Origin of the sequence: Bifidobacterium angulatum DSM 20098 = JCM 7096, assembly GCF_001025155.1 — a bacterium.
GTDB lineage: Bacteria > Actinomycetota > Actinomycetes > Actinomycetales > Bifidobacteriaceae > Bifidobacterium > Bifidobacterium angulatum.
Genome location: NZ_AP012322.1, coordinates 980,414 through 1,211,099, shown reverse-complemented (window position 1 = coordinate 1,211,099; position 230,686 = coordinate 980,414). Strand labels below are relative to the sequence as shown.

The following is a 230,686-nucleotide window of genomic DNA, read 5'->3' as shown; positions in this document are numbered from 1 at the left end:
GACATCTGGCTGTACATCAATTCCCCGGGCGGCTCGATCACCGCTGGCATGGCCATCTACGACACCATGCAGCTTATTGAGCCGGATGTGGCGACGGTCGGCTTGGGCATGTGCGCTTCGATGGGTCAGTTCCTGCTGAGCTCCGGCACCAAGGGCAAGCGCTATCTGACGTCCCACGCCCGCGTGCTGATGCACCAGCCGTCCGGCGGCATCGGCGGCACTACCACCGATGTGCGCATCAACGCCGAGCTCATCATGGACATGAAGAAGACCATGAGCGAGCTGACCGCCGAACAGACCGGTCACACCGTCGAGGAGATCTACCGAGACAACGAATACGATCACTGGTTCACCGCGCAGGAAGCACTGGAATACGGCTTCGTGGATAAGATCATCACCACGCGCGACAGCATGAGGGGAGAGTGAACATGGCTAGCGAAGAAGCACGGTTCGTAGCACGCGCCCAGCGTCTTGCCGGACCGACCAACCGTTACGTTATGCCGCAGTTCAGCGAGAAGACGCCGTATGGCATGAAGACCATGGACGCCTACTCAAGACTGTTCGAGGACCGCATCATCTTCCTGGGCGTGCAGGTGGACGACACGTCCGCGGACGACATCATGGCGCAGCTGCTGGTGCTGGAAAGCCAGGACCCGAACCGTGACGTGATGATGTACATCAACTCTCCGGGCGGCTCGATGACCGCGATGACGGCCATTTACGACACCATGCAGTACATCAAGCCCGACGTGCAGACCGTGTGCCTTGGCCAGGCCGCATCCGCCGCCGCCATTCTTCTGGCTGCAGGCGCCGAAGGCAAGCGTCTGATGCTGCCGAATGCCCGCGTGCTGATTCATCAGCCGGCCATCGACCAGGGTTTCGGCAAGGCCACCGAAATCGAGATCCAGGCCCGCGAGATGCTGCGCATGCGCGAATGGCTCGAGAATACGCTGGCCAAGCATACCGGCCAGCCTGTCGAGCGCATCCGCAAGGACATCGAGGTCGACACCTTCCTCACCGCTTCGGAGGCGAAGGAATACGGCATTGTCGACGAAGTGCTCGAACATCGTCAGTGACAGCCGCCGGCGGTAGGGCGTGCCCGGCACGTTCCGCCACGCGGCGATCCGGAATCATACCCCTGCCCAAGATATGGGCGGGGGTATGGTGTTTGATGGGACTGTAACCGATTCGCGTTTTCGCAGGAGGTCGCATGGGACGCGTGGTGGACTATAACGACGAAGTACCGAAGTGCACGTTCTGCGGCAAAACCGAACATCAGGTACGCAAACTTGTAACAGGGCAGGGCGCCGCCATCTGCGACGAATGCATCGAACTATGCGTAAGCATCATTTCCGACGAGCGCATCAAAGACGTTGAAGTCAACGCGCTCACTCTGCCCAAGCCCATGCAAATCAATGATTATCTCGATCGGTACGTCATCGGGCAGCAGACGGCCAAGCGGGCGCTTTCCGTGGCCGTATACAATCATTACAAACGCGTCAATATGGAACTGCGCGAGGCTGCGAGTCAGGTCGCTCCCGCGGGTGGCGAAGACGCCGCGTCCGATCCGCTGCGCGATGTGCAGGTGGCCAAATCGAACATTCTGCTGCTGGGGCCCACCGGTGTGGGCAAGACCTATCTTGCCCAGACTCTTGCCAAGGTGATGAACGTGCCGTTCGTCATCACGGACGCCACCACGCTCACCGAGGCGGGTTATGTGGGTGATGATGTGGAGACCGTGCTGCAGCGTTTGCTGCAGGCCGCTGATGGCGACGTGTCGAAGGCCGAACATGGCATCGTCTATATCGACGAGATCGATAAAATCGCGCGTAAGTCGGGGGAGAACACCTCCATTACGCGTGATGTCTCCGGGGAAGGGGTGCAGCAGGCGCTGCTTAAGATCTTGGAGGGAACCATCGCGTCAGTGCCCGCCGAGGGGTCGCGCAAGCACCGTGAGCAGGAGACCATTCAGATCAATACGCGGGGGATTCTGTTCATCTGCGGCGGAGCCTTCGTAGGGCTCACCGACATCATCAAGAATCGCCTGGGAGCAAGGGAAAGCGGCTTCGGCGCCAAATGGCATGATCACGAGGTGCCCGACGGAGAGCTGCTGCAGCAGGTGTGTGCCGACGACTTGGCGGAATTCGGCCTGTTGCCCGAGTTCATTGGCCGCCTGCCGGTGGTCAGCGTGTTGCAGGAACTGAAGGAGGACGATTTGGCTGCGGTGCTCACCCAGCCGTCGAACGCCTTGGTCAAGCAGTATATGAAACTGTTCGCAGTGGACGGCGTGACGCTTACCTTCACCGATGATGCGGTTGCGGCCATAGCCCGCACGGCAATACGGCAGGGGACGGGCGCGCGAGGATTGCGCTCGATCATCGAGCGCACGTTGCAGGACACGATGTTCCAGCTGCCCAGCATGAATCATGTGGTCGAAGTGATTGTGGATGGCGATGCGGTCGATGGCGGTGGCAGGCCACGCATCGTCTGCGACGAGGAGAATGTGGACACCCAGTCCTTGCCAAGCCTGCGCGCGGTGGAATGATCCAAACCGTTGACGTCGAAGGTCGCCTCGCTGCCGGTGGTTTGGGATGGTCGGTTGCATTGACGCATCGGATAGTGCAAAAGCGTGTTGCGTTGTATACGGAATGCCGGATGTCCGACACGCGCGACATGCCGTAGTTGCAATATGAAAAGAAATGGGTAATATAAGTCGAGTTGTTTGAAAGAACAATGTTGCGCGAGTAGCCCAGCGGATTAGAGCAGCTGACTACGGATCAGCAGGTCGCAGGTTCGAATCCTGTCTCGCGCACTACCACGGGTCATCACGTGGTGAAAGAAGATGACGTTGCGCGAGTAGCCCAGCGGATTAGAGCAGCTGACTACGGATCAGCAGGTCGCAGGTTCGAATCCTGTCTCGCGCACTACCACGGGTCATCACGTGGTGAAAGAAGATGACGTTGCGCGAGTAGCCCAGCGGATTAGAGCAGCTGACTACGGATCAGCAGGTCGCAGGTTCGAATCCTGTCTCGCGCACTTGAGTCCTCGCTGTATTGCAGCGAGGTTTTCTTATATCCGCCGATTCGTCGGCGCGTTCGTCACATGATACACGGCTGTCTCACGGGTGATGCTCAGGGCATAAGTCGTTCATAATCGTTCGATAGTGTGTATGTGAACATATACAACAGCCATGCCGGTACAGCGCGGCATGGTGGTAAGGAGAGCCGATGGCCGAAACACAAGTGCGCACACCGAATAGATTCTGGATGGGAGTTAGGCGAGTTGCCGCATCGGATCGACTTTCCGGCCTGATCATGCTTGGCTTTGCACTTGCAGGCCTGATCCTGGCGAATCTGCCAGCCACCGCGCATCTGTTCGAAACGATCGCGGAAACGCATATCGCCATTCCGCGCACGAACATCGACCTTCCGATCGGCCATTGGGCTCAGGACGGCTTGCTGACGGTGTTCTTCCTGATGGTAGGGCTTGATTTGAAGCAGGAGCTTACCACCGGCTCCCTGGCCAATCCCAAGGCGGCCGCGGTGCCTATGCTGTGCGCCGTGGGCGGCATGATGGTTCCTCCGGTGCTGTTCCTTGCGGTAACGGCTCTGTTCGCGCGTTTCGCGCCCCCCGGGCCCGGTCTGGAAACCATCGCGTCCGGCGAAGTGTACTCGTATTCGGCCATCGCCCAAGGGTGGGCGGTTCCAACGGCCACGGACATCGCATTCTCCCTGGCAGTACTGGCCTTGTTCGCCAAGGCATTGCCCGGTTCGATCCGTGCGTTCCTCATGACCCTCGCCACCGTGGACGATCTGCTCGCCATCGTGCTGATCGCCCTGTTCTTCTCCTCACTGAACGCATGGTACTGGTTCATTGGCATCGCCGTATGCGCCGCAGCTTGGGCGTTCCTGGTGCGTTTGAAGCGTATTCCATGGATCGTGGCCGGAATCGTGGGCATACTCGCCTGGGTGATGATGTTCGAAGCCGGCGTACACCCCACCTTGGCCGGCGTGCTGGTCGGTCTGCTCACGCCGTCACGTGAAATCTACGGTGAGAAAACACCACGCGCGGCACGCTACCATGATAAGCTCCAACCATTGTCCGCACTCGTGGCACTGCCGATCTTCGCGCTGTTCGCCACCGGCGTGCACTTCGAATCGCTTACCCTTGCACTGGTCGTCTCGCCGGTAGTGGTGGGCATCATCGTGGCATTGGTGGTCGGCAAGCCGGTGGGCATTATGCTCGTGGCATGGCTGAGCACACACGTGGGCGGGCTGAAAATGCCGAAGGGACTGCGCGTGCGCGACCTGTTCCCGGCCGCCTGCTCCTGCGGCATCGGCTTCACCGTATCGTTCCTGATTGCATCCCTGGCCTATAAGAATCCGGAACTATCCGCCGAAGCGCGATTCGGCGTACTGCTCGCATCCCTGGTCGCGGCCTCCCTCTCCGGCGTGCTGCTCAGCCGCCAGTCGAAGCGCTATGCCGCATTGGACGCCGCCAGGAAAGCCTCCGGCGACCATGCCGAGGAAGAACCTGAAATCGAAGAGCGCGCCCTATTGGAGGACGGTACGCAAAGCGTCAGCATGAAGGCGTTCACCCCTGAATGGCTTGCTGCGATGAAGGCCCGTAGGCAGGAACGTCAATCGAAGAAAGGCGAGTGACCTGCATGCCTAACAAGCCATTTGACCGCACATATCGCCGAGGCTCGGAGATTCTGCGAGGCAAACTCATCCCCAAAGACAGTTCCACCGCGAGATTGCTGAAAGCGGAACAGTCATCCGACTGGCTTCACATGGATCCGTGGCGAGTGCTGCGCATCCAATCCGAATTCGTGGACGGATTCGACGCGCTCGCCGACTTGGGGCCGGCCGTAAGTATTTTCGGTTCCGCCAGAGTGGCAGAGGATTCCCCGTTCTACCGTGATGCCGAACAGATGGGCGAGTTGATCGCCAGACGCGGGATCGCGGTGATCACCGGCGGCGGGCCGGGCATCATGGAAGCCGGCAATCGTGGCGCCGCGTTGACGGGCGGCACATCCGTAGGGCTGGGCATCGAACTGCCGCATGAGCAGGGAATCAACGATTATGTGAACCTGGGCATGACCTTCCGATACTTCTTCGTACGCAAGACCATGTTCGTCAAATACTCGTCAGGCATCATCGTGTGCCCCGGAGGCTTCGGCACACTTGACGAGACCTTCGAGATCCTGACGCTGGTGCAGACCCATAAAGTCGATAAGAAACCGGTGGTGCTGTTCGGCAGTGCGTACTGGCAGGGGCTTTTCGACTGGTTGAACGGGCCGGTGAAAGAAAACGGCATGATCTCCGGCGTGGACCCCCAGCTGGTCACCATCACCGACGATCCGGAGGAAGCGGTTGGTGTGGCGACCAGAGCCATCAGCAAATGATGTGTGCCGTGGTCTTTTGCCGCAGGGACATCGTCGTGTGATGGTCGAATCGACGTGACGATTATGGGTTGGCCCCGTGCGAATGGCCATTCGCACGGGGCCAACCCATAGGTTTTCACCCGTATCCCACTCATTATCGATATGCCGGAACGGGGCGAAAGCGGCCTGTCAACGTTTGACGGCCACCAACAGACCGGTGCCGGTGGATGTCAGAGCCGTGTCGAAGCCCTCGTCCGATTCCACGGTCTCCAGCAGTTCCCGCATGGCTGTGGCCTTGGGGGAACGGTCGGCGGGATTGACCACGCCGCCGTTGGCATCATCATGTTCCAAAGCAAGCATATCCGTGAATACGATTGCGCCACGAGGACGAAGCAGGCGGGATGCCTGCTCGAAGCTTGACGCATAGTTGCTGGCATCGCCGGCCACAACGATCAGATCGTACACATTGGCGTTCAGACGAGGCAGGAATGTGCCCGCAGTGGCATTCACCGCACGCAACGTGGTATCGGTCTCATCCTGAATGCGGTCAAACGACTTGCGGATCAACGCAATGCCCTCGGCAGAGGAATCGACAGCGGTCAGCTGGCCTTCACCATCCAGACCGCGCACCAATTCCAACGTTTCCACCAGCGAACCGGTTCCCACGGCGATAACCGATCTGGCATTCGTCAAACGAACCAGCACCGCAAGCAAAGCGGCCTGCATGGCGGCGCTTTGCGGCATCCCGGCCTCCTGGGCTGTGATACGCAGCTCTTTCAGCTCATTCGACTGACGGTCCGCGGCATGCTCCTCCACATAATCCCACGCCTTCGCCAGATTCTCATACGTAGTGTGATCCATCATCATCTCCTTCGACTCTTCCGACTCCTGCGTAGATCAGCGTTCCCGCACCTTGGCCACGATCTGCCACATCTCCTCGCCGACATCGATGCCTCGGGGGCACTGACGGGAGCATGCGCGCACCGACTGGCAGGCGGCAACGCCATCCGCCGTATCGATGGCATCCATACGTTCTGCGGCTTTGACATCGCGGGAATCATTGATGAAACGGCTCGACCAGATCAGTGCCGCAGGGCCGATGAATGCATCGCCACCGGCGAACACCGGGCAGGCGCCCTCGCATACACCGCAGGCGATGCAATTGGTCAACCGTTCGTATTGCGCAAGCTGCTCGGGATTCTGAAGGTATTCGAATACGTCGATCTTGCCATCCTTCGTAGTGGCCAGCACGCCATCCGCCTCCAACGCGGGCTTAAGCTTCTTCAACTGGTCGAGCATCGGATCGATGTCGGCGATAAGATCGCGTTGCACCGGGAAGCCGGGAAGCGCGGCAAGCTCGATGACACCAAGACTGGCGGCGTCGCTTGCGGTACTCGCTGATTGTGGTTCGCCGGCATCGGCGGCGTCGGCAGTAGTATCCACTCCATCGGTGCGGCGGAATCCCTCGTCATCCGTCTGGATGGCGGTGCCGGCGGGCTTGGCCCAATCCTTCACCGTGGCGGTGCATAGCAGGGTGGGCGTGCCGTTGATGGCCACCGCATCCGAACCGCACATGCCATGCCCACAGGAATAGCGGAACGCCAACGTGGGATCGACGGTGCGCTTGATGGTCAGCAGACAATCGAGGACGGTGTCCTCCGGGCGTGCCTCGATCACATAGTCCTGCGTCCACTGTTTGCCGCGAGGACGCCTGCGTGCCGGAGCCTCGGACGAAGCGCCGAAAGGGGAGCTTTTACGGGCAAACGGACTGCCGCCTCGATCGCGGTTCCGTTCCGGACGCGGAGCGAAACGATTCACTCGCAATGTCACCGTGGTGTTCGTCATGCGCGTGCCTCCTGTTCATAAAATCCAGCAAGATATTGTGCCATAAGGCATCGCCCGGTTCGGGGCGTGATAGTTATTGTTGCGTTCGGCATGTGGGGCATCAGTATTCGCGCTTCTTCGGAGGCATGTCGACGATGTGCACAGGCTGCCAGGAGACCTCGTGCGCGGCATCGGTCATGGAGTGCGCCAGGAAATGCTCGTCATCGCGATCCGGGAAATCGGTGCGCTTGAGCGAGCCACGCGATTCATGGCGCGCATCGGAGGCGGCAATCACGGTTTGGGCGAGCGTGATGAGGTGGCGCACCTCCCAGATGGCGGTGATCTCCTGATTGAACGTGGCCGCCTTATCGTGCGCGGCAAGCGCCTGCGCGCGCGGTGCAAGATCGTTGTCGATCGTTTCGATCGCCGTGGCAAGGGACTGCGCGTCGCAGCGCACCGCAGCGGCACGTTCCATCGTCGATCCCAGCTCGGCCATCAGCTGGTAGGGATTGTCATCGGCGGCATCATCGGCGTTGCCGGCAAGCAGCATGTCAAGCTCGCTCTGGCGTGCGGCACGTGCAGTCTCCACGGTCTCTTCCAATGCGGCGTCGGCGGCCTCGGACTCGCCACTCGACTCAGCCTGCGCAATACGTGCGGCGATGGACCTGCCGGAACGGGTGCCGAACAAGCAGGCGTCAAGCAGGGAATTGCCTCCCAGACGGTTCGCGCCATGCACGGACACGCAGGAGCATTCGCCCGCCGCATACAGACCTTCGACGACACGGCGCTCGCCATTCTGCCAACGGTACACTTCGCCATTGGTGGTGACGGGAATGCCGCCCATGGTGTAGTGGGCGGTCGGCTTGACCGGTACATAGTCGCGCGTGGGATCGATGTTGGCGTATTTGCGGATGGTTTCGACGACCTGGGGGAGCGTCTGCTCCATGTGCTCCGGGTCGATGCCGGTCAGATCGAGCCACACGCAGTCCTTCGGGCCCTCCGGGTCCTTTGGATCGGCGATGCCACGGCCGGCGTCGATTTCGGCCATGATGGAACGACTCACCACATCGCGGGCGGCCAGATCGGCGTGGCCGGGAGCGTACTTTTCCATGAATGCCTCGCCGTCGGCGTTGCGCAGCACACCGCCTTCGGCGCGGGACGCCTCGGACAGCAGAATGCCGGTATGAGCCAGGCCGGTGGGATGGAACTGCACGAATTCGCAATCCTCGAGCTGCAGGCCGGCCGCCAGCGCCAGCGCCATGCCGTCACCGGTGAGATCCCAGGAATTGGAGGTGGTGTGGAAGAGCCGCCCGGCGCCGCCGGTGCCGAAGAGCACGTTGTGCGCGCTGACGGCATGGGTTTTGCCGGTGTGGGTGTCGAAGGCGACGACGCCGGCGACCCGGGTGTGCTCCTCGTTGAGTACCAGGTCGGTGACGTACCATTCCTCGGCGAATTCAATGCCGTTGGCGACGCACTGCTGCCAGAGGGTGTGCAGAATCTGATGGCCGATGCGGTCGGCGGCGTAGGCGGCGCGGCGAACGGGTTCGCCGCCGAACTCGCTGGTGTGGCCGCCGAAGCGACGTTGTGCGATATGGCCGTCCGCGGTTCGGGAGAAGGCTACGCCCTGGCGTTCCAGATTGATGACGGTTTCGGGAGCATATTCGGCGAGCAGCTTGGCCGCGTCCTGGTCGACGAGCCAGTCGCCGCCCTTGACGGTGTCGTAGTAATGCCAGTGCCAGTCATCATGCTCCACATTGCCCAGTGCGGCGGCGATGCCGCCTTCGGCGGAGCCGGTGTGTGAGCGCAGGGGCTGGAGTTTGGAGATCACGAGGATCTTCGGTTCCTGGCCGTTGGCCTTCATCTCCTTGACGGTTTCGGATCGGAGCAATCCCAGTGCCGCGGACAGGCCGGCCGCTCCGGCGCCGACGATCACCGCATCATACATATCTTCCAAGTGCTTCGGACTCATACTTGTTATTGTCACACAAGGGGTGACTTGTCTCGCATGGTGGGAGACGAGGATGGTTTGCTGCTTGTGCAGGTGTCTTAGCGGGTGACTTGGAACGTTGGGTTGCCGACTGCCGTGAGCATAATGGGAGTATGGCTGAAGACGAGTCGTTCAACGAGCGTGTGTATGCGGTGGTGCGTGGGATTCCGCGGGGCATGGTCGCCACGTATGGGCAGGTCGCGGCGCTGATCGGGGCGCCGCGCTGCGCGAGGCTGGTGGGGTATGCGCTGCATGGCAATCCGGAGCAGGGTGTGATCCCATGCCATCGCGTGGTGTTCCGTGATGGTTCGTTGGCGCCGGGGTTCGCGTTCGGTGGGCCTGACGCGCAGCGTGCGTTGCTGGAAGCCGAGGGTGTGGCGTTCATACCGCCGAAGTCGAACGGCAATGCCGGCGATGGGGGATGGAGGGTCGATTTGGCTCGCTGCCAGTGGCATGCCTAATGTGCGCCGCCTGTCATATCAGTGTGGCGTATCAGTGTGGCGGCCCCGTCGTAGCGAAGCAGACCCCTTGCCTCCAGGGTGCCGATATCCGCCATCACCTGGCCGATGCCGGCCATCGGCTTCTGCCCGCTGGTTTCGGGAGCCGTCTTGCCGACGGCGGCAAGCAACGCATCAGGCGTGGCACGTATGTGTTGGCGGTTGCATGAGCGGATCGCGGCGATCAGAGCTTGCTGCGACGGCGTTATGACGTGCTCCGCGGATTTGCTCGCATCGGAATCCGCGCAGATACCGCCGGTTCGTGCGCAACCGGTTGAGAAGCTGGTGGTTTCGCTGGTGACTTCGTACAGGGCCTGCGGTTCATGCGGTGCGTGGCAGAATTCGCCGATGCCGCTCGTGCGGGTGAGGATGATGGATTCGGATTGCGCTATCAGCCGGTTGCAGCCCGCATTATGCGGTACGGTGATGTCTCCCGGCACGGCCAAAACAACACGGTTGAGATCGTTGCCCCAACCTGCCGTGTTCAATGCACCTGAACGCAGGCGCGCCTGGGCCACCACCACCGTGGATGCCAATGCGGCGATGATGCGGTTGCGTAGCAGAAACCGCCGCGCCTCGGGAATGGTATTCGGGCACATCTCGCTGACCAGCGCGCCCCCGTTCGCCCGGATGGCTTCGAACAGACGCAGATTCGAGGAAGGACCGATATGGTTCAATCCGCCCGCGAACACCGCCACGGTCCGGCCTGCCGCATCAAGCCCGCGCTGCCGCAGTGCATCGAGCGCTCCCCAATGCGCCGCGGCATCCGCCCCCATCGCCCCGCCGGACACGATCAGATGCCCGTCCGCCGCGGCACGCAACGCCACTTCACGCGCCACCGTGCGCCCATAATCGGTCACACCACGCGAACCGACCACCGCCACCGGCGACGGGCAGCTCGTCAACGCCGCCATGCTGCCTACACCCCACAGGCATAGGGGAGCGGCCCAATCCTTATGCGTCGATAGATCTTCCAGCTGTGCAGGCCAGGCGCCGTCCTGCGGGCCGATGATCCACTGCGAACCATCCATGGTGAACCAGTCCTCCAACCCGTGCCAATCCAGCGAAGGCAGGCAATCCAGCCGCGCATGCCAGCCATCCAACGAACGTCGGAACACCTGCAGCGCCCGGTTGCCGGGCTTTCGCCCCCAGCGGGAGAGCCCGGTGAGAAACACGCCTTCAAGTTTGCGTGTTGCGGCGTCACACCCTGAAGCGCCCGGCTTGGATTCGATTATGAGCTGCAGAGCCTCGACCGCACCTTGTGCGCCCTTGATCGTTGCATACATCAGCGCATCCGCGCCGTCAAGGCAGAATGTCAGCACCGCGCGAGCCAGCGTGTCCTCCAACGGGCGGAAGCATGAGGACGGCTGCCTCGGAACGGCTGTGGTGGTCGTAATACTCAATATGGATCCTTTCCAAACGATTCCCGTAACGGATCACACATGCGTGCGCAATGCAATGCCCTGGGAGATCTCATCGTGTCCGGGACTTGTCAGCCCTTTGAGATCGGCCAGTGTCCAAGCCAGGCGCATGGCACGGTCGGCGCCGCGCAGACTCAGCCGCTGTGATTCCAATGCGCGGCTGACCGGTTCGAGCGCCTTATGGGATAAATGCTCACGCATCCACGTGCCCGAAGCCTGCGCATTACATATCCACCCCATATCGGCAAAACGTTCACGGGCCGTATCGCGGGCCGCGACGACGCGCGCGCGGATCTCGGCACTGCCCGTTCGCCGCTTGAACGTCTCCTGGCCGAGCAGCATGCCGGACACCGGCGGCACCTCGACCTGAATGTCGATGCGATCGAGAATCGGACCGGAAAGCCTGGCGAAATATCGTTGCCGCTCGCGTTGCGTGCAGGTGCAACGTTCGCCGGTGCCATACGACATGCCGCACGGGCAGGGGTTCGCAGCCATCACCAGCTGGAACGCCGCCGGATAATAGGCGGTCCCCTTGGAGCGGGATACCGCCACATACCCGGATTCCAGCGGTTCGCGCAAGGTCTGCAACGATCGTGCGGAGAATTCCGGCGCCTCATCCATGAACAGCACGCCACGATGCGCTTTCGTGATCGCACCGGGCATGGCCACGCCAGTGCCGCCACCCACAAGCGCTGCGGTGGAAGATGTGTGATGCGGCGCCTCGAACGGCGGCACATCGCTGATGCCGTAGGCCGGCAGCGTGCCGCACAGCGAACGAACCGTAGCCACTTCAAGCTGCTCGGATTCCGACAATGGGCACATGATGCCCGGCATACGCGAGGCGAGCATCGTCTTGCCCGAACCGGGTGGTCCGGTCATGAGCAGATGATGCCCGCCCGCCGCCGCGACCTCCATCGCCCATTTCGCATACTCCTGCCCGACCACCTCGCTCATATCGCCGATCACCGGGCTGACAAGCTGGCTGGCGCCATCCTCGCCCCCTCTGCTTGTGGGAATCTCATCGGGCAGACGGTAGCTCGCCTCACCGCCCATCATCTCGATGAGCTCGCCCACATGGCGTACGCCTCGCGTATCCAGCCCGTCGATCAGCTCGGCCTCATCCATGTTCGCCTGGGGCACGATCACCCGTTCCACGCCCTGCTCGCGGGCATGAAGCAAAATCGGCAGCAGACCATTCACCGGCAGCACTGTGCCGTCGAGGTTCACTTCGCCGACCACCACCGTGGACAGCAGGCTTTCAGGGGGTATCGTTCCCGCCGCGCTCAGCACCGCCGCGGCGATCGCCAGATCATAGGACGAGCCGCGTTTGGGCATCGACGCGGGGGAGAGATTCACCGTCACACGGGTCTGAGGCCAGGTAAAGCCGCTCGCCTGGCACGCCGACTTCACCCGTTCGCGCGCCTCCGACAGCGAGGTATCCGGCAAGCCGATGATGGAGAAATAGGGAAGCCCCGGACTGATGAACGCCTGCATCGTGACAGTGAACGCCTTCAAGCCGATAAGCCCCACGGAGAGTGCGCCGCCGATCGCCATCAGAACGCTCCCGGAATACGATGCACGGCCACCTGCCCGTCATGCACGCTTACCGTGACCACATCGAAACGCATGCCGTTATGCCTCAACAAGTGGCCGTTACGCTCCAGCCACTGCAATGCCGCACGTCGAAGATTCGTCTGCTTCGACGGTGTGACGGCCTCCTGCGGCGTGCCGAATCTCACACCTCGCCTGGTCTTCACCTCGACGAATATGATGCGGCGTTCGGGGCTCAATGCGATGATATCCAGCTCACCATAGCGGCAATGCCAGTTACGGGCGAGCACCAGCCAATCGAACCCCTCAAGCCAGGCCGCGGCATATGCTTCGCCGAGCGCTCCGACCTGACGGCTGGACACCGCATTGCCGGCAAGTCGGGCCTCGATGGTCTCCATCGCCTCGAGACGGGCTTCGTCGGACGAATAGGTTTTCTGCATAGTGTATGTATCGGTCATGGCTCCACAATGCCGGGGCGGGAACAGCGCCGGCAACCTGGATGGGCATTGTGGACGGGACCCTCTGCGCCGGGCGTGTCGTGGATAGCATGTGGACAAATCCGGGTAATCCACAATCGTGGAACATCGGCTGTGGGATTCGGCCCCGACGCCCATGGAATGCAAAACGGCACGACTGCAGCAATGCAGCCGTGCCGTTACCCAGGATGCGCGAATCCGCGAATCAGCGGTGCACCAAGCCCGTCAGCTCGTTCAGATTCAGTTCGAAACTCACGCCGCGCTCATCATGATGCGGCTGATACTGCGTGCTCTCCATGGCATGACGTACGAATTCGCCGGCGATGCGGGCGGACTCGGCCAACGACCTACCGGCCATCACGGCGCCGCACAGCGCCGAGGCGAACGCATCCCCCGTGCCGTGGACCATGAACGGCAGCTTGCCATGTGCCAATTCCCTCTTCCCCGTCGAGCCGGTGGCGGCGGACGCCACATAGTTGCGGATCATGCCGTCGCCGCGGTCGATGCCCTTGAGCACCACGTGCTTCGCGCCCAAATCCAGCAACGCATCGAGAACGCCATTCACCTGTGCGTCGTCAAGATCCTGACCGGGGTATGCCCGTCCGGTCAGAATGGACGCCTCGGTCAGATTCGGCATGAGCACATCCGCGCCGGACACCAGCGTGCCCATCGCCTCGCACAGTTCCGGGGTGTACGTGGGGTAGGTCTTGCCGCCGTCGCCCATCACCGGATCGACCAGACGAAGCGCCTGCGGGTATTCGTCGTACAGTCGCTTGATGATCGCGACCTGCTCGGCCGACCCAAGAAAACCGGAATACACGCCGTCAAGCTCCACATTCTCCTTGCGCCAGGCATCCAGATAGCCATTCAAAATCTCGGTCGTATCGTGGAACGTGTACACGGCATAGCGCGTATGCGCCGAGAACAGCGCCGTCGGCACCGGGCACGCATCGCAGCCGGCCGCCGACAGAATCGGAATCGCCGCCGTCAGCGAACACTTGCCATAGCCGCACATATCGTGCACCGCGGCCACACGCGGAATGTATTTCGGATCACGGTCGAACAGAATCTCATCACTCATAGCAAATCCTTCCTCTGCTTGCGGGTACTGCTCAGCGGTTTAACGGTGCCCATTGACCAATCGTCTTCAAGCGGAACGCCATTTGCGGGCCGGATGTTCCGGCATCAGGCATGACGATTCGGCGTGTCGCAGCGGGCCGCGGCAATCGTTTTCGGCGAACGCGGAAATGGGAAACGCCAATGATCCCAACGGTTGATAAGCGGGTATAGGCAAGTGCGATAACGTTCGGCTTGCATCGCGCTCACCGGTCGGATTATCGTCTCTACCAACACCTGGCCACCCGCCCTACACGGCACGGCGGGTGACTCAAGACAGACAACGAACCACTTCCCCCAAAGGAGCCGCACCATGGCAGAGAACAAGAACTACCGTTTCGAAACGCTGCAGCTGCACGTCGGCCAGGAGCAGGCCGATCCGGCCACCGATTCCCGCGCGGTGCCGATCTACCAGACCACCAGCTACGTCTTCCATAACTTCGACCATGCCGAGGCCCGCTTCGGTCTGGCCGACCCGGGCAACATCTACGGCCGCCTGACCAACTCCACCCAGGGCGTGTTCGAGGATCGCATCGCCGCCCTCGAAGGCGGCACCGCAGGCCTGGCCGTCGCATCCGGCGCGGCCGCCGTGGAATACGCGGTGCGCAACATCACCCAGAGCGGCGACCATATCGTCGCAGCCAAGAACGTGTACGGCGGCACCTTCAACCTGCTGCGCCACACCCTGCCGCGTGACGGTGTAAACACCACCTTCGTCTCCGCCGAGAACCCGCAGGAGTTCGAGGACGCCATCCAGGAGAACACCAAGCTCGTCTACTTCGAGACCTTCGGCAACCCGAACGCCGACCTGCCGGACTTCGAAGCCATCACCGCCATCGCCCACAAGCACCACCTGCCGGTGATCGTGGACAACACCTTCGCCAGCCCCTACCTGTTCCGCCCGCTGGAGCATGGCGCCGACATCGTGGTCGAATCCGCGACCAAGTTCATCGGCGGCCACGGCACCACCCTGGGTGGCGTGATCGTGGAAGGCGGCAAGTTCAACTGGGCCGAGGTGCCGGGCAAGTTCCCGACCCTGACCGAGCCGGATCCCTCCTACCATGGCCTTAACTTCTACGAGGCCCTCGGCGCAAGCGCCTTCGTGACCCGCGTGCGCGCCATCCTGCTGCGCGACACCGGCGCCACCCTGTCCCCGTTCGCCGCGTTCCTGCTGCTGCAGGGCACCGAGACCCTGTCCCTACGCGTCGAACGCCACGTGCAGAACGCGTTGAAGGTCGTCGACTACCTCAAGACCGTGCCGGAGGTCGAATCCATCTCCCATCCGTCCATCGAAGGCCGTAAGGACCACGATCTGTACCAGAAGTACTTCCCGAACGGCGGCGGCTCCATTTTCACCTTCGACATCAAGGGCGGCAAGGACGCGGCACGCGTGTTCATCGACAACCTGCACCTGTTCAGCCTGCTGGCCAACGTGGCCGACGCCAAGAGCCTCGTGATCCACCCGGCCTCCACCACGCACTCCCAGGAGACCGTGGAGGAGCTGGAGGATCAGGGCATCCACCAGGGCACCATCCGCCTGTCCATCGGCTTGGAGAACATCGACGACATCATCGAGGATCTCGAAGGCGGCTTCAAGGCCCTGCGCGAATCCGGTCTGGCCAAGTAAGCCGGCTCAGGCACGGCGGCGATCAGAGGGGTCCGAACGCCGCCGGTCTATGAAAACTGCACGCTTACTCGCTGGGACTCGCATCACGGAACACGTGATGCGAGCCCTTTTTCTATGGTCAATTCCTACAGCCAACGGCATAATCGTGTGCGGCGTGATACTGGGCACGTTGTTCGGCTGGCTTGGCGCATATGTGATCTTCGGGTTGTACGCGGATAAGACGATGCTCCCATTCGACTGGGGTACCAACGGCATCCTGCTCTCCGTGGCCGCGATCGCCGCGCTGCTGGCCAGCGTGTTCCCCGCTCGTCGCGCGGTGCGCACCCCTCCGGTGAAAGCGCTTACCGAAGCCTGACGACGCGCCGGACGGGTCGCATGATGGTGCCTGCGATGCCAGCACATGGTGCTGCCGGCATCGCAGGCGCCTTGCCATTTCGGCAGGTTGCTGCTTCGATAACCGTTGTGACTATTACGAATCGGACATTTGGCAAAACCGCCCGAAATGTGATCGAGGATGATGTGTCGCAGGGTGTACGGACTGGGTATATATTTGTAGGGAGATTTGGAACGTTCTGAGCACCTGTGGAAGGAACCCATATGACTGACACCGCTTTCACCGACTTCGTATGCAATGCGCACCCACAGCCTGATTCCGCCAACATCATCCAAGGCGACCGATGGCGTATCTGCCTGCTCACCGATGCGCTCGTGCGTTTCGAATGGTCCGACACCGGCCATTTCGAGGATCATGTCACCCAGACCGTACTCAACCGCGATTTCGGGCGATATGTGGAGCGCACTGTGACGCAGCGCGACTGCCGCATCGTCATTGACACCGAGCACCTGCACATCGATTACGACGGCAAGCCGTTCAGCAAGGAAGGCCTGTGCGTGGTCGTCAAGCACATCTCCAGCACCCAGTTCAACACCTGGCATTACGGCGACAAGACGAACGGCAATCTCAAAGGCACCGCGCGCACGCTCGACGAGGTGAACGGCAGCAGGAAATTCGGCCAGCCGCTTGAGATGGGCGACGGAGTGATCTCGCGTGACGGCTGGGCGATACTCGACGACTCCACATCGAATGTGATCGTGCTCGCCGACGAGGTGAACGGCAAACCGAACCCGTTCGGCTCCTGGGTCTCACCGCGCGACAAGGGGTGCATCGACCTGTACTTCTTCGGCTATGCGCACCGCTACATCGAAGCCGTGCAGGACTTCTACAGGCTCACCGGCCCGCAGCCGCTGCTGCCGCGTTTCGCATTCGGCAATTGGTGGAGCCGCTACTACCGGTACACGCAGTCCGAATACCTGGCGCTTATGGACCGCTTCAAGCGTGAGGGCATTCCGTTCACCACGTCCGTGATCGACATGGACTGGCATCTCGTGGACGGCATCGACCCGAAGTACGGTTCCGGATGGACCGGCTATACGTGGAACAGCGACCTGTTCCCCGACCATGTGGCATTCCTCGACGAGCTGCACCGCAAGGGCCTCAAGACCACGCTCAACGTGCATCCGCGCGACGGCATCCGCGCATTCGAAAGCGCCTACCCGAAGGCCGCCAGGCGCATGGGCGTCGATCCGGCAAGCGGTGAGAACCTCGAATTCGACCTGACCGACCCGGACTATATGGACGCCTATTTCGCCATGCACCACGATATGGAGGCCGAAGGCGTTGACTTCTGGTGGCTCGACTGGCAGCAGGGTGGCGTGACCCGCCAGCCCGGACTCGACCCGCTGTGGATCCTCAACCACATGCACTACCTTGATTCCGGACGCGACGGACGCTGGCCGCTCACCTTCTCGCGCTATGCCGGCCCCGGCTCGCACCGCTACCCGGTCGGCTTCTCCGGCGACACGGTGATCACCTGGGAATCGCTCGCATTCCAGCCTCAGTTCACCGCCACCGCGTCCAACATCGGCTACGGCTGGTGGAGCCATGATATCGGCGGCCACATGTTCGGCTACCGTGACGACGAGCTTGAAGCCCGCTGGTACCAGCTTGGCGCGTTCAGCCCGATCAACCGCCTGCATTCGAGCAACTCGCCGTTCTCCGGCAAGGAGCCGTGGAACTACACGGGAGACGTGCGCGCCTCGATGACCGCCTCGCTGCGTCTGCGCCACGCGATGCTGCCGTACCTGTACACCATGAACTACCGCGCCGCATTCGAAGGCCGGCCGATTGTGGAACCGATGTACTGGCAGTCTCCCGACACGTGGGCCGCCTATGAATACCCCGATGAGTTCCGTTTCGGCACCGAACTCATCGTGGCGCCAATCGTCAGTGCCGCCGACCGTAAGGTTGCGCGGGGACGTGCGGACCTGTGGCTGCCGCAAGGCGAATGGTTCGACTTCTTCGATGGACGTCGGTATGTGGCGCGTGGTGTGGACGGCCGTTCCATCACCGCTTGGCGCGCGCTCGACCGGATGCCCGTATTCGCCAGGGCCGGAGCGATCGTGCCAATGCAACGGCTGGGCGAGGGGAGCGAGGTCAACTCCGTCGCCAACCCGACCGCAATGCAGGTGTTGCTTTTCCCGGGTGCCACCGGTGAATTCACGATGCGCGAGGACGACGGCGTGTACGCGCATGCCGCTGCAGGGCGTACGGCCGACACGCAATTGCGTTGGCAGTGGCATGAAGGTGCTTCGGGGCATGCCGATGAAAGCACGGTGTTTACCGTCGACCCGGTATGCGGTGACGGCGCCGACGCGGCACCGCAATCGCGCGAGTGGACGATCACCGTTCGTGGTGTTGCCCGTCCTGCCCCGGGTCCGCTGGAATCTTGTGCCCATGTGACGGTTGGGAGCAAGACGGTGGCGGTGAGTCCATCCGATATCGCCTACGACGAAGCCGCAATGAGTCTCACCCTTACCGTGCGCGACGTGCCGACACGCCAGCAGATGCGTGTGGTGTTCACAGACGGACTGCGGATTGCACAGAACCCGGTGGAACAGGACTGCTATGAGATTCTGCTTCACGCGCAGATCCAGTTCCTCGCCAAGGAAAAGGCGCTGACCGCGATCCGCGAGGAAGGTGTGCATGCCATCGGATCGTTCGCCGCGATAAACAGGGGGCCGCGGTTCGACGGTGATTTCCTTACCGTGGATCTGCCCGAATCGGTGGTCAGCGCTTTGGAGGAGGTTCTGCTCAGAAGCTGAGTGCCGGCACTTCGCAGTCGCTTCCTGTATCGCTGAAGCTGATGGGGCGGATGGCGGTGACGGGATATCAGGCGGCTTATGGACACCAGTGTTCACCTGAAGGCCATCAAGGTTCACTTGGATTTCTTCTACGGGTCTCCTCCCGTACTTCCGCACGGCATAGCGTGTGCGTTGGCATCGCAAGATCCAATACACAACGCGGGAAGGCCCCGTGCGGAAGAAAGAAGAACATATGAACAAGCACAAGGCGCTCAAGGGCGCTGTCGCAGCATTCGCATCCGTTGCAGCGCTCGGTGCGATGGCGGCGCCGGCATACGCCGTGGACGGTACCTACAGTCCCAACGGCAAAACCGTATCCGAACTCGCCAAGCATGGCGGCGCGCAACGCATCGCCTCGATCGGCAATGAGAAGGCCAAGAACGTCATCCTCTTCCTTGGCGATGGCATGGGCGACTCCGAAATCACCGTCGCACGCGACTACCTCAAGGGCGCCAACGGTCACTTCGAGGGTCTCGACGCGGTAGGCCAGCCGGGTGCGCTCGGCGATGCCAAGGCAGGCACCGGCCAGTACACCACGTTCTCGCTGGGCAACGGCAGCAAGGACAGCGCCGTCGGCAAGGACAACAACGGCAGTCTCGCAGTCAATGCGAACCCAGGCAAGATCACCCCGGTCACCGATTCCTCCGCGTCCGGTTCGTCTTGGGCCACCGGCACCAAGACGTACAACAACGCCGTGGACGTCGACGTGTATGGCAATCCGCAGCTCAACCTCTTCGAACTGGCCAAAGCCGCAGGCAAGGCCACCGGCAACGTGACCACCGCTGAAATCCAGGATGCCACGCCGGCCGTGCTCGAATCGCATTCCACCGAGCGCGGCTGCTACGGCCCGCAAGGCAAGACCGACGGCACCTCCAATGACGCCCTGAAACGCTGCCTAGCCAATCAGCTCAAGGAGAACGGCGGCATCGGCTCCATCTCCGAGCAGCTGCTCGACACCCGTGCCGACGTGACCATCGGCGGTGGTTCCAAGTACTTCCGTCAGACCGTGCAGGGCGGCGAATACCAAGGCAAGACCGTGTGGGAACAGGCCAGGGAAATGGGCTTCCAAACCGTCGAAAACGACCCCGCCGCCATGAACGCCTTGCAATACAAGGACAACCAGCCGGTGCTCGCCCTGATGAGCGACGGCAACATGCCCACCAAGTTCAACCCCTCCAAGGCCACCGCCAAGGATCCGGCCAAGGACGCCAACCCGACCGTATGCACTCCGAACGCCGACTGGCTCGGCAACCAGGGCGTCTCGCTCAAGGACATGACCAAGAAGGCGCTTGATCTGTTGGGCGCCAATCCGAACGGTCAGAAGAACGGCTACTTCCTGCAGGTCGAAGGCGCGTCCATCGACAAGCAGGACCATGCCGGCAACGCCTGCGGTCAGATCGGCGAGACCGATGACTTCGACCAGGCCATCACCTATGCGCTCAAGAACGTCGACCTGAACAATACGCTTGTGATCGTCACCGCCGACCATGCCCACACCTCCCAGATCCTCAACGCCCAGCCGGCTTATGCACTGTCCACCGTGCTCAAGACCGCCGACGGCATCAACATGGTCGTCTCCTACGGCACCGCGCAGGATGACTCCCGCGACGAGGACGGCGGCTACAACGGCGGCGATATGGAACACACCGGCACCCAGCTGCGCATCGCAGCCTCCGGCCCCGGCGCCCAGCGCGTCACCGGCCTGACCGACCAGACCGACAACTTCTACACCATCGCCGGAGCGCTCGGACTGGCCACCTCCACCGAATCCCAGAGCGCACTGTCATCCAACGCCGAAGTCAAGGTCAACGCGAACAACGGCGCATACACTGCTGAAGCCACCGGTTTCAACGGCGATGCGGTGCTCTCCTACGAGCTCAAAGACAAGACCTCCGGCAAGACCCTGGCGACATCCGACTCCAGCACCCCCGTTTCCGGCGTGCGCGTGAAGACCGCACAATCCACCGGCATCGCCCTGGACAGCATCACGGAAGGTGGCGAGTACACGCTCACCGTGACCGGTCGACAGTCCGGCAAGACCGTCAGCTTCGACTTCCAAGCGCCCGCGCAGGGATCTTCGGACACGAAGGCCGACAACACCGAACCCAGCGGCACTATCGCCTCCGGCAAAGCTCAGAACGGCGCTGAACAGAACATGCTGGGCAAAACCGGTGCCGCGCTGATCGCCATCGCCCTGGCCGCCGCCATCATGGCAGCTCTCGCAATGCTGATCAAAACCGCCAAGGCCGCGAAGAACGAGCGTTGACGCAACGCTGACGCAAACAGCCTGACATAAACCGTTGCCGTCCGACCCGTTCTACAGCGAACGAATCGGACGGCAACGATATTTATGCCGGCATAAGGCCGGCCGATGTACAGGAGCCGGAATCGGAAGACGGCCGAATCAGACCAGATGATTCTCGTAGGCGAACACCACGGCCTGCACACGGTCGCGGGCGTTGATCTTTGCCAGATATGCGCCACATGCGTCTTCACCGTAGGCAGACCGATGAACAGCTTGTCCGCGATTTCCTGATTCGACAGACCCCGCGCGATTTCGATCAGCACCTCGCGCTCGCGGTCGGTAAGCTCATCGAGTTCCGGATCGGTGTATGTGGGCTGGGCCGGGGCGGCCGTCAGACCGGCACCCGTGGTCATCCTCTCGATCAGGCGTTTGGTGGCGGATGGCGCGATGATCGCATTGCCTCGGTATACCGTGCGGATCGAGCTCAGCAGCGTCTCCGGTTCGGTATCCTTCAACAGGAACCCTGAAGCTCCGGCATTGATCGCCGCCATCACATATTCATCCAAATCGAATGTCGTCACAATAATCACCTTGGTACGGGCGACTTCTGATTTCGTGCCGTCGGCAGCGAACCGATGCTGCAATGCGCTGATCTGCCGAGTCTATTCGACCATTGCCAGGCATGGAACAGACCTGGTGGGCATCCACCGTCAGTGTGGAAAAGAGTCGTATTGGCTTGAGCCTCCGCAGGATGGTGTGCTCTTCGACGATTGATGAATCAATGGCATGAGGCGTCTCATTTTTGCTCATTCTCAAGGATGAGATGATAATTCAGACCAACGCATGATATTTGAATCAGCTGTTTTTCCGTAATTTTGGAGGTAATCCAAAGAAAGGAATGACGGCATGGATATCAGGGACACCATCAAAGCTACCAATACGGCCATTGCAACCGTGGATCTTGTGAAGGACTACGGTTCCGGGAATAACACGGTGCATGCATTGCGTGGCGTCAACGTCGCTTTTGAACAAGGAAAATTCACGGCGATTATGGGACCCTCTGGTTCCGGCAAATCCACGTTGATGCACACGTTGGCAGGACTGGATTCCGCAACCGGCGGGCACATCATATTCAATGGCGACGATCTGACTCGCATGAACGACAACCAGCTTACGTTGCTGCGCCGCCGCGACATCGGATTCATCTTCCAAAGCTTCAACCTGCTGCCGATGTTCACCGCCGAACAGAACATTCTCATGCCATTGACCTTGGCTGGAGCGAAACCCGACCGACAGTGGTTGCGTCTGCTGGTGGAGACACTTGGTCTTAAGGAACGTCTCAATCATCGTCCGAACGAACTATCGGGAGGTCAACAGCAGCGTGTGGCCATCGCACGAGCATTGATCACCAAACCGAAACTAGTATTCGCAGACGAGCCCACCGGCAATCTTGACTCCGTATCAAGCGCCGAAGTGCTGAGCTTCCTGAAACGTTCCGTCAATGAACTTGGCCAAACCATCATCATGGTCACGCATGATGCGGTCGCCGCGTCTTACGCCGACCGTGCGCTCGTGTTTGCCGACGGCCAGATTGTGACGGACGTGAACAATCCGACAGCAGACCAGATGAGTGAACTGTTGATGAAGGAACGCGAAGCCGCCACAATGAATGCGGCTTCCGCGAGACATTCCCACTAAACGCACTGTAGAAGCATTCGAAGAAGGGAACAGAATTCACCATGTGGTCCATCACTTTGAAACTCATGCGAAAAACCAAGCGCATGCTCATACCCGCAGGTATCGCCATCATGATCGGCACGGCGTTCATCGCCAGCACCTTCCTGTTCGGCAATGCCATGAACGACTCCCTGACACGGCGGCTGACCGCTATGTTCGGAAACGCCAACTATGCGGTGACCGTCAACAGCTCCGACCTGAGTGATGAGGAACTCAACGAAGCGTACTCCAGCACTGTCGGCGACTTCCATCTCGACCAGATCGCCGGCATCGAAGGGGTCGACGGCGTCCGCGCTTCGGTGGAAACCGGCGCCAGTGTTTCCAAGGGAGACAGCACCATCAGCGGTGAGATTATCTCCACCGCGGCACAGAAGAACATGCTCCCCGTGAACATTACGGAAGGGGACCAGCCGAAGGACTCCAACGAAGTCGCACTGCCGGAAGACATGGCGAAACAGCTGAACGTCGGCATTGGCGACACTGTAAGCCTGACCTCCCGATATGAGGTAGGCGCCGATGGCAAAGCCAAAGCGGACAACGTGCGCGTGGTCGGACTCACCTCCGATCCAAACGGTGCCTACTCGTACTATGGTGGTGCGATTGTAGGATCCAACAATCTGCTTGCCGCAATGCAGGGAACAGGCGATTTCAACACCACCGGAACAACAACGGTATACCTCGACCTTGCCTTGGATGGAAACAGCGCATCCGCAAAAACCATCAACAGTGTGAAAGCGTTGCTGCCAAAGCATTTCGATTTGATGCCGCGACAGCAGGTCAGTGACGAAAGCATCAAATCCTTAACCGGCAACCAAACCAACATCGTCACCACATTCCTCATGTGCTTCGGCGTGCTTGCCATGTTCGTGGCGGCACTGGTGATCGCCAACACGTTCCAAGTGCTCGTGGCGCAACGCCGCCGCACACTCGCCTTGCTGCGCACCATCGGCGCGAAGAAAGGCCAGCTGTATGGTTCCGTGCTGTTTGAAGCGGCAGTGCTTGGCTTCGTCGCATCCGTGCTTGGCGTGGTACTGGGAAGTCTGCTCATGTGGGGCATGTGCGTCAGTGACATCATGCAAGAGGGTATGCGATTCAATTTCTCTTGGCAGGCCGCCGTCGTGCCTATTCTCTTCGGTATTGTGGTGACGGTGCTCGCATCCTTGGGATCCGCACGTTCCGCTACTGCGGTGACGCCATTGGAGGCATTGCGCCCGATTGAACTGACCGACAACCGTCGTTCCAGTCTCACTCGAGCCATAATCGGTATTCTGATGGTGGTGGTCGGTATCGCCATGGCAGTATTTTCCATCTGGCAGGTACAAGCCACCAATGGCGGCGAGGAAGCGAACGGCGATCAATTCACGATGATTCTGCTCATAGCCATCGTCGGCGCTGCACTGGTGTTCCTCGGCATGGTGGTCACCGCGGTGTTCTGGATGCCGACCCTCATGAAGGGTGCTGGAGCGCTGGCCTCACTGACAGGATCTTCCGCAACAGTTGCACACGCCAACATTCAGAAGAATCCGCGACGCATCGCAGCAACCGGTGCCGCTCTGCTCATCGGCGTCACCTTGGTTTCCACCATCGCAACCGGTGCCGCTAGCGCCAAAGAGACTATGAATGGTGCGCTCGCCACCCGTTATAGCGTCGACATCGTGGCCATGGGCGATGACATCAGCCAGCAAATGGCCAAGGATGTAGCCGACATCAACGGCGTGTCCGACACGTTGTATGCGCCGGCGGTTTCCGTGACCTTGGAGAAAGCGGATGGAACCCGGCCTACGTCCGCATTGCTGGTCGGTGTGAAGAACATCGATCAGGTCAAGCAGGTCATGCGTGCCAACTTGGGTAACGCCTCCATCGACAGTGATAGCGTTCTCATGCCAACATACAATGCGCAAACCGGCAAGGAGCTGCAGTTCGCCAACGGCACGGCTGATTTCTCCACCGAATGGAACCAGGACGGCGACGCTACGCGTTCGCTGACATTGCAAGCAAACCAAGCCGACTACCGTCGCGTATCCGCACAGTATGAAGCTGTCGGATTCGTGGATGAAAGTCATTTCACCAATGGTGACCTTGATGCCGCCACCCATGTGTTGCTGGTCAAAGCAGATACTGACAAGTCGGGAGTTTCCGTCGACGGCATCTACAACGACATGCAGGCCGCATTGGAAAAGAGCACTGATGCGACAGTGACCGGACCGATCGCCGAACGCATCACCTGGGCACAGATGATCGACTCCATGATGATGCTTATGGTGGGACTGATCGCCGTGGCGGTACTGGTCGCCTTGATCGGCGTGGCCAACACACTGTCCCTATCGGTGATCGAACGCACCCGCGAATCGGCCACCCTGCGAGCCATCGGCATGACCCGCGGCCAGCTGCGGGCGTCACTCGCCATCGAAGCGCTGCTCATCTCCGTGGTATCCGGCCTTGCCGGCATTCTACTTGGCACATTGTTCGGCTGGCTGGGCGCATACGTGGTGTTCAGTCTGTACGGCACCGTGGTGTTCCCGTTTGAATGGGGAATCAACGGCATTGTGCTTGCCGTGGCGGCTGTGGCAGCATTGCTGGCCAGTGTCGCGCCCGCCCGCCGCGCGGCCAAGGTGCCGCCGGTTGAGGCGCTCGCGGAAGCCTAGATCACTACATAAAATGCTCCTTCGGAAGAAGGAGCATTTTTTGTTGCCTGAATGCGTTTTTATGAAGGTTTTATACGAGATGGTTTTCATAGGCGAACACGACGGCTTGGACGCGGTCTCGCGCATTGATTTTCGACAGAATATGCGCCACATGCGTTTTCACCGTCGTCAGGCTGATGAAAAGCTTGTCGGCAATCTCCTGATTCGACAATCCATGCGCGATCTCAATAAGCACTTCGCGCTCGCGATCGGTCAGTTCATCTAATTCCGGATCGGTGTACGTCGAATCAGAAGTGGAAGAAGCAGTGGAATTTCCATGTGCACCAACATTCGCAGCCATGAAATCGCCTTCCATCATTTTCTCGATAAGGCGTTTCGTGGCGGACGGTGCGATAATCGCATTACCTTGAAAGACCGTGCGAATCGAATTCAACAACGTTTCCGGTTCTGTATCTTTCAGCAGGAACCCCGAAGCTCCGGCATTGATCGCCGCCATCACATATTCATCCAAATCGAATGTCGTCAAAATAATCACCTTGGTACGGGCGACTTCTGATTTCGTGCCATCGGCAGCGAACCGATGCTGCAACGCGCTGATCTGCCGAGTCGCTTCAATACCATCCATGCCTGGCATACGCACATCCATCAACACCACATCAGGATGCAGTGTTTCCGCCAACGCCATGGCTTCCGCACCATCGCGAGCCTGTGCCGCGACCGCCATATCAGGTTGGGAGCCGATCACCATAGCAAAACCGGCACGTACCAATTCCTGATCATCGGCAATGACCACATGAATCTTCTGTTCTTCACTCATACTCTCCACCTTATCGGCATTGTTCCGCTCACAGTGCAAAATAAACCCTTACATCTCCCTGAAAACTTGAACCGGCTATCGAGACACGCGCTGCAGCTGCTCCTCCAGCGGTGCTGCAGGCCTCAACTGCAGTTCGCTCGCGCTACCGGCATGAGCGTCATCGCTGAAACCAGTCTCACGAAGCACGCCAAGCAGTTCGCGCATACGCTTAAGCGCGGCACGCCCCTGTTCTCCAATGGCTTTGAACGCTGTGGAAATCTCGTCGGCGGTTGGCTCCTTGCCTTGTGTTTCGGCGCGATCCAACATGCGAATGCCATCGACGGCTTGGTTGATCACGCTGTTCAACGTGGCAGTGACCTCAGCCTGAATGCTGGCACTGATACGGTCACGTTCCATATTCGCCGCGAGAATACGCTGTTTCTCCTGCTCGGCCACCAGCGCTTCCTCTCGCGCCTGCAACACCAGTGCGTTGGAATCACTGGAACGAGCCCAACGTGCCCACGCCATAATGCCGGCGCACAGCATCAACACCGCAACCGTATACATAACGCCGGTAAAGAACGCTGCACCACTACTTGCCGTGGCTGAAACCGGTTTTGTCAAGCCCACGGAAGCGGCGATGGCGTCGAACAAGGTAGTGTATCCATGTTGGTCGGCTGCGATTTTCAAGCCCATCAGAGCTGAACAGGTGACAGCGGCAAGACCGGTCCAACGCCATGCGTGTTCACGCCCATACAATACGGCTGAATACAGTGCGCACAGCGACGCTACGATGTGCCCGACCTCAATCGATCCCAAAAACACCAATTGCACAACCGACAATACGAACACAATAAGCGCGCAAGTCTCGGGGAACCTGCGTCGAAGAGCCAGCGCCAGCAAGCAGCATGCGGCGATCGCATGTGAGAGCTGCGCATGAGATGAACCATCAAAAAAGAGCGTGATCGACATGCGATTCAGCAGCGTGACCAATGCCACGGCACCAACGGTATCCATGAGCACATAATGATGCTGCGTCCACGCGGAAACACGCTCCACCCAATTCAGCCCTCGCACATTGGATGTATTTGCAGGTTCCACGGATTTCAGTTTCAACGATTTGAGCAAATCATGCAGATTGGGTGCGGTGATGCGCAAATGTTGCAGGGCGTTCGAACGATGATCGCGACCGGTCGGTTGGTTGGTTTCCTGCGTCTGCTCCGATGGTTGATCCGGGATTCGCGCCGATATGTTGACGACTGTGTGAGGTGCGATTGCTTCGTCGGATAATTTCGCTGTGCTGGATATGGCAGTTATGTTGCACGATTCGGACTGTTCCGAGGCATACTGTTCGCCGGTTTCGTCTGTCACCTGTTCTTTACCGCCGTAAGGCAGGGTGGCCATGACTTCGAAGCCTCCGCCGAGTCGGGGGCCAGCCTGCAATGAGCCTCCGGCCGATTCGATGCGTTCTTTCATGCCCAGCAGGCCGTAACCTGGCGTATGCCCATCGATATTGGCCGCCGCGCCATGACCATTGTCGGTGATGGTCACAGTGAGCAAACCGTTGTTCCATAACTCTTCAATATGTACATCGACGTGCGGCCCCGCATACTTGCGGATATTCGTCAGCGCCTCCTGCACTACATGGTAGGAAGCTATCGAGGCTTGTTCGCTGAGTTGTTCTGGGCTGGCGGTGCCGGTGATATTCCGTCGGATTCGAATGTCGGGGGAGACGTGTTGCGCTTGTTCCACAAGATTGCCGATATCGTTATAATCGGCGTGCGGTGAACCCCCGAATACTCCCAGAAGACGTTGCATGTCATGCAGTGCGCGTTCCGATTCGTGTCGAATCGTTTCCATGGTGTTTCTGGCCACCGCGGGATCATGCGTGCCTGCATAGCGACCGCCGTCGGACTGCACGATGATGATCGACAGGGTGTGCGCCACCACATCGTGCATGTCACGTGCGATGCGTGCGCGTTCCGCCAACGCGGCGATATCGCGTTCATTCTGGTCTCGCGCGGCGATTGCCTCATTGCGTTCCCGCATCATGCGAATGGTTGCCAGACGGGCACGCTGCCAGAACGCTACAATGACGGTGGAAATAATGCATACTTCGAAAATCGGCGTCAGTACCAGCATGTATTGCGCCATCATGTCGGCGACTTTCGACATGGATGTTCCTGTGTAGATGGAACCGAGAGTGTCTTCCGTGACCATAATGTCATTCGGATTTGGGCCGTTCCAGCTGCTCCATGTATGCACTTTGCCTCCGGTGAGCAGTGGTCCATTGGTCATGGTCCATGCTATCAGCGCCGAAGCCAGAAGACCGATGGTCAACGCCAGAGTAATGAAGGCTTTCGTGTTTTTGGGATTGCCGTAGACGATCACTGAATACAGCATGAACAATGCCAGAATATCGGCGCCCAACAGGCAGGGGCCGAATATGAGATGCGCCAAGGTCAATGCCACGCAGAGCAACGCTCCGGTCTGCGGCCACCATCGACGGATCAGCAGCGGAATAAGCATTGCCGCTTCCCATGCCATCTGTGTGGAAGGCTTAAGGTCAAACAGCAATCCCGGATTATAGGTGATGCTGCCGGTCACGCCGAACAGCAGAACACCTATAACAAGCGTGATGATGAGATCGCCTGCGAAGACATGGCCATGCATCCATGACAAGAGACGCTGCTTGAGATTCGACATACGTTCCACCCTAGCGCCAGATATGCTGTGACGCCATCATGCGCAGGAATGAAATAGCGGTAAGATAAAGCCGCTTTTGTGAGGTAAGGTTGTCTCCGCATGTGGGTGGGATGGAAGCCATCAAAAAGTCACTACCCGCATTGAACATGCCGATGATGCCAAGGGAAAGGTGAATGCATGACGTTGCTGAGCGAATACTACGTGCCCGGATTGCATATTGAAGATCGTTCCATCAAGGTGCCGTTGGATTGGACAGGTCATGAGCCGGGGCATGGGTTCGATGGCGAATCGATCAGCCTGTTCTACCGTGTGGTCACCGCTCCCGAACATGTGCATGATGATCTGCCGTTGCTCGTGTTTTTGCAGGGCGGTCCTGGCGGTTCCGGCCCGCGTCCGCTCAGCCCAAGTTCCGACGGGTGGATCGAAGAGGCCATCAAGCATTTCCGTGTGATTCTGCCTGACCAGCGTGGCACCGGGCGTTCCTCCCGCGTCGACACGCACATCATGAACCGTATGGACGGCATGCAAGGCGCCGCATATCTTAAGCATTTCCTCGCGGACTCCATCGTGCGCGACTTCGAACATCTGCGTCGCACCGAATTCGGCGGCAAGCAGTGGGTCACGCTTGGTCAAAGCTACGGCGGATTCCTGACGTTGACGTATCTCTCGCTGTTCCCGCAAGGAGTTATCGCCAGTTTCACCACGGGTGGCATTCCGCATGTTCCCGCCGATGCGACCGACGTGTACCGTCATACGTTCCCGCGCATGGCCCGCAAAACCGCGCAATTCTACAAGCGCTACCCACAGGACGTCGAGCGTGCGGCCATCATCGCCGACAAGCTCGACGCCGAACCCGTGAGCCTGCCCAACGGTGATCCGCTCACCGTCGAACGCTTCCAGATGCTCGGCTCCGATTTCGGCATGAAACCAAGCTTCGAACGCGTCCACTGGATTCTTGACGACGCCTTCCTTGACGGCGACGGCTCCGCATCCGCCGATTCCGAGCTCTCCGACGAATTCCTCGCCAAGGTCATGGACGCCACCGCCTCCCGTCCGTTGTACTGGCCGCTACAGGAGTTCATCTACGCCAACGGCGAACTGGAAACGCCTATTCGTTGGGCCGCGCAGCGTGTACGTGACGAGCATCCGGAATTCGATGCGGGGGAGCGTCCTCTCAACTTCACCGGCGAAGCGATGTTCCCATGGATGTTCGAACAGGAGGCGGCACTCCGCCCCTTCAAGCCGGCCATGGACGTGCTGATGGAAAGCACGCATTTCGGCACGATCTACGACGCGGACCAGCTGGCACGCAACGAGGTGCCACTGCAGGCCGCCGTATACTTCGACGACATGTACGTCGACTCCGGGCTGCAACTCGACACCCTCTCGCGCGTGGGCAACTCGCACTACTGGACCACCAACGAATTCGAACACGACGGACTACACGGCAGCACGGTGTTCAAACACCTCTACACGGAAGCGCTGAACCGCGGCGACCTGGAGGAACTGTTCTAATCCCCTTAAGCACATAACCCGCTGCCGAACCGGCAGACGCAACACGAACCATTGCTTCCTGCAACAGGAAGCAGGGAAGGAAACCCCATGAACAACCACACCATCGGATTCATCGGATACGGCAACATGGCGCAGGCCATCGCACAAGGCATGGTGGACGCCGGCGTACTGGACGGCGAACACATCGTCGCCTGCGCCGCCCACTACGACAAACTCGAACGCAACGCCGCCAAATTCGGCATCCGAGCCGTACACACCGCCGCGGAAGTAGCCGACGCCGCCGACGTGGTCGTCATCGCCATCAAGCCCTACCAGATCGAAGACGTAATCGGCCCCATCGTCGCCAAGCTCGCCCAAAGCAGCAAATTCGTCGTCTCCATCGCAGCAGGCTGGGATCTCAATAAATACCGTTATCTATTCGGCGAACAGTTCGACGCCGTGCACATCCAATGCACCATCCCGAACACGCCAATGGCCGTAGGCAAAGGCGTGCTCGTCACCGAATCCGACAACACGCTCAGCGAGACGCAGACCGAAATATTCGAACAGCTGTTCGCGCCGATCAGCCTCATCGAACGCGTCGACTCCGCACACATGGGCATCGCCATGTGCGTGGCCGGATGCGCGCCCGCCTTCACCGACATGTACATCGAAGCGCTCGCCGACGCCGGTGTGAAATACGGTTTGCAGCGTGCCACGGCATATCGTTTGGCTGCGAAGATGGTGGAAGGTGTGGGTGCTCTGTATCTCGCCACGGAAACACACCCGGGTGCCATGAAGGATGCCGTATGCTCGCCTGGCGGCACCACCATCAAAGGTGTCGCCTCGCTGGAGGAGAGCGCGTTCCGTGGCGCGATCATCAAGGCCGTCGACGCGATTGAACAGTGACGGTGGCCGTTACCACCCCGTTCAGCAAGGAATCCGGTGCCGCTCATTCGCCAGATTGAGCATGAGACGCGTTCTGCAGGTCGGATAGGGGAATTCGACAAGGAACCGACTCGAGATCGGGCGGTGCCGGATACGGCCATCATTGGCCTGCCGGCACAACACGGCAGCGGCTCGGTGCGAACAGGTTCATAGGCCGGTGGTTGTATGGTTGGGAACCATGTCTCTTACTATCGGAATCGTCGGACTGCCGAACGTCGGCAAGTCCACCATGTTCAATGCACTGACCCGCAACAACGTGCTTGCGGAAAACTACCCGTTCGCCACCATCGAGCCGAACACCGGTGTCGTGCCGCTGCCGGACAAGCGTCTTCCCGTGCTGGCCAAGCTCGTCCACACCGAGAAGATCGTGCCCGCCACCGTCACCTTTGTCGACATTGCAGGCATCGTCAAGGGTGCCTCCGAAGGCGAAGGCCTGGGCAACAAGTTCCTTGCCAACATCCGTGAGGCCGATGCGATCTGCGAGGTCGTGCGAGCCTTCGAAGACGACGACATCGTGCACGTCAACGGCAAGGTCGATCCGGCCGACGACATCGACACCATCAACACCGAGCTCATCCTCGCCGATTTGCAGACCATCGAGAACGCGCTGCCGAAGCTGGAAAAGGATTTGCGCGGCAAGAAGATCGAACCGGCATACATGGATGCCGTCAAGCAGGCCAAGGAGATTCTCGAAGCCGGTGAGACGCTCGACAAGGCCGCCCGTGAAGGCCGTTTCGACAAGGACTCCGTGTACGACCTGCATCTGATGAGCGCCAAGCCGTTCATCTACGTGTTCAACGTGGACGACTCCGAGCTGCAGAACGACGAGCTCAAGGCCAAACTGTCCGCCACCGTCGCTCCGGCTCCGGCCATCTTCCTCAACGCGCAGTTCGAAGCCGACCTGACCGAGCTGGACGAGGACGACGCCCGCGAAATGCTCGCCGACGCCGGTCTGGAGGAATCCGGCCTCGATCAGCTGGCACGCGTCGGCTATGACACGCTCGGCCTGTCCACCTTCCTGACCGCTGGTGAGAAGGAAGTGCGCGCATGGCAGATCCACAAGGGCTACACCGCCCCGCAGGCCGCCGGCGTGATCCACACCGACTTCGAAAAGGGCTTCATCAAGGCCGACATCGTCTCCTATGACGACTTCGTGGCCGCCGATGGTTCCATGGTGACCATCAAGGAGGAAGGCAAGCTCCGCCAGGAAGGCCGCGACTACGTCATGCAGGACGGCGACATCGTGGAGTTCAAGTTCAACGTCTCGAAGTAAGTGTTTCTCTGGCTCCCCTCTTTGAGGGGAGCTGTCGCTACAAGCGACTGAGGAGCGGCACGGATAAGGCCTGAGAAGTCGTTTTCTCAGGCCTTTGTCATGACATTGTTCTGCAAGGACTGGCTGCTGCAGCAGCATAATGTGTGTTTTATTATTCGGCCTCGGTGGCTTGCTGGTCAATCCAATTGTTGACGTCGGTGACCGCCTCGTCAAGGGTTGCTTTGGCAGCTTTGTAGTATTTGGAATCTACAGGTTGACGATTTCCGCGCCGAACGGCCAGAGCGCAAGCTTGGCCATCTTGAATGATTGCAATCCGAACGGAATGCCGATAATGGTGATGCAGTTGAGCATGCCGGCTCCCAGATAGCCGAGCGCCATCCACCAGCCGACCAGCACCACCCACAGGATGTTGGCCAAGGCAGAGCCGACTCCGCCGCCGTATTGCACGGTTGCGCCAAACGGCGTCAGGGTGAGTCCCGCCATCTTGAACGCTTGAATGCCGAGCGGGATGCCGATGATGGAGATGCACAGAATCAGTCCCACCACTGCCCATCCGATTGCGATGGCCAACCCACCAAGAATGATCCACAGGATATTGCCGAGAACTCGCATGATTCGCCCCTTTCCAATTCCGGTCGATGCCTCGCATGTTCAGCTTCACTATTTTGCCAGACAGCATGACGGAAACACGAGACGTAACCCTTAGCTCGCCCCTGATTCATTCTCGGACCGCTATTCAGGCGGATCGTATGCGGTAAGCCCAACCCTTTTGTGAAGATTTTGTGTATTGTCGGGCATACGTGGTTTTCACCGTCGGTTTGACTGATGATAGGCTTCTCGATGTCTGCCGTATGAAGACCCATCAAGGAGATGCCATGAACCTGTATCGCTACGCGATGTTCATCGCACGCGCCTGCTGTGGGTCGTTCGTCGGCAATGTTCTGTTTGCCAATCCACAAATGGCCCTATTCTCGATGCTGGTGTAGCGGGGACACGCCTTATGTCGGGATGTACCGATGGCCCATCCGCAGTCGACATCGCATGAATCGCTCACCATAGCCATCAACTTACGCAAAGCCGCGAATCGTTTGCCGTATATGAATGCGGAACGGATGGCGGCTTTTCCTTTACTCCGGACTCATCAGTGTCCCCGCGTCTTGACACAAGTATGGGGCCGGATCGCCCATACATACCGTTACCAACAGAAGGAAATGCTGTGACCTCACAGAGGACCGCGGAATTCGGGTCCGCCGCCAGTTCCGTAAAGCCTATTGATTCGCACGCCCGATTCATCGTCGTGGGCGTGATCGTCGTCGGCTCGTTCATCGCGCTGCTCAACCAGACCGTCATGTCACCGGCCTTGCCGGCACTGATGCGTGATTTCAATATCACCACCGGCACCGTGCAGTGGGTGACCAGCGTCTACATGCTGGTCTCGGGCATCATGGTGCCGATTTCAGGCTATCTGATTGATAAATTCTCCACCCGAAAGCTCTTCGCCGGAGCTCTTGCCACTTTCATGGTCGGCACACTGCTGTGTGCCGTCGCGCCGAATTTCGTGCTGTTGCTCGTCGGACGCATACTGCAATCCGCCGGCTCCGGCGTGCTGTTGCCATTGGTCGCCGTAGTGCCGATGCTCGTCTATCCGCCGGATAAGCGCGGTACCGCCATGGGCATGGCCGGTATCGTCATGGCCGCCGGCCCGGCTATCGGCCCGGTTGTCGGTGGTCTGGTGATTGACAGTTTCGGATGGCGCCCGATGTTCATTGGCATCGCAGTTGTGGCACTGGTCATCCTTGTCGGAGGCACGATGATGCTCAAGAACGTCGGCGAGTTGAAGAACCCAAAGCTCAACATCCTGTCCGTGATCCTTTCGACCATCGCGTTCGGTGGCCTGCTCTATGGCTTCTCGTCTGCTTCCACGATGGGATGGACCAGTCCGGCCGTCATTATTTCAATCGTCGTTGGTCTTGTGGCCTTCGTCGCATTCGTATACAAGCAAGTCAAGCTCGATGAGCCATTGTTGCGCGTTGACACCCTTGCCACCCGCAACTTCCGCAACTCCGCGATTCTGGTCACTCTGATTAACGCCGCAGTCGCCGCAACCAACGTGACGTTGCCTATCTTCATCCAGAATGTACTCGGCCAATCCGCCACCGTCACCGGCATGGTCATGCTGCCCGCCGCGGCGGTCGGCATCATCCTGAGTCCGGTCGCCGGTGCCGCATTCGACAAATTCGGCCCGCGCGGCGTGGGCATCGGCGGCCTTGCGCTCATGACCATCTCTCTTGGTCTTCTCGGCACCATCAACACCAGGACATCAGTGCTGTTTGTCGCCGTGTTCTGCGCATTGCAGGCATCCGGTCAGGCTATCGCCAACATGCCGATCAACACTTGGGGCGTCAACGCTTTGCCGAACGACATGATCGCCCATGGCAACGCCATCGCCAACACCGGCCGCCAGATCGCGGCAGCCATTGCGACCTCGCTTCTGGTCACCGCAGAAACATCCGTGACCGCCTTGCACATGTCCCAGGGTGTGAAGTCCGCCACGGCCAGCGGCATCGCGTTCTCCTACCTGCTGTGCGCCGCCATCTCGCTGGTCGCCCTGATCATCTGCATCTTCACCGTCACCAGCCGTGCCAAGGAGAAGGCCGCACGCAACGCCAAGGCCTACGAGGCGCAAGCCTCCGCCGAAGTCGCGGTCGAAACCACTGAAGTCCAGCCCGCCGAGCATCACTACGCCGGCGCATACGTGGCCCCCGCTGCCTCCCTGTTCAAGCAGGCCCAGGAACAGTCCATCGGCGGGATTATGGACGATCAGCCCTACAGCTGCCTGGACAGCGATGACATCACGCATGTGGTGCGCGAGTTCATCCGCCTCAACGTCTCCAGCCTTCCCGTGGTGAACGGCGATGGCAGGCTCGTCGGCTTCGTCAGCGACGGCGATGTCCTGAAATCGATTGCCACCTATGAATCCCGTACGGTTCCCACCGGCACCGGTTCGACGATGGTGGTGTTCGACGACGAAACCGTGGCCTCCAAGGTGCAGGCGCTCTCCGGCAAGAAGGTGATGGACATCGCCACGCGTAAGGTCGTTGCCGCCACGCCCGACCAGCATGTTGGAGAGGTGGCCCGAATCCTCGCCAAGAAGCAGTTCAAGAAACTGCCGGTGGTGGATGGTGATGGCAGACTCGTCGGTGTGATCCGCCGTAAGTCCGTGATGGAACATGCCTTCGACGCGCTGTTCCCAAAGGATGATCGGTGATTCGGCGTCATCATCGCTGAATAGAATGAATGAAATATGAGGCTTCCCTTCTCGCGGGGGGGGGGGGGAGCCTCATTGCTTTGTCCGCGGAGTCTTACGGCACCTGCGCAAGGGCAACGTCACGCCTTCATGATGCACTATTGAATAGTGTGTTCCTATCGTTGCATGGTGACGCTAACGCATGGCGTCACGATACTGAAGCCTGCCATCTAACGGCGGGTACGGCTCGTTGCTGGAGTCGTGCACGCATACGCGCGTCGGCGTGCGTATGCTGTGATGTGACCTTTGTAGTGGAATTGAAGAATTGAGGGGCTTCTGCTGTTTTCGTGGGTTAGGTTCTTGGTTGTGGTAGGTGTATGTCGAGTCCGCCGCAGCGGAGCATGACGAGCGCGATGAGGCTGCTGACGTGGTGGAAGCCATAGGTCATGCGGATGGTGACCTTGATGCGGCTGTAGGGCTTCATCCGTGGAGCCAGCGTGATCATCATTTCGACGATCACGGCGCTGTGGCTGTTGCAAGGCATTCCCGTGGTCGCCGGCACAGGCGGATTCGCGCACGTCGACGATGTGCACGATTCCGCATATGGTGTGCTCGCCGATGCCGTCGCCCCCGTGTTCGCGCCTGCCGGATTCGACGACTGGCATGCTTCCGCCGCGCTGATCACGGGATTCGTGGCCAAGGAGGTGGCGATCGGCTCCATGTCGCAGTCCTACCATGCGGGCGAACCGGATGAATCCGGCCAGAATGCGGACAAGGGGACATTCGGCCAGAAACTGCGCGCCTCGTTCGAACAATCCTCACATGGGCATGGCAAAGCCGCGGCCATAGCATTCCTGTTGTTCACGCTCGCGTACACGCCGTGTCTGGCGACGGTGGCGGAACTGCGACGGCAATACGGCACGAAAGTGGCCGCGCAATCGGTGTGCCTGAGCCTTGTGGTGGCATACGTGCTGGCCGTTGTAGCCTTCCCACTGTTGCGATTGATGTGGTGACATGCCCTGGCATGGTCTGGGCGCGAGAGACTGGCGGCATACCGACAAGCGGCCTGAGGCGCAGCGGAGTGGCGGTTCGTCGGGGGATATCGTCATGGACGTGGCCTGCGACATGGAAGCCGGATTGTCCATACGGCAGGTTGCCGATCGACGTCACCTGCCGGTCGATTTCATCGTCATGGCCATTTCACGCGCGCAGGAACGCGGCCTGCTGCAGGTGGCGGATCTTACGTCCCGCTCGACGTGTGGGGAAACGACATGCCAGCCCGACCCTTCGTCACTGATTTGTGCGGGGTGCCCGTTTCGGCCGCGTGCCGACGCATAGTTGGCCGTGGGCGTCCTTCAAGGTTGTTTGCGCGACACGGTAGCGCGAGCGATGCTCGATGCCGATAGACAACATGCCGAAGCGAATACGCGTGTTACGTGTGCGCTGCGGCTACAGTATTCGTCGCGGGAGCAGATCGAGGAAAGGAATGGAACAGATGGGCGAGGCATTACGGCAGACGCAGGGTGACGGCGACGTGCGAAGCCGGGATGATTCCACGCATGAAGGCATAAGCGTATCCAGAACCATCGCCCGTCTGATGATGCTCGTCAATGCCGCCGTATGGGGTTCGGGGTACACCATGCTCAAACATGTGCAGGGTGTTATGACGACCCAGTGGATGATGTTCTTCCGTATGGCCGCATCGGTTATTCTCATGGCGTTGGTGTTCCTGCCGCACTTGCGCAAGATCGGACTTAAGCGCTATATCGTGCCTGGTCTCATGCTCGCCCTGACCTACTGGATGGGATTTCTGCTGCAGCTCAAGGGGCTGGAGACCACGTCGCCCGGGCGTAACAGCTTCTTCACCGACACGTATTGCGTGATGGTGCCGTTCGTCATCTGGGCGCTGACGCATAAACGCCCCAACATGCAGCATATTGCCGCGGCGCTCGTGTGTGCGTTCGGCATCGGTCTGGTCTCGTTGAGCGGCACAAGCGGGTCGGATCTTATCGGCATGAGTTCCGGCGATGTGCTGACGATCATCGGAGCGTTGTTCTATGCGATCAATCTGGTGGTCGTGGGCATGATGGGCAGGAAATTCGATGCGGTGGCGCTGATGCTGGCCGAATTCGCCTGGTGCGCGGTGTTCTTCGGTGTCGGCGCCGCATTGTTCGATGGTTCGCCTTCGGCCTCGTGGCTTCGTTTGGATGTGGTGCTGTGCCTTGCCTATCTGGTGATTGGCTCGACCATCATCGCGCAGATTTTCCAGACCATTGCCGTGCAGAATCTGCCGACTACTGAAGGCTCGGTGATTTTGAGCACCGAATGCATCTTCGCCATGGTGATCGCCGTGATCTTCACCGGGGAACGGCTCACCGTACCGTCCGTCTGCGGGTTCGCGGTGATTTTCGGCGCGATACTCCTTTCGGAAGTGCAGTTTCCGGCACGGCGCAAAGCCAAGTAGCGTGCGATGAGTCGGTATATGATTTCGTTGGTTCGGACGTCAGCCGTGCCGCCCGGTCTGCGCGTCGGCAAGCCGATGATGCCATGGCTCGGCTACGATTGGTAATCGATAGGCGCGGCCAAAACCGGACGGCGCTCGCATCCGGCCACGTTTACTGGATTACTGGCACGACATACGTCAGCGTGCCGAAAGTGGACGCCATGGGGTACGGTAGGGTAGTTTGCGCAAACGGCGCAATACCTGAACGAAAGGCCACTGTGCCCAATATCGATAATTCTTCCGAATATTCCGAGCAGAGCATCGTGAACGATGCCGCACCTACTTTCACCGAGCTTGGCGTGCCGGGCGCTTTGGCGCATGTACTCGCCAGCGACGGCAAACGTACCGCTTTCCCCATCCAGGCGGACACTCTTCCCGACTCTCTCGCGGGCCGCGACATTCTTGGCCGTGGACGCACTGGTTCCGGCAAAACACTTGCTTTCTCCATTCCGCTGGTGGCACGTCTGGGTGCCAGCGAGCATGATATCGCCGCCATCGAGCGTGAGGCCGATCGCCGCGGCAGTGCAGGGGGCAAGGCTGCGACCAATCTGCCGCGTCCTCGCGCTCTGGTGCTTGCCCCCACCCGTGAGCTCGCCAAGCAGATCGACGAGGTGCTGTTGCCGCTTGCACAGGCGTATGGCATGACTACCACCACCGTGTATGGCGGCGTGAAGTATTCCCGTCAGATCGCCGAGCTCAAGGCCGGTGCGCAAATCGTGGTCGGCTGCCCGGGCCGTTTGGAGGATCTGCTGCGTCAGAACGCGCTTACGCTGAGCAGCGTCGAATGTGTGGTACTCGATGAGGCCGATGAGATGGCCGACATGGGCTTCCTGCCCGGCGTGGAGCGTCTGCTTGGCCAGATTCCGGCCGATGCGCAGCATATGCTGTTCTCCGCGACGCTCGATCATGGCGTCGACAAGGTGGTGGAACGCTTCCTGCACGATCCGAAGGTGCACAGCGTTGACGACGCGACCAGCCCGGTCGATGAGATGACGCATCACGTGTTCGAGATCACCAAGGGCGACAAGCCCGAGATCGTACGCACCCTGGCCTCCGGCGCAGGCAAGCGCATCCTGTTCACCCGCACCAAGTTCCAGGCGAAGAAGCTTTCCCAGAGCCTGACCAAGCAGGGCATCCCGTGCGCCCAGTTGCACGGCAACCTCAACCAGAACCAGCGCGACCGCAATCTCGCGGCCTTTGAAACCGGCGAGGTGAACGTGCTTGCCGCCACCGACGTGGCTGCACGCGGCATCGACGTCAGTGGCGTGGAGCTTGTGGTGCAGGTCGAGCCGCCGGAGGATCCGAAGGCGTTCCTGCATCGTTCCGGCCGTACCGCGCGTGCCGGCAACCAGGGCGACGTGGTTACGCTTGTGTTGCCTGAGCAGCGCCGCGAAACCAGGTTCATGCTGCGTAAGGCCGGTATCAAGGTCAAGCCCGTTGCCGTGACGGCCAAGTCCCCGGAGGTGCTGGATCTGGTGGGCGAGCGCGCGGAGAAGATCGACGGCTGGGAGCTTTCCCCGCTGAAGAAGACCAAGCCGTTGCCGAAGAAGGGCAAGGGACGCAATAAGCGTGGCGGCGAGACTGAGACTGCCGGCGGCAGGCGTTCCGACGCTCCGAAGCGCAGGAAGAGGCAGGAGCAGACCGGGCGTTTCGACCGTTTCGATGAGTCCGATTACAGGGATTACGACGGCTACGACGAGTATGGTGCGCGTGGCGGTTATGACGAATGGTCGGATGATCGCGGTTTCGGCAAGAAGGGCAAGCATCATAAGCGCACTAAGCGTGACCGTTACGATTGGCAGGATCGCGATGGCCGTAACGATCGCAGGGGCCGTGGCGGCTATCAGGATCGTGATGACCGCAAGGGGCGTGCCGATCGTAGGGATCGTGGCGGCCGAGGGGAGTCCTTCGATCGCAATGGTCGTTATGATGCGGTCGGGCGTGTTGTCGAGGAACCGCGTAAGGGCGGCAAGCGTGTGCATAAGAAGCCGATCCGCGTGGTCGAGGACCTGCGTGGTGAGGACGCCAAGCGTTATGATCGCCGCATGAACGCCAAGAAGGCGAAGTACGACGATCAACCGTCGCGCAAGAAGGGCAAGCGTGGCGGCGAACGGCAGCGTTATGACGATAATCGTCGTGATCAGCCGCGTTACGATCAGCCGCGCCGTAGCGATAAGAAGCGCAACGGCGGCGACAATCGTCGTTCCGCGCAGGGCTTCCGCAAGCACAATAAGTCGAAGCGCACGCCGTTCCGTAATTCGCACCGCTGATTCGGTGCCACGGCGGTAAGGTGGCGGCTCGGCTGCGGGGTCGCCGAAAATGCGTTGAGGCCCGTTCCGCAACCGTGTGTGCAGTATGTGCTCACGGTTGTGGAACGGGCCTCAACGGGTATTGGCTTGGGGCTACATTTCCTCGTGCCAGTGCGGGTCCAGCGCTTTGCATCGGCCTTCGGGATTGTCCATCAGCGCGATGTCGTGCATGTCCTGTTCGTCCAGTTCGAATCCGGTGATGCTCAGGTTCTCGCGTTGACGTTGCGCGTGCAGCGATTTCGGGATCGATACATCTCCGATCTGCAGATGCCAGCGGAGCACGGTCTGCACTTCGGTCACGCCATGCTTGTGCGCTATGCGCTGGATCGTCTCGTCCCGCAGCATCTGATTGGCACGGCCCAGCGGACTCCAGGCCTGGGAGATGATGCCATGTGCGGCGTTGTATCGGCGCTGTTCGGTCTGCTGGAAGTAGGGGTGCAGCTCGATCTGGTTGACGCTGGGGGTCACTGCGGTGGCACGAATCAGCATATCGATGTGACCGGGCAGGAAGTTGCTGACGCCGATATGCCTGATCAATCCGTCACGCTGTGCGTCGACAAGAGCCTGCCATGCCTCGACGTAGAGGCCTTGGGACGGGTTGGGCCAGTGGATCAGATACAGGTCGAGATAATCGAGTCCGAGCCGGCACAGGCTTTCCTCGATGCAGATGCGGGCCTTGTCGTATTGGTGGAAGCGTCCGGGCAGCTTCGAGGTGACGATGATGTCGTCACGCGGCACCGATGCCATGCGAATCGCTTTGCCGACCGTGCCCTCGTTCTCATAGTTCACTGCGGTGTCGAGCAGTCGGTAACCGTTCTCCAGGGCCGAGGCGATGGCCTGCGCACCGGCGAATCCGCGTACCTGGTAGGTGCCGAATCCCATGGCGGGAAGCGCAAGCCCATCATGAGCGGTGCGGATCGGCAATGGCGCGGCGGAAGGGGTGGTGGAATCGTTGCTCATAGTGTTCCTTTGGTGTGGAATCTTACATCCGTCGATATAGCAGATGGGTGGCATGGCGTATGACCGGCCATACCACCCATCGGGTTCGTTATGCGTGTGCTGCTCGCGGGAGGCTCACTCCACGTTGGCGTGGTTGGCGTTCGCGTCGGCATCCGACACGTTGTCGCGGCGGGAGAGCATCAGGCACAGGGCGTCCAATGCGATGTGCACGGACTGGTCGAACAGCGAGCTCAACAGCTGGATGGATCCGCCCGTCTCGCCCTTTACTCGTCCCGGCACCACGATCACGGCGTCGGCGGCATCGGCTAGGGGAGAGTCGGGCTTTGAGGTCACCGCAATGACCTTCACACCGAGCTTTTTGGCGGCTTCGGCGTCCTCCACGGTTCGTCGGGTCTTGCCGGATCCGGAGATGGCCAGCAGCACGTCGCCCTCATGCATGGACGGGCAGATGGTTTCACCCATCATGTAGCTCGTGTAGCCGATGTGCATCATGCGCATGGCGAAGCTGCGCGCCTGGAACCCGGACCGCCCTTCGCCGGCCGCGTAGACGCGGCTGTTCTTGGTGATCAGCGGCATGGCCTGTTCGAGGTCGTGCTCGTCCATTTTGGCGATGACGCCCTGTACTTCTTCGACGATCTGGTCGAGGATGCGTTCGTTGGTGCTCATTGCATTTCCTTCCTGCATGCCTGGCATGCTGCTGTGATGTCGTCGGCCTTGGTGATGGCCGAACCCATGATGACGATGTCGATGTTCTCCTGCGCCAGAGCCGCGAGTTGATGCTGCTTGATACCCCCTGCGATCGCTATATGGCGAATCTGCGGGAATCGCGCCTTGAATGCGCGCACCTGCGCGACCGGATCGGCCGTGGCACCGGAATCCACGGAGGTGTGCAGGCAGTATATTGCGTTCTGGAAGCCGCTGATGCGTTCGATGCGTTGCTCGTCGCATTCCAGCAGGTCGATCATCATTACCCTGCCGTGTGTTTCGGTGGACTTGGCGCATGTCTCCAGCGTGCCTATCGAGGCCGATCCCATGACCGTCAGGTAGTCGAATCCGAGACCGAATCCCAGATCGAACTCGTAGGCGCCTTCGTCGCAGGTTTTGATATCGGCAAGCACCGAGGTGTTGCCTGCCGCTTCAAGAACAGGACGGAGGGCGCGAAGCCCGAACTCCTTGGTCAGAGACGTGCCGATTTCGATGATGTCGGCCTGGCCGTCGATCGCCTGTATGATGCGCACCGCCTGTTCCACTGGCACGCGGTCGATGGCGACTTGCAGTTTCATGATGATCCTTTCTGCTGATTGATTGGCTTGTTAGGCGCGGTTGCCGCAGACTCTACAGGGAGAGTTCCTTGCGCGGTGTGGAAGCGATGAAATCACGAAGCTCCTCGGCGGTCGGCAGGCCTTCCGAATCGGAGACGCTGGTGACCTGGATGGCTCCCACCGCGTTGGCGCGTTCGAGCAGATGCCTGGTGTCGAGTCCCTCAAGCAATGCCGTGATGACACCGGAGGCGAAACCGTCGCCGGCGCCTACGGTATCGACCATGTCGACCGTGAAGCTGGGGACCACGGTCTTCTGCACGGAACCGTTGCCGTCCAGCTCGAACAGCGCCGAGCCTTCATCGCCGAGCTTGATGATGACCTTGCCGACTCCCATGTCGAGATAGAACTTTGCGATATCGTGCGGATCGACGGCTCCGGAGAACAGGCGTCCCTCCTCAAGTCCGGGCATGAACACGTCGGATTTGGCCGCCAGCTTGTTGGTCGCGGCGATCATGGCTTCCTTGCCCGGCCAGAGGGTCGGGCGCGGATTCGGGTCGAACAACACGGTGACGCCATGCGATCGTGCCGCGTCCACCAGGTTGCTTACCGTGTCGTACGTGTTGGGGGCGAGCGCGGAGAAGATGCCGGTGACGTGCAGGATTTTCACGCCGTCGAAGTCGATGGTGTCTACGATGTCGGGCGTGGTCTGGGAGGCTGCGGAGCCTGAGCGGAAGTAGATGACTTTTGGCTCGCCGTCGCTGGAGCGTACTTTGAGCTGGTAGCCTGTTGCGGCTCCGGTCATGCGGCGGATGTTCGTGGTGTCGATGCCGATGCCGTTCATGTATTCGAGGATGAGGTCACCTTGCCAGTCCTTGCCGAGCGTGGTCACATAGCTGACGGTGTGGCCTTGGCGGCTGACTCCGATGGCCACGTTGAATTCGGCGCCGGCCATCTGCCTGGGCAGGGTGCGGGCTTCGAGATAGGTTTCGTTGGAATCGGCGATGAGGTTCACCATCGGTTCGCCGATGGTCATGACTTCTGACATTGGTGTTCCTTAGGGTTGTGGTCGGTTGGTTGTTGTGGTTGATGGTGTTTTAGGAGTGTGCGATGGCGTGGCGTACGATGTCGACTTGTTCGGCGACCTGTTCTGCCGGGATGGGGAATTCGAGGAAGACGGGGATGCTGGCGGACAGTCGGTCGAGCATGGGTTGCCAGTCGATGACACCGTCCTGAAGCATGGTGGTGGCGAGCTGGCTTTTGTCTTGTGAGCCGTTGACGTTCTTCAGGTGGAACACGGTGATGTAGTCCACGAGTCGGTTGAACGCCTGCTGTGCGTTTTCATCGCGCCAGTACCAGTTGCCCAGGTCGAAGGTGTATCCGATGGTGGATCCGTTCGTCGTAATGTGGTCCAGCGATGCCTGGGTGCAGGCGAAGGTGCCGTTGTGCGGCGTCTGGTCGTTTTCGATGCTCAAGGTCAGGTTGCGTGCGGCGGCTTGGTTGTCGATGCGCTGCAGCACGGTGGTGTCCACGTCCTTGATGTCGCCTTGGTTGAATTTCACGTTGCGTGCGCCCATGCGCGCCGCTTCGTCGAGGTATTGCTCGAACTGTGGGTTGGGCTCGCCGTTGACGGTGATCGATTCGGGTACTGAGTAGAACAGCGTCATGTGCTGTTGTGCGGCGGCGTTGGCGATGGCGTCGTATTCGGCGTCGTCTGCGATGTATTCCCGGCGTATTTCCGCGAGGGTGATGCCGTGCGCGGCGATGGTGGCGAGCAGTTCGGATTGCGGTGTGCCGTTGCGCAGCGCATCCATGTATACGAGGGTGTTGATGCCGATGGTGGTCATGTTCGGTCCTTTGCAAGTGGTGTTGTTACGGGTGGCGTTTGCCTGCGTGATGCATTGCGATGTAGGGGTGCCGGCAGGCCGGGGAAGGAGACCGGCCGGCCGGCATGGTGTTCGGAACGCTTCTAGAACAGCAGCAGGGAGGCGAGTCCCATGATGGGGAAGGTGCACAGCCAGTAGACCGGCACGCCGTTCTTGAGGAACGTCTTCGGCTCGAGCTCGTTGTACTCGACGGCCCACATGTTCCACGACTGGGTCACGCAGCTGGAGATGCAGGTCATGGACGGTACCACGAGCAGTGCGAACAGGAACCAGGCGTTGAACACGCCCATGCCCATCAGGATGCTGATGACTGCGGATCCTGCGCCATAGAGCTCGAGCGGGCCGCGGAACAGTGCCAGCGGGGCGAGGATGCACACTGCAATGGCGAGGATCATCTCGTTGTTGGGCACCACGGAGGTCAGCGCCGGGCCGAAGTCGGCCATCACGGTGACGGCGGCGTGCTGGAAGAAACGCAGCACGAGCAGCATGATGATGAGGCTGCCGATGTCGCCGATGGCGGTTTTTGCCGTGGAGTTGAGGATGTTGACGAATCCCTTGTAGGTCTTCATGTGGCCGGTGCCGAGGAAGGCGATGATGGAGGCCAGGAACAGTGCCGGCACGGCATCCCATTGGAAGATGATGCTCAGCGCGACCGGTACGACCGGCAGCAGGTAGGTCCAGATGGGCACCTGGGGGATTTCGACGTTGCGTTCGTCCGGGTCGCCCACTTCGTACGGCTTGCCGTTCTTGATGGCCTTGGCGTTGATGAGGATGAAGACGATCACGCCGATCATCTGTACGATCATCGCGGCGATGCCGAAGCGCAGATAGTGGCCGCCCCATTCGATGACCTGACCGTCGGGGGACTTGTAATCCTGGTAGAAGGCTGCGAACTGCACGAACAGCACGCTGTTGATCCACATGGCGGCGCCGATGGAAAGCGTGAACACCGGCACTGCGACGCGCTTGGGTACACCGAGGCGGGCGAGGATGGGGAAGAGGATCACGCCGATGGCGATGGCGGAGCCGACGCCGTAGGCGCTGGTGAAGATGAGGCAGGTGACCAGGGCCGTGCAGATGGTGGCCAGCACCGGGCTTTTCTCGCCGACCTTGGCGGTGCGGTAGGAGATGGAGGCGGCGATGCCGGTGTCAACGAGCACACGGCCGAACCATGCGCCGCAGATGATCTGGATGATGGTCGATCCGTAGGTGAGCGCCGGCTGGGCGAAGGTCTCTTCGATGACGTTGAAGGGTTTGCCTATGCCGAACGGGACGCCGAGGAAGTAGACCAGCGTCCAGACGATGGTGAGGATGAAGAATCCGATGGTGAGATTGCCGCCCTTCATCGCGTAGATAACGAAGCAGATGAAAGAGGCGATCAGCAGCAGGCCCATGACCCAGATGATCATGATGCTCCTCCTTGAGCCGTGATGGTTGTTAGTTCAGTGTACTCGGTCGTTATGTTGACCGATTTAGTTTACCGGTTACGTTTATCGGTTAACAACAAGGGTACACTACAACATGTGTACCGGTTAACTACGGCGTGTCTAAAGCGGTTTCAGGGATTTTGTCCTATGAATATCAGATCTGGGTTGATGCGAACACACACAGGCGTGTGGGAATCTCATCCACCGAACACGGGTTCTTCGCACCGTCGTAGACGCGGGAGAACAGCTTCCGCGCGGCGGTGCGCCCCATAAGCACCGGATTCTGGTCGAGGCAGGTGATGCCGAACCCGCTGTACTTGGCCCACTGCTCGTCGGCGAACGCGCAGATGCCGATGCGCTCGCGCGTCTGCGCGGAGGTCGCCTCGAGCACATCGCGCATGCTCTCCTCGTTATTGGCGAACAGGCAGACCTTCTCGGCGCCGTGTGCGTCCAACAGTTCCTTGATGCGATCCGCCAGGTCATGCGCGTCGGAATCGTACACCAGCACATCGCCGTCCATGCTGTGGGCGCCCATATACTCCTCGAATGCGATACGGCGCGTGGTACGCGTGCTGATGCCATCGCCTGGCTTGGTGACGAACGCCACATGGTCGAACCCACGGGATGCGAGATGGTCGAGCATCGAACGCACGGCTCCGGCATTATCGCTGGACACACTGTCATACGTCGGGGGAGTCATGATGCGGTCGAGCATGACCACGGGTTTGCGGTTCTTCCTGCCATGGAAGTCCGCAAGCCACGCGTCGTTGTTGCCTACGGTGTTGACGATCAGACCGTCGACCTGTGCGTCCAGCAGCGATTCGATGTTGGCGCATTCCAGCTCGGGGCGATTGTTGGCGTCGCATACAAGAAGCTGAACGTCGCGGGCCCGGCATTCCTCCTGCATGCCTTTGATGAGCAGTGAGCTGAACGGGTTGCCCACATCGGCGATGCTCACGCCGACCATGTGGCTTACGGTGGCCTTAAGCCCCTGCGCCATCCTGTTCGGTCGGTATCCGAGCTCGCGGATCACCTGCTCTATCTTCGCTTTGGTCTCCGACGACATGTAGGCGTACTCGCCATGCAGATACCGTGAGATTGTGGTCTTGGAAACACCTACGGCCTCGGCCACGTCCCCCATGCTGGGCTTTCGATTCATCTTGCTCGCGTTCACTCCCACCCCCGGGATCGTACGTTCGTTGTTCTTCCATCAACAATAGCGTGCCCGCGGGCGACATGGCGCTTACGGTTTGTCCTGCAGCGACGGAACACTAGACTTTCTATGAGAGAATTTTGCAAGAAGTGGTATCAACGCATTGCCACCAGAGACATGGCGTTCATCGGCGTACTGACCCTGATCGCCTCCTGCGTAGCCTCCTGGCTCAAACAGCTTCCGGTACTCAGCCTGTTCGGCGCCCTGATCATCGCCCTGCTGATCGGCATGGCGGCACAGTTCCCGGTCCGAAGCTGGTATGTCGGCGACTCGGCCGACCGCAAGGCCGGGGTCAAGGACGCGGCCGGGCTCATCTCCAACAAACTATTGCGGCTGGGCATCATCCTGCTCGGATTCAAACTCAACCTGCAGGTGCTGTTCACCCAAGGCATCAAATGCCTGCCGATTGCCGTGGCCGTGGTGACGCTTACCATCGTCGTGTGCTATGCCATCGCCCGCAGGCTCGGTGTCGACCCGCAGCTCGCCATCCTCGTGTCGGGCGGTACCGGCATCTGCGGCGCCGCTGCCGTCATGGGATTGTCCGGCTCGATCAAGGTCCCGCCGGAACAGGAAAGCGAAAAAGCGGACAACGAGGTCATGGCCGTGGCCATCATCGCCATCATGGGCACCATATTCGCGCTTGCGGAAATCGTGCTCGGCCCCTTGACGGGGCTTTCCTCCACGCAGCTGGGCATCACCGCGGGGGCGTCCCTGCATGAGATCGCGCATGCCGTGGCCGCAGGCGCCGCGTTCGGCGCCGTCGACATCGCCACCATCATGAAGCTCTCCCGCGTGCTCATGCTTGTGTTCGCGGCCATCGTCATCTCCATCTGGTGGGACAGGAACCATTCCGCCGTGCCGGCCTCCGGCAAACGCACGGTTTCCTTCCCATGGTTCATGCTCGGCTTCATCGGCGCGTCCATCATCGGCACCTTCGTGCCCTTTATCGCGTCCGTCACTCCTCAGCTGGTGGACATCGCCTATGTTGTGCTGGGCATGGCCATGGCCGCGCTCGGCATCACAGTGAATTTTGCTGCCATCGCGCAAAAGGGGCGTAAGGCGTTCCTCGCCAGCTTCCTCACATCGATTCTGCTGATGTGCTTCGCCGCCGGCATGGCCATGCTGTTCTTCTAACGTTTGGCATCAGCGGTTTGCCCATACGGGTACTTCGATAATGTGGTGCCTTCCGCCATCGGCAGCGGAAGGCACCATGTTATTCGCCGTCGGGCATGGCTTGTGCGGCGTCTGTCTTGCCGCCGCGCCTGCGCTCCAACAGGGCGCGGACGAGCCGGCATAATGGCAGCAGATACAGCAAACAGGCGAACAACAGGCTCGCCTCCGGCGCCCCCACCGAGGCAAGCGGCACCGCGCCCGCAATCGACCAGGGGATAAGCGGCGCCACCACTACGGCGGTGTCCTCAAGATCGATGGCCCGGCACTGCCGGTCGGATTCGACATTCGCGCACAACTGACTGGTCAGCATAATCGACAGCGTCTGATTGCAGGCGACCGCGCTGGCGATCAACGACGTCGCCAGCGTCGCGCCGAACGCGCTGCAACGCCGCGCCAACGCGGAAACGATACGGTGCGCGCCATCCAACAGACCGGTCTCCTGGAAGATGCCGGAATACGACGAGGAGATGCACACGATAAGCATCACCTTGACCATGGAGACGATGCCACCGCCATCGATAAGCGGCGCCACCCGCTCGTCCGCGCAGCGGAAACCGAACACCAGCGCACGTGCCAGCGCCTCCACATCCATATGCTGCACGAGAACGCACACCGGCAATGCGGTAAGAATACTGGCACACATGGTGATGCGCACATCCACGCGCGCGACGGCCAGCACCACCAGCACCACCGCAGGCAGAACCGTCGTCCAATGCAGGCAGAACGCCTTGCCGAACAATCCGCGCACATCCAACGATCCCGCCGAAGGATGCGTGCATAGCGCCAAGGCGGCATACGCCGCGCAGGTCAGCGCGAAGGGGACGGCGGCGGTGCGAACCATGAGTCGGATGTTCTCGAAGATGTTCGTATGCGTCAGCGTTTTGACCAGCTGGGCGCTGGTGGACACGGGCGAGCACCGGTCTCCGAAATAGATGCCGGACAGGATCGCGCCGCCAAGCAGCATGGGGGAGACCTGCATCGACGTGCCCAAGGTCATGGTGATCACACCCATCGTCGCAGCCGAGGCGAACGAGGAACCCGTCAGCAGCGACATGAGGCAGTTGAGCAGGAACGTCAGCAGAATCACCGCATGCGGACGGATCAGCGACGTCGTGTTCGCCACAATGAACGGTACGGTTCCCGCGGCGCGCCACAGGGTGGTCAACAGGCCGATCAGCACGAAGGTGACCACCACGATGCTGGCCGCGCGCATAGTGGCAAGGCCCTTGCGAATCATCGCGCCCCATGCGTGCCCGGTCAGCCGCCCATGAACAAGGAAGATGGCCAGGCCGGCGACCAGCGCCGGAATAATGGAGATGCCGGTCGCGATGCAGCCGATAAGCGCCGCGCAGAACAGCGCCATGGTGATGATCTCTGGCATGGGTGCCTCTCTTCTCGATGATCCCCGTCGGGCATGCGACGGCTATGGCTTTGCCCACAGTAGCAGGGCGAACGCTTCAGCATTTTGTTTCGAATCACAGGCCAGACACGGTGTATGCATTCCGCCGGCGTGGCGAGCGACCATTGGGTGACCGCGGAGCAGGATGATTTCCTCGAATCGATGGCCGAAGCCGACGAGGCGGTGATCAACCACATGCATGGCAAGATGATGTATCTGAACGTCATGAACCGCCTGTCCGTGGACTGCGATTGCCTCCCCAACCCGTCCGAGCCGGACATGCACGACATCGGCGTGCTGTCCTCGCTCGACCCGGTGGCGCTCGACCAGGCGTGCGTGGATCTCATCCATATCGCCCCCGACGGCGCGTCCGTCACCGAACGCATCGCCTCACGCCACGGTGAGCACACGCTCGAATACGCCGAAGAGCTTGGCATCGGTTCACGCTCGTACCGGCTGACCGTGCTCGACTGACATGGAGGCCACCATGACTGCGAAACCCGTAGGTATGGAGGCTGCCGTGCGCCGCATCGAGACGCTGCTTGCCGAACAAGAGCATGTGTTCGTCGCCATCGACGGCCCATGCGCGTCCGGCAAAACCACGTTGGCCCGAAACCTCAACGAACGGTTCGGCGGCAATGTGCTGCACATGGACGATTTCTTCCTGCGTTCGGTCAGGTTGCCGGGATTGGTCAAGGTGCTTGTCGCGCAGCTGGCTGGTCGAGTGGCGCTGACCGTAGCCACGGCGATCGCCGTGTTCGCCTTCGGCTCGACCAACGCCATCGCCGCCACTTGGACGAGTGATCTGGCCGCAGGCCTGCCGGGGCTCGCGCTGCAGTGGGCGCTGATTCCGCTCGCCGCATATTGGACCGAATCGCTGATCGCCAAGCGCGGACGCTGAATTGTGACGTTCGGGCATGGCGATGCAACCACGTTCTGAACAAGTCCGACATTCCGGGAGTCAAGCCGTTAAGCTTGGCTCCCGTTGTCATATCGGCTCCGGGATCGAGGGAAGTGGTCATGGTCGCAGGAGTGTCCGTCGTCACCTTGCTGTTGGTGCTTATCTCCGGAATCGGCGCGGGATTCGTCGGATACGCCGTCGGAGCCTCGTCGCTGATCTCCTACCCGGCATTGCTGGCGTTCGGCATCCCACCGGTGCTGTCCAACACCACGAACACCGTGGGCGTGTGCGGCACCGGCATCGGTGGATTGCTCTCCGCCAGAAAGGAACTCGCCGGCCAGCACAAGCGCGTGATCATCTACGCCTGCATCGGCCTGGTCGGTGGCATCATCGGCGGGCTGCTGCTCTTGGAGCTGCCGGCAAAAGTGTTCGAATGCGCAGTCCCGCCGCTCATCCTGTTCAGCGCGTTGCTCATTGCGCTCAACCCGCGCAAGAAAGCCGCCGCACGCGACGCCGTCGCACAGGCGTTGCCGCAATCGCACCAAGGCAAGCGCGCAGAGCAGATCGCCAGCAGAACCGCCGGCGGCAGCCTGCGCAACGACCCCTGGTGGCTGTGGGTTGGCGTGAGCTTCGTCGGCATCTACTCCGGTTATTTCGGCGCGGCAGCCGGAACATTGGCACTTGCGATTCTCGACCTGGGCAAGATCGGCCCGTTCCATCAGATCAACGCGCTGAAAACCGTGGTGGGATTCGGCGCGAACATCTCCGCCGCAATCATGTTCATCATCCGAGGTTCCGTCTACTGGCCGTTCGCCATCGCCATGTGCCTGGGCTGCATCATCGGCAGTTCCATCGCGCCTCCGGTCACCCGGCATATCCCTGAAAACATCATGCGTGCGGCCGCCGTGCTCACTGGCATCATCCTTGCCGTCAAGCTCGGATGGAGCACCTATTTCTAGAATTTCCTCGACTGGGGCAGCGCTTGTGCATGCCTGTGTGTTTTCCGCTGCCCGGCGCATTCCGTAGGTGGTTTTTGACTTCCGTAGGTGGTGAGAGCCGATAACCCGTTTGGAAATGGCCTGATATCGAGCCGTTTCCAAAGCCGGTTCTGAGGACAACCACCTACGGAAGCGCAAACCCCCTACGGAAACTCACAAAAGGGGGATTTCTCCGTCTACAGCTTCTTGCAAGGTGCAAAAACCGAGCCATATTGCTCATATGGCTAACGGTTATAAGCCGAAAGCGCAGGTTGTTCGCTCTCCCGGCAGGATTCATATGCATAGAAATCATCAAATCGGGCGGTCGGCTGTGTGTTTTGCGTTTTGCCCGAGAACAGGGGAATGGGAACGACCGTAGACTGGCGCGTTGTAATTGGGCGTGCCCCCACGTGGCATGGTGGCGGCGCACCTGTGCGTTACGGGGCATGGAGTAGGTAGGCAGGATGATGTCGTTTCCGTCTGCACTACAGGCGCCGCGTGGAGGACTGAGGCTTCTGTGGCTCGTGCCAATAGGCGTATGGATTCGACCGACCACCTATATTGAGGGGGGCAATATGAAGCAATGTATACACTGCCGGTTCGGCAATCCTGAGGATGCCAAGTTCTGCCGTCGCGCCGCAGAACGGTCAGGAACCCGTTGAAGGTTTTGCCGTAGACGCCGCTGCAGATGCTCGGCCTGGGCCTGTTCTCCATGTGGCAGCCCGTCGTGGTGGCGCAGGGCAATTCCACCGCCAAGCGCGACCCCCACTGGGGCTGGATTCTTGCCATGATCGTGCAGATGCTGCTCACGTTGCTGGCTATCGTGCTGATCTTCGCGGTGATTCTTGGCGGGCTCGCCGCTTCGCTCAGCAGGATGTCCTATGGCATGTACTGAGTCTCGCGTCATGGTTCGCCACCTTGCTTGGTAGCATGCCGTGAGACTGCCGGCCACGTCGACTCGCTTTGGGCGAAACGACGTGGCTGGCTGCGTATAATCATCGTGTTATGCCGACGAAACCGCAACGATGGAGGTCTGGCATATGGCAGTCGTTAATGAGGCAAAACTCGGGTATCTTGACTTTCTGTCGCGTGAAGACAGGGTGCGTCATCACCGCTATGTCGAAGAGATGAAGCAATACGACATGATGCGTTCCGGCGACATCAACGCGATCAACGAAAGCACCAGACTGTGGGATTCCGGACTGTATGGCCATCTGTCGGATGATCCGCTGCTCAATGTGAAATACCGGTTCGTCACCACGATTACGCTGGCCACACGCTTCGCCATCGAAGGCGGCATGGACGAGGAGGATGCCTACAACGCCTCCGACCTGTACATCCAGGATTTGGAACAATGCAAGACACCCGACGATGTGCGCCGATTGCACACCGACATGATGACCTTCTTCACCTGGGCCATGGCCGACATGCAGAAGCTGGAGACGCATTCCAAGGCCGTCAACGAATGCATGGATTACATCCATTACCATCTGCATGAGAAGATCACCGTGCCCATCCTCGCCGAGCATGTGCACTTGAACCCTACGTACCTTTCCGAACTGTTCGCCCGCGAAACCGGCACGACCATCTCGCAATACGTTACCGACAAGCGCATGGAGGCCGCGGAGAACATGCTCAAGTACTCGGAATACGGGTTCGCTGAGATCGCGCGTATTCTGGCCTATCGTTCCCAAAGCCATTTCACCAAGGTGTTCAAGAAGCACAGCGGCATGACGCCGGGGGAGTACCGCAGGAAATACGCGCAGGCCGGCATCTGGCCGGAATAGGTAGGAATAGGCCGATTGGCGGGTGGCGTGGGTGAACGTGGCGTGGGTGAACGTGGCGTGTCTTGCCTGCGAATTCTTCGCTTCTGGCGCAACAATGCCGTCGTCTGCGTGCATCATCGGCTACGGTAGAAGGTATTCAACGACGAACACGAAGTATGAGGTAAGGAACGATCGAATATGGGAATGCCACTAGATCTGTATGTGATCCGCCATGGCGAGTCCGAGGCGAATGTGATTATCAGCGCCGGCGAGCAGGGCGATAACTCGCTGTATACGCAAGACAACGTGACGGTGCCGGACCGGTCGTGGAGGCTTACGGCCACGGGGCGCAAGCAGGCCGACTGCATCGGCCGTTGGCTGGTAGCGCAGCAGGAGCTGTTCGACCGTTATCTCGTCTCGCCTTACGTGCGTACGCGCGAGACGGCTGCCACCATGGCTTTGCCGAAGGCGAAGTGGGAGGAGACGCGCGTGCTGCGCGAACGTTCGTGGGGTGAGATCAGCACCATCACCAAAGAGGAGTTCCGTACCAGCTACAAGCGCAACTGGCTGTTCAAGAACACCGACCCGTTGTACTGGTGCCCGCCGGCCGGCGAGTCCATCGCCGATGTGGCGGAGAACCGCGTGCATAACCTGCTCACCTCGCTGAACCGTAAGTCCGATGCGGAGTCGGTGGTCATGGTCAGTCATGGCGATCTGATGCTTGCGCTGATGCTCACGTTGGAGGATCTGTCCGACGAGGAGTTCATGCATCGCGCCGATTCGCCCGACTGGCGGATCACCAACTGCACATGCCTGCACTATTCGCGCAGGGATCCGCAGACCGGCCGTACATGCAAGCGTTTCCGCTGGGAGCAGACGGCTCGCCCGGTGTTCAACGAGCAGGCCGGCAAGTGGGAGATGCAGGTGGAGCCGTGGCGTGAATTCAAGCGTCCGTTGCTTTCCAACGGCGACCTGGTGGATGTGGTGCACGCCGTCGACCCGCACCTGTGATATCGCGGTACGACTCGCGGGATTAGGAGGTGCACACCCGGAAAATAATGCTCTGACGATGCCTTGATTACAATGGACGCTCAGTGCGCGGACGGCAAGAGCCGCGCCCTGAACCTCGATTGAGAGAAAAGATGAGTAATATTTTCCAATGGAACCTGCATGGCGACAGCAAGACGCTGCTGCCGGGCGAGGTCGTAGAACCCGATGAGCGCCTGACTTGGCCGCGTACCGCCGAAATCGGTGCACAGCATGTGATCGCCATGTTCGGTGCCACCTTCCTGGTGCCGATCCTGACAGGCTTCGACCCGTCCACCACGCTGTTCTTCACCGCCATGTCCACGGCGCTGTTCCTGTTGATCAACAGGAATGTGCTGCCGAGCTACCTGGGTTCGTCGTTCGGCTTCATCGCCCCGATCACCGCGGTCACCACCGCGCATAAGGGCATCGCCGTCGCGTCCTTCGGCATCATGGTCACCGGCCTGCTGCTGGCTCTGATCGGCATTGTCGTGCACTATGCGGGTGCCAAGTGGATCGACATCATCATGCCACCGGTCGTCAACGGCGCCATCGTGGCCATCATCGGCTTCAACCTCGCTCCAAGCGTGTGGAACAACTTCAAGGTCGCGCCCGACACCGCCATCGTCACCTTGGTGGCCGTGCTGCTGGTGGCTGTGCTGTTCAAGGGTCTGATGGGGCGCTTGAACATTCTTCTTGGTGTGATCATCGGCTATGCCTACGCATGCTGCCGCGGCCAGGTCGATTTCTCCGCCATCGGCAAGGCTGCCTGGATTGGTCTGCCTCATTTCCACACCCCGCAGGTCGACTTCTCCATTCTGCCGATGTTCGTCCCGGTGGTGCTGGTGCTGGTTGCTGAAAACGTGGGCCATGTTAAGTCCGTCTCCCAGATGACCGGACGTGATTATGACGACCAGATCGGCACCGCTCTGTTCGCCGACGGCTTGGGCACCACCATCGCCGGTTTCGGCGGTGGCTCCGGCACCACCACCTATGGTGAGAACATCGGTGTGATGGCGGCCACCAAGGTGTATTCCACCGCGGCCTACTGGTGCGCGGCCGGCTTTGCGTTGATTCTGTCGCTGTGCCCGAAGTTCGGCGCCATCATCAACACCATCCCCGCCGGCGTGCTCGGCGGCGTGACCACTTTGCTTTACGGCATGATCGGCATGATCGGTATCCGCATCTGGGTGGAGAACAAGGTCAACTTCGACAAGCCGATCAACATCATGGTGGCCGCCATCACCATGATCATCGCCATCGGTCAGTTCGCGTTCGCCGTCAACGGCATTTCGTTCAACGGCATCGCCATCGGCACCATCGTGGTGCTCGTCGCCTACCACGGCCTCAAGGCCATCGGCAAGGCGACCGGCACCATCGCCAAGGACGATCCGGACGTGCTGTAGCATCGGCAATGCTTGGTGTGCAGCCATAGCGTGACTGCACAGTAGATAGGCGTTCTTTCCTCGAATCATGGAAAGAACGCCTATATGTTATTAGGCGCGTCATCCTTTTGATAGGGTTTTCGGATTCCACAAGCTGACCATATCCGCATTGCGATATCATGATTCAGCTTTGGTACCTTGATGATGGGAGGAGCTGTGAATCGCGGCGAATTGGAATCGTTCATTGCGGAGAACTTCGGTGTGGACGCCGATTACCCATGGGCCAGATATCCGACTCATGCGGTGTTCCGTCATGGCGATAACCGGAAATGGTTCGCTCTCATCATGGATGTTCCAAGGAACAGGCTGGGATTGCAAGGCGCAGAGCCGCTGGCCGTGCTCAATGTCAAATGCGACCCGTTTTTGATTGGCTCGCTGCGTGAGGAGCCTGGTTGCTTCCCCGCATATCACATGAGCAAGGACACCTGGATCACCGTTGCGCTGGACGGCAGTGTGGCGGATGGCATGATCGCGATGCTGCTTGACATGAGCTACCAGTTGACGGCGTCGAAGACGCGCGGCTCCCGCACAAAGTAGCGGGAGCCGCGCAGACTGGTTCACTGTGCCTTGCCGGTTCAAGAACGCGCTGTCGCGTTACCGGTAGTTGCGTTCGATGAGGATGTCGGAGACGGTGAGATTCGCTTCATTGACGAGGTTGAACAGAATCACCTCGGCAAGCTCGGCCGGGTTCATGAAGGAATGCTGCTTGTCGAGCGACACGTAATCGTGGCTGTCGTGGTAGAAGTCGGTGTCGATGCCACCGGGGTAGACGCCCACCACCTTCACGCTCGTGCCCTTGTAGGCCGCCTTGAGACTCTGCGTGTAGCCCTTTTCGCCCCACTTGGTCGCGCAGTACACGGATTCGTTGGCGTTGCCGCGCGTGGCGGCGGTACTCATCACGTTGGCGATTTTGAGATTCCGCTCATCGCAGACCTTCAACGTGGCTACGCTCCACAGGATCATGCCCTTGAGCCCTTTCAGGCATTTGTCCACGTCGGCCGCCACGTAGCCGGTCGGCACTTTGAACGAAGGCTGGCCGGCATTGTTGATGAGTAGGTCGATGTGGCCGATCTTAGCGATCTCGGCAATGGATTCGTTTACGAAACGCTCGTCGGAAACATCGCCGACGAACGCATGGTAGCTGTCCGCGCCGAAGCGTTCGGCGAGCTCGTTCTGACGTTCGGCGTTGAAGTCGATGCCGGCCACGAGCCAGCCGCGTTCGATAAGCTGGCGCGCCAGCTCATAGCCCAACCCCAGGGCGCTTCCGGTGACGATGGCGATGCGCTTGCCAGTGGCTGTTGTCATAGCAGGCTCCTTTGCTCTTTAGATTGCGACGCATATCGCATAAAACGATTGACATGCATATATCATAGCCATCACGCCGGAACCGGCTGGTACTGGTCGAGTAAGGTGAAGCACTTCCGATACGCCAGCACCATGATGACGCTATCGGCCAGCAGGGTGAGCGCCGCAATCGCAGCTAACACCATGAACTGGTATTTCGCAGCATTGATCGGATCGCCGCCAGCAATGATCTGGCCGGCCATCATGCCTGGCACCGTGACGATGCCCGCCGAAGCCAGCGACGCAGTGGTCGGCATCAGACCCAGACGAATCGACGAAACGACGCTCGGCCGAGCCGCCTCCCACGCCGTCGCACCCAAAGCCAGCAGCGTATCGACCTCATCGCGGCGCTCGCGCATGCTTTCGAAGAAACGGCTCAGCCCAACGGCCAAAGCGGAGACGGTGTTGCCCAACAGCATGCCGGTCAGCGGCACCACCAGTTGCGGTGCATACCAGGGGTGCGGTCGAATCACCAGTTCGGTGACCAGAGACATCATGATAAGCATGGTGAGCACCAGGCTCAGCAATACCGGGCCGGCCAGCCCTTTCGGCACGCCTTTGGCGCGTGAAAGCGTGATCTGCACCGCCGCGATCAGCATGAATGCGATGAGCAGCAGTACGAACCACGGGTTGCCTGAACGGATGACGAAGGCCATGATGAAGCCCATCGCGCACAATTGCAGCAGTGCGCGGCAGGCCGACCATAGCAGCGTGCGTCCGATGCCCATGCGCATCAGGCTGGAAATGCCGGCCGCCACGGCCACCATGGCAAGCGCGACGAGCAGCCCCCAGATGTCGATGGAATAGTAGTTGCCGCTCATGCCCGTGCCTCCTGGCCGTCTTCCCGATTGTTGCTCTGGCTGATCTTCCGGCTGTTCGCGTATGTTTCGGTAAGCACGCCGCCATCCAATGCGACAATCCGCGAGGCGCGCCCGTCCGGCGGGCGATGCCTGATGCGGACGATAGACATGCCGCGATCCGCATATTGCGCCATGATGGCGGCGACCTTCTCGGCATTCTCATCGTCAAGCCCGGCATCCACCTCGTCGGCCAGCAGAACCTTCGGCTCGGTGAGCAGCGTGCGCGCAAGACTTACGCGTGCCGCCTGACCGCCCGACAGGTCATGCGGGGCCCGATCCAAGTCGATGTCCTCACAGCCGATGCTGTCAAGCGTTGCGCGAATGCGTTCACTGGGGAGCAGCGCCTTCGCCTGGGCGGCAGGGGACTGGCGGGAAAACAGGCGGCTCAGGCGCGAGGGGCGGCTGGTGCCCGTGGTGTTGCGGATACGCAAGGTCCACGGCAGGCGAATCGCCTCGGCCACGGTGGAACCGGTGAGCAGCGCCTTCTGCGGCAGATACGCCACTTGGCTGCGCCACTGCTGCGGTGTGAACTCGCTTGCCGGGCGCCCTTCAAGCTCCATGGAACCATGGGCGTGCGGGTTCAGCTGGGCGAACGCGGTGAGCAGACTGCTCTTGCCCGAGCCGGACGGGCCGACCAGATCGACGATCTCGCCGCGTTCGATGGCGAAGCGCAGACCCTTGAATATTGTTCTGGACGAATCGGTCCCCGGGACTTCGCACGTCATGCCGGAGGCCGCAAACACATACTGCATGGGTTCCAGCTTACTCGTTGGGGTGGGGGGGAGATGGGTGGGGAATTCACTCTATTCGTAAGGCCCTGTCCGGTTCGTATGGTGCCGCTGACCAGCAACGGCGACCGACTGCGGAGTAGTCGTGCGGTCACCTGCACTCATAAGCAGCCGCACGACAAACGATATGGCTCTTTTGGGGTACTCAGGTACTAGAACTTCGCCATCCGGTGGACTTGCTAAGGATACGGCGTATGCGCATTGTCTTTGCTTTGATTCCGCCCAGAGCCACACGCCCAGTGTTCTGTAAGGGGAAGCCGCTACCGTGAAAACGTTCAGACAAATCACGCGGTTATGCGCAAACCGCTGCGGTGAAACCGCAGAAACACAAAGAAACCACAAGGGGGAGGGGATCATGAGCAAGCTGATGCTGGTATCCGCATTCGCGCCGGTCAGTCACCTGCTCGGGCGCATCGAGCCCAACCTCAAAGGCAGAACGGTCGCCTTCATCCCCACTGCAAGCATGAAGGACTCCACCGGCTTCTTCAACCGCATGGCCAAATGGAAGCTACGCGCCCTCGGCCTCAACGTGCAGGAGATCGACGTGGCCGTCGCCTCCTACCACGACATCAAAACCACCATCGCCTCCAGCAGCATGATCTACGTAACCGGCGGCAACACCTTCTATCTTCTCCAATCCCTGCGCTACTCATCGTCCGACGAACTCATCGCACAAGCCGTGCGGGAAGGCAAAACCTACATCGGCGAATCAGCCGGAGCCGTGGTGGCCGGGCCCAACATCGAATACATCAAACGCATGGACAGCGAAGACCCCGCCCCCTACCTCGACAGCAACTACGCGGGCCTGGGACTCGTGGACTTCAGCATCGTGCCCCACATCGACGGCCCAGCCCTCGGCGAATCCGCGGCCGAAATCATGCGCCACAGCAACGGCGACGACCACATGGTGCCCATCTGCGACGATCAGGCCGTACTCGTCAACGGCCCACACGTCGAACTCGTCAAACGCTGAAAGCGAGACGCGCGGCAGCGCTGGGCAAGCAGGGTTATAGACTATACAGCGTTTGATCCAAGCCTCTTCTCAATGGAAGGTAACGCATGTCAGCTGAAGCAAACGTCGGCGTCGTCGGCCTGGCCGCAATGGGCGGTAGCCTCGCACGCAATCTCGCACACCACGGCAACAAGGTCGCCGTATTCAACCGCACCTACGCCCGCACCGAAAAGCTCATGAACGAGCACGGCACCGAAGGCGAATTCTACCCGGCCAAAACCCTTGAGGAATTCGTAGACAGCCTCGTCAAGCCACGCACCGCCATCATCATGGTCAAGGCAGGCGAACCCACCGACGCCATGATCAACGCGCTCGCCGACCTGATGGAGCCGGGCGACATCATCGTCGATGCCGGCAACGCCTACTTCCCCGACACCATCCGCCGTGAGAAGGAAATCAGCGCACGTGGCTTGCACTTCGTGGGCTGCGGCGTCTCCGGCGGCGAGGAGGGTGCCCTGCTCGGGCCGTCCATGATGCCGGGCGGTTCCGAGGAATCCTGGAAGACGCTGAAGCCGATCTTCGAATCCATCGCGGCCAAGGCCGAAGGCGAGCCGTGCGTCGCCCACATCGGTTTGAACGGTGCCGGCCACTTCGTCAAGATGGTGCACAACGGCATCGAATACTCCGACATGCAGCTCATCGCAGAAAGCTACGATCTTATGCGCCGCGGCCTGGGCATGACCCCGGCCGAGATCGGCGACGTGTTCGAGGAGTGGAACAAGACCGAACTCGACTCCTACCTCATCGAGATCACCGCCGAAGTGCTGCACCAGGTCGACAAGAAGACCGGCAAGCCGCTGGTCGACCTGATTGTGGACCATGCCGGCATGAAGGGCACCGGCACCTGGACCGTGCAGACCGCGCTGTCCCTGGCCGTACCGGTCACCGGCATCGCCGAAGCCGTGTTCGCCCGTGGCCTGTCCTCCGAGGCAGATCTGCGTGAGGAAGCCGCCAAGCAGGGCTTCGCCGGACCGAACGGCGAACTGAACCTGAACAGCGAGGAGAAGAAGGCCTTCATCGAAGACATCCGCCAGGCCCTTTACGCTTCCAAGATCGTCGCCTACGCCCAGGGCTTCAACGAGATCACCACCGCCGCCAAGGAATACGGCTGGGATATCGACCTGGCCGCCGTGGCACGCATCTGGCGTGGCGGCTGCATCATCCGCGCGAAGTTCCTTAACCGCATCTCCGAAGCGTTCGAATCCGGTGAGGCCAACGTGTCGCTGCTGTTCGCCCCGTACTTCAAGAACGCCATCGAAACCGCCGAGAAGTCTTGGCGCAACGTGGTGGCCCAGGCAGCGCTTAACGGTCTGCCGACTCCGGCGTTCGCTTCGTCGCTCTCGTACTTCGACGGCCTGCGTTCCAAGCGTCTGCCCGCCGCCCTGATTCAGGGCCAGCGTGACTACTTCGGCGCCCACACCTACCAGCGTGTGGATCAGCCGGGCGCATTCCACACCCTGTGGGCCGAGCCGGGCCGCGAGGAGATCGAGGCCTGAACAAAGGCCTGAACCCGTAGTAAAAAACGGTAGAATAAGGGGCTTTGCAATCTGGTGTTGCAAAGCCCCTTATTCTGTCTCGTCGGTGTTCGGGGAACAGCGTGCCATGATGCATTGCTAGCGTGCCGTTGCCTCGAATTGGCTGTTGTACAGGTCGGCATAGAAGCCGTGTTTTGCGATCGGCTCGTCATGGCTGCTCTGCTCGATAATGGTTCCGTGGTTCATTACAAGGATGCGGTCCACGTTCCGAATGGTGGAGAGGCGATGCGCGATGATGACGCTGGTCCGGCCCGCATCAGCGTCTCCATGGCCTTCTGTATCTCCAATTCGGTGCGGGTGTCTCCACTGGAAGTGGCCTCGTTCAAAATCAGAATGGTCGGATTCGCCAGAATCGCCCGAGCGATGGTCAGCAGTTGCTCATGTGTGCCGATTCCGGCTACGCATCCCTCATCCAGAACGCGCAAGGACGGGCACAAAAAGAACAAGTACATCTATCTGACCGTTTTCGGCAGGGAGCTCGCCGACGGCATCATGAAGCCGTTGGCCGAGGCCGAGGGGGGCGTTTGGAGCATTGACCGCGGAGGAACAGGATGTGTCTCTACCGCTGTTCCGCAAATACGCCGATGCGCTGGGCGTCTTTATCGGGAATATCACGAAGCGGCGGTAGCGCATCTGCATGAGTGCCATCACCGTTTCGCGGCGCGTGCGGCGGCGGTGATTCGTCACTGCTTCGCCGCCGACGGATTGGCGACTTGTTCTGTTGGTGGTGGTGTCGAGGCCAGCATGACGCGAGGCGTAAGGCACGGCGAGCTGTACAACGATGTAAAAAGACGGTATAATACATCGATGTAAATCAACCCTCATCAAGGGAGAACCTTATGTTGAATACGTATTCCCTGCTGTGCTATACGCGTGAAGCCACCAGTCGCGAGGAAGCGAACAACGAGGACATCGCGTACAGCATGCATTTGGCGTTGCGTTTCGGGAACGGCGATGATTCCGAATGGCAGCCGCTCAATGAGAATTACGGCATTTTCTTTGCCGCTGGCGTGCCCATCGCGGCGGCAGCTGGAGAACCTCGGCGCGCCTGCACCGCCGCGGCGCATTGTGCGGTCGACCCGTTCGACGCTCCTCGTCAGGCTTCCGACGCCGTAAGCCACGGTGCGGTCATGCCGGGTGTGGACATCGTGCTGAAATCGTTGAAGGATCCGTTCCTGTTCCGTCTTGCGGATGGACGGTTCGGCATCGCAGCCACTCGCACCGATCGCGGCGGCGCACCGGATGGCTCCGAACGATCTGCGTTTTTAGTGGCGGTCAGCCGTGACCTGACATCGTTTGAGCAGTTGGGGCTGGTGCGGTTGCGCACGGACAGCGGAGTCAACCGCGTCTCTGTTGCGTACCAGGCGGCCTTTGATCGCTACGTCATCTCCTGGATCGGAGACAATGGGGAGTCATATGCCGCGCAGACGGGCGATATCACGGCGGAGGCAGGTTCGGAGGATCTGCTCGACGTCGTACGGGAGGCGCGGCCGCAAGAGCTTCGATATACCGGCGATTGCGGTATCGCCAATGCCGTACCGGGCAATGTCATTCCCATCAGCGAAACGGAAGCGAAGCGTTTGACGGAACGGTTCGGGCGCATCCGCAACGTTGGCGCGTCCGTTCCGGCGCAACATGCCGACTCGGCCTTGCGCGGGGAAGCCGCGAAGGCCTCGATACTGGCGTTGGGTGCGACTCGTGCCGAACTCGCCTACAGCGATGGTTCCCGGGGAACGCGTGCGGTGGACTGGGACGCGGCGCAGCTTGAAGCCCTGGCCAGCGAAGCCGCCGAAGGAACATTCGAGGCCGGCCAGACCCGTACCATTGCAGGCCGCATTCGCCAGACGATCTATCCGGTGCCGTTTGCTGTGGAACGGGCCGATCCTTCGGTGTTCGCATGGAACTATAACGGAAAGCCGATGTTCATGTTCATCGCCACCGACGATACCGACGGCAATTGTGTGGACCCGCATGAGGGCCGCACCCACATGCCGTTGCGCATCGCGGATTCCATCGAGGCACTGTCCGACGAGGCCGGCGGTCGCGCCCGGGAGATCGATCTGCTCAAGTGCGGCGATCTCAATTCGGAAGGCCGTCGCATGACTGGCTGCTTCTGGGCGCCGGAACTGCATGTGATTGGCGGGAAACTGAGCATTCTGTTCATGCCCTGTTTCGACGGGCCGGATCGCAATCCTGATGGCACGCCGAACGACCGCGCCGGCAAACCCGACATGTGGACCGGCAGCTGCCATATCATGCAGCTCAAGCAGCATGCCGATGGCACCGATTTCGATCCGCGCGAGCCTCGGAACTGGACGGTTCCTGAGCCGATTCTCGATTCGGATGGCGGTATGCTTAACCCCGTCCAACGCATTTCGCTCGACATGACCGTTATCTCCGACTCCGGCCGCTGGTACTACGCGTGGCAGCAGGTCGGCAGCATCTGGATCGCCGGCTTCGACCCATCCTGCCCGTCGCGGCTCACCAGCAGGCCCAGGCAGATCGTCGTACCGGAATTCGCGTGGGACAACATGATCGCCGAGGGGCCGAACGCCATCGTCCACGAGGGTAGGATCTTCCTGATCTATTCCGGTTCGCTGGTCGGCATCGACTACACGACGGGCCTTGTTGCGGCTCCAGCCGGAGCCAATGCCGATTTGACCGACCCTGCAGCATGGACGAAACTCGATTATCCGCTGCAGAAATCCGGCGTGTACAACGGCCGTTGGCAGCTTGGCACCGGTCATGGCATGTGGTCGCACGACGAGGACGGCAATCTCATTTATGTGTTCCATAACGCCGAGTATGAGAACGGGTGTTACGGCGGTCGTGACGCACAGGTGCGGCGCGTGCATTGGTCCGCGGAAGGCATGCCGATTTTGGATATGCAGTCAGATGAGGAACTTGACCCGAGTTATGCTGATATAACGATGGAAATTACCGCTCGCTGACATTCGGCGCCAAAGGCGCCTGTACGAGAGGCGGGTGGTAGGGAAGGGAGAAAGGTATGGTAAAGAAGACTGGCGGCAACGTCGAACATGTGGTGACTATGCGGGACGTTGCCAAGGCGGCCGGCATGTCGGTCAAAACGGTCTCGAATGTGGTCAACGATTATGAATTCGTTTCGCAGGCCACGCGAGACAAGGTCAACAAGGCGATCGCCGAACTCGGCTATACGCTGAATATGTCGGCACGTAACCTACGAAAGGGCCAGACCGGCATCATCGGTCTGGCCATTCCCGATCTGCAGATGCCGTATTTCGCGCAGCTGTCGTCGCTGATCATTGCGGAAGCTAAGAAGGTGGGGCTGCGTGTCATTGTGGAGCCGACGCAGTATTCGCGCGAAGGCGAGCTCGAGGCGTTGCACGGCACTCAACAGACGATGCTCGATGGGCTGATCTATTCACCACTGGAGCTTGGGCAGGATGACGTCGACCAGCTGAACGTGGAGTATCCGTTGGTGCTGATCGGTGAGCGCATCTTCACCGATGCCGTCGATCACATCGCCACGGAGAACGTGGAGGGGGCCAAGCGCGCCACCCAGTATCTGCTGAAGACCGGCTGCCGGCATGTGGCGGTAGTTGGCGTGCATCCGGGGGAGAAGGTCGGTTCTGCGGCTTTGCGCTATCGGGGATATTTGGAAGCGCTAGAAGAGTTCGGCGTGGATTTCGACGATAGATTGGTGGCGGCGTCGATTATGTGGCACCGCAGCGACGGCGTAAGGGCCATGAACGCACTGCTGGATTCCGGAGTCGATGTTGACGGCGTCGTCGCGTTGAACGATATGCTTGCCTCTGGTGTGATGCATGCGATTCAGATGCGCGGTCTGCGCATCCCCGAAGATGTTTCCGTGGTCGGTTTTGATAATTCCGATGATTCTCAGTTTCTTTCTCCCTCGCTGACTTCGATTGCGCCTGGGCTTGAAGCGGTCGCCCGTCTGTCGGTGAAAGTGCTCAAGGAACGCATCGATGGCCATGACCCGAACGCCGGGTGTCCAGGGAAAAAGATATTCCGTAAGGTCTCCTCGTCTTTGGTGGTGCGGCAGTCCACTAGGCAACTGGGCGACTCCCTGATTTTCTGAAGGGGACATCAACCGCCACGTAAAGGCGGTTTCCGGCGGAATCTCACACTTTGGTATCCTCACGCAGTGGCATGAGCCTATGACGCTGCTGCGCGAGGATACGCGGTTCTGCCATATGAATTCTGCAGAATGACTCGCCGAGTTGTTACAACGTTGTAAGAATGATATATTCAACGTTGTAAATACTGGAACATCGGATTGGAAAGGACTGAACATGGGTGTTTACCATAATCCGATCGTGCTTCAGCGCGCGGACCCCTGGGTAATCAAGGAAAACGGCGAATACTATTTCACCGCTTCAGATCCGGAATACAATTACATCGCCATTCGCCATGCGTCAAGCATCAACGATCTGCAAAAGGCCCCCGAGACGGTGGTGTGGCGTAAGCACGAATCCGGTCCGGCGAGCATCTACATCTGGGCTCCCGAGCTGCATCGCATCAACGGCGCGTGGTACATCTACTTCGCAGGCGCAGCGACGGATTTCGAAGCGTCCGGCCTGCCGACGCACCGCATATTCGTGCTGGAGAACACCGATGACGACCCGACCTCCGACAACTGGGTGGAGAAGGGGCAGGTCATCACTCCGATTGATTCCTTCGCACTCGACGCCACCACCGAAGTGATCGATGGCGTGCAGTATCTGGTATGGGCGCAGAAGGACCCCGCCATCGAGGGCAACTCCAACCTGTATATCGCAAGGATGGCCAATCCGTGGACGCTGGGCAGCGAGCCCGTCATGCTCACCAAGCCGGAATACGATTGGGAATGCATCGACTTCCTGGTCAACGAGGGGCCGGCCTTCCTGCTTCATGGGAACAAGATCTACATCACGTACTCCGCCTCCGGCACCGGCGTTCCATACGCCGTGGGGCTGCTGACCGCCAAGCGTGGCAGCGACCTGCTGGACAAGGCTTCCTGGAGCAAGAGCCCGGTGCCGGTGTTCAAGACCTGCGCCGAGAACGGTCAGTATGGCCCAGGGCACAATTCGTTCACCAAGTCCGAGGATGGCACTGAAGACCTGATGATCTACCACTGCCGTAACTATACGGAAATCAAGGGCGACCCGCTGTTCGACCCGAACCGCCACGCGCGTGTCGGGGTGGTCAGGTGGACCGCGGACGGCCCGGATTTCGGCGTGCCGGAACCTGATGATCTGTGGACTCCCACCACTACGGACGTACTGCCGGCCGATGGCGGCCCGTTTGCCGGGACACCTGCGACGCGTTGACCTGGCAGGCAATGCCGACGAGTGGTGCTCATAACTGAATATTGCAAGAGAAGCCGCCGATGCTGTCGGAGTGTCACAAACTTGTACAACGATAGAAAAAGCGGTATAGTCAAAATTACAACGTTATAAAAGGCGTAGGTGCCTGAATTGTTCGGGGAGTGTGTTCTCCTCGGATGGCAACGTAAAACGGATCATTGAGGATCCGTGAATAAGAAGGAAGGTAACAATGTCTCTCTCAAAGCGTGTTACGGGACTGCGGCGCTTCGCAAAGGCCGCGGTCGCGGTATGCGCATCGCTGGGCCTCGTGTTTGCGGTCGGCGGCTGCGGTGCCGCTTCCGCCGGCGAAAGTAAGACTTTGTATTTCTGGAATGGTCTCGTGGGCGATGACGGCCCGGCCATGCAGCGTATCATCAAGGAATACAACAAGCATAGCGAGTACAAGGTCGTGTTCCAGCCGATGAACGGCAACGATCTGACCACGAAGATCTACTCCGTGATGCAGACCGGCAAGAACATCCCCGACCTCATCATCGCCGATCAGTTCCAGACGGCAGTGCTGCAGTCCCAGGGGTTGCTCAACACCATGGACGACTGGCAGAAGGTCGCTCCCGAACTGAAGGAAAGCAACTTCCTGCCGGCCACATGGAAGGGCGTCACCATCGGCGGCAAGACCTATGGCATTCCGCTGTACCTGTATCAGATGGCCATCTACTATAACAAGGAGCTGGTCAAGAAGTACAACCTGCAGTACATTCTGGACGACGGCTATGTGACCATCGACGAGATCAAGAGCCTTAAAGGCAAGCTCCCCAAGGACGTGTATGGTCTGACCTATGGCAATCTGCCGTGGGCGTTCATGTCGCTGCTGTACGGTGCCGGAGGCACGCTCGAAAACGACATGGACGACCTGACCAAAGATGCGTGGCGCAAGCCGATGCAGAAGCTCAAGGACGCATACGACACCGGGGTAGTGGCCCCGATGGACGTCGACGGCGAGCAGGCGTTCGGTTCCGGCAAGGCCGTGTTCGCGCAGCTTGGCACCTGGGCGCAGGGCAATATGTCCGATACGTTGGGCGCCGACAAGATCGCCGAGGCCAATACGCTGCAATACGACGCCGACAACCCGGTGAACTTCTTCTACCAGTGCAACTGGATGCAGCTCAAGGACCCGCATCGTTCCGCGGCGAAATCCGCGGCGGCGGCTGACTTCGTCAACTATGTGTACGAGCACTGGATGGATTGGGCGGAAGTCGGCTCCATCTCCCCGGCCTACCGCGATCTGAACAATCCGGAGTACCAGAAGCTCATCCAGGCGTCCTTCACCAATGGCAAGAAGGAACGCGACGCTATCAAGACCTCCAACTATCTGTATGGCGGCTACGCGACCGCCGGTTGGGGCACATACAACGACATCGTCTACGGCAATGTCGGTCTTGAGGAAGGTCTGAAGACCCTCGACCTCATGGCCCAGGGCCAAATCGAGATTCAGGAGGAATCGTGATGAGCAAAACATCTACGATCGGATCCGCAGCATCATCCATGAAACGCAAAAACTCCATCTGGCATGCTCTGCCGTACATCGCACCGCACTTCATCATCTTCGCGGTGTTCGGCATCATCCCGATTATCTTCGGCATCGGGCTGGCATTCACCCGTTGGAACATGGTCGGCTCTCCGCAATTCGTCGGGCTGCAGAACTTCGCGAAGATCTTCGATCCCAGCACCTACTTCTACTCGATCTTCTGGCGTGACCTCTGGCATACCCTGATCTTCGTGCTGATCAGCGTGCCGCTGACCATCATCGTGCCGCTGCTGCTTGCCGTGGCGCTCGGCAAAAAGGGACTCAAGGGCGCCGGGCTGTTCCAAGCAATCTTCTACATCCCCGGTCTGATCTCCATCGCCGCCGGCGCACTGGTCTGGCGCATGGTCTTCAACTCCCAGTTCGGTCTGCTGAACACCACCTTCCACACCGACATCAACTGGCTGGGCAATAACCCATACGCATGGATCACCATCTTCGTGCTTGTGCTGTGGGCTGGCATCGGCGGCAACCTCGTCATCTACCGTTCCGCGCTGTCCGGTGTGGACGAAAGCCTGTACGAGGCGGCAAAGGTGGACGGTGCGGGTCCTATCAGGATCTTCTTCTCCATCACTCTGCCGGAGATCAAGCTGCCGCTGTTTTACACCACCATCATGACCACCACCGGTGCGTTCAACGTGTGGGGCCAGCCGGTCATGCTGACCAACGGCGGGCCGAACTACCAGACGCAGGTGCTGCTGATGGATATTCGAAACCTCGCATTCCCCGCCGGTCCTGCAGCCGCAGGCATGGCTTCCGCAATGGCATTGCTGTTGGGCATCATCCTGATGGCCATTGCCGCAATCCAGCTCATCTTCATGAACAAGGAGGACTGACGATGTCCGCTGCAACAATGCAAGCCTCGCGTCCGGTAATTCCAGAAAACAAAACGAAGAAAATAAGCCCTTCGCTGATCGCGGTCTATGTGCTGCTCATCGTGCTGGCGGTCGTATGGCTCCTGCCGGTGATCTACACCGTGACGACATCGTTCAAGTCGGTCGCCGAATTCACCTCCAACGCGTTCAACTTCCTGCCGGCGAAGTGGGTGCTCGACAACTACGTGACGCTGATCGAGGCGTCCGCCAGTTACCCGGTCCTGAACTGGCTCGGCAACTCGCTGGTCATCTCGACCGTGTTCGCGGTGCTGTCCGTGTGCATCGTCGCACTCGCCGGTTTCGGCTACTCGCGACTGAACTTCAAATACCGTGACACGATTTTCTTCGTCCTGCTGCTCATCTCGATGTTCCCCGCCGTGGTCAACATGATCCCGCAGTACCGCATCATCGCCTCCCTGGGCTGGGTCAACACCTACTGGGCCTGCATCGTGCCGGGTCTGGGCAACGTGGCGAACATCTTCTTGGTGCGCAACTTCATGAAGGGCATCCCGAAGGAACTGGATGAGGCGGCCGAGATCGACGGCGCCTCCGACTTCCAGATCTTCACCCGCATCATGCTGCCGGCCATTCGCCCGATCCTGATCGTCATTTTCCTGTTCAGCTTCACCGGCGCCTGGAACGACTTCCTGTGGCCGACCTTGGTGTTCAACGACATCAACAAGATGCCGGTCACGGCAGGTCTGCAGCTGCTGAGCAACCAGATGGGCCAGTACAACCAGATGGGCTCCCTGATGGCGGCCACCTGCATGGCCATAGTCCCGACGCTCCTGCTGTTCCTGTTCGCGCAGCGGTACTTCCTGCAGTCGCTGAACATCACTTCCGGTCTGAAGGGCTGAGCCGCTTCGGATATGGCACAAGGATTGGGTCTGCTATCGGAAACGAGCAGTCCCAATCCTTCCCTTTTCCATCGTTGAAATGATAGTATCGCCAAGTCGGCAAACGGAAAGGAACACTATGAATTCGCAAAGCAATGGCGCTTGCCTGCCGGCCCCGTTGGCACGTAAGGCCGAACGGGTGCTGATGATCGTTGCCGCCTCCTATAACGTGATCATGGCGTCTGTCACGCTGTTCATGTTCGGCAGCTGGTTCAAGGGGCGGGCATACGATGTGCTGGAACGCAACGGCATGCTGCAGACGGACTATTCCGCGGTGGACAACGCTTCGACGGTGACAAATATCTACGCTCTGCTGGTGCTGATCGTTGGCATCGTCAGTCTCATCACGGCCATGCGTTGCCTCGCTCCGGGAACCGTCAATCGGTGGGTGATCATCTGGCTGGTGATTGTCATGGTCTTCTCCCTCGGAACCATGGATCTGATCGGACTCGCATTGTATTCCGTCACTCTGGCGATCTATCTTGCCCGCAACAAGGCCGTTGCCGCGCAGCAGGATGCGATTCGTAAAGCGATTCAGGTCCGCAGATAGCGACACGACGGTTATTCACAGTATTCAAAACAACATACGGAAACGCAAAGGACAGTACATGACTGACAAACTCATTGCAACGCTCGATAAGGCGGGCGTACGCAACATCAGCACCGACCTGTGGGGCATCTTCTTCGAAGACATCAGCTATTCCGGCGACGGTGGTCTCAACGCCGATCTCGTGCAGAACGGAGCCTTCGAATACTGCCGTGCTGACAATGTGGATTGGAGCAGCTACAGCTTCTGGCGCAAGATCGTGCCGGAGGGATCGTTTGCGGCTTTCTGCGTGCGTGACGGCGATCCGGTGGCGATCGAAAACCCGCATTATGCGAGCATCGAGATCGAACACGCCCCGGCTGCGTTGGACAACACCGGCTGGGACGGCATGGTGTTCCGAGCGGGGGAGACCTATGATTTCTCCGCCTGGCTGCGCCTGCAGTCCGGTGTGGCGGTGCCGTTGACCGTATCGCTGCGCAACGATGACGGCGACAGCATCGCCGAAACCACCATCGACATTGAACATGCGGCATGGACGAAATGCGAAGCGTCGCTGACCGTGCCGGCGAACAGCGACGGCACGGGGGCGGAACCCGGTTCGGTGGTGGCCAGACAGGGTGCTCTGCGACTGAGCTTCGGGGCCGAAGGCGTTGTGGATCTCGATTTCGTCACCCTTGAGCCGCGCACCACGTACCGGGGGCTCAAGCACTTCCGTCCTGACCTGGTGAAGGCCCTTGCCGATCTGCACCCGAGGTTCATGCGCTTCCCGGGCGGCTGCATCACCCACGGTCTCGGCATGGATAACATGTACCACTGGGATCGCACCATCGGGCCGGTGGAGCATCGACCGCACAACTTCAACTTGTGGGGCTACCATCAGTCGTTCCGCATCGGCTACTACGAATACCTGTGCCTGTGCGAGACCATTGGTGCCAAGCCGTTGCCGGTGCTGCCCGCCGCGGTAAGCTGCCAGAACACCAGCCAGGGGCCGGTGCCAGTCGCCCAGGAGGATATGCCCGCCTACATCGATGAGGTACTGCATCTCATCGAATTCTGCAACGGAGACGCCGAAACCACCGAATGGGGTGCCAAACGAGCCGCCATGGGTCATCCGGAGCCATTCGCACTCGAATACCTGGGCATCGGCAATGAGGACCTCATCGATGATGTGTTCAAGAACCGTTTCCAGCAGATCTTCGATGCGGTCAAAGCCGCCTATCCCGACATCGTCGTCGTCGGCACCGTCGGCACGGCGCCCAGCGGCCCGGATTATGAAGCAGGCTGGCGGTATGCGCGTGAAGCCGGCATCCCGATTGTGGACGAGCATTCCTACCAGTCGTCCAGCTGGTGGTTCCACAATCTCGACCACTACGACCATATCGAGAGAAAGGGGCCGAAGGTCTATCTCGGCGAATACGGCTCTTGGGATACGCAGCTCATCAACGGCCTGTCCGAAGCGGCCTTCATGGGCCGTATGGAACTCAACGGCGACGTGGTGGCCATGGCCTCCTATGCCCCGTTGTTCGCAAAAAACGGTCATCACAGCTGGGATCCGGATCTCATCTACTTCGACAACGAACGCACCTATCTGCCGTATAGCTACTGGGTGCAGCAGATGTACGCCGCTACCACCGCAGACACCGCGTGGCCAGTCGGTGTGGAAGGGGCGACCACGTTCCGCCGCAACCTGCCGGACGGCATCAGGCTACGCGTCGAGGGCGGTGCAAGAGCCGATTTGAATGATCTCGTCGTCACCACCGCGTCTGGGGCGCGGGTCGAACTCGGCGATGTGCAGTACCGGGGCAGCACCATGGACTTGCCCGTCGATCTGCATGCCGATTCGTACTGCATCGATGCGACGGTGGTGTATTACGAAGGTAAGTGGGGCATACAGTTCGTCAGCGGGGACATCGACGGGAAGAACCATAATGTCACTTCCCTGGGGCGCGGCCATGAAGTGAAAGTGGTACGTGATGGCACCGCTTACGCGCTCGGCGGCACCGAATGGTCCATGAACGACGTGCAGCCGGGCACTACATGGCGTATGCACGTCGAGATAGCGGATCGTGGACAGTCCATGAAGCTGTACATCGATGGAACGCTTGTCGCCGAAGGAACGGAGACCAAAGACGAGCCAAGACGCACCATCACCGTATCGCGTAGCGGCGAACGAGGGGAGACCTATGTGCGTGTGGTCAATGCCATGGCTGAACCGGCCGAAGTGGATATCAGCCGGATTCTTGCCGCATTGGACGTCTCCTCGGAGTCCGCGGCGGGTGCGACAGCCACCATTCTGACGGGCGAAGACCCGTATGCCGGTCGGGCCGGCGAGGAATCGCCCACCAGCCCAGTCAAAACCGTGGTGGATCTAACCGGTGGAGTCTATGCTGCGCCGGCCTGGTCGTTCTCCACCATCGTCATCGGCGACTAGGCGGATGGCAGTTTGCGGAACCAAATCCGCCTGATGCAAGCCAGAGGATGCAACGGAAACGATCATCCGTCTGTGTGACGTTCTGATGGGAAAGCCCCGCAATGCGTGGTGTGAACCGCCACCCCGATTGTTGGACTGAAAGAAATTCAGATTCGATGATCGGAGGTGCGGTTCTTTCGTATGCGTGAGGATCGAAGGAGACGTTACGACGACGGGTTCCGGCGCGAGGCGCTGGAACTCATCAAGGCCGGAGCCGGCAAGGACACGCTCGCCAGACGGCGCCAGATACGACTCGAGGGACACGCCCCGGAGGAGTTCCGGAGCATGTCCCTCGCGGTCTAGGGCTGTATCCTAATTAACAACGTCCAACAAACGGGGCGCAGTTCAGTGCATTGCGGGGCTTTCCCATCAGAGTCGATTTCCGCCGCTGGAAACTGTTTAGAGAATTACAGTTCGGAGGCGGCGCCACTGTCGATGAGCCAAAGCAGTTCCTCGCCGTCGGCGTAGGAGCTTGGGGCGTGCGGGTTGTTCCGCTGGGCGAAGGCGGCCTTGACCGCGCCCGCCTTGCGCTCTTCGGAGGTGAACACCCACGTGTGCTTCGAACGGGCGATCATCGGCACGGTCAGCGTCAGTCGCAGCGGCGGCGGCTTCGGCGAATCGCGCACGCCCGCCACCAGTACGTGGGGGTCGGCGATCTCGGATTCGCCATGGTCGGGGAACAAGGATGCGAAATGCGCGTCCGGTCCCATGCCGAACATTGCGATATCCAATGCCGGATTTTCTCCCAGCTGCGCAGTCAGCTCACGCTGGTATTCGGCGGCGGCTTCGGCCAGCACCGCATCGGTCTGTTCGGGGGAGGCCGCCGCAATCTCGGTGGCGCTACGGGTGTCGGCAGGCATCGCATGGACGTTCCCGGCAGGCATGCGTCCATCTTCCACAAGCGCACCGTACCAGGCTTCGCGAGCCTGCTTCGCATTGCGGTCGTCGTCATCGGCCGCCACGAAGCGTTCGTCGCCCCACCACACGTGCACGCGGCTCCAGTCCACGGCATCGTTCAACGGACTGGCATTCGTCGCGGCGAATACACGGTTGCCGTCGGTGCCGCCCGTCACGGCGATATCCACGCGGGTCCGCCCCGGTTCGGCCAGCAGGTCGATGATGGTCAGCAGCGTGCGTGCGGCCACGGCCTCGGCCAGCACCTGCGGGTTCGGATAGACGATGGTCTTGCGTTCTGTCACGTTTGTTCCTTTGATAGACGTTCTTGATACAAGCGGTATCGGCTTTGGCACGCCGACTACCGCTTGGGCTTGACGAGCTCCAAGCCTTGCGAGACGACCTCGCTGTAGATCTCGTCGGGGTAGAGGCGCCCAAGCTCCTCGCTCAGGCATTCCTCAAGCGTTCGCGCGGGTACGCTGATGGTCTGCGGCGACTGGCCGGGCACGCTGATCACGGCGAACCCGTCGTCCGTGGAGGGGCGTTCCAGGCTCAGCACGCCGTCGCCGCGCGTCAGGTACACGCCGGTGACGGCGGTGGCGTTCGGATCCTCCTCGATCATCACCGGCACGTTCAGCCGCAGGCGCAGCCATGCGGCCAGCAGATCCAACGGCAGGTAGTCCTTCTGCCCGGTCACGCGCACATTGCTCACCGGCAGGTGCGGCGGCTGGTCGAGCATCGAGGCGATCATCGCGCGCCATATGGTCAGACGCGTCCACGACATGTCCACGTCTTTGGCGGAGCGGTTGCGGCGCAGATCGTCCATCGTGCGCTGCGGGTTCGAGGAATGCATCGCGTCGGTGATGCGGCTGCTGGCCATGGATCCGAGCAGATCCTTCGACAGGTTCGCCGGCGCTTCGTTCGGCCACCACGCCACCACCGGCGCGTCGGGTACGAGCAACGGGATCACCAGGGTGTCGGCATGGCGAACCAGCCCGCCGCGTGGGCGCAGCACGATGATCTCTCCCGCGCCGGCGTCGGAGCCAAAACGGATCTCGGCGTCGAGGAAGGTGGGATGCTCCTCTTCAGGCGTGATCTTGCGGCTGCTTGGCGCGACCGCGATCACACGGCAGGGGTGCTCGCGGCTCGCATTGTTGGCTACCTCGAGATCATGCTCGAGATCGGACTCATTGGTGGAGATGAGCAGGGTGAGCACACGGCCCAATGCCGCCTCGCCGCGCTCCTCGTGCAGTTCGTCGATTTTCGCCGAGATCTCACGCGTCTCGGTGTCTTGCAAGGTAATGATCACGGCATCCTCCAACGGTGTCCATCGCGGGCGAGCATTTCAACGGCCTCCTCGGGGCCCCACGTGCCGGAACGGTATGGTTGCGGCTGGCCGAGCGTGGACCAGAACTCCTCGATCGGGTCGAGGATCTTCCACGAGAGGTTGACCTCCTCTGTGGTGGGGAACAGCGGCGGGTCGCCCAGCAGCACATCGAGGATCAGACGTTCGTAGGCCTCGGGCGAGGATTCGGTGAACGAACGGCCGTAGCCGAAGTCCATCGACACATCGCGCACCTCCATCGACGTGCCGCCCGGCACCTTCGCGCCGAAACGCATGGTCACGCCCTCGTCGGGCTGCACGCGGATCACGATGGCGTTCTTGCCGAGCTCCTTGGTGGCGGTCGATTCGAACGGCAGGTGCGGGGCGCGTTTGAACACCACGGCGATTTCCGTGACGCGCTTGCCCAGGCGTTTGCCGGTACGCAGATAGAACGGCACGCCGGCCCAGCGGCGGGTGTCGACGTCCAGGCGAATCGCGGCATAGGTCTCGGTGGTGGACTCGGGGTCGATGCCCTTCTCGTCCAGATAGCCGACCACCTCGTGCGAACCCTGCCAGCCGGCGGCGTACTGGCCTCGCGCGGTGTGCGCAGCCAGATCCTTGGGCAGGCGGACGGCGGAAAGCACCTTGGTCTTCTCGGCGGTCAGGTCGGCGGCGGAGAAGGAGACGGGCTCCTCCATGGCGGTCAATGCCATGAGCTGCAGCAGATGGTTCTGGATGATGTCTCGCGCGGCGCCGATGCCGTCGTAGTAGCCGGCACGTCCCGCCACGCCGATGTCCTCGGCATGCGTGATCTGCACATGGTCGACGTAGTTGTTGTTCCAGATCGGCTCGTACATGGCATTGGCGAAACGCAACGCCAGGATGTTCTGCACGGTCTCCTTGCCCAGATAATGGTCGATGCGGAACACGCTCGACGGGTCGAACACTTCGGAGACCACGCGGTCGAGCTCCTTGGCGCTGGCCAGGTCGTGGCCGAACGGCTTTTCGATGATGACACGGCGCCATGCGCCCTGTGAGGATTTCGCTAGGCCGCAGTCGGCCAGCTGACGGGAGACCTGCGGGAAGGCGCGCGGCGGCACGGACATGTAGAACGCGTGATTGCCGCGCGTACCGCGGTCGCGGTCAAGCTCGGCCACGGTGTCGGACAGGCGTTCGAATGCCTGCGGGTCGTCGAAGGTGCCCTGCACGAAGCGGATGCCCGAGGCAAGCTGCTTCCAGGTCGATTCCTTGAACGGCGTGCGGCAGTGCGCCTGCACGTTCTCCTTGACGAAATCCTTGAAATGGTCTTCGGTCCAGTCACGGCGTGCGAACCCCGTCAGACCGAAGCTCGGCGGCAGCAGGCCGCGGTTGGCCAGATCATAGATTGCGGGAAGCAGCTTCTTGCGGGACAGATCGCCGGTCACGCCGAAGATCACGATGCTGCATGGGCCTGCGATGCGCGGCAGACGCAGATCGCGAGGGTCGCGCAGCGGGTTCGACCACGAGTCCGTGTCGAATGCGGTTGAAACGGTTTGAGTCATGCGACACATACTAGCCCCATGACCGCACCCGATGCTGCGATAATCCGCATGTCGCATGCGTTGTCGTGTTTCCCGGCGAGAACGTAACGATTCCGTGGGAAAAGCGAACAGCATCGCAGTCCGTATAGTCCACTGGTCGCCTAGGCTGATTGGAGGAACGATATGGACTCAAGTCAGGGGAGTGGATGCAGGGGAGTGGATGATGGATATTCGCGTATTGAAGTAGCTCCTCGCGTCGCCATTCCTGAAACAGGCGAACGGATCGCCGCAATCCCTGCATGAAGGCAATGGCATGTGCGGGCCGACATCAATGCGCCCGTCACCAGACTCAACCTGTTCATCGGCGGCGCACCGCTCTACTACCGTCCATCCAAGCGGCCCGTCACGAAACCAGCCGACGCATAAGCGGCCGCACAGTTCGCTACGGGCGAACATGCCGTTTGACTTCAAGTCGACTCGAAGTTCTACCGTAAAAACGCAAACGACCGCTGCCATAACGACGTGATTGGCGATCCACGAGTAAAACAACACAGGGAAGGAACGGAACCAATCCATGACGCACTATCTCGATAACATCAACGGACCAGCCGACCTCAAAACCCTCGACCGTAGCCAACTGCCGGCGCTCGCCGACGAGATCAGGCAGGCGCTCATCACCAAGGTCGGCGTCACGGGCGGCCACATGGGGCCGAACCTGGGTGTGGTGGAGGCGACCATCGCCATGCATTACGTGTTCGATTCGCCCAAGGACAAGTTCATCTGGGACGTGTCGCACCAGTCCTACACACATAAGATCCTGACCGGGCGCAAACAGGCGTTCCTCGACCCGGCCCACTACCACGACCTTTCCGGCTATACGAGCCCGCAGGAAAGCGAACACGACCATTTCGTGGTAGGGCACACCGGCACTTCCATCTCCATGGCGGTGGGCATGGCCAAGGGGCGTGACCTGTGCGGGCGCACGGAGAACGTCATCGCGTTCATCGGCGACGGCTCGCTCAGCGAAGGCGAAGCGCTCGAAGGCCTCGACAACGCGGGCGAGATGACCACCAACCTCATCATCATCGTCAACGACAACGAGATGTCCATCGCTCCGAACCACGGCGGCATCTACAAGGGGCTTGCCGAACTGCGCGCCACCAACGGCGCATCCGAGCACAACCTGTTCCGTGATTTCGGTCTCGACTACCGGTATGTGGAGGACGGCAACGATGCCAACGCGCTGATCGACGCGCTCGTCGAAGTCAAGGACATCGACCATCCGGTGGTGGTGCACATTCACACCGACAAGGGACATGGCCTGGAGCGAGTGAACGCCACGCGCGAGGCGAAGGAATCCGGGCACTGGATGCTGCCACAATCCGTGCAGGACGCCATGGTAGAGGCCGGACCGGTGGAGGATTACGCGAGTGTGTCCCGCGACTACCTGTTGAACAAGATGAAGCGAGACAGGCGCGTGGTGGTGCTGTCCGCTGGCACGCCGGGCAACGGCGGGTTCGGCCCGAAGGAGCGTGAGCAGGCGGGCGACCAGTTCGTGGACGTCGGCATCGCCGAACAGCATGCGGTGGCGGCGATCTCCGGCATCGCCAAGGCGGGCGGCAAGCCCGTGTATGAGGTGACGTCCACGTTCCTGCAGCGCGCCTATGACCAGTTGCAGCAGGATCTGGCGTTGCAAGGCACCGCGGCGACCATCATCGCGGCAGGGTTCGGCGACGCCATCGGGCCGGGCGACAATACGCATTCCAACATCTTCGACATCGCCATGACGAACACCATCCCCGGCCTGACCGGTCTCGCGCCGGCGACTAAGGAGGAGTATCTGGCCATGCTCGACTGGTCCATCGACCATGCTGGCAGGCCTGTCGTGATCGCCGAACCCGGCACCCTGACCCGTGAAACCGATCTCGCGCTCACGCCGGAGGAGCCCGTGGCCGCGCCGTTCACCGATGGCGATCTGAAATACCGCACCATCGTGAAGGGGGCCAAGGTCGCGATCCTCGCACTCGGCAACTTCCTGCCATTGGGTCTCAAGGTGCGCGAGACGCTGGCGCAGTCAGGCATTGGCGCCACCGTGATCGACCCGCGCGTCTACTCCGACCTCGATGTCGCCGCGCTCGGCGTGTTGAAGGACGACCATGACGTGGTCGTGACACTGGAGGACGGCGCCTTGGTCGGTGGCTTCGGCGAGCGCATCGCCGCCTACTACGGCTCCTCCGATATGAAGGTGCTCACCTATGGCGCGCATAAGGAACTCACCGACCGTGAGCCCACGGAGACGCTGTATGCGCGTTACCGTCTCAATCCTGAGCAGATTGTTCAGGATGTGCTTGAGGTGTTGCGCTGACGGATCGGGTATTCGGCTCGCCGCCGTTCATGAACGCGGCGAGCCGGCGGGTGACGGCTCGAGGGAGCAGTCGTTCCGCAAGTGCGCCCGCCCTGGTGAGTGGGCCATGGTAGGCGAGTGTGGTGCCGCGCATCATCCTGCGGTAGGCGTATGCCGCCAACTGGTGTGCGCTGGCCGGCCTGGTCATGGTGAAGAAGTTGCGTCCGTGCATGTTGGCGGCCTTGGCGAAACCGGTGGTGGTCGGCCCGGGGCATACGCAGGTCACCGTCACACCCGTATCGCGTAGCTCGTAGGCTACGGCTTCCGACAGCGAGCGCACGAACGCCTTCGAGGCGAAGTAGACCGCCATGTAGGGGCCGGCCATCATCGAGGCGACCGATGATATGTTGAGGATTCTGCCGTGCCCGGCGCGGCGCATGTCGCGGCCATAGCGGTAGGTGAGTTCGGCGAGCGCCTCCATGTTGAGACGCATCATTTCCTGTTGGCGGCTCCAATCGGCATCGAGATATCCGGTCCAATCCGCGAAGCCGGCGTTGTTGACCAGATATTCGATGGAGATTCCATGTGACGTGGTGAAGTCATGCAGCCTTTGCGGTGCGTCCGGTTCGCTCAGATCGGCGGCGAATACCACGACCCGCACCTGGTATTGCTGTTTCAATGCGGTTTGTACGGTGTTGAGGCGTTCTTGGCTCCGCGCCGTGATCACTATGTCGTAGCCGTTTGCCGCGAACAGTGACGCCAGTTCGCGGCCGATGCCGCTGGATGCCCCGGTGATGAGTGCGTATGCCATATCAACCTCGCCGTCGATGAGTGCCGTTGCTTCCAGTGTAGAGGCGTCGGGCCGGGAGCAGGGGATCGATGGCGCAATGCGGTCGGGCGATAGTATGGGATGCGGGCGTTGCATGTATTTGTGGAGGTGGAGAGGGGTATGGAAATCCGTACGCTGCGTAATTTCATCGCGGTGGTGCAGGAGGAGGGTGTCACCGCCGCCGCCGACGTGTTGCGTGTCAGCCAGCCGGCTCTGTCGCGTCAGATCAAAGGGCTTGAGAGCGAAATGGGGGCGATGCTGTTCATACGCGGTACCCGCGGTCGGCCTCTGGAACTGACGCATGAGGGGCGGCTGCTGTACCGTCGCGCATGTGAGATCGTGGAGCTCGCCGACCGCACCAGGTCGGAGATCGCCTCGGGCGAGGATATCGAGGGCGACGTGCATGTGGCCGCGGCGCAATCCGTGGTCATGGACGTGCTGGCCAAGGCTGCTGTGCGCGTGCGCGAACTGCACCTCGGCGTACGCATCCAGCTGCACGACGATTATGGGGAGAACATCGTGGAACGGCTTGACAACGGGCTTGCCGACTTCGGCGTACTGGTGCAGCCGTCCGATATGAGCCGCTACGACCATCTGCCGTTGCCGGGAGGCGACCGTATGGGGCTGCTGATGCGCCCGGATCATCCGTTGGCCGTAAAAAACGGTATAACGCCGGACGACCTGCAGGACCTGCCGTTGATCATACCCAAGGGGGCGCTCGTCAGACGTGACCTGTCGGGCTGGTATGGCGTGAATCTGCGGCCGTTCGATATCATCGGCACCATGAACCTGACCTATAACGCCAGCCGGTTCGTGCGAGCAGGCTACGGTTGCGCGCTGTCGCTCGAAGGTCTGATCGACACCGGCGAGCGCAGCGGGCTGACGTTCCGCCCGCTCGAACCGGTGTTGCGCGCTTCGCTGAGCATGGCGTGGAAGAAGAATCAGCCACTCACCCCGCCGGCCCGGGCATTCCTCGACTGTGTGCGCGAAGTGGCGAGCGAACCCGGCGAATAGGCCGCTGCCGTGGCTTGCCCGCTAGGCGTGGTACGTGTTCAGCCCTTCGAGGAAGCGAGTGAGCCCTTCGACCATGCGTGCGCGGGGGCAGGCCACGTTGATACGCACGAAGTCATGGCCGTTGCCACCGTATTCGGAGCCTTGCGAGAACATTACCTTGCACTCATGTTTCAGATAGTCGCACAACGCGTCGGTGTCATGCGTGATGGCCGAGCAGTCGACCCACAGCAGGTAGGTGGCGTGGCCTTCGACCATGATGATGCGTCGGCCGGCTGGCGCGGAGGCGTTGTATTCGTCGAACATCGAGCGTGCGACCGTCTTGTTGCCGGCCAGGTAGGCGCGCAGTTCGTCCAACCATGGTTCGCCTTCGGTGAACGCGGCCAGTGTGGCACTCATGGCGAACGCGTTCGGCTCGGCCACCTCGTCGGTGTTCAGCGCCCTCCACACCTTGTGTCGCAACACCGGATCCGGAATCATCACGGCCGCGGAGTTGAGCCCCGCGATGTTGAAGGTCTTGGTCGGTGCCATGCAGGTCACCGAGTTCATCGCGCAATGCTCGCTCACCGAGGCGAACGGCACGTATGCGAAACCCGGGTCGGTCAGATCGCAGTGGATCTCGTCGCTGATCACCGTCACATGATGCTCCCAGCACAGCTCTCCGATACGCTCCAGGGTCTCGCGATCCCAGATGCGGTCGATTGGATTGTGCGGGTTGCATAGGATCATCAACGTGGTCTGCGGGTCGGCGAGCTTCGCCTCAAGATCGGTCCAATCGATCGCATAATGGCCCTCGCCGTCGTAGACAAGCGGGGATTCGAGCACCCGACAGCCGTTGTTGAGAATCGAATTGAAGAAGATGTTGTAGACCGGCGTCTGGATGAGCACGTTCTCGTTCGGCGTGGTGAGTTTCCTGACCATGCTGGAAATCGCCGGCACCACACCGGTGCAGAACACCAGCCATTGCGGATCAACGGCGAGGCCATGCCGCCTGCCCCACCAGTCCACATACGCCCGGTTCCACTCGGATGGCACGATCGAATAGCCGAACACACCATGCTCGACGCGCCGGCGCAGCGCCTTGCGGATCTCCGGCGCGGTCTGGAAATCCATATCCGCCACCCACATAGGCAGCGCATCTCCCGCCTCCTCCCATTTGAGCGAGTAGGTGCCGGAACGGTCAATCGGAGTATCGAAATCATAGGTCATGACGGTAATCCTACTGCTGCGAAGCATTCCGTGCCGTTGCCGCGGTCACGATCGTCGTCGCCGACGGATCGACCCTTTCCGGGTCAAGCGTCAATTCGCCGATCGCATCGGCCCGGATCATGCCTGCACTCGGATTGAGCACGCTGTCGATCGTGCCACGCACATCCGCATCCACCGTGGAATACTCGAACGCCAGCGTCGTATTGATCAGACGGCAGTTGCGCAACACCAGATTATCCACATAACACAATCCCTGCAGACTCTCAATCGTGCAGTTCTCGAACGTCACGTTGCGCGAATTCCACGCCAAGTACTCGCCCGAAATGAACGAGTCACGCACCGTCACGTTCTCACAGTTCCAGAAGCAATCCTTCGAAATCAGCCGGGAATGAGAGATCTCCACGTCATGCGCGCCATCGAATGGATAATTACCCACCAGACGCAGATTATCGGCCTTCACATCCGCGCAGTTCATCGCCAGATAATCGCCATGCGCGCTCACATTCTCCAAACGCACACCACTGCACGACCACAACGTCTCCTCGGCATTGGGAAAATCCACATTACGCAACACCACATCATGACAGCGGCGGAAATTCTTCGGCGCCTCGATCGTCGAATCCTCAACCACAATATGATCCGTATACCACACGCCGGCACGCCCCATCTCGAACCACGTGCAATCACGCGCCACCACATTCCGGCAATACCACAACGGATACTTCCACTTGAACGAACTCTCCACCAGCTCGATATCACACGCATGCTTCAACGGCGACTCGCCATCGGCGAAAACAGTATCGACATACCGACGCTTCCGCGCAAAGAACTCGGCGCGCTCGCCGGTGAGAAACGCTTGCCGGATCTCGGTCATGCCATCGGTGTCAGTGGTATCAGTGGTGTCTTGGATGCTGTTCAACATGTGCTCCTTCATATGTTCCGTTGCATAAAATAGAAACTTCAAGTACTTGAAGTCAAACGGGGAGTCATGTTCCTTCCAAACGAACATGACTCCCCATTGCTTCCAGCTACAGCGGCAACGCCGGTATAGCCGAGATGGCCGAGGCGGACGGCCGGATCGGTCAGGCGGTAAGCGCCGCCGGATACTTGGCCACGGCGGCATCAATCTGCTCGTCGGTGGCAGTGGCCACACCCTGGATAAGGAACGGCTTCAAATATGTGGCATGCGTATGACGGAACGTGGTCTCGAACGGCGACAGCAGCTCCTCCATGGTGCGCACATGGGACCCCTCGCGCGTATACGATTCGGCCGGAGAACCAGTGGACACCGCCACCATGAACTCCTTACCCTCCAACGCACGACCGCCGGCATACGCCCAACCGGCCTTCAGCACGGCATCCTCCCACTGCTTGAGCAACGCAGGGGAGCTGTACCAGTAGAACGGGAACTGCAGCACAATACGGTCATGCGTTTCGATCAGCTCCTGCTCACGCTCCGCATTGATCCGGAAATCCGGGTACGCGGCATACTCGTCAACCACCGTCACATCGCCCGTCTCATTGGCGATATCCATGAGCCTGCGATTGACCTTCGACTTCTCCAAATGCGGGTGGAACACCAGAACAAGCGTCTTCATCCATACTCCTTCCTCAAAGGTTTTCGATAAGCAGCATGATAAAACCCCTCACCTACGCTCGGAGCATAAGATGTCATAAACGACGCCGATACCAGTGAAGGCGTTTAACGAAAACGGCCAACCTAAGATGACCGAAGACCAAACAAAAACCCACAGACATGCCGGAAAGGAGCAGACACTTGGCCTCGAACGCGCGCAAAAGCACAACGTGCGTCATCAAAGCCCTCACAACCGCATTGCCCAGACTACATGCTACTCATCCAACTCGTGTTCTAACCCCACCACACAGCCAACCCCACACATTCCATATCGTGAGAAGTAACACGGCAATACGATTGGTCGACTTACGCTGTTCCATAGCCATCAAGGAGAAAAGCCTTCGCGGTTAATGGCTACAACAGACAAATCAGTCAACCAAGAGAGAGCATAATGACAAGCGCAACTAGTACTGCCGGCGCTCGCGTCCCTGCGCCCGGCAAACTGGAGTTTAGGGATGAATACACGCCAGCCGAGGCGGCACGCGTCATCCGCAATTCGAAAGGGCTTCCCGTAGGCGTGAAGCCGAAGATGGTATGGACATGGCCGAAGGCCGTTATCTGGGCCGTGGTGGCGATCGTGTGCGCTGTGGGCTGGTCCGTGCTGGCGGTGTCCCGCGGCGAGGAGATCTCCGCCATCTGGTTCGTGGTGGTGGCACTGTGCTCCTATGCGATCGCCTACCGCTTCTACGCGTATTACATTCAGATCAAAATCATGCGCACCAACGACGCGAACGCCACGCCGGCCGAACGCGTACACGACGGTGCCAACTTCGAGCGTACCGACCGTCGCGTGCTCTTCGGCCAGCATTTTGCCGGCATCTCCGGTGCTGGCCCGCTTGTCGGCCCGATTCTCGCCGCGCAGATGGGCTACCTGCCATCCACCATGTGGATTATCCTGGGCGTGATTTTCGCCGGTGCGGTGCAGGATATGCTGATGCTGTGGATTTCCGCCAAGCGTCGTGGTCGTTCCTTCGGTCAGATGGCCACCGACGAAATGGGCAAGTTCGGCGGCACCATCCTCTCCGTGTTCCTGGTGGTCATGACGGCCATCGCCATGGCATTCCTCGCCTTGGTCGCAGTCAAGGCTATGGCCTCCTCGCCGTGGGCGGTGTTCTCCATCGGCATGACCATTCCGATCGCTCTGATCATGGGTTGCTATCAGCGTTTCCTGCGCCCCGGTCGCGTGATCGAAACCACTGTTCTCGGTTTCGTGCTGCTCGTCATCGATATCGTTGCCGGCGGCTACATCGCCGATTCGCCGACGCTTGCGCCGATTTTCACACTGACCGGTAAGCAGCTCGTCATCGCCCTGGTCATCTACTCCTTCGCGGCAGCGGCGTTGCCGCACTGGCTGCTCGTCACCCCGCGTGACTACCTGTCCACCCTGATGAAAATCGGCACGCTGATCCTTCTCGTCATCGGCATTCTCATTGCCAGCCCGATGGTCAAGGTTCCCGCCATCACCGAACTGGCCGGCATGGCCAACGGTCCGACCTTCTCCGGCAACCTGTTCCCGTTCCTGTTCATCACCATCGCCTGTGGTGCACTGTCAGGCTTCCATGGTGCGGTGAGCTCCGGCCTGACCCCGAAGGCCCTGGAGAAGGAAAACCAGATCCGTATGATCGGCTACGGCTCCATGCTGGTCGAGTCCTTCACCGCCATTATCGCTCTGATCGCGGCCATCACCGTCTCCCAGGGTGTGTACTTCTCCACCAACATGTCCGCTCTGCAGATCTCCAAGGCCTCAGGTGTGACGGTCTCCGCAACCTCCACGCCACAGGAGCAGGCCGATGCCGCAGTCAAGGCCGTCAACTCCATGAAGGTCAGCAACATCAAAGGCGAGCAGATGAAGGTCACCTGGGATTCCGTCGACGAGAACGGCAACGCCAAGACCTATGAGGGGTCCGAAGCGCTTGAGAAGGCCGCCTCCGACATCGGTGAGAAAACCATCGTCTCGCGTACCGGCGGCGCCACCACCTTCGCCATGGGCATGGCCAGCTTCCTGAAGTCCTTCCTCGGCGGGCACAATGCCATGGCCTTCTGGTACCACTTCGCCATCATGTTCGAAGCGTTGTTCATCCTCACCACCGTCGACAACGGCACCCGTGTGGCTCGTTACCAGATCGGCGAACTGCTCGGCAATGTGCGCAAGCTCGAAAAGTTCGCCGATCCGACATGGAAGGTCGGCAACGTGATTACCACGCTGATCGCCGTGGCACTGTGGGGCTCCATGCTGTGGATGGGCGTGGCCGACACGAACGGCGGCATCAATGCCATGGTCCCGATCTTCGGCATCTCCAACCAGCTGCTTGCCGCGGCCTGCTTCGTGCTCGTAACCGTGTGTGTCGCCAAGCTCGGCTACAAGAAGTACCTATGGATTCCGATCGTCCCGCTCGTATGGGATGTGGCGGTGACCTTCACCGCCGACTTCCAGAAGATCTTCGGGCCATTGAGCTATTTCACCGTAGCGGCGAACTACAAGGCTCAGATCGCTAGCGGTGCCTTAAGCGGCGAGGCACTGACCAACGCCAAGGCGGCACTGTCCAACGCGTACCTGGACGGATTCCTGTCTGTGTTCTTCATGGTCATGATGGGCATCTTCGTCATCGTCGGCGTGGTGCAGGTCGTGAGGATTCTGGCTCGCGGCAAGTTCGGCGTGGAGACCACCAGCGAGGAACCGTTCGTTGAATCCGAATGGTTCGCCCCGACCAGCCTGGTGGCCACCAAACTGGAGAAGAAGGTGCAGCGCGAATACAGCGCCAAGCTGCAGGAGCTGCGCCAGATTGCACAGGCTAACGCCTGATAGCAAACCAGACAGTACAATATCGTCGTTCCGGGTGGCCTCTCACTCGGAACGACGATTTTTCGTAAAGGCATCGTAAGGACATGATGATGGATATAGCCGGCAAGGCCAAAGGGATCTGGCATGGCATCGTATGGTATCTGCGCGAGATCAGCGGCGAAGCGAAATACGACCACTACCTGGAGCACTTCGCTCAGGAGCATCCCGACGAGACGCCTATGAGCGAAGTCGAATTCCTACGTGCCAAAGAGGAATACGACAAATACCATCCCAATACCAGCTGTTGTTGCTGAGGGAGGCTATCGCTCGGCGTGTAGCCAGGCGATGGCCAGTTGGGTCCGGTTGGTCAGCGCAAGCTTGTCGAGAATATCGCTGATGCGATTGCGTACCGTACCTTCGCTGAGAAACAGCTGTGCGGCGATCTGCCGATTATCCAACCCCTGCGCGACCAGTCGCGCAACGTCACGCTCACGCTCGCTCAACGTTGCCAAGGCGTTCGCCAACTCGCCATCACCGTAGCCGTTTTCCGTATGGCGGTTTTCCGCATGATCGTTCCGGTTCGATGGGGAACCGGTCAGTTTGCCAAGCACCTCGGCTCCCAGCACAATCTGACCGGCCATTACCGCCTGCACGGCCGGACAGACCGAAGCCACATCCTGCTTGATGAGGTAGCCTCGCGCCCCAAGTGCCATAGCCTGCGATATGTACTGCTGATCGGCGAATGTGGTCAGGAACAGAATGCGTGCGGCCTTGTCGAATTCGAGGATTCTGCGTGCCGCTTCGATGCCGTTCAGACCGGGCATCTGCACATCGACAAGCAGCACGTCGGGGTGCTGTGCCGGCCCCGCCATGTATTGACGGCAGGTCTCCTCACCGTCATTGGCGGTCCATAGCACGTCGGCAGTGCCACTGGCCGTCAGAATCGTCTGCAACGACGAACATACGATCGGATCGTCATCGGCAATCGCGATTTTCATGCGTTCTCCTCCCATCCGTTCACAATCCTAGCGCTGCCGGCCACACGACTGCGCCACTGCGGTCCTAGGCGGTTGTATGCGGGTTACGTAGGCCGACACGGTTATGCGCGTGATGCCGACGGTAGGGTGAAACCGGCTTTGGGAATGGATGCGAACACGCGCCAACCCGACCCGTGCGGTCCAAATGCGCAGGTGCCGTTTAGCGCGTGCACACGATCCTCGATATCGGCAAGTCCCATGCCGCGCTTGTGCTCATAGCTGCGCCGTTCGCCGGGCATACCGGAATCGTTGCCGCCGTCATCCTGCACGACGATCTGCCAGAATGCGGGGAAATCACGCAAAGTCACCTCGGCGTGGGAGGCGTGGCTATGATGCACCGTATTCGCCAGCGCCTCACGGATCAATGCGCAGCAGCATCGCGCTACCGGTGCCGGGGCATTGGCGATGCCGTTCGTCACCTGCACCTTCAATGTGGATGGGCATTGCGTGGCGTCTTCGATCATGGTTACGAAATCGGTGCCGTCGTCGGCAAGGTCATGAACCGATCGGCGCATCATCGACATCGCCTCCTGCAAGGTGATGCCGATGTCGCTCAGCGCTTGGGCCGCATCGGTTTCGCCGCGTGCCTGCGCAACGACCTTGGATGCTTCCGTCTGCATAATGGCGCGGGTAAGCAGGTGCCCCACATTATCGTGGATGTCACGCGCTATGCGGGTGCGCTCGTTCAACGTGGCCATGCGCACGGCAATGCTTCGTTCCTCGGCCGAGCTGGAGAGTCTGGCCGCCAGATCACGTGTCGTTGCACGCCGTTCGTCATACGCATGCCGCCATGCGCCTGCCAGATTCACCAGCCCGCGCCTGCCGGTTCCAAGCATGAAGGTGATGATGCACAGCAACACCAATGCGCAGACCGGAGCCGCAGCATGACTTGGAACCATGGCCGAATTTGCTTGGATCCCAAGCAAAGCTCGTAAGGATAGTCGGATACAGGCTGGAACCCATGACAACGCCGCGCACCATGTGAAGACTCGGTATGGCGGTTTCATTGTGCAGGCGGATGCGGATGGCGGTATATGACGGTCAGATTGGAACGTGCGTGCGGCGGCATATCCGACGGCCGGCAACGCTACGAACAGCGAAGGCACGGCCAATACCGTCAATCCCAGGCAGGCTGAGGGCAGCCATGCCCATTCGTCGCGTGAGAGCAGCAGCCATTGCGTCAGCCCCGCACAGCATATCGCCAGCAGCATGCCGGCCACGGCGATAGGTGGTAATCCGCCGCCAGATACCATCGCCAATGCCACGGACATGGACGTTACCGTCAGCTGTTCCAGAATTTCCTGCACAGGGCCGAGTCTACTTCACCGGTCGGTATGACAAATGTCACTCTAGAGGCCGTATTCGTGACTGCCTTCACCGGTTCCGTACCGCGGTTATCTGCGAGAATGGAATGGAAGAGGAAAGGAGCCTTACATGAGCGATAACAGTGCGGTACGCGTGCAACGGCTGGTCAAACGATATGGCGATATGCTCGCGCTCGACTACTTCGATCTTGACGTGCATCAGGGCGAGATCTTCGGCTTGCTGGGACCCAACGGTTCGGGCAAGACCACTGCGATCAATTGCATCCTTGCCTTGCTTACCTATAGCGAGGGTGCCATTCGCGTATTCGGAGAGGAATTGACTCCCACCAGCTATGATCTGAAACGTCGCATCGGCATCGTTCCACAGAACGTGGCGGTGTTCGACGAACTCACCGTGGAGGAGAATGTCGATTATTTCTGCTCGCTGTATGTGCGTGATCGCAAGCGTCGCATAAAGCTGGTCGGCGAGGCCATCGATTTCGTCGGGCTGGGTGAGTTTCGCAAATTCCGTCCGAAAAAGCTTTCCGGAGGTCTGCTCAGGAGGTTGAACATCGCCTGCGGCATTGCGCATAAACCCGACCTCATCTTCTTCGACGAGCCAACCGTGGCCGTCGACCCGCAAAGCCGCAACGCCATCCTCGAAGGCATTCAGCGGCTGAACGCCGAAGGCGCCACCGTGGTATACACCAGCCATTACATGGAGGAAGTCGAGCAGATCTGCAACCGCGTGCTCATCATGGATCATGGTCGGCATCTCGCCCTCGGCACCTGCGAAGAGCTGAAGAACATGATCGAGCTTGGGGAGCGCATCAGTGTGGAAACACTGGATCTTGGCGAGCAGGGGAGGCGGCCGGATCGGATCGTCAACCGCATCACAGCTCTTGACCACGTTATCGAGGCCAAATACGACGGTCACGAACTGGCGGTGCGGTGTACGCGTGGCGAACACAATCTGATCGACATTCTGGGCATTCTCGAATCGGAGAACGTCTCCATCGGGCATCTCACCTCGCGTCCTCCCACCCTTAACGACGTCTTCCTGGAACTCACCGGAACCGCGCTGCGCGACTGAAAGGCACCGTCATGTGGAACAGTATTCTGGCCTATCTCAAAATGAGCGTGCGATCCAAAGCCGGTTTATTCTGGCTTCTGGCCTTTCCGCTGATTCTTGCAACGCTGTTCAACGCGATGTTCGGCCAGCTCAACGAGACATACCGGCTTGACTCGCTTGACGTGGCCGTGGTGAACGACGACGCGTGGAAGCGGAACCCCTACCTAGATACCTTCATCGACGGTATTGGGGGAATAGACGGCGATGATGCTGATGGCAAACTGATCGTCGCCCATGCCGTCGCCTCCATGGGCGAAGCCGAACGGCTTATGGGCGATTATTCCGTGGTCGCGGCCATCAACGCGACCGATGATGGCGGACTTCGCTTGTCGATCAGCAGCCAGGCGGCGGCCAAGGCCAATGCGGCCACGGGAACCAATTCGCTGCAGATCTCGCTGACCGTGCTGCGCAATCTCATCGCACGGTACAACGCCACCGATACCACCGTTAGGCGGATTGCAGCCGAGAATCCCAGGGTGCTTGGCGATGCTAAGATCCTCGCCGGCCTTGGTGCAGCCGGATCGTACTGTGATGAAATCACCTTGACCCACTTCACACCGGATGCCACGGCGCGCTTCTTCTACGCCTTGTTCGGCATGGTGAGTCTTATGGCCATGTCGTTCGGTATCAACATCATCACCGGTATGCAGGCCAATCTCTCTGCGCTCGGTCTTAGGCAGAGCGTTGCCCCTACGCTCAAATGGAAGCAGACCACGGCGGCGGTGCTTGTCAGCTGGCTATGCACTTTCGCCAGCATGTCCGTTCTCATGTTGTATATCCGCTACGTCTGCGGCGTGGGTATGGGCGGGCGTGAGCCGATGGCCGTGCTTGGCATAGCCGTCGCGGCCTTCATGTCCAGTGGGCTCGGCCTGTTCATCGGGGCGCTGCCCAGGCTTGATGCGAGCGCCAAAACCGGTATCTCCGTGGCATTGGCGTGCTTCCTCTCGCTGTTCGCCGGATTATATGGCACTTTCGCCATGGACTTGTCCGATCTCATCGACAGGCAGGCGCCGGCGCTCAGCATGCTGAATCCCGCCAAGCAGGTGACGAACCTGTTCTACGACCTCATGTATTTCGACGATTACCGTCCGTTCTTCCAGACGGTCGGCACTCTTGCCGCATTCGGATTCGTGTTCCTTGCCGCAGCGGCACTATTGCTCAGGAGGCAACGCTATGACTACCTTTAAGGCCGGTTGGCGCATCATAGCCGCGCACAAACTGTATATGACCTTCTATGTGGTATGGCTGTGCGTGATGATGGTGATGATGAGCTTCGCCGTGGTGTCCGGCAGCGTGCGCGACGATGACAAGACCGTGTTCACCACGGCCAGGGCATCGGTCGCCGTGGTGAACCGCGATGAGAGCGCAGCGGGGCGTGCGCTGGCCGAATCGATGCGTCGGTATTTCGCAGTGTCGAACACGGTTGTTGAACTGAACGACCAACCCATGGTCCTGCAGAATGCCGTAGCCACCGACCATGTTGACCTTATCGCGATTGTGCCCGAGGGCTATGCCTCCGATTTCGGCAAGGATTGCAGGCGCGGTACCGCGGTGCCCAAACTAAGCACGGTAACGAGCTATTCATCCAGTCTGGGGGCCATGTCTCAGATGGAGATCGATGCTTTTCTCGATAACGTGCGCATTTCCGCGGTTGCGTCGTCGCCGCGCAGCGATGACGGCACGGTGGTGGCCGTTGCTGCCGGTCAGGTGGCAAAGGGCAAGCAGACCGCCACGGCATCCGGTAGCCAGAAGACGAGGGTTGTGGGCGTCGGCACGCGGGACGCCGCGTCGGAGGCTACCGGTTTCGCCTTCACCATCAAGATAATCTGCTATGCGGCGTTCATTGCCGTCACGGTGCTGATTTCCGTGGCTGCGTCAGCATTCAGCGAGACGAATCGTCGCCGCAGGTTGGCGGTCTGTGCCACGCCGCAATCCGGAATCGGCCTGCAGCAGGTGCTGGTATGTATCACCTTCTCGGCGGCGGTATGGGCGTTGTACATGATGGTGTCGATTGGTTTGCTGGCATTCTGCGGTGCCGATCTGAATGCCATACCATTGGCCGGCTATGCCATGGCAGGACTTGCGGCGTTTGCGGTGATTCTGACGGCCGCCTGCTTCGGCTATCTGCTATCTGCGGCGGGCTTCAGCGAGATCGCGGTCAACGGCGCTGCGAACGTGGTGGGCCTGATCATCATGTTCACTTCCGGCATGGCGTTCTCCCCGTCGATCATGCCCCGCTCTCTGATTGTGATTGGCAAGCTGCTGCCGGGATGGTGGTATTGCATGTCCGTCGATAATGCGCTCGGCGTCGGCACGGCGCAGCACCCCGATGCGATGGCCTGGGCGCAGGGCGTCGGCCTGGTCATGTTGTTCGGAGTTGCCTTCATCTGCCTTGGGCTGGCCATACGCCGTATACGCATGGTCGACAGGGGATAGCCGATTACAGTGCGGAATATGACAAGAGGCGGCCTTCATCGGAAGGCCGCCTCTCATGTATTAAGGCCGTTATCAGTCTTCGTGCTGTTCGGCCGGAGCGCTCAGGAAGTGCTCTTCGCTGGGCAGCACTGCGTTGAGGATCACTGCGACCACGAAGGCCACGGCGATGCAGTTCGAGGCGAAGATCGACTTGAACAGATCGGGGAAGTTCACGAAGATGTCGCTCACCTGGGTGAAACCGATGCCGATGGTCAGGGACAGCGCCGCGATGGTGATATTGCGCTGGGTGTACCCGGCCTCGGAGATCATCTGGAATCCGGAGAGGATGATGTTGCCGAACATCATGATGGTGCAGCCGCCGAGCACCGCCTGCGGCAGGGAGTTGAACACCTCGGCGATGGCCGGCACGAAGCTGGCGATGATCAGAATCAGACCACCGGAGAGAATCACCTTGCGATTGACCACCTTGGTCATGGCGACCAGGCCGATGTTCTGCGCGAAGCTGGTCAGCGGCAGGCAGCCGAACAGACCGGAGACGGAGGAGATCAGGCCATCGCCGGCGATGGCGCCGGCGGTTTCGCGTTCAGTGGGCAGACGGTTCAAGCCGACCTTGGTCAGCGCGGCGGTATCGCCCAGTACCTCGACCGACGACACCACGTACAGCAATGCCAGGGAGATGATGGAACCCGGGTCGAATACCGGCTTGAACGGCATGAATTGCGGCAGGGAAAAAATGGCCAGATGCTGGAATCCGGAGAAATCGACCTTGCCCATGCAGATGGCGACCACATAGCCGACCACCAGGCCGAAAAGCACGGACAGCTGCTTGGCGGTTCCCTTCATGAGCAGCTGGAATGCGAGGCAGGCGACCAGGGAGATCAGACCGAGCGTCAGATTCTGCCAGGATCCGAAATCCTTGGCGCCGCTGCCGCCGCCGAAGCTCGTGGCGCCGACGGTAAGCAGGGAGAAGCCGATTGATGTGACGACGATTGCGGAAACGATTGGCGGCACAAAACGACGCCAATACTTGGCGGTCAGGCCGAGCACGAGTTCCAGCAGACCGCCGACCATGACGGCTCCGACGACCGCGCCGTACCCCTTGGACGAACAGATCGCGCAGGCTGCGGCCACATAGGTGAAGGAGATGCCGGTGACCATGGGCAGGCGGGATCCGATGCGCCATGCGCCGTACAGCTGCAGGCAGGTGCCCAGGCCGGCGACCAATAGTCCGGCCTGAATCACCGCAGCCGACTGGGTGGAATTCATCTTCGCAGCGGAGGCGACGATGAAAATCGGGGCGAGATTCGCCACGAACATCGCCATCACATGCTGCAGGCCGAACGGAATGCCCTTCCAGAACGACACGGGGGCATCCAGGGAGGTCAACGCCTCCATGGAAATACCGCTTTTCTCTTTCTTCTCAGCCATTGTTTCCTCTCTTTTTTGACTTATGGCTTATGGGAAAACTGTGTTCGCCGCATCACCGGTCTGCACGCCGGCGGCTTTGGCGATGTCGGTACGTCAGTGACGGAATGTGATCTCACCGGTTGCGGGATCCATGGCATCGACGATGGCGAGCGAATCGATGTCGTAGCCTTCGGCACGCAGCGCGTCGCCGCCACCCTGGAATCCCTTCTCCACGGCGATGCCGATGCCGGTCACGCTCGCGCCTGCCTCACGGCACAGGCCGATCAGACCGTGCAGCGCCTTGCCGTTCGCCAGAAAATCATCGATGAGCAGCACGTGCTCGCCGGCGTTCAAATACTTTTTCGACACAATGACGGGGAACTCCTTCTGCTTGGTGAAGGAATAGACGGAGGTGACGTACTGGTCGCCGTCAAGGTTGATGGACTGCGCCTTCTTGGCGAACACCACCGGCACATTGCCGAAATGCTGGGCGGCGACGCAGGCGATGCCGATGCCGGAAGCCTCGATGGTCAGGATCTTGTCGATCTTCTTGCCTGCGAAATGCTCGGCCCATGCCGCTCCCATACGGTCGAACAGGCGCACATCGCATTGGTGGTTAAGAAACGCGTCCACCTTGAGCACGTTGCCTTCCTTGACTGTTCCCTCGCTCTGAATGCGCTCTTCGAGTTCCTGCATTGATGCCTCATTTCTATCCCGGGTAGTGTGTATGCGTCGAAAGACGCCCAGTAGTTGCCACAGCTTACGCTTTTGGAATGACCAATCGCCTCGCCATGACCGTGTGATGTGGTAGTAAGGAATGCGCATAACGACGTAACCGAGTGGGATGGAGAGGAATCGGGAGTGGAACAGGAACCGGAGCTGATCGCACGTACCGCCGACGAACTCGTAGGCGATCTCAACAAGCAACAGTCCGAAGCGGTGCAGTACCGTGGTGCCGCACTGCTGATCGGCGCCGGCGCAGGATCGGGCAAGACGCGTGTGCTTACACGCCGCATCGCTTGGATTCTCAGCCAGTTCGGCGCCTGGCCAAGCCAGATTCTCGCCATCACCTTCACCAATAAGGCCGCCGCCGAGATGCGCGAGCGTCTTACCGCGCTGATCGGTCCGGTTGCGCAGCGCATGTGGGTGTCCACGTTCCATTCCGCCTGCGTGCGCATTCTGCGCCGCGATGGCAAGGCTCTTGGTCTGAAATCCGGTTTCTCCATCTATGATTCCGCCGATTCGGAGCGCTTGGTCAAGATCATCGCCACCGAGTTCAACGTGGATGTCAAGCGGTATACGCCGCGTTCGATCCTCGGACGTATCTCCGACTACAAGAACCAGCTCATCGGGTGGAGGGCGCAGCTGGCCGCGTATGCTCCGGATTTCAAACCGGGAAGCAGAAACTACAGAATCAGCAAGTTCGACAATGTCGAAGAACTGTATGCCATTATCTACGCCGAATACGAGCACCGTCTCGCCATGGCGAACGCCGTCGATTTCGACGATCTGATCGTGCGCACCGTGGAACTGCTGCGGGATCATCCCGATGTCGCGGACTATTACCGTCACAAGTTCCGTTACATTCTGGTCGACGAATATCAGGACACCAATCATGCGCAGTATGTGCTGATCCGTGAGCTGGCGGGCGTGGACGCGGGGGAGACACCGGCGCCTACGGCGACTGCCGCTGGCAGGCAGGGGCCGGCGTGGGTTACCGTGGTGGGTGATTCCGACCAGTCCATCTATGCGTTCCGTGGAGCGGACATCCGCAATATTCAGGATTTCGAAGAGGATTTTCCCAATGCGAAGACGATTCTGCTTGAGCAGAACTATCGATCCACGCAGACCATTCTTGATGCGGCCAATGCGGTGATCTCCCATAATGAGGGCCGTAAACCGAAGAAGCTGTGGACGGCGGTCGGCAAAGGCGAGCCGATCGTCGGCTATGCCGCGGATAACGCGCAGCAGGAGGCGGTGTGGGTGGCTTCCGAAATAGCGCGTCTGCACGCCGAGGACGGCGTTGCCTATTCGGATATGGCCATCATGTATCGCGCCAACGCACAATCCCGTTCCCTGGAAGAGGCGCTGATCAATGCCGGATTGCCTTACCAGCTCATCGGTGGTACCAAATTCTACGAGCGCAAGGAAATCAAGGATGCGCTGGCTTATCTGCAGGCCATTCTCAATCCTGCCGACGATGTGAATCTGCGGCGTATCCTCAATGTGCCCAAGCGTGGTCTCGGCGCACGCGCCGAAAGCATCGTGTTGGAATACGCCCGCGAACGTGGCACCAGCTTCTTCGATGCGCTGATGCATATGGAACAGATCGAGGACATGCCTACCCGGACAGCCAAGGGGTTGAAGGCGTTCCGTGATCTTATGGCGTCGATGTCGGCCTTTGCGAGAGCTAACATCAATAAGCCAAGCGACATCGTGGCCGAGGTGTTGGCGAAATCCGGTCTGCTTGAGGAACTGCAGAAGTCGGTCGACCCCCAGGACCAGTCCCGGGTGGAGAACCTTTCCCAGCTGCAGTCCACCGCAGCTGAATACGAACAGAACACGCCTGACGCCACGCTCGGCGGTTTCCTTGAAACCACAGCGCTGGTGGCGGATTCGGACCAGCTGCCCAACGGCAACGAGGACTCCGGCAAGGTGACGATGATGACTCTGCATACGGCCAAGGGCCTGGAATATCCCGTAGTGTTCCTGACCGGCCTTGAACAGGGCACATTCCCGCATTCCCGTTCGTTGGAAGACACTGCGGAACTGTCCGAGGAACGCCGACTCGCATACGTCGGCATTACGCGTGCCAAGCGCCGATTGTATATCACGCGCGCCGCGGTCAGGGCGCAATGGGGACAGGCTAACGAAATGTTGCCCAGCCAGTTCCTTGAGGAGATCCCTGACGAGCTGATCGATTGGAAGCGCCGCGAAACCGGTTCGGAACGCATGCGTACCGGCTGGGGCGATGGCGACGAATTCGGCGGCTGGGACGACGAAGACGATTTTTCCTCCGGTCCGACTTTCGGCACGGCATCGTATGGTTCGTATGGCTCATCCCATGGGTCTGCGTATGGTTCCGGTTCCACGGGGCGTTGGGGTTCCGCGGCACATCGCTCCAATGGTTCGCGTTCGGGCTCCACGTACGGTTCCGGACGTTCCTCCGGAACATATGGTTCGTCGTCTCGTTACGGGTCGCATTCGTCCGGTACGCGCGGCGGTAGGATCAGCACGCGACATGTCACGCCGAAGAGCGGCGGCACAAGTATGCCGGTCTCGTCGCTGCAGAAGGACAATGGGCTGAATATCGGTGATTTCTCCATTGGCGACTATGTCACCCACGACCAATACGGATTGGGCAAGGTTGTGGATTTGCAAGACAAGGGGCGTAATTCCGTGATCACGATCGATTTCGGTTCCGATGGCGTCAAACGTCTCATGCTGCGTGTCGCACCGATTGAAAAGCTGTAAGCCGCGATTCGCATCGTCGTAACGCGCGGATTCCAAGGACGGTTCGTCATGTGGCCGCCCTTGGCGATGCCGGTTCCCGCCTGTCTGTTCTGCTATGCGTCCCGCATTGTCGGACTATGAAGACTAGGATCATGTCGAATCGTTTTACGTAGGGGAAAGAGGGATGGGCTCCCATGTATGTAGACCCGAAGCGAAATGCCGATGCAGGCAATCTGCGATGGATACTGCCGTATTGCAGGCCGGACCTTCCCCGTGTCGTCGGTGCGATAGTGATGTTCTGCATCAACAACACCATGGCGCTTGTCATTCCGCTGCTGTCCGGGGCCATCGTCGACCGCGTGATCATGCAGGGGCATGCGAACGAACTGACCAGACTCTGCATGATGATGATCGTTTTTACCATCGTGCGTGTGGGCTCCCGATACGGCTGCCAGATGTGGATGGAACGGTTCGGGCAGAATTCCATCTACCGTTTGGTGTGCGACGAATACGAGAAGTTGCATGAGCTCGACTTCACCTATTTCAATCACACGCGCACCGGCGACATAATGAGTCGTATGACCTCGGACACCGATGCCATCCGTCATGCACTGAGCTGGGTGAGTCTTCAGGCGACCGATTGCGTGGTCATGTTCGTGGGTGCGCTTGCCATGATGGTTACCATCGACTGGCGTCTGGCTCTCGCCCTGGCCTGTGTCACGCCGTTCATCTTTCTGCTTACCCGCGGGCTTTCGGTGCATGGGCGCCCGTTGTTCTTCGCCATCCGCAACTCTCTCGCTTCGATGAATTCGATGGTCGAGGAGAACATCGAAGGCAACCGCGTCGTCAAGGCATTCGTACGCGAGGAATACGAGACCGGAAAATTCGACGAGCACAATGACGACTACATGCGTCGGAACATGGATCAGGCGTACAACAGCCGTAAATACATGCCGTGGCTTGACGGACTGGGATTCTCCCTGCAGCTCATCACCCTTGGTCTGGGCGGCTTCCTTGTCATCAACGGTCATATGACCCTTGGCAATCTGGTCACGTTCAACTCGTATCTGTGGATGATCGACAGTCCGGTGCGCCAATCCGGCTGGCTGACCAATGACTGGCAGCGTTTCAACGCATCCTGCATCAAGATACGCAAACTGCTTACCACGCAATCGCGCATTCAGGAACGTCCCGGCGGCGGGGCACAAGCCGAACACGGGGATTGCCCCGTTGTGCAAGCGTCTGGTACGTGTACCGTTGCGGAGGGGCGTATCAAAGGCGCCATCGATTTCGAGCATGTCGATTTTGCCTTCCCCGACGATCCGGGCACGCCGGTTCTCGAAGATATCGACTTTCATATTCCGGCTGGTGCCAAGCTTGGCATTCTGGGGGAGACGGGCTCAGGCAAATCAACGCTGGTCAACCTCATCTGCCGTTTTTACGACCCCACAGCCGGTCGCGTGCGTATCGACGGCATCGACGCGCACGACTGGCCTCTTTCCACGCTACGATCGCAGGTCTGCATCGTCGCGCAGGACACGTTCCTGTTCTCCGATACCATCGGCAGCAATATCGGCTTCGGAGCGGATATCCAGCGTGAACACGATGAACGGTATATTCGTCGCATGGCCACCATCGCCGGTGCCGACGGATTCATCCGTACCCTGCCGGAAGGCTATGACACCATCGTCGGCGAACGTGGTGTCGGCCTGTCAGGCGGGCAGAAGCAGCGTCTGAGTCTGGCGCGCGCCCTAGCCGATGATCCGTCGATCCTCATCATGGACGACACCACCAGCGCGGTGGACATGCAGACCGAAGCGGAGATCCAGCGCCATCTGCGTGAGCTGGATGGCAGCAAAACCATCGTCACCATTGCGCATCGCATTTCCTCGATCAAGGATTCCGATCTGATCGTGGTGCTTGAACATGGCCGTATCGTCGAACGCGGGTCGCATGATGAGCTGGTCGCGGCTCATGGGCGCTACTGGGAGATCTACCGTAAGCAGTTGGGATTGGGTACCGGCGCACTCCAGGGGTTTGAGGAATAGAGGATTATCATGGCGCAACGCAACACCTACCGTGACGACGAGGAGCTTGATGAGAGAATCAACCTTCACGATATCCTGCGCATCGGCGTCTATCTGAAGCCATATCTAGCCAGAATCGTCCGTATTCTGTGTGTCATCGTGATGATGAGCTGCATCGCCGTGGCGGTGCCGTATCTGACCAAAATCGTGGTCGACGAGGTGATACCGCATAAGGATCTGCGGACGTTGAGCCTGCTTGTCGTGGCGATGGGCGTGCTGATCGTCATCTACGAGTTCGGCCTGCGCTACCGTACCGTGGAGATCACGCGCGTCGGCCAGCTTATGCTCAAAGACATGCGCCGCGACCTGTTCACGCATATCCAGACCCTGCCGTTCAGCTACTTCGATTCGCGACCGCACGGCAAGATCCTCATCCGTGTGGTCAACTATGTGAACACCTTGTCGGATACGCTGAGCTCTGGCCTGATCAATGTGATTTCCGACGTGTTCACCTTCCTCATCACGATGGTGGTGATGTTCGTGGTCGATTGGCGGCTTGCCCTGTTCAGCCTCGCGCTGTTCCCGCTGCTGATTGTCTGGGTGCTGGTACTGCAGCATTTCCAACGTCGCGCCTATCAGGCGCTGTCCAATAAGCAGAGCAATCTCAATGCGTATATCCATGAGTCGATCGCCGGTGTGAAGACCACGCAGGCCTTCGCGAGGGAGGCCGAACAGTTCAGGACCTTCCAGGAGCAGCAGAACGAAGTGCGGTCGGCCTGGATGAGGGCTGTGCATGTCCAGACGCTGATGTGGCCGGGCATCCAGACCATTTCCGTAATGACCATCGCGCTGATCTACTATGTGGGCGTCACCGGGTTCGGCGCGGTGAATGTGACCACCGGCGTGCTTATCGCCTTTGTCGGCTACGCGAACAATTTCTGGAATCCGGTGATCAGCATCGGCAATTTCTACAACCAGCTCATCACATGCTCCGCGTATCTTGAACGTATTTTCGAGACTCTTGACGTCGAACCGGCGATCAGAAACGCGCCGGGCGCCATCGACCTTCCGCAGATCGAGGGGCGTGTCGATTTCAACGATGTCGTATTCCGCTACGAGCCCGATGGTCGGAACATTCTGAATGCGGTCGATCTGCATGTCGATCCAGGCAAGACGATTGCGTTGGTCGGCCCGACCGGAGCCGGGAAAACCACGATCATCAATCTGCTGTCGCGTTTCTATGATGTGGCTGAGGGGTCCGTCGCCATCGACGGCCATGACGTGCGTGATGTGACGCTTGAAAGCCTGCGCCGTCAGATGGGCGTCATGCTGCAGGACACGTTCATCTTCTCCGGCACCGTGCGCGAGAACATCCGCTACGGTAGGCTCGACGCCACCGACGAGGAGATCATGGCGGCGGCACGGGCGGTGCACGCGCATGAGTTCATCATAGATCTGCCGGACGGCTACGATACGGTGGTCCAGGAGCGGGGTTCCACGCTATCCGCCGGGCAGCGGCAGCTGATCGCCTTCGCGCGAGTGCTGCTTGCCGATCCGCGCATTCTGATTCTCGACGAAGCCACGTCGAATATCGACACGCGTACCGAAGAGGCGTTGCAGGCCGGTCTGAACCATCTGCTCAAGGGACGCACGAGTTTCATCATCGCGCATCGTCTATCCACCATCGAGAATGCGGACGAAATCTGCTATATCGACCATGGGCGCATCGTCGAGCAGGGTAGTCACGCCGAGCTGTTGGCCAGGAAAGGCGCGTACTGGCGGCTGTACGAATCGCAGTATGCCATGATCAAAGCCGAGTAGCCGGTCTCGGGGCGTGATTGTCGCATTATCAAATACATACCTTGGGAACGCATATCCTGGATGGCCGAGGAACGCGAGCGGCCCGCGTGGGCTACGCGATATCGTAGACATCGGTAAAAGTCAAGTCTTGTTTTTCGTGAATATGCCGCTCATAATGGGGCGGTACTGCAGATAACCCGCCCAAGCGGCGGGTCGATCAGAGAGAGTCTCATGAAGAATACGATATTTGCATCCCTTCCATCGGTTGCGCTTGGCGTCATAATTGCCATTGCCCCGCAGACCTTCGCCCACGCATGCACCGGTCATAGTATGCTCGGCGCATGTCACTATTCCCAGCAAGCCGCCACCGGTATCGGCATCGTCATCGCGCTGCTCGGCATTATCTCGTTTTTTGTGTCCCGGCCGGTGCGTGTCGGCATTAACATCGCCGTTGCGTTGGACGCCTTGCTGCTGCTTGCTGTGCCGTATGCGCTGATTGGCATCTGCAAGGGGCAGATGATGCACTGCCGTATGGTCATGCTTCCCACGCTCACCGTGCTAGGCGTGCTCGCTCTCGTGTGCGCGGTCACCGCCGTGTGGATCGAATCGCGCTCGAAGACGGCATGATTATGGAATCTCATATCACGCTTCGCTCCCTGCCGGGGGAGAACCTCAGAAGAAAACCATTGCGTACTGCTGCGCTGGGCATTGTGGTAATGCTCCTTAGTCTGGCGTTGTTCGCTGGTTCGCTGCTGAGTCTTAATCTCGATAACGGTATGCGTAGCATGGAACGCCGCCTCGGTGCCGATCTTATGGTGGTGCCGCAGAACAGCGCCCAACAGGCCGAGGCGTTGCTGACCAGTGGCTCGCCGGGCACGTTCTATTTCACTCGTGACGTTGCCTCCGCAATCGCCAAGGCCGACGGTGTCGCACAATCCACCGAGCAGGTGTATATCTCGTCTTTGGCGGCGTCGTGCTGCTCATCGAAGCTGCAGATCATCGGCTATGATCCCGGCACCGATTTCGTTATCCAACCGTGGTTGTCCTCCCAATTTGACGGCAATGTGAAGAACGGCCAGATCGTAGCGGGCGCCGGTGTGAATGTATCCGCGGACGGCACCATCGAATTGTATGGACGCTCCTGGCCCGTGGTTGCCCAGCTTGCCAGCACCGGAACCAGCCTCGACAATTCCGTGTTCATCAACCGGGCCACCGTGCCGCAGATGGTTGAAGCTTCGGCGCAGGTGTCGCACCGCGTTATGCCGGCCGAGTATGCGAACAAGGCCGTTTCCGCGGTGCTGATCAAGGTCGCGGACGGCTATGATCCGCATATTGTGGCCAAGTCGATCACCAAGCTTGATCCCTCATATGGCAAGCTTGGTTTCGTCTATCCTGGGGGCATCACCGCTTCCACCAAGGCGTCGCTTGGCTCGCTGGTGGGGTATACCGCGGTATTCATCGCCGTATTGTGGGCTATGGGCGTCATTGTGCTGCTTGCGGTGTTCATCGCATCGGTGAATGAGAGGAAACGTGAATTCGCATCGTTGCGCATCATGGGCGCGACCCGGCGCATGTTGCGCGGGGTGATCGTTAGGGAGGCGGTTATCATCTCGCTTGCGGGGAGCGTCGTCGGCGTGGCATTGGCCTCCTTGATCGTATTCCCCTTCAGCTCCTTGATAGGCAGGCAGTTGCAGCTGCCCTATCTACAGACATCCCCTTTGAACGTCATCGGTTTGGTTGTGGTTTCGATTGCCTGCTCGGTAATCGTCTGTGTGGCTGCGTCCATGATGGTCATGCGCAAGCTTGCCAGGCCTGAGGCGTATTTGACTCTTCGAGAAGGGCAGTGATATGAACCATGATCAGTCGGACCATCTGTTGGTCGTTGATGATCTCACCAAGCGTTTTCGCCGTCGTGGCAGGGAGTTCGATGCCGTAAGCCATGTTGATCTGGTTATGGACGAAGGCGATTTCGTTGCCATCGTCGGCAGATCGGGGAACGGCAAGAGCACGTTGATCACCATGATTGCGGGACTGACACGGCCTACATCCGGGGTTGTACGGGTGGACGGCTGTGACATTGGCGCAATGGATGACGCTACGTTGTCAGGAACAAGGAACCGGGTCATTGGTTTCGTTATGCAAAGTCAGACCTTGCTGTCCAATCTCACCGTGCTCGATAATGTGGTGCTGCCCGCCACCCTGTTCGCCGATTCGCGGCGGCGGCAGTCCTTCGATACCGCCTCTGGCGCCTCTATCGCCGATGGGAAGATCGAGGGCGGGCAAGGTGGGGAAGGCGTCGTCGTCGACCCGTTGAACGAGCGGGCAATGGCGTTGCTTGAGCGTCTCGGTGTTGCGGATCTTGCGGGAAGCTATCCGCGTGAGCTTTCCGGCGGCGAGATGCGGCGCGTATCGATTGCGCGTGCGCTGATGAATGGCCCGCGTCTGCTGATCGCCGATGAGCCGACCGGGGACCTCGATCAGGAAAGCACCGATATTGTGATGAGATTGTTCCGTAGTCTGGCTGATGCGGGCACGGCCATCCTTATGGTCACCCATGATCCGGAAGCGCTCGGCTATGCCGACTACACGCTTCGTATGGATGCCGGCGTGCTGTCCCGCCCCTAAGTGTATGCTAGTCGATTGGTGTCTGCCGAAAGGTGGCACCATCTGGAGTCTTAGCCCATCAACGGGTCGACGGTTCCGCAAGGAACCGCTCGTGTTCGCACGACGAAGCGTTGGAGAGGCCTGGCTCAACGTCGTGGCTTTCGTCTGAAAGCAGTGGCGTTCCGTTCAAATAACGACAGAAGGATTAACTATCATGACGAACGTTCAGCGTTCTCGCCGTCAGGTGCGTCTTTCCCGCGCCCTCGGCATTGCTCTGACCCCGAAGGCTCAGCGCATTTTCGAAAAGCGTCCGTATGCTCCTGGCGAGCACGGCCGCACCCGTCGCCGCACCGAGTCCGATTACGCGGTGCGTCTGCGTGAAAAGCAGCGTCTGCGCGCACAGTACGGTCTGTCCGAGAAGCAGCTCCGTGCAGTGTACGAGAAGGGCACCAAGACTTCCGGTCAGACCGGTAACGCCATGCTCCAGGATCTCGAGGTTCGTCTCGACAACCTGGTGCTGCGCGCAGGTTTCGCCCGTACCACCGCTCAGGCTCGTCAGTTCGTGGTGCACCGTCACATCCTCGTCGACGGCAACATTGTGAACCGCCCGTCCTACCGCGTCAAGCCCGGCCAGACCATTCAGGTCAAGGCCAAGAGCCAGACCATGGAGCCGTTCCAGGCCGCCGCCGAAGGCGTCCACCGTGACGTTCTGCCGCCGGTTCCGGGTTACCTCGACGTGAACCTGGCCTCCCTGAAGGCCACCCTGACCCGTAAGCCGGAAGCCGAAGAGGTTCCGGCGCAGGTGAACATCCAGTACGTGGTCGAATTCTACGCCCGCTGATCCGGGCCCGCTTCTGTATTCATTACAGTCAAGGACATACCGCTTGAACCCCGTGCCTTATGGCGCGGGGTTTTCGCGTTCCGTATGGCCGCTGCCATGCGCCACACGCCGGTCAGAACGGCATGCGGGTAGCATGGGAGGCATGATTCTTCACTTGCATTTGGTTCGCCATGGGCAGACGTTCTTTAATCGGTATAACAAGCTGCAGGGCTGGTCGAATTCGCCGCTGACCGAATCCGGTTTGGCTGACGCCGTCAAGGCGGGGGAGCGGCTTAAGGGCATGACGTTCGCCGCGGCCTACTGTTCCGACACCACACGTGCCCAAATGACCGCCGAGCGTATTCTCGACATCAATGAGCAGTCCGGCAATTCGCGTCCGGCGTTGATCTGCGACATGCATTTTCGCGAGCAGTTCTACGGGTACTTCGAGGGCGTTGACATGAGCCAGGCATGGTATGCGGCGGGAGGACCGCACGGCGTGAAGACCTACAACGAGATCGTGAGTAGGTATGGTCTTGCGGCTACACGCGATTGGCTGAAGGATGCGGACCCGTTCCATGACGCCGAATCCGATACGGAGTATTGGCAGCGTGTAGTGGGAGGATTCGCATTGATTGCTTCCAATGCCGATTTGCAGGACGGTGACGATGTGCTGCAAATCAGCCACGGCAACACGCTGCTCAGCCTTGGTCATCGATTCGGGGGTTCTGACCTGGATCTGAACGAACGGCCCGCCAACGGTTCCATAACCGATATCGATTTCGATACGGATAAGCCCTTCGAACAGGCTCTGACCATCGTTTCCTACGGCAAATGATTGACGCTCCGGACATTCCCGGCAGAGACGAGTCTTCGTCAAAGCGACACATAGTGCTACTCTTGAGCGGGTAACTGATTATAGGAGGCGCTCTATGGGTGTTGGAGAGATCGCAGGACTCATTGCCGCGATCGCATTCGCCGTGCTGGCGGGATTCATGATCTACCCGCTGATTCGTCTGGGCAAGCTGTTCGACCAGATCGCCGTTACGGTCAAACAATCCGGTGATCATGCCATCCCGGCGCTCGATGAGGGCGTCACGACCGTCCGTCAGATCAATAAGTCGCTGGAGGACGCCAACAAGATTTCCGCCGCCGCTTCGACCACCGCCACCAATGTGGGCGCTCTGGTCGATCTGTACGGTTCGTTCCTTGGCAAGCCGGTCATCAAGGCTGCGTCAGCCGTCTATGCCGCAAAGTCGACCATCCAGTCCTTCCTGAACAAGCAGGGCAAGTCTGCAGCCAAGGGGGAGTGATGTTCAAACGACTGTTCTGGATGGCGGCCGGATTCTGCTGCGGCGTGTTCACCGTGATGAAGGCGCAGGCCTATGTGAAAGCCAATACGCCTGCACCGGCACGCCAGTTCCTGTTCGGCCCCGATATCGATAATGTGGGCTTGCGCACGCTGCAGGGTATGTTCCGTGAATTCAACGAGACTCGCAAGACCCGCGAGGCCGAGTTGAACAAGCAGTACGCCGATCGCCTGCGCTGAACCAAAGCTTTCCATACTCACCAATAACAGAGAACGGCATATGCATGCCCTCTCACCAACCACAAGGAGTCCATTCGCCAATGCGAACCTCAGAAATAGCGAAGCGCTATCTCGATTATTTTGCCGCGCATGACCATCTGGTCGTTCCCTCGGCATCGCTGATCTCACCGAACCCGACCACGCTGTTCACCATTGCCGGCATGGTCCCGTTCATCCCGTATCTGATGGGTGAGCAGACCGCCCCGCACCCGCGTATGGCCTCCAACCAAAAGTGCGTGCGTACTTTGGACATCGACGAGGTCGGTAAAACCACCCGTCATGGCACGTTCTTCCAGATGCTGGGCAACTTCTCCTTCGGCGACTACTTCAAAGAGGAAGCCATCCACTACGCCTACGAGCTGCTGACCACCCCGCAGGACAAGGGCGGCTACGGCTTCGATCCGGAGAAGCTGTGGATGACAACCTTCACCGACGACGAGGAAGCCCGCAGCCTGTGGAAGAACGAGGGTGTCGACCCCGAGCATATCCAGATCATGGGTATGGAAGACAACTTCTGGACCACCGGTGGCCCTGGCCCCGGCGGCCCGTGCTCCGAGATCTATGTGGATCGAGGCCCTGAATTCGGTGTCGAGGGCGGCCCGATCGCCGATGAAAACCGTTACATCGAGATCTGGGATCTGGTGTTCGAAAACTACGAGGTCGACAACGTCAAGTCCAAGACCGACCTGCATATCGTAGGCGAACTCGAAAACAAGAACATCGATACCGGTGCCGGTCTGGAACGCCTTGCCTATTTGATGCAGGGCAAGAACAACATCTATGAGACCGACGAGGTCTACCCGGTCATCGAGGCCGCCGAGCGTCTGTCCGGCCACAAGTACGGTGAGAACGAGGCATTCGACGTCAAGTTCCGTGTCGTGGCCGACCATGTGCGTTCCGCTCTGATGATCATGTCCGACGGTGTGCGCCCGAGCAATACCGGCCGCGGCTATGTGCTGCGTCGTCTGCTGCGTCGTACTGTCAAGGCCATGCGTGCCCTTGGCGTTCAGGAAGCCGTCATGCCCACCTTGTTCCCGACTTCCAAGGCCGCCATGGAAGCTTCCTACCCGGAGCTCAACAAGACTTTCCATGACGTGAGTGAAGCCGCTTATGGTGAAGAGGACGCCTTCCTGCGCACGCTTGAAGCCGGCACCGAAATCTTCGATATGGCTGTCAGCAAGGCCAAGGAATCCGGTAAGGGCACCGTTTCCGGTAGCGACGCCTTCAAGCTGCACGACACCTACGGCTTCCCGATTGAGTTGACGCTTGAGATGGCCGAGGAACAGGGTGTGAAGGTCGATGAGGCCAAGTTCCGCGAGCTTATGGCCGAGCAGAAGAGCCGTGCCCGTGCCGACGCCCTGAAGAAGCGCCACAACGTGGATCTGTCCGTATACGACGATTTCAAGAAGACGCTCGCCAAGCCGATTGACTTCCTGGGGTACACCGATTTCTCCGCCCGTGCCACCGTGCTTGGCATCATGCAGGAGGGCAAGGGCTCCGTTCCCGCGGTTACCGGCCCGGCCAACATTGAAGTGATTCTTGACCGCACCCCGTTCTATGCGGAGGCCGGCGGCCAGCTCGCCGACCAGGGCGAGATCCTCTCCGACGACGGTGCAGTGCTTGAAGTCGACGATGTGCAGAAGCCGATCAAGGATCTCATCGTCCACCAGTGCCGTCTGACCGAAGGCACACTGGTGGTGGGCACCCAGGTGAACGCCAACATCGACCTGAACCGTCGTGGCGCCATCGCCCGCTCCCATACCGCCACTCACATGGTGCATAAGGCTCTGCGCGAGGAGCTCGGCCCGCAGGCCACCCAGCGTGGTTCCGAGGATGCCCCGAACCGCCTGCGTTTCGACTTCCAGTGGTCCAGCGCTCCGAGCAAGGACGTGATGAACACCGTTGAGGCACGTGTCAACGAGAAGCTGCGCGAGAACCTTGCTGTCACCACCCAGGAGATGAAGTTCGACGATGCCATCGCGCTTGGCGCCATGCATCTGTTCGGCGAGAAGTACGGCGATATCGTGCGCGTGGTATCCATCGGCGAGGACGGTTGGAGCCGTGAGCTGTGCGGCGGCACCCATATCGATCATGTGGGCAAGATCGGCGCGATCAACATCATGTCCGAAGCTTCGGTCGGTTCCGGTGTCCGCCGTGTGGACGCTGTCGTCGGCGCCGGCGCATACGAATACAACGCTCGTGAGCATGCGTTGGTCTCGCAGCTGAGCGACAAGCTCAATGCGCGCCCCGACGAACTCGCGGAACGTGTGAACGCCCTGTTGGCCAAGCTGAAGGAATCCGACCGTCGTCTTGCCGCCATGTATGAAGGCCAGCTGGCCGCCACGGTGCCGCAGCTGGTGCAGGATGCCAACGCGTCCGCAGCTTCCGTGAAGGTCGCTGCCAAGAACGTCGGCCATTTCGGTTCTTTCGACGCACTGCGCAAAACCGTTATGGATGTGCGTGCACGTCTTGGCGAGGACGCCCCGGTTGTCGTGGCTTTGGCGGGTGTCAGCGCTGAAGACAAGCCTATGGTTGCGGTCGCGACCAATGCCGCGGCACGCGATCTTGGTATCAAGGCCGGCGATCTGGTGCGTGGCGCCTCCAAGATGCTTGGCGGCGGTGGCGGCGGCAAGCCGGACTTCGCCCAGGGCGGCGGTGCCGATGCCTCGAAGATCGATGAGGCGCTTGAAGCGCTCAAAGCCCAGGCGATGAAGGGCTGAACCAACAGGTATGACCTGGTTGGGAATTGATCTGGGTGATGCTCGGGTCGGACTTGCAGTGTCCGACCCCGAGCTCACCTTTGCACATCCGATTGGAAACGTCCAGGTCTATGGCGATTCGTTTCGCGCCATAGACGATGTGATCTACACCATCGAAGATGAGAACGTTGACCATGTTGTTGTCGGTCTGCCGCTATTGCTTAGTGGGGAGGAAGGCAAAAGCGCTAAGAAAGCCCGCCGTTGGGCCAGCAACCTCGCCAAGCGGATCGATCTGTACATGCAGAGCGGCGAGACCACGCTGGAACAGGTGCCTGAGATAGAATTGATGGATGAACGGCTGACAACGGTAAGTGCGCATCGTCAGCTGAGGCAGGCGAATATCGCGGAGAGAGGGCATAGGCCTGTAGTCGATCAGCAGTCAGCTGTCGTGATCTTGCAAGCTGCGTTGGATAAGAGGAACAGTAGGGAGAAGTAATGGCCGATTCTTTCAACGATTACTTCGAAGAAAACACGCAATGGGTGACGGGCAATTCGTCGGCTCCCGTCGCCGAGCCGCCGAAACCGCCGAAATCCCGTCGTGAGATGCGCAAGCGGCGCAAGAAGAAGCAGCGTAAGCATTGGCTGATTGCGTTGACGGTTATTGTTGTGCTGGGGCTGATCGGCTCCGCGACATATTTCGGTGTACGTCGTCTCAGTGCCGTTCGTGCACAGAATGAGATGAACGAACGTCTCTCCGAGGACTATGAGGGCCCGGGCAGCGGGCAGGTGAGTTTCACCGTGGAATCCGGCGAGGACGCGCTTGCCATTGGCAAGCGCCTGGTCAAAGCCGGGGTCGTGAAATCCGCCGAGGCTTTCGCCAATGTGGTGAGCGCCAATAACGTCAACCTGTATCCGGGCACGTTCGAACTCAAGAAGCATATGAGCAATGCCGACGCGATGAAGATTCTGTCCGACACCAGCATGGCGAAGGGGTTCTTCGATGTGCGTGCGGGTGAGCGCGTCAGCGACGTCGTCAAGGGCGCGTCCGAGATGAGCGGCATAGCCGAATCCGAGTTCACCTCCATTGTGGATGGCGACGGTTCCGGCATTCTGCCGTCCGAGGCCGGCGGCAAGTTCGAAGGCTGGCTTGAGCCTGGGCAGTACGACATCAAGTCCAAGACCTCCGCGAAGGAGATTCTGAAGATGATGGTCGATCGTCGTATCAAGAAGCTTGATTCGTTGGGCGTGCCTACAGGCAGTGAACGTGAGAAGATCCTCAATATGGCGTCCATCGCCGAAGCCGAGGTGAACAAGAAGGACGATTACGGCAAGGTCGTCCGCGTAATCCTGAATCGCCTTGACAAGGGCATGACGTTGGGCATGGATTCCACCGTGGCCTATGGCAACAATGTCAAATCCGCGGAGATTACGCAGAATATGCTGGACGATAGTTCCAACAAGTTCAATACACGTATTCACAAGGGGCTTCCGCCTACGCCGATTTCCAATCCTGGCGATTCGGCCATACAGGCGGCAATCGACCCTCCGCAAGGCAATTGGCTGTATTTCGTCACCACCGATCTGAACTCCGGCGAAACCGAATTCACGGATAACGCCGACGAATTCGACAAGCTGGTGCAGAAGTACAAGGCGAACAACGAGGATGCCAACTGAGTTTTTCAGCAAACGGCGGCGCCCACCTCCAGATGAGGTGGGCGCCGCCGTTTATCAGGGGCTAGATCGTGGTTATGGCAACAGCCAGGACCGCTGCCACGACAATCGCCGGAACGTATGGCGGCCGGGCGGAGCCGGGTGCGTTGCACCGTAGATTGGTGCGTCTCCAATACACCGTGAGCATGGTGCCGAACAGCAATATGCAAAGCCACCATATGATGACTGCCGGTAGCCCGCACATGCCGACTGCCAATCCGGCCGGCGCCATCGCCTTGATTTCGTTAGCGCCCAGTCCGCTGGATCGCGCCAATGCGAGCAATGCCATCACGCCAAGGCTCAGCAGTGCGAAGAGCATGGATTGCAGCACAGTGAAGAACGTGTTGCCTACGGCGGCGGCAATGATATTGGATATGAGCTGTGCCAGGGAGCCGACCAGCACCCATGGGGCGGGAACGTGACGACGTCGCACGTCTTCGATGCCGATTGCGAGCCCACATAGCAAACTCGGCAAGTAGAACAGGTATGCCATGCCTTAACATTAACCCAGTTATTTGCGAGTGAAAGGGAAACGTATGTTGCGTTGGCAGACGGCAGGCGAGTCGCATGGCGAGGCATTGGTGGCGATGATCGAGGGCCTGCCCTCCGGCGTCGAGGTCGTAAGCGATGACGTGGTGAGTGCCTTGGCTCGCCGTCGTCTCGGCTACGGGCGTGGCGCACGCATGAAGTTCGAACAGGACAAGGTGCGGCTGCTTACCGGTGTGCGCCATGGGCGTACGCTGGGCACGCCGATCGCCGTGGAGATCGCCAACACCGAATGGCCCAAGTGGACCGAGGTCATGAGCGCCGATCCGCTTGACCATGAGCTTGCCCGTGAGGGGCGCAATGCGCCGTTGAGCCGCCCGCGCCCCGGCCATGCAGACCTGACGGGTATGCGCAAGTACGCGTTTGATGACGCTCGCCCTGTGCTGGAACGTTCATCCGCCCGCGAAACCGCATCCCGTGTGGTGCTCGGCGCCATCGCAGCCGATTTCCTCGAACAGGCCTTCGGCATCCGCACCGTCTCCCATGTGCTGTCCATTGGCGGCGCCGGCGTGGAAGACCAGGCCACGGCCAAGCGCCCGACCCCGGACGATCTTGAGGCGTTGGACGCTTCTCCGGTACGTACGCTCGATAAGGATGCCGAAGCGCGTATGATCGCCCGCATCGATGAGGCCAAGGCGAATTCGGACACGCTCGGCGGCGTGATCGAGGTCATCGCCTACGGTGTTCCCGCTGGAATCGGCACCTATGTGGAATCAGACCGACGTTTGGACGCGGCCCTGGCCAGCGCCGTTATGGGTGTGCAGGCCATCAAGGGTGTGGAGATCGGCGACGGATTCCTTGAGGCGATGCGTCCAGGCTCCGAGGCGCACGACGAAATGGTAGTGGAGAACGGGCGTATCACACGCGTAAGCAACCGTGCCGGCGGTATCGAAGGTGGCATGTCGAACGGCCAGCCGATTGTCGTCCGTGCCGCGATGAAGCCGATTCCCTCTATTCCGAAGGCCCTGCGCACGGTGGATGTGCTTACCGGCGAGGCGGCGCAGGCCATCAACCAGCGTTCCGATTCCACGGCTGTCCCCGCGGCGGCGGTGGTCGCCGAGGCCATGGTCCGACTCACCATCGCGCAGTATGCGCTTGAGAAGTTCGGCGGCGACAGCATCGCGGAGACCCGTCGTAACTGCGAGTCCTATCTCGCCTCCTGGCCGGAGCATATGCAGTGAGCGGCGTTCGTCATTCCATTCCTGTTGCCGTCATTATCGGCATGATGGGCGCGGGCAAGACCCGTGTCGGCAAGGAAGTCGCCCATATCATGGATCTGCCGTTCGCCGATGCCGACGTGGAGATTCAACATGACATAGGCATGGGCATCCCCGAGTTTTTCGAGCGCGAAGGCGAACCGGCGTTCCGCAAGGTCGAGGCCGATCTTATCGCCGACATGCTGGAGGATTTCGACGGCATCTTCTCCTTGGGCGGTGGCGCTCCGATGACGCCGTCCACGCAATGTGCCCTTGCCGAATACATCGATCGCGGCGGTCGCGTCGTCTACTTGGACGCTGATCCGGCCGAGGCCATGGAACGCGCCAATCGTGGCGGTGGCCGTCCTATGCTGAACGGAGACGCCGACGCCCGTTGGAAGAAGCTGTATAAGGAACGTGACCCGGTGTTCCGTAGGGTCGCCAATGTGCGTGTGCGCACGCGTGGCCAGACGCCGCAGATGGCGGCGAGGAAGGTGATGGATATGATTCGTGAGCGCATGGTGCACGTCACCGGTTCGGGAATCGAACCGTATGATGTGCGTATCGGCGAGGGGACGATGAATCATCTTCCCGATGTGCTAGGTGAGGGAGTGGCACGTGTCGCGCTGATTCACACCCAGCCGGTGCAACGTCACAGCGACCATGCACGTACGCTGCTGCGCCAGGCAGGCTACACGGTGTCCGACATCGTAGTGCCGGATGCGGAGGCCGGCAAGACCGTGGATGTCGCCAATGGCGTGTGGCGTCGTCTGGGCGACGAGGGCTTCACCCGTTCCGATGCGATCGTCGGGCTTGGCGGGGGAGCGGCCACCGACCTGGCCGGCTTCATCGCCGCCACGTGGATGCGTGGCATCCGTTATGTGAACTGCCCGACCTCCCTACTGGCCATGGTCGATGCATCCACTGGCGGCAAGACCGGTATCAACACCGAGGCGGGCAAGAACCTGGTCGGTTCGTTCTACACCCCTGCCGGTGTGCTTGCGGATATGCGCACGCTTGCCACGCTGCCGAACGACATCTTCATCGAGGGTTTGGGCGAAGTGGCGAAGTCGGGCTTCATCATGGATCCGGAGATTCTGCGGATCCTCGAGGACCATGCCAGCGAATTGCGTTCGTTCGACGGCGCGATGTTCCTGGACTCCGGGCTTAAGGATGTGGTGGCTGAACTCATCGAGCATACCGTGGGAGTGAAAGCCTACCATGTGTCCGCCGATCTCAAGGAAGCCGGTCTGCGTGAGTTTCTGAACTATGGCCATACGCTCGGCCATGCCATCGAGAAGCTGGAGCATTTCCGCTGGCGTCATGGCAATGCGGTTGCCGTCGGTTGCGTGTATGCGGCCGAACTGTCGCATCTGCTCGGCTATATCGATCAGGATCTGGTCGATTACCACCGTTCGCTGCTCGACTCGCTCGGATTGCCGACGTCGTGGAACAACGGCAGCTGGAGCGATGTGCTGGCGCTGATGCACCGAGACAAGAAGGCGCGTGGCAACAAGCTGCGTTTCGTGGTGCTCGAATCGGTGGGGCATCCCATCCATCTCGAGGATCCGCCGGCGGACGCTGTCGAAGAGGCGTTCCGACGCATCCAGCAGTAGGGTATACATCGCGAGAACGAACACAGAAGGAAGCGATATGACGAAAGTAGTGGTGGTCAACGGGCCGAATCTGGGTCGTTTGGGTGTACGCCAGCCCGACGTGTACGGCAAGCAGGATCTTGATACTCTGCGTAGGCTGTGCACCGAATGGGGCGAGGCTCTTGGCCTTGAGGTTGAAGTCCGTCAGAGCGACGACGAAGCCGAGATGATCCGCTGGATGCATCAGGCTGCGGACGAAAAGACTCCGATCGTGATGAATCCCGCCGCCTTCACCCATTATTCCTATGGGCTTGCCGATGCCGCCCATATGGTGATCGATGAGGGTCTGCCGCTGATGGAGGTGCATATCTCCAATCCATCCGCGCGCGACGAATTCCGCAAGCGTTCCGTGATCTCGCCGGTCGCCACCGGTACCATTACCGGCATGGGATTCTATGGGTACAAGCTTGCGCTTGAGGCCGTTGCGCATCTGATTGCCGGATGACGCGCGATGACAGGCGTCTGAACCGCAGCATCCCGCTGCTCGTGTTCCGATAGGGCGGGTGCCGTCGAATGACGGCACCCGCCCTTGCTGTTGCAAACGTTCGACACGCAGTGCTGGTTATGCTTTGTAGGTTCTGTGAAATACGATAGAACCTGGTTGATAACGTATGCATCATCGATAATGAGAGATGCGGCCAAGGGTGGCCAAAATCCGTAATGGCGGCAATGCTTGCGTTATCAATCAACCTGTCGCATGGTGCGACAGGGGATACTCTCGATGACGAGGAAAGGGAAGCATGATCACTCAACGGTCGTTCAGACGAATGCTGGCGGCAAGTGTTGTCGCCGCGATGTCGTGTGCGTCGCTGATCGCGGTTCCTGGCGTCGCTCAGGCCGAGGAAACCACATCCTCCGGCAAGAAGGACGTTCAGGTGATCGCGTTCCAGCAGACATGGAACACCATCGCCAAGGAATGCACCAATACCTATGGCCCGGAAGGCGTCGCCTATGTGGAGGTCTCGCCTCCGCAGGAATCCATCCAGGGCACGCAGTGGTGGACCAGCTACCAGCCCGTGAGCTACAAGCTCGACTCCAAGCTGGGCACGGAAGCCGAATTCAAGAGCATGGTCAAGCAGTGCTCCGGCGGCAGGCGTGGGCATCATCGCCGATGTGGTGCTCAACCAGGCCACCGGCTTCGACGTGGCCGCGGGGGACCAGAAGGGCGTGGCCGGCAGCGACTACAACGGGTCCACCGGAACCTACCCGGGCTTTGCCACCAATCAGTATCCGGACGGCATCACCGCCTCCGATCTCCACAGCTGCAAGCAGAACATCTCCGATTACACCAATCAGAAGGAAGTTCAGGAGTGCCGCCTGAGCTCCATGTGGGACTTCAACTCCGAAAGCGAGAAGGTACAGGACATCCAGTCCGATTATCTCGTCTCGCTGTGGAACACCGGTGTGCGCGGATTCCGCATGGACGCCGTCAAGCACATCCACACCGACAGCATGAAGGCCATCAAGGAGAAGTTCGCCAAGAAGATCGGCAAGAACGCCAGCGACATCTACTGGATTCAGGAAGTCATCGGCAACTCCTCCGAAGCCGCGGGCATCCAGCCGAGCAACTACGTGCAGAACGGCACCGTGACCGAGTTCGGCTTCAAGTCCGAAATGAACCAGACCTTCAAGGATAAGATCGCCAACCTCAAGGGCCTGAGCGACCGCCTGAGCAAGGATTTGTCATCCAAGGACGCCAACGTGTTCGTCACCAACTGGGACACCGCCCGCAACGAGGGCGCGCTGACCTACAAGGACGGTGCCAAGTACCAGCTGGCCAACGCCTTCATGCTGGCCTATGACTACGGCACCCCGCGTTTGCTCTCCGACTACAAGTGGGACGTCAACGACGATGGCGCGCCCAATGCCACCGCGACTTCCGTGCCGGACGTCGACATGGACAAGGCCTGCTCCACCAACGATTCCGATTGGAACTGCGAGCAGCGTTGGACCTCCACCCGCGGCATGATCGCCTTCCGCAACTACGTCAACGGCACCAAGGTCACCGATTGGCAGGATGACGGCGGCGACAACATCGCCTTCTCCCGTGGGGACAAGGGCTTCATCGCCATCAACAACGGCAAGAAAGACAAGGACGCCTCCTACACAACGTCTCTGGCCGACGGCGAATACTGCAACGTGTACGCCGCCATGGACTGCTCCAAGACCGTGACCGTCAAGAACGGCAAGGTCGAGACCATGGTTCCGGCACATTCTGCCATTGCGCTGTACGCCGGTGCCACCAAGGCTTCCCATCCGGCCGCATCCACGGCCACCGACCCGTCCGATCCGGACGTGAATCAGGAGGATGACGAGGTCCTGCCCGACGACAAGAGCATCACCATCTACTACAAGCCCAACGATTCCAGCTGGAAGACCCCAAAGGTCCACTACGGCCTCGGTGACGACTGGAATCAGCTGGAAGCCGACATGACGCTTGATGCGCAGGGCTACTACACCGCCACCATCGACACCAAGGGCAAGAAGATCGACTTCGTGTTCCATGATGCCGGCACCGACCAGTGGGAGAACCCGAAGGGCGGCGGCAACTACCACGCCAACGCGGGCATCACTCACATGGGTGTGGCAGGTCAGTCCGCAACCGTGGGCAACCCCGAATCCATTGGTGGCCAGACTCGACTCGTCGTGCACTACAAGCCCGCCAGCGCCTCGGACAACCGTGGCGTGTACGTGTGGGGCAAGGACACCAGCGGTACGGACATCAACGCCGAGAACCATGCCTTCACCGGCACCGATTGCTGGGGCAAGGTCGCCACGCTGACCTTCGACGGCAAGTTCGAGAACTTCGGCTTCATCATCACCAGCAGCGATTGGAACAAGTACGGCGGTGACCGCAGCGCCAAGGTGAACGCCGACGGCACCGCGGAAGTGTGGATCGACGGCACCAAGTATCCGGATCAGGGCGAATCGACCACCGTTGAAACCCTCGATGCTGCACCGGCCGATTACGAGTGCACGGCCGCCACCGTCAAGGTGAAGGTCCACTACAACCGTGACGACGGCCTGTACTTCAACTCCGAGGACACCTCGACCACCGTCCCGCAGTGGGATATCTGGACCTGGTCCTCCAACTGGAACGGCGGGGCCGCCACCTTCACCTCCCATGACGATTGGGGCGAAGTAGCGGAATACTCCTTCACCAACTACGCCTACTACAACAACGAGGGTGCCTCCGACATCGGCATGCTGCGTCGTTACGGCAAGGATGCGTGGAAAGCCAAGGATCCGGACGACGCCAATCACAAGATCCCGTCCAACGCGCTCGTGTTCGACACCGACGGCAACGCCTCCGCCGAAGTGTGGCTGCTCAGCGGCGACGCCACGGTGTATACCTCCCGTCCATCCCTCGGCGCTTCCATGAAGTCCGCCGAGATCTCCAACACCAACCAGCTGTCCGCCAAGCTTTCCAAGAAGGTCGATGCGGACGATCTGAAAGGCAAGATCACCGTCACGGACGCCGATGGCAAGAATGTCGACATCAAGTCGATCAAGACCGATGGCGCCAAGGTGATCATCACCACCGACAAGGATCTCGACGTTCGCGGCAAGTACACCGTCGAGGTCAAGGGCTTCGGCTCGCAGGACGCCGTCGCAGGCTCCGTGGTCCGCACCGACGCCTTCGACAAGAAGTACGCCTACAGCGGCGAGGATCTGGGTGCCACGTTTGCCAGGAAGCAGACCGGCTTCAAAGTGTGGGCTCCGACCGCCGCCGACGTCAAACTCGTCATCTACAAGTCCGATGATCCGAAGGCCGACGTCGACCGCACCCTCGACATGACGAGCGGCGACAAGGGCGTGTGGAGCGTTTCGGTGAACGATCTCGCCAGTGGCACCGCCTACGCCTACCAGCTCACCTTCGCCGATGGCACGGTGAACGTTTCCGCCGATCCGTACGCCACCGCGGCCGTCGCCAACGGCGAACGCTCCGTGGTGTTGTCCAAGAAGGACGCGGGCAACGCGGGCAAGCGCATGGGCGCTTTCTCCAAGACCACCGACGCCTCCATCGCCGAGATGAACATCCGCGACTTCTCGATCAGCCCGGATTCCGGCATTTCCGCCGACAAGCAGGGCAAATACCTGGGCGTGGTCGAATCCGGCACGAAGACCGCCAAGGGCGCGACTTCCGGTCTCGACTATCTGAAGAAGCTGGGCGTCACCCACGTGCAGATCATGCCGATGTACGACTACGGTTCCGTCAACGAGACCGGCGACTTGAGCTACAACGTCCAGGGCGCGCAGAACTGGGGCTACGACCCGGAGAACTACAACGTGCCGGAAGGCTCGTACTCCTCCGATCCGAGCAACCCGAGCTCCCGCGTCACCGAGATGAAGCAGATGGTCAAGGGTCTGCACCAGAACAATATCCGCGTCATCATGGATGTGGTGTACAACCACGTCTACAATGCCGCGAACCATTCGTTCAACAAGACGGTCCCGGGCTACTACTTCCGCTATGACGACAACGGCTCGCTGGTCAACAACTCGGGTTGCGGCAACGACACCGCCTCCGAGCGTGCGATGATGCGCAAGTACATCGTCGACTCGGTGACCTACTGGGCGAAGAACTACAACATCGACGGCTTCCGATTCGACCTCATGGGCCTGATCGACACCAAGACGATGCAGGAGGTCCGTGCGGCCCTCGACAAGATCGACCCGTCCATCATCGTGCTCGGCGAAGGCTGGGACATGAACACCACGATGGACAAGAGCGAGATGACCATCCAGCCGAACGCCTACCAGGTCGCTTCGGACGGTACGAACAATGGCATCGCGTTCTTCAACGATTCGATCCGTGACGGTCTGAAGGGCTCCGTGTTCTCCGACACCGACACCGGCTTCGTCTCCGGCAAGGCCGATCAGGAAAACCTCATCGCCCACAACGTGCTCGGTTGCCAGTACGATGCCGACGCGAAGACAACCTGCTGGAACGGCAACGCGCAGGACCACTACGCGGACGCCGGGCAGGTGGTGAACTACGCCGAGATCCACGACAACATGACTCTGTACGACAAGCTCAAGGCATCCGTGCCTACGGATGACGAAGCCACCACCGAGGCTCGCGCCAAGCTTGCCGACTCCGTGGTCTACCTGTCCGAAGGCATTCCGGCCATCCAGCTCGGTCAGGAATTCCTGCGCACGAAGAGCGGCAACAGCGACAGCTACAATGCCGGCGACGAGGTGAACGCCATCGACTGGGATCGCACCACGCAGTATGCGGGCTCCGTCGACTATGTCAAGGGTCTGATCAAGCTGCGCAACAGGATCGCGGCCCTTCGCCAGACCAGCTACGACGACATCAATGCCAGCGTGACGATGCTTCAGTCCGCCGACGGCGTTGTGGCCTATCAGGCGAAGGACTCCAGCGGCACCTACGTGGTGATCTTCAACGCCAACGGCAAGGCCGCTGCCATCGACGGCGTCGAGGCAGGCAAGTACGAAGTGCTTGCCGCGAATGGCACTGTCTACGGCGATGATGATGTCAAGAGCGTCACCGTTCGCAAGGGGGCCTCGTATGCCGCGGGCGCACTGTCGGCCACCGTGCTCAAGGTCGCTTCCGCCGATGATGTCGTTCCTGTGATCAGCGGCGTGACCGAATCAACGACTATCACCGTCGGATCCAAGTTCGACCCGATGGCCGGCGTCTGCGCCACCGATGACATCGACGGCGACCTGACCGACAAGATCCAGGTCAAGGGCGCTGTGAACATCAACAAGGTGGGCGATTACCAGCTGGTCTACTCGGTGACTAACTCCCGCGGCAAGACCACGACCTTCACCCGCACGGTGCACGTGCAGAAGCAGGCCGTCGTCCCGTCCGCCGACAAGGGCGACAAGGGCAGCGACAAGACCGCTGCGGGCGATGCGAAGAGCGCAGCCTCCGCCACGGCGGCCACCGGCACATCCGTACTGGTGTTCGCGCTTGTGGCATTGGCCGCGGCTGCGGCAGCAATGCTGTTCCTTCGCGGAAAGGAGGAACGCAACTGAGCACCTTAATCCATAAGCAACTCCGATAAACGCGCCGATGGCCGGCCCTACACAGGGCCGGCCATCGTGTATTCTGGCGCTTTCATCGGCGTCATGCATCGCGTTTCATGCGGCACGCCATTGAAAGGGGAATCGCATAACACGCCGCGTCAACTGTGAATGATAAGTTGGAGTTCCATGGTTAGAAGAACACATGGCAATCCTCAAGAGCACGTCACCAAGCATATTTTCGTCACCGGTGGCGTCGTCTCGTCCCTCGGCAAAGGCCTGACCGCCTCCTCCCTCGGTCGTCTGCTGCGCTCCCGTGGCATCAAGGTCCTCCAGCAGAAGCTCGACCCCTACATCAACGTCGATCCCGGCACGATGAACCCGTTCCAGCACGGTGAGGTCTATGTAACCGAAGACGGCGCGGAAACCGATCTCGACATCGGCCATTACGAGCGTTTCCTCGACGTCTACCTGAGCCAGAAGGCCAATGTCACCACCGGTCAGATCTATCAGGAGGTGCTGCGCAAGGAACGCGCCGGCGAATACCTCGGCCAGTGCGTGCAGGTCATTCCGCATATCACCAATGAGATCAAGTCCCGTATGCGCGCCCAGGCGTCCGACGATGTCGACGTGATCATCACCGAAATCGGCGGCACGGTAGGCGATATCGAATCCCAGCCGTTCTTGGAGGCCGCACGTGAGGTCCGTCGCGACCTGGGTGCCGAGAACTGCATGTTCGTGCATGTCTCCCTGGTGCCGTACATCGCCGCCGCCCATGAGCTCAAGACCAAGCCGACCCAGCATTCCGTGATGATGCTGCGTCAGCTCGGCATCTCCCCGGATGCGCTGGTCCTGCGTTCCGACCGTCCGCTGAATCAGTCCATCAAGGACAAGATCTCCCTGATGTGCGACGTGGATTCCGAAGGCGTGGTCAATTGCGTGGATGCGCCGAGCATCTACGACGTGCCGAAGATCCTGTTCAACGAAGGCCTCGACGCCTATGTGGTCCGCGAGCTCGGCCTGCCGTTCCATGACGTCGATTGGGACGAGTGGGAGGATCTGCTGGAGCGCGTGCACCATCCGAAGCACGAGGTGAACATCGCCATCGTCGGCAAGTACATCGATCTGCCCGACGCCTACCTGTCCGTCACCGAGGCCATCAAGGCTGGCGGCTTCGCCAACTACGCCAAAGTGAACGTCAAGTGGGTCGCCGCCGATAAGTGCGAGACCGAAGAGGGCGCTGCGGCAGCGCTCGACCAGGTCGACGGCATCGTCGTGCCAGGAGGCTTCGGCATCCGCGGCATCGACGGCAAGATCGGTGCTCTGAAGTTCGCCCGTGAGAACGGGCTTCCGGCTCTTGGCCTGTGCCTCGGTCTGCAGTCCATGGTGATCGAATACGCGCGTCACGTGCTCGGTCTGGAGGATGCCAACTCCACCGAGTTCGAGCCCGATTGCGACACCCCGGTCATCGCCACCATGGAAGAGCAGAAGGACATCGTCGCCGGCAAGGGCGATATGGGCCACACCATGCGACTGGGCAGCTACCCGGCCGAGCTGGAGGAAGGCTCCCTGGTGGCCGAGCTGTACGGTACCACGCACGTCACCGAGCGTCACCGTCACCGTTACGAGGTGAACGTCGCTTACAAGGATCAGCTGCGTGAAGGCGGTCTGCGTATCTCCGGCCAGAGCCCGGACGGCGAGCTCACCGAATTCGTGGAGCTGCCGCGCGAAGTGCATCCGTTCTATGTGGCCACCCAGGCCCACCCGGAATTCAAGTCCCGCCCGACCAAGCCGCACCCGCTGTTCGCTGGTCTGGTGAAGGCCGCGCTGGATCATCAGCAGGCGCGCTGAGTGACGAGTCGGTCACGAACCGAAGCGAATAGCTAAGGGATATGTGTTGCAGCCCACACCATAATCTGGTGTGGGCTGTAGCGTTTCTATGACGGTTCTGTTAGGTTCTAGTAGGACATTGTGTGAATGACGGAGGCAAACAGGTGAGCGAATCACAAGCACCAAACGCCGCGGCTGACGTGGAGATGAGCCAATACGTGGCCGATCGCACCCGCGTCAACGAGGATAAGATCAAGCAGGATGACGAGATCATCAGCCAATTCGGCGACTACACCTATGGGTGGCATGACACCGATGCCGCAGGCGAGGCGGCGAAGAAGGGCATCGACGAGAGCGTCGTGCGCGCCATCAGTGCCGATAAGGGCGAACCGGAGTGGATGCTTGAAAAGCGTCTGCAGGGGTATAGGGACTTCATAGCCAAGCCGATGCCGCAGTGGGGCGTGGACTTGAAGGATTTCGACGCGGATGACTTCAAGTACTATGTCAAGCCGATTGACAAGCAGGCAGCCACGTGGGAGGAACTGCCTGACGAGATTCGTTCCACCTACGACAAGCTCGGCATTCCCGAAGCGGAAAAGAAGCGTCTGGTTTCCGGCGTGGCCGCGCAATACGAATCCGAAGTGATCTACAACTCGATTCAGGAGGATCTCAAGAAGCAAGGGGTGATTTTCGTCGACACCGACACCGCGGTGCGCGAATACCCCGAGATCGTCAAGAAGTACTTCGGCAAATGCATCCCCAGCGATGACAACAAGTTCTCCGCGCTCAACACCGCCGCATGGTCCGGCGGCTCCTTCGTCTATGTGCCGAAGGGCGTGCATGTGGATATTCCGCTGCAGGCGTATTTCCGTATCAACACCCCGAATATGGGGCAGTTCGAGCGCACGCTGATCATCGCCGACGAAGGCTCCTACGTGCATTACGTGGAAGGCTGCACAGCCCCGATCTACTCCACCGACTCCCTGCACTCCGGCGTGGTCGAGATCTTCGTGGAACCGCATGCCCGCGTGCGCTACACCACCGTGCAGAACTGGTCGAACAACGTATACAATCTGGTCACCCAGCGCGCCTACGTGCGTGAGGGCGGCACCATGGAATGGGTGGACGGCAACATCGGGTCCAAGGCGACCATGAAATACCCGGCCTGCATTCTGGCCGAGCCGTATGCCAAGGCCAGCACCATGTCGCTGGGCTTCGCCGGCCAAGGCCAGTATCAGGACACCGGTGCGAAGATGATTCACCTTGCCCCGCATACCAGCTCCACCATCGTGGCCAAGTCGATTTCCCGCGGCGGCGGACGCTCCGCGTATCGAGGCTTGGTGAAGATCGTCAAGGGAGCCGAGGGCTCTTCGAACTCCACCGTCTGTGATGCGCTGCTGGTGGACGAGTTCAGCCGATCCGACACCTATCCTCATGTCGATGTGCGCGAAGACGACGTTTCCATGGCGCATGAGGCCACCGTCTCCAAGGTCTCCGAAGATCAGCTGTTCTACCTGATGAGCCGAGGGCTGTCCGAGGACGAAGCGATGGGCATGATCGTACGAGGTTTTGTCGAGCCCATCAGCCGTGAGCTGCCGATGGAATATGCGCTTGAACTGAACAGACTTGTGGAACTGCAGATGGAAGGATCGGTGGGCTGAACACCATGACCGAAGCCAAGGAAATCACTATCCCTATGGCGGATCCGAACGATCCGTACGCAAATCCGGCGGCAATGCCGTCATCGGCGGATCGCAATCCGCGGTCCTTTGCCGTTGAAGCCTTTCCCATGCCGAATCGAAAGCAGGAGGACTGGCGGTACACTCCGGTCGAGCGCATCGACGAGTTCTTCACAACGTTCACGCCGTCCGGGGAGACCCGGATTGAAGCCGGCATGATCGATGGGTCGCCGCTTCCCGAAGGTGTCAGAATCAGCCAGGTCAAGCTTGGCGAAGGGCTTTCAGGCACGGTGTCCAAGCCGTCCGACCGGGTTTCGGCAGTGGAATGGAATTCCGGTGCGACCGCCACCATCGTCGAGCTCGCCGGGGAGATCAAGCAGCCTGTGCTTGTCAAGGTGCATGGCGCCGGCCTGGATCTTGACGCATTCCATCTGGTGATCGCAGCAGCGGACAACGCGCACGCCGATGTCGTGGTCGAGCATGACGGCGATGCGCGTCTTGCCGAGGGTGTGGAGATCATCACCGGAAAATACTCCCACGTATCCACCACATTCATTCAGGAGTGGAATACCGGATCCAAGCATGTCGGCAACCATCGTATTCGCGTAGGCGAAGGCGCGTCGCTCCGTCACGCCGTGGTCACGCTCGGCGGCGATGTGGTGCGTATCCGCATGGATCAGGACTTCGACGGCGAGCAGGCCGACCTCAATATGCTTGGCATCTATTTCGTCGATCCGGGAGAACATATCGAGCATCGCACAATGGTGGTGCACAACCATCCCGAATGCAAAAGCCGTGTGGTCTACAAGGGTGCGCTTGACGGCAAGGGCGCCCACTCCACGTGGGTCGGCAATGCACTGATCGAACCGACCGCGCCCGGCACCGATTCCTACGAACTCAACCGCAATCTGGTACTCACACCTGGTGCCATCGCCGATTCCGAGCCGAATCTCGAAATCGAAAACGGCAATATCGTGGGAGCAGGCCATGCATCTTCCGTGGGTCGCTTCAATGATGAGGAGCTGTTCTATCTCGAATCGCGCGGCATCAGTGAGACTGAGGCGCGAAAGCTTGTGGTTCGCGGCTTTTTCAACGAGCTGGTCGAGGAGATCGGTATTCCGGCCATCTGCGATCATCTCATGAACGTCATCGACAAGCGTCTGGCACGCGGTGAGAACGCGGCCATGGCGCAGGTGCTCGAAGAACAGTGAAACGTAAAGGATAGGAAACATGTCAACGCTTGAAATCAAGGATCTGTACGCACACGTCGAAACCAAGGACGGCATCAAGCCGATCCTCAAAGGCGTGAACCTTACCGTTAATTCCGATGAGACGCATGCCATCATGGGTCCCAATGGCTCCGGCAAGTCCACATTGGCCTACACACTGGCCGGTCACCCCAAGTATGTGGTGGATGGCGGCGAGGTATTGCTCGACGGCGAGGACATCCTGAAAATGACCCCGGATGAGCGTGCCAAGGCCGGCCTGTTCCTCGCCATGCAGTATCCGGTGGAGGTGCCGGGCGTTTCCATGACGAATTTCCTGCGTACCGCAAAAACCGAAGTCGATGGCAAGGCCCCGGCCATCCGTACTTGGGCCAAGGAGCTTTCCGAGGCCATGAAGCGTCTTAAGATGGATCCGAAGTTCGCCACCCGTTCCGTGAACGAGGGCTTTTCCGGCGGTGAGAAGAAGCGCGCCGAGGTTCTGCAGCTCGAACTGCTCAAGCCGAAGTTCGCCATCCTCGACGAAACCGACTCCGGCCTTGACGTTGACGCCTTGCGCATCGTCTCCGAAGGGGTGAACCGCGCCAAGGAAGCCAACAAGTTCGGCATTCTTATGGTCACGCACTACACCCGCATTCTCAAGTACATCAAGCCGGATATCGTGCACGTATTCGCCGACGGGCATTTTGTGAAGACCGGCGGCCCCGAATTGGCCGACGAGCTTGAGGAAAACGGCTACGACCAGTACCTGCCGGAAGGTGCCGATTCCGAAAGCGCGCTGGCATAGGCTGGTAAGGGAATCGATGTCGCGGGAACGCCGGTCTCCCGTCAACATGTTCATTCGAATCGTTGGATTGCCGTTGACGGGAGTCGCCCTCGTGTATAAGACATGCTCTGTAAGGGGACTAGATGGTAGATTTTGCAGCTATTCGTGGTGAATTCCCGATTCTGGATCAAGATATTCACGGGCATCCATTGGTGTATTTGGATTCGGCGGCGACTTCGCAGAAGCCGCAGTGCGTGATTGATGCGGAAAGCGAGTTCTACCGGACCATTAACGCCGGTGTGCATCGCGGAGCCCATGAGCTGGCCGCCCGTAGCACCATGGCGTTCGAAGATGCGCGTGCGAAGGTCGCCAGACTTGTCGGCGCCAATGCCGAGGAAGGCGAGGAGGAAATCGTCGTGACGGCCGGCGCGACGGCTGGCCTGAACCTGCTGGCCACGGCGTTCGGCAACGCGTCCCTTGGGCGCGGGGGAGCGGCGGCGCAGCGTTTTGCGCTGAAGCAGGGCGATGAGATCGTGGTCTCCAAAGCGGAGCATCATTCCGTACTCCTGCCATTCCAGGAACTGGCGGCCCGTACCGGCGCCACGCTCAAATGGCTTGAGCTTACCGAGGACGGCCGTGTGCGTACCGATGACCTCGACGAGATCATCACCGAACGTACGAAGGTCGTCGCCGTAACGCATGTGGGCAACGTGACCGGTGCCATCACCGATATCGCACCCATCATCAGGCGTACGCATGAAGTGGGTGGCGTTTTCGTGCTCGACGCATGCCAGTCCGTGCCGCACCTGAAAGTCGATTTCCATGCGTTGGATGTCGACTTCGCCGCATGGAGCGCGCATAAGATGTACGGTCCGACCGGCGTCGGCTTCCTGTATGGCAAGCGTGAGATGCTCGAAGCGCTGCCGCCCGCCAGTTTCGGCGGATCGATGGTGGAGCTGGCCTGGATGGATCAGCCCGCGCAATACATGCTTCCCCCTGCGCGTTTCGAAGCTGGAACCCAACCTGTGGCCCAGGTCGTCGCCGCTGGTGTGGCCGCGGAATGGATGATGTCCATCGGCATGGATCAGCTTGAGGCCCATGAACGTAAACTGACCGGCGAGTTGCTGAAGATGGGCGATATCGAAGGCATTCGTATTCTCGGCCCACGTGAGAATGCCGACCGCATCGGTACTGTTGCCTTCGACATCAATGGCGTTCACCCGCATGATGTCGGTCAATTCATCGATGCGCAGGGCATCGCCATCCGTGTCGGCCATCATTGCGCACAACCCGTGCACCGTCACTTCGGCTTGTACGCCTCGAACCGTGCGTCCTGCGGCGTGTATAACAATGTCGAGGATATCCACGCATTGCTGGATGCATTGGGCAAGGTGCGTGCGTTCTTCGGCGCATGACGGCAGAGGCAAGATAAGAGGCAGAAAGGGAACGCGATATGAACGATTTCGGCATGGGCGGCGATGATTTCGAGCAGATGTACCAGGAGGTGATTCTCGAGGCATCGAAGCATCCGCATGGTAGGGAGCATTTCGCCGTCGACCTGGCTCAGGAGACTGCGGGGGCACAGACCGGCGAAACGGTGGTCCGCGCCTCGCACGAGTATTGCACGCCGGGCGAATCGCACCAGTTCAATCCCACGTGCGGTGACGAGGCGACCATTCATGTCGAGATCTCCGATAGCGAGCCTCATGCCATCGAACGGCTGGTGTGGGACGGTCATGGCTGTTCCATCTCGCAGGCGAGTCTGTCGATTATGGTCGATCTGGTCGAAGGCAAGACCGTCGATGATGCCATGGAACTCGAGCAGCTGTTCCATCGTCTTATGGAATCCCGCGGCAAGGGACTGGACAATGAGGATGACGAGGAACGCCTGGAGGACGCCATTGTGTTCCAGGGCGCTTCGAAATATCCGATGCGCATCAAATGCGCGCTGCTTGGATGGGAAGGTCTTAAGGATGCCGTTGCCAGGGCGCTTGTCGCGAACAAGTCGTGACAAGCTGCGTGTCGCAGCGTAGAGTGTTCAACAGTTATAGCAACGATTATGGAGTAGATGATGAGCGATACTTTGGTACCCGAGCCTCAGGCTTCCATTTTCGACGCCGTAAAGGGCGTGGTCAAGGATGAGGATGCTGCACGTCGTATGATGATGAATCCCGCTTTGGCTAAAACCATCGGCAATGATGGAGCGGCTTCGGGGCAGTCGTCGCAGGCGCATAGCGGCTGCGGCTGTGGAGGGCAGCAGGCTGATGGCTGTTGCCAGGATGACGGTGGGAACGCCATCCCTCTGAAGTTTGTGGACGACATCGGTCGCGCGACCGCTGCGGATGTTCGTGAGGCGCTGCATCAGGTCATCGATCCGGAACTGGGCATCGACGTCATCGATCTTGGTCTGGTATACGGTATTGAAATCGATGAGCTGGGTCGTGCCATTATCACCATGACGCTGACCACGCCGGCATGCCCATTAACCGATCTGATCGAGGACGAATGCGCTTCGACATTGGCCGGGCTGGTCGAGGAGTTCCGCATCGATTGGACATGGCAGCCGCGATGGAGCATGGACAAGATCACTCCCGAGGGGCGCGATCAATTGGCGGCTTTGGGCTTCAACTTTGAGAATCTGCCCAAGTACTGATTCCAGCGATTGAGAAATGGCCTGCTCATCCATCGAATGATGGATGAGCAGGCCATTCGCTATGTGATGGGTGGAGTCGATTCCCTAATGCTCACAATGATGTTGGCCGGCAATCGTGCACGATTGCCGGCCAACATCATTCGCAGTGATAGGAGTCTTAAAACTCAGTCATCCACCACAGTACCCTTCGGTACGACGGTGATGCCCTCCGGCGTGACGGTGAATCCACGGGCCAGATCGTGTTCCGTGTCGATGCCGACGGTGGAGTTTTCGGTCAGCACGACGTTCTTGTCGAGAATCGCCTTGTAGACGCGTGCGCGACGATTGATGACCACACCGTCGAACAGGATGGAATCGACCACCTGCGACCAGGAATGGATGTGCACGTTCGGCGACAGCACGGAATGATGCACTTCACCGCCGGAAATGATGACACCGGGGGAGACGATCGAATCCGTGGCGTGGCCGAGGCGGTCGCGTCCTGCGTGAACGAATTTCGCCGGCGGCAGTGTGCCGGAATTCGTGTAGATCGGCCATGCCTGGTTGTACAGGTTGAACTCGGGCACGTAGGCGATCAGATCCATGTGCGCATCGTAGAACTGCTTGAGCGTGCCCACGTCGCGCCAATAGGCGTGATCGGTGTCCGTGGCCCCCGGAATAACATTCGAATTGAAGTCGTAGACGCCTGCCTCGCCGCGAGAGGCGAAGTACGGCGCGATGTCGCCGCCCATATCATGCTTGGTGTCTTCGCTCTTCGCATCCTTGGACAATGCGTCGAACAGGGCGTCGGTATTGGCCACATAGTTGCCCATAGACGCCAGGAAGGTGTTCGGGTCGTCGGGCAGACCCGCGCAGGTGTCGGGCTTTTCCAGGAACGACTTGATCTGATTCGGATGATCGGGGTCGACATCGATCACGCCGAACTGGTTCGACTGTTCGATCGGCTGACGGATGCCGGCCACGGTGAACTCGGCACCGGACTCGATATGCTGCTCGACCATCTGGCCGAAGTCCATACGGTAAACATGATCGGCGCCGACAATCACCACGATATCGGGCTGCACATCCTCGATGATATTGATGGTCTGATAGATGGCGTCGGCGGAACCCAGATACCAGTGCTTGCCCAGACGCTGCTGCGCCGGCACAGGGGATACGTAGTTGCCGAGCAGCGAGGAGAAGCGCCACATCTGGGAGATATGCCGATCCAGCGAATGTGACTTGTACTGGGTGAGTACCACGATGTGGCGGTAGTCGGAATTCACCAGATTCGATAGCGGGAAATCGATAAGACGGTACACGCCGCCAAATGGCACCGCAGGCTTTGCGCGATCACGAGTCAGCGGCATCAGGCGCGTGCCTTCACCACCTGCCAATACGATGGACAGAATCTTCTGCTTGTTCTTTGCCATAGTGCGTGGCTCCTCTCATATCAATCATGACGATTGGTGACGTCGAACAGGCAACGTCGTTAGCAGTCAGCTTCCTCGCCAACCTCTACCGTCCATAATTGCACAAAAAAAACAATATGCAAGCAATGTCGCATGCATGTCTAACAGTTTTGGCGTAAATTCATAAATTAGTCATCTAACCGTCGGGTTGCATAAAAAGCGACGGCGCTTGACGCGGCGACGTTGAGACTGTCCACATCGTGCGACATCGGAATCTTCACCGTCAGATCGGCGCGTGCAATGGTATGGCGGTTGAGTCCGTCGCCCTCGGTGCCGAAGATAAGCGCCAGTTTATCGATATGCTGCGGGTCGGAAGCGCTGCTGTTCAGGCGTCGGGTCAGTTCATCGAGACTGATCGAATCGTCCTCGAGCGCCATGGCCACTGTCGTGAAGCCAAGCGAATGGAGTTCCTCCAGCCCCTTGAACGGCCAATAATGCTTATCATCGCCATCGATGCGGGTCCATGGCACTTGGAACACGGTTCCCATCGAGACACGCGCTGCGCGTCGGTACAGCGGGTCGCCGCATGACGGTGTCACCAGAACCGCATCGACGTCAAGCGCCGCCGCGGAACGCATCAGCGCACCTACATTGGTCGGATCGACAATGTTCTCCATCACGGCCACACGATGGGCGCCCCTGCACACCTCCTCCACGGATGGCAGCGGCCAGCGGCGCATCGCACTAAGCGCCCCACGGTGCAGACGGTATCCGGTCAGGCGCTTCAGCTGTTCCGGTGATGCCACGTATACCGGAATATCAGGTCCCCATTGCTCGTCGATGCGGGCGAACATGCTGGCCATGCCTTCAAGCCAGGGGCGCTCGACCAGCAGGGATAGGGGTTCGCGATGCGCCGCCAGCGCGCGGTCGATAACCTTGGGGGATTCCGCGATGAACAGCCCTTTGGCGGGTTCCAACCGATTACGCAGCTGGATTTCGGTGAGATTCACGTATGCGCCGACTCGTTCGTCATCAATGGATTCCAATTCGATGAAGCGCATATGCGAAAACTCCTTGAGATACAACAAAACCCCTTGTTTCCAAGGGGTTTTACTTGTGCCCGAGACGGGACTTGAACCCGTACGGTCGTATAAAATAACCACTAGCACCTCAAGCTAGCGCGTCTACCATTCCGCCACCCGGGCAGGTCGCTGTTTGGCAACGAGTGATACTTTAGCACCGAATCGGTTGAATGCAATATCGGCGTGTCGCGACTGCTGTGTGTCGGTGATGATGACCGTTGTTGATAGCCTAGGAGCCATGACGAATGCTGTATTCCTGTTTGATCCCGATAAGGACGACGTGCCGGTGAATTCCGACGAAGCGAATGTTGGATGGAAGCTGACCCTGCCGCCGCAAGTCAGACGCCATGCCGTGCAGTCCATGCGTTTGAAGGAGGGCGACGAGTTCCAGCTTTCCGATGGCAGGGGGCTGCGGCTTACCGTAGTGCTTGACGACGCGGATAATGGTATTGCTGAAGTCCGCGAATTCGTCAGGGAGGCACAGCCTGTCACCAGGCTGGCTCTTGTGCAGGCCCTGGCGAAGAGCGGGCATGATGAGCAGGCCATCGATATCGCCACGCAGATCGGAGTCGACACCGTGGTACCCTGGCAGGCGGATCGGTCCATCGCCAAGTGGAAAAACGGAAGAACGGATCGCAAATGGCTTTCTGCATTGCAGGCCGCAACCGAACAATCGCGTCGCGCATTCACGCCACAGCTGGAGGATTGCGTTTCCAGCAAGCAGATCGTTTCCATGATTCTGCGCGCCAATGTGCACGGTGATCTGGTGATCGTATTGCATCAGGACGCCACCGACACATGGGAATCCATCGAGCGGCATGTCGGCCATCTCGCCGACGAGTGTCTGAAAGACGGCAAGCCCCGCACGGTATACGTGGTGGTAGGGCCCGAGGGCGGAATCAGCGAGGTCGAGGTGTCTCAATTCGTAGAAGCGGGCGCGAAGAGCGTGGTGCTGGGAAGCAACATCCTGAGGGCTTCGACGGCAGGCCCCGTTGCGCTTTCGCTGCTGAGCCGGACTTTGGGACGGTACGCATGACAATGCGTTTGCGATGGTTTATGCGTCGTGGCGGCGCAATAGCATAAGACTGCATAGAACCGTGTTGAAGGAGCGAACGATGAGCGAAGCCGAAGATTGCCTGTTCTGCAAGATTATTGCCGGCCAGATTCCGAGCACCAAGGTATATGAGGACGACACCACCTACGCGTTCAAGGATATTAATCCCAAGGCGAAAATCCATGTACTGATCGTGCCGAAGCGTCATGTGGCCAACGTCAGCGAGCTGGCACAATCCGATCCGGCGCAACTCGATCATATCGTCGAAGTTGCCCAGAGCATTGCCGACAAGGAGTTCCATGGCGAATACCGTCTGGTATTCAACACCGGGCGTGATGCCGGGCAGACCGTATTCCATGCGCATGCGCATGTGCTGACCGGCGAAGTGCTTGACGAGTAGACGGAAGGAACCAGTGGCGACGACAACCCGCACCATTACCATTCCCGCCGAGCTTGACCCTGTGTCCGTGCTTGGCCCGGTTGATGAAGTCATTAGGGAAATCGAACGCGCATACCCGGAAGTGGATTTCACCGTCCGAGGCAATCGCATCATCATCGCCTCGCGATCCGCGCGGACCGAATCCGATGCGTCGAAGGCGGAACACCTTATCGAAATGATTGTGGATGCCGCCCACACTTTGCCGATGGACGCGCAAACCGTGCGCCGCATGATTGAGCAGGATGTGCTCGATAACCATACACGCGCAACCCATCCCGGGCATGGCAAGGCCATAGAGAACCTCAAGCGCATCGAGCATACCGAGACGCGGACGAATGCGGAGCGGCGCAAACCATCCGTCGCGGGAGTCATCACCTACGCCTCCGGCAAGCCCGTTCGCGCGAAAACCGCCGGCCAAGTGGCATATGTTGCCGCAATCGAAACGCACACCATCACATTCGGCATAGGGCCTGCAGGCACCGGCAAGACGTATCTGGCCGTCGCCAAAGCCGTACGCGCATTCCAGGATAGGCAGGTGCGTCGCATCATTCTCACCCGTCCTGCCGTTGAAGCGGGGGAGAGCCTCGGTTTTCTGCCCGGAACGTTGAACGAGAAGGTGGATCCGTATCTGCGTCCCCTGTACGACGCACTGTCCGACATGCTGGGAGCGGACCAGCTGAAGCGCTATATGGATGACGGCACCATCGAGGTCGCACCGCTTGCCTATATGCGTGGCCGTACATTGAACGATGCGTTCGTCATTCTCGATGAAGCGCAGAACACCACCGAGGAACAGATGAAGATGTTCCTCACCAGACTGGGGTTCAACACCAAGATGGTGATTACCGGCGATATCACACAGGTCGACCTTGCGGTTCCCCGTTCGGGTCTTGCCACCATAGAGCATATTCTTGGCGATATCGACGATATCTCCTTCGTGCATATGACGGCGGAGGATGTGGTACGCCATCGTCTGGTCGGGCGCATTGTAGCCGCATACAACCAGTATGAGGGACTTGACGGCGATCATAGGCGAATGTCGCGCACAGCGATGAACGACAGGCATAAGAGGGATAAGAACAGCGATGAGCGTTGATGTTTCCAATGAAACCGTATGGTCGATCGATCTGAAGGTGTTTTCCGATCTCGGAGTCTGGGTCATGGATCAGATGCGTGTCAGCACGCAGTCCGATCTGACGATTCTGTTTGTCGATCCGGATCCCATTGCGCAGATGCATATGCATTGGATGAACCTGGAAGGGCCGACCGATGTGATGAGCTTTCCGATGGACGAGCTGCGCCCAGGCAACGGCAGCACCGTTATGGAAGGCGTGCTCGGCGATATTGTGATCTGCCCGTGGGTCGCCGCCCAGCAGGCTGCCGCGGCCGGGCATGGCGTGCTGCAGGAGATGCTGTTGCTGACGATTCATGGCATCCTGCATTTGCTCGGCTACGACCACGTGAACGCCGAACAGGAACGGCAGATGTTCGGACTGCAGCGACAGTTGCTACTGACCTTCATCGCGGTCCGACAGGATCTTGGCGCTCCTGTTTCACTGCCTGCCGGAAGCATCGATGAACTGGCGGCATGGGATGCGGAGCATGGTTCCGGCCGCGAGCTGACGCGCTGAGCGGACGGTATCCGTGTATGTGCAGGGTGACTGGGGAATAGGGTCGATATGGATCGAATGACGTTGATTATGCTCAGTGCGGCACTGGTGGTGGCGGTGGCGCTGCTGGTCTGGCTTTCGCTGTCCATGGCTTCGGCCGAAGGTGCCGTAGGACGAGTGACGCGCGCGAATCTCAACAATCGCATATTCGAAGTGCAGACGGATCCGGACACGAACCAGTTCACCACGGATAAGAAAATCAAACGCATCCAGCAAGTGCAGCGTTTCATCGCCAACCGTTACGCCACCGCAGGTTCGTGTGCGTTCTTCCGCATCACCTGCAATGTGCTTTCAGGCGTGCTTATTGCGGTAGTCGCTGGCATATGGGGTGCCTCCTGGTGGATTGAGCTGCTGTCCGGTGTGGTGTTCGCGTTTGTAATTGCCGTGGTGAGCGTTTTGGTGCGTCCGCGTGAAACCGGTGTCAACATGCCGACGGATATTATGATCAAGCATGCGCGCCTGGTGGGTTTCGCCGTGGCTGTTACCCCGTTTGCACGCGGAAACGAAAGCAAGGATGGGCATCGTCGTCGCGATTTGAACCTATCGGACGACGAGGAGCTTGAGAAGATCCAGCTGGAGCAGGGGCGTGCGGCAATCGACCGTATGGTCGAATCGAACGAATTCGACCCTGAGGTCTCCGAAATGATGCGCAATGTACTGATGCTTTCGGAAACATTGACCAGAGAGATCATGGTGCCGCGTACCGACATGATCACCATCGAACGAAAATCCACGTTGGAGGACATGTTGCAGCTGTGTTCTCGTTCCGGGTTCTCACGTGTGCCGGTGATAGGCGAGGACGTGGATGATCTTGTGGGCGTGGCCTATCTGAAGGATGCGGTGCGTGCCACAGCCTTCAATCCGGCTGCAATGAGCCGTGACGTGGCATCCATTGTGCGTGACCCCATGCTGGTTCCCGAATCGAAGCCCGTGGACGATCTGTTCCACCAGATGCAGCGATCCAGGCAGCATGTGGCCATCGTCGTGGACGAGTATGGCGGTATCGCCGGCATGGTCACCATCGAGGATGCCATCGAACAGATCGTGGGCGAACTGGAGGATGAGCATGATCGCACCCAGCACGCCGAGCCGAAGAAAATCGGGGAACGCAAATGGAGCCTTCCTGCCCGCACGTCTATCGCGGACCTGGAGGAGCTGTATGAGATCGACATCGATGAGGATGATGTCGATACCGTATATGGCTTGCTGACCAAATTACTCGGCCGAGTGCCTATTGTCGGAGCTTCGGCGGTGACCCGTGGCATCAGGCTTACCGCAGTCGACTCCGCTGGCCGGCGTAAGAAGGTATCGACTATCGATGTCGAACCCGATGGAGTCGAGGGGCGCGAGGAAGATGGCAACACACAAGCCAATCAAGCCAATGCCGATAACGACGAGAACAATGAACAACACGATCGCAAGGAGTGACATGACCGATACACCTGCCAGTGCCAAGCTGGCATCCGAACCATACCGTTCCGGCTTTGTAGCCGTGGTCGGACGCCCGAATGTAGGCAAATCCACTTTGGTGAATGCGCTGATCGGCACTCAGATCGCTATCGCATCGTCAAGGCCGGAAACCACTCGTAAAGCCATTCGCGGTGTGCTTACCACCGACAACGCCCAGTTGGTGCTGGTAGACACCCCTGGCATCCACAGGCCTCGCACGTTGCTCGGGCAACGGTTGAACGACATCGTAGACGAGTCGCTATCCGATGTGGATGTTGTGGCGTTCCTGCTGCCCGGCGACCAGGAGATCGGCCCTGGCGACAAGCGCATCATGTCGCGTCTGCGCGCGAATTTTGCCACCAAACGCGAGGACGGCACCTTCAAATGGCACGTGCCGTTAATCGCCATTGTCACCAAAATCGACGAACTTTCTCGCGAACAGCTCATCGCCAAGCTCATCGAAGTCAATGAATTCGCCGACTTCGCCGATATCGTACCGGTCAGCGCCCTGAAACACGACAATCTTGACGAAGTGCGTTCCGTGCTGATCGATCACACGCCGGAAGGTCCGCAAATGTACCCGGCCGAGCAGCTGAGCGAGGAACGTCCCGAAGAAACCATCGCCGAACTTATCCGAGGTGCGTTCCTTGAGCAGCTGAACGACGAGCTGCCGCATTCTCTGGCCGTTGTGGTGGATTCCATAGACTATCCGGAAGATAACGAAACCGGAGCGCAATATGACGGCAAGGCGCAGGTGAACGTCTCCATCTACGTGGAGCGTGATTCTCAAAAGCCGATCATCATCGGCAAGGGAGCTGCGAACCTTACCGCAGTCAAGAAAAAGCTGCGTACCGCCGTGAACCGCATCGTCGGGCGCAAAGCCCGTCTTGATCTGCACGTCAAGGTGGCCAAGGGATGGCAGTCGGATCCTAAACAGCTTGAACGACTGGGCTTTTAATATTCCTGGTGTCGTTCAAGCCGTTTAGGATCCGCTTCGCGACACAGCCGCTCAAGTGATGTTCAGCGAATATGGTTGTGCCTCGTCAGAATTCCTGACGAGGCACAACCATATGGGATGACATACGGCCTATAATCCCGCTTCGGCCATGGTGATGTATCCAGTGTCGATCAATGTGGTTTTGAGATTGCCGGCGCTGACGGCGTTGAGTTCCTCATGGACGGTAGGAACCGTAACGCCGGCGATCGTCTGTTTTGCAATAAACGACAATCCGTCGAGGCCTTTCTCCCGGTTCAGTCGGATGCATGTCTTGGCGATATCCATGGACAACTTGCCGCGATCCTCAAGTCCGGTCATCCACTGCTTGCCGTTCACCACCTGCGGGATGGTGTCGGCATAACTGCCGTATCCGGTGATAACAGGCCAGCGCGAATTATGGTCGTTCTGCGTTGACGAAGAGTTGGCGGACGAATCATCATGCTGGGATTGCGTGTCGTTGGCCGGCGACTTGGCAGGATCCGGAACCGATTTGCGTAGCAGATCCTTATGCCCTGCGATATTGCCTACAATACTTGGAATCGTGATGGAGGGGTTGATGTCTGCCGACGATCCCGTATATCCCATGCTGGCGAGTTTGCTTACCACGCTGGAAGCCACGGCATCGTTCATTGCGATGATGCCGTCGATTTTGGTGGGGACGGAGTCGCCGTCTTTGGTGACGGTGGGAATGCGATCCTCGATGGTCTTTGCCGTCCCATCCTTCTCGTTGAGGTCAAATGCCACATGGGTCCAATCCTCGTTGGTCGTCTCCCTGCTCAGGGTTCCTGAAGGGCTGTAGACCTTTCCCTGTTCGTAATAAGGCCTAAGAACCTTCCATACGCCTTGGAAAGCTTCTTTGGCAAATGCGTCGTTGATTTCGGCGGTGTCGCTTTCCTTGGCATCGTCGGCATGCGTGTAGGGGAGCAGCACCTCCACGGCTTTGGGATTGCCTTTGCTGACTTTGTCCAAATCAAGTTTGCTTACCAGCATGTTCGCCTGAAGCTCGCCGATTTGCTCGGGTGTGGAGCATTGGACGAAGGCATCCGGGGTGAAGCCGTCGATGGTATTCGACACCAATACGATATGCATTCCGGATTTTCTCGCCAGCTGCAATGCCGAGCGCATGCGGCTTTCCGCCTCATGGCGTTCGCTGTCTTGGGCGTCTTTGACGATGGGCTGTGTAACGTAGTCGCCGTACTGCCGTGATGAGACATTGGTCTGCGGGGCCGGGGCAACGATAAGCGTGCTGTGCTTGGCCGCGGATGACCCGTCTTTCAGATTGGTGACATGCTTCACCACCCAGTCCTGCAACTGCTGGCTCTGCTCGTCAAGATCGCTGGAGACGACGGTGTCGATGTTCTGCTTTTCAACACCTTGTTTTTTCAGATCGGAGGTGATCTGCGGAACAAGTTTCGCCCATTTGTTCAGTGGTGTTCTCTGCGATATGGTAATGCCGTCCGCTGGAGTGAACAATGTTACGGATCCGGCGTCGGCAGACGTGCTTGCGTTAGTAGGGTTGCTGGATGACGGTTGCGGGGAAGAGCATGCTCCCAGCGTCATAAGCAGGGTGATGCCGGACACTGCTGCGGTTATTCGTGCCAGAACAGGCGTATGAACCATGGAATTCCAATCTTCCGGAAAACGTGTAACGGGCTTTGCCCGATTGTAGTGGACGAAACTGGATTTCGTCGTATGACGAGTCGAATATCACCATATATGCAGGTATGCGGTTTGAATCCGCTGGGAAAGCGCGTCGCATGGACGGGATGGGAGATATGAGAAGGCCGGCACCTGAATACAGCATGCCGGCCTATAGGCTAATCGTCAATAGCCAATGGGGTTATTCCGCCAAGGCTTTCGCAAGATTGGTATCAAGCGCATCCATAAAGCCCTCGGTATCGAGCCATGGCTGGTCCGGGCCGATGAGCATGGCAAGATCCTTGGTCATCTGGCCGCCTTCGACAGTGTCGATAATGACCTTTTCCAGGGTCTGCGCGAAATGCTTGACCTCAGGGGTCTCATCAAGATCGGCGCGATGCTTGAGGCCGCCGGTCCAGGCGAAGATGGAGGCGATGGGATTCGTGGAGGTCTTCTCGCCCTTCTGCCAACGGCGATAATGGCGTGTAACGGTGCCGTGCGCCGCCTCTGCCTCGACGGTCTGCCCGTCGGGGGTCATCAGCACGGAGGTCATCAGGCCAAGGGAACCGAATCCCTGAGCCACGGAATCGGATTGCACATCGCCATCGTAATTCTTGCACGCCCAGATGTAGCCGCCGTGCCACTTCAACGAGCTGGCCACCATGTCGTCGATCAGACGATGTTCATAGGTGAGTCCGGCTGCTTCGAATTTGTCCTTGTACTCGGTTTCGAAGACCTCGGCGAAAATGTCCTTGAACTGGCCGTCATATGCCTTGAGGATGGTGTTCTTGGTGGACAGGTATACCGGGTATCCGCGCATCAGGCCGTAGTTGAAGCATGCGCGGGCGAAACCGCGAATCGAATCATTGACGTTGTACTGCACCTGTGCGACGCCGCCGTCCGGACCGTAGTTGTATACGACATGCTCGATGGGCTCGGAGCCGTCTTCGGGAGTGAAGGTGACGGTGAGCTGACCGGCGCCGGGAACCTTGAAGTCGGTGGCCTTGTACTGGTCGCCGAACGCATGACGGGCGACGACGATGGGCTTTGTCCAACCCGGGACCAGCCGGGGGACGTTGCTCATGACGATCGGTTCGCGGAAAATGGTGCCTCCGAGAATATTGCGGATGGTGCCATTGGGGGACTTCCACATTTTTTTAAGGCCGAATTCCTTGACGCGTGCCTCATCGGGGGTGATGGTGGCGCACTTGACGCCGACATGCTCACGCTTGATTGCTTCGGCGGCGTCGATTGTGACCTGATCGTCGGTGGCGTCGCGATTCTCGATGCCCAGATCATAGTAGTCAAGGTTCACGTCCAGATAGGGGAGGATCAGTCGGTCTTTGATGTCCTTCCAAATGACACGAGTCATTTCATCGCCATCGAGTTCGACGATCGTGCCTTCTACCTTAATCTTGGCCATAGTGCCTCCTATTTGGCTGATGGGATGCCCCAAGTCATAGCGCATCAATGTAACATGCAACGGCATGATTCGACTATGTGAGACGCGTTGGTGCACTGTCATATCCGCGCACTACGCTGTGGAACCATGTCTCAGGAAATTGAAATCGGTTTGGGTAAGAAGGCCCGTGTGGCCTATTCGCTGGATGATGTATCCATCATCCCCTCCCGCAGGACGCGTGATCCGCAGGATGTATCGACGAGCTGGCAGATCGATGCATACGAGTTCGACGTGCCGGTGATTGGGGCTCCGATGGATTCGGTGACCAGCCCGGCCACGGCCATTGCCATGGGCAAGATGGGTGCTTTGGGTGTGCTGGATTTGGAAGGTCTGTGGACCCGTTATGAGGATCCGACGCCGCTGCTGGACGAAATCGCCCTGCTCCCGGCGGAAACCGCCACCAAGCGTATTCAGGAGATCTATGCCGAGCCGATCAAGGCGGAGCTCATCACCAAGCGACTGCACGAGATTCGCGAAGCCGGCGTGACTGTGGCAGGCGCGCTTTCCCCGCAGCTGACCCAGGAATTCTATGCCACCGTGGTCGACGCGGGCGTCGACCTATTCGTGATTCGCGGCACTGTCGTGTCCGCCGAACATGTTTCCACCACGCATGAGGCGCTGAATCTTAAGCAGTTCATCTACGACCTTGACGTGCCGGTGATTGTGGGCGGCGTGGCCAACTACACTGCTGCGCTGCATATGATGCGTACCGGCGCGGCGGGCGTGCTTGTCGGGTTCGGCGGCGGCGCGGTCTCCGCGACCCGCACGACGCTGGGCGTGCAGGCGCCGATGGCCACGGCCATCGCCGATGTGGCCGAAGCGCGTCGCGATTACATGGACGAATCCGGTGGCCGCTATGTGCAGGTTATTGCGGATGGCGGCATGGGAGACTCCGGCAGCTTCGTCAAGGCTCTCGCCATGGGCGCCGACGCCGTGATGCTGGGCGCTCCGTTGGCTCGTGCCACTGAGGCTCCGGGCAAGGGCATGCATTGGGGCAGCGAGGCGCGGCATCAGACGTTGCCGCGTGGATTCCGCACCAACGTCGGCACTGTGGCGCCGCTTGAGCAGATTTTGTTCGGGCCGAGCCACATGGCCGATGGCACCACCAACTTCATCGGTGCGTTGCGGCGTACCATGGCCTCCACCGGCTATGTGGATGTCAAGAACTTCCAGCGCTGCAATGTGGTGGTAACACCACACGACACGCTGTAAAGTGTCGAATTTTCACATAAATCGCATCGAAAATGACGTCGAACGCGTTAAAAACGCCATGAATGCATGGTGGCCAGCCCCAAGTCTTTGACTTGGGGCTTTTTCTATGCTTTGCTAGAAGCGTGCCATGCAAACGATGGCATATCAACGAAGAAAAAGAAACGAAGAGGTGACTTCATTGGACGATGAGCACGCCCAAATCTTCACACCCATAAATATGGAAGATGGGCAACCAGCATCATACGACGGGTTCATTAGGATTGAACTGTCCCAGGAACCCGTGCCATACCACGTTGTCAAGATCTCGCCCGAGCATCTCGACAAAGCACATTGCCATGCGATGGCCGTTGCCGCATGCCGAATGGGGATACTGACCATGGATGTTATCCGGGGCAAGCTATCCGCGAACGGTCTGCGCAGAGCCGCAAGCGCAAAAGTCATTGAGCGGTTGCAGCGTTTGGCCTTCATCATCGAGACCCGCATGAGCAGGGATGACGAATACAAGGCGAGGCTGAAGTATCCGCCGGTCATGCCGCATTGGCTGTCGGGAACATTCATCAGCCAGACCTGTTTGGAAATGTGCATGCAGCTTTCCATCGGACGGGAAATCTACTGGTCGAATCTTCGATTCGAGCAGATCGGATGCCGGTGGGTATGCACATTCGCCGATATCGGCTGATCGATACGGAAAAGGTAGCTCCCGAACGGCAACAGATGCCGTTCGTCACAAGAGGGGAACGGGGAAGAGGAAACTCCAGACTTTCGATGGGGAGCACACCATAACCGGGCGATCGGCGGGAACCGATTGCCCGGTTTCTCTTTATCGTCGAAGAGATGCCGTGTGTGGTGTCTGTTCTCTGCAAAGTCCCCGAATCCATATGCTGTGTCCCCGTCAATCGGTTGCAACGGGCATAGCCGGGCGTATGGTGGGATGCATGTTGCGACAGTATATTTCAGATCCTGCGTATGAGACCCAGGACAGCGACACGATCTTCTCCCTGCTGCGGGATCGTGCACAGAGCGCTCCGGATGAGCGGATCGCCGAGTGGCAGGACAGGGACGGCCACGAGTGGCGTTCTGCAACCGCCAGCGAGATGCTGGGACGTGTGCGCGATGTGGCCAAGGGTCTCCTGGCATTGGGCGCACGCCCCGGCGCAATGATCGCGATTTATTCGGCCACATGCTATGAGTGGGGCATCGTTGACTTCGCCTGTGCCGCCATCGGAGCAGTGAGCGTGCCGATCTACGAAACCGATTCCGCTCTGCAGGCGGAATCCATTCTTAAGGACACACAGCCGCTGATTGCCTTTGCCGGCGATAACGCTCATGCGATGACGATGGAACAGATCCGCAAGTCGGTGGATAGTCTGGGCTATGTGTTCAACTTCCAAGAGAATGGATTGGATGCCGTAATCGATTTCGGGGCCAATATCACGGACGTCGAGCTTGACAAGGCCATCGCCCGTGTCAAGGCCGATGACATGGCCACCATCGTGTATACATCCGGCTCCACGGGTAAGCCGAAGGGCGCCATGCTTTCTAACCGCAACTTCACGCATATCGTGAAGAACGGCTACATCATTCTCGACGAGATGCTGTACGAACCGAATCGTCTGCTGCTGTTTCTGCCGCTAGCTCACTGCTTTGCCCGTTACATCCAGTATGTGTGCATCGGCGGGCATGGCGTTGTCGGATACATTCCGAATGCCAAGCATCTGCTGGCCGATCTCCGTTCGTTCAAACCGACGTATTTGCTTGGCGTGCCGCGTGTGTTCGAAAAGGTCTACAACGCCGCTTCCCAGAAAGCAGGCAATGGCATCGCCGGACGTATCTTCGCCAAGGCGTACCAGCATTTCGCCGATTGGTCCAAGAACGAGCAGAACGGTAAGGGGCATTCGCCCATTGCCCGTATGCAACATGCCTTCTACATGCAGACGGTGGGCAAGTCCGTCCGTTCCGCGCTTGGCCCCAACCTTGCCTGGCTTGCCTGCGGGGGTGCTCCGATCAACCCCGATCTGGCGCATTTCTTCAACGGCATGGACGGCATCACCTTTTATCCAGGGGTATGGCATGACCGAAACCGCCGCACCCATGCTGGTGAACTGGCAGGATGATAACGAGGTCGGTTCGGTCGGCAAGCCGGGGCCGGGCATGGGCGTGCGTGTGACCGACGACGATGAGATCGAGCTCTTCGGCCCGAACGTGTTCATCGGCTATTACAAGCAGCCTGAGCTGACGGCGCAAACCAAGTCCGAAGACGGCTGGATCGCCACCGGCGATCTCGGCACGATAGACGATCGCGGATTTGTGCGCATCACCGGTCGCAAGAAGGACATCATCATCACGGCCGGTGGCAAGAACGTGAGCCCGGCGCCGATGGAGGAAACCATTTCCGCATGCCCGATCGTTGACCATGCGGTGGTCATCGGTGATAACAAGCCGTTCATCTCCGCGCTGATTGAGCTCGAACCCGATATGACGCGTTCGTGGCTTTCCTCGCAGGGGCTCGATGCCTCCATGCCTATCGAGCAGATTGCGCAGAACGATGCCGTCCGTGCTTTTATCCAACAGTATGTCGATCAGGCGAACGCTTCCGTTTCCAGGGCCGAATCCGTACGCAAGTTTGCGATTCTGACCGAACAGTTCAGCCAGGAGACCGGTACGCTTACGCCGAGCCTGAAAGTGGTTCGTGCCAAGGTGATCAGCAGGTTCGCCGATGTGATCGAAGGTGAATTGTATGTGCCGAAGGGGGCGACCAAGCCGCTGCCCGGCACCGTTCGTCTGCTTGACCAGGCCACCGAATCGGTTAAGCAGGTGTCGGAAAGCGTAAGCCCGAAGGTTCGCCAAGCCTACGAGCAGGCTAAGGAGAACGTGTCGGATTCGATTGCTAGCGTGTCCGAGAAGATTCGCAAGCAGGAGGATGGCCTGGATGACACCGAGGCCGATTCCAACAGCATAAGTGAGGAGAAATAAACCGTGGCCATTCGTGAGATCAGAGTTGTTCCCGATCCCGTTCTGCGCACCCCGTGCGACGAAATCAAGGAGATCACGCCGGCAGTGCGGCGTTTGGTCGACGATCTGTTGCAGACGGTTGACGATCCCGGACGTGCCGGACTGTCCGCAAACCAGATCGGCGTGAACCTGAGAGCCTTCTCATACAATATCGACGGCAAGATCGGATATATTCTCAATCCGGTCATCGAAGAGAAATCCGGTGAACAATATGGCGATGAAGGCTGCCTGTCCGTGCCGGGGCTGTGGTACAAAACCCGCCGTGCGGATTACGCGCGTGTACGTGGCATCGATCTGGACGGCAAGGAGATCGTGCTTGAAGGGCACGGGCTGTTCGGGCGCATGCTGCAGCATGAGTGCGACCATCTAGATGGCCATGTCTATCTGGACAGACTTGAGAAAGAGGAACGCAGGGAAGCGATGCGCTATATGCGCAACCATCACTGATATCATGGTGCCCCGTCTTTTGGCGGGGGCACCATGATATCATCGGCAATCGTGTGCCATCCGGTGTCGATCGCAGTCGCTGGCGGTCGAAACCATCCAAATACTGTCAACCGGCACGCAACAAATTCGCGTCATGCTCGCGACGGCCTGTGTCGGTCGGCTTCGAACCAGAAGGGGAGAGGCTGCACGCGGGTGCGCATGGCCAGGCAAGAACCGACAAGAAAGAGGTAGTAATACCATGGCTCAGATCACTATGAGCGAAATGCTGAAGGCAGGCCTGCACTTCGGTCACCAGACCCGTCGTTGGAACCCGAAGATGAAGCAGTTCATCCTCACCCAGCGCAACGGCATCCACATCATCAACCTGTTCAAGTCCCTTGACATGATCGATGTTGCCTACGATTTCATCAAGTCCACCGTGGCCCACAACGGCACCGTGCTGTTCGTCGGCACCAAGAAGCAGGCTCAGGAAGCAGTGTCCGCTCAGGCCACTCGCGTGAACATGCCGTACGTCTCCGAGCGCTGGCTCGGCGGTATGCTGACCAACTTCCAGACCGTGTCCAAGCGTGTTGCGCGTCTCAAGGAACTCGAAGAGGTCGATTTCAGCGATGTGCACGGTTCCGGTCTGACCAAGAAGGAACTGCTGCTGCTCGAGCGTGAAAAGGACAAGCTGAACAAGCAGCTGGGCGGCATCCGCAACATGGGCCGCACTCCGTCCGCCATGTTCGTCGTTGACATCAACAAGGAAGCCCTGGCTGTCGAAGAAGCTCATAAGCTGGGCATTCCGGTCGTCGCCATCGTCGACACCAACACCGATCCGGAAGCCGTCGAGTATCCGATTCCGGCCAACGATGACGCCATCCGCGGCATCGAGCTGCTGACCAGCCTGATGGCTGACGCTGTTGCTGAAGGTCTGATCGAGCGTTCCGGCAAGGCCACCAAGGCTGAAGGCGAGTCCGCCGAGCAGCCGATGGCTGCTTGGGAGAAGGAGCTCCTGGAGAACCAGGCTCCTGAGGCCAAGGCCGACGAAGCCGCCAAGGCTGAGTGATTCAGCGTCGTCGGGAGGCATGGCACAGTTCGTGCCTCCCGATGGCATTTCAACAACCATTGTTCAATCTGTCGAATAAGTTCCATATATAGGGAGAACGAATACTATGGCAGCAATTACCGCCGCTCTGATCAAGCAGGTGCGTGAAGACACCGGCGCTGGCATGATGGACGTCAAGAAGGCTCTCACCGAGGCTGAAGGCGACGTCGCTCGCGCCAAGGAAATCATTCGTGCGAAGGGCATCGCCGCAGCCGGCAAGCGTGAAGGCCGCGCAGCTCAGGAAGGTACCATCGCTTCCAAGGTCATCGAGACCGCGAATGGCGAGACCGGTTACGCTGTTGAGCTGAACTCCGAGACCGACTTCGTGGCCAAGACCCCGAAGTTCGTCGAGTTTGCCGACACCGTGCTGGGCTATGCCGTGAACGCCGAAGCCGATTCCGCCGACGACCTGCTGGCCGCCAAGGCCGATGAAGGCACCGTCAAGGAAGCCGTTGAAGAAGCGGCAGCTCTGTTTGGCGAGCACGTCAAGGTTGGTCAGTTCGCCAAGATTTCCGGCGAGCACGTCGAGATCTACGCTCACAAGAAGTCCGCTGAGATGCCGCCGAGCATCGTCGCGATGATCGCCACCGATAAGGCTGGCGCCGCCGTTGCGCACGAAGCCGCTCTGCAGATTTCCGCAATGGGCGCCCAGTGGCTTACCCGCGAGGATGTCCCGGCTGACGTTCTGGAGTCCGAGACCCGCGTGGCCACCGAAAAGACCACCGAGGAACTTAAGAGCAAGGGCAAGCCGGAAGCTGTGATCGAGAAGATTGCCCCGAAGATCGTCGAGGGTCGTCTCAACTCCTTCTACAAGGAAACCGTGCTGCTGGAGCAGGCCTACGTCAAGGATCCTTCCAAGACTGTTGGCGACCTGTTCAAGGAAGTCGGTGGCACTGCTACCGCTTTCGCGCGCGTTGAGGTCGGCAAGGGCGCTGAAGCCTGATGATTCGGTTTCATCGTGCAACACGATGAAACCGTGTTGAGACATAGGGGTGGTTCGCACATAGGCGAGCCACCCCTATGCTGTTATTGTTGAACTACCGGCGAAACAAGACGAGCGAAGAAGCCCCCATGGATATGGACAATGTGCTACTGGCCTACGCGGGCGTCTACGTACGTTCGCGCGTTGGCAGCGTAGCCGGTCGGCGTTACTCGATATGCTGATAGACGGTAGTTTTGCGGTTCGCGTGTCAGCCGCGTGAATCGGTGACAACAATGAAGGAAGTACTATATGACTGGCGAAAATGCAGGCGACAAGCCACGCAGAGTTCTGCTCAAGCTTTCCGGTGAAGCGTTCGGTGGCGGCAAGGTCGGCATCGATACCCATGTGGTGCGCCGTATCGCTTCGGAAATCGTTCCAGCTGTGAACAAAGGCGTACAGGTTGCGATCGTGGTCGGTGGCGGCAATTTCTTCCGCGGCGCGGAACTTCAGCAGGCTGGCATCGATCGTTCCCGTGGCGATTACATGGGTATGCTCGGCACAGTGATGAACTGCCTTGCACTGCAGGACTTCCTTGAGCAGGAGGGCCAGGCTACCCGAGTGCAGACCGCCATCACCATGGGTCAGGTCGCCGAGCCGTATATTCCACTCAAGGCCATCCGCCATCTGGAAAAGGGCCGTGTGGTGATTTTCGGCGCCGGTGCCGGCATGCCGTACTTCTCTACGGATACCGTGTCCATTCAGCGTTCCCTGGAAATTCATTGCGATGAAGTGCTTATGGGCAAGAACGGCGTCGACGGCGTGTACACCGCCGATCCGCGTAAGGATGAGAACGCCAAGCGCTTTGAGACGCTGAGCTACAATCGCGCTCTGGTCGACAATCTGGCTGTTATGGATGCGTCCGCGCTGTCCATGGCGCGCGACAATAGAAAGCGTATCCGTGTGTTCGGCCTCGAAGGCGAAGGCAATGTCACTCGTGCGCTTGTCGGCGATGAAATCGGGACTCTGGTCTCCACCGCGGAATCGCGTGTGGCGGACTGAACTTTTTACAATCAAATAACCATCAATCGTAATCAAGGAGCAATTATGGCAAGCGTTGTTGAACAAGCTAAGGCACAGATGGCCAAGACGGTGGAAAACACCAAGGAGAACTTTGCCGGCATTCGTACTGGCCGTGCGAACCCTGCTTTGCTGAACGGCATTATGGTCGATTACTACGGCGCTCCCACGCCGATCAAGGCAGTGGCCTCCATTGGCGTCCCCGAGCCGCGCACCCTGTCGGTCACCCCGTTCGATGCATCCCAGGCTGGCGCCGTCGAGAAGGCGATCCGCAATTCCGATCTTGGCGTGAGCCCCAACCGTGACGGCAACGTCATCCGCCTGACCATGCCTGAACTCACCGAGGAACGTCGTAAGGAATACGTCAAGCTCGCCAAGGGCAAGGCCGAGGACGGCAAGGTCGCGGTTCGCAACATTCGTCGCAAGACCAAGGAGACCATCGACAAGTCCGTCAAGGATGGCGATATGGGCGAGGATGAAGGCGATCGCCTGCTGAAGGATCTCGATAAGGTCACCAAGTCCGTCACCGACGAAATCGATGCGCTGCTTGAGACCAAGCAGAAGGAGATCATGGAGGTCTGAGTCGGATCCCTCCAACGCATCGAATATGGAACATAATGATCAACTCCATGATCAGGCCGAGGTGACCCTCGACCAGATCAATAAGAAAACCGGTCGTAATATGCCTCAGGCTATAGCTACGGCCGTGGTGCTGATTGCGATTATTCTCGGGTGCCTGCTGATAAGCATCGATGTGTTCGTCGCGCTTATCGTGGTGTTCATGATCCTGGCTTTGTGGGAGCTTCGAGTTGATTTCGCAACCGCAGGACTACACATCCCCGTATTCATGTTGTGGATATGCTCGGCTTGCACGCTGCTTGCAACGTACTATTCGCCGTTGCACGTCGTTACCATGTCGTTGTGTGCCATGGCTTCGATTGTGCTGGTGGCTCTTTCGGCTACGGCGAAACTGAGCTTCGGCAACAGGCTTTCGCTTGTGGTTGCGGATAAGCTGTCCCATACCGAAGCCGCGGCACGACTCGAGTCCTCCTTCAACCATGACGGCAACGAACAGCATCATAGCCGACTCAGCCATGTGGCCGTTTCCGTGCTCACCGTGCTGTACATCCCCGTGCTGGCCTCGTGCATTATTCTGCCGCTAACCTTCCATGGGCATCCGGTGGCTCATGCCATTATGCTGGTCTTCCTGCCGGCATTGTCCGACACGGGCGGATTGTTCGCCGGTGCATGGCTGGGCAAGCATAAGCTCTCTCCGCGTATCTCTCCGAAGAAAAGCTGGGAGGGGCTTGCAGGATCAGTGGTGTTTGCCATGGTCGGCGCTTTCGCGGTGATGTTCTGCACCTATACTCCGCAGGTATGGGCCACGCGTTGGTGGGTTCCCATCATTATGGGGATTCTGGTAGGTGTCGTAGGCACGTTCGGTGATCTGTGCGCGTCCATGATCAAGCGTGATCTCGGTCTTAAGGATATGGGTCATCTGCTCAAGGGGCATGGTGGCGTGATGGATCGTGTCGATTCGATTCTGATGGCCGCGCCGTTCACCTGCATCCTGCTCTGGCTCACCGGCATGTGATCATGTCGTTCCCCCAACGTGAAGAGTGCTCGTGCATGTCCAGGCACGAGCACTCTTCACGTTCTGATAAGCAGTTTCATAATCACCCGTAATGTCAAGCGAAGCGAAGAAAGTTATGACATCTCCCGAAACTCCAGAAACCGGTATCACCGAAGGCGGTACCGAAGGCGCATTCCGCGATGTGCTCTCCAAAGACCATGCCCGGCGTGGCAAACCCCCGGTGCATTTCGTCGACATGAGCGAGGACGAACGCATCGCCAAAGCCAAGGAACTCGGCCTCCCCAAATTCCGAGTCAAGCAGCTCGCCAACCACTATTATGGCCATTTCGATGTGAATGCCGCCGCATTCACCGATTTCCCGGCCTCGAAGCGTGACGAGGCGGCTTCGGTCTTTTTCCCCGAACTTATCACGGAGGTCACACGGCAGGTGGCCGATAAGGGAACCACCATCAAAACACTGTGGCGACTATTCGATGGTTCGCATATTGAATCCGTGCTGATGCGTTATCCGACCCGTTCCACCCTGTGCATCTCGTCGCAGGTTGGCTGTGGCATGGGTTGTCCGTTCTGCGCGACCGGGCAGTTGGGATTGACTCGTAACATGTCTGCCGGAGAGATTCTCGAACAGGTGCGCGTCGCCGCCAGAATGATGCAGGATGGCGAGGTTGCCGGAGGACCGGGCCGTCTGAGCAATATCGTGTTCATGGGTATGGGCGAACCGATGGGCAACTATCGATCGGTGCTGTCTGCCGTACGTCAGATCTCCGCATTGCCGCCACAGGGCTTCGGCATTTCCGCACGTAATATCACCGTCTCCACCGTCGGCGTCGTGCCTGGCATCAGAAAGCTTACCGAGGAAGGCATTCCTGTCCGTCTTGCGGTCTCGTTGCATGCGCCTAGCGATGAACTACGCGATGAACTCGTGCCGATGAACAAGCGATTCAATACGACTGCCGTACTTGATGCGGCACATGATTACTGGCTCGCGACCAAACGTCGTGTAAGCATCGAATACGCGCTGATGCGCGGCATCAACGATCAGGCGGAGCACGCCAGGCTCCTGGCCAAGCGATTGAACCACTACGGGGACGATTGGGCGCATGTCAATCCCATCCCGCTTAACCCGATCGAAGGTTCCAAGTGGACTGCATCGAAGCCTGAAGATGAGAAGCGGTTCCTTGACATCCTTCATGCCGCAGGCATCACTGCCACGCTTCGAGACACCCGTGGCCAGGATATCGATGGTGCATGTGGGCAGCTTGCTGCCAAAGAACGCTGATATCGCCAAGTCGGTGTGGCACGTGGATATTGTGGGCCCGTCAGGTATTGTCTGACGGGCCCACAATCGGTTCTGGCGACAGCCATAAGGCTAATGAACGATAGCTGTGGATTGTGCTGGATATCAGACCGTATCATGCCTAATATGTGGACTCCTGTTGAACCGTGTAACGCACGGTCTGTAGTCTGAAAGACTGAATCATTGACCCGTCGTAAGTAGGGGAGTGAAAGATGTCGTTGGCGGTACGAGTTATTCCGTGCTTGGATGTTGATGCAGGACGTGTGGTGAAGGGCGTCCATTTCGAGAATCTCAAAGACGCCGGCGATCCGGTGGAGCTTGCGGCGGAATACTATCGGCAGGGTGCGGATGAGCTGACGTTCCTGGATGTAACCGCTTCCAGCTCGCATCGTCAGACCATGGTCGATGTGGTCAGTCGCACCGCCGAACAGGTGTTCATCCCGATGACCGTTGGCGGCGGCGTACGCACCCCGGAGGATGTCGACTCGTTGCTGCGTTGCGGAGCGGACAAAGTCGGTGTCAATACCGCGGCCATCAATGATCCGACATTGATCAGTCGAGTCGCCGAGCGTTTCGGCAATCAGGTGCTGGTGCTATCGGTGGACGCCCGGCGCGAAAAGGGCGAACAACACACGCAGTCCGGGTTCGAAGTCACCACCATGGGCGGGCGCAAATCCACAGGCATTGATGCGTTGTGGTGGGTCAAACGTGCCGAAGAGCTTGGCGCCGGCGAGATATTGCTGAACTCCATGGACGCGGACGGTACACAGTCGGGTTTCGACATCGAGATGATTCAGGCGGTTCGCCGCGAGGTCAAGATTCCGATCATCGCCTCCGGTGGCGCCGGCAAGGTAGAGGATTTCCCTCCGGCCATTGCGGCTGGAGCCGACGCTGTACTTGCCGCATCCGTATTCCACTACGGCACGTTGACCATTGCCGACGTCAAGGCGGAACTGCGCAGGTCCGGATATACCGTTCGCTGATTTTTACCCATTCAATCCATAGAATCGATACCAAGAATGCAATACGATAACTCGATAACACTCGATCCTGCGATCGCGGCACGTTTGAAGCGCGATGACAAAGGATTGGTCGCCGCAGTCGTCCAACAGTACGATACCCGTGACGTGCTCATGGTCGGCTACATGAATGATGAGGCGTTGCGCCGCACGCTGACCACCGGCAGAGTGACCTTCTGGTCTCGTTCCCGTCAGGAATACTGGCGTAAAGGCGATACCTCCGGACATGCGCAATATGTTAAGGGCGTGTCTCTTGACTGCGACGGAGACGCCCTGCTGGTAGAGGTCGATCAGGTTGGAGCCGCATGCCATACCGGCAAACGTAGTTGTTTCGACGAGGGCGGACCGCTGCCCGTCGTAGAGGGATTCAAACCCGAGGAGGCACGGTGATGGGAGAGTGCAGCGTCGAGCATCTGCGTTGGGGGGAGACCTGGCCGTCACGCGAGCAGTTCCACGAGCTTGCCGACGAAGGCTATCGTATTATCCCCATCGTACGTCGCTTGCTTGCGGATTCGCTGACACCGGTCGGGTTCTATGAGCGCCTTGCCGCAGGGCGGAGCGGAACCTTCATACTCGAATCGGCGGAATTCGGCGGCACATGGAGTCGATACAGCTTCATCGGCGTGAATTCCATCGCCCAGCTGCGTTCCAACAACGGGCAGGCTGATTGGCTTGGGCAAGTGCCGGTTGGCGTTCCCACGCAGGGCGACGTGCTTGACGTGGCGCACGCTACGCTGAAGACTCTGAAGACCCCTAAAGTCAAGGGTCTGCCGAACCTGACTTCGGGCCTGGTCGGAACCGTAGGCTGGGATGTGATCCGTCATTGGGAGCCCACGCTACATGGCAAGGCGCCGAACGAAACCGATCAGCCGGAGCTCGTGCTGGCTCTCGCCACCGATATTGCGGTGGTCGACCATGTCTCCGGTTCGGTATGGCTGATCGCCAACGCCGTAAACGTCGACGATAAGCCCACCCGAGCCGACTGGGCTTACGATACCGCCGTCGAACGGCTTGACGCCATGCAGCGCCAGGCTGCGACACCGACGCCGGGGGAGGCGCGCATCAACGTGCTCGACACGAATGTGCCGCAGCCCGAGTTGCGATTCCGCACCGAGAAGTCGCACTATGAGAAGGCCGTCGAGGAGACGAAGCGACATATCGTCGACGGTGATGTGTTCCAGACGGTCATCTCCCAGCGTCTTGACATCGATTCGCCGGCCGATCCCTTCGACGTGTATCGTGTCCTGCGCACCCTGAATCCAAGTCCGTATATGTATTTCTTCGCATTGACAGACACCAAGGGGCGCACTTTCAACGTTGTCGGATCCAGTCCGGAAACCCTGATCAAGGTTGATGACGGCCATGCCATGACGTTCCCGATCGCAGGTTCGCGCCCTCGTGGAGCGACTCCCGAAGAGGACGAGAAGCTCGCCGAAGAGCTGCTCGCCGACCCCAAGGAACGCAGCGAGCATATCATGCTGGTCGATTTGTCGCGCAACGACTTGAGCCGAGTGTGCAAGCCGGAGAGCGTGGAGGTGGTCAAACTGATGGATATCAAGCGATTCAGCCATATCATGCACATCTGCTCCACGGTGACAGGCACATTGAACGACGGCATGACGGCTTTCGACGTCTTCACCTCCGCTTTCCCCGCCGGCACATTATCCGGCGCTCCCAAGCCGCGGGCCATTGAGATCATCGACGAGCTTGAGCCGGCCGATCGAGGCATTTACGGCGGCACCGTAGGGTACTTCGATTTTTCTGGAAACATGGACATGGCCATTGCCATCCGCACCGCCTTTTTGCGAGATCACGAGGCCAGCGTGCAGGCCGGAGCCGGAATCGTACTTGATTCGGTTCCGCAGAACGAATGGCAGGAGACCCGCAACAAGGCCGAGGCCAGCGTTGAAGCCGTCCAGATTGCGGCACAGCTGAAAGCCCTATAGGAGCAGGGACGTTACTCTTACAACAATACCTTTTACAGTAAGAGAAAGGGAACATATGTCGGTACTCGACGAGTTGGTGGCAGGAGCGGTCGAAGACGCCAAGGCGCGTGAAGCCGAGGTAAGCCTCGAACAGATCAAGCGGATTGCGGCTCATGCGGCCGAACCGCTTGATGCCACTCGATGGTTGAGACAAGCCGACGGTATTCCCGTAATCGCTGAAATCAAACGCGCTTCGCCGTCCAAAGGGCATTTGAGCGATATTCCCGATCCCGCGGCCCTTGCCCGTGAATATGAGGCAGGTGGGGCGAGTGCGATTTCATGCCTGACGGAAGGTCGGCGTTTTCTGGGGTCGCTTGATGATTTCGACAAGGTCAAGGCTGCGGTAAGCATTCCGGTATTGCGTAAGGATTTCATCGTCACCGACTATCAGATCTGGGAGGCTCGCGCTCATGGAGCGGATATCGTGTTGCTTATCGTCGTCGCGCTCGACGACGATAAGCTCAAGCATCTGCTTGATCTGGCGCATGAGCTGAAGATGACCGTTCTGGTCGAGACGCACACGCGCGAGGAGATCCAGCGGGCCATTGCCGCCGGCGCTCGTGTGATCGGCATCAACGCACGTAACCTCAAGAATCTGTGTGTCGATGTGAGCAGATACCAGGAGCTTGCCTCCAATCTGCCGGATGACGTCATCAAGGTTGCCGAATCCGGCGTATTCGGCGCGGTTGAGGTCGAGGACTACGGCCGTGCCGGTGCCGACGCGGTGCTGGTCGGTGAGGGCGTCGCCACAGCAGACGACCATATTCTTGCAGTGCAACGACTAGTGAAAGCAGGGTCACAGGTGAAAACAAGCGAATCCACTCCATTGAGCGAGCATCAGGGTCCATACTGGGGTCAGTTCGGCGGCAGATACGTGCCGGAAGCGCTGATTACCGCGTTGGATGAGCTTGAACGTGTATACGAGGAAGCCAAGGCCGACCCGGAATTCCACAAGGAGTTCATGACGTTGCAGAAGCGCTACGTCGGCAGGGAAAGCCCACTGACAGAGGCTCCGCGCTTCGCCGAACTGCTTAAGGAGAAGACCGGCATTTCGCCGCGAGTGTTCCTCAAGCGCGAGGATCTCAACCACACTGGTGCGCATAAGATCAACAATGCGCTCGGTCAGGCGCTGCTGGTCAAGCGCATGGGCAAGACCCGCGTCATCGCCGAGACCGGTGCCGGCCAGCATGGCGTGGCAACCGCCACGGTATGTGCGATGCTCGGCCTGAAATGCCGTATCTACATGGGGCAGATCGATGCCCGTCGTCAGGCGCTGAATGTGGCCCGCATGCGGATGCTTGGAGCCGAAGTGGTCGAAGTCACTTTGGGCGATCGCATTCTTAAGGACGCGATCAATGAGGCATTGCGCGATTGGGTCACCAATGTCAAAGACACGCACTATCTGCTTGGCACGGTGGCCGGACCACATCCATTCCCGGCCATGGTCCGCGACTTCCAGAAGATCATCGGAGAAGAGGCCAAGCAACAGTTGCAGGATTGGTACGGCATCGATCATCCGGATGCGATCTGCGCCTGCGTAGGTGGTGGGTCCAACGCCATCGGCATCATGAACGCCTTCCTCGATGACGATCGTGTGAACCTGTACGGCTACGAGGCCGGCGGCAATGGCCCGGAATCCGGCAGGCACGCCATTCGTTTCGCGCCCGGTACAGGCCAATTGGGCATGTTCCAAGGTGCAAAAAGCTATCTGTTGGAAACATCCGAAGGCCAGACTCTCGACACATATTCCATTTCCGCGGGTCTCGACTATGCGTCGGTCGGGCCCGAGCATGCATGGCTTAAGGAGATCGGCAGAGTCAACTATTCCTGGGCCACCGATGAGGAGGCCATGAACGCCTTCCGTGATCTGAGCCGTACAGAGGGCATCATCCCCGCTATCGAGAGCTCCCACGCCGTAGCCGGCGCATATAAGGCGTGCGAGGATCTGAAAACCAAGGGGTATACGAATCCGGTGATCATCATCAACATCTCCGGTCGAGGCGACAAGGACATGGCCACGGCTGGCAAGTGGTTCGGCTACCTGACCGATGATCAGGCCAAGGCTCTCGAAGTGACGGGCGCGCACGGCGATACCGTTGCATGATGATGAATCGTGAGGAATGAAGGACCGAATATGACTAACGAAGCAAGCACACCATCAGGCCAGCCCTTGGGCATCAGCCATAAGCCAAGCAGAACCAGGGCGATGTTTACCGCATTGAAGGCGCAGAACAAGCCGGCTTTCATCGGCTATCTGCCATATGGATTCCCCAATCCGGATGATTCGCTGACCGCTTTGAAGACGATGGTCGAGCATGGTGTCGACGCGGTGGAGATCGGTCTGCCGTATTCCGACCCGGTTATGGATGGTCCCGTGATCCAGGCGGCCAGTCAGATCGCATTGGACAACGGGGAACGAATCGCCAATGTTTTCAGAGCCGTGGAAACCGTGGCAAACGCCGGCGGCGTTCCGCTCATCATGAGCTACTGGAATCTGATCTACCATTATGGTGTGGAACGGTTCGCCACTGATTTTGAGAATGCCGGCGGCGCGGGGCTTATCACACCGGATCTGATCCCGGATGAGGCCGGCGAATGGATAGAGGCGTCCGATCGGCACGGACTTGACCGTGTCTTCCTCGTTTCCCCTGATTCGACCGATCAGCGTCTTGACATCGTCGCCAGAAACGCCCGGGGCTTTGTGTATGCTGCGGCCCGTATGGGCGTTACCGGCGAACGTTCCACCATTGACGCCTCGCCACAGGCGTTGGTGGAACGTACTCGTAAGGCCGGGGCGGAGAATGTTTGTGTAGGCATTGGCGTGTCCACCGCAGAACAGGGCAGGAAAGTCGGATCCTATGCCGATGGTGTGATCGTCGGTTCCGCTCTGGTGCATACGCTGCTCAATGATGACGGCAGGACGGCACGTGATAGTGCCGAAGGCCTTGCTTGTCTGGCATCCACAACCGAAGAGCTTGCCGAGGGCATCCACGGAGCGCGTATATGACGACACTTGCCTATATTCCCTCGCCGGGATTCTCGAAGTTCCAGATCGGGCCAGTTACTATCCGCATGTATGCCGTATGCATTCTCATCGGCGTATGCTGTGCTGTCTGGATTCTTACCCGGCGCTGGAAGCGAGCCGGCGGCACATTCGATCAGGTGCTCGACCTTACACTGGTGACGGTGCCCTGCGGTTTGGTCGGTGCCCGTCTATACCACTGCTTGAGCACGCCGGCCATGTATTTCCCTCCAACAGGTAATCCAACGAGCATACTGAAGGTCTGGGAAGGCGGCATGGCCATTTTCGGTGGCATTATCGGAGGAGCCCTGGCGGCATTCCTATGGTGCCGCCACAAGCGGTACCCCTTTGCATTGTTGCTGGATTGTCTGGCTCCGGGTTTACTCGTTGCACAGGCCATCGGGCGTTTGGGCAACTGGTTCAATCAGGAACTGTATGGTAAGCCGACCACATTGCCCTGGGGCTTGAAGCTCAATGAGAAGAGCGATGCCATCGGTCACAGCGAAATCTGCTATCAGGGTACAGCCTGCCCAAGCGGGACGCTGTTCCACCCGACGTTCCTGTACGAAATGATCTGGAACCTCATTGGCGCCGTGCTGATCGTCTGGATCGGCAACATCTACGCCAAGCGGCTTCGCGCCGGCCAACTCGCGGCACTGTACATGGTTTGGTACGGATGCGGGCGCAGTTGGATCGAGGAAATCCGTATCAACTATTCGACTGTTATCCTTGGCCTGCGTACCAACACGTGGACGGCTATTCTGGTCGCGCTATGCGGGGTTGCGCTGTTCCTCGTGCTGAAACGGTATGGGAAAACATATGATGAACTTACGGCGAAGCTTTGTGCTGTCACCGGTGACGAGCTTGAACGTATGAGCCAGAAATCCACAAAATGACCCTAGTCAACAGTAAGGTAAGTGATTATGAGCATTGAAATCGCACCTAGCATCCTGTCCGCCGACTTCTGCAATCTTGAGCGTGACCTCAAGGCCATCTCCAATGCAGATTTGGTTCATGTCGATGTGATGGACCATCATTTCGTCCCGAACCTGACGCTGGGCGAGCCGATCGTCAAGCGCATCTGCGAAGTCACCGATCTGCCGGTGGACGTACATCTGATGATCGAAGATCCCGACCGCTGGGCACCGGAGTACGCCAAGCTCGGTGCCGCTTCCGTGAGCTTCCATATGGGAGCCACCCACGCTCCGGTGCGTCTGGCCCGCCAGCTGCGCGAGATGGGGTGCAAGGCATGTTTCGCAGTGCGTCCCGCAGAGCCTGTCGAACCGATTTTCGATATCCTCGATGAGTTCGACATGATTCTTATCATGACAGTCGAGCCTGGTTTCGGCGGCCAGAAGTTCCTTGATAATCAGATGGGCAAAGTTCGTCGCCTGCGTGACGAGATCACCCGTCGTGGTTTGAAGACCAAGATTCAGGTCGATGGTGGTGTAAGCCCGAAGACCGCGCATATTGTAGCCGAGGCTGGTGCCGATGTGCTTGTTGCAGGCTCCGCGGTATATGGCGCGCCGAATCCAGCTGAAGCCATCGACTCCATTCGTGATAAGGCCGCAGCGGCCTACAAGGACTGAAGGAAATTATGAAGACATTCGAATCGTTGTTTGCAGAACTGTCCGAAAAAGCGAAGACTCGTCCGGAAGGATCGCTTACCGTTGATGAGCTTGATAAGGGCACACACTTCATCGGCAAGAAAATCGTCGAAGAAGCTTCGGAGACATGGATCGCCGCCGAATATGAAGGCGCCGATCGCACTGCCGAAGAGATGAGCCAGTTGCTCTATCACGTGCAGGTCATGATGATCAAGCACGGTCTGACGCTTGAAGACGTATATAAGCATCTGTGATACGCGGCCGGCCAATAGCCGGCATAATGTTCAAGCCGTAAATACTAGAGAAAGAAAGAAATGCTGCGAATCGCTGTTCCGAATAAGGGTATGCTGTCTGAGCCAGCATGGAACATGCTAGCGGAAGCGGGGTATCGCCTGCGGTCCAACCCGCGTCAGCTTGTCGTGGAGGATCGCGATAACGATGTGGAGCTGTTCTACTTGCGTCCGCTCGATATTGCCGTATATGTCGGCAGGGGAACCATCGATGTCGGCATTACCGGTGAGGATCTGCTGAAGAATTCGGGCACCGAGGCTGTGGAACATCTTCCACTTGGCTTTGGCTCTTCCACATTCCGTTTTGCTGCACCGAACGAGTCCTCCATTACAGAGCTCAAAGACATCGATGGCAAGCGTGTCGGGACCTCGTTCGACAAGCTGGTTCATGACTATCTGGTCGAGCAGGGGATCAATGCTGAAACCATCCACCTGGATGGTGCTGTGGAATCATCCGTGCAGCTTGGCGTTGCGGATCTGATTGCCGATGTGGTGTCCACCGGCACTACGCTGCGTAATGCCGGCCTGCGTATTTTCGCGGATCCGATTATGCACTCCGAGGCATGTCTGATTCGCAGTCCGCGTCTGGATGAGCATGACGAACGACTCACCATTCTAAGCCGTCGTCTTCAAGGCGTGCTTACCGCTCAGCGCTATGTGCTGATGGATTACGATATTCCGGTGTCCAAGGTGAGCGAGGCTGTGGCTGTCACGCCAGGCTTCGAAAGCCCGACGATTTCCCCATTGCATGACAAGCAGTGGAGCGCGGTGCGTGTTATGGTGCCGAGGGCCAAAGTGAATCACCTGATGGATAAACTGTATGAAGTCGGTGCACGTGGCATTATCGTCACGGCACTGCAGGCCTCCCGCATCTAAAATATTGGACGATATGAGCGAACACATTCACAAGTCAACATACAGTCCGGAACCACGTGACATCATTTTCACCATTCCGAATGCGCTAAGTTTGCTGCGTATTATCTCCATACCCATTGTGGCGTGGCTGATTTCACGGCATAGCATGATAGTGGCTTTGATTGTGTTCGCTTTTTCCGCCATCACGGATTTCCTTGACGGCACGTTGGCCAGGAAACTCAATCAGGTCAGCAAGCTTGGGCAGATTCTCGACCCATGCGCTGACCGGTTGTTGATTTTCTGTACAATACTCGCGCTTGGCGTTGCGGGGATAATACCATGGTGGATTTTCATTGTGGTTGTGGCGCGTGACGTCATCATGGGTATCGAAATTCTTTGGCTCGCACAATATGGCTATGGGCCGTTACCCGTGCATTTCGTCGGGAAAGCGGCAACGGCGCTGTTGATGATCTCCATGGTCGCTCTGGTAGTGGCCGATATCGGCATAGGCGCGCCATCGCGTATCCTGCATCTGTTTGCACTGGCCGTTGGCATCTGGGGCGTGGTGCTCTACTGTCTTGCCGGATTCATTTATCTGTGCCAGGGGAGTGGCGTCATTCGCAAGGAGCTGCGTGCACGGAAGGAAGCCAGGCGATGAACGGCGTGGAGCCGATGCCAGCTTCATATCCCGCGGAGGAGTCTCGTGATGCCAAACATCGTCGCGCGGTCTTCTCCCATTCCTTTGCCGGTCTTATATCGCAGCATGCCGCTCCTGAAGACATTTTCACGCGAGAGCGTGAACGGCGCCACCGTATCCGTGAAGACGACTCTCTTCGGTTAATCGACGATCTGATTAACCGACCTGTTGATCCGATGTTCCTGGATTCCAATCTTGGCAGGCATAATAATTCCCCATTTGCGATCTGGGTCACGCGAATCGTCTGTTTCGTGGTGTGCATTGCAGTGGGTTTTCTTGGGAGCCTGTTTGTTCAGCAGCTTCACTCCGATCCTCGTAGGGCAGTTCGCTCCAGCTTGGCGAAAGAGCTTAAGGAATCGCAGAAATCCCTCGACGGTCTTTCGGACGACGTTTCCACGCTTCGTAGGCAGGTCGATGAGCAAGCGAAGAAAGTCGCCCAAAATGGTTCCAACAATACGTTGATGAAGGACGAAATGGCTAGCGGCCAATTGGCTGTGCGCGGCGAAGGCATCATACTGACGGTGGCCAATCCGATTGCGGCGACCAACGACAATAACGGTGCAACCCCTCGAGAAAGTTCCGGAAGCCGCCTTCGTGTGGTTACGGATTCCGATCTTCAACAGCTGGTCTCCATACTGTGGCGTTCGGGTGCGGAGGCAATCAGCGTCAACGACGAGCGTCTCGGGGCACAAACCTCCATACGCACGGCGGGCAACACCATTCTGATCGGGCTGAATGCGGTGGACAGCCCGTATCGTATCAAGGCGATTGGCAATAAGCACGAGTTGGCCCAGTCCGTCAGCCGCTATGATCTCGGTACGCTGTACACCATATTCGACCAAGCTGGAATAAGCTTGCAGGTGCAACAGTCAAAAGAGCTTACACTGAAAGCGGCCGTTATTTCGGATGTCAACTATGCAAGGAAGGCTGAATAGATGGCAGCAGTATTGGGATTGATCATCGGTGTGGTGGTCGGTGTTTTCGTCAGGCCGGATATTCCCGTGGCCATACAGCCTTATCTGCCGATTATGGTCGTAGCTGCATTGGATGCCTTGCTGGGTGCTGCACGTGCCTACTTTGAACGTCGTTTCTCCGACCGTGTGTTCATCATCTCCTTCTTCGCCAATGTGCTCACCGCTACGTTGCTGGTATTGCTTGGTAATCAGCTTGGCGTAGGCTCGCAATTGCAGACGGCCGTCATTGTGGTACTCGGCATCCGTATCTTCTCCAACGTGTCCGCTATCCGCCGCTTCATCTTCCGAGGATGATCATGGCAAGGCGAGGTAGGCGTGGCGACAGGCGTAATGCCATAAGCGAGTTGAAGGAACGCAACGAGACGGAACGCCGTAATGACGATACCGCAACAGGCTCTTTCCCGCAGGTCCGTGGGCGGAAGGGAAAGCGGGAGCTAAAGGGTGCATCGGATTTTCGTGTCCGTGCATCTTCCGCCATTCTCATCACATTAATGTGCGCTCTGCTCGGATTCGGCTACATGACCCAGATCAATAGCGGCCCATCCACATATGAAACGATGAGCGAAGACGAACTGGTGCGTCTGATCAATGAAACCAGCACACAGGCGCAGAATCTGGAGCAACGCAAGAATCAGCTTTCTCAGCAGCTTTCTAGTTTGAAAGCCGCCGCGGATCAACGTGCGCAGGCGCAAAGGATCGCCAACCAGAATAAAGAAACCAGTGGTATCATTTCAGGTCGTCTTCCGGCCCAGGGCAAAGGGGTGATGATCACCATCGGTAAGGGGAAAGACAAGGACATTGACGCTTCGACGATGTTCACTCTGATCGAGGAGCTGCGAAACGCCGGAGCAGAAGTCATTGCCATCAATGATGTTCGTGTCGTCACTTCCACCTCGATCTGGGCTGACGAAGATGGCTCCTTGGAATGCGATGGCATTCCGCTGACCGCTCCATATAAGGTGCGAGCCATAGGAAACCCTTCGGATCTTCAGAATGCGGTGAATATTGCTGGCGGCATTGGATCCCGATTGAAGGTAATGTACGGAGCTAAGGTTACTGTGAAGCAGTCGGATAGCGTACAAATCGACGCAACCCGAGAACCTTCCACAAATAACTACGCAAAGACGGTAGAATAGCGAGTATGACTGAACCGATTCCAAGCGCAGGCGAAACCACGATTATTGGCATGCCTGCCATCACCATTCCTGTAACTGCAACCGCAACCAGTGATCGTCCGTTGACTGCGGAGGACTTGGACACCATTGCACGGTTGTCCGACGATACGGCGTTGTTGATTTCGACAAGAGGGGCCGTATCCGGATCCCGGTATCTGCTTGACGAAGATGAAGTGACCGTTGGCCGTGACCCGCATTCCGATATTCTGCTGGACGATTCCACGGTTTCCCGTGCCCATGCGGTGTTCCGTCGCATGAATGGGGCGTTTACCGTAGTCGATGCGGGATCGCTGAATGGTACATATGTGAACCGGCAGCGGATCGATCATGCCCAGTTGAAGAACGGGGATGAAATCATGATCGGTAAGTTCCGCCTGGTCTTCTTCACCAAGTCGGCTATTGTAGCGTAGTCGGTTCTTTGCCTGGGCATGTGCTGAGCATTCCCAGGCAACATGAATGAGTAACAGGCCGGTTCTGGCATCATCAGCTGCAAGGCGGTGACCATGACACAAGGTGAGGGACTGCATCTGCACGTGCGTCTTGAAGATCGTGACAATCTGAATGAGTATGCCATGCAAGGCGAATTATTCGGAGTCGACGATGCCGAGTCAGACGCACGAGGCTACCGGGGGAGTATCGCTTCCAAGGTTGCCGGTATCACCTACCGTCAACTTGATTATTGGGCGCGTAAGCAGATCGTCGCTCCATCGATCACTCCGTCGCATGGTTCCGGGTCGCGCCGTTTGTACTCATTCAAGGATGTGGTGATTCTTGCCGTTTCCAAGAAACTCCTTGATGCCGGAGTGAACCTGCAGAACGTGACCACGGCCATTGGTTTTTTGATGCAACGCGCCTCGTCCCAGTTGGAGCATATCACCATCATGTGCGATGGCGAGCAAGTGTATGAGTGCACGTCCAATGAACGGATGATGGAACTGCTGGCCAGTGGTCATGCGGTTTTCGCCGTTTCCGTTGGTTCGCTGTGGCATCAGGTTCGAACTGCCTTGGAACAGGAGGATTCAGTGGACGTCGGACGACGAATCACACAATCCGGATCCAAGCAATCTGTTGATGATCTAACCGCAGCGCGTATGCGCAGAAACCATGAGGTACGGCATCAGCCGCGCCAGTCAGCGTGATATGGATATTTTGCCAATCGTATTATGGGGGATAGGCGTAGTCGTCTCCGTAGGTGTATGTGTTCATGCCTTGATTTCCGGTAAATACCGCAACAAACACACGGAACCGGATGTCACGCCACCGTCGATGACGACGGTCATCGAGCATCTGGTTTCGGTGATCTGCTTTCTTACGGCCCTGATTATTGCCACGTTCAACATCGATTTGTATGCGCAGCCAATGCGTGAGTTCTATCGGTATGCCATACCGATAGGCGGCGGGCTGGCGATCGTTTTGCTGGGATTGCAGATCGTTTTATTGTATATGCAGTCGCGGCGGGCCATGCGAACGGAGATGAACAGGCGTCTCAGCAGACATACACGATGATTCCGCGGAATGCACGATGCGAATGCCGGCTATGACCGGTACATATCAAGATGCAATACACTCCGGGATCATCGGTGGCGTTCCTAGGGCGGCCGTTACACGGCATGTAGCTATTGCATCTTTTTTATTCTGTGGGGTGAGCAATGCGTATTGAGGGAGGAGGCTCAAATTGTAATCTGACATAACGTACATTATCGGCTATTTGGGGATACTGCTGCATCCTAATGATTTCGGGGGTTTGCCGGGTGTTATTCGGTATGACTCAATATCGGTTATGTTCTGTTCATCACACGTCGCATTCCATGACGTGCCAGATCCGATGCGCCAGAATACATACGAATTCGGCTCGGAAGATATGCAGTCGATTTTCCGAGCCGAATCTCCAGATGCTTGATCAGTTTGCGAAATATTGTACAACCGCGTCGTGCAACTCATCGACATGATCGATGACACGATATGCGCCATGCTCAGCCAGTTCACCAGGCTCGGCATAGCCCCAGCCGCATCCCAGGCAATCCAGCCCGCATGCTTGAGCGCCATCGGCATCAGTCCAACGGTCTCCGACCATCAGCGCGCGATCAATGGCACGATCGAATCCTATATGGTCGAAGCAGTATTCGATGACCTGTTCCTTAAGCAATCGTGAATTGTCTTTGGACGCTCCGTAAATACCATCGACCATTTCAGTGACGCCGAATCGATCGCAGATCGGCTTGGCCTGATATTCAGGCTTGCAGGTGGCCACGGCCAGATAGTATCCGTCCGCGCGCAATGCTGCAAGCTGTTGCGGGATACCGTCGAACACCGTATTGACATAACGTCCGGCAACCTTGCAACCCGGATTATTCGGATCATCGAAAATATCACGCTCGCCATAGAATTCTCGGTACAAATCAACGCCATGCTCCAGCTGATCGTCAGGAACATGATTGCGCTGCAATGAACTGATGATGGGCGGGCCGACGAAGCGCTGCAATTCAGCGGCGTCCGGCACAGGCATGCCTAATGCCTTGAATGTCTCCTTGACGCTGGCAAGAATACCTTGTGCGGAATCAGTGAGCGTGCCGTCAAGATCAAGCAGAACGACTTTCTTCGGTACGGTTGACATGGGTCTCTCTCCCCTGTTTTCTTTGTGGACTTATATGATGATCCGGCTGCGTCATCTGAATTGCAAAGAACGCAGCCGGATCACAACGCATCATTCGTAATCGGGAATCCAGCCATCGCGATGCATCTGCAGACGCTTCTCCAAAAGCTCGGCCAATTCCTTTTCGTCACGGCGTTCAAGCAGCATATCCCAATGGGTTCGAGTAGGCTTGGAGATTTCGTTGGCCTTGTCCTCCTCGCCCTCAAGTCGAGCCACGGAACCGCAATGGCATTCCCATTCATTAGGAATTTCCGCCCCTTCGGCAAACGGCAAAATAGTGCGATGCCCGTTGGGACAGATATACGCTACTTCTTCGCGGGCGGCGAAATCGACATTCTGATCGGATTCCAGCGACTTGGCGCCGATGCTCATGCCCCTAAGGCTACGTTCTGCCATATTGGTGATTCCTCCTTATGTACTGTATCCACAGTACGAAACAGTTCGGACGATTGATATATTCCCATTCGAAAGCTATTCGATGCCGCTATACGCCACAACGCCGCGATTGACAAGCTCCGCAGCTTCACGCGCGCGGCTGGCGAGCGAAGCCCCATCCTTGCCCAGATACGGCTCCGCGACTGCGATCTGCTGCAGCATGTCGGACAATCGCTTGGCATTGCGTACAAAATCGCCGCCGGTTAACTCCGTGCCACGAAGCACTTCGGAGAGACTCCGGCCATCAGCCCACTCGTACATAATGTCGAGAATGCCGAAATCGATACCTGGCAGAGGGTTCATTCCATGAGCTTCGCAACAGTCGCTGACCTCGGCGTGAATGGTTTTCAGCTCACGCGCGGCAACGGCAATTGGGCCATGCATCGAACCGGGGTAATACCGTGGCTCTCCCCCGCTACCCCGCCTCGCCTCATATACCAGCGACGACAATACCGCAGCCAGCCCCGCCGGGGGCAGCAAGTCGAATACGCCGGCTTGAATAGCCTGAGCAAGCACCACGTCCTGTTCGCTATACAGGCGCCGAAGCAACTGGCCATGTTCGGTCAATATGACATCATGCTGATCCTGCCCGCTGAGATAGCCAAGTTCAGTCAGTACATCACAGATGCGATCGAACTGGCGTGCCACGGATCCGGTGCGCGAATCATAGCGATTCCTCACATGCTCAAGCTCACGCATCTCACGAGCCCAGCGATGCCCCCAGCGTAGATGGCGTTGCAAATCCGGACATTGCTTGCAGGGATGCTGCTGCTCCAAAGTCCGCAGCTTGCCGATTTTGCGGTCAAGCGCACGGAACGCTTCGGAACGATCCGCATCGGTACGGAACAGCTGATGCTTGAGACGATTCCGCTCGTTTTTCTCCGCGGAACTGAGATTCATGCGGATGGTCATGAACTCCTTGAAATCGCCATGCTCGCAGACAAACGCCTGTTCGTAGCCTTTCAGCGCTTGTTCAAGCGACGCCATCTGGGATTCCAGCTGCCATGCGGAAGCGTTTGCCTCCCACTGCGCGAAGGAATGGTCAAGCGTGGTTCGCGCAGTCGCATAATCGCTGGAATTCAGCAGATTTACCGCCATGTTGAATGTCGGATGGAAGCTGGAATGCAATGGGTACACTCGTTTACTGGATAATGCGGCGGCGGTCGCCGGCACAAACCCCCTATGGTCGACCACTACGGCATGGCCGATAGTATCAATGCCACGTCTGCCGGCCCGACCGGTCAACTGGGTGAATTCGCCTGGAGTCAGCGGCACGTGCCCAGTGCCATCATATTTCTCAAGCTTTTCGACAACCACGCATCGTGCCGGCATATTGATGCCCAAAGCCAGGGTCTCTGTGGCGAACACCATTTTGACCAGGCCCTCTTCGAACAAACGCTCGACGATTTGCCGGAACAGGGCGACCATGCCGGCATGATGCGAGGCAAACCCTTCTTCCAGTGCGAAACGAAATCGTGAAAAGCCCAGTGTTTTCAAATCATCCTGGCTAAGCTGCCCTTCCACCATCTCATCCACGATCCGGCGGATGCGATGCGCCTCATCATCGGAGGTAAGCTCCAAGCCTGCGTTGATGCATTGCTCAACAGCCTGGTCACAGCCATTGCGGGAGAAAATGAAATAGATACCGGGAAGCATATCCAGGTAGTTCAACTCATCGACCACAGCCCAACGTCGAGGGGTATGCCGTTCGGGCTTATACGACGGCGAGGAGCCTCTCCCCCTATCGCCGCCGGCATGGCCACGCCGCTTGAACTTGCCGCTACGCTCTTCGCCACGTCTGCGTGATGCCTGATGATCCAGCTGGCTGAGTCGACGGGCGAGTTCGGTGTTTACTACAGATGTTTGTGCGCCTGAATCATCACGTCGATACAAATCGATGATTTCCGGTTCCGTGCGATCGTTCTGCTGAAGCATGACATGCTGTTCCAGCGGAACAGGCCGTTTTTCGGACACGATCAACTTCGTCTCCCCACGCACCGAGGATATCCAATGGCCGAAATCCTCTACATTCGACACCGTTGCCGACAACGCCACAATGCGTACCCGCTGCGGAAGATGAATAATGACCTCTTCCCATACCGGTCCACGGAACCTGTCGGCCAGATAGTGCACTTCGTCGAGAATGACATACCGCAATGCGTCCAAGGTGGTTGAATGCTCATACAGCATGTTGCGCAGCACCTCAGTGGTCATCACCACGATATCCGCTTCGGAATTGATGGAGATGTCACCGGTGAGCAGTCCGACCTTATCCTCGCCGTACGCGTTGACCAGGTCATGGTACTTCTGGTTGCTTAATGCTTTGATCGGCGTGGTGTAGAACGCCTTGACATTATGCTGTTGCGCGAGAAAGACCGCGAAATCGGCTATAACGGTTTTCCCTGCACCTGTCGGCGCGGCTACGAGCACATTATCGCCCTGTTCCAAAGCCTGATTGGCTTTGGACTGGAAGGAATCAAGTTCGAAAGGCAACGTTCGTTCGAACTGCGCCGCAATACTGGCGTCGTGACGTTGGCGTTGCTTGAATGCAGCATAACGCTCGGACGGCGAAGACTGTTCGTTATCCGAGCGATGGTGATGATGTCGACTCATGTAGTGCTTACTCGTCCGTTTCGTTAATGAAATCAGGGGCCTTGATGCGCTCTCGATTCCAGCGTTGCCATACCCTCATATGGCGTTCATGCTTGGCCTTGTCACGCTGCGCAACCTTCAACTGCGCAGCTTCGTAATATTCAAGGGAGACTGCAAGAGGTTGCGTGAAAAACGGCGCTTCAGGCGCACTGGCCTCAACAGGTTCTCCCATGCGCGCAATGCGATTGCCTACTTGCGATGCGGTATTGGAAACCGTCTGTAGAGCTGCGAAACCACGGTGCAGCGCGTATATGCACCCGACGACGATCATCGCCGCCATGAACAATGCGAGAATCAGCCAAACCCACCAAGGCATGATATTCCCCAATCAGTCCTCGGTACGTTGCACAACGCTGAGCTCGCGCTGTGCACGTGCGATGATCATTGTCCGCAACGTTTCGGGGCCGACTGCAACCAAATGGCGCGCATGAGCGATGCAGAAGGCGACGAACCAGGAATCCGACGACACGATGAGGTTGACCTTCTCCCCCTTGCCACAGGGCTCCACCGTGGCATCGGGAAGATTCTGAGTGAACGGCATGTCCTTGGCGTCGGTGACGAAACTGGTAGCCGTACCGTTGTCGAAACTCCACTTGCGCAACTCACTCAACGGCATGTCGGGAATGTCGAGCTTACAGGTGGGTTCGACGATCTTGGCCTGTTCGATGCGTGCGATATGAAGCACCTGCCAAGTGCGAGGCTTGCCGTTCGCCTTGTTGATAGCGGCATTTTTCAACACAATATCCTGCTTGTCTTCGGGCGCGGCCTTAGCCACATCCGTCCACAGCGCAACATTGTAGATGCCCTCGTCCGCATAGATCTTCACCGGTTTGACCAAACGCCGACGAGTGCTTCCGGCACCATCGGTGTACTGCATATCCAGCAACGATCCGGAATCAATCGCGCGTTTGACAATGCCGAAACTATGCGGTTCCAATTCGTAACCGGTAAGACTGAGCCACGGGGTCTGGCCAGGCTTGACATGCTGATGCAGGCGCTGATACAGATCCTCCGCCTGGGCACGCTGCTCATTGGGCAGCAGCGGCGAATGCGCCAGATAGCTCACGGAAGCGGTGAGCATGCTCAAGTACTGTGGCGAGATACCGGCAAGACGTTCCAAGCCAAGAGAATTCGTAGCCGAAACAATACCTTCCGCATCCAGCAACGACCAGTCGATGTCGAAGAACTGGCTACCAGCCATTTCCCCATCATCGGAAACGGTGGTCAGAGTATTGATGTCCTTACGAATGACATTAACGGATTTCTTCTGCTCTTCGGAAGTCCTCGGCCTGCCGATGAATCTGTCGGCCAATTCCTCAAGCGTGAATTCCTCGCCAAGATGCGCGGAGAGGAAAAGCATCAGGCGCAACCGACGATCGACTTCGCTACCGGTCTGGAAGGACTGCTTGCGAGCATGGCCATTGGTCGGTTCGGAATCATCGATGACGTTATCCGTCTCAACGTCCCTCTGCGAGTTGGCGTTCTTCTCGTATTCTTCGATGGGCTGAAGATTCTCAGCGGCCTTCAAACGACGGTGGAAGGCATCAACCGCCTCCTGCGGGCTGACAATGGTGGCGCCTGGATGTTCGAGCACATACGTAGCCAAATCATCGGAGTCGGTGTATGCAACGTTAATATGCTCTCCGTCCACATCGATGGTGGCCGCAAAACGACGTGAATCAATGACCTTAACCAGCGCATCTGGAATGGTCTGGGTACCAAGGCCCGGCGCGATGGAATCAAGCCCCAATCCGGGAATCGGTGTCTGCGGCACACGCGGTGCGGTACGAGAGATGCGGCTGGTGTCTTGATGCTGCTCGGATTCGCTGGACATGGACATTGAGCGAGCCAGATAATTAGCCGCTGCCAATACAGGCATATCCTCGGGCTTGAAACAGAGCCTGACACGGGGCTCGTCACCAAGCTGCAAGCGGTACGATGCGAAGTCCTGCCCTTCGGATTTCGACGAATACTCGGGCTGGCGGGATTCGATGGCAATGCCCATGGCTGCAAGCTTGGCACGGTCACGTTGGAACTGCTTGGCAAATGCGGCCTTCGCGGCCTGATCCGCCAATTCTCCGTATGAGTCGGCGTATGCCTTTACACGCTGGGCAATTTGCCGTGAAGTGAGCCACTGCGGAAACGCAGATGACAATACCGCTAGTACATCAAGCTCATGCTTGCCCCACTTGTCAGAGAAACGTCGCCTTCCGCTTGTGCCTTCTGCCATTAGTCCTCACGTATCGCTAAAGTTTTCAACAGCGTGCGCTGTTGCGCACCTCTTTTATATTACGGCTTTTTTTACAGAATGGTTGTCTTTTCCCTAAAAAAGGGTGACTTTTTATTCCGCTCATATCCAATTATCGGGTTCCACCCCCTGAGGGCCGACATATTCGCCGTTCGGCACATAACAAGGCACCCCCTCATCGCTGAGTTTTGCATCAGCGAACATGGCGACATCCCTACCGAACGTCCAATCCCCCTCGATGGTGACGGAATTGGCTGCGGCCAGCGAAGGCACCGAATACGGGAATCGTTCGTCGAAATCATGGATGTTCTTGTAGTAACGCGGGTCGAGTTTGACACTCGGGAAAATATAGTTGCCGTCCTCCATCTCATATGAATCCGTCAGATGGAAGCGATCGGACCTCATGATGAACAGATCGTCGGTGGTTTTGACCGGTAGGAAACGCATACGATCGACCTGAACGCAGATTGCGCCTTCGAATAGGCTGATCGCCGCACCCATGGCGGTTTCCAGCTGAACCACCGGCGTGCTGGAAGAATCGGTGGGATCCACCGTCTTCATATTGCGAATGACTGGCAACGGAAGCACGCCGTTGTATTCGGCGAGCTTTTCCTTCAGCGCGTCGATACGCACCCAAATCGAGTTCGTGTTGAAATACGGGTGCTTATCGATGTTCTGCGCATCGGCCTTGTCGTCATCATGCACCTGGCTCATCTCGCGCAGCAGCAGACGCCCCGTCGCCTTGTCACGGACGATGTGGCCGCCTTTGCGATCGGCATAGGTGCGAGTGGCCACTTCGACCATGAATGGTGCGCCGGTGTTTTCGAAATGCTGAGCCAGCGTGCGTGACGGGCGCGCACCGAGATTGTCGGAATTGGAAATGAACAGGTATTTGAAACCATGCTCCTGAAGGGTGTCGAGCAGACCGGATTCCCAGATGGTGGAGAACAGATCGCCATGACCAGGCGGACACCATTCCAGGTCGGGGTTGGAGGGGAACGATACGGGCGCACCGGTGGCAAGATCGATCTTCGGCTCCACATGCTGGATGATCTCAGTGGGAATGCCGGTCTGATGGAACTTTCTATTGGCGTGGATGACCTTCATGGTGTCTTCCGACGTGCGGAAAGAGTTCATCAAGGTCATCGGCAGCTCCACACCGAGCCGCTGGCGAGTGGTGATGACCTGACCGAGGATAATGTCGATGAAGCGCATCTGACGAGCCTTATGGCGGCGCACCGGCAGCAGCGATTTCGCACAATCAAGACCCATGGAGGTGCCGAGGCCACCGTTGAGTTTGAGGAATGCGGTCTTGGCGAATGCATTGACCGCCTCATCATGGTCGATGGTCTCATAGACGTCATGGAAGCTGGGCACGTCGGTCAACGGCTCCACATCGGACTCACGAATCCAAGTGGAACCCTCATCGGCCTTCCACACGTCATAAAGACGATGGAACTGGCTGATTGCAGTCTCGCTCATGTCATGTTCGCGCATCTTCGCCGCAAACTGGTCAAACTGATCCGGCATGGAAGCTTTCCTCCCCTATCTGTGCATGAATTGAAATGGCATGTAGCGCTCAAACCATGCGAAATTGAATTATCTGTTATCTTGTCTGTTTCGTCGGCACTGCTGTTTCCACTGTCTATTCCCTGACCGAATAGTCTTTTCCGTACATGCCGATCTTCTGTTTCGTACCTTACTCCATGCCAAGGTGGACTTGCAAGTTGCAAGATCACTTTGACATGGCGATCATTACGTGGGCCTGTGGGCGAGCTGCGCCAGTAGACGCACCAGTCAGTATCCTCGCCAAGTGGATGGAAGACACTGTCAACTGGGATGTTTCCGAACGGCATGCCTTACACGCCGCCCATAATCGGGGATGTTCAGACGGTTGTGGTTGAGCACGCGAAGGCGGCTTGCCGTAGTTCACTGCCTCGAAACTGCCTCGATACGACGAAACCCCGTCATTCCGATGTTCTGAAAACGTTGGAATGACGGGGTTTTCGGTCGGGCCGGCGGGATTTGAACCCGCGACCCCTTGACCCCCAGTCAAGTGCGCTACCAAACTGCGCTACGGCCCGATGGTGCATGAGCACCGAATAGTTAATTTAGCACAAACTCTCCGTTCTGCAAAAAGACGGCGTGGCGCGTGTGCTGGAGCATGTGTGCCACGCCGTCTTAAGAACGCTACTTGCGCTTCTTCTTTTCTCGGATATTCACCGAAATCTGAATCGGCGAACCTTCAAAACCGAACTCCTCACGCAAAGAACGCTCGATGAATCGGCGGTAGCCGTGCTCCAGGAATCCGGTGGCGAAAATCACGAAACGCGGAGGTCTGGTGGAAGCCTGCGTCGCAAAAAGGATGCGCGGCTGCTTGCCGCCACGCAGCGGATGCGGGTGAGCTGCCTGCAGTTGCCCCAGGAAAGCGTTGAGCTTACCGGTGGGGACACGAGTATCCCACGACTGCAAGGCTTCACGCATGGCACGGGTCAGACGGTTGGTGTGCCATCCGGTTTTGGCAGAGATGTTCACACGCTGCGCCCAGGTGACACGATCGAACTCGGTGGCCCACAGACGTTCAAGACGCTGCTTGTCGAACTCGTCCATGGCGTCCCACTTGTTGAACACCAGGACGATGGCACGGCCTGCGTCGACGGCCGAGCTCATCACCTTCAGGTCCTGATCCGAAATCGGCACGGACGCATCGAACAACACCAAAGCAAGCTCACAACGTTCAATCGCGGCCTGCGTGCGCAGCGAGGAATAGTATTCCGCGCCCTTAAGCTTATGCTGACGACGCTTGATGCCCGCCGTATCGATAAACAGCCAATCCTCGCCGTCCATCGACACGATTTCATCGACCGGATCACGGGTGGTACCTGCCAAATCGTTGACCACGGTGCGTTCCTCGTTGGCCAGCTGGTTAAGCAGCGAGGACTTGCCCACATTCGGGCGGCCGACCAGAGCCACACGACGCAAATGCGAAGGCGTGAGATAGCCGGAGGTTTTCTCAGCCTTCTTCAATGAATCGATGGCGGCATCAAGCAGCTCGCCTACTCCTCTGCCATGCATGGCGGAAACGGCATACGGCTCGCCAAGCCCCAACTTCCAGAATTCAGCGGCGAGATATTCGCTTTCACGATCGTCGATCTTATTGACCGCCAGTGTGACCGGCTTACCGGAAGCACGCAGCATCTTGACGATACGCTCCTCGGTATTGGTCAAACCGACTTGCCCGTCCACCACGAGTACGACGGCATCGGCAAGGTTTACAGCCACTTCGGCCTGCGAGGCGATGGCGGAATCGATGCCCTCGACGTCGACCTCCCAGCCGCCGGTATCCACCAGTTTGAAATCGGTGCCTGCCCATTCCGCATCGTAGCTGACACGATCTCGAGTCACACCCGGGGTGTCTTCCACGACGGCGACACGATGGCCGAGAATACGGTTGACCAGCGAGGACTTGCCCACATTCGGGCGGCCGACGATGGCAAGCACGCCGACCGACTTGCCCTTACCGTTATCGGAAGAGTCATCACGGTTGGTGTTGGAGATCAGCGCCTCATCGCCCTCATCCAGCTCATAGTCCTCAAGATTGGCGGCGTAACGCTCGTATTCCTGTTCTTCGATGGCGTTTTCGACCATATCGATAAGTACGTCAAGCGTGTGCTCGAAGTCCATATCCGAATTGTCGACGGTGGTAACACCATCTGCGGCGGTCATGAAACTCGTTACCTTGGAGTCCATACGATCGCGTGCGGCAACATCCTCCGCACCCACGCCGGCTGTGCTTTGGCCGGAACGGCGGGCTTGACGCACTTCCTCACGGGCCGTCAGAAGAACGCGGACCTCCGCATCGGGGGCGACAACCGTGGTGATGTCACGCCCTTCGGCCACAACGCCCAGGCCGCCGGAGAAGGAATCAGCCGATTCCTCGCGCGCGATATAGGCTCGCTGCGCGGCGATGAGTACGTTTCGTACCGGAATGATGTTCGACACCTTCGAAACATGGGTGGACACCTCGGAGGAACGAATCGCCTCGGAGATATCCTCACCGTCCGCGCTTACGGCTGGCTTATCGGGATCGACGCTGATATCGAAATGGTCGCCGGTGAAGAACTCTCCCACCGTTTCGGTGACCACTCGCTCATCGATCTGCTCGGCGTCCAGATCGATACCCTGCTTCAGGCACCACCATGCGCAGGCACGATACATGGCGCCAGTATCGAGGTATGCGAATCCAAAATACTTGGCCAACGCTTTGGACGTAGAGGATTTGCCTACGCCGGCGGGACCGTCAATGGCAACACGAATCACAGTCCGACCTCCTTGGACAGCGAACGGACCTCAGTCTGGCTCAATACACGGTAGGAACCGGATTTCAGATCGCCAAGCTTAATCGGGCCGATCTGCGTACGTACCAGGCGCTTTACAGGGAAGCCGATGGATCCGAAGATACGACGGACGATACGGTTCTTGCCCGAATGCAGCACGACCTTGACGATTGTCGTATCGTGCGTTGCGTCGATGATCGCACAACGGTCAAGCTTGATCCAACCGTCGTCAAGCTGCACGCCTGTGGTGACCAGTCGACGACACACCGTGCCGGAGATTCGCCCTTCCAACGTGGCGATATACGTCTTCTCCACCTCGTACTTGGGATGCATGACGTGCTGGCTCAACTCGCCGTCGTTCGTCATCAGGATCAGGCCTTCGGAATCGTAATCCAAGCGACCCATGTGGAAGATGCGCTCGTACTTGTCTCCGACGATGTCGCGCAACGTGTAGCGGCCCTTCGGATCGTCCATGGCGGACAACACCTTGCGAGGCTTATTCAAGGCGAGGGTGATGTGCTTGTTGCTGATACGGACGCGCGAACCGTCGACACGGATCTGCTGATGCGTCGGATCGACACGGGTGCCGAGTTCGGTGACCAGCTCGCCGTCCACTTCCACCCGTCCATCGGTGATCATCTGCTCGCATTTGCGGCGGGAACCGAATCCGGCCTGTGCAAGCAGCTTCTGCAGGCGAATGCCTTCTTGATTATTGTCGTGTGCCTTCCTGGCACGGGAATATGCGTTTGGCATCGTTCTCCCAACGTGGCCTATAAGGGTTTTCCAACTTTTCTATGCTACCGTACCTGACGGATGCTGCTAAACTGGCAGCCGTTCAGACGGGCTTTGCGCCCGTTACAGCATTACTACAGTATTAATCGAAGGATTGACATGACATCTCCTATAACCGTCCCTTCGGAGGATGTGCTACCTGAAACAGTCGAGCATGAAAGCCCGTTGCCTTTGCGCATCGGCGCGGAGCTGCTGGGCACGTTCATCGTGTGTTTCGCCGTTTATGTGCTCTGCACATTCGGCTCCATCGTCTTCAGTCTCAATCTCGCTTATATCGCCATCGGCACCGGTCTGGCCTATATGGCGGCGACCCTCTTCCTCGGCAGGATTTCCGGCGGCCAGTTCAACCCCGCGATTACCGTGGCCGCCATGCTTACCGGTAAGACCAAGGTCCTGGATGGCATTCTCTACATCATTTTCCAGGTGCTCGGCAGCGCGTTGGCCGGCCTGCTGATCAAGTCCCTGCTTCCTGTTTCCAGCACCATTACCGCCAAGCAGTGGCTGACCACCGCGGTCAACGGTTTTGACAAGGGCTCCATTGCATACACCACGTTGCAGCAGTACGGCCTGAACTTCTCCGTCAGCCAGGCCGCCGCAGTGGAGATCGTGGCTTCACTTGTCATCATCGCAGTGGCGATGACCCAGTATGGTTCAAAGAACTACGCCGCATACATGGGCATTGTGTACGGGTTCGGCACGGTTGTCGCATTCCCCGTCACCGCGGCTTCCCTCAATCCCGCACGATCCACCGGCATCGCGCTGTTTGCCTACAACCAAGGTCTTACTCAGAACCCATTGACTCAGCTATGGCTGTTCTGGGTGTGCCCGGTATTGGCCGCCGCAGTGGTTGCTCTGGCCATGATGGTGAAAATGCCCAAGAAGGGCGACGATCCCGCGCAGCTGAACGCTTATGACGAGGCGAATGCCGATCAGGGCGAATCCGTGGAAGCCTCGGAGAAGGAAGCTGCGGATATCGACACCGAGACAACGCAGGAGTCAGAAGCTGAAGTACGTGACGAGCAGTCCGACGCCAAGACAGATTCCGATAATGGAGTCGAACGCGACTGAACGCACTTTCCAAGGGCTTTTTTCGCGTAGAATCAAGCGCACTAAGCCAGATACGATGGCCGTCACGGAAATCGATACCGTGGCGGCCGTTGTATATCCAAATGCGGCGACGATGCCGGAGATAACAACGATGATGGCAACGCACCATTCAAACCATGGTTTGCCCTCATGGGCTTCACTGACGAACGGATGATCGTGCATTGCTCCCCTTGCTGGTGTTCGATAATTATTGATATGACTGGATACGTCATGTGGGCACAATATTAGGCTCAGCCCATAATATCGGCAAATGGGCTGAGCCTAATACCTGGTAATCCACCGTTTGCGCGGATGGACGAATCGGCAGAATCAGTGCAGGAAGTGGCGCGTTCCGGTGAGATACATGGTCACGCCGGCGTTCTTGGCCGCTTCGATGACCTCTTCATCTCGAATGGAGCCGCCGGGCTGCACAATGGCTTTCACGCCGGCGTTCATCAACACTTCGGCGCCGTCCGCAAACGGGAAGAACGCATCGGATGCCGCAACGGAACCAGTGACGCGATCCTTACCGTCGGCCAGCGTATTGGCACGATCTACGGCAAGATGACAGGAATCCACACGGTTGACCTGACCCATGCCGATGCCGACAGTGGCCTCGTTATGCGCGATAAGAATGGCGTTCGACTTTACGCAGCGGATGGCGCGCCATGCGAATACGAGATCCTTCAGCGTGGCCTCGTCAGCAGGTTCGCCGGACACGAGTTTCCATGCATCGGGGTTGTCGCCGGGGGCGTTGATGAGATCCGGCTGCTGCACCAGCAGACCGCCTTCGATCTGACGGAACTGCGTCTTCGGATTTGCCGGTTCGGCGACCTTGAGAATACGCAGATTCTTCTTCTTGGTACGCAACAGTTCCAGCGCTTCAGGCTCGTAGTTCGGTGCCACGATGACTTCGGTGAAAATCGGGCGCACGCTTTCCGCCATCTCAAGCGTGACGGTGGTGTTGCACGCGATGACGCCGCCATAGGCGCTCATCGGATCGCAGGCATGGGCCTTCTTATGTGCTTCGGCGGCAGTCGCGCCAATGGCCAAACCGCATGGGTTATTATGCTTGACCACTGCAACGGCGATGGCCGGAGCCATGTCCCACGCGGCACGCCAAGCGGCATCGGCATCCACATAATTGTTGTAGCTCATAGGCTTGCCACCCAGCTGTTCGGCATGGGCGAAGCCAGTCTGGTTGAGCGGGTCGAGATACAACGCACCCTGCTGATGGCTGTTCTCGCCATAGCGCAGCATATGGGAGCGATCCCACGTACGAGTGAAGGTGGCGGGGAACACGGTTTCATTCACCGGCGTCTCGTTCTCCTCCTCCGTGGGCTCCACCGTGGAAGGCTTCGGCCAATGCTTGGCGGTCCACTCATTGATGGTGGCGTCGTAGGAAGCGGTGTGGGCAAAGGCCTTGCCTGCAAGCCAACGACGTTCTTCGAGTGTGAAGCCTTCTCCATTGCTGATGCGGCCGGCAACCAGCGCATAGTCGGCCGGATCGGTGATGATGGCGACAGTGGCGCTGTTCTTGGCGGCGGCACGAACCATCGTAGGCCCGCCGATATCGATCTTCTCGATCGTATCGGCCTCATTGGCGCCGGAACGCACCGTATCGGCGAACGGATACAGGTTCACAACCACCAAATCAAACGGCTTGATGCCGAATTGCTCCAACTGGGCGGCATGATCCGGGTTGGTCATATCCGCGAGAATACCCGCGTGGATATGCGGGTCGAGTGTTTTGACACGGCCATCCAGGCACTCGGGGAAACCGGTGACCTCGCTTACCTCGGTGACGGTTACGCCTAGTTCGGCCAAACGCTTTGCGGTGGAGCCGGTGGAAACCACTTCGGTACCGGCTTCGACGAAAGCCTTGGCGAGAGTCTCGATGCCTTCCTTGTGAAAGACCGAGACCAGCGCCCTCTTAATCGGACGACTTGCTGTCATCGTTTTCCTCCCTTGCTGTTGTTTGCAATGAAATCTGTGTTGGCATGGAATCATCCGAAGCGTTCCGTCTGGATGCCAGAAGCCAACGGATGCCATACAGTAGTGCAACGGCGATGACTGCAACCAGCCATGCCGCGATGAATCCCTGACGAATTGCCCAGCCGACCATGCGCATCGAAGCCACGACATCCACGCCTACCGTCGCAAGATGCTTCTCCCCCAACGCACCGTTCGAAACGGCGAACATGCCCCATGACAGCAGCAGGATAATGATGGCCGCGCCGCATAGCATAAGTGCATGGCGAATCATGAGCGAGACAAGATGCCGAGTCTCATGGCGTTCTGTTTGCTGCGGAAGACGAATCTTCAGCGGGCCGAACAGCATCGCCGTGATGGCCGACAAAGCGCATGCCATTGGGATGCACATTTGCAGGGCAAGACGTGTTCCCGAATCCGAAACCGGGCTTGGGAAAATGCCGAACAATGGCAACGGCGGCAGATTGGTGGACTGCCCTACCCATAATGTGAACGTACCCAGATCGCCGATGGCGAAACCGGCTCCGGTAATCCAGGAAATCGCCCAAATCACCATATTCGGCAACCATGCCAGGTATGAGATGGATGTCATGATCCGTGAGCCGGTATGCATATTGGTAAGTTCAAACAGCTTGTTCACGGATGCATTGCCGTTCACCACCCATGCGATGACCGCAATCAGCCCGATAAGCAGCATCAATGTCACTACTGCTAGTGATACCGTGACCGATACGACGAAGACGGAGCGTACGCCTTGAGGAATCTGCTTGCGCCATATATCACGAAGCTTCCTTGTCTGCGCAGTCGATGAGATGATGGCCAGTGCAGTACCCAGCAGCCAGATCACAGCAGATTTGCCGGCAATAGACAGATTGTCGTCATGAATCGGCATGTGGGTGAATCTGATGCAGAACTGATTAAGCAACACCCATGCCAGCAACCCGGAAAGCCATACGTCAGCTTTCGGACCGGCTTTTTTCAGACACTGGGCGATCAGTGCAATAAGAAGAACGCTAAGCGTCAGCGGCATAATCGCCATTGTGATGGTACCGAAAGTGAATGGCACGCCTTGCGAAAGCAACACCATGCCTTCCGTCAGCGATACGGTGAGGGCGGTAAGACCATCACTGCCGTCTTCCATGGAAACGACCAACAGCATCAATGCGATGAAGCAGCCAAGCGGTATGGCATAGATGAACAATGCGCCTGCCGCTGCAAGGGTTCCTTTGAAAATCGAGGTAACCGATGTCTTCTTCTTCATTGATGCCGTTGGACCCTTATCAGTTTGATCACTGGATTGCTGCGATGGCCTTGCGCATGAAGTCAGCCGCCTGCGCAGGCGTACGCCCGACCTTAATGCCTACGGCTTCCAGGGCTTCCTTCTTATCTTGTGCAGTGCCCTTGCCACCGGAGACAATGGCGCCGGCATGCCCCATCTGCTTGCCCTCAGGAGCCGTGAATCCGGCGATGTAAGCGACCACAGGCTTGGTCATATGTTCGCTGGCCCACTGCGCGGCATCCTGTTCGGCATTGCCGCCGATTTCGCCGATCATCATTACCGCCTTGGTGTTCTCGTCGGCTTCGAACGCCTGCAATGCCTCGACCAGCGTGGTACCGACGATCGGATCGCCTCCGGCTCCCAAACATGCGGTGAAACCGATATCGCTCAATTCGCCCATCAGCTGATAGGTGAGAGTACCGGACTTGGAAACCAGTCCAAGCGGACCACGCTTGACGATGCCATCGGGGATAATGCCGAGATTCACGCCATGGGTCTGTTCGGAGGATGCGAAAGTGACAAGTCCCGGGCAGTTCGGCCCCACGATGCGTACACCGTTGCGCAACGCAAGTTCTACGAAATATGCCGAATCCGCCACCGGAATGCCTTCGGTGATGACCACGATGAGCTTAATGCCGGCTTCGATGGCTTCCACCACCGCATCCTTGGCGAATCGAGGCGGAACGAACACCACGGAGGCCACCGCTCCCGTAGCGGCCTTGGCTTCGGCACAGGACGCAAAAACGTGAATGGTGGCGTCCTCGCCATTGCGCGCCGCCGGATAGGTAACATCCAGACCGGCCTTGCGTGCATTGACGCCGCCGACGATATTGGTTCCCGCCTTCAGCATTCGTGCGGTGTGCACCATACCCTGATGCCCGGTGATGCCTTGAACGATAACAGGGGCATCATCTTCGATGAACAATGCCATCAGTTGGCCTCCTTTGCCGATGAAGCGATGCGTGCAGCCTCATAGGCCGCCTCTTCCATGGTGCTTGCCACATGAATGTTCGGATTATTCGAAGCACCCAGAATGGACAGTCCCTCCGCAGCGGCATTGCCGTCGAAACGAACGATTATAGGCTTGACGGAAGGCAGCGACTCGAGCGCTTCGAGAATGCCCTGCGCCACCTGCTCACACGAAGTGATACCGCCGTAGACGTTGATGAAGACCGACTTCACCTGCGGGTCGCTGAGCACGATTCCGAGGCTGGCCGCCATCACTTCAGCGGACGCGCCACCGCCAATATCCAGGAAGTTGGCGGGCTTGACGTTGGACCCCAGATCCTCGCCGGCTCCGGACACGGCGTCCAGGGAGCTCATCACCAATCCGGCGCCATTGCCGATTACGCCGACCTGACCATGAAGGTGCACGTAATGCAGGCCATGTTCCTTGGCTCGGCGTTCGAGCTCGTCATTGGCCATTGGATCGTCGAAACGCTTCCACCCGTCATGGCGGAAGGCGGCGTTGTCATCCAGCGAGATCTTCGCGTCCAGCGCGCATAGCATCTTGGATGATTCGTCATCCGGATCGCCGATCTTAGCCAGCGGATTGATTTCAACGAGCGTCGCATCGTTCTCTTTGAAACAGCGCCACATCTTCAGCAGGATATCCGCAGCCTGATCCACATCCGCATGGTAGAAGCCGATGCTCTCGGCCATCTTGCGGGCGGCTTCCATATCGAAGTCAGCCAAGGCCTCGATATGGAGTCTCTTCACGGATTCTGGATGCTCCTTGGCGATCTCCTCGACCTCGGTGCCGCCATTGGCCGTCGCCAGCACATCGAAGTCTCGCGAAGATCGATCAACGGAAATGGAGACATAATACTCGTGCAGAATGTTCTTGCCTTCGGCGACAAGCACGCCGTTGACCTTGTGATTGTGAATGGTCATAGGCAGAATCTCTTCAGATGCCAGAATCGCCTCGTCGCGGGTCTTGGCAAGCTTGACGCCACCCGCCTGACCACGATGACCGATTTTGACCTGAGCCTTAACGACATTCGGATAGCCGAGTTTCTCCGCGGCTTCCGCTACTTCGTGCGAGTTCTGCGCATAGATGCCTTTCGGAGTGGGGATGCCCTGCTCCTCAAGCAATTGACGCGCCTGGTATTCGTATAGATCCATGATGCGATCGATTCCTGATTGTGTCTGGCTTACTGTATTTGATTTTGCTATGCAATACGGCCTTATCAGGCGGGCATTGCGATAAGGGTGCTGATGGGAGCCTCGGACAGCTTGGCGTATCCGTTAAGTCCATCGAGTTCCATAAGGAAGCTGAATCCTGCTACATGCCCTCCCGCCTTTTCAATGAGATCGGCACCGGCACGTGCAGTGCCGCCAGTGGCGATCAGATCATCGACAATGAGCACACGCTCACCGGGATGAATGGCATTCTGCTCGATCTCGACACTGGCCGAACCATATTCGAGATCATATGATTCCGTGAAAACAGGCGGAGGGAGTTTTCCCGCCTTGCGAATGGCTACGAAGCCTTTGCCGAATCTGCTCGCCAAAGCCGGCCCGAAAAGAAAACCTCTCGATTCAAGACCTGCAACGGTATCGAAATCGCTAGGGTCGATGGGAAGCGCTGCCGCGAAGCCGCGCAGAAGAATATCCAATCCGCGGGCGTCGGCAAGCACCGGCATGAAATCACGGAAGATGATGCCGTCTTTGGGGAACCCGGGCGTCGATCCGATGAGCGAGACGAGATATTCCGCGTCTTCCTCACCGACTGCCTGCAGTGCTTTGATGGTGATGTCGCTGTTTCTGGTCATCGTCGCACTCATCAATCGTTCTTGGTCTCGACGGACTGATCGGCGTCGACAGGCTTCTGCGCATCATCGGAAGCGCCATCAGTGGTCTTGGCTTCTTCGGAGGTTTCGAGCTCGTTCTGGGGAAGCGGATTGCCGTACTCGTCGACTTCATCATCGGAAACGTAGGCCGGGCGAACATATTCACGAGCAATGGCATTCAGTGCGAAACGCATCTTGGTGCCCTCGGTATCGATGACGATCTCGTCGTATTGATTGTCGACCTCAACGACTTTGCCGATGACCTGCCCGATGGTGATGACTTCGGTGCCGGGCTGAAGGTTCGCACGGAAATCCTTGCGCTCCTGCTGTTGCTCCTTGGCTTTTTTGGACTGCCAGATCATCATGCCGAAAAAGGCAATAATAACAACACCGAGAAACAGGGAGGACTGCACTATAAGCTCCTTTAAAGATAACGGTAATCCAAAAGGCAATACTAGAAACTCTTATTGACATCATCCTCATTCGGCCGCATACCGAGATGCTGCCAGGCTTTCGGAGTCGCCACGCGTCCCTTCGGGGTGCGGATGAGGAACCCCTCGCGCACCAGGTAAGGTTCGCATACGGTTTCCACCGTTTCCGATTCCTCCCCCACCATCGCGGCCAGCGTATTCAACCCCACCGGGCCACCCTGGAAATTACGAACGATGGCGTTCAGCACGGCGATGTCAAGCCGGTCGAGCCCCTCGGCATCGATCTGATACAGGGCAAGCGCCTGACGTACATCTTCGGCCGACGCCTGCGGCAGGTCGTGAACGATGACCCAGTCTCGCACGCGACGTAGCAGCCGGTTGGCGATACGAGGTGTGCCCCGGGAACGCAGTGCAAGCTCATGCGCCGCTTCACGGTCAATCCTAAGGCCGAGCACGCCGGCGGAACGTTCCACCAGTTTTTCGAGTTCCTCATGCGGGTAGAAATCCAGATGCGCGGTAAAACCGAAACGAGCGCGCAATGGGGACGGCAGCATGCCCTCACGTGTGGTGGCACCGATCATGGTGAAACGTGGAAGCGTCAGCGGAATCGACGATGCGCCCGGCCCTTTGCCCACCATCACATCCACACGGAAATCCTCCATGGCGATATACAGCAATTCCTCCGCAGCACGCGGCAGACGGTGAACCTCATCAACGAACAATACTTCGCCGGGTTCCAGCGAGCTGAGAATGGACGCCAGGTCTCCGGCATGCTGAATGGCCGGTCCGGAGGTGATACGAATCGGAACCTCAAGCTCGTTAGCCACAATCATGGCTAACGTTGTTTTGCCTAAACCCGGAGGGCCAGCCAGCAGAATATGATCCGGTGGCGTTTCCCGCTTGCGAGCCGCATCAAGGAACAGTCTCAGTTGCGCTTTCAGCTGAGGCTGCCCGATGAACCCATCGAGCACATGCGGGCGCAACTCCTCATCACTGACCGGTTCGTTCCCGATGGGCTGCGAGGAAACCATACGCAACGATTCCTCATTGGCGTCGGAATTCACCTGTTCGTAAGGCTGTGCCATTTCACCGTCCCCTATCCAACGAAGTTAAGGCGAGTCTGAGCACCTGAGGCACATCCTCCTGCGACAGCGGCATCGCAATGCCATTGGATTCGCAGGCCTCCTGTACCGCATACTGCGCATCCTGCTGATGCCAGCCCAAAGACATCAGCCCCTCCACCACCTGCTTGGCTCCCGGATCGGTCGAGGCACCCGATTGCGGAGCCTTCTCCCCTAGATCCTCCAAATTAATGGACCCCTTCAACTCGAGGATGATCTTCTGCGCGCCCTTCTTGCCGATACCCGGAGCCTTGGCCAATGCGGTCGCGTCGTTATCGGCCACCGCTTTGGCCAGATCATTCGCGGTAAGCGTGGAAAGCAGCGACAAAGCCACTTTCGGGCCAACACCATTGACCTTGATGAGCTGCAGGAACATCTTCTTCGACGAGGAATCCAGAAAACCATACAAGGTAATGGCGTCCTGAGAAACGTTCAGATACGTCCAGACACGAGTCTCCTGACCGGTATGCAGACGCGACAGATCAGCCGACGGCATACGCACCTCGTAGCCCACAGAGCCGACTTCTATAACCGCCTGGGTGGTATCGACCATCTCGACGGTACCTCGCAATGAACCAATCATCACGCCTCCCTATTCGAACAACTGTTCGACAGTGTACACGAGTCTGGCGGATTATGCAGTATTGGGTGCTACATTCCCCTATCCGTCGAGGAACGTCGGCGTGTTTTCTGCGCCGCCTGAGCCCACTGACGCTGTGCCGGGGTGAGATGCTGTTCGCGCTCCCCTCCCTGCAATGCGCCTGACGGCCGCAACGCATGGCATATGGCCAAGGCCAACGCATCGGCGGCATCGGCCGGAGTGGGCATGGTGTTCAGGTTCAAGATACGGGTGACCATACGTTCCACTTGAATCTTCTGCGCACGACCGTCGCCGGTGATGGCAAGCTTCGCCTCGGTCGGAGTGTGCAACGCCACGGGGATGCCTCGCTGTGCAGCGGCGAGCATAGCCAATCCAGCCGCTTGCGCAGTACCGAGTACAGTGTTGTGATTCGATTGCGCGAACACACGCTCGATGGAAACGACATCCGGCACGAAGCGATCCATCTTCTCGACCAGTCCATTGTAGATGGCAAGCAGTCGTAGATCCTGGGACACATCCGGCGCGGAACGAACCACATCCACATGAATAAAGGAAAGCCGGCGGTAAGCGCCGGCTTCGATAACGCCGACCCCGCAACGAGTAAGTCCGGGGTCGACGCCGAGAATAATCATCGAGGATTACTCCTCATCCAGCTGAGCCATGACTTCGTCGGAAGCGGTCCAGTTGGAATAGATGTTCTGCACATCGTCCAGATCGTCGAGGTTATCGATGAGCTTGGAGACCTTCTGAGCGTCTTCAAGGCTCAGCTCGACCTCGTTCTTCGGAGCCATGACCAGATCGGCGGAATCGTAATCGAAACCGGCATCCTGCAGAGCCTTACGCACCTCAGTCAGGTCGGACGGACCGGTGACCACGGTGAACACCTCGCCGTCATCGCTCACGTCCTCAGCGCCAGCTTCAGCGGCCTTCTCGAACAGATCATCGAAGTTCACGCCTTCGGCGGGAACCACGATCTGGCCCTTACGCTCGAAGTTGAAGGACACGGAACCGCTGGTAGCCAGAGATCCGTTACCCTTGGTCAGGGTGGAACGCACCTCTGCCGCGGCACGGTTGCGGTTGTCGGTCAGGCATTCGATGATGAGGCCGACGCCAGCGGGTGCATAGCCCTCGTACACGATGTCTTCGTAGTTGGCGCCGCCGGCTTCCTCACCGGAGCCGCGCTTGACGGCGCGCTTGATGTTGTCGGCCGGCATGGAAGCCTTCTTGGCCTTGTAAATCGCGTCGTACAGGGACGGATTGCCGTCGGGATCGCCGCCACCCTGACGGGCAGCGATTTCGATGTTCTTGATGAGCTTGGCGAACAGCTTGCCGCGCTTGGCGTCGATGGCAGCCTTCTTGTGCTTGGTGGTCGCCCACTTGGAATGACCGGACATAATGCTCCTAGCAGATAAACGATTACTGACAAACGAAAAAGATTGTATGGCGCTAAGCAGACATTGCGGACAACGCCGCCTAGCGCCACAGGATTCAGTCGGCGATGGCGGCCTTGAAGTCATCGACCGTGTTCACCTGGACACGCTTCTTGATGACCTTCATGATGTTGGCCTTGGCCTCGTCGACGGGTACGCCATTGAGCTGGCTGCCGTCGCGGAAACGGAAGCTCACGGCATTGTTGTTCATATCCTCTTCGCCGACGATGAGGATGAACGGCGCCTTGGACTTGGAGGCGTTGCGGATCTTCTTGCCGAAGCGATCGTCGGACAGGTCGATCTCGCAACGGACGGTCTCCTCCTCAAGGCTGGCGATGAACTTCTGCAGATGCGGTGCGAACTCGTCCGCGACCGGCACGCCAAGCACCTGGACAGGAGCGAGCCATGCCGGGAACGCACCCGCGTAATGCTCGAGCAGGACGGCGAAGAAACGCTCGATGGAGCCGAACAGGGCACGATGAATCATCACCGGACGCTGATGGGTGCCATCGGCGGCGATGTACTCAAGCTGGAAGCGCTCAGGCAGATTGAAATCGAGCTGGATGGTGGACACCTGCCAGGTGCGGCCGATGGCGTCACGAGCCTGAACGGAGATCTTCGGACCGTAGAACGCGGCGCCGCAAGGATCGTCAACCAGTTCCAGTCCGGAATCCTTGGCCACCTCGGCCAGCGTATTGGTGGCCTCCTCCCAGATCTCATCGGAACCGACATACTTGTGGGGGTCCTTGGTGGACAGCTCCAGATAGAAGTCGTCCAGACCGAAGTCCTTCAGCAGCCCCAATACGAAGGTCAGCAGGTTCTTCAGCTCATCCTTCATCTGCTCACGAGTGCAGTAGATGTGGGAATCGTCCTGGGTCAAACCGCGCACGCGGGTCAGACCATGCACTTCGCCGGACTTCTCGTAGCGGTACACGGTGCCGAACTCGAACAGACGCAGCGGCAGTTCACGGTAGGAACGCTGGCGGGACTTGAAGATCAGGTTGTGCATCGGGCAGTTCATCGGCTTCAGGTAGTAGTCGAAGCCCTGCTTGGTCACATTGCCGTTCTCGTCCTTCTCCTCATCCAGACGCATCGGCGGGTACATGCTGTCCTTATACCAATGCAGATGGCCCGAGGTTTCGTACAGTCCGCCCTTGGTGATGTGCGGGGTCTGCACGAAGCTGTAGTGATGCTTGCGATGCATCTCACGCGAGTAGTCTTCCATGGCGTTGATGACCGCAGCGCCCTTCGGATGGAACACGGCCAGACCGGGGCCGATCTCGTCCGGGAAGGAGAACAGGTCCATCTCGGCGCCAAGCTTACGGTGATCGCGCTTGGCGGCCTCCTCAAGACGGGTCTGGTATGCCTTGAGGTCTTCCTTGGTGGCGAAGGCCGCGCCATAGATGCGCTGCAGCATGGGGTTGGCTTCGCTGCCACGCCAGTACGCGGCGGCGGAACGTTCGATCTTGAACGCCTTGATGTAGCGGGTGTTCGGCAGATGCGGGCCACGGCACAGATCCTTCCAGACCACATTGCCGTCGCGGTCGACATTGTCGTAGAAGCTCAGTTCCTTCTCACTGACCTCGGTTGCGGCAGCCGGATCCAGATGCGCTTCCTTGTCCTTGATGAGCTCGATCTTATACGGCTGATCGGCTTCCTCGGCCAGCGCCTCCTCCTCAGTCACCACGCGACGGCGGAAGGACTGCGAGGACTTGATGATGCGCTGCATGCGCTTTTCGATGTTCTTCAGATCCTCCGGCGTGAAGGGCTGCTCAACATCGAAATCGTAATAGAAGCCGTCCTTGATCACGGGACCTACGCCAAGCTTGGCATTGGGATAGATCTCCTGCACGGCCTGGGCCATGACATGGGTTGCCGAGTGACGCATGATCGCGATGCCGTCTTCGGAATCAAGGGCGATGCCTTCAACGGTGTCGCCGTCGGAAAGCGGCGTATACAGATCGCGCGGTTCGCCATTCAAACGCACTGCGATGATGTTCTTGTCATCGGAGAACAGTTCGACGCCGGTGGTGGTTGCTTCCACCTCCTTCGCTTCGCCGTTGACTGTGATGGAGATGGAGCTTTGCGCCATGATGTGTCCTTTGCTATCGGGGCCCGCGGTACCAATGTGCAGGCCTGGACTGGTTATCAACAGCAGCCACGATAGGCATTCGGCACGACAAAAGCAAACGCCGCTCAGCTATGCGGCACCAGGATGCAAAATATGCCGGTGCTGTTGGCTTATACGGCATTCGAAGAGAAACAAAAAGGCCGCCGGCATAACGCCGACGGCCTCCGATGGGCTCCCGCGGCTGGGCTTGAACCAGCGACATTCTGATTAACAGTCAGACGCTCTGCCAACTGAGCTACGCGGGAATATTTAATTGTGAACAACCTTCCTGTGCAGGAAACTCGTTCTGAGCTCCCGCGGCTGGGCTTGAACCAGCGACATTCTGATTAACAGTCAGACGCTCTGCCAACTGAGCTACGCGGGAATGTTGCTTGCAAGGTTTCCCTTGCGCACAAGACACATATAATACACACTGCTCAAGCAAGTGCAAATCGACGCTTCACACGGCGTGTTGCCTTGTACGACAAGGGTTTAATCGAGTTTTACAGTGAAATTGTGGTAAGCGGCATGGCCGAATCAATGGAAAAATCGGGGTCGCTGGGAGCCACTCCGGCCTCTACGAGGCTCGCGCCGAGCACGGCGACCATCGCGCCATTGTCGGTACACAGCCTGATCTCGGGGATGCGGACATCCACGCCATTGCTTCTGCCGTATTCCAGAAGCTTGGCACGCAGCTGCGAATTGGCGGAGAAACCGCCGCCGACGATCAGAGTGTCGGAATCATACTGCCGGCATCCGCGCATCGTCTTCTTCGCCAGAACGGTCGCCACGGAATCCGCCAGCGAGGCACACACATCATCGGTGGGAATTTCGCGGCCCAGAGCCTGCTGGCCTTCCACCCAACGCGCCACTGCTGTCTTCACACCGGAAAAACTGAAATCATACGGGTGCTTGGCACCGGCCTGACCCTGCGTAAGCCCCTGTGGCACCTTGATGGCCTGAGGATTGCCATGCTGCGCATGACGATCGATATGAGGCCCACCCGGGTATGGGAATCCCAATAGTCGGGCCACCTTGTCGAAACACTCGCCCGCCGCGTCATCCAGCGTGGTGCCGACCACATCAATCGTGCGGGCGATATCGGTTACATGCAGCAGCGAGGTGTGCCCGCCCGACACAATCAATGCCATGGTGTTTTCGTGAACCGGGCCGAATTGCAGTTGGGTCACGGCGATATGCCCGATGACATGATTGATGCCGTATAACGGTTTGCCGCTTGCCCACGCAAGCGCTTTGGCACCGGAAACGCCGACCGCAAGGCATCCGGCGAGTCCCGGCCCTGCGGACACGGCAATCGCGTCCACGTCCCGCAATGTCATATTCGCATCGGCCAGTGCCTTGCTTACACATGGCACAAACGCCTCGGCGTGGGCGCGGGACGCGATTTCGGGAATCACGCCACCATAACGCGCGTGTTCCTGCATGGATGATGCAACCACGTTGGACAGCAATGTACGCCCACGCACAAGCGCCGCCGCCGTTTCGTCACAAGTGGATTCGATGCCGAGCACAACAGGTTCGCTCATCGCTCTTCTCCTTCTTTCCGTACGGTGTTCGCGGACTGGAATCCAGCAATATGGGGTCGCGCTATGTCAAGGCTCATGGTGTAAGCGTCGATGCCTTCCGGCTGGTAATAGCGCTTACGCAATCCAAGACGCTGGAAGCCGAATCGTTGGTATAAGGCCAATGCCGGCATATTGTCCACTCTTACCTCGAGCAGCATTCGTGCGGCACCCTGCGTATCGGCTTCCTGAATCAGCCGTTTCAGCAGGGCTGCGGCAATTCCTTGCCGCTGATATGCTTTGCCGACGCCGATGGTCATGAGTTCGGCATCGTCACCGTCATACCAGAAACCCGCGTAGCCACGGATACCGGCATGGTCGTCCATATCCACGACATAGGTTCGGGCGGGGGCGTCCAACTCCTGACGAACAGCCGACTCGCTCCATGCCCCTCTGCCGAACAGCTCCGATTCCAACGCGCTGATGGATCGAATCGTCTGTTCCCGGTCAAGCTCGGTAATATCGACGATCATCGTGCAGCCTTCACGCCGCCGTGACCGAGTACATGCTTCAACGGGTTCGGCACTTCGGCATCGGGGCGACGCAGATACAAAGGCTCGACAGGAGACTCACCCCGAGCGATATCACAGGCGTCATACCGTCGAGCGAAAATGCCGAGACCATGCGCGCCTTGGTCGAGCACGGATTCGTCCACGATATCGCCAAGCAGCTGGATCGACGCCAATGCGTCCGAGTACTTGGCCGCACCATGACCGACGACATCGACCACTACCCTACCGTCGAATCGACGTTCATAGGCTGCAACCGCATCATTGACCCGTTCGACGATATTGGCCGGATAATCGATATCCATGGCGATCAACGGCCGAGCGTCATGTGCGGCGTCGTCCGGTGACGCAGGCTGGCAGAGTTCGAAATACAGTTGCTTTCGTCGTGCATCATTCACGGCAAGGGTGAGAACCCGCAGTCCGTCATCCGCGCTGCCATGGCGTTCGGCGTTCCACCATGCCTGCGGCTCAAGAATATTCTGCCCAACCAGTTTGGCGCCTGTGGCGAAGGCGATCGCCTTCGCCGCGACGATGCCGGCCCTCAGGCCGGTGAATGGCGCCGGCCCTACGCCCGTGACGATACCGCTGATATCACTGGGGGCAAGGCCGGCAGTCTCCAAGGCTTTGGCGATATTGACCTGCAGCTTCTCGACATGCGTACGCGAATCGGATTCCACAATGGGGTCATATCCCACCACACCGACTGTGGAACCATATGATGTGTCGATCACCAGCACCGTTTCGTTCACGCCCATATCTTGTCACTTTCCTGCGAGAGTTGCTGCTCGTTGCGCCCAATCACTGCCGACAGGCACCAAAGTGACGATTCTAGTACCTTCGCTGGTCGGCTCATCGGTGTTTTGCACAAGTTGCGCCGGGCGATCGATATGGATCTCAAGACGTTCCGGGGCAAGGGCGGCGGCCATCTGCTCCCCCCATTCCATCAGAACCACGGTGTTCTCGCCGGGATCCTCAAGCTCTTCGTCGAGTCCCAGCGATTCAAGCTCATCAAGAAGCCGGTCGATGCCGTCCTGCCCGGGGGCGTAGTCGGAACCTCCCAGCCTATAGGCGTCCACATGGATCATATGGGCATGCCCGCCACCCGGGAATACGCCATCCAGTTCGCGCGCAATGGTGAAGGTCGGCGACACGATCGGCTCGCCGATGCCCAGCCCTGCTCCAAAACCTTGCGCAAGCGTGGTTTTACCGGCACCAAGCGGCCCTGACAGCAGCAGCACATCGCCGCCGCGCACGATACCTGCAAGACGCTCCCCGATGTTCCGCATGGCTTCCTCGTTTGGGGCTTCGAGGGTGATTGCATTATCCTGCATACCGGTTCCATTGCGCATGCTCACTGTTGCTCCCTTCCTTTGTTCGCGATGCATTCGATGCTGCGCTCAAGCGCATAGACGGGATCGCCACCATTGGTTTTGCTTTGCTCGTCGGCCCATGCCAGCATTTGGACACACGTGGATAGCCCGGCGGACGTCCATCCACCGAGCCGTACACGCTTGAGCATCCAAGACGGCATTCCGGCCTCGGCCGTGGAAATGGTCCCCGATTTCACCGCGGCTGCCTTGGCCACGCCGCGTAGTTTCGAAGCGAGCGCTCCGATAAGCGCTATGGGCGAGGCCCCTTGCTCTATGGCCGAGCGCATCATGACGATGGCGTCTGCGGTATGCCCTGCGAGTGCGGTGTCGGCGAGCGTGAATCCGGTGACTTGTGCGTTTGATGTGAGGTATTGGTTTACGCGGTTGATTCCTATGGGGTTGTCGTCGAAGTCGAAGCAGAGTTGGTTGCACATGGCGGCGAGTTCGCCGGTGCGTTCGCCGAGGACGTCGACGAGTTGTTGTGCGGCTGCGGGTTCGACGCGTCGGTTGTGTCGTTCGAATTGGGCGAGGACGAAGTTGAGTTTGGCTTCGGGTTTTTTGAGGTCTGGTATGTCTTCTTTGCCGGCTCCGGCTCGGGTGAGTTGGTCGATGAGTCGTTTGCCTTTGTTGCCGCCTTCGTGTTGGCAGATGATGATGCTGGAGTTGCCGGGGTCTTTGCAGGCTTGTTTGCAGTAGGTGGTTATGGCTTCGCCGAGTTTGTCGTCGGCGTTCTGCAGATTGGCGATATGTACGATTGCGGTGTCGGATAGGAGTGATGGGCTGACTGCTTCGTTGAAGGCGTATTGGTCGGTGGTTGTTGCGTCGAGTTCGATGAGTTCGGCGTCCGGCCGTACGGTGAGTGCCTTGTGGCATAGGTCGCGCGTGGTTTGTTCGTTGATGAAGGCGTCTCCGCCGTATACGATGCGCACGGGCGGGTTTCCTGCTTGTTTTGCCATGGTTTCAATTTCGCTATATCGCTGGACAATCCTTGGTGTTGTGTTGGGGTTTGTGTGTTCGAACATTTGTTCGATCTGTGCGTTGTGTTGGGGTGGTTTGGATATGCGGCGGGGAGGCTGTCGTGTGGTTCGACGGCCTCCCCGTTGGTGTTGGAGTTGTTTTGGCTCAGCCGAAGCTGATGGTTCTGAGTTGTTCCGCGTATTCCTCTACGAGTTGACTGTCGTATTCGGCCCACTCGTGGCTGGCGGAGTCGTCTGGGATGAAGTTGATGTTGTCCTTGCGCATGTGCTTACCTTCCGTTGGTGTTCCTGTTCATGCGTCGTTGCCGAACTGGAACTGGTAATGGTTTACCTCTTTGTGTGGATGGTTTTCGTGTTGTGTTTCACAGTGTGGCCATGCGGGTGAGTGTCGAGACGGTTTCTTACGTTGTGCTTTGCCTAGCTGAAGATGGAAGGGAGTGTTGGTGAATCATATTGGCAGTCGTTTTGCCTGTTTTGCTTGTGGCGTGGTGATTAATTCCTTCGCCATTGCGCTTATTACTAAGGGCGATATGGGCACGTCGCAGATTTCCAGTGTGCCGTATGTGCTGAGTCTGCGGTTTCCGTTGAGTTTCGGCATGATGACGTTCATCATGAATATGGTGTTCATCGCATTGCAGGTTGCGTTGCTGAGGCGGGATTTCCATCCGGTGCAGCTGTTGCAGATCTTGGTCAATGTGTTGTTCAGCGCGATGATCGACGTGGGTATGTCGCTGCTGTCGTTTCTCACGCCGACGACGCTGTGGCAGCGGTTGCTGTGTGTGGCGGCCGGCTGCTGCATCATGGGGTTCGGCATTGTGATCGAGGTTTCGCCCAACGTGCTGATGGTTCCTGGCGAGGGGATTGTGCGCGCCTTGTCGATTGTCATGCACGCCAAGTATGGCACGACGAAGATCGTGTTCGATATTACGTTGATAGCCATTGCCGTGGTGTTGTCGTTTGCGTTCTTCGGTACGTTGCGGGGCGTCGGCTTGGGCACGGTTATTTCGGCGTTGTGCGTCGGTTCCGTTATCAATGGCGTCAACAGGGTGTTCGCGTTCCCGGAACGTATCCGTTCGCTTGCGCTGGTCACCGATCGCAATCGCTGACATCACCGCCCCGGAATGATCAAAGCGTTTTCTTTGAGCCCCTTCCCCTTCCACCCTGACTGGCCTGTCCATATGGCCGCAATATAGTGGTGGCGCCTACAACATGGAATCAGGAGCAGGGGTGGCTTGCTGTGGATAGACGCAATCGACACGAGCGGACAGATGGGAAACCCATAATCGAGGTAATGATCTTTCTTGTGGCGGTTATAGCCGTGGCATGTGCGTTCGCATGGTTCTCCTCCAGTCCGGCCGATACCTCCCGAACACGAACCGTCATCACCGGCACCGGAAAATTCACGCAGACGCAGATACGGGACGCCGAGACCGTGGCATTGAAGCATCTGCGGGGGTTCCATGGCTGCCGAATCGATTCGATCAGCTACGACGATAAGCAATCCAAAGCCCTACTCGCGCTCGAGCAGAGCGCGGCGCAGGAAGGCGGCAGCTCATCCGTCTCCACTGCCATCGAACAGCATGGAATTAATAACGTCATCATGCTGACAAGCGACTTCACCTGCGCCGGTTCGATCTCATTGCCCCATGGGAAGACCACTGGCTGGGGACTCTGGTATGCGTGGAATCCTCAGTCAACCGATGCCCATAACGGCTGGACGTTCATAGACGAAGGGTACTGATTCGGTCGGGAAAGCAGGGAAAGACAGGGCATAGCGGCGTTGTAGAGGTCTGCTATGACATCGTGCTTCGGCCACCGTCATAGCAGACCGCCATATGCATTGCCCTGTGTGCGACGTCAGTCGAGGATGACGCCAGCCTCGCGCATCTGCCTATGGGCGGCAACGCCAAGCTCTTCGCTGACAGGCTCGGTCAGTCGTTCGATGACATGGACCTCATAGCCGAGCTTCTTCGCGTCAAGTGCGGTTTCCTTGACGCAATGCGATTCCGCCAGGCCGACCACATCGATTCGCGTGACTTCGGCGGCATCTCAAGCGCCGGCAAGGGTCATTGCGTTCCGGGCGTCGTCGACCGCCTGCGCTCGGGTCGCAATCCGATCGGTGTTGTCCTCATAGCCCTCGAATCCGGAATATGACGGCGAATACTGTCCCTTTTTGAAATGGTGTTCGATGCGCAGGGCGGCTATCGCCGGATGCAGCTGCGCATTCGGGGTGCCGGCTTTGCCGTGTACCGGTCAGGTGTCTACGAAATCGGGCTGATCGGACCAATGAGTTCCCGGATCGACATGCCAATCCTGTGTGGTCGCGATATATGCGTACTCGCTACGATGTTCGGCAACATACCGTGCGATGCGTTCGGCCACGGCGTTACCGCCTGCTACGCCGAGTTCGCCGCCTTCGCAAAAAGTGGGCTGCACATCCACCACGATTAATGCCTTCGTCATGTTCTGCTCCTATCCCGTGTGATGGTGAAGCCCACGATAGCTTTTGCACGACTGGCGTGCCGCAGGGGTTCCGCCCCGTAGCACGCCGTTGCGCAATCGTCTCCTTCCATGCCAGTTGCCTACCGTCGCCTAGCATGCGCACGGTGTCCTCGATCCAGATTCCCATTCTGCGCGCAGGATTGCGAGTGAACCGTTCGGCGTCGCTCCCCTCGCGTTCGCATGGCCGATTCGCACGTTTCGTCAATCGCGCAACGGCGTATCCAGCCGTCAGTTCCACGGCCAGTACCAGTAATGCGCCGGCAATGCCGTCCTTCCATGGCAGCACCGAACACGGCGCATCCGCCAAGGATCGCGCGACAACCTCCATCACCCGGGTTCCCGCAGAAGCGAGGCAGGCGAATGCGAATGCCATATCGACGTTTATCCATGCGCATGCCAGAGCCGCCAGGCCAAGCAACGTCGAGTACGACACCACCGGCGTCACCAGAAGATTCGCAACGCATGACAGTAGCGGGATCTGCGGTTCCATCAGTACCTGAATCGGCAATGTCGCCAATTGCGCCGCAATGGTCATGGCAAGCGCCGCCGCAACCGGTTTCGGCATGATCGCAGCCAAAGCCGTGGTCATGGGCCTGGCAAGTGTGACGATACCGAGCACGGCGGCGCATGACAATGCGAATCCGTAGCTTGTCGCCATGGACGGTTTTAGCAGCAATATGCCGATGGCGGTGCAGCATAACGCGCTTAACGCCTGGGGGCGTCGCCCCACCATCATGGCCGCGGCGGCGAGCCACCCCATGATCAGCGCCCTGGACACCGAATCCCCGGGGGCCATCATCGAAGCTAACAATCCATAGCCCAGGGCAATGCAGCATGCCGTGGCACACCGCGGCAGCAGCAGTCTCGCGCACATACGCCGCACCAGCATGGCGATAAGCGTGAAATGCCCGCCCGACACCGCCATAAGATGCATGATCCCCGCGTCACGGAACGAATCCTCCATACGGGTCGCATACGCCTCGTCCACCAGTCCATCGACCCATTGGCCATTGGACGAGACATGGTCCTGGCCCAGCGTACCCATGGTCAGCCCGGGAACCAGCACCTTCCCCTGATCCGACAATCGTGACGCCGCTATGAAAAAACGCTCCTGCATATGCGCGCGTATCCGTTCGTATACCGGCGGCTTCCTGATGCGAACGATATCCTGCCATGACCCAAGCCGCAGCCATAAAGCCGTGGCACCGTATTCCGCTTCGCTCAGCACCCCGCGCATGGAGTATGCCGCCCCACGCGACAGCATGCCGCATGCATGCTTGTCCGCAAACACCCTGACTCGTGCCGAGGAACGCGATTCGACCCCCTGCGCGCGAACCGACGACAGGTCGACTTCCGCCTGGCAATCAGCGTCCCGCAACGACGAGGACTTCAATGGCTCCACGATTCTGCCGGTGGCGACCACCTCGGACTGTCCCATCCGCGCTCCGACCATTGCCGGATCATGCCATTGCACGAGCAGATACGCCCACATCGACGACATGCCAACGGCAACGGCGGCGATCACCACCATCGCCATGATGCGCGCCACTACGGCATGCCGGCGCAGTGCGGCGCGATGCAGCACCGTCTTACGCCCCAGAACGAACCCGCATATGACAACGGCGGCGATCACCGACCATCGCGCTTCGTTCGTCGACGTTTCCACATCAGACCATGCTTTGGGACCCACCCCTTGGAACAGCGCTCCAAACAGCAGATGGGCCGTCAGCATGGAGCACCATAGCGCGACGGCAGGCGGCAGCAGTCTGCAATCCCTGCTCCCCCGTTCCCGCCGCATGCCGCCATCCATCGCTACACCGTCACCTTCGCACGCATCTTTTCCAGCGTCTTCACGCCGATTCCCGACACCTCAAGCAGCTGGTCGACACTTGAGAACATGCCGATCCGTTGTCGATAGTCGAGTATTTTCCGTGCGGTCACCGGGCCGATGCCACTGATGGAATCCAGTTCCTCCAGCGTGGCCGTATTGAGATTGACCAAACCGCCATCCGATTGCGTCGAGAACCGCTCTGCCTGGCTTGCCGAGGTCGAATCGCTTTGGGACTGGCCGCTCTTCTCCTGGTCTGAATCGTGCTGCGCCTGGGATCGATTCGTCCGCCCGCCTGCGGATGCCTCGGCTTCCTGTGATTCATAGGTCTGTATGGTCTGTCGCTCTTGCGGGCGGCTTGCCGCGGCATAGTTCAGGGATTGGCGCACCAGTAGTGTCAGGCTTGCGCAGGTGACCGCCACCAGCAACAGTATGGCGGCCAGCGCGTGCCCCGGAGTGAAAATCATCCGCGGCATGGTCTTGCATACGCGCCGTTCGACGGTGATATCCGCGTCGTGTTCCCGTACGCCGGAGAGCTGCCCGATGGAGACTTTCCTGAACGTGCTATGGCGAGCCGCGTCCGATGGCGGCGGAGGTGGCGGAGACGACGACACGACGCTGATATCATGCGATGCCATGCTCTGCTGTGGCACCCGTTTTGCGGACGGACGCCCCGCCGCATCATGCCGGGCCGACGATCCGGAGGCATGCCGACGTGAGAGAGCCTGCAACCGGCGCGTTGCGGTCATGGTTTCCGTCTGTTCATGATAATGACGCATAGCTCCACAGTGAGCCATGCGGATCTTCCCGTCCACTCGCGCAGGCAATGTGGACAGCGCCATCAAGGTTCTTCACCGTTCCGTCACAGCCACTGGCGCGTCTTTGCAGAACCCGATCGCACCGACATGGCAAAACGGGGATGGCCCGATCATCACCGGAACCATCCCCTGCAATACACGCATCATGCCGGCTAAGGCATGCGCAACATCAATCGAGTCCGAGCTCCTTACGCTCCCTCTTCGAATACATGAACGCCGGAAGCTGACGGCCCTGTTTGATCCACGAACGGTATTCGGCGGTTGCCGCGAACTCCACATCGCTGGCGGAGTTGACGCAGGTCTCCACGGAATCCTGAATCACGCCGATGATGAAGCCAACGCCGACCACCTGCATGGCCACATCATTGGATAGACCGAACAGCGAGCATGCCATCGGAATAAGCAGCAGCGAGCCGCCGGCCACGCCGGACGCGCCGCAGGCACCCAAAGCGGCCACCACCGACAGCACGATCGCGGCAGGCAACGAGACCTGGATATGCATGGTGTTCGCGGCGGCCATAGACATGATGGTGATCGTAATGGCGGCACCGTTCATATTGATGGTCGCACCGAGCGGAATGGACACCGAATACATGTCCTTATCCAATCCAAGCTTCTCGCACAACTGCATGTTGACGGGAATGTTCGCCGCGGAGCTGCGGGTGAAGAACGCGGTCAGACCGGACTCCTTATAGCATCGGTACACCAGCGGATAGGGGTTGCGATGCAGATAGGCGAACATGATGGCCGGAGCGACCACCAATACCATGAACAGCATGGTGCCCACCAAAAGCATCAGCAGACTGCCGTACTTGGCGAAGGTAGACAGTCCGTTTTCGGAGACATTGGTGAAGATAAGACCCATGATGCCGAATGGAGCAAGGTTGATGATCCAACGAATCAACTGGGAGACGGAATCGGCCACGTTCGCCATGAAGGTCTTGCTGCTCTCGGATGCGATGCCCTTCATGGCCAGACCGAACAGGCATGCCCACAGAAGAATGCCGATATAGTTGCCGTCGATCATGGATTGGATCGGATTGGTGACGATGGCGGTAAGCATATTCTGAGCCACCTGACCGAGTCCCTGAGGCACCACGTCGGATTTCGCCGCTTTGCCAAGCGCCAGCGTCTGAGGAAACGCGCGGCTGGCGAATACGGCCACCACTGCGGACATGAAGGTGGAGAACAGGTAAAGCCACAGCACCAGACCGAAACGTCGGTCCAATTTGGAACTTCCCTGCGCAAGTGCGCTCGAGACCAGCACAAACACCAGAATCGGGGCGATGGCCTTCAAAGCGCTGACGAACAATGAGCCGAATTCGCCGATCCAAGTGGCATGAGGCACCACCAGCGCCAGAATCGTGCCAACGATCAGACCGACGATAATGCGAAGTATCAAGGCCACGCCGTTATATCGTGCGGCGATGTCCCTGAACAGTTTGACGACTGTATCCATACCTGTTTCCATTTCTTTCTCTGTTCCGGAGCACGCACACGTCTCTCTTCGTATACGCGCAGCCGCGAATCATAGTAGCGGAGCATTATTACCGGCGCTGCATATGCCCGGAACGCAAGACACCGCATTCCCAAACCCTTACGGGTGACGTAGACGCCATATAACGCAGAAGGCATCCACCCCATGCGGGTGGATGCCTTCTGTGCGGTTTCCCAGACTATGGAAGATTCACAAGACCTTACTCGGCGGGAACAATCGACACGATCTTCGGCGCCTTGACGATCACCTTGCGAGGCTCCTTGCCTCCCAGGCGGTCGGCGACGGCCTCCAAAGCCATCTTCTGCAGATCTTCAGGGGTGATATCCGGGGAGACCTCAAGCTTGGCACGAATCTTGCCTTTGATCTGCACGACTGCGGTAACCGTATCCTGACCGACATACTGCTGGTCGGCGACAGGCCATGGCGCCGCGGACAGGGATTCGGCATGCCCGAGCCTGCTCCACAGTTCCTCGCACACATGTGGGGCGATCGGGGCCAGCATGAGAATTAACGGCTCGACGGCGGAACGCGGGACGCTCTTCAGACCGGTCAGATGGTTGTTGAGCACAATGAGCTTGGCGATGGCCGTATTCGGACGCATGCCCTCCATTTCGACGGTCACGTCGGCGATGGTGTTGTTCAGCAGCTTAAGCGTCTTGAGGTCCGCGACTTCCTCGCTGACCTTCACTTCGCCGGTCTCCTCGTCGATCACGTTACGCCACAGGCGCTGCAGGAAACGCATGCTGCCGACCACATTGCGGGTGTTCCACGGGCGGGACTCGTCCAGCGGGCCCATGCTCATCTCGTACAGGCGGAACGTATCGGCACCGTAGTTCTCGTACATGTAGTCCGGGGTGACGATGTTCTTCAGGCTCTTGCCCATCTTGCCGAACTCGCGGTTGGCGTGTTCGCCGTTCCAGGTGAATGTCGGCTCGCCGCTGGCGTCGGCTGGTCCTTCCACCACCTCGTCGGCCGGCACATACTGGCCACGGTCGTCGGTGTAGGCGTATGCCTGGATCATGCCCTGGTTGAACAGCTTGTGGAACGGTTCGGCGGAATCCACGTATCCCAGGTCGAAAAGAATCTTATGCCAGAAGCGGGAGTACAGCAGGTGCAGCACGGCGTGCTCCACGCCGCCGATGTACAGATCCACGCCGCCTTCGTCGCCCGAATACCTGTTGTGGTTCGGTCCCATCCAATAGTCGAACTCGTTCTTCTCGACCATGTTGTCGGTATCGGTCGGGTCGATGTAGCGCATGTAGTACCAGCAGGAACCAGCCCAATTCGGCATGGTGTTGGTGTCGCGGTAATAGGTCTTCATGCCGTCGCCCAGATCGAGCTGGACCTTCACCCAATCCTCGTTGCGGCTCAGCGGAGCCTCAGGGTTGGATTCGGCATCCATCGGATCGAAGGTGCGCGGAGAGTAATCCGGCACATCCGGCAGGTTGATCGGAAGCATGGAATCGGGCAGCAGATGCGGGGTGCCGTCCTCGCCGTATACGACCGGGAACGGTTCGCCCCAGTAGCGCTGACGGCTGAACAGCCAGTCGCGCAGACGGTAGCTTACGGTGCCCTTGCCGACGCCTGCGGATTCAAGCCATTCGTTCACCTTGGCAATGGCGTCGTCCACACGCAGGCCGTTGAGGCTCAGGGCATCGCCCTTGGCCTTGGTGGCATCCACGGACGAATTGATGACGATACCGTCATGGGAGACGAACGGCGCCTTGCCTTCATAGTTGGCGAGATCGTCACCGGATTCAGGCAACGGCTGCACGGTGTAGATGACCGGCAGGCCAAACTTGACGGCGAAATCGTAATCTCGCTGATCGCCGCCCGGCACTGCCATGATGGCGCCGGTACCGTAATCCATGAGCACGTAGTCGGCGGTGAACAACGGCAGTTCGGTGCCGGTGATCGGGTTGATGGCATACAGGCCGGTGAACAGACCGGTCTTTTCGCCGGCCTCATCCACGCGATCCTTGGCGGTCTTGGACTCGGCCTCAAGACGGTACGCCTTCACGGCTTCGACCGGAGTGGCGTAGCCGCCCTTCCAGTCTTCGGGAGTGTTCTGCGGCCATGCCGCAGGCACATGCTCCAACAGATGATGCTCCGGGGAGACCACGGCGAACGTGGTGCCAAACAGCGTATCGGGACGGGTGGTGTAGATCTCCATATCCTGCGTGCCGTCGGCGGTTTTGACCGCGAAGTGCACGGATGCGCCATGGCTTTCGCCGATCCAATTGCGCTGCATGAGCTTGACCTTCTCAGGCCAGTCGATGCCGTCGAGATCGGCGATCAGGCGATGGCCGTAGGCGGTGATGCGCATGGACCACTGGCGCAGCTCACGCTGGAACACCGGGAAGTTGCCACGCTCGGATTTGCCTTCGGCGGTGACCTCCTCGTTGGCAAGCACAGTACCCAGACCTGGGCACCAGTTCACCGGCGACTTGGAGATGTAGGCCAGACGGAAATCATTGAGCACATCGGCCTGCTCGGCCTCGCTCAGGTCGGCCCATGCGATGCCCTCATGGCCGGGGATGGCCTTCTCACCAGATTCGAACTTGGAGACCAGTTCGCTGATCGGTCGAGCGGAACCCTTGGAACCACTCGGATTGGTGGCATCCTCGTCATACCAAGAGTCGTAGATACGCGAAAAAATCCACTGGGTCCAGCGCACATAGCCCGGATCGATGGTCGCGAAGCTGCGGCGATTGTCGAAGCTCAAGCCCATGCGATGCAGCTGACGGGACATGTTGGCGATATTCGCCTCGGTGGTCACACGCGGATGCTGACCGGTCTGGACCGCATACTGTTCCGCAGGCAGGCCGAAGGCGTCATAGCCCATCGCATGCAGCACGTTCTCGCCCTTCATGCGATGGTAACGGCTCACCACATCGGATGCGAGATAACCCAGCGGATGGCCGACGTGCAGACCCTTGCCGGACGGGTACGGGAACATGTCCATCGCGAAATACGAAGGACGCCCCTCGGCATTACGCCCCTTGCCGTCCTTCAGGTCGCCGGCGACATTCGCCGCCCAGAACGTACCCTCGTCATCCCACTTCTTCTGCCATTTGGTTTCGATATCCTGCGCCATTGCGGCGTTGTAACGGAACTTCGGTTCAGTCTCACTCATAAGGCAAGAAATTAGCCGCGCAACTGGACAGTTGCGCGGCTTTTCTCATATTTCATTCATCTTTGCGCTCGGGCTGCCGCAAACCGCATGAATCGTTATACTCGCAGGTCGCCAGACCCACGAATGCGCTCACACGGCATAGGCGGCCCATCGGCCATGCGAATGCTCGACCTCGATGGGCATATTGAACAATTCGGACAGACGTTCGTCGGTCAGCCCCTCCTCCAGCGAGCCGGTATAGATGATGGTCCCGGCCGAAGGATTGCCCATGGAGTCGACGCCGTCCTCGGTGGCGTCCTGGGCGGAGACGGCTTTCCGCCCCATGATGGCAATATGGTCGAACCCCTCGGGAATCTCCTCAAGACGATGCGTGACCAGAACCACCGCACGATTCGAGGCTTCGCGTCCGATACGGCTTAGCGTCCGCATCACCTGCTCGCGCCCCCCTAGGTCGAGACCGGTGGTCGGCTCATCCATGATCAACAGCTCCGGATCGCCCATCAGGGCGCGGGCGATGAGCACACGCGTGCGCTCGCCTTCGGACAGCCTCCACATCTGCTTGCCTTCGAGATAGCCTACGGAGAAGTCTCTCAGCAGCTGCCGGGCGCGGGCATATTCCTCGTCGGTGTATTCGTCATGCCATTTACCGGTCACGGCGCTCAGCCCCGTGACCACGGCATTGAGCGGATCCTCTCCCTCAGGGAACTGACGCCCGAGGGCTGCGGACGCCAGGCCGATGCGGGTGCGCAGTTTGAATACGTCGTACTTGCCGAGCTGATGGCCAAGAATGAACACCTTGCCCTCGGAGGGGAATGTGCGGGTGGCGAGCATACCCACCGCAGTCGATTTGCCGATGCCGTTGGGACCGAACAGCACCCATCGCTCCCCCGCGTGAATGGTCAGATTCACGTCGGTGATGATCACACGACGGTTACGCCGGAATTCCACATTGTCGAGTTGCAGCACGGTTTCGCTCATATCACCCTCACTCGCATGATTTGCCGCACGGCATATGCCAGGGCCGCGCGATATTCCTGTTGCAAGGATATCGCGCGGCCCGTTATGGCGTCAGCATGCGTCCATTCCGCTGCACGGCTATGTGTGCTTGCCATGCAGCCGCCCTGTCGTCTTATGCGATCCGAAGGATCATCGGCGCTCGGCAAGCACATCCCGGTAGACCTGGACGGTCTGATCGGCGATGGATTCCCAGCTGAAGTGGTCGCGTGCACGCTCGTAGCCCGCCTGCCCCATCTTCTTGGCCAGTTCGGGATCGGCCATCACCTTGTCGATGGCCGCGGCCATGTCGGCAACGAACTTGTCGGGGTCGGTGGGGGTTCCCGTACCGTCGTGCAGCTGGTCGATCGGCACCAGATAACCGGTTTCCCCGTCGACCACGACTTCCGGAATGCCTCCCGTCGCCGAGGCGACCACAGGTAGCCCGCAGGCCATGGCTTCAAGATTGACGATGCCGAGCGGTTCATAGATCGACGGGCAGATGAAGGCGTCGCATCCATGCTCCAACGCATTAAGCTCGGGCTTCGGCAGCATCTCCTCGATCCAGATGATGTTGCCGCGTTCCTCGTCGAGTTTGGCGAAGGCTGTCTTGACCTCTTCGGCGATTTCCGGGGTGTCCGGCGCGCCGGCGCACAGCACCACCTGGATGCCCGGGTCGATCAGATGCAGCGCCTTGAGCAGGTACGGCAAGCCCTTCTGACGGGTGATGCGACCGACGAACAGCAGCGTCGGCTTGGAACGGTCGATGTGGTATCGCTCGAAGACCTTCCAACCCGCATCATCGGGAGCGGGAGTGGCGAAGTCGGCCATGGTGATACCGTTGTGCACCACGACGACCTTATTCGGATCGACATTCGGATACGCGGCAAGGATATCCTCACGCATACCTCCTGATACGGCGATGATGCGGTCGGCATGCTCATAGGCGTCCTTCTCGGCCCACGAGCTGAGGTTGTAGCCGCCACCAAGCTGCTCGCGCTTCCATGGGCGGAACGGTTCGAGCGAATGCGCCGTGATCACCAGTGGCACTTCATGCAGCTGCTGCGCCAGACGACCGGCAAGGCAGGCATACCATGTGTGCACGTGGACCAGATCGGCATCCACGTCGTTGGCGATCTGCAGGTCAACGCCGAAGGTCTTCAATGCGGCATTGGCGTCCTTCAGCTCGGCCGGAATGTCATAGCCCACCAGGTTAAGCGAGCCTTTCGGATCGGTTCCGGCAATGGCCGGAATGTCTCCGGGGGTGCGCGGCCCGTCGAACGCGCGTACCGTCACATCGATACGCTCCGCCAGAACCTTTGAGAGTTCCTCGGCGTGCACGCCTGCCCCACCGTAGACATGCGGCGGGTATTCTCGGGTGAGAATGTCGACTTTCATGGGGGAAGTCCTTTCCATCGTTGGAATTGGAGTCGTTTTCAGCTTACCTCATTACCGCATCGGATCCTTGCAGCCCCGCCGCCCGCAACGAATATTCCTTCTCTCCGGCCCGACAAGGCCATGCCGGCCCATGGCATTCCACGGTCACTGCAGCAGGCCGAGCAGATCGTCCTTGGTGAGCGAGCCGATGCTACCGTTCGCAGCGCCATCCGTGAATTGCCGTGCAAGAGCGCTTTTCTCCTTCTGCAACCGCAGAATACGCTCCTCGATGGTATGCTGCGCCACAATCTGATACACATTGACGTCCTGTGTCTGTCCGATACGGTGCGCACGATCGGTGGCCTGACTTTGCGCGGCGGCATTCCACCATGGGTCGGCGTGGATCACCACGGACGCCCCTGTCAGATTCAAACCGGTGTTGCCTGCCTTGAGCGAGATCAGGAACACCGGAACATCGTCCATGTTGAATTGATTCACCAAGTCGACGCGCTTCCTCTTCGGCGTCTCGCCGGTAATCGTATAGAACGGCACCCCATGCGCCGTGAAGCGGTCCCCTATCAGGTCAAGGAACGAGGTGAACTGCGAGAAAACAAGCACCTTCTTCCCCGCATCCATGCAACTTGCCACCAGGTCGTCGATCGCGTCCAATTTGGCGGAGGCACCGTTCGCGTCCTCATACACCAGCTTCGGCGCACAACAGATTTCACGCAGCAGGGTGAGCTCGGCAAGGATGCGGATCCTGTTCGTGTCGAAATCCGCATCCTCCACACTGTTGAGCGAAGCCCGGAGACGCTGCTCATGAGCGGCATACAGTTTGCGCTGCTCCCCCTGCAATCTGACCGTGACAACGGTCTCGAACTTGTCCGGCAGATCGGTGAGCACATCACGTTTCAGCCTGCGCTTGATGAATAATCCGACCAGCGCCTGCAATTTGCCTGCCATAACGGATTGATCGGGTCCGGGAGCGAGAATGGGCTGCTCATAGCGCTCGCGGAATCGCGCATACGAGCCGAGCATGCCCGGCATCAGAAAATCGAAGATGCTCCACAACTCACTCAGCCGGTTTTCGATCGGCGTGCCGGTAAGCGCGAAACGGTAATGCGCCTCCAGCCGCTTCACCGCCTTGGCGATTTTCGTCGTATGGTTCTTGATGTACTGCGCCTCATCGAGCGCCACGCAGTCGAATGCGCAGCCGTCGTATTCGTCGATGTCACGACGCAGCAGATCATATGACGTGATGATGATATCCGGTCTCTCCTTCCGCCCTTCATTCTTCGCGGAAGCCAAGCCTGCGACTTCGGACAACAGACGTCTACGCTCCGCCTTGCTGCCGGCGACGACCTCCACACGCTGATCCGGAGTGAATTTCTCGCATTCGGCGGCCCAATTGTAGACAAGCGAGGCCGGGCAGACGATAAGCGAACACCCTTTGCCCTTGCGCGATTCGAGCAATGTCAGCAGCTGCAATGACTTGCCAAGTCCCATTTCATCGGCGAGGATACCGCCGAATCCTTTGTCGCACAGCGTAGCAAGCCATTGGAAGCCCTCGACCTGGTACGGCCGCAGTATGCCGTGCAATGCTTCCGGAACTGCGTAACGCTGCGGATCGATGACCTTGACGTCGCTGACGTACCGGTTGAACGATGCGCTTTTGGTCTCATCCGGCAATTGCGAGTCGAGAAGAAACGCCTGATAGCCGGGTACTTCGATTCTGCCGGCGTTCAGCTGCTCCTCGTTCAGATCGAGATCGCTGGCTACCGCATCAAGCTCGGCGAGATCGGCATGTTGAAGATCCACGAAGGAGCCATCACGCAGACGATGATAACGCCGGCGGCGACGATAGCTGTTCAATACCGAACCGACCTCGTTCATCGGCACCTCGCTGGCGATCGGCGAGATCTCCACCAGATTCGAATCGATGGACAGCCCCACCTTCACCGTGGGACTCGATTCCCTCATCAATCCGTCGAACGCAGCGGTGGAGAACACCTGTCCGATTGATCCGAGCATCGCCACGCCATCGGTAAGCAGCAGCAGTATCGCATTGTCGTCCTGTTCGCCGATACGCGCAGGCATGTTGTCGTCCCATTCGGGGAACAGCTGCCTGACGGTCTCCACGCCCAACCGCTCCCGTTGCGTATCACGTTCGATCGATGCGGCCTTGCCGGAATCGGCATGCACCATGCCGTGCAACGCCGTCGCGGCCGGAACCAGCTGGAACGCGATACGCCCATATCTTGCCACGACCTCGCAGGTGATGCCGTCGAGATCACGATCCAGGTAGAATGCGAGCTCGCACTCCGCCGGCACGCCCGATCCGACTTCCTGAGGCACATCCAGGCTGAAGCCGCAGGAGGCAAGCGTCGGCAGGATGGTCCGTGCAAACATCGGCCAATCATCCTCATGAATGAACACCCCGTCCGATTCGCCGGTGCACAGCGATTCCAAGACATGCAACGCCGGTCTCACCGCCTCATCGCAACGGTAGAACGCCGGATGCGAGTAACCGCCGCAGGCATCGGCGAGTATGTATTGGCTGCGCTGCCCGGCAAGCGTGGCCAGCACCGTACATCCGCTGGTGATCCGGACTCCGCCCGAAGCCATACGGTGCGTGTATTGCGTGCCGAAGTCGATGCCCGGCATTCCCTCCAGCACGGGAATGTTCCGATCGGCGGCCACAGGCATGCCATCCATGTGTAACCCTATCGCACCGGGAAGAGTGCGGTACAGATCCAGCAGATCGCAAACCTCCCAGTCGGCGAGAAACAGTTCCTTATCGACCGTTAGCGGACCGGCGGCATACTTGTTATGCATCTGGGATATGCGTCTCGACACCATCGCACGTTCAAGAAAATCGATCAGTTCCCGTGAGAACAGGTCGAACATCTCCGGGGCGTGGCGGAACGAAAGCCTCCTACCGTAGCTGGAGTATGCACCGGATCGCACATCGGCCACCATCCTGGCGATGTTCTTTACCACATACGATACGCAGGATGCCCCGCTGCCGTGGACGATGCGCAGTTGCAGCGACCACGCTTGTTCGCCGAACACCAGCATCGGTTCCAAACGCACGCTTGCCGGCATAACGAGGTCCAGGTCCTTCGACAGTCTCGTCTCGCCGCGGCTCGTGCCGCGCGCAGCCTGTCCGCCGCCCTGTTCCAGAGCGAGGCGGTCCTTTGCCTCGCAAAGCCGGTTATGCAGATCGGACCGCAAGCGTCCATTCGATTCGGACCGACGTTCGTCAAGCATGCGCATGTATGACGCCAACTGGCGTGGAGTCTGGCCGTACATGCCTCGATACCCGTGGAACGATTCCGGTTCGCTGAGAAACAGCAGCAGCAAGGCTGCCACATGCTTGCAGATTCCGGTGTACCGTGCGCTGCTCCGCGAGGAGTCGGAACCGGATGCGGATGTCATGGCATATTCGTCGTCGTCGGGGATATGCCCAAATACCGGCCCATCGTCAAAATCGTCGAATACGGCATATTCGTCGTCGTAATCGTCGTCCGAAAATCCACGGTACCTGCTTCCCCACCGGTGCGTGGCGGAATCGGCTTTCCCGAATGCCGGGCAACTGCAGTAGCGCGCGAGGAACAGCTCATCGGCCAGGTCGATCGTCGCCTGCACGGTATATGTGCTGCCAGGCGAGGTGATGCCTCTCATACGCGCGGTCAGGGTGAGCCGGGTACCATCGCCATCGGAGGAATCCAAACATTGCAATCCAAGCATCGCATCACGCTCATGGCGCACAATATGCTGGGCCCGTTGCAACATGGACTGATTGCATTCGCTGTTGATCTCATCGTTCAGCCATTGCAGGGAATCGTCGCTCACCTATACCTCCGCTTACCGGCACACCTGTCCTCGGTTCTACCGTACCAGCCCACCGCATGCTCATGGGGCGGAAAAGAAATGCCGATGGCCCATTGCCATCGGCATCGCATATGTGCTGGAATACTGCGATCAGACCGCAGTTCCATTCTCGTCAAGATTCGGATTATGCCTATAGTTTCCCGCGGTGAAGAACAGGCTCAGCACACCGACAATGAACACTCCGGAAATGGTGGCGATCAGCCATATAGGGTGGCTTGGCAACCACATCACGACGAAGAATCCGATAACCGATGCCACGATCAGAATCCAGCTGACTACGCGGAACCACTGGCGAACGGAATGCGGGGCCTTGAACGCCTTGGGGTTGGAATAGTTCGGATTCGTGGCCAGCACGTTCTCCTGTTCGCTGATCGTATGCGCAGTTGGCTTCCATGGCCCGTCGGTTCCCTCCTGCAGTCGCCGCGACTTCTCCTGCAACTGGTATTCGTCGATCATTCCCGCACGACCGCGCCCTTGCGTCTGATCGTACTGGGACGGCACTCCTCTGCGGTCGGCTTTGGCTTTGGCACGGCGTTCTGCGCGATTCGGCATGGTCTCTGCTCCTTTGTAGATGTATAAAAACGAAAGAATCCTGCGGTCAGTTTACCGCAGGATTCCCAAATTCGTTGGCTTTATATCAGCCAATCAGCGAGGCAGCATCATCGGACGCTTGGAAGCGACGATGGGAGCCTGCAACTCGGTGGCGCCGGTCAGGTACTTGTCGACCGCAGCCGCGCAGGAACGACCTTCCGCAATCGCCCACACCACCAGGCTTTGGCCACGCCCGGCATCGCCGCAGGCGAACACGCCGTCCTGCGATGTGGCGAAATCGTCATTGCGAGCCACGTTTCCTCGACCGTCCAGATCAACGGGCAGCTGATCGACCAACGTGGTGGTGTCCGGGTGCAGGAAGCCCACGGAGATAAGCACCAGGTCGGCCGGAATCACACGTTCCGTGCCGGGCTGACGGGTGAACGGGCCGTTCTCGCCCGGAGCGACGTTCACCACGTTCAGACCGGTCACATGGCCGTTCTCGTCGGCGACGAAGCCCTCGGTCGCGGTGGAGTTCTCGATCTTCACCTTGTCCTGGTCCTCCTGCGAACCGACGAAGTTCACCGAGTCGGTGTTGTACACGTATTCGGCGCGCTGGGTCTCGAAACCTTCCTCCATGGAGGAGGTTTCCTTATACAGACGCGCGAACGTCGGCCACGGCTGGTTGTCGGGGCGCTGCTTCGGCTCCTGCGGCATGATCTGCAGCACGGTGACGTCCTTCGCACCCTGACGAATAGCAGTGCCGAGGCAATCGGAACCCGTATCGCCGCCGCCGATGATGACGACATGCTTGCCTTCGGCGGTGATGTCGTTGACGGGCTTGACACCGTATACGCGACGGGTGGCATCCGGCAGGAACTCCATGGCGAAGTGAATGCCCTCGAGCTCACGGCCGGGAATCTTCATGTCACGAGGCACTGTGGAGCCGATGGCCACCACTACTGCGTCATAGCGTGAGCGCAGATCATCCCAGGAGATGCCCTTACCGATCTCCACACCGGTGCGGAACACGGTGCCTTCGGCTTCCATCTGCTCCACACGGCGATCCAGTAGGTGCTTGTCCAGTTTGAAGTTCGGGATACCGTAACGCATCAGACCGCCGATGGCGTCGTCACGCTCGTACACGACCACCGTATGGCCAGCACGGGTAAGCTGCTGGGCGCAGGCGAGACCGGAGGGACCGGATCCGACCACGGCTACGGTCTGGTCGGTCAGGCGTTGCGGCGGCAAAGGCTTGACATAATCAAGACTCCACGCCTGGTCGATGATGGTGCGTTCATCGTTCTGGATCATCGTTGCCGGCTGATGGATGCCAAGCACGCAGGCGGCCTCGCACAAAGCCGGGCAGATACGACCGGTGACCTCAGGGAAATTGTTGGTTTCGGACAGACGGTTGTACGCGTCCTCCCACTTCTCCTGACGGACCAGATCATTGAATTCGGGGATGATGTTGCCCAGCGGGCAGCCGTTCATGCAGAACGGAGTGCCGCAATCCATGCAACGTGCGGCCTGCTCGGTGGTCCACGACTGCAGGCCGGACTCGGTATGAACGTCGAACCAATCCTTGATTCGCTCCTCGACGGGGCGTTCGGCCAGTTCGCGACGGGTACGGACCTTCAGGAATCCACGAGGATCTCCCATGTCAGCGCGCTCCTTCCATAACCTGCTCGTACACCTGTTCCCAGACGCCGGGCGTATTGAAATCGATGTTCTGTTCCTCGGCGTCCTTCATCGCCTTCTGCATGGCGAGGAAGTGCTTCGGAACGATACGGGTGAAACGCTTGGATGCGTTCGCCCAGTTGGCGAGCAGATCGGCTGCGAATGCGGATCCGGTCTCCTCGGCATGCTGCTTGACCAACGCATGCACCAGCTTGTCGGATTCCTCGTTCAACGGCTCGAACAATAGCGCGCCGCTTCGTGCGGCGTCCGGATTGACCTTGTCCATGTCGAGATCAAGCACATAGACATTGCCACCGGAGAAGCCTGCGCCAAGATTACGGCCGGTGGAGCCAAGAATGACCACGGTGCCGCCGGTCATGTACTCGCAGCCATGGTCGCCCACGCCTTCGACCACGAAGGTCGCGCCACCGTTACGCACGCCGAAACGTTCGCCTGCACGTCCTGCGACGAACATCTGGCCGGATGTGGCGCCGAAGCCCGTCACATTGCCTGCGATCACATTGGTGTGCGGATCGAAGGTGATGCCGGATTCGGGGCGTACGATCATACGGCCGCCGGACAGTCCCTTGCCGGCGTAGTCGTTGACCTCACCGTAAATGCGCATGGTCTCGCCACGCGGGATGAACGCGCCGATGGATTGGCCGCCGGAGCCATGGAAGGTCATATCGATGGTGTCGTCCGGAAGGCCTTCCTCGCCATAACGCTTGGTGATCTCGTACCCGACCATGGTGCCGAGCGTACGATTCACGTTGCGGATCGGCATGTCGATGCGCACGGGCTCCTTGTCGTCCAAGGCTGGCTGCGCGATTTCGATCAGCTTGTTGTCCAACGCCTTGTCGAGCTCATGGTTCTGGTCGATCGTCTTGTGCAGGATCGTTCCCGGAATCGGGCCGGGCTGCATAAGCACATTGCTCAGATCAATGCCGTCCGACTTCCAGCGCTTGATCGCCTCGTTCTGGTCAAGACACTCGACATGGCCCACGGCTTCTTCCAGCGTATGGAAACCAAGTTGGGCGAGCAGTTCGCGAACCTCCTGCGCGATGAACATGAAGAAGTTGATCACATGCTCCGGCTTGCCCTTGAACCGTGCGCGCAATTCAGGATCCTGCGTGGCGATGCCCTGCGGGCAGGTGTTCTTCTGGCAGGCACGCATCATGACGCAACCTTCGACAATCAGCGCCGCAGTGGCGAAGCCGAATTCCTCGGCACCCAGCAGGGCCGCGATCACAACATCGCGCCCGGTCTTCAACTCGCCGTCGCACTGTACGGTGATGCGGGAACGCAGGCCGTTCAGGACCAGCGTCTGCTGGGTCTCCGACAGGCCGATCTCCCATGGGGTTCCAGCATGCTTGATGGCGTTGAGCGGAGCCGCGCCGGTGCCGCCGTCATAGCCGGAAATCAGCACCACGTCGGCATGGCACTTGGCCACGCCAGCGGCGATGGTGCCAACGCCGAACTCGGAAACGAGCTTGACATGAATGCGCGCCTTCGGGTTCGCCATCTTCGCATCGTTGATCAGCTGCTTCAGATCCTCGATGGAGTAGATGTCATGGTGGGGCGGCGGGGAAATCAGCTCGACGCCCGGCGTCGCATGGCGGACCTTGGCGATCCACGGCGGAACCTTGGCTCCCGGCAGATGCCCACCTTCGCCCGGCTTGGCGCCCTGGGCGAGCTTGATCTGCAGATCGGTGGCATGGACCAGATAGTCGCTGGTCACACCGAAACGGGCGGAGGCGATCTGCTTGATCTTGCTGTAGCGCAGCGGATCGTTGATGCGATCCTCGGATTCGCCGCCTTCACCGGAGTTGGAACGTGCGCCAAGCTTGTTCATGGCGATGGCAAGCGTCTCATGCGCCTCCTGCGAGATGGAGCCGTAGCTCATGGCACCCGTGGAGAAGCGCTTGACGATTTCGCTGGCCGGTTCGACCTCGGAGATGTCGATCGGTTTGCGGTTCTGCTTGAACTTCATCAGGCCACGCAACGTCATCAGACGGTTCGACGTGTCGTTGATGTGGCTCGAATACTTCTTGAACAGGTCATAGTCACCACGCTGGGTGGACTGCTGCAGCAGGAAGATCGCCTCAGGATCGTTGAGATGGTCTTCGCCGGTGCGACGCCACTTGTAGTCGCCGCCGGTACGCAGGTTGCGATGCGGGGTGGCGGTCCACTGATTCGGATACGCCACGCGATGGCGGATGGCCACTTCTTCGGCGATCTCGTCAAGGCCGACGCCGCCCACACGCGAGGTGGTACCGGTGAAGTATTCGTCGATGACGTCCTTATTGAGGCCAACCGCCTCGAACAGCTGTGCGCCACGGTAGCTCATGATGGTGGAAACGCCCATCTTGGCCATGATCTTGAGCACGCCGGTAGACAGTGCATTGGTGAGGTTCTTCACAGCGGTTTCGGCGTCCACCTTAAGGTAGCCGCGACGCGCCAGGTCTTCGACGGATTCGAAAGCCAGGTACGGGTTCACCGCTGCCGCGCCATAGGCGATAAGCAGCGCCACATGGTGGATCTCGCGCACATCGCCGGCCTCCACGACCATGGAGATCTGCGTACGGGTATGGCGGCGCAGCAGGTGATGCTGCACTGCGGAGGTGAGCAGCAGGGACGGGATTGGCCCCCATGTGTGGTTGGAGTCACGGTCGGACAGCACCAGGAAGTTCTTGCCTTCGGCAATGGCCTCGTCGATTTCGGCGAAGATCTCGTCCAGGCGTTCCTTCAATGCCTTGCCGCCGCCAGCGACCTGATACAGGCCCTTGACCACATACGGCTTGTAATAGCCTCCCAGCAGCTTGGCCTTGTCCAGACGCTTGAGCTGTGCCATCTCGTCGGAGTTGAGCACCGGAAGCGGAATGAGGATCTTCTTGGCATGCAGCTCGCTGTCCGACAGCAGATTCGGCTCGGGACCGATGGCGGATTCAAGGCAGGTGACGATCTTCTCGCGCTCCCAATCCAGCGGCGGATTGGTGACCTGTGCGAACTTCTGGGTGAAGTAGTCGAACAGCATGCGGCTATGGGATGACAATGCGGCAAGCGGAGCGTCGTTACCCATGGATCCCAGCGGTTCCTTGCCGGTATTGGCCATCGGCATAAGCAGCAGCTTCAGATCCTCTTCGGTGTAGCCGAACGCGCGCTGACGACGCTGCACGGACTGGCCGGAGTGGTTCACATGCTCGCGTTTGGGCAGCTGGCTCATCTCGATGGAGTTGCCTTCCACCCACTGGCGGTACGGGTGCTGGGATGCGAGGTTCTTCTTGATTTCCTCGTCAGGGATGATGCGGCCTTCCTCGGTATCGACCAGGAACATCTTGCCGGGCTCAAGGCGGCCCTTGGACACGATATGCTCATCCGCGATCTCCGGCAGCACGCCGGCCTCGGAGGCAAGCACGACATATCCGTCGTCGGTAAGCTGCCAGCGACCGGGACGGAAGCCGTTGCGATCCAGCAGCGCTCCGACCTGAGTGCCATCGGTGAACACGATGTGCGCCGGGCCGTCCCATGGCTCAATCAACGTGTTGTTGTACTCGTAGAACGCCTTGACGTCCGGGTCGAGCTGACCGTTCTTCTCCCATGCCGGCGGAAGCATCATGCATACGGCGTGGGTCAGGGATCTGCCGGCAAGATGCAGCAGTTCGAGGCATTCGTCGAAGGTGCCGGAGTCGGAATACCCCGGGGTGGTGATCGGCAGCAGCGGTTCGAATTCGCCCAGCAGTTCGCTGCTCAGACGCCCCTCGCGGGCGGACAGCCAGTTGCGGTTGCCCTGGATGGTGTTGATCTCGCCATTATGCGCCAGCAGACGGAACGGTTGCGCCAACGGCCAGCTCGGGAACGTGTTGGTGGAGAAGCGGGAATGCACGATGGCCACCTTGGCCTTCATGCGTTCGTCGGACAGATCCAGGAAGAAGGGCTTGAGCTGCATGGTGGTGAGCATGCCCTTGTATGTGATGGTGCGCGAGGACAGGGAGGCGAAATAGATGCCGACCTCATGCTCCACGCGCTTGCGGATGCGGAAGGTCTTACGGTCGAGCGCAACGCCTGCGAGCTTGCCTTCGGGATCGGCCACGACCAGGGTCTTGAACGCGGGCATGCTGGCAAGCGCCTGCAGGCCGAGTCCGTCGGGGTTCGTGGGCACTACTCGCCAGGCAAGTACCTTCAGCCCCTCCTCTTCCACGATTCGGGCGATGGCCTGTTCCTGCTGGCCGGAAGTTGCGATGTCGCGATCGAGGAACGCGATGCCCGCGGCATAATGCCCCTCTTCGGGGAGCTCGGCATCGATGGTCGCACGCATGAACTCATCCGGCATGCTCATCAGGATGCCGGCACCGTCGCCGGTGTTTTCCTCGGCGCCCACTGCGCCACGATGGTTGAGGTTGACGAGCACTTCGATGGCGTCGTCAACGATCTTGCGTTCCGGACGCTTGTTGAGGGTGGTGACCATACCCACGCCACAAGCATCGTGTTCAGCTCCAGGGTCATACATACCTTGTGAATCATGGATCGTCAGATCTAACGGGGCGTGGAAAGTCACCGAAACCACCTTCAATGTTTTTGGGCAAGAAAAGTCTTGCGGTTCTTTAATGCGTGGATTAGAATAACGCGCCCTTGTGTCGTGAATATTTCCGTGTCCATATAACGAATACCCCGAAAAGTCAAGACATACTTTCTTGAGGAGATGTGGAGAATACCCAGCGAACCGGACTCTCATACCAACTCATCCAAGTATCGACGCATGCCGCTATGCTGGTTGCTTGTCTGAATAGTACAGGGGAGCCGATATGTGGCTGAGACGGGCTTTGCCCGGACCCTCATACCTGATCAGGGTAATGCCTGCGTAGGAATGTTACGAACGGTGCACACATACGTTCCCCTGTGTCGGCGATCATAAACTGGTCGTCCTCTATATAAGGAAGAGAGGGGAATTGACATGTCTGCCATGTCGCAACCATCTGTTCAGAACGGATCCGATTCGAAAAAGCTCACTCCAAAGAACGTTTTGCTGGGTTTGCAGCATGTGTTGGTGTCTAATGTGTGGCTTGATCCGGTATTTGTAGCCGGTGCCATTGGGTTGCCGTTGGCCTTGTCTTCGAATATGGTGAACGCCATTTTCATCGTGTCTGGTTTGGTCACGTTGATTCAGGCCACGAAGTTGGTGCGCCTGCCGATTGTGCAAGGTCCGTCTGCCGCATTTGACGCGTTGATGATTGCCGCTGGCACCGCCGGTTCATTGGCTGCGGCCGGCACGTCGATTTTTGTTAGTTCGCTGATTTTCGTGGTGTTGTGTCTGACTCGCGTGATTGAGAAGATGCGTTTTCTATTTGCGCCGATGGTTTCCGGCGTGATTATTTTTCTGGTTGGCGTTTCGCTGTCGAGTTTCACATTGAGTGAGTTTCTTGGCGGTGCTCCCGGCGATGACGGGTTTGCTGATCCGAAGACGCTGGCCGTGTCTGTGGCGACTTGCGTGTTGGTGGTGGTGCTTTCCCAGTTTGGCAAAGGCATGGTCAGGGCGCTTTCCTACTTGATTGCGTTGGTTGTCGGCACTTCGCTCTCCATAGTGTTTGGCATGGCAGATTTTTCCGGGGTCGCGTCCAAGTCTTGGTTCGGTCTTCCTCAGATCATGCCATATGGCGGTTTTGATTTTGATGCTGCGGTTTTTGTACCGTTCTTCATCGCCTATATGGTTGCGATTATGGAGGCGCTTGGCGTGTATCAGGCGGCCAGCGAGATTCAGGGCATCAAGCTTGAGGATCGCCAGGTTCGTTATGGTTTGTCCGGCGAAGCGGCTGGTTCCGCTATTTCTTCGCTGATCGGTGGTTTCACCACTACCGCGTATCCGCAGAATGTCGCTTTGCTTAAGGTTACGGATGAAGGCAAGTCCCGCACCCGCGTGCCGGTGATCATCGCCGGTGTGGTGTTTGTGGCACTTGGTTTCATGCCGAAAGCCGGCGCGATGTTGTCGCTGATCCCCTCCCCTGTAATCGGCGGCATTTTCCTTCCGGCTGCGGCGAGCCTGATCAGCACGGGCTTCAATACACTGCGCAAGGCGGAGCCGGACGACCGATCCCAGGTAGTCATCGGCTTGTCACTGCTGTTGGGTATCGCGTTGCCGAACGCATTGAGCGGTCTTGAGGGCGGCGCTCACGTGTTCTTCTCCAATTCGATTCTGGTCGGAGCGTTCTGCGTGGTGATTCTCAAGGCGTTGCTGATCGATTTACCGAATCTGATCAATCGTCGCAAAACAGGCACGGGCAATGCCGAGGATCAGGCACAAGCTTGATTCACGGTCAACCATTACCGAAAATTCAACATAGGAAAGGAACATTGCATCATGACATCGATGTCGCTAAACACTGAAGCTCAGCAGGTCAAGGCAGATGTGCTTGAGTTCATCGAAAAGTACGGATGCGAAACCGCGCCGGATGAGGCGTTCGACGCGCTCGCACGCCAGATTTTCACTTTTCAGTACGCTCATAACATGCAGTATCGCACGTATTGCATGTCTCGCAGGGTGACTCCGCAGACGTTGTCCAACTGGATGGATATTCCACCGATGCCGGTGGATGGGTTCAAGATGCTGACGCTCACTTCGATTCCCGAAACGGAGTGCGAGGCCGTGTTTATGACCAGCGGCACCACGCATCCCGGCCAGCGTGGACGCAACTATCATCCTGATCTTGAGGTGTGGGACGCTTCGATGATCGGCCCATTCCGTCATTTCATCATGCCTGATCGCGAGCGTATACGCATCGCAGTGCTCTCCCCCGCTTGGGAGATGAACCATAATGGTTCGTTGGCCCGTTATCTGACGCGTGCGCTGGAGCAGTGCGGCAGCGCAGGCAGCGGCTTCTTCTTCCATGAGGATGGTTTGGACTTCGCAGGCGTGGAGAGATTCCTCGATCAGGCGGTGGCCGATGGCGAGCCGGTGATGCTGATGGGCGCCTCGTCCGCATACCTGTATCTGCTCGACTATCTTGCCAAGCAGGGCAAGACCTATGCCTTGGCAAAGGATTCGCGTGTGTTCGATACCGGTGGATTCAAGAGCACAAAAACCGATATGACGGTCGATGACCTGTATGCGAGGTTCTCTGAGGTGTTCGGCGTCGCCCGCACGCACTGTGTGAACATGTATGGCATGACGGAGTTGAGTTCACAGATTTACGACCAGAATCTGCTGTCGTACTATACGGACGGCTCGTCGAATTATCTGAAGGCCACGCCGTCGTGGGTTCGTTCCGTGTTTCTCGATCCGTCGACCCTCATGCCTGTTCCCAATGGCAAGCAGGGTGTGATCGCGCATTACGATTTGGCGAATTGGAATTCCTGCCTGGCGATTTTGACGGAGGATCTTGGCGTGCGCACCGCTTCCGGTTACGAACTCAATGGTCGTGCGAAGGGTGCGGAGGCACGCGGTTGCTCCATTGCCGTCGATGAGGTGATGGCGGCGAACGCATGAACGTCATCGATATTTTCCATGCGCCGCGCGGTTTCGTGTTTCAGGATTTCGAAACGCGCGGCATCGTCACCGATCATGGTGAGGTCACGTTACGATATCCGGTGCTCACTGCGGAGATAATCCGCGATTTGTGCGGGACGGTACGTCGCAATCGGCTGCAGGCACTGTCGGCATATTCCGTCGAACGCATTGTGGATGTTATCGGTAAGGCTGTGGAATTGTGGACGGATCCCGATTATGAGGAACGTCTACTTGCCGAATCGTTGATTCCCGCCATTACCGGCTATGATGCGACGATGACGCGCATCGAGTTGAAACGCTACATGCGCATGTTCCGTAGACGCGAGCTGTTGCGTTTTCTCGACGATGAGCTGTCAAGTCCGCGTATGCTGGACGAATACCGTCCGAACAAGTCCGGCGGGTACACGCGCCTGTACGGACCGGATCTGACGTTCCACGTGTTCTCCAGCAACGTTCCCGGCATTCCCGTATGGAGCATGACCATGAGTCTGCTGACGAAAAGCGCGATTATCGGCAAATCCTCATTCGACGAGCCGCTGATGCCCGTGCTCTTCGCGCGCTCCTTGGCGCAAATCGATCCGGATCTTGCTGACGCTTTGGCCGTGGTGCCATGGCATGGCGGCACTGTGGAACTTGAAGACATGGCGATCGGCGAAGCGAATGCCGTGATCGCCTACGGCTCTTCGCACACCACCGAAGCCATCCGTCCACGCGTCGGCACCGGCAAACCGTTCCTCAGCTATGGTGCTCGCATCGGCTTCTCACTGATTGGCCGCGAAGCGTTGCGCGCGGACACGCATGTGCAAACCGTGCACCGCATGGCCGTGGACGTGGCCACCTACGACCAACAAAGCTGCTTGGCACCGCAAACCATCTTCGTGGAACGAGGCGGAGCCATCTCCCCCGCGCAAACCGCCGAATTGCTTGCCCGCGAACTCGACTCGCAGCAGCGCAAATACCCAAGATCCGTCCCCTCCGATGAAGAATCGCTCGCCATACGCAGAGCGCGTTCAGAAACCGAGATGAAAGCGCTGTTCATGGCGGCTCCGGCACCAGGCGGTTCCGCAGCCCAAAACGACCCACAGGCACCATTCGTCATCGAATCGCCGCAAGGCACCAACTGGACCGTGCTCTACTTCCCCAATACCGACAGTCTCACCTCATTGGCAACCCCACTCAACCGCACCATCAACCTCGTCGCCGTGGACCAGCTCGAAGACGCACTGCCAGCACTGAAGCCATATCGCGCTTGGCTGCAGACCTGCGCGATCGCCGCCAGCTCATCCAGACTGTTCACACTTGCGCAACATGTGGGCGAATACGGCATCGACCGCATCTGCCCCATCGGCGAAATGAACCGTGCGAAATCCGGATGGCACCACGATGGCGGATTCAACATCCTCGATCTTGTCAGAGCCGTTGACATCGAACGCAACACCGACCGTTACTCCGACACCTTCGACATCGACTACGAATAATCCCTAAGGAAACCCCATGAACCAGCAACATACGAGCCGACCGCTCACCGGCAAAACAGCCATCGTCACCGGAGCAAGCCGAGGCATCGGTGCCGCAATCGCACTCAGACTCGCACAACTCGGTGCCAACGTGACCATCGACTACCTGAGCAACAACGAACGCGCACAACAGACCGCGCAACGCATCGAACACGACGCCGCAGCGCAAGGACGCATCATCGTATGCAAAGCAGACGTGACCGACCTAAACCAAGTCAACGAACTCACGCAAACCACAGCCAACACTTTCGGCGGCATCGACATCCTCGTCAACAACGCACTCAATCGTTACTCGTTCGATCCGCGCAACCGCAGTACTTTCGACAACACCGGCTGGAACGACTATGCAACCCAACTCGAAGGATGCCTCAAAGGCACCTACAACACCTGCACAGCCACACTGCCATACATGCGACGCCAATCATGGGGACGTATCGTCAACATCTCCAGCAACCTCGTCGACAGCCCCATCGTCCCCTATCACGACTACATAGCCGCCAAAGGCGCACTCATCGGACTCACGCGCTCGCTGGCGCAGGAAGCCGGTGCGTGGGGCATCACGGTGAATGCCATCGCCGCAGGTCTGACCGTAGGCACGGATTCAAGTCGTGCCACTACTGAAGATATTCGCGAACATATCATCGAACAGACGCCTTTGGGGCGTCTCGCCACCGCCGATGACGTCGCAGGGGGCGTAGCGATGCTGGTGGGTGAGGACGCACGTTTCATCACCGGACAGACATTGCATGTCGATGGCGGCCTCACGATGCGCTGATTGCGAACATCCGGAGACAGCCTCATTCGAGGCTCTATGCCATCGAGCCTCGAATGCAACAACCTGCATCCGAGGCTCGTTCAATCTACACACTGTATCCGCCCATACCAAGATGGACTGTCTAAAACCAATTCGTCAGAGGATCATCGGCGTTATAACGAACAGGCGTCGAAGAAACGTTCGATGACGGTGTCGTTGAGCAGACGACCGGTGCGCGTGGGAACCACCCTACCGCCGTGGATCGTGATCAGCCCCTCATTCTCCATGGGGCGGATGCGGGTCATGTCGACCGTGTCGCCCAGGAGCGCCAAATCCAATCCCCCACGAAGGCGCAGGCCGAGCATGATGGTTTCCTCAAGATGCTCCTCGTGGGAGATCCGTTCACTTCCATCCCATGGCACCTTGCCGTCAATAATGGACTGGCCCCACAGCTTCGGATGCGCGATATCCCAACTGCGCAGGCCGAGCGGCGAAGATGTCGTCTCCCCCGTTTCACCGGAGGAATCCGCAAGGCACCGGTTGTAATGGCTGTGCGCCCCCGGTCCAAGCCCCGCCCAGTCGACGTTACGCCAATACCCGAGGTTGTGCCGCGATTCGTAGCCTGGGCGTGCCCAATTGCTGATTTCATACCATTCGAGCCCGGCTGCGCTCAACAGGTCATCGGCGATCTCGTATTTGTTCGCCTCATCATCGTCGTCCGGAGTGGGCAACGTTCCCGCAGCGATTCGACGACCCATCTTCGTATGCGGCGCGATGGTCAATGCGTATGCGGAAATATGGTTCACGCCCAAATCAATGGCGGTGCTCACGGAAGTACGCCAATCGTCGAGGCTCTCCCCCGGCGCTCCGTAAATCAGATCCACGCTGGAACGCATGCCCGCGGCGTTCGCCGCCTCGACTCCGGCCGCCACATTGGACGGAGTGTGCGTTCGGTCAAGCGTCTTCAGCACAGACGGCACCGCCGACTGCATGCCGAAGGAAATACGGTTAAACCCGCCATCGGCCAGTTCCTTCACATAATCGGCATCCACCGTATCCGGATTCGCCTCGGTGGTGATCTCCGCATCGTCGGCAATTCCCCACAGCTCACGAATCGCATCAAGCATTTTCACCAGATCGGCTGCTCGAAGCACCGTGGGCGTTCCTCCACCGAAGAACACGGTGGACGCTGCGGGCTCGTCGATGCCGTGCTCCCGTTGCCAGTCCCGCACCAAGCGCATCTCACGAACCACCATGTTGGCATAGTTGCCGCGCGATGCGCCCGCCCCCATATCGGTTGCGGTATAGGTATTGAAATCGCAATACCCGCAGCGGCGCAGGCAGAACGGAACGTGAACGTAGACTTCAAATGTCACGGACGTGTTCAGCTTTCGGTCTTCTGAGCGGCGCGGATCTTATCCTTGGTGTCGCGATCGTTGGCGGTCTCACCGGTGGACAGCGCGGCGATGAAGGCCTCCTGCGGCACTTCCACATGTCCGAGCATCTTCATGCGCTTCTTGCCGGCCTTCTGCTTTTCGAGCAACTTGCGCTTACGCGTGATATCGCCGCCGTAGCACTTGGCGAGCACGTCCTTACGCAACGCACGTATGTTCTCACGGGCGATGATACGCGAGCCGATGGCTGCCTGGATCGGAATCTCGAACTGCTGGCGTGGAATAAGCTCGCGCAGCTTCTTCGTCATCATCACGCCATAGCTGTACGCCTTGTCGCGGTGCACGATGGCGCTGAACGCATCGACCTTCTCACCCTGGATCAGAATATCCACCTTCACCAGATCAGCGGACTGCTCGCCGTCCTCATGGTAGTCGAGCGAGGCATAGCCCTTGGTCCGGCTCTTCAGCTGGTCGAAGAAGTCGAATACGATCTCGGCCAGCGGAATGCGGTAATGCATCTCCACACGGTCGGTGGAGATATATTCCATCGTGCCCATCTGCCCGCGATGGTCCTGGCACAGATCCATCACGGCTCCGATGAATTCCTTCGGCGCGATGATGTCGGCGGCGACCATCGGCTCGACGATCTTCTTGATCTTCCCGTCCGGGAATTCACTTGGATTCGTAACGTGGTATTCGCTGCCATCCTCGGCGGTCACCTCATAGGTGACATTCGGCGCGGTCTGGATAAGATCGAGGTTGAACTCGCGGCTGAGGCGTTCCGAGACGATCTCCATATGCAGCAGTCCGAGGAACCCGCAACGGAAGCCGAATCCCAAGGCGACGGATGTCTCCGGCGTGTATACCAGCGCGGCATCGTTGAGCTTGAGCTTGTCCAATGCCTCTCGCAGTTCGGGGAATTGCGCGTTGTCGATCGGGAACAGGCCCGCATACACCATCGGTTTCGGATCACGGTAACCGGGAAGGGGTTCGCTTGCGGGCTTGAGCGCGGAAGTAACGGTGTCGCCCACCTTGGATTGGCTGACATCCTTCGCTCCGGTGATTACATAGCCGACCTCTCCGGCGCCAAGCGCCTTGGTCGGGGTCATATCCGGGCTGATCACACCGATTTCAATGGGATCATGCGTCATGCCGATGCCCATCATGTGCAGTTTTTCACGGGAGCGCAGCTCGCCGTCGACCATTCGGATATACGTGACGATGCCACGGTACGAGTCGTATACCGAGTCGAAGATCAGAGCTCTTGCAGGCGCCTGCGGATCGCCTTTGGGAGCGGGAACGTCCATAACGATCTGGTCGAGCAGATCGGCCACGCCCTCGCCTGTTTTGCCCGATACGCGAAGCACATCGGATGGTTCGCAGCCGATAAGGCCGGCGATCTCCTCGGCGTGTTTGTCGGGCTCGGCGCTCGGCAGATCAATCTTGTTCAGCACGGGAATGATGGTCAGATCGTGGTCGATGGCCATGTACAGGTTGCTCAGCGTCTGTGCCTCGATGCCCTGCGTGGCATCGACCAGCAGTACGGCCCCTTCGCATGCGGCCAGCGCACGGGAGACCTCATAGGTGAAGTCGACATGCCCGGGCGTATCGATCATGCCAAGCGTATATTCCTTGCCATCGAACGTCCACGGCACACGCACTGCCTGCGATTTGATGGTGATGCCACGCTCCTGCTCGATATCCATGCGATCGAGGAACCGGTCTCGCATCTCGCGTTCCGGCACGATGCCGCTCAACTGCAGAATACGATCCGCAACCGTCGATTTACCATGATCGATATGCGCGATAATGCAGAAGTTACGAATCAACGACTGATCTGTGGAACCGGGTTGGTTGTGCTGAACGACCACCGAATATGCCTCCTGACGAATGCTCAAACTTCCCCTAGTGTAGCAGTGAGGGCGTGTTTCCCGTTCCGCCCTAGTCGTTCTCGGCGTGCCATCACGATTTTTTCCATCCCCCATGCTATCCTCTAATTTTTGTATGTCCTTGTAATACACATCGTTTGGAGTAAACGTGGCAAACATTAAGTCGCAGAAGAAGCGCGTTCTCACCAATGAGAAGTCGCACAAGCGCAATGTGGCCGTGAAGTCCGGTCTGAAGACCGCCATCCGCGCCACCCGCAAGGCCATCGAGGCTGGAGACAAGGCTGCTGCTGAGGCCGCCTACAAGGTCGCTGCCCAGAAGCTCGACAAGGCCGCCGGCGCTGGCGTGATCCACAAGAACCAGGCTGCCAACCGCAAGTCCGGTCTCGCCGTGGCGATCAACGCTCTGTGAGCCGTACGCCAATAAGGCTATAAGGCAAGTCCCCGCACATCATCATGGTGTGCGGGGACTTTTTCGTATAGCGATGGTACAAGCACGATTCCGCTTGTCAGCGCCTATGGTCCTCGCCAGGAAGATACACGTGGCTACGCGTGATCGCCCCTGGCACGGCAATGTCGAATTTGACGGATAGCAGACGCAGAGTCACCACCAATGCCACAGTCACCAGTTCCAGCGCCATCTCGGCTTGGATGCCGATGATCCCATGCTGCGTCATGCGGCATATGCCGACGGTGCACACGCACCCAACCGCAGCCGGCACAAAATACCAATGCTTGTCCGCAATGATCATCGGCACCTTATTGATGAGCGTATCCCTGATCAATCCGCCTCCCAACGCGGTGAACATGCCCATGAAGGCGGCCGTCATGCCGGAAGATCCCAAAGTAAGGGCCTTGGCCGTCCCCTCCACTGCGAACAGGGCCATGGCCAATGCGTCCAGCGTCAGCATCGACCATCGCAGCTCGTCCACCTCCGGATAGATGAACGCCATGGCGATTCCGGAGGCGAGAGCGGTAAGCACCAGTCCTTTATCGTTGACACCCACCGGCGGAACTCCAAGCATGACATCACGGATGATGCCACCGCCCAGCGCGGTCAGCCAGGACGCGATGATGATGGCGGTGATGTCATATCCCCTGCGGACGGTCGCAGAACCGCCCACCATGCCACAGCAGAACACCGCAATATATTCGATAACCTGCAAAAAGGTATTGTTCGCCCATGCGATCTGCACGGCAGACCCTCCCCTCTTGAACCTCATATACCGATCTCGTAACCGAAGACAAACACACAACCTTATCCTCGAATATGGCCATGTATCAGACAGACAGGCGGGTGGCATACAAGAAACGTATGCCACCCGCCTGTCTGATGAGAATCGGGATTATGTTCGACTAGTCGCGAATCAGCAGACCTTCCACATCCAGTTGTGCGGATCTTCGATCTCGCCAAGCTGAATGCCGAGCAGCTGGTTACGCAGCGCCATGGTGAATTCGCCGGAGCCGCCGTCCGCAACGGTCACATCGAACTTCTCGGACTTGAAGCGGCCGATCGGTGTGATGATGGCGGCGGTACCGCAGGCGAAGACCTCGGTGACCTCACCGGACTTGATGTCTTCGAGCAGCTGTTTCAGGGCGATCATGGTCTCGACCACGTCGTGGCCATTGTCCTGAATGAGCTGGATCAGGGAGCGACGAGTCACGCCCGGCAGAATGTTGCCGGTCAGGGACGGGGTCTCCACGTGGCCGTCCTTGTGCACGACCATCATGTTCATACCGCCGAGCTCCTCGAGATAGGTCTTGGTGGCGGCGTCGACGAAGCACACCTGCTGGCAGCCGTGATCGATGCCGGTGTATTCGCCGAGCAGGGATGCGGCGTAATTGCCGCCGCACTTGGCGAAGCCGGTGCCGCCGGGGCCGGTGCGGAACCACTTGTCTTCAACCCAGATGCTGACGGGCTTGACGCCACCCGGGAAGTACGGGCCGGACGGGGATGCAATCACACAGTAATCGACTTCCTGCGGGGCACGTACACCCAGGAACGGCTCGGAGGCGAACATGAACGGACGCATGTACAGCGTGTACTCGCGGCGGGACGGAACCCAGTTCACATCACGCTTGACCAGCGCTGCCACGGAACCGATGAAATCGTCGATCGGCAGTTCAGGCAGATACAGACGCTTGGCGGAGTTCTGGAAACGCTCGGCGTTGGCATCCGGACGGAACAGCCAGGTGGAACCATCGGCATGACGATATGCCTTAAGACCTTCGAAGCATTCCTGCGCATAATGCAGCACGGAAGCGCCCGGGTCCATCTTCAGCGGTGCGTACGGCTCGATACGGCGATCGCCCCAGCCTTCGCCCTTGGTCCAGGTCATATGCGCCATATTGTCGGAGAAGACCTGGCCGAACGCCGGCTTGTCGATCAGCTCATTGCGCTTGGCATCAGAAGCGGGGTTTTCGTTGGGCAGAACGGTGAAGGCCTCGGTCAGCTTATCCAAAGCTGCGGGGTCGTGATGTGTGTTTTCAGTCATTTCACTTCTTCTTGGCTTCGATGGCCGTTAGACGGCCGTTGTTCTGTTTGTCTGCTTGTGGCGGACGCTGATGATTACTTTCTCACAGTACGACAATCCGACGTGGAAAAGGTTCACATCGTGAAAAGCAGTGGGGGCCCGTGATGAAACACGAGCCCCCACTGGGACGATCATTGCGTGATCACGCCTTGGACGGCATTGCTCACTCGGCGTCGGCGGCCGGAGCGGCAGCCTCGGCTGCGGCCGGAGCGGCAGCCTCGGCGGACTCGGTGGCGTCTTCCGGCACCTCGACGGTGACAACGGACTCTTCCAGATCGTCCATGTCGAGCTCAGCGCCTTCCGGCATCTGCACGTCCTTCAGCAGAACCTTGGTGCCATCGGTCAGACCCTCGACGTTCACGACGATCTTCTCAGGCAGGTTAGCGACATCGGCGCGAACCTTGAGCTCCTGAATGTCGACGAATGCCACGGCGGCACCCTTCGGCTGGCCTTCGACGAACACCGGCACCTCGACGTCGATCTTCTCGCCGGCCTTGACCTCGAGGAAGTCGATGTGCTCGATGATGCGCTTCACCGGGTTCTTCTGCACATCCTTGACAACGGCCATCTTGTTCTGGCCATCGAAGGAGATGCTGAACAGGGCGTTGGTGTGACGCAGAGCCAGAGTGGTCTCGCGCATCGGCAGAGCGAGGTATGCAGGCTCAGTGCCGCCGGCGTAGATGGTCGCCGGGATCTTGCCGGCAACGCGCAGACGACGGGCAACGCCCTTGCCGAACTCGTTACGTGCTTCGCCGTTCAGGGAGATGGTGTTAGCCATGTGTAAATGCTCCTTAGTAGTGTTCCGATTGGCGCCACGACGCGCCGAATACCACTCCAAGGAGAGTGAGATACGCCGAGTCGATTACGGAAGTGCGCGTCTGCGCCTTCCCTCGCCAAAGCCTTTTACATCATACACAGACGAAGGACAAACCTCCCGACGCAAGCAGACGGACAAAGAAAGGTAAGCTATATGGAAGATAACGCATGTCTGAAATGAGGCAGAAATGACGCACTCCGACCATCGTGACATCGTCCGCATGTCCAGCATCATAGCTGGAACCGCAACGCTTGCAACCGCGGGTCTGCTCGCCGCAACAGCCGACGGAATGTTCCGCTTCGCCATCGACACCCAATCCAGGAATTCCATATTCCGCAAAGGCATCATCGCTCCGGATCGCGCCGAGAAAATGAGCGTGGGGGAAGCCCGGGAAGCCGGAGAATGGTTCGAACACGCCAAACAGCCATTGACATTGAACAGCTACGACGGCCTGCGTCTGCATGGCTGGCTGTTCGACCCGGATTGCGTCTCCCCCGTCCCGCACGCCTATGCGATCTGCGTGCATGGCTACACCGGAGAGCCTGCCGAAATGGCGAAATGGGCACATCGGTACGCTCGCCTTGGATTCACCGTATTGGTTCCCGCGCAGCGTGCTCATGAACTTAGCGAAGGGCGCTATGTGGGCATGGGATGGCTTGAGCGCAACGATTTGCTGAGTTGGATCCAACTTATTACCGACAGCGATAAGGAGGCACGAATCCTGCTCTATGGTGGATCGATGGGCGCAAGCACTGTTATGAGCACTGTGGGAGATCCAAGACTGCCACGCAACGTGGTGGCAGGTATCGCGGAGAGCGGTTTCGCCTCGGCACGCGACGAATTCGTGGACATGGCCCATTCCATGTTCCATCTGCCCCGGCTGGCCGCTGCGGCATGCGTCGATGCCGCCGGCCTGATCTGCAAACACCGCGCGGGCTACGATTTCACGGAAGCCTCATGCCTAAGATCGTTGCGGCGCACGGTTATTCCGATGCTATTCATCCACGGCGGCGCCGACAGCCTGGTGAGCCCAAGATTCCTCGCCATGAACTATGCCGCATGTTCCAGTCTCGACAGGGAGAAGCTGCTGGTCCCCGGCGCCAACCATATGGAAAGCTCCGGCAAGGACCCCGATCTGTATTGGCGCACGATGGAAGGATTCATCCGCCGCACCTTCAAGCTCTGAGCATACGCAACGTGGCGGGGCCTACGCCGATTCGGCTCAGATAAAGCACTCCCAGATCGCCGAACCTCCCACATACATCTTCGACGACCTGATGCGTCTGGGTTTCGTTCAGCACACAATCGTATTGTCCCTGTCCCCCGATCCTTCACAAGCTCGACGAAGGCATTGGCCGTAAACGTGTAGTGCTGCGTCGAAACACAGAACCGTTGCCTGGTCTCCTGCGAATCACCGTATTTCGATTCCAGCGCGTCCATCTGCCATACAACCTGGTGAGCGTGGCCGAGAAAATCCACGCCCTTCGCAGTCAATGTGACGCCGGTTCGATGCCGATTGAAGATGCGGAAGCCGATGCTCTGCTCGACTTCCCTGATCGCATTGGACAGACTCGGCTGAGAGATGAACAACGATTTCGCGGCTTCGGTTATCGACCCCTTTTCGGCCACCGCAATCAGATAGCGCAACTGCTGCAATGTCATGGTGCCGTCCTTTCTCTCATGCCAATCTCTCATGCCAAACGAAAAGGTGGTCGGTTTGGACGAAAACGAGTCTGTTTTCGTCCAAACCGACCACCACAACAGGGGAAGCGTCTGAATGAACAGCTCTACGCCCTGATGAGTTCCGCCGATTCGAGATCGTAGTCGGCAAAGGCGTACTTCCGGATGGCGGGATCCTCATAGGTGTTCATATAGTAGGCGTTGGTCTTGGCATAGTAGCCGCTGGTGAACAGCGTCCTCTCGTACTTGCCGTCCGCCATCTTCGCCATGCCCTCGACCATCTGCACGGAGGCGAGCGTGTGGAACAGACGCGCGATGTTCGCGGTTTCACCGCTCTGCACCGGGTAATGAGTATTAGCATAGGCCACACGCACAAAACGGGAGGGCGAACTCACATCGCCGGGAAGGCCATGCATGCTTACGCCGGCTCCCCATGCGGTAAGGGTATGCTTGCCCCATGCGGTGGGCTCGGCCATATCGCTGCCCACATTCATATAGTTGCGCAGATTCTCCATGTGCCAATCGAACGTCGGCTGGTTGGCAAGCACATCGATGTCATCATGATGGATGTGCATGCCGTCCGCCATCTGCTCGACAACGATGCTGCGCTTGGCATCGCCGATCAGCCAGTGCAGGAACGACTTGGGGCGCTTGGGATCGTCCGGCGATACAAGTGTGACGTTTGCCAACGCCTGTTCGACCTCATCAACCGTATTGAAATTACGCGCGACCCATAGCGGGAACTCGCCGGTGAGGATGTTGACGCGCCCCTGTTCCGGCTCGGAAGCGAACGATGCATAGCCGGGGAAGTTCAGCCCAGCTATGGCAAGACCGTTTTCGTTGGCGCAATCGAAATACATGGGCATGCCGTTCATCTCCACGCCGACGCCGATTACGGCGGCGGGATGCTTGTCGGTTCCACCGTAGGTGTAGTCGCAGGAGAATCCACGCGGCGTCACCAGAATGGACTCGCCATACGAGAAACTCCAATCAAGATTACGCCCGAATACCATATTGCCTTCGGCGTCAATGAAACGAATGCCAGTGCACATGAGAAACTCCTTCTATCGACTGGACGTGGCGACCATATTCGCCTGGTGGAAGCCATGCTACGCCGGTTCGCATGGCCAGAAATCAGGATTTCGCTGGCAGGGTATTCGACGCCGTACGATCCATCAGATGATCGACGAGCATGTATACGTAGCCCAGAATGACGAAACCGACGATCAGCAGCAGCACCGTCAACGCCACCCCGGGAACGCCATGCTTGTCGAAATCGATGAAGTCATAGGGCCAGCGACTATGATCATCGACTCTGACATACAGGCCGAAGCACCATACGCCGACCATGATGCACGCCAGATACGCCAAAGGGAAGGCAATCCAGCATGGCGGTTCGAACTTGCTCATCGTGCCCTTGCGGTCGAACAGCAGCCAATCGAGAATCATGCCGATCGGAACGATGTAGTGCAGCACCAGGGAAGTCCAGTGGAACGTTCCGCCTTTGAAAACGCCGCCATGGTCGAGCAGAAAATGCGCAACCAGCCATGTGACGGTGATGGCGAGCATAAGCGCATGCTTGAGCTTTGGCTGCCAGGGCTCCGGCCACGTGGAGTCCTTACGCAGCGCCGCCACAGCGGCGGCCCACAGGTATGCGACTACGGCGATGTTGCTGAGATTGGTGAAATAGCAGAAGAACACGCTTCTGAAATATCCGTAGCCAAAGCCGACCTCGTATAGCAATGCC

General features: G+C 58.9%; 187 protein-coding genes, 7 tRNA genes, 14 pseudogenes and 1 riboswitch (2 of these 209 cut by a window edge). Of the genes and pseudogenes, 117 read left to right on the top strand and 91 right to left on the bottom strand.

All coding sequences use genetic code 11. The annotated features are described in order from the left end of the window. The 8 genes from BBAG_RS04930 to BBAG_RS04895 all read left to right on the top strand — a co-directional run. On the top strand, positions 1 to 426 hold the 3' portion of the coding sequence (locus BBAG_RS04930) for an ATP-dependent Clp protease proteolytic subunit (protein WP_187128117.1). The gene continues 186 nt to the left of window position 1, outside the view; the window shows 426 of its 612 coding nt (coding positions 187-612); the start codon falls outside the window, past its left edge; its stop codon occupies positions 424 to 426. Positions 427 to 428: 2 nt separating this feature from the next. Beyond that, positions 429 to 1,076, top strand: a complete 648-nt coding sequence (locus BBAG_RS04925; RefSeq protein ID WP_003826662.1) for an ATP-dependent Clp protease proteolytic subunit — start codon at positions 429 to 431, stop codon at positions 1,074 to 1,076. A gap of 134 nt (positions 1,077 to 1,210) precedes the next feature. Further along, positions 1,211 to 2,545: an ATP-dependent Clp protease ATP-binding subunit ClpX gene (gene clpX, locus BBAG_RS04920; protein ID WP_003826660.1), complete on the top strand. Its 1,335-nt coding sequence runs from the start codon at positions 1,211 to 1,213 to the stop codon at positions 2,543 to 2,545. Between the two features lie 193 nt (positions 2,546 to 2,738). Next, positions 2,739 to 2,812, top strand: a tRNA-Arg gene (locus BBAG_RS04915). Positions 2,813 to 2,850: 38 nt separating this feature from the next. Continuing rightward, a tRNA-Arg gene (locus BBAG_RS04910) sits at positions 2,851 to 2,924 on the top strand. Between the two features lie 38 nt (positions 2,925 to 2,962). Next, positions 2,963 to 3,036, top strand: a tRNA-Arg gene (locus BBAG_RS04905). 191 nt (positions 3,037 to 3,227) lie between these two features. Continuing rightward, complete coding sequence (locus BBAG_RS04900) at positions 3,228 to 4,661, top strand: Na+/H+ antiporter NhaA (RefSeq protein WP_407921655.1); 1,434 nt, start codon at positions 3,228 to 3,230, stop codon at positions 4,659 to 4,661. 5 nt (positions 4,662 to 4,666) lie between these two features. Then, the gene (locus tag BBAG_RS04895; RefSeq protein ID WP_003826652.1) at positions 4,667 to 5,407 is read left to right on the top strand and encodes an LOG family protein; all 741 of its coding nucleotides are present in this window, start codon (positions 4,667 to 4,669) and stop codon (positions 5,405 to 5,407) included. 168 nt (positions 5,408 to 5,575) lie between these two features. Here BBAG_RS04895 and BBAG_RS04890 read toward each other — a convergent pair whose 3' ends face one another. The 3 genes from BBAG_RS04890 to BBAG_RS04880 all read right to left on the bottom strand — a co-directional run bounded on the left by BBAG_RS04890 (position 5,576) and on the right by BBAG_RS04880 (position 9,179). Beyond that, complete coding sequence (locus BBAG_RS04890; protein ID WP_033508091.1) at positions 5,576 to 6,247, bottom strand: O-methyltransferase; 672 nt, start codon at positions 6,245 to 6,247, stop codon at positions 5,576 to 5,578. A 36-nt stretch (positions 6,248 to 6,283) separates the two neighbouring features. Beyond that, on the bottom strand, positions 6,284 to 7,231 hold the full coding sequence (locus BBAG_RS04885; protein ID WP_033508093.1) for a succinate dehydrogenase/fumarate reductase iron-sulfur subunit: 948 nt from the start codon (positions 7,229 to 7,231) through the stop codon (positions 6,284 to 6,286). A 100-nt stretch (positions 7,232 to 7,331) separates the two neighbouring features. Further along, positions 7,332 to 9,179, bottom strand: a complete 1,848-nt coding sequence (locus BBAG_RS04880; protein ID WP_003826648.1) for an FAD-binding protein — start codon at positions 9,177 to 9,179, stop codon at positions 7,332 to 7,334. Positions 9,180 to 9,310: 131 nt separating this feature from the next. Here BBAG_RS04880 and BBAG_RS04875 point away from each other — a divergent pair, with 131 nt between their 5' ends. Continuing rightward, positions 9,311 to 9,658, top strand: coding sequence for an MGMT family protein (locus tag BBAG_RS04875; RefSeq protein ID WP_003826646.1), 348 nt, complete (start codon positions 9,311 to 9,313; stop codon positions 9,656 to 9,658). Here BBAG_RS04875 and BBAG_RS04870 read toward each other — a convergent pair. The 4 genes from BBAG_RS04870 to BBAG_RS04855 form a co-directional block, all read right to left on the bottom strand. Further along, positions 9,655 to 11,097 carry a DNA-processing protein DprA gene (locus BBAG_RS04870; RefSeq protein ID WP_407921654.1) on the bottom strand — a complete coding sequence of 481 codons (1,443 nt, stop codon included), beginning with the start codon at positions 11,095 to 11,097 and terminating at the stop codon, positions 9,655 to 9,657. The genes BBAG_RS04875 and BBAG_RS04870 overlap by 4 nt on opposite strands. 33 nt (positions 11,098 to 11,130) lie before the next feature. After that, positions 11,131 to 12,669 carry a YifB family Mg chelatase-like AAA ATPase gene (locus tag BBAG_RS04865; RefSeq protein WP_003826642.1) on the bottom strand — a complete coding sequence of 513 codons (1,539 nt, stop codon included), beginning with the start codon at positions 12,667 to 12,669 and terminating at the stop codon, positions 11,131 to 11,133. Continuing rightward, entirely contained in the window at positions 12,669 to 13,124 is a 456-nt protein-coding gene (locus BBAG_RS04860) for a YraN family protein (RefSeq protein ID WP_003826640.1), read from the bottom strand. Before BBAG_RS04860 ends, BBAG_RS04865 begins: the two co-directional genes overlap by 1 nt. Positions 13,125 to 13,347: 223 nt before the next feature. After that, positions 13,348 to 14,223 carry a pyridoxamine kinase gene (locus BBAG_RS04855; protein WP_003826637.1) on the bottom strand — a complete coding sequence of 292 codons (876 nt, stop codon included), beginning with the start codon at positions 14,221 to 14,223 and terminating at the stop codon, positions 13,348 to 13,350. A 348-nt stretch (positions 14,224 to 14,571) separates the two neighbouring features. On the opposite strand from BBAG_RS04855, the gene BBAG_RS04850 reads away from it, so the two are divergent. From BBAG_RS04850 to phoA, 4 genes and pseudogenes are all read left to right on the top strand, one after another. Further along, a complete protein-coding gene (locus BBAG_RS04850; protein WP_003826633.1) occupies positions 14,572 to 15,885 on the top strand; it encodes an O-acetylhomoserine aminocarboxypropyltransferase/cysteine synthase family protein in 1,314 nt (437 codons plus the stop codon). A gap of 145 nt (positions 15,886 to 16,030) precedes the next feature. After that, positions 16,031 to 16,240, top strand: a pseudogene (locus BBAG_RS04845) (hypothetical protein); the annotation flags it as partial. Positions 16,241 to 16,482: 242 nt separating this feature from the next. After that, a complete protein-coding gene (locus tag BBAG_RS04840; RefSeq protein WP_047750114.1) occupies positions 16,483 to 19,047 on the top strand; it encodes a glycoside hydrolase family 31 protein in 2,565 nt (854 codons plus the stop codon). 232 nt (positions 19,048 to 19,279) lie between these two features. Beyond that, positions 19,280 to 21,352, top strand: coding sequence for an alkaline phosphatase (gene phoA, locus BBAG_RS04835; protein WP_003826628.1), 2,073 nt, complete (start codon positions 19,280 to 19,282; stop codon positions 21,350 to 21,352). Between the two features lie 138 nt (positions 21,353 to 21,490). Here the strand turns inward: phoA and BBAG_RS08475 are convergent. Further along, positions 21,491 to 21,993 (bottom strand): annotated as a pseudogene (locus BBAG_RS08475) (LuxR C-terminal-related transcriptional regulator); the annotation flags it as partial. On the opposite strand from BBAG_RS08475, the pseudogene BBAG_RS08840 reads away from it, so the two are divergent. The 3 genes and pseudogenes from BBAG_RS08840 to BBAG_RS04825 all read left to right on the top strand — a co-directional run. After that, positions 21,990 to 22,105: pseudogene (locus BBAG_RS08840) on the top strand (Lrp/AsnC family transcriptional regulator); the annotation flags it as partial. The pseudogenes BBAG_RS08475 and BBAG_RS08840 sit on opposite strands and share 4 nt — an antisense overlap. A 132-nt stretch (positions 22,106 to 22,237) precedes the next feature. Then, a complete protein-coding gene (locus BBAG_RS04830) occupies positions 22,238 to 23,029 on the top strand; it encodes an ABC transporter ATP-binding protein (protein WP_003826623.1) in 792 nt (263 codons plus the stop codon). A gap of 41 nt (positions 23,030 to 23,070) precedes the next feature. Next, positions 23,071 to 25,713 (top strand): ABC transporter permease, encoded by a 2,643-nt coding sequence (locus tag BBAG_RS04825; RefSeq protein ID WP_003826622.1) that lies wholly within the window; start codon positions 23,071 to 23,073, stop codon positions 25,711 to 25,713. Between the two features lie 70 nt (positions 25,714 to 25,783). On the opposite strand, the gene BBAG_RS04820 is transcribed toward BBAG_RS04825, so the two are convergent. Next, positions 25,784 to 26,530, bottom strand: a complete 747-nt coding sequence (locus BBAG_RS04820; RefSeq protein ID WP_003826620.1) for a response regulator — start codon at positions 26,528 to 26,530, stop codon at positions 25,784 to 25,786. Between the two features lie 75 nt (positions 26,531 to 26,605). Then, on the bottom strand, positions 26,606 to 29,215 hold the full coding sequence (locus tag BBAG_RS04815; protein ID WP_003826618.1) for a sensor histidine kinase: 2,610 nt from the start codon (positions 29,213 to 29,215) through the stop codon (positions 26,606 to 26,608). Positions 29,216 to 29,392: 177 nt separating this feature from the next. Here BBAG_RS04815 and BBAG_RS04810 point away from each other — a divergent pair, with 177 nt between their 5' ends. The 3 genes from BBAG_RS04810 (at position 29,393) to ychF (ending at position 32,930) form a co-directional block, all read left to right on the top strand. After that, positions 29,393 to 30,730 (top strand): alpha/beta fold hydrolase, encoded by a 1,338-nt coding sequence (locus tag BBAG_RS04810; RefSeq protein ID WP_003826616.1) that lies wholly within the window; start codon positions 29,393 to 29,395, stop codon positions 30,728 to 30,730. An 87-nt stretch (positions 30,731 to 30,817) separates the two neighbouring features. Beyond that, the gene (proC, locus tag BBAG_RS04805; RefSeq protein WP_003826613.1) at positions 30,818 to 31,618 is read left to right on the top strand and encodes a pyrroline-5-carboxylate reductase; all 801 of its coding nucleotides are present in this window, start codon (positions 30,818 to 30,820) and stop codon (positions 31,616 to 31,618) included. Between the two features lie 217 nt (positions 31,619 to 31,835). After that, positions 31,836 to 32,930: a redox-regulated ATPase YchF gene (gene ychF / locus BBAG_RS04800; protein WP_003826609.1), complete on the top strand. Its 1,095-nt coding sequence runs from the start codon at positions 31,836 to 31,838 to the stop codon at positions 32,928 to 32,930. 246 nt (positions 32,931 to 33,176) lie between these two features. On the opposite strand, the gene BBAG_RS04795 is transcribed toward ychF, so the two are convergent. After that, positions 33,177 to 33,542 carry a YccF domain-containing protein gene (locus BBAG_RS04795; protein ID WP_003826607.1) on the bottom strand — a complete coding sequence of 122 codons (366 nt, stop codon included), beginning with the start codon at positions 33,540 to 33,542 and terminating at the stop codon, positions 33,177 to 33,179. Positions 33,543 to 33,730: 188 nt separating this feature from the next. On the opposite strand from BBAG_RS04795, the gene BBAG_RS08790 reads away from it, so the two are divergent. Next, entirely contained in the window at positions 33,731 to 33,916 is a 186-nt protein-coding gene (locus BBAG_RS08790; RefSeq protein ID WP_003826606.1) for a hypothetical protein, read from the top strand. 230 nt (positions 33,917 to 34,146) lie between these two features. Then, positions 34,147 to 36,198 carry an MDR family MFS transporter gene (locus BBAG_RS04785; protein WP_003826605.1) on the top strand — a complete coding sequence of 684 codons (2,052 nt, stop codon included), beginning with the start codon at positions 34,147 to 34,149 and terminating at the stop codon, positions 36,196 to 36,198. A gap of 331 nt (positions 36,199 to 36,529) precedes the next feature. Here the strand turns inward: BBAG_RS04785 and BBAG_RS08580 are convergent, their stop codons facing one another. Further along, positions 36,530 to 36,685 carry a hypothetical protein gene (locus BBAG_RS08580; RefSeq protein ID WP_003826603.1) on the bottom strand — a complete coding sequence of 52 codons (156 nt, stop codon included), beginning with the start codon at positions 36,683 to 36,685 and terminating at the stop codon, positions 36,530 to 36,532. Here BBAG_RS08580 and BBAG_RS04780 point away from each other — a divergent pair. From BBAG_RS04780 to BBAG_RS04765, 3 genes and pseudogenes are all read left to right on the top strand, one after another. Further along, positions 36,654 to 37,190, top strand: a pseudogene (locus BBAG_RS04780) (nucleoside recognition domain-containing protein); the annotation flags it as partial. The gene BBAG_RS08580 and the pseudogene BBAG_RS04780 sit on opposite strands and share 32 nt — an antisense overlap. A 473-nt stretch (positions 37,191 to 37,663) precedes the next feature. After that, complete coding sequence (locus BBAG_RS04770; protein WP_003826599.1) at positions 37,664 to 38,641, top strand: DMT family transporter; 978 nt, start codon at positions 37,664 to 37,666, stop codon at positions 38,639 to 38,641. A gap of 83 nt (positions 38,642 to 38,724) precedes the next feature. Next, complete coding sequence (locus BBAG_RS04765; RefSeq protein ID WP_003826597.1) at positions 38,725 to 40,950, top strand: DEAD/DEAH box helicase; 2,226 nt, start codon at positions 38,725 to 38,727, stop codon at positions 40,948 to 40,950. A gap of 132 nt (positions 40,951 to 41,082) precedes the next feature. Here the strand turns inward: BBAG_RS04765 and BBAG_RS04760 are convergent, their stop codons facing one another. The 7 genes from BBAG_RS04760 to BBAG_RS04730 form a co-directional block, all read right to left on the bottom strand. After that, entirely contained in the window at positions 41,083 to 41,949 is an 867-nt protein-coding gene (locus BBAG_RS04760) for an aldo/keto reductase (protein ID WP_003826595.1), read from the bottom strand. Between the two features lie 114 nt (positions 41,950 to 42,063). Further along, complete coding sequence (gene hxlB, locus BBAG_RS04755) at positions 42,064 to 42,615, bottom strand: 6-phospho-3-hexuloisomerase (protein WP_003826593.1); 552 nt, start codon at positions 42,613 to 42,615, stop codon at positions 42,064 to 42,066. Then, positions 42,612 to 43,232 (bottom strand): orotidine 5'-phosphate decarboxylase / HUMPS family protein, encoded by a 621-nt coding sequence (locus BBAG_RS04750; RefSeq protein ID WP_003826591.1) that lies wholly within the window; start codon positions 43,230 to 43,232, stop codon positions 42,612 to 42,614. Before BBAG_RS04750 ends, hxlB begins: the two co-directional genes overlap by 4 nt. Before the next feature lie 52 nt (positions 43,233 to 43,284). After that, positions 43,285 to 44,256, bottom strand: a complete 972-nt coding sequence (locus BBAG_RS04745) for a sugar kinase (protein ID WP_003826590.1) — start codon at positions 44,254 to 44,256, stop codon at positions 43,285 to 43,287. Positions 44,257 to 44,305: 49 nt separating this feature from the next. After that, positions 44,306 to 45,055, bottom strand: a complete 750-nt coding sequence (locus tag BBAG_RS04740) for a sugar phosphate isomerase/epimerase family protein (RefSeq protein WP_003826588.1) — start codon at positions 45,053 to 45,055, stop codon at positions 44,306 to 44,308. Between the two features lie 122 nt (positions 45,056 to 45,177). After that, complete coding sequence (locus BBAG_RS04735; RefSeq protein ID WP_003826586.1) at positions 45,178 to 46,503, bottom strand: hypothetical protein; 1,326 nt, start codon at positions 46,501 to 46,503, stop codon at positions 45,178 to 45,180. Positions 46,504 to 46,675: 172 nt separating this feature from the next. Then, a complete protein-coding gene (locus BBAG_RS04730; protein ID WP_231855842.1) occupies positions 46,676 to 47,695 on the bottom strand; it encodes a LacI family DNA-binding transcriptional regulator in 1,020 nt (339 codons plus the stop codon). A 108-nt stretch (positions 47,696 to 47,803) separates the two neighbouring features. Here BBAG_RS04730 and BBAG_RS04725 point away from each other — a divergent pair, with 108 nt between their 5' ends. Further along, complete coding sequence (locus BBAG_RS04725; RefSeq protein WP_003826582.1) at positions 47,804 to 48,868, top strand: YeiH family protein; 1,065 nt, start codon at positions 47,804 to 47,806, stop codon at positions 48,866 to 48,868. A gap of 79 nt (positions 48,869 to 48,947) precedes the next feature. On the opposite strand, the gene BBAG_RS04720 is transcribed toward BBAG_RS04725, so the two are convergent. After that, complete coding sequence (locus BBAG_RS04720; RefSeq protein ID WP_003826580.1) at positions 48,948 to 50,288, bottom strand: Na+/H+ antiporter NhaC family protein; 1,341 nt, start codon at positions 50,286 to 50,288, stop codon at positions 48,948 to 48,950. 114 nt (positions 50,289 to 50,402) lie between these two features. Here BBAG_RS04720 and BBAG_RS04715 point away from each other — a divergent pair, with 114 nt between their 5' ends. The 8 genes from BBAG_RS04715 to BBAG_RS04680 all read left to right on the top strand — a co-directional run bounded on the left by BBAG_RS04715 (position 50,403) and on the right by BBAG_RS04680 (position 56,958). Further along, on the top strand, positions 50,403 to 50,780 hold the full coding sequence (locus BBAG_RS04715) for a DUF362 domain-containing protein (RefSeq protein ID WP_003826579.1): 378 nt from the start codon (positions 50,403 to 50,405) through the stop codon (positions 50,778 to 50,780). Between the two features lie 13 nt (positions 50,781 to 50,793). After that, positions 50,794 to 51,207 (top strand): (d)CMP kinase, encoded by a 414-nt coding sequence (locus BBAG_RS08740; protein WP_081443762.1) that lies wholly within the window; start codon positions 50,794 to 50,796, stop codon positions 51,205 to 51,207. Between the two features lie 119 nt (positions 51,208 to 51,326). Beyond that, complete coding sequence (locus BBAG_RS04705) at positions 51,327 to 52,166, top strand: sulfite exporter TauE/SafE family protein (protein ID WP_003826576.1); 840 nt, start codon at positions 51,327 to 51,329, stop codon at positions 52,164 to 52,166. A 706-nt stretch (positions 52,167 to 52,872) separates the two neighbouring features. After that, a complete protein-coding gene (locus BBAG_RS04700; protein ID WP_003826572.1) occupies positions 52,873 to 53,079 on the top strand; it encodes a hypothetical protein in 207 nt (68 codons plus the stop codon). 145 nt (positions 53,080 to 53,224) lie between these two features. Further along, positions 53,225 to 53,971, top strand: coding sequence for a helix-turn-helix domain-containing protein (locus tag BBAG_RS04695; RefSeq protein WP_033508100.1), 747 nt, complete (start codon positions 53,225 to 53,227; stop codon positions 53,969 to 53,971). A 177-nt stretch (positions 53,972 to 54,148) separates the two neighbouring features. Next, positions 54,149 to 54,961 (top strand): histidine phosphatase family protein, encoded by an 813-nt coding sequence (locus BBAG_RS04690; RefSeq protein WP_003826569.1) that lies wholly within the window; start codon positions 54,149 to 54,151, stop codon positions 54,959 to 54,961. 131 nt (positions 54,962 to 55,092) lie between these two features. Then, complete coding sequence (locus BBAG_RS04685; RefSeq protein ID WP_047750112.1) at positions 55,093 to 56,382, top strand: uracil-xanthine permease family protein; 1,290 nt, start codon at positions 55,093 to 55,095, stop codon at positions 56,380 to 56,382. A 195-nt stretch (positions 56,383 to 56,577) separates the two neighbouring features. Continuing rightward, a complete protein-coding gene (locus tag BBAG_RS04680) occupies positions 56,578 to 56,958 on the top strand; it encodes an MmcQ/YjbR family DNA-binding protein (protein WP_033508102.1) in 381 nt (126 codons plus the stop codon). Positions 56,959 to 57,015: 57 nt separating this feature from the next. Here BBAG_RS04680 and BBAG_RS04675 read toward each other — a convergent pair whose 3' ends face one another. The 3 genes from BBAG_RS04675 to BBAG_RS04665 all read right to left on the bottom strand — a co-directional run bounded on the left by BBAG_RS04675 (position 57,016) and on the right by BBAG_RS04665 (position 59,377). Continuing rightward, positions 57,016 to 57,726 carry an SDR family oxidoreductase gene (locus BBAG_RS04675; protein WP_003826563.1) on the bottom strand — a complete coding sequence of 237 codons (711 nt, stop codon included), beginning with the start codon at positions 57,724 to 57,726 and terminating at the stop codon, positions 57,016 to 57,018. Positions 57,727 to 57,797: 71 nt separating this feature from the next. Continuing rightward, a complete protein-coding gene (locus BBAG_RS04670) occupies positions 57,798 to 58,586 on the bottom strand; it encodes an ABC transporter permease (RefSeq protein ID WP_003826561.1) in 789 nt (262 codons plus the stop codon). After that, positions 58,583 to 59,377, bottom strand: a complete 795-nt coding sequence (locus BBAG_RS04665; protein WP_003826560.1) for an ABC transporter ATP-binding protein — start codon at positions 59,375 to 59,377, stop codon at positions 58,583 to 58,585. The genes BBAG_RS04670 and BBAG_RS04665 overlap by 4 nt, the downstream gene beginning before the upstream one ends. 391 nt (positions 59,378 to 59,768) lie before the next feature. Here BBAG_RS04665 and BBAG_RS04660 point away from each other — a divergent pair, with 391 nt between their 5' ends. Beyond that, positions 59,769 to 60,386, top strand: coding sequence for a Type 1 glutamine amidotransferase-like domain-containing protein (locus BBAG_RS04660; protein ID WP_003826557.1), 618 nt, complete (start codon positions 59,769 to 59,771; stop codon positions 60,384 to 60,386). An 86-nt stretch (positions 60,387 to 60,472) separates the two neighbouring features. Then, positions 60,473 to 61,921, top strand: coding sequence for an NADP-dependent phosphogluconate dehydrogenase (gene gndA, locus BBAG_RS04655; protein ID WP_003826555.1), 1,449 nt, complete (start codon positions 60,473 to 60,475; stop codon positions 61,919 to 61,921). Positions 61,922 to 62,038: 117 nt separating this feature from the next. Here the strand turns inward: gndA and BBAG_RS08290 are convergent. Together BBAG_RS08290 and BBAG_RS08575 are read right to left on the bottom strand one after the other, a co-directional pair. After that, positions 62,039 to 62,379 (bottom strand): annotated as a pseudogene (locus BBAG_RS08290) (ABC transporter ATP-binding protein); the annotation flags it as partial. After that, positions 62,369 to 62,788, bottom strand: coding sequence for a hypothetical protein (locus BBAG_RS08575; protein WP_167555752.1), 420 nt, complete (start codon positions 62,786 to 62,788; stop codon positions 62,369 to 62,371). The pseudogene BBAG_RS08290 and the gene BBAG_RS08575, both read right to left, overlap by 11 nt. A gap of 11 nt (positions 62,789 to 62,799) precedes the next feature. Here BBAG_RS08575 and BBAG_RS04645 point away from each other — a divergent pair, with 11 nt between their 5' ends. The 9 genes and pseudogenes from BBAG_RS04645 to BBAG_RS08735 all read left to right on the top strand — a co-directional run. Beyond that, positions 62,800 to 64,911 (top strand): family 43 glycosylhydrolase, encoded by a 2,112-nt coding sequence (locus BBAG_RS04645; RefSeq protein ID WP_003826551.1) that lies wholly within the window; start codon positions 62,800 to 62,802, stop codon positions 64,909 to 64,911. A gap of 56 nt (positions 64,912 to 64,967) precedes the next feature. Further along, entirely contained in the window at positions 64,968 to 66,041 is a 1,074-nt protein-coding gene (locus BBAG_RS04640) for a LacI family DNA-binding transcriptional regulator (RefSeq protein WP_003826550.1), read from the top strand. 214 nt (positions 66,042 to 66,255) lie between these two features. Further along, positions 66,256 to 67,272 carry a glycoside hydrolase family 43 protein gene (locus tag BBAG_RS04635; protein WP_003826549.1) on the top strand — a complete coding sequence of 339 codons (1,017 nt, stop codon included), beginning with the start codon at positions 66,256 to 66,258 and terminating at the stop codon, positions 67,270 to 67,272. Positions 67,273 to 67,498: 226 nt separating this feature from the next. Continuing rightward, entirely contained in the window at positions 67,499 to 68,773 is a 1,275-nt protein-coding gene (locus BBAG_RS04630) for an ABC transporter substrate-binding protein (RefSeq protein ID WP_003826547.1), read from the top strand. Continuing rightward, positions 68,773 to 69,687, top strand: coding sequence for a carbohydrate ABC transporter permease (locus BBAG_RS04625; protein ID WP_231855841.1), 915 nt, complete (start codon positions 68,773 to 68,775; stop codon positions 69,685 to 69,687). Before BBAG_RS04630 ends, BBAG_RS04625 begins: the two co-directional genes overlap by 1 nt. 2 nt (positions 69,688 to 69,689) lie before the next feature. Then, complete coding sequence (locus BBAG_RS04620) at positions 69,690 to 70,583, top strand: carbohydrate ABC transporter permease (RefSeq protein WP_033508106.1); 894 nt, start codon at positions 69,690 to 69,692, stop codon at positions 70,581 to 70,583. Positions 70,584 to 70,701: 118 nt separating this feature from the next. Continuing rightward, positions 70,702 to 71,172, top strand: a complete 471-nt coding sequence (locus tag BBAG_RS04615) for a hypothetical protein (RefSeq protein WP_003826542.1) — start codon at positions 70,702 to 70,704, stop codon at positions 71,170 to 71,172. 58 nt (positions 71,173 to 71,230) lie between these two features. After that, a complete protein-coding gene (locus tag BBAG_RS04610; RefSeq protein WP_047750110.1) occupies positions 71,231 to 73,600 on the top strand; it encodes an alpha-L-arabinofuranosidase C-terminal domain-containing protein in 2,370 nt (789 codons plus the stop codon). 180 nt (positions 73,601 to 73,780) lie between these two features. Continuing rightward, positions 73,781 to 73,879 (top strand): annotated as a pseudogene (locus BBAG_RS08735) (IS3 family transposase); the annotation flags it as partial. A 167-nt stretch (positions 73,880 to 74,046) separates the two neighbouring features. Here the strand turns inward: BBAG_RS08735 and pgl are convergent. From pgl to zwf, 3 genes are read right to left on the bottom strand one after another with little or no spacing between them, the layout of a single operon-like run. Further along, positions 74,047 to 74,838: a 6-phosphogluconolactonase gene (pgl, locus tag BBAG_RS04600; RefSeq protein ID WP_003826537.1), complete on the bottom strand. Its 792-nt coding sequence runs from the start codon at positions 74,836 to 74,838 to the stop codon at positions 74,047 to 74,049. A gap of 56 nt (positions 74,839 to 74,894) precedes the next feature. Beyond that, on the bottom strand, positions 74,895 to 75,842 hold the full coding sequence (locus BBAG_RS04595) for a glucose-6-phosphate dehydrogenase assembly protein OpcA (RefSeq protein WP_033508255.1): 948 nt from the start codon (positions 75,840 to 75,842) through the stop codon (positions 74,895 to 74,897). Further along, a complete protein-coding gene (zwf, locus tag BBAG_RS04590; protein ID WP_003826534.1) occupies positions 75,839 to 77,398 on the bottom strand; it encodes a glucose-6-phosphate dehydrogenase in 1,560 nt (519 codons plus the stop codon). The genes BBAG_RS04595 and zwf overlap by 4 nt, the downstream gene beginning before the upstream one ends. Before the next feature lie 553 nt (positions 77,399 to 77,951). Here zwf and BBAG_RS04585 point away from each other — a divergent pair. Next, positions 77,952 to 79,742 (top strand): 1-deoxy-D-xylulose-5-phosphate synthase, encoded by a 1,791-nt coding sequence (locus BBAG_RS04585; RefSeq protein ID WP_003826530.1) that lies wholly within the window; start codon positions 77,952 to 77,954, stop codon positions 79,740 to 79,742. Here the strand turns inward: BBAG_RS04585 and BBAG_RS04580 are convergent. Next, positions 79,696 to 80,532, bottom strand: a complete 837-nt coding sequence (locus BBAG_RS04580; RefSeq protein WP_033508110.1) for an SDR family NAD(P)-dependent oxidoreductase — start codon at positions 80,530 to 80,532, stop codon at positions 79,696 to 79,698. The two genes, BBAG_RS04585 and BBAG_RS04580, sit on opposite strands and share 47 nt — an antisense overlap. A 138-nt stretch (positions 80,533 to 80,670) precedes the next feature. Between BBAG_RS04580 and BBAG_RS04575 the strand changes: the two genes are divergently transcribed. Then, the gene (locus BBAG_RS04575) at positions 80,671 to 81,564 is read left to right on the top strand and encodes a LysR family transcriptional regulator (RefSeq protein ID WP_033508112.1); all 894 of its coding nucleotides are present in this window, start codon (positions 80,671 to 80,673) and stop codon (positions 81,562 to 81,564) included. Between the two features lie 21 nt (positions 81,565 to 81,585). Here BBAG_RS04575 and BBAG_RS04570 read toward each other — a convergent pair whose 3' ends face one another. From BBAG_RS04570 to BBAG_RS04560, 3 genes are all read right to left on the bottom strand, one after another. Beyond that, entirely contained in the window at positions 81,586 to 82,770 is a 1,185-nt protein-coding gene (locus BBAG_RS04570; RefSeq protein ID WP_033508114.1) for a MalY/PatB family protein, read from the bottom strand. A 10-nt stretch (positions 82,771 to 82,780) separates the two neighbouring features. After that, complete coding sequence (locus tag BBAG_RS04565; protein ID WP_033508257.1) at positions 82,781 to 83,704, bottom strand: DUF3737 family protein; 924 nt, start codon at positions 83,702 to 83,704, stop codon at positions 82,781 to 82,783. Between the two features lie 148 nt (positions 83,705 to 83,852). Further along, the gene (locus BBAG_RS04560; protein WP_003826523.1) at positions 83,853 to 84,368 is read right to left on the bottom strand and encodes an NAD(P)H-dependent oxidoreductase; all 516 of its coding nucleotides are present in this window, start codon (positions 84,366 to 84,368) and stop codon (positions 83,853 to 83,855) included. Between the two features lie 429 nt (positions 84,369 to 84,797). Between BBAG_RS04560 and BBAG_RS04555 the strand changes: the two genes are divergently transcribed. Next, on the top strand, positions 84,798 to 87,209 hold the full coding sequence (locus BBAG_RS04555; protein ID WP_003826521.1) for a carbon starvation CstA family protein: 2,412 nt from the start codon (positions 84,798 to 84,800) through the stop codon (positions 87,207 to 87,209). Between the two features lie 83 nt (positions 87,210 to 87,292). Then, entirely contained in the window at positions 87,293 to 87,502 is a 210-nt protein-coding gene (locus tag BBAG_RS04550) for a YbdD/YjiX family protein (RefSeq protein WP_003826520.1), read from the top strand. A gap of 6 nt (positions 87,503 to 87,508) precedes the next feature. On the opposite strand, the gene BBAG_RS04545 is transcribed toward BBAG_RS04550, so the two are convergent. Together BBAG_RS04545 and BBAG_RS04540 are read right to left on the bottom strand one after the other, a co-directional pair. Continuing rightward, positions 87,509 to 88,186, bottom strand: coding sequence for a response regulator transcription factor (locus BBAG_RS04545; RefSeq protein ID WP_003826518.1), 678 nt, complete (start codon positions 88,184 to 88,186; stop codon positions 87,509 to 87,511). A 101-nt stretch (positions 88,187 to 88,287) separates the two neighbouring features. Further along, entirely contained in the window at positions 88,288 to 89,532 is a 1,245-nt protein-coding gene (locus BBAG_RS04540; RefSeq protein WP_081930106.1) for a sensor histidine kinase, read from the bottom strand. A gap of 127 nt (positions 89,533 to 89,659) precedes the next feature. On the opposite strand from BBAG_RS04540, the gene BBAG_RS04535 reads away from it, so the two are divergent. From BBAG_RS04535 to BBAG_RS04525, 3 genes are read left to right on the top strand one after another with little or no spacing between them, the layout of a single operon-like run. Then, positions 89,660 to 90,622 (top strand): ABC transporter ATP-binding protein, encoded by a 963-nt coding sequence (locus tag BBAG_RS04535; RefSeq protein WP_003826512.1) that lies wholly within the window; start codon positions 89,660 to 89,662, stop codon positions 90,620 to 90,622. A gap of 11 nt (positions 90,623 to 90,633) precedes the next feature. Beyond that, the gene (locus BBAG_RS04530) at positions 90,634 to 91,848 is read left to right on the top strand and encodes an ABC transporter permease (protein ID WP_003826509.1); all 1,215 of its coding nucleotides are present in this window, start codon (positions 90,634 to 90,636) and stop codon (positions 91,846 to 91,848) included. Then, the gene (locus BBAG_RS04525; protein ID WP_003826507.1) at positions 91,835 to 93,097 is read left to right on the top strand and encodes an ABC transporter permease; all 1,263 of its coding nucleotides are present in this window, start codon (positions 91,835 to 91,837) and stop codon (positions 93,095 to 93,097) included. Before BBAG_RS04530 ends, BBAG_RS04525 begins: the two co-directional genes overlap by 14 nt. A gap of 72 nt (positions 93,098 to 93,169) precedes the next feature. Here BBAG_RS04525 and BBAG_RS04520 read toward each other — a convergent pair whose 3' ends face one another. Both BBAG_RS04520 and BBAG_RS04515 read right to left on the bottom strand, forming a co-directional pair. After that, positions 93,170 to 94,525, bottom strand: a complete 1,356-nt coding sequence (locus BBAG_RS04520) for a nucleobase:cation symporter-2 family protein (RefSeq protein WP_003826504.1) — start codon at positions 94,523 to 94,525, stop codon at positions 93,170 to 93,172. 93 nt (positions 94,526 to 94,618) lie between these two features. Continuing rightward, complete coding sequence (locus BBAG_RS04515; protein WP_003826502.1) at positions 94,619 to 95,200, bottom strand: xanthine phosphoribosyltransferase; 582 nt, start codon at positions 95,198 to 95,200, stop codon at positions 94,619 to 94,621. Positions 95,201 to 95,365: 165 nt separating this feature from the next. On the opposite strand from BBAG_RS04515, the gene BBAG_RS04510 reads away from it, so the two are divergent. From BBAG_RS04510 to mltG, 13 genes are all read left to right on the top strand, one after another. Continuing rightward, positions 95,366 to 97,978, top strand: a complete 2,613-nt coding sequence (locus tag BBAG_RS04510) for a UvrD-helicase domain-containing protein (protein WP_033508120.1) — start codon at positions 95,366 to 95,368, stop codon at positions 97,976 to 97,978. Between the two features lie 173 nt (positions 97,979 to 98,151). After that, on the top strand, positions 98,152 to 100,005 hold the full coding sequence (locus tag BBAG_RS04505) for an ABC transporter ATP-binding protein (RefSeq protein ID WP_003826499.1): 1,854 nt from the start codon (positions 98,152 to 98,154) through the stop codon (positions 100,003 to 100,005). 9 nt (positions 100,006 to 100,014) lie between these two features. After that, positions 100,015 to 101,805 carry an ABC transporter ATP-binding protein gene (locus BBAG_RS04500; RefSeq protein ID WP_003826498.1) on the top strand — a complete coding sequence of 597 codons (1,791 nt, stop codon included), beginning with the start codon at positions 100,015 to 100,017 and terminating at the stop codon, positions 101,803 to 101,805. Between the two features lie 210 nt (positions 101,806 to 102,015). Next, on the top strand, positions 102,016 to 102,411 hold the full coding sequence (locus BBAG_RS04495; RefSeq protein ID WP_003826497.1) for a DUF4418 family protein: 396 nt from the start codon (positions 102,016 to 102,018) through the stop codon (positions 102,409 to 102,411). Between the two features lie 2 nt (positions 102,412 to 102,413). After that, entirely contained in the window at positions 102,414 to 103,631 is a 1,218-nt protein-coding gene (locus BBAG_RS04490; protein WP_033508122.1) for an ABC transporter permease, read from the top strand. Position 103,632: 1 nt separating this feature from the next. Then, the gene (locus BBAG_RS04485) at positions 103,633 to 104,409 is read left to right on the top strand and encodes an ABC transporter ATP-binding protein (protein WP_003826495.1); all 777 of its coding nucleotides are present in this window, start codon (positions 103,633 to 103,635) and stop codon (positions 104,407 to 104,409) included. Between the two features lie 193 nt (positions 104,410 to 104,602). Continuing rightward, positions 104,603 to 105,229: a 30S ribosomal protein S4 gene (gene rpsD / locus BBAG_RS04480; RefSeq protein ID WP_003826494.1), complete on the top strand. Its 627-nt coding sequence runs from the start codon at positions 104,603 to 104,605 to the stop codon at positions 105,227 to 105,229. Positions 105,230 to 105,371: 142 nt separating this feature from the next. Then, positions 105,372 to 106,046, top strand: coding sequence for a histidine phosphatase family protein (locus BBAG_RS04475; protein ID WP_033508124.1), 675 nt, complete (start codon positions 105,372 to 105,374; stop codon positions 106,044 to 106,046). 94 nt (positions 106,047 to 106,140) lie between these two features. Beyond that, a complete protein-coding gene (locus BBAG_RS04470) occupies positions 106,141 to 106,521 on the top strand; it encodes a DUF948 domain-containing protein (RefSeq protein WP_003826492.1) in 381 nt (126 codons plus the stop codon). Then, the gene (locus BBAG_RS04465) at positions 106,521 to 106,757 is read left to right on the top strand and encodes a hypothetical protein (protein ID WP_003826491.1); all 237 of its coding nucleotides are present in this window, start codon (positions 106,521 to 106,523) and stop codon (positions 106,755 to 106,757) included. The genes BBAG_RS04470 and BBAG_RS04465 overlap by 1 nt, the downstream gene beginning before the upstream one ends. Positions 106,758 to 106,837: 80 nt before the next feature. Next, complete coding sequence (gene alaS, locus BBAG_RS04460) at positions 106,838 to 109,516, top strand: alanine--tRNA ligase (protein ID WP_003826490.1); 2,679 nt, start codon at positions 106,838 to 106,840, stop codon at positions 109,514 to 109,516. Positions 109,517 to 109,526: 10 nt separating this feature from the next. After that, positions 109,527 to 109,991: a Holliday junction resolvase RuvX gene (gene ruvX, locus BBAG_RS04455; RefSeq protein ID WP_003826489.1), complete on the top strand. Its 465-nt coding sequence runs from the start codon at positions 109,527 to 109,529 to the stop codon at positions 109,989 to 109,991. After that, a complete protein-coding gene (gene mltG, locus BBAG_RS04450; protein ID WP_003826488.1) occupies positions 109,991 to 111,169 on the top strand; it encodes an endolytic transglycosylase MltG in 1,179 nt (392 codons plus the stop codon). Before ruvX ends, mltG begins: the two co-directional genes overlap by 1 nt. A 61-nt stretch (positions 111,170 to 111,230) precedes the next feature. On the opposite strand, the gene BBAG_RS04445 is transcribed toward mltG, so the two are convergent. Then, positions 111,231 to 111,698: a hypothetical protein gene (locus tag BBAG_RS04445; RefSeq protein ID WP_003826487.1), complete on the bottom strand. Its 468-nt coding sequence runs from the start codon at positions 111,696 to 111,698 to the stop codon at positions 111,231 to 111,233. A 43-nt stretch (positions 111,699 to 111,741) separates the two neighbouring features. Between BBAG_RS04445 and aroC the strand changes: the two genes are divergently transcribed. The 12 genes and pseudogenes from aroC to BBAG_RS08830 form a co-directional block, all read left to right on the top strand. Then, positions 111,742 to 112,932 carry a chorismate synthase gene (gene aroC / locus BBAG_RS04440; protein ID WP_003826486.1) on the top strand — a complete coding sequence of 397 codons (1,191 nt, stop codon included), beginning with the start codon at positions 111,742 to 111,744 and terminating at the stop codon, positions 112,930 to 112,932. Further along, positions 112,929 to 114,563: a bifunctional shikimate kinase/3-dehydroquinate synthase gene (locus tag BBAG_RS04435; RefSeq protein WP_081443761.1), complete on the top strand. Its 1,635-nt coding sequence runs from the start codon at positions 112,929 to 112,931 to the stop codon at positions 114,561 to 114,563. The genes aroC and BBAG_RS04435 overlap by 4 nt, the downstream gene beginning before the upstream one ends. Positions 114,564 to 114,600: 37 nt before the next feature. Next, positions 114,601 to 115,047, top strand: a complete 447-nt coding sequence (locus tag BBAG_RS04430; RefSeq protein ID WP_003826484.1) for a type II 3-dehydroquinate dehydratase — start codon at positions 114,601 to 114,603, stop codon at positions 115,045 to 115,047. Positions 115,048 to 115,342: 295 nt separating this feature from the next. Continuing rightward, positions 115,343 to 120,611: pseudogene (gene pulA / locus BBAG_RS04425) on the top strand (type I pullulanase). Positions 120,612 to 120,788: 177 nt separating this feature from the next. Further along, positions 120,789 to 122,450, top strand: coding sequence for a CTP synthase (locus BBAG_RS04420; protein ID WP_003826482.1), 1,662 nt, complete (start codon positions 120,789 to 120,791; stop codon positions 122,448 to 122,450). A 185-nt stretch (positions 122,451 to 122,635) separates the two neighbouring features. Then, the gene (gene sufB / locus BBAG_RS04415) at positions 122,636 to 124,090 is read left to right on the top strand and encodes a Fe-S cluster assembly protein SufB (protein WP_145885900.1); all 1,455 of its coding nucleotides are present in this window, start codon (positions 122,636 to 122,638) and stop codon (positions 124,088 to 124,090) included. 5 nt (positions 124,091 to 124,095) lie between these two features. Next, complete coding sequence (gene sufD, locus BBAG_RS04410; protein WP_003826480.1) at positions 124,096 to 125,319, top strand: Fe-S cluster assembly protein SufD; 1,224 nt, start codon at positions 124,096 to 124,098, stop codon at positions 125,317 to 125,319. 19 nt (positions 125,320 to 125,338) lie between these two features. Continuing rightward, complete coding sequence (sufC, locus tag BBAG_RS04405; RefSeq protein WP_003826479.1) at positions 125,339 to 126,118, top strand: Fe-S cluster assembly ATPase SufC; 780 nt, start codon at positions 125,339 to 125,341, stop codon at positions 126,116 to 126,118. Positions 126,119 to 126,240: 122 nt separating this feature from the next. Then, complete coding sequence (locus tag BBAG_RS04400) at positions 126,241 to 127,512, top strand: SufS family cysteine desulfurase (RefSeq protein WP_003826478.1); 1,272 nt, start codon at positions 126,241 to 126,243, stop codon at positions 127,510 to 127,512. Between the two features lie 38 nt (positions 127,513 to 127,550). After that, the gene (gene sufU, locus BBAG_RS04395; RefSeq protein ID WP_003826477.1) at positions 127,551 to 128,108 is read left to right on the top strand and encodes a Fe-S cluster assembly sulfur transfer protein SufU; all 558 of its coding nucleotides are present in this window, start codon (positions 127,551 to 127,553) and stop codon (positions 128,106 to 128,108) included. A 57-nt stretch (positions 128,109 to 128,165) separates the two neighbouring features. Next, positions 128,166 to 128,289 (top strand): annotated as a pseudogene (locus BBAG_RS08835) (metal-sulfur cluster assembly factor); the annotation flags it as partial. 95 nt (positions 128,290 to 128,384) lie between these two features. Next, positions 128,385 to 128,750, top strand: a pseudogene (locus tag BBAG_RS08830) (metal-sulfur cluster assembly factor); the annotation flags it as partial. A gap of 164 nt (positions 128,751 to 128,914) precedes the next feature. Here BBAG_RS08830 and glgC read toward each other — a convergent pair. The 3 genes from glgC to BBAG_RS04375 all read right to left on the bottom strand — a co-directional run bounded on the left by glgC (position 128,915) and on the right by BBAG_RS04375 (position 131,346). Then, positions 128,915 to 130,162, bottom strand: coding sequence for a glucose-1-phosphate adenylyltransferase (gene glgC / locus BBAG_RS04385; protein WP_003826475.1), 1,248 nt, complete (start codon positions 130,160 to 130,162; stop codon positions 128,915 to 128,917). A gap of 167 nt (positions 130,163 to 130,329) precedes the next feature. Further along, positions 130,330 to 131,202 carry a TrmH family RNA methyltransferase gene (locus BBAG_RS04380; protein WP_003826474.1) on the bottom strand — a complete coding sequence of 291 codons (873 nt, stop codon included), beginning with the start codon at positions 131,200 to 131,202 and terminating at the stop codon, positions 130,330 to 130,332. A 56-nt stretch (positions 131,203 to 131,258) separates the two neighbouring features. Further along, positions 131,259 to 131,346 (bottom strand) — tRNA-Leu (locus BBAG_RS04375). A 115-nt stretch (positions 131,347 to 131,461) separates the two neighbouring features. Here BBAG_RS04375 and BBAG_RS04370 point away from each other — a divergent pair. The 6 genes from BBAG_RS04370 to era all read left to right on the top strand — a co-directional run bounded on the left by BBAG_RS04370 (position 131,462) and on the right by era (position 136,793). After that, positions 131,462 to 132,259 carry a 16S rRNA (uracil(1498)-N(3))-methyltransferase gene (locus BBAG_RS04370; RefSeq protein WP_033508130.1) on the top strand — a complete coding sequence of 266 codons (798 nt, stop codon included), beginning with the start codon at positions 131,462 to 131,464 and terminating at the stop codon, positions 132,257 to 132,259. Positions 132,260 to 132,338: 79 nt separating this feature from the next. After that, a complete protein-coding gene (locus BBAG_RS04365; protein WP_003826472.1) occupies positions 132,339 to 132,677 on the top strand; it encodes a histidine triad nucleotide-binding protein in 339 nt (112 codons plus the stop codon). Between the two features lie 13 nt (positions 132,678 to 132,690). Further along, positions 132,691 to 133,812: a PhoH family protein gene (locus tag BBAG_RS04360; protein ID WP_003826471.1), complete on the top strand. Its 1,122-nt coding sequence runs from the start codon at positions 132,691 to 132,693 to the stop codon at positions 133,810 to 133,812. Next, positions 133,802 to 134,347 carry an rRNA maturation RNase YbeY gene (gene ybeY / locus BBAG_RS04355; protein WP_003826469.1) on the top strand — a complete coding sequence of 182 codons (546 nt, stop codon included), beginning with the start codon at positions 133,802 to 133,804 and terminating at the stop codon, positions 134,345 to 134,347. Before BBAG_RS04360 ends, ybeY begins: the two co-directional genes overlap by 11 nt. Positions 134,348 to 134,395: 48 nt before the next feature. After that, on the top strand, positions 134,396 to 135,814 hold the full coding sequence (locus tag BBAG_RS04350; RefSeq protein ID WP_003826467.1) for a hemolysin family protein: 1,419 nt from the start codon (positions 134,396 to 134,398) through the stop codon (positions 135,812 to 135,814). Between the two features lies 1 nt (position 135,815). Further along, positions 135,816 to 136,793 (top strand): GTPase Era, encoded by a 978-nt coding sequence (gene era, locus BBAG_RS04345; protein WP_045919765.1) that lies wholly within the window; start codon positions 135,816 to 135,818, stop codon positions 136,791 to 136,793. A gap of 129 nt (positions 136,794 to 136,922) precedes the next feature. Here era and BBAG_RS04340 read toward each other — a convergent pair whose 3' ends face one another. Together BBAG_RS04340 and BBAG_RS04335 are read right to left on the bottom strand one after the other, a co-directional pair. Then, positions 136,923 to 138,452, bottom strand: coding sequence for a substrate-binding domain-containing protein (locus tag BBAG_RS04340; RefSeq protein ID WP_033508133.1), 1,530 nt, complete (start codon positions 138,450 to 138,452; stop codon positions 136,923 to 136,925). Between the two features lie 220 nt (positions 138,453 to 138,672). Further along, positions 138,673 to 139,893, bottom strand: a complete 1,221-nt coding sequence (locus BBAG_RS04335) for an NADP-dependent isocitrate dehydrogenase (RefSeq protein WP_033508135.1) — start codon at positions 139,891 to 139,893, stop codon at positions 138,673 to 138,675. Between the two features lie 126 nt (positions 139,894 to 140,019). Here BBAG_RS04335 and BBAG_RS04330 point away from each other — a divergent pair, with 126 nt between their 5' ends. The 26 genes and pseudogenes from BBAG_RS04330 (at position 140,020) to BBAG_RS08115 (ending at position 163,710) form a co-directional block, all read left to right on the top strand. After that, the gene (locus BBAG_RS04330; protein WP_003826461.1) at positions 140,020 to 141,144 is read left to right on the top strand and encodes a GuaB3 family IMP dehydrogenase-related protein; all 1,125 of its coding nucleotides are present in this window, start codon (positions 140,020 to 140,022) and stop codon (positions 141,142 to 141,144) included. A gap of 136 nt (positions 141,145 to 141,280) precedes the next feature. After that, positions 141,281 to 141,823, top strand: a complete 543-nt coding sequence (locus BBAG_RS04325; RefSeq protein WP_156098385.1) for an Rv3235 family protein — start codon at positions 141,281 to 141,283, stop codon at positions 141,821 to 141,823. 256 nt (positions 141,824 to 142,079) lie between these two features. Then, positions 142,080 to 144,117, top strand: a pseudogene (locus BBAG_RS04320) (AMP-dependent synthetase/ligase). 3 nt (positions 144,118 to 144,120) lie between these two features. Beyond that, the gene (def, locus tag BBAG_RS04315; RefSeq protein WP_003826455.1) at positions 144,121 to 144,603 is read left to right on the top strand and encodes a peptide deformylase; all 483 of its coding nucleotides are present in this window, start codon (positions 144,121 to 144,123) and stop codon (positions 144,601 to 144,603) included. 238 nt (positions 144,604 to 144,841) lie between these two features. Then, positions 144,842 to 145,651 carry a 30S ribosomal protein S2 gene (rpsB, locus tag BBAG_RS04310; protein WP_003826454.1) on the top strand — a complete coding sequence of 270 codons (810 nt, stop codon included), beginning with the start codon at positions 144,842 to 144,844 and terminating at the stop codon, positions 145,649 to 145,651. Between the two features lie 106 nt (positions 145,652 to 145,757). Next, positions 145,758 to 146,633, top strand: a complete 876-nt coding sequence (gene tsf / locus BBAG_RS04305; RefSeq protein WP_003826453.1) for a translation elongation factor Ts — start codon at positions 145,758 to 145,760, stop codon at positions 146,631 to 146,633. Positions 146,634 to 146,921: 288 nt separating this feature from the next. Continuing rightward, entirely contained in the window at positions 146,922 to 147,671 is a 750-nt protein-coding gene (gene pyrH / locus BBAG_RS04300; RefSeq protein ID WP_003826448.1) for a UMP kinase, read from the top strand. A gap of 45 nt (positions 147,672 to 147,716) precedes the next feature. Next, complete coding sequence (gene frr, locus BBAG_RS04295; protein WP_003826446.1) at positions 147,717 to 148,271, top strand: ribosome recycling factor; 555 nt, start codon at positions 147,717 to 147,719, stop codon at positions 148,269 to 148,271. 25 nt (positions 148,272 to 148,296) lie between these two features. Continuing rightward, a complete protein-coding gene (locus BBAG_RS04290; RefSeq protein WP_003826445.1) occupies positions 148,297 to 149,283 on the top strand; it encodes a phosphatidate cytidylyltransferase in 987 nt (328 codons plus the stop codon). A 115-nt stretch (positions 149,284 to 149,398) separates the two neighbouring features. Beyond that, positions 149,399 to 150,562: a 23S rRNA (adenine(2503)-C(2))-methyltransferase RlmN gene (rlmN, locus tag BBAG_RS04285; RefSeq protein WP_033508139.1), complete on the top strand. Its 1,164-nt coding sequence runs from the start codon at positions 149,399 to 149,401 to the stop codon at positions 150,560 to 150,562. Positions 150,563 to 150,792: 230 nt separating this feature from the next. Beyond that, positions 150,793 to 151,563 (top strand): imidazole glycerol phosphate synthase subunit HisF, encoded by a 771-nt coding sequence (hisF, locus tag BBAG_RS04280; protein WP_003826443.1) that lies wholly within the window; start codon positions 150,793 to 150,795, stop codon positions 151,561 to 151,563. A gap of 36 nt (positions 151,564 to 151,599) precedes the next feature. After that, positions 151,600 to 151,989: a phosphoribosyl-AMP cyclohydrolase gene (hisI, locus tag BBAG_RS04275; protein WP_003826442.1), complete on the top strand. Its 390-nt coding sequence runs from the start codon at positions 151,600 to 151,602 to the stop codon at positions 151,987 to 151,989. Continuing rightward, entirely contained in the window at positions 151,989 to 153,545 is a 1,557-nt protein-coding gene (locus BBAG_RS04270; protein ID WP_003826441.1) for an anthranilate synthase component I, read from the top strand. Before hisI ends, BBAG_RS04270 begins: the two co-directional genes overlap by 1 nt. 55 nt (positions 153,546 to 153,600) lie before the next feature. Then, positions 153,601 to 155,688 carry a bifunctional indole-3-glycerol phosphate synthase/tryptophan synthase subunit beta gene (locus BBAG_RS04265; protein ID WP_003826440.1) on the top strand — a complete coding sequence of 696 codons (2,088 nt, stop codon included), beginning with the start codon at positions 153,601 to 153,603 and terminating at the stop codon, positions 155,686 to 155,688. A gap of 30 nt (positions 155,689 to 155,718) precedes the next feature. Then, positions 155,719 to 156,591 (top strand): tryptophan synthase subunit alpha, encoded by an 873-nt coding sequence (gene trpA / locus BBAG_RS04260; RefSeq protein ID WP_033508141.1) that lies wholly within the window; start codon positions 155,719 to 155,721, stop codon positions 156,589 to 156,591. Beyond that, positions 156,588 to 157,502, top strand: a complete 915-nt coding sequence (lgt, locus tag BBAG_RS04255) for a prolipoprotein diacylglyceryl transferase (protein WP_003826438.1) — start codon at positions 156,588 to 156,590, stop codon at positions 157,500 to 157,502. Before trpA ends, lgt begins: the two co-directional genes overlap by 4 nt. A 27-nt stretch (positions 157,503 to 157,529) precedes the next feature. Continuing rightward, positions 157,530 to 158,195 carry a ribulose-phosphate 3-epimerase gene (gene rpe, locus BBAG_RS04250; protein ID WP_003826437.1) on the top strand — a complete coding sequence of 222 codons (666 nt, stop codon included), beginning with the start codon at positions 157,530 to 157,532 and terminating at the stop codon, positions 158,193 to 158,195. A gap of 8 nt (positions 158,196 to 158,203) precedes the next feature. Further along, positions 158,204 to 158,467, top strand: coding sequence for a phosphoribosyl-ATP diphosphatase (locus tag BBAG_RS04245; RefSeq protein WP_003826436.1), 264 nt, complete (start codon positions 158,204 to 158,206; stop codon positions 158,465 to 158,467). 60 nt (positions 158,468 to 158,527) lie between these two features. Continuing rightward, positions 158,528 to 159,379: an ATP phosphoribosyltransferase gene (hisG, locus tag BBAG_RS04240; protein ID WP_003826435.1), complete on the top strand. Its 852-nt coding sequence runs from the start codon at positions 158,528 to 158,530 to the stop codon at positions 159,377 to 159,379. Between the two features lie 13 nt (positions 159,380 to 159,392). Continuing rightward, positions 159,393 to 160,016 carry a CDP-alcohol phosphatidyltransferase family protein gene (locus tag BBAG_RS04235; RefSeq protein WP_003826434.1) on the top strand — a complete coding sequence of 208 codons (624 nt, stop codon included), beginning with the start codon at positions 159,393 to 159,395 and terminating at the stop codon, positions 160,014 to 160,016. Beyond that, complete coding sequence (locus tag BBAG_RS04230) at positions 160,013 to 160,990, top strand: DUF881 domain-containing protein (RefSeq protein WP_003826433.1); 978 nt, start codon at positions 160,013 to 160,015, stop codon at positions 160,988 to 160,990. The genes BBAG_RS04235 and BBAG_RS04230 overlap by 4 nt, the downstream gene beginning before the upstream one ends. Continuing rightward, positions 160,991 to 161,323, top strand: a complete 333-nt coding sequence (locus BBAG_RS04225; RefSeq protein ID WP_003826432.1) for a small basic family protein — start codon at positions 160,991 to 160,993, stop codon at positions 161,321 to 161,323. Further along, positions 161,320 to 162,165, top strand: coding sequence for a DUF881 domain-containing protein (locus tag BBAG_RS04220; RefSeq protein WP_003826431.1), 846 nt, complete (start codon positions 161,320 to 161,322; stop codon positions 162,163 to 162,165). The genes BBAG_RS04225 and BBAG_RS04220 overlap by 4 nt, the downstream gene beginning before the upstream one ends. Positions 162,166 to 162,170: 5 nt before the next feature. Next, entirely contained in the window at positions 162,171 to 162,614 is a 444-nt protein-coding gene (locus tag BBAG_RS04215) for an FHA domain-containing protein (RefSeq protein WP_003826430.1), read from the top strand. A gap of 93 nt (positions 162,615 to 162,707) precedes the next feature. Next, positions 162,708 to 163,343 carry a MerR family transcriptional regulator gene (locus BBAG_RS04210; RefSeq protein WP_003826429.1) on the top strand — a complete coding sequence of 212 codons (636 nt, stop codon included), beginning with the start codon at positions 162,708 to 162,710 and terminating at the stop codon, positions 163,341 to 163,343. After that, positions 163,309 to 163,710, top strand: coding sequence for a hypothetical protein (locus tag BBAG_RS08115; protein ID WP_152595270.1), 402 nt, complete (start codon positions 163,309 to 163,311; stop codon positions 163,708 to 163,710). Before BBAG_RS04210 ends, BBAG_RS08115 begins: the two co-directional genes overlap by 35 nt. A 394-nt stretch (positions 163,711 to 164,104) precedes the next feature. Here BBAG_RS08115 and BBAG_RS04200 read toward each other — a convergent pair whose 3' ends face one another. The 10 genes and pseudogenes from BBAG_RS04200 to BBAG_RS04160 all read right to left on the bottom strand — a co-directional run bounded on the left by BBAG_RS04200 (position 164,105) and on the right by BBAG_RS04160 (position 175,282). Next, complete coding sequence (locus BBAG_RS04200) at positions 164,105 to 164,818, bottom strand: HAD hydrolase-like protein (protein WP_003826427.1); 714 nt, start codon at positions 164,816 to 164,818, stop codon at positions 164,105 to 164,107. A gap of 90 nt (positions 164,819 to 164,908) precedes the next feature. After that, positions 164,909 to 165,253 carry an RNA polymerase-binding protein RbpA gene (locus BBAG_RS04195; protein ID WP_033508144.1) on the bottom strand — a complete coding sequence of 115 codons (345 nt, stop codon included), beginning with the start codon at positions 165,251 to 165,253 and terminating at the stop codon, positions 164,909 to 164,911. Between the two features lie 75 nt (positions 165,254 to 165,328). Next, the gene (locus BBAG_RS04190; RefSeq protein ID WP_003826425.1) at positions 165,329 to 167,905 is read right to left on the bottom strand and encodes a DEAD/DEAH box helicase; all 2,577 of its coding nucleotides are present in this window, start codon (positions 167,903 to 167,905) and stop codon (positions 165,329 to 165,331) included. 7 nt (positions 167,906 to 167,912) lie between these two features. Further along, positions 167,913 to 168,272: a hypothetical protein gene (locus BBAG_RS04185; RefSeq protein ID WP_003826424.1), complete on the bottom strand. Its 360-nt coding sequence runs from the start codon at positions 168,270 to 168,272 to the stop codon at positions 167,913 to 167,915. Then, positions 168,273 to 169,349, bottom strand: a pseudogene (locus BBAG_RS08825) (helix-turn-helix transcriptional regulator); the annotation flags it as partial. A gap of 111 nt (positions 169,350 to 169,460) precedes the next feature. Continuing rightward, a pseudogene (locus tag BBAG_RS08820) lies at positions 169,461 to 170,174 on the bottom strand (helix-turn-helix transcriptional regulator); the annotation flags it as partial. A 120-nt stretch (positions 170,175 to 170,294) separates the two neighbouring features. Beyond that, positions 170,295 to 171,722, bottom strand: coding sequence for a UTP--glucose-1-phosphate uridylyltransferase (locus BBAG_RS04175; RefSeq protein WP_003826422.1), 1,428 nt, complete (start codon positions 171,720 to 171,722; stop codon positions 170,295 to 170,297). A 480-nt stretch (positions 171,723 to 172,202) separates the two neighbouring features. Further along, positions 172,203 to 172,276: transfer RNA gene (locus BBAG_RS04170), tRNA-Pro, on the bottom strand. Between the two features lie 106 nt (positions 172,277 to 172,382). Beyond that, positions 172,383 to 174,512, bottom strand: coding sequence for a bifunctional cytidylate kinase/GTPase Der (gene der / locus BBAG_RS04165; RefSeq protein WP_003826421.1), 2,130 nt, complete (start codon positions 174,510 to 174,512; stop codon positions 172,383 to 172,385). Then, the gene (locus BBAG_RS04160) at positions 174,509 to 175,282 is read right to left on the bottom strand and encodes a pseudouridine synthase (RefSeq protein ID WP_003826420.1); all 774 of its coding nucleotides are present in this window, start codon (positions 175,280 to 175,282) and stop codon (positions 174,509 to 174,511) included. The genes der and BBAG_RS04160 overlap by 4 nt, the downstream gene beginning before the upstream one ends. Positions 175,283 to 175,420: 138 nt before the next feature. Here BBAG_RS04160 and BBAG_RS04155 point away from each other — a divergent pair, with 138 nt between their 5' ends. Next, on the top strand, positions 175,421 to 176,389 hold the full coding sequence (locus BBAG_RS04155; protein ID WP_033508148.1) for an MIP/aquaporin family protein: 969 nt from the start codon (positions 175,421 to 175,423) through the stop codon (positions 176,387 to 176,389). On the opposite strand, the gene BBAG_RS08730 is transcribed toward BBAG_RS04155, so the two are convergent. From BBAG_RS08730 to holA, 19 genes are all read right to left on the bottom strand, one after another. Next, a complete protein-coding gene (locus tag BBAG_RS08730) occupies positions 176,318 to 176,590 on the bottom strand; it encodes a DUF3017 domain-containing protein (RefSeq protein ID WP_081443760.1) in 273 nt (90 codons plus the stop codon). The genes BBAG_RS04155 and BBAG_RS08730 overlap by 72 nt on opposite strands. Before the next feature lie 147 nt (positions 176,591 to 176,737). Further along, positions 176,738 to 178,363 carry a bifunctional phosphoribosylaminoimidazolecarboxamide formyltransferase/IMP cyclohydrolase gene (purH, locus tag BBAG_RS04150; protein WP_003826418.1) on the bottom strand — a complete coding sequence of 542 codons (1,626 nt, stop codon included), beginning with the start codon at positions 178,361 to 178,363 and terminating at the stop codon, positions 176,738 to 176,740. Beyond that, positions 178,341 to 179,660 (bottom strand): cell division protein PerM, encoded by a 1,320-nt coding sequence (locus BBAG_RS04145; RefSeq protein ID WP_003826416.1) that lies wholly within the window; start codon positions 179,658 to 179,660, stop codon positions 178,341 to 178,343. Before BBAG_RS04145 ends, purH begins: the two co-directional genes overlap by 23 nt. A 28-nt stretch (positions 179,661 to 179,688) precedes the next feature. Then, complete coding sequence (gene sucD / locus BBAG_RS04140; RefSeq protein ID WP_003826415.1) at positions 179,689 to 180,609, bottom strand: succinate--CoA ligase subunit alpha; 921 nt, start codon at positions 180,607 to 180,609, stop codon at positions 179,689 to 179,691. After that, a complete protein-coding gene (sucC, locus tag BBAG_RS04135) occupies positions 180,609 to 181,802 on the bottom strand; it encodes an ADP-forming succinate--CoA ligase subunit beta (protein WP_003826414.1) in 1,194 nt (397 codons plus the stop codon). Before sucC ends, sucD begins: the two co-directional genes overlap by 1 nt. A gap of 65 nt (positions 181,803 to 181,867) precedes the next feature. Next, a complete protein-coding gene (locus BBAG_RS04130) occupies positions 181,868 to 182,452 on the bottom strand; it encodes an adenine phosphoribosyltransferase (RefSeq protein WP_033508271.1) in 585 nt (194 codons plus the stop codon). An 11-nt stretch (positions 182,453 to 182,463) separates the two neighbouring features. Next, positions 182,464 to 182,886, bottom strand: a complete 423-nt coding sequence (locus BBAG_RS04125; RefSeq protein WP_033508273.1) for a preprotein translocase subunit YajC — start codon at positions 182,884 to 182,886, stop codon at positions 182,464 to 182,466. Positions 182,887 to 182,924: 38 nt separating this feature from the next. Beyond that, a complete protein-coding gene (gene ruvB, locus BBAG_RS04120; RefSeq protein WP_003826411.1) occupies positions 182,925 to 183,986 on the bottom strand; it encodes a Holliday junction branch migration DNA helicase RuvB in 1,062 nt (353 codons plus the stop codon). A gap of 1 nt (position 183,987) precedes the next feature. Continuing rightward, the gene (gene ruvA / locus BBAG_RS04115; RefSeq protein WP_003826407.1) at positions 183,988 to 184,605 is read right to left on the bottom strand and encodes a Holliday junction branch migration protein RuvA; all 618 of its coding nucleotides are present in this window, start codon (positions 184,603 to 184,605) and stop codon (positions 183,988 to 183,990) included. A gap of 68 nt (positions 184,606 to 184,673) precedes the next feature. Next, on the bottom strand, positions 184,674 to 185,255 hold the full coding sequence (ruvC, locus tag BBAG_RS04110) for a crossover junction endodeoxyribonuclease RuvC (RefSeq protein WP_003826405.1): 582 nt from the start codon (positions 185,253 to 185,255) through the stop codon (positions 184,674 to 184,676). A gap of 6 nt (positions 185,256 to 185,261) precedes the next feature. Continuing rightward, the gene (locus BBAG_RS04105) at positions 185,262 to 186,017 is read right to left on the bottom strand and encodes a YebC/PmpR family DNA-binding transcriptional regulator (protein ID WP_003826403.1); all 756 of its coding nucleotides are present in this window, start codon (positions 186,015 to 186,017) and stop codon (positions 185,262 to 185,264) included. A 94-nt stretch (positions 186,018 to 186,111) separates the two neighbouring features. After that, complete coding sequence (gene thrS, locus BBAG_RS04100) at positions 186,112 to 188,145, bottom strand: threonine--tRNA ligase (protein WP_003826402.1); 2,034 nt, start codon at positions 188,143 to 188,145, stop codon at positions 186,112 to 186,114. A gap of 211 nt (positions 188,146 to 188,356) precedes the next feature. Further along, positions 188,357 to 188,429 (bottom strand) — tRNA-Asn (locus BBAG_RS04095). 46 nt (positions 188,430 to 188,475) lie between these two features. Further along, positions 188,476 to 188,548, bottom strand: a tRNA-Asn gene (locus BBAG_RS04090). A gap of 118 nt (positions 188,549 to 188,666) precedes the next feature. Continuing rightward, on the bottom strand, positions 188,667 to 189,710 hold the full coding sequence (gene tsaD / locus BBAG_RS04085; protein WP_003826400.1) for a tRNA (adenosine(37)-N6)-threonylcarbamoyltransferase complex transferase subunit TsaD: 1,044 nt from the start codon (positions 189,708 to 189,710) through the stop codon (positions 188,667 to 188,669). Then, on the bottom strand, positions 189,707 to 190,219 hold the full coding sequence (gene rimI / locus BBAG_RS04080) for a ribosomal protein S18-alanine N-acetyltransferase (protein WP_003826399.1): 513 nt from the start codon (positions 190,217 to 190,219) through the stop codon (positions 189,707 to 189,709). Before rimI ends, tsaD begins: the two co-directional genes overlap by 4 nt. Further along, positions 190,216 to 191,010: a tRNA (adenosine(37)-N6)-threonylcarbamoyltransferase complex dimerization subunit type 1 TsaB gene (gene tsaB / locus BBAG_RS04075; protein WP_003826397.1), complete on the bottom strand. Its 795-nt coding sequence runs from the start codon at positions 191,008 to 191,010 to the stop codon at positions 190,216 to 190,218. Before tsaB ends, rimI begins: the two co-directional genes overlap by 4 nt. Before the next feature lie 6 nt (positions 191,011 to 191,016). Beyond that, positions 191,017 to 191,586, bottom strand: a complete 570-nt coding sequence (gene tsaE / locus BBAG_RS04070; RefSeq protein WP_003826395.1) for a tRNA (adenosine(37)-N6)-threonylcarbamoyltransferase complex ATPase subunit type 1 TsaE — start codon at positions 191,584 to 191,586, stop codon at positions 191,017 to 191,019. Positions 191,587 to 191,606: 20 nt separating this feature from the next. Beyond that, on the bottom strand, positions 191,607 to 192,581 hold the full coding sequence (gene holA, locus BBAG_RS04065) for a DNA polymerase III subunit delta (protein WP_033508151.1): 975 nt from the start codon (positions 192,579 to 192,581) through the stop codon (positions 191,607 to 191,609). Positions 192,582 to 193,087: 506 nt separating this feature from the next. On the opposite strand from holA, the gene BBAG_RS04060 reads away from it, so the two are divergent. Together BBAG_RS04060 and BBAG_RS04055 are read left to right on the top strand one after the other, a co-directional pair. Continuing rightward, positions 193,088 to 193,708 (top strand): YczE/YyaS/YitT family protein, encoded by a 621-nt coding sequence (locus BBAG_RS04060; RefSeq protein ID WP_003826390.1) that lies wholly within the window; start codon positions 193,088 to 193,090, stop codon positions 193,706 to 193,708. Between the two features lie 185 nt (positions 193,709 to 193,893). Continuing rightward, positions 193,894 to 194,343 carry a hypothetical protein gene (locus tag BBAG_RS04055; RefSeq protein ID WP_003826388.1) on the top strand — a complete coding sequence of 150 codons (450 nt, stop codon included), beginning with the start codon at positions 193,894 to 193,896 and terminating at the stop codon, positions 194,341 to 194,343. Positions 194,344 to 194,459: 116 nt separating this feature from the next. Here the strand turns inward: BBAG_RS04055 and BBAG_RS04050 are convergent. From BBAG_RS04050 to gltB, 11 genes and pseudogenes are all read right to left on the bottom strand, one after another. Continuing rightward, positions 194,460 to 195,065, bottom strand: a pseudogene (locus BBAG_RS04050) (isochorismatase family protein). Next, positions 194,989 to 196,914 (bottom strand): ComEC/Rec2 family competence protein, encoded by a 1,926-nt coding sequence (locus tag BBAG_RS04045; protein ID WP_050754775.1) that lies wholly within the window; start codon positions 196,912 to 196,914, stop codon positions 194,989 to 194,991. Before BBAG_RS04045 ends, BBAG_RS04050 begins: the two are co-directional and overlap by 77 nt. 2 nt (positions 196,915 to 196,916) lie before the next feature. Further along, on the bottom strand, positions 196,917 to 197,570 hold the full coding sequence (locus tag BBAG_RS08565) for a ComEA family DNA-binding protein (RefSeq protein ID WP_003826380.1): 654 nt from the start codon (positions 197,568 to 197,570) through the stop codon (positions 196,917 to 196,919). A gap of 349 nt (positions 197,571 to 197,919) precedes the next feature. After that, positions 197,920 to 199,209: a serine/threonine transporter SstT gene (sstT, locus tag BBAG_RS04035; protein WP_033508153.1), complete on the bottom strand. Its 1,290-nt coding sequence runs from the start codon at positions 199,207 to 199,209 to the stop codon at positions 197,920 to 197,922. 238 nt (positions 199,210 to 199,447) lie between these two features. After that, positions 199,448 to 202,384 (bottom strand): leucine--tRNA ligase, encoded by a 2,937-nt coding sequence (gene leuS / locus BBAG_RS04030; RefSeq protein ID WP_003826375.1) that lies wholly within the window; start codon positions 202,382 to 202,384, stop codon positions 199,448 to 199,450. Positions 202,385 to 202,513: 129 nt separating this feature from the next. Next, on the bottom strand, positions 202,514 to 203,362 hold the full coding sequence (locus BBAG_RS04025; RefSeq protein WP_003826373.1) for an ABC transporter ATP-binding protein: 849 nt from the start codon (positions 203,360 to 203,362) through the stop codon (positions 202,514 to 202,516). Between the two features lie 168 nt (positions 203,363 to 203,530). Beyond that, positions 203,531 to 204,775 carry a glycogen synthase gene (glgA, locus tag BBAG_RS04020; RefSeq protein ID WP_003826371.1) on the bottom strand — a complete coding sequence of 415 codons (1,245 nt, stop codon included), beginning with the start codon at positions 204,773 to 204,775 and terminating at the stop codon, positions 203,531 to 203,533. Between the two features lie 144 nt (positions 204,776 to 204,919). Beyond that, on the bottom strand, positions 204,920 to 208,609 hold the full coding sequence (locus tag BBAG_RS04015; protein WP_003826369.1) for a DEAD/DEAH box helicase: 3,690 nt from the start codon (positions 208,607 to 208,609) through the stop codon (positions 204,920 to 204,922). A gap of 129 nt (positions 208,610 to 208,738) precedes the next feature. Continuing rightward, the gene (locus BBAG_RS04010) at positions 208,739 to 209,200 is read right to left on the bottom strand and encodes a membrane protein (protein WP_033508157.1); all 462 of its coding nucleotides are present in this window, start codon (positions 209,198 to 209,200) and stop codon (positions 208,739 to 208,741) included. Between the two features lie 93 nt (positions 209,201 to 209,293). Continuing rightward, positions 209,294 to 210,841 (bottom strand): glutamate synthase subunit beta, encoded by a 1,548-nt coding sequence (locus BBAG_RS04005; RefSeq protein ID WP_003826366.1) that lies wholly within the window; start codon positions 210,839 to 210,841, stop codon positions 209,294 to 209,296. Between the two features lies 1 nt (position 210,842). Beyond that, a complete protein-coding gene (gene gltB / locus BBAG_RS04000; protein WP_033508159.1) occupies positions 210,843 to 215,414 on the bottom strand; it encodes a glutamate synthase large subunit in 4,572 nt (1,523 codons plus the stop codon). Positions 215,415 to 215,639: 225 nt separating this feature from the next. Beyond that, positions 215,640 to 215,742: riboswitch (TPP riboswitch) on the top strand. Between the two features lie 68 nt (positions 215,743 to 215,810). On the opposite strand from gltB, the gene BBAG_RS03995 reads away from it, so the two are divergent. The 4 genes from BBAG_RS03995 to BBAG_RS03980 are packed head-to-tail and all read left to right on the top strand — an operon-like array spanning position 215,811 to position 220,649. Then, positions 215,811 to 217,160 (top strand): solute carrier family 23 protein, encoded by a 1,350-nt coding sequence (locus BBAG_RS03995; protein WP_003826361.1) that lies wholly within the window; start codon positions 215,811 to 215,813, stop codon positions 217,158 to 217,160. 60 nt (positions 217,161 to 217,220) lie between these two features. Next, positions 217,221 to 218,336 (top strand): LuxE/PaaK family acyltransferase, encoded by a 1,116-nt coding sequence (locus BBAG_RS03990; RefSeq protein ID WP_152595289.1) that lies wholly within the window; start codon positions 217,221 to 217,223, stop codon positions 218,334 to 218,336. Beyond that, complete coding sequence (locus BBAG_RS03985) at positions 218,333 to 219,835, top strand: acyl-CoA reductase (protein WP_003826357.1); 1,503 nt, start codon at positions 218,333 to 218,335, stop codon at positions 219,833 to 219,835. The genes BBAG_RS03990 and BBAG_RS03985 overlap by 4 nt, the downstream gene beginning before the upstream one ends. Positions 219,836 to 219,851: 16 nt before the next feature. Then, positions 219,852 to 220,649: an SDR family oxidoreductase gene (locus BBAG_RS03980; protein WP_003826356.1), complete on the top strand. Its 798-nt coding sequence runs from the start codon at positions 219,852 to 219,854 to the stop codon at positions 220,647 to 220,649. 152 nt (positions 220,650 to 220,801) lie between these two features. Here BBAG_RS03980 and hemW read toward each other — a convergent pair whose 3' ends face one another. Together hemW and lepA are read right to left on the bottom strand one after the other, a co-directional pair. Beyond that, a complete protein-coding gene (hemW, locus tag BBAG_RS03975; RefSeq protein WP_033508160.1) occupies positions 220,802 to 222,004 on the bottom strand; it encodes a radical SAM family heme chaperone HemW in 1,203 nt (400 codons plus the stop codon). An 8-nt stretch (positions 222,005 to 222,012) separates the two neighbouring features. After that, entirely contained in the window at positions 222,013 to 223,893 is a 1,881-nt protein-coding gene (gene lepA / locus BBAG_RS03970) for a translation elongation factor 4 (protein WP_033508286.1), read from the bottom strand. Between the two features lie 166 nt (positions 223,894 to 224,059). Between lepA and rpsT the strand changes: the two genes are divergently transcribed. After that, positions 224,060 to 224,320 (top strand): 30S ribosomal protein S20, encoded by a 261-nt coding sequence (gene rpsT, locus BBAG_RS03965; protein ID WP_003826348.1) that lies wholly within the window; start codon positions 224,060 to 224,062, stop codon positions 224,318 to 224,320. Positions 224,321 to 224,417: 97 nt separating this feature from the next. On the opposite strand, the gene BBAG_RS03960 is transcribed toward rpsT, so the two are convergent. The 3 genes from BBAG_RS03960 to BBAG_RS03950 form a co-directional block, all read right to left on the bottom strand. After that, the gene (locus BBAG_RS03960) at positions 224,418 to 225,131 is read right to left on the bottom strand and encodes a trimeric intracellular cation channel family protein (protein WP_003826346.1); all 714 of its coding nucleotides are present in this window, start codon (positions 225,129 to 225,131) and stop codon (positions 224,418 to 224,420) included. Between the two features lie 144 nt (positions 225,132 to 225,275). After that, positions 225,276 to 226,403, bottom strand: a complete 1,128-nt coding sequence (locus tag BBAG_RS03955; protein WP_003826344.1) for a branched-chain amino acid aminotransferase — start codon at positions 226,401 to 226,403, stop codon at positions 225,276 to 225,278. A 202-nt stretch (positions 226,404 to 226,605) separates the two neighbouring features. After that, positions 226,606 to 227,220 (bottom strand): 50S ribosomal protein L25/general stress protein Ctc, encoded by a 615-nt coding sequence (locus BBAG_RS03950; protein WP_003826338.1) that lies wholly within the window; start codon positions 227,218 to 227,220, stop codon positions 226,606 to 226,608. Between the two features lie 226 nt (positions 227,221 to 227,446). On the opposite strand from BBAG_RS03950, the gene BBAG_RS03945 reads away from it, so the two are divergent. After that, positions 227,447 to 228,445, top strand: a complete 999-nt coding sequence (locus tag BBAG_RS03945) for an alpha/beta hydrolase (RefSeq protein ID WP_003826337.1) — start codon at positions 227,447 to 227,449, stop codon at positions 228,443 to 228,445. On the opposite strand, the gene BBAG_RS08780 is transcribed toward BBAG_RS03945, so the two are convergent. The 4 genes and pseudogenes from BBAG_RS08780 to BBAG_RS03935 form a co-directional block, all read right to left on the bottom strand. Continuing rightward, positions 228,435 to 228,560, bottom strand: coding sequence for a hypothetical protein (locus tag BBAG_RS08780; protein WP_269147684.1), 126 nt, complete (start codon positions 228,558 to 228,560; stop codon positions 228,435 to 228,437). The genes BBAG_RS03945 and BBAG_RS08780 overlap by 11 nt on opposite strands. Before the next feature lie 190 nt (positions 228,561 to 228,750). After that, positions 228,751 to 228,921: pseudogene (locus BBAG_RS08815) on the bottom strand (LysR family transcriptional regulator); the annotation flags it as partial. Between the two features lie 125 nt (positions 228,922 to 229,046). Continuing rightward, positions 229,047 to 229,991, bottom strand: a complete 945-nt coding sequence (gene bsh / locus BBAG_RS03940) for a choloylglycine hydrolase (RefSeq protein ID WP_003826335.1) — start codon at positions 229,989 to 229,991, stop codon at positions 229,047 to 229,049. An 82-nt stretch (positions 229,992 to 230,073) separates the two neighbouring features. Beyond that, positions 230,074 to 230,686 carry the 3' portion of a Pr6Pr family membrane protein gene (locus BBAG_RS03935; RefSeq protein WP_047750096.1) on the bottom strand. 65 nt of this gene lie beyond the right edge of the window, so the window shows 613 of its 678 coding nt (coding positions 66-678); its start codon lies beyond the right edge, outside the window — the gene reads right to left on this strand; it ends in the stop codon at positions 230,074 to 230,076.

Bases quoted from the DNA above. Each gene is read 5' to 3' on its own strand.
- BBAG_RS04925 (WP_003826662.1), top strand. From the start codon at position 429: ATGGCTAGCGAAGAAGCACGGTTCGTAGCACGCGCCCAGCGTCTTGCC.
- clpX (WP_003826660.1), top strand. From the start codon at position 1,211: ATGGGACGCGTGGTGGACTATAACGACGAAGTACCGAAGTGCACGTTC.
- BBAG_RS04900 (WP_407921655.1), top strand. From the start codon at position 3,228: ATGGCCGAAACACAAGTGCGCACACCGAATAGATTCTGGATGGGAGTT.
- BBAG_RS04895 (WP_003826652.1), top strand. From the start codon at position 4,667: ATGCCTAACAAGCCATTTGACCGCACATATCGCCGAGGCTCGGAGATT.
- BBAG_RS04890 (WP_033508091.1), bottom strand. From the start codon at position 6,247: ATGGATCACACTACGTATGAGAATCTGGCGAAGGCGTGGGATTATGTG.
- BBAG_RS04885 (WP_033508093.1), bottom strand. From the start codon at position 7,231: ATGACGAACACCACGGTGACATTGCGAGTGAATCGTTTCGCTCCGCGT.
- BBAG_RS04880 (WP_003826648.1), bottom strand. From the start codon at position 9,179: ATGAGTCCGAAGCACTTGGAAGATATGTATGATGCGGTGATCGTCGGC.
- BBAG_RS04875 (WP_003826646.1), top strand. From the start codon at position 9,311: ATGGCTGAAGACGAGTCGTTCAACGAGCGTGTGTATGCGGTGGTGCGT.
- BBAG_RS04865 (WP_003826642.1), bottom strand. From the start codon at position 12,669: ATGGCGATCGGCGGCGCACTCTCCGTGGGGCTTATCGGCTTGAAGGCG.
- BBAG_RS04860 (WP_003826640.1), bottom strand. From the start codon at position 13,124: ATGACCGATACATACACTATGCAGAAAACCTATTCGTCCGACGAAGCC.
- BBAG_RS04855 (WP_003826637.1), bottom strand. From the start codon at position 14,223: ATGAGTGATGAGATTCTGTTCGACCGTGATCCGAAATACATTCCGCGT.
- BBAG_RS04850 (WP_003826633.1), top strand. From the start codon at position 14,572: ATGGCAGAGAACAAGAACTACCGTTTCGAAACGCTGCAGCTGCACGTC.
- BBAG_RS04840 (WP_047750114.1), top strand. From the start codon at position 16,483: ATGACTGACACCGCTTTCACCGACTTCGTATGCAATGCGCACCCACAG.
- phoA (WP_003826628.1), top strand. From the start codon at position 19,280: ATGAACAAGCACAAGGCGCTCAAGGGCGCTGTCGCAGCATTCGCATCC.
- BBAG_RS04830 (WP_003826623.1), top strand. From the start codon at position 22,238: ATGGATATCAGGGACACCATCAAAGCTACCAATACGGCCATTGCAACC.
- BBAG_RS04825 (WP_003826622.1), top strand. From the start codon at position 23,071: ATGTGGTCCATCACTTTGAAACTCATGCGAAAAACCAAGCGCATGCTC.
- BBAG_RS04820 (WP_003826620.1), bottom strand. From the start codon at position 26,530: ATGAGTGAAGAACAGAAGATTCATGTGGTCATTGCCGATGATCAGGAA.
- BBAG_RS04815 (WP_003826618.1), bottom strand. From the start codon at position 29,215: ATGTCGAATCTCAAGCAGCGTCTCTTGTCATGGATGCATGGCCATGTC.
- BBAG_RS04810 (WP_003826616.1), top strand. From the start codon at position 29,393: ATGACGTTGCTGAGCGAATACTACGTGCCCGGATTGCATATTGAAGAT.
- proC (WP_003826613.1), top strand. From the start codon at position 30,818: ATGAACAACCACACCATCGGATTCATCGGATACGGCAACATGGCGCAG.
- ychF (WP_003826609.1), top strand. From the start codon at position 31,836: ATGTCTCTTACTATCGGAATCGTCGGACTGCCGAACGTCGGCAAGTCC.
- BBAG_RS04795 (WP_003826607.1), bottom strand. From the start codon at position 33,542: ATGCGAGTTCTCGGCAATATCCTGTGGATCATTCTTGGTGGGTTGGCC.
- BBAG_RS08580 (WP_003826603.1), bottom strand. From the start codon at position 36,685: ATGATGATCACGCTGGCTCCACGGATGAAGCCCTACAGCCGCATCAAG.
- BBAG_RS04770 (WP_003826599.1), top strand. From the start codon at position 37,664: ATGGAACAGATGGGCGAGGCATTACGGCAGACGCAGGGTGACGGCGAC.
- BBAG_RS04765 (WP_003826597.1), top strand. From the start codon at position 38,725: ATGGCTCGGCTACGATTGGTAATCGATAGGCGCGGCCAAAACCGGACG.
- BBAG_RS04760 (WP_003826595.1), bottom strand. From the start codon at position 41,949: ATGAGCAACGATTCCACCACCCCTTCCGCCGCGCCATTGCCGATCCGC.
- hxlB (WP_003826593.1), bottom strand. From the start codon at position 42,615: ATGAGCACCAACGAACGCATCCTCGACCAGATCGTCGAAGAAGTACAG.
- BBAG_RS04750 (WP_003826591.1), bottom strand. From the start codon at position 43,232: ATGAAACTGCAAGTCGCCATCGACCGCGTGCCAGTGGAACAGGCGGTG.
- BBAG_RS04745 (WP_003826590.1), bottom strand. From the start codon at position 44,256: ATGTCAGAAGTCATGACCATCGGCGAACCGATGGTGAACCTCATCGCC.
- BBAG_RS04740 (WP_003826588.1), bottom strand. From the start codon at position 45,055: ATGACCACCATCGGCATCAACACCCTCGTATACATGGATGCGCTGCGC.
- BBAG_RS04735 (WP_003826586.1), bottom strand. From the start codon at position 46,503: ATGATCATCTGGGTCATGGGCCTGCTGCTGATCGCCTCTTTCATCTGC.
- BBAG_RS04725 (WP_003826582.1), top strand. From the start codon at position 47,804: ATGAGAGAATTTTGCAAGAAGTGGTATCAACGCATTGCCACCAGAGAC.
- BBAG_RS04720 (WP_003826580.1), bottom strand. From the start codon at position 50,288: ATGCCAGAGATCATCACCATGGCGCTGTTCTGCGCGGCGCTTATCGGC.
- BBAG_RS04715 (WP_003826579.1), top strand. From the start codon at position 50,403: ATGCATTCCGCCGGCGTGGCGAGCGACCATTGGGTGACCGCGGAGCAG.
- BBAG_RS08740 (WP_081443762.1), top strand. From the start codon at position 50,794: ATGACTGCGAAACCCGTAGGTATGGAGGCTGCCGTGCGCCGCATCGAG.
- BBAG_RS04705 (WP_003826576.1), top strand. From the start codon at position 51,327: ATGGTCGCAGGAGTGTCCGTCGTCACCTTGCTGTTGGTGCTTATCTCC.
- BBAG_RS04700 (WP_003826572.1), top strand. From the start codon at position 52,873: ATGCTCGGCCTGGGCCTGTTCTCCATGTGGCAGCCCGTCGTGGTGGCG.
- BBAG_RS04695 (WP_033508100.1), top strand. From the start codon at position 53,225: ATGGCAGTCGTTAATGAGGCAAAACTCGGGTATCTTGACTTTCTGTCG.
- BBAG_RS04690 (WP_003826569.1), top strand. From the start codon at position 54,149: ATGGGAATGCCACTAGATCTGTATGTGATCCGCCATGGCGAGTCCGAG.
- BBAG_RS04685 (WP_047750112.1), top strand. From the start codon at position 55,093: ATGAGTAATATTTTCCAATGGAACCTGCATGGCGACAGCAAGACGCTG.
- BBAG_RS04675 (WP_003826563.1), bottom strand. From the start codon at position 57,726: ATGACAACAGCCACTGGCAAGCGCATCGCCATCGTCACCGGAAGCGCC.
- BBAG_RS04670 (WP_003826561.1), bottom strand. From the start codon at position 58,586: ATGAGCGGCAACTACTATTCCATCGACATCTGGGGGCTGCTCGTCGCG.
- BBAG_RS04665 (WP_003826560.1), bottom strand. From the start codon at position 59,377: ATGCAGTATGTGTTTGCGGCCTCCGGCATGACGTGCGAAGTCCCGGGG.
- BBAG_RS04660 (WP_003826557.1), top strand. From the start codon at position 59,769: ATGAGCAAGCTGATGCTGGTATCCGCATTCGCGCCGGTCAGTCACCTG.
- gndA (WP_003826555.1), top strand. From the start codon at position 60,473: ATGTCAGCTGAAGCAAACGTCGGCGTCGTCGGCCTGGCCGCAATGGGC.
- BBAG_RS04645 (WP_003826551.1), top strand. From the start codon at position 62,800: ATGTTGAATACGTATTCCCTGCTGTGCTATACGCGTGAAGCCACCAGT.
- BBAG_RS04640 (WP_003826550.1), top strand. From the start codon at position 64,968: ATGGTAAAGAAGACTGGCGGCAACGTCGAACATGTGGTGACTATGCGG.
- BBAG_RS04635 (WP_003826549.1), top strand. From the start codon at position 66,256: ATGGGTGTTTACCATAATCCGATCGTGCTTCAGCGCGCGGACCCCTGG.
- BBAG_RS04630 (WP_003826547.1), top strand. From the start codon at position 67,499: ATGTCTCTCTCAAAGCGTGTTACGGGACTGCGGCGCTTCGCAAAGGCC.
- BBAG_RS04625 (WP_231855841.1), top strand. From the start codon at position 68,773: ATGAGCAAAACATCTACGATCGGATCCGCAGCATCATCCATGAAACGC.
- BBAG_RS04620 (WP_033508106.1), top strand. From the start codon at position 69,690: ATGTCCGCTGCAACAATGCAAGCCTCGCGTCCGGTAATTCCAGAAAAC.
- BBAG_RS04615 (WP_003826542.1), top strand. From the start codon at position 70,702: ATGAATTCGCAAAGCAATGGCGCTTGCCTGCCGGCCCCGTTGGCACGT.
- BBAG_RS04610 (WP_047750110.1), top strand. From the start codon at position 71,231: ATGACTGACAAACTCATTGCAACGCTCGATAAGGCGGGCGTACGCAAC.
- zwf (WP_003826534.1), bottom strand. From the start codon at position 77,398: ATGACTCAAACCGTTTCAACCGCATTCGACACGGACTCGTGGTCGAAC.
- BBAG_RS04585 (WP_003826530.1), top strand. From the start codon at position 77,952: ATGACGCACTATCTCGATAACATCAACGGACCAGCCGACCTCAAAACC.
- BBAG_RS04580 (WP_033508110.1), bottom strand. From the start codon at position 80,532: ATGGCATACGCACTCATCACCGGGGCATCCAGCGGCATCGGCCGCGAA.
- BBAG_RS04575 (WP_033508112.1), top strand. From the start codon at position 80,671: ATGGAAATCCGTACGCTGCGTAATTTCATCGCGGTGGTGCAGGAGGAG.
- BBAG_RS04570 (WP_033508114.1), bottom strand. From the start codon at position 82,770: ATGACCTATGATTTCGATACTCCGATTGACCGTTCCGGCACCTACTCG.
- BBAG_RS04565 (WP_033508257.1), bottom strand. From the start codon at position 83,704: ATGAAGGAGCACATGTTGAACAGCATCCAAGACACCACTGATACCACT.
- BBAG_RS04560 (WP_003826523.1), bottom strand. From the start codon at position 84,368: ATGAAGACGCTTGTTCTGGTGTTCCACCCGCATTTGGAGAAGTCGAAG.
- BBAG_RS04555 (WP_003826521.1), top strand. From the start codon at position 84,798: ATGACAAGCGCAACTAGTACTGCCGGCGCTCGCGTCCCTGCGCCCGGC.
- BBAG_RS04550 (WP_003826520.1), top strand. From the start codon at position 87,293: ATGATGATGGATATAGCCGGCAAGGCCAAAGGGATCTGGCATGGCATC.
- BBAG_RS04545 (WP_003826518.1), bottom strand. From the start codon at position 88,186: ATGAAAATCGCGATTGCCGATGACGATCCGATCGTATGTTCGTCGTTG.
- BBAG_RS04535 (WP_003826512.1), top strand. From the start codon at position 89,660: ATGAGCGATAACAGTGCGGTACGCGTGCAACGGCTGGTCAAACGATAT.
- BBAG_RS04530 (WP_003826509.1), top strand. From the start codon at position 90,634: ATGTGGAACAGTATTCTGGCCTATCTCAAAATGAGCGTGCGATCCAAA.
- BBAG_RS04525 (WP_003826507.1), top strand. From the start codon at position 91,835: ATGACTACCTTTAAGGCCGGTTGGCGCATCATAGCCGCGCACAAACTG.
- BBAG_RS04520 (WP_003826504.1), bottom strand. From the start codon at position 94,525: ATGGCTGAGAAGAAAGAGAAAAGCGGTATTTCCATGGAGGCGTTGACC.
- BBAG_RS04515 (WP_003826502.1), bottom strand. From the start codon at position 95,200: ATGCAGGAACTCGAAGAGCGCATTCAGAGCGAGGGAACAGTCAAGGAA.
- BBAG_RS04505 (WP_003826499.1), top strand. From the start codon at position 98,152: ATGTATGTAGACCCGAAGCGAAATGCCGATGCAGGCAATCTGCGATGG.
- BBAG_RS04500 (WP_003826498.1), top strand. From the start codon at position 100,015: ATGGCGCAACGCAACACCTACCGTGACGACGAGGAGCTTGATGAGAGA.
- BBAG_RS04495 (WP_003826497.1), top strand. From the start codon at position 102,016: ATGAAGAATACGATATTTGCATCCCTTCCATCGGTTGCGCTTGGCGTC.
- BBAG_RS04490 (WP_033508122.1), top strand. From the start codon at position 102,414: ATGGAATCTCATATCACGCTTCGCTCCCTGCCGGGGGAGAACCTCAGA.
- BBAG_RS04485 (WP_003826495.1), top strand. From the start codon at position 103,633: ATGAACCATGATCAGTCGGACCATCTGTTGGTCGTTGATGATCTCACC.
- rpsD (WP_003826494.1), top strand. From the start codon at position 104,603: ATGACGAACGTTCAGCGTTCTCGCCGTCAGGTGCGTCTTTCCCGCGCC.
- BBAG_RS04475 (WP_033508124.1), top strand. From the start codon at position 105,372: ATGATTCTTCACTTGCATTTGGTTCGCCATGGGCAGACGTTCTTTAAT.
- BBAG_RS04470 (WP_003826492.1), top strand. From the start codon at position 106,141: ATGGGTGTTGGAGAGATCGCAGGACTCATTGCCGCGATCGCATTCGCC.
- BBAG_RS04465 (WP_003826491.1), top strand. From the start codon at position 106,521: ATGTTCAAACGACTGTTCTGGATGGCGGCCGGATTCTGCTGCGGCGTG.
- alaS (WP_003826490.1), top strand. From the start codon at position 106,838: ATGCGAACCTCAGAAATAGCGAAGCGCTATCTCGATTATTTTGCCGCG.
- ruvX (WP_003826489.1), top strand. From the start codon at position 109,527: ATGACCTGGTTGGGAATTGATCTGGGTGATGCTCGGGTCGGACTTGCA.
- mltG (WP_003826488.1), top strand. From the start codon at position 109,991: ATGGCCGATTCTTTCAACGATTACTTCGAAGAAAACACGCAATGGGTG.
- BBAG_RS04445 (WP_003826487.1), bottom strand. From the start codon at position 111,698: ATGGCATACCTGTTCTACTTGCCGAGTTTGCTATGTGGGCTCGCAATC.
- aroC (WP_003826486.1), top strand. From the start codon at position 111,742: ATGTTGCGTTGGCAGACGGCAGGCGAGTCGCATGGCGAGGCATTGGTG.
- BBAG_RS04430 (WP_003826484.1), top strand. From the start codon at position 114,601: ATGACGAAAGTAGTGGTGGTCAACGGGCCGAATCTGGGTCGTTTGGGT.
- BBAG_RS04420 (WP_003826482.1), top strand. From the start codon at position 120,789: ATGGTTAGAAGAACACATGGCAATCCTCAAGAGCACGTCACCAAGCAT.
- sufB (WP_145885900.1), top strand. From the start codon at position 122,636: ATGAGCCAATACGTGGCCGATCGCACCCGCGTCAACGAGGATAAGATC.
- sufD (WP_003826480.1), top strand. From the start codon at position 124,096: ATGACCGAAGCCAAGGAAATCACTATCCCTATGGCGGATCCGAACGAT.
- sufC (WP_003826479.1), top strand. From the start codon at position 125,339: ATGTCAACGCTTGAAATCAAGGATCTGTACGCACACGTCGAAACCAAG.
- BBAG_RS04400 (WP_003826478.1), top strand. From the start codon at position 126,241: ATGGTAGATTTTGCAGCTATTCGTGGTGAATTCCCGATTCTGGATCAA.
- sufU (WP_003826477.1), top strand. From the start codon at position 127,551: ATGAACGATTTCGGCATGGGCGGCGATGATTTCGAGCAGATGTACCAG.
- glgC (WP_003826475.1), bottom strand. From the start codon at position 130,162: ATGGCAAAGAACAAGCAGAAGATTCTGTCCATCGTATTGGCAGGTGGT.
- BBAG_RS04380 (WP_003826474.1), bottom strand. From the start codon at position 131,202: ATGCGCTTCATCGAATTGGAATCCATTGATGACGAACGAGTCGGCGCA.
- BBAG_RS04370 (WP_033508130.1), top strand. From the start codon at position 131,462: ATGACGAATGCTGTATTCCTGTTTGATCCCGATAAGGACGACGTGCCG.
- BBAG_RS04365 (WP_003826472.1), top strand. From the start codon at position 132,339: ATGAGCGAAGCCGAAGATTGCCTGTTCTGCAAGATTATTGCCGGCCAG.
- ybeY (WP_003826469.1), top strand. From the start codon at position 133,802: ATGAGCGTTGATGTTTCCAATGAAACCGTATGGTCGATCGATCTGAAG.
- BBAG_RS04350 (WP_003826467.1), top strand. From the start codon at position 134,396: ATGGATCGAATGACGTTGATTATGCTCAGTGCGGCACTGGTGGTGGCG.
- era (WP_045919765.1), top strand. From the start codon at position 135,816: ATGACCGATACACCTGCCAGTGCCAAGCTGGCATCCGAACCATACCGT.
- BBAG_RS04340 (WP_033508133.1), bottom strand. From the start codon at position 138,452: ATGGTTCATACGCCTGTTCTGGCACGAATAACCGCAGCAGTGTCCGGC.
- BBAG_RS04335 (WP_033508135.1), bottom strand. From the start codon at position 139,893: ATGGCCAAGATTAAGGTAGAAGGCACGATCGTCGAACTCGATGGCGAT.
- BBAG_RS04330 (WP_003826461.1), top strand. From the start codon at position 140,020: ATGTCTCAGGAAATTGAAATCGGTTTGGGTAAGAAGGCCCGTGTGGCC.
- BBAG_RS04325 (WP_156098385.1), top strand. From the start codon at position 141,281: ATGGCATATCAACGAAGAAAAAGAAACGAAGAGGTGACTTCATTGGAC.
- rpsB (WP_003826454.1), top strand. From the start codon at position 144,842: ATGGCTCAGATCACTATGAGCGAAATGCTGAAGGCAGGCCTGCACTTC.
- tsf (WP_003826453.1), top strand. From the start codon at position 145,758: ATGGCAGCAATTACCGCCGCTCTGATCAAGCAGGTGCGTGAAGACACC.
- pyrH (WP_003826448.1), top strand. From the start codon at position 146,922: ATGACTGGCGAAAATGCAGGCGACAAGCCACGCAGAGTTCTGCTCAAG.
- frr (WP_003826446.1), top strand. From the start codon at position 147,717: ATGGCAAGCGTTGTTGAACAAGCTAAGGCACAGATGGCCAAGACGGTG.
- BBAG_RS04290 (WP_003826445.1), top strand. From the start codon at position 148,297: ATGGAACATAATGATCAACTCCATGATCAGGCCGAGGTGACCCTCGAC.
- rlmN (WP_033508139.1), top strand. From the start codon at position 149,399: ATGACATCTCCCGAAACTCCAGAAACCGGTATCACCGAAGGCGGTACC.
- hisF (WP_003826443.1), top strand. From the start codon at position 150,793: ATGTCGTTGGCGGTACGAGTTATTCCGTGCTTGGATGTTGATGCAGGA.
- hisI (WP_003826442.1), top strand. From the start codon at position 151,600: ATGCAATACGATAACTCGATAACACTCGATCCTGCGATCGCGGCACGT.
- BBAG_RS04270 (WP_003826441.1), top strand. From the start codon at position 151,989: ATGGGAGAGTGCAGCGTCGAGCATCTGCGTTGGGGGGAGACCTGGCCG.
- BBAG_RS04265 (WP_003826440.1), top strand. From the start codon at position 153,601: ATGTCGGTACTCGACGAGTTGGTGGCAGGAGCGGTCGAAGACGCCAAG.
- trpA (WP_033508141.1), top strand. From the start codon at position 155,719: ATGACTAACGAAGCAAGCACACCATCAGGCCAGCCCTTGGGCATCAGC.
- lgt (WP_003826438.1), top strand. From the start codon at position 156,588: ATGACGACACTTGCCTATATTCCCTCGCCGGGATTCTCGAAGTTCCAG.
- rpe (WP_003826437.1), top strand. From the start codon at position 157,530: ATGAGCATTGAAATCGCACCTAGCATCCTGTCCGCCGACTTCTGCAAT.
- BBAG_RS04245 (WP_003826436.1), top strand. From the start codon at position 158,204: ATGAAGACATTCGAATCGTTGTTTGCAGAACTGTCCGAAAAAGCGAAG.
- hisG (WP_003826435.1), top strand. From the start codon at position 158,528: ATGCTGCGAATCGCTGTTCCGAATAAGGGTATGCTGTCTGAGCCAGCA.
- BBAG_RS04235 (WP_003826434.1), top strand. From the start codon at position 159,393: ATGAGCGAACACATTCACAAGTCAACATACAGTCCGGAACCACGTGAC.
- BBAG_RS04230 (WP_003826433.1), top strand. From the start codon at position 160,013: ATGAACGGCGTGGAGCCGATGCCAGCTTCATATCCCGCGGAGGAGTCT.
- BBAG_RS04225 (WP_003826432.1), top strand. From the start codon at position 160,991: ATGGCAGCAGTATTGGGATTGATCATCGGTGTGGTGGTCGGTGTTTTC.
- BBAG_RS04220 (WP_003826431.1), top strand. From the start codon at position 161,320: ATGATCATGGCAAGGCGAGGTAGGCGTGGCGACAGGCGTAATGCCATA.
- BBAG_RS04215 (WP_003826430.1), top strand. From the start codon at position 162,171: ATGACTGAACCGATTCCAAGCGCAGGCGAAACCACGATTATTGGCATG.
- BBAG_RS04210 (WP_003826429.1), top strand. From the start codon at position 162,708: ATGACACAAGGTGAGGGACTGCATCTGCACGTGCGTCTTGAAGATCGT.
- BBAG_RS08115 (WP_152595270.1), top strand. From the start codon at position 163,309: ATGAGGTACGGCATCAGCCGCGCCAGTCAGCGTGATATGGATATTTTG.
- BBAG_RS04200 (WP_003826427.1), bottom strand. From the start codon at position 164,818: ATGTCAACCGTACCGAAGAAAGTCGTTCTGCTTGATCTTGACGGCACG.
- BBAG_RS04195 (WP_033508144.1), bottom strand. From the start codon at position 165,253: ATGGCAGAACGTAGCCTTAGGGGCATGAGCATCGGCGCCAAGTCGCTG.
- BBAG_RS04190 (WP_003826425.1), bottom strand. From the start codon at position 167,905: ATGAGTCGACATCATCACCATCGCTCGGATAACGAACAGTCTTCGCCG.
- BBAG_RS04175 (WP_003826422.1), bottom strand. From the start codon at position 171,722: ATGCCGGATCAGTTTGACCAGTTTGCGGCGAAGATGCGCGAACATGAC.
- BBAG_RS04160 (WP_003826420.1), bottom strand. From the start codon at position 175,282: ATGCCAAACGCATATTCCCGTGCCAGGAAGGCACACGACAATAATCAA.
- BBAG_RS04155 (WP_033508148.1), top strand. From the start codon at position 175,421: ATGACATCTCCTATAACCGTCCCTTCGGAGGATGTGCTACCTGAAACA.
- BBAG_RS08730 (WP_081443760.1), bottom strand. From the start codon at position 176,590: ATGCACGATCATCCGTTCGTCAGTGAAGCCCATGAGGGCAAACCATGG.
- purH (WP_003826418.1), bottom strand. From the start codon at position 178,363: ATGACAGCAAGTCGTCCGATTAAGAGGGCGCTGGTCTCGGTCTTTCAC.
- BBAG_RS04145 (WP_003826416.1), bottom strand. From the start codon at position 179,660: ATGAAGAAGAAGACATCGGTTACCTCGATTTTCAAAGGAACCCTTGCA.
- sucD (WP_003826415.1), bottom strand. From the start codon at position 180,609: ATGGCATTGTTCATCGAAGATGATGCCCCTGTTATCGTTCAAGGCATC.
- sucC (WP_003826414.1), bottom strand. From the start codon at position 181,802: ATGGATCTATACGAATACCAGGCGCGTCAATTGCTTGAGGAGCAGGGC.
- BBAG_RS04130 (WP_033508271.1), bottom strand. From the start codon at position 182,452: ATGACCAGAAACAGCGACATCACCATCAAAGCACTGCAGGCAGTCGGT.
- ruvB (WP_003826411.1), bottom strand. From the start codon at position 183,986: ATGGCACAGCCTTACGAACAGGTGAATTCCGACGCCAATGAGGAATCG.
- ruvA (WP_003826407.1), bottom strand. From the start codon at position 184,605: ATGATTGGTTCATTGCGAGGTACCGTCGAGATGGTCGATACCACCCAG.
- ruvC (WP_003826405.1), bottom strand. From the start codon at position 185,255: ATGATTATTCTCGGCGTCGACCCCGGACTTACTCGTTGCGGGGTCGGC.
- BBAG_RS04105 (WP_003826403.1), bottom strand. From the start codon at position 186,017: ATGTCCGGTCATTCCAAGTGGGCGACCACCAAGCACAAGAAGGCTGCC.
- thrS (WP_003826402.1), bottom strand. From the start codon at position 188,145: ATGGCGCAAAGCTCCATCTCCATCACAGTCAACGGCGAAGCGAAGGAG.
- tsaD (WP_003826400.1), bottom strand. From the start codon at position 189,710: ATGAGCGAACCTGTTGTGCTCGGCATCGAATCCACTTGTGACGAAACG.
- rimI (WP_003826399.1), bottom strand. From the start codon at position 190,219: ATGATCGTCGATATTACCGAGCTTGACCGGGAACAGACGATTCGATCC.
- tsaB (WP_003826397.1), bottom strand. From the start codon at position 191,010: ATGGGCGTGAACGAAACGGTGCTGGTGATCGACACATCATATGGTTCC.
- tsaE (WP_003826395.1), bottom strand. From the start codon at position 191,586: ATGCAGGATAATGCAATCACCCTCGAAGCCCCAAACGAGGAAGCCATG.
- holA (WP_033508151.1), bottom strand. From the start codon at position 192,581: ATGGCAAAACAAGCAGGAAACCCGCCCGTGCGCATCGTATACGGCGGA.
- BBAG_RS04055 (WP_003826388.1), top strand. From the start codon at position 193,894: ATGATCTTTCTTGTGGCGGTTATAGCCGTGGCATGTGCGTTCGCATGG.
- BBAG_RS04045 (WP_050754775.1), bottom strand. From the start codon at position 196,914: ATGGATGGCGGCATGCGGCGGGAACGGGGGAGCAGGGATTGCAGACTG.
- BBAG_RS08565 (WP_003826380.1), bottom strand. From the start codon at position 197,570: ATGGCATCGCATGATATCAGCGTCGTGTCGTCGTCTCCGCCACCTCCG.
- sstT (WP_033508153.1), bottom strand. From the start codon at position 199,209: ATGGATACAGTCGTCAAACTGTTCAGGGACATCGCCGCACGATATAAC.
- leuS (WP_003826375.1), bottom strand. From the start codon at position 202,384: ATGAGTGAGACTGAACCGAAGTTCCGTTACAACGCCGCAATGGCGCAG.
- BBAG_RS04025 (WP_003826373.1), bottom strand. From the start codon at position 203,362: ATGAGCGAAACCGTGCTGCAACTCGACAATGTGGAATTCCGGCGTAAC.
- glgA (WP_003826371.1), bottom strand. From the start codon at position 204,775: ATGAAAGTCGACATTCTCACCCGAGAATACCCGCCGCATGTCTACGGT.
- BBAG_RS04010 (WP_033508157.1), bottom strand. From the start codon at position 209,200: ATGCCGAATCGCGCAGAACGCCGTGCCAAAGCCAAAGCCGACCGCAGA.
- BBAG_RS04005 (WP_003826366.1), bottom strand. From the start codon at position 210,841: ATGGGAGATCCTCGTGGATTCCTGAAGGTCCGTACCCGTCGCGAACTG.
- BBAG_RS03995 (WP_003826361.1), top strand. From the start codon at position 215,811: ATGTCTGCCATGTCGCAACCATCTGTTCAGAACGGATCCGATTCGAAA.
- BBAG_RS03990 (WP_152595289.1), top strand. From the start codon at position 217,221: ATGTCGCTAAACACTGAAGCTCAGCAGGTCAAGGCAGATGTGCTTGAG.
- BBAG_RS03985 (WP_003826357.1), top strand. From the start codon at position 218,333: ATGAACGTCATCGATATTTTCCATGCGCCGCGCGGTTTCGTGTTTCAG.
- BBAG_RS03980 (WP_003826356.1), top strand. From the start codon at position 219,852: ATGAACCAGCAACATACGAGCCGACCGCTCACCGGCAAAACAGCCATC.
- BBAG_RS03960 (WP_003826346.1), bottom strand. From the start codon at position 225,131: ATGAGGTTCAAGAGGGGAGGGTCTGCCGTGCAGATCGCATGGGCGAAC.
- BBAG_RS03955 (WP_003826344.1), bottom strand. From the start codon at position 226,403: ATGACTGAAAACACACATCACGACCCCGCAGCTTTGGATAAGCTGACC.
- BBAG_RS03950 (WP_003826338.1), bottom strand. From the start codon at position 227,220: ATGGCTAACACCATCTCCCTGAACGGCGAAGCACGTAACGAGTTCGGC.
- BBAG_RS03945 (WP_003826337.1), top strand. From the start codon at position 227,447: ATGACGCACTCCGACCATCGTGACATCGTCCGCATGTCCAGCATCATA.
- bsh (WP_003826335.1), bottom strand. From the start codon at position 229,991: ATGTGCACTGGCATTCGTTTCATTGACGCCGAAGGCAATATGGTATTC.